The 230686-nt window shown below is 58.4% G+C and carries 177 protein-coding genes, 3 tRNA genes and 3 pseudogenes (2 of these 183 cut by a window edge); 120 read left to right on the forward strand and 63 right to left on the reverse strand.

The features are described from left to right. Positions 1-938, reverse strand: partial view of a cupin domain-containing protein gene (locus NSND_RS17320; RefSeq protein ID WP_235000292.1) — the 5' portion only. The gene continues 577 nt to the left of window position 1, outside the view; only the first 938 of its 1515 coding nucleotides appear in the window; the start codon lies at positions 936-938; the stop codon falls past the left edge of the window. 242 nt (positions 939-1180) lie between these two features. On the opposite strand from NSND_RS17320, the gene NSND_RS17325 reads away from it, so the two are divergent. From NSND_RS17325 to NSND_RS17345, 5 genes are all read left to right on the forward strand, one after another. Beyond that, on the forward strand, positions 1181-2668 hold the full coding sequence (locus tag NSND_RS17325) for a phosphatidylglycerol lysyltransferase domain-containing protein (RefSeq protein ID WP_159450855.1): 1488 nt from the start codon (positions 1181-1183) through the stop codon (positions 2666-2668). Between the two features lie 2 nt (positions 2669-2670). Continuing rightward, complete coding sequence (locus NSND_RS17330; protein ID WP_080880185.1) at positions 2671-5772, forward strand: PAS domain S-box protein; 3102 nt, start codon at positions 2671-2673, stop codon at positions 5770-5772. A 120-nt stretch (positions 5773-5892) separates the two neighbouring features. Then, the gene (locus NSND_RS17335) at positions 5893-6732 is read left to right on the forward strand and encodes a CbbQ/NirQ/NorQ/GpvN family protein (RefSeq protein ID WP_080880186.1); all 840 of its coding nucleotides are present in this window, start codon (positions 5893-5895) and stop codon (positions 6730-6732) included. 65 nt (positions 6733-6797) lie between these two features. Next, positions 6798-7115: a DUF167 domain-containing protein gene (locus NSND_RS17340; RefSeq protein WP_080880187.1), complete on the forward strand. Its 318-nt coding sequence runs from the start codon at positions 6798-6800 to the stop codon at positions 7113-7115. A 147-nt stretch (positions 7116-7262) separates the two neighbouring features. Beyond that, complete coding sequence (locus tag NSND_RS17345; RefSeq protein ID WP_080880188.1) at positions 7263-7640, forward strand: hypothetical protein; 378 nt, start codon at positions 7263-7265, stop codon at positions 7638-7640. A 40-nt stretch (positions 7641-7680) separates the two neighbouring features. Here NSND_RS17345 and NSND_RS17350 read toward each other — a convergent pair whose 3' ends face one another. Both NSND_RS17350 and NSND_RS17355 read right to left on the reverse strand, forming a co-directional pair. Further along, positions 7681-8916, reverse strand: coding sequence for a M28 family metallopeptidase (locus tag NSND_RS17350; RefSeq protein ID WP_080880189.1), 1236 nt, complete (start codon positions 8914-8916; stop codon positions 7681-7683). An 8-nt stretch (positions 8917-8924) separates the two neighbouring features. Then, positions 8925-9371, reverse strand: a complete 447-nt coding sequence (locus NSND_RS17355; protein WP_080880190.1) for a ferredoxin-thioredoxin reductase catalytic domain-containing protein — start codon at positions 9369-9371, stop codon at positions 8925-8927. Between the two features lie 137 nt (positions 9372-9508). Here NSND_RS17355 and NSND_RS17360 point away from each other — a divergent pair, with 137 nt between their 5' ends. From NSND_RS17360 to folE, 9 genes are all read left to right on the forward strand, one after another. Beyond that, on the forward strand, positions 9509-12544 hold the full coding sequence (locus NSND_RS17360; protein ID WP_080880191.1) for a nitric oxide reductase activation protein NorD: 3036 nt from the start codon (positions 9509-9511) through the stop codon (positions 12542-12544). Positions 12545-12587: 43 nt separating this feature from the next. Next, a complete protein-coding gene (locus NSND_RS17365) occupies positions 12588-12998 on the forward strand; it encodes a hypothetical protein (protein ID WP_080880192.1) in 411 nt (136 codons plus the stop codon). A 71-nt stretch (positions 12999-13069) separates the two neighbouring features. After that, on the forward strand, positions 13070-14011 hold the full coding sequence (mdh, locus tag NSND_RS17370; RefSeq protein WP_080880921.1) for a malate dehydrogenase: 942 nt from the start codon (positions 13070-13072) through the stop codon (positions 14009-14011). A 99-nt stretch (positions 14012-14110) separates the two neighbouring features. Beyond that, positions 14111-14698, forward strand: a complete 588-nt coding sequence (locus tag NSND_RS17375) for a urate hydroxylase PuuD (protein WP_235000294.1) — start codon at positions 14111-14113, stop codon at positions 14696-14698. Between the two features lie 253 nt (positions 14699-14951). Next, positions 14952-16253 (forward strand): NADH-quinone oxidoreductase subunit NuoF, encoded by a 1302-nt coding sequence (gene nuoF, locus NSND_RS17380; protein ID WP_200810553.1) that lies wholly within the window; start codon positions 14952-14954, stop codon positions 16251-16253. A 12-nt stretch (positions 16254-16265) separates the two neighbouring features. Then, positions 16266-16622 (forward strand): 2Fe-2S iron-sulfur cluster-binding protein, encoded by a 357-nt coding sequence (locus tag NSND_RS17385; RefSeq protein WP_080880194.1) that lies wholly within the window; start codon positions 16266-16268, stop codon positions 16620-16622. Positions 16623-16685: 63 nt separating this feature from the next. Beyond that, positions 16686-17006 (forward strand): iron-sulfur cluster insertion protein ErpA, encoded by a 321-nt coding sequence (gene erpA / locus NSND_RS17390; protein WP_013250062.1) that lies wholly within the window; start codon positions 16686-16688, stop codon positions 17004-17006. A 132-nt stretch (positions 17007-17138) separates the two neighbouring features. After that, a complete protein-coding gene (locus tag NSND_RS17395; protein ID WP_200810554.1) occupies positions 17139-17588 on the forward strand; it encodes a 6-carboxytetrahydropterin synthase in 450 nt (149 codons plus the stop codon). Further along, positions 17581-18216 carry a GTP cyclohydrolase I FolE gene (gene folE / locus NSND_RS17400; RefSeq protein WP_080880195.1) on the forward strand — a complete coding sequence of 212 codons (636 nt, stop codon included), beginning with the start codon at positions 17581-17583 and terminating at the stop codon, positions 18214-18216. Before NSND_RS17395 ends, folE begins: the two co-directional genes overlap by 8 nt. Here the strand turns inward: folE and NSND_RS17405 are convergent. After that, positions 18213-19016 carry an alpha/beta fold hydrolase gene (locus tag NSND_RS17405; protein ID WP_159450856.1) on the reverse strand — a complete coding sequence of 268 codons (804 nt, stop codon included), beginning with the start codon at positions 19014-19016 and terminating at the stop codon, positions 18213-18215. The two genes, folE and NSND_RS17405, sit on opposite strands and share 4 nt — an antisense overlap. Positions 19017-19168: 152 nt before the next feature. On the opposite strand from NSND_RS17405, the gene NSND_RS17410 reads away from it, so the two are divergent. Together NSND_RS17410 and NSND_RS17415 are read left to right on the forward strand one after the other, a co-directional pair. Further along, positions 19169-20458, forward strand: a complete 1290-nt coding sequence (locus NSND_RS17410) for a replication-associated recombination protein A (RefSeq protein ID WP_080880197.1) — start codon at positions 19169-19171, stop codon at positions 20456-20458. 62 nt (positions 20459-20520) lie between these two features. Beyond that, positions 20521-20898: a PilZ domain-containing protein gene (locus NSND_RS17415; RefSeq protein WP_013250056.1), complete on the forward strand. Its 378-nt coding sequence runs from the start codon at positions 20521-20523 to the stop codon at positions 20896-20898. Here NSND_RS17415 and NSND_RS17420 read toward each other — a convergent pair. Further along, complete coding sequence (locus NSND_RS17420; RefSeq protein WP_080880198.1) at positions 20895-22736, reverse strand: ABC-F family ATP-binding cassette domain-containing protein; 1842 nt, start codon at positions 22734-22736, stop codon at positions 20895-20897. The two genes, NSND_RS17415 and NSND_RS17420, sit on opposite strands and share 4 nt — an antisense overlap. 158 nt (positions 22737-22894) lie before the next feature. Further along, positions 22895-22970: transfer RNA gene (locus NSND_RS17425), tRNA-Ala, on the reverse strand. 359 nt (positions 22971-23329) lie between these two features. Between NSND_RS17425 and NSND_RS17430 the strand changes: the two genes are divergently transcribed. Both NSND_RS17430 and NSND_RS17435 read left to right on the forward strand, forming a co-directional pair. After that, positions 23330-24652 (forward strand): adenylosuccinate synthase, encoded by a 1323-nt coding sequence (locus NSND_RS17430; protein ID WP_080880199.1) that lies wholly within the window; start codon positions 23330-23332, stop codon positions 24650-24652. Between the two features lie 115 nt (positions 24653-24767). After that, positions 24768-24843: transfer RNA gene (locus NSND_RS17435), tRNA-Lys, on the forward strand. 191 nt (positions 24844-25034) lie between these two features. On the opposite strand, the pseudogene NSND_RS22215 reads toward NSND_RS17435, so the two are convergent. Both NSND_RS22215 and NSND_RS17445 read right to left on the reverse strand, forming a co-directional pair. Next, positions 25035-26015 (reverse strand): annotated as a pseudogene (locus NSND_RS22215) (tyrosine-type recombinase/integrase); the annotation flags it as partial. Beyond that, positions 26012-26293 carry a helix-turn-helix transcriptional regulator gene (locus NSND_RS17445; protein ID WP_080880200.1) on the reverse strand — a complete coding sequence of 94 codons (282 nt, stop codon included), beginning with the start codon at positions 26291-26293 and terminating at the stop codon, positions 26012-26014. The gene NSND_RS17445 and the pseudogene NSND_RS22215, both read right to left, overlap by 4 nt. A gap of 223 nt (positions 26294-26516) precedes the next feature. On the opposite strand from NSND_RS17445, the gene NSND_RS17450 reads away from it, so the two are divergent. Continuing rightward, complete coding sequence (locus NSND_RS17450) at positions 26517-27020, forward strand: JAB domain-containing protein (protein ID WP_080880201.1); 504 nt, start codon at positions 26517-26519, stop codon at positions 27018-27020. On the opposite strand, the gene NSND_RS21865 is transcribed toward NSND_RS17450, so the two are convergent. The 8 genes from NSND_RS21865 to NSND_RS21365 all read right to left on the reverse strand — a co-directional run bounded on the left by NSND_RS21865 (position 27017) and on the right by NSND_RS21365 (position 32074). Then, positions 27017-27145, reverse strand: coding sequence for a hypothetical protein (locus NSND_RS21865; RefSeq protein ID WP_255373892.1), 129 nt, complete (start codon positions 27143-27145; stop codon positions 27017-27019). The genes NSND_RS17450 and NSND_RS21865 overlap by 4 nt on opposite strands. An 84-nt stretch (positions 27146-27229) precedes the next feature. Further along, positions 27230-27442, reverse strand: coding sequence for a hypothetical protein (locus tag NSND_RS17455; RefSeq protein ID WP_080877055.1), 213 nt, complete (start codon positions 27440-27442; stop codon positions 27230-27232). Positions 27443-27602: 160 nt separating this feature from the next. After that, on the reverse strand, positions 27603-28610 hold the full coding sequence (locus tag NSND_RS17460; RefSeq protein ID WP_080880202.1) for a zonular occludens toxin domain-containing protein: 1008 nt from the start codon (positions 28608-28610) through the stop codon (positions 27603-27605). A 79-nt stretch (positions 28611-28689) separates the two neighbouring features. Beyond that, positions 28690-28965 (reverse strand): DUF2523 family protein, encoded by a 276-nt coding sequence (locus NSND_RS17465; RefSeq protein ID WP_080880203.1) that lies wholly within the window; start codon positions 28963-28965, stop codon positions 28690-28692. Continuing rightward, entirely contained in the window at positions 28962-30218 is a 1257-nt protein-coding gene (locus NSND_RS17470; protein ID WP_080880204.1) for a hypothetical protein, read from the reverse strand. Before NSND_RS17470 ends, NSND_RS17465 begins: the two co-directional genes overlap by 4 nt. A 91-nt stretch (positions 30219-30309) precedes the next feature. Continuing rightward, entirely contained in the window at positions 30310-30573 is a 264-nt protein-coding gene (locus NSND_RS17475; protein WP_080880205.1) for a hypothetical protein, read from the reverse strand. Between the two features lie 200 nt (positions 30574-30773). Further along, entirely contained in the window at positions 30774-31766 is a 993-nt protein-coding gene (locus NSND_RS17480) for a replication initiation factor domain-containing protein (RefSeq protein ID WP_080880206.1), read from the reverse strand. Further along, the gene (locus NSND_RS21365) at positions 31763-32074 is read right to left on the reverse strand and encodes a helix-turn-helix domain-containing protein (RefSeq protein WP_080880207.1); all 312 of its coding nucleotides are present in this window, start codon (positions 32072-32074) and stop codon (positions 31763-31765) included. Before NSND_RS21365 ends, NSND_RS17480 begins: the two co-directional genes overlap by 4 nt. 1793 nt (positions 32075-33867) lie before the next feature. On the opposite strand from NSND_RS21365, the gene NSND_RS17495 reads away from it, so the two are divergent. The 15 genes from NSND_RS17495 to NSND_RS17570 all read left to right on the forward strand — a co-directional run bounded on the left by NSND_RS17495 (position 33868) and on the right by NSND_RS17570 (position 63407). Further along, positions 33868-34854, forward strand: coding sequence for a DUF4056 domain-containing protein (locus tag NSND_RS17495; RefSeq protein WP_159450857.1), 987 nt, complete (start codon positions 33868-33870; stop codon positions 34852-34854). Between the two features lie 3 nt (positions 34855-34857). Then, the gene (locus NSND_RS17500) at positions 34858-38220 is read left to right on the forward strand and encodes a DUF6603 domain-containing protein (protein WP_080880210.1); all 3363 of its coding nucleotides are present in this window, start codon (positions 34858-34860) and stop codon (positions 38218-38220) included. After that, positions 38217-40937 (forward strand): hypothetical protein, encoded by a 2721-nt coding sequence (locus tag NSND_RS17505; protein ID WP_080880211.1) that lies wholly within the window; start codon positions 38217-38219, stop codon positions 40935-40937. Before NSND_RS17500 ends, NSND_RS17505 begins: the two co-directional genes overlap by 4 nt. Before the next feature lie 339 nt (positions 40938-41276). Then, positions 41277-45410 (forward strand): hypothetical protein, encoded by a 4134-nt coding sequence (locus NSND_RS17510; protein ID WP_143833608.1) that lies wholly within the window; start codon positions 41277-41279, stop codon positions 45408-45410. A 12-nt stretch (positions 45411-45422) separates the two neighbouring features. Continuing rightward, complete coding sequence (locus tag NSND_RS17515) at positions 45423-47063, forward strand: hypothetical protein (protein ID WP_080880213.1); 1641 nt, start codon at positions 45423-45425, stop codon at positions 47061-47063. Positions 47064-47377: 314 nt separating this feature from the next. Further along, positions 47378-48325 (forward strand): hypothetical protein, encoded by a 948-nt coding sequence (locus NSND_RS17520; RefSeq protein WP_080880214.1) that lies wholly within the window; start codon positions 47378-47380, stop codon positions 48323-48325. A 282-nt stretch (positions 48326-48607) separates the two neighbouring features. Then, positions 48608-49036: a hypothetical protein gene (locus tag NSND_RS17525; RefSeq protein ID WP_080880215.1), complete on the forward strand. Its 429-nt coding sequence runs from the start codon at positions 48608-48610 to the stop codon at positions 49034-49036. A gap of 850 nt (positions 49037-49886) precedes the next feature. Beyond that, positions 49887-50375: a TIR domain-containing protein gene (locus NSND_RS17535; protein ID WP_080880217.1), complete on the forward strand. Its 489-nt coding sequence runs from the start codon at positions 49887-49889 to the stop codon at positions 50373-50375. Positions 50376-50624: 249 nt separating this feature from the next. After that, positions 50625-52280 carry a CBASS cGAMP-activated phospholipase gene (locus NSND_RS17540; RefSeq protein WP_080880218.1) on the forward strand — a complete coding sequence of 552 codons (1656 nt, stop codon included), beginning with the start codon at positions 50625-50627 and terminating at the stop codon, positions 52278-52280. Positions 52281-52563: 283 nt separating this feature from the next. After that, the gene (locus tag NSND_RS17545; RefSeq protein WP_080880219.1) at positions 52564-55566 is read left to right on the forward strand and encodes a WD40 domain-containing protein; all 3003 of its coding nucleotides are present in this window, start codon (positions 52564-52566) and stop codon (positions 55564-55566) included. A gap of 622 nt (positions 55567-56188) precedes the next feature. Further along, a complete protein-coding gene (locus NSND_RS17550; RefSeq protein WP_080880220.1) occupies positions 56189-58942 on the forward strand; it encodes a TIR domain-containing protein in 2754 nt (917 codons plus the stop codon). A gap of 1330 nt (positions 58943-60272) precedes the next feature. Then, the gene (locus NSND_RS17555; protein WP_080880221.1) at positions 60273-60638 is read left to right on the forward strand and encodes a hypothetical protein; all 366 of its coding nucleotides are present in this window, start codon (positions 60273-60275) and stop codon (positions 60636-60638) included. A gap of 103 nt (positions 60639-60741) precedes the next feature. Then, positions 60742-61830: a bifunctional DNA-binding transcriptional regulator/O6-methylguanine-DNA methyltransferase Ada gene (gene ada, locus NSND_RS17560; protein ID WP_080880222.1), complete on the forward strand. Its 1089-nt coding sequence runs from the start codon at positions 60742-60744 to the stop codon at positions 61828-61830. 325 nt (positions 61831-62155) lie between these two features. Further along, entirely contained in the window at positions 62156-62596 is a 441-nt protein-coding gene (locus NSND_RS17565; protein ID WP_080880223.1) for a response regulator, read from the forward strand. A gap of 142 nt (positions 62597-62738) precedes the next feature. Beyond that, complete coding sequence (locus NSND_RS17570; RefSeq protein WP_080880224.1) at positions 62739-63407, forward strand: hypothetical protein; 669 nt, start codon at positions 62739-62741, stop codon at positions 63405-63407. 71 nt (positions 63408-63478) lie between these two features. Here NSND_RS17570 and NSND_RS17575 read toward each other — a convergent pair whose 3' ends face one another. Both NSND_RS17575 and NSND_RS17580 read right to left on the reverse strand, forming a co-directional pair. Beyond that, positions 63479-63817 (reverse strand): hypothetical protein, encoded by a 339-nt coding sequence (locus NSND_RS17575; protein ID WP_080880225.1) that lies wholly within the window; start codon positions 63815-63817, stop codon positions 63479-63481. Between the two features lie 10 nt (positions 63818-63827). Continuing rightward, positions 63828-64457, reverse strand: a complete 630-nt coding sequence (locus NSND_RS17580) for an MOSC domain-containing protein (protein WP_235000296.1) — start codon at positions 64455-64457, stop codon at positions 63828-63830. Between the two features lie 233 nt (positions 64458-64690). Between NSND_RS17580 and cynR the strand changes: the two genes are divergently transcribed. The 4 genes from cynR to NSND_RS17600 all read left to right on the forward strand — a co-directional run bounded on the left by cynR (position 64691) and on the right by NSND_RS17600 (position 73427). Beyond that, a complete protein-coding gene (gene cynR / locus NSND_RS17585) occupies positions 64691-65587 on the forward strand; it encodes a transcriptional regulator CynR (RefSeq protein WP_080880227.1) in 897 nt (298 codons plus the stop codon). 363 nt (positions 65588-65950) lie between these two features. Continuing rightward, entirely contained in the window at positions 65951-67189 is a 1239-nt protein-coding gene (locus tag NSND_RS17590; RefSeq protein ID WP_080880228.1) for an MdtA/MuxA family multidrug efflux RND transporter periplasmic adaptor subunit, read from the forward strand. Further along, positions 67186-70299 (forward strand): multidrug efflux RND transporter permease subunit, encoded by a 3114-nt coding sequence (locus NSND_RS17595; RefSeq protein ID WP_080880229.1) that lies wholly within the window; start codon positions 67186-67188, stop codon positions 70297-70299. The genes NSND_RS17590 and NSND_RS17595 overlap by 4 nt, the downstream gene beginning before the upstream one ends. After that, positions 70296-73427, forward strand: coding sequence for a multidrug efflux RND transporter permease subunit (locus NSND_RS17600; RefSeq protein WP_080880230.1), 3132 nt, complete (start codon positions 70296-70298; stop codon positions 73425-73427). The genes NSND_RS17595 and NSND_RS17600 overlap by 4 nt, the downstream gene beginning before the upstream one ends. A 278-nt stretch (positions 73428-73705) precedes the next feature. Here NSND_RS17600 and NSND_RS17605 read toward each other — a convergent pair whose 3' ends face one another. Together NSND_RS17605 and NSND_RS17610 are read right to left on the reverse strand one after the other, a co-directional pair. Beyond that, on the reverse strand, positions 73706-74467 hold the full coding sequence (locus tag NSND_RS17605) for a DsbA family protein (protein ID WP_080880231.1): 762 nt from the start codon (positions 74465-74467) through the stop codon (positions 73706-73708). A 150-nt stretch (positions 74468-74617) separates the two neighbouring features. After that, complete coding sequence (locus tag NSND_RS17610) at positions 74618-74911, reverse strand: hypothetical protein (RefSeq protein WP_080880232.1); 294 nt, start codon at positions 74909-74911, stop codon at positions 74618-74620. A gap of 409 nt (positions 74912-75320) precedes the next feature. Here NSND_RS17610 and NSND_RS17615 point away from each other — a divergent pair, with 409 nt between their 5' ends. The 6 genes from NSND_RS17615 to NSND_RS17640 all read left to right on the forward strand — a co-directional run bounded on the left by NSND_RS17615 (position 75321) and on the right by NSND_RS17640 (position 85190). Further along, positions 75321-76532, forward strand: a complete 1212-nt coding sequence (locus tag NSND_RS17615) for an acetate/propionate family kinase (protein ID WP_080880233.1) — start codon at positions 75321-75323, stop codon at positions 76530-76532. Positions 76533-76605: 73 nt separating this feature from the next. After that, on the forward strand, positions 76606-78981 hold the full coding sequence (locus NSND_RS17620) for a phosphoketolase family protein (RefSeq protein ID WP_080880234.1): 2376 nt from the start codon (positions 76606-76608) through the stop codon (positions 78979-78981). Positions 78982-78984: 3 nt separating this feature from the next. Next, positions 78985-79668: an HAD family hydrolase gene (locus NSND_RS17625; RefSeq protein ID WP_080880235.1), complete on the forward strand. Its 684-nt coding sequence runs from the start codon at positions 78985-78987 to the stop codon at positions 79666-79668. 82 nt (positions 79669-79750) lie between these two features. Further along, the gene (locus tag NSND_RS17630) at positions 79751-80812 is read left to right on the forward strand and encodes an aldo/keto reductase (RefSeq protein WP_143833609.1); all 1062 of its coding nucleotides are present in this window, start codon (positions 79751-79753) and stop codon (positions 80810-80812) included. A gap of 443 nt (positions 80813-81255) precedes the next feature. Further along, positions 81256-83331 carry a cytochrome-c peroxidase gene (locus NSND_RS17635; protein WP_080880236.1) on the forward strand — a complete coding sequence of 692 codons (2076 nt, stop codon included), beginning with the start codon at positions 81256-81258 and terminating at the stop codon, positions 83329-83331. Then, entirely contained in the window at positions 83331-85190 is a 1860-nt protein-coding gene (locus NSND_RS17640; protein WP_080880237.1) for a multicopper oxidase family protein, read from the forward strand. Before NSND_RS17635 ends, NSND_RS17640 begins: the two co-directional genes overlap by 1 nt. 14 nt (positions 85191-85204) lie before the next feature. Here NSND_RS17640 and NSND_RS17645 read toward each other — a convergent pair whose 3' ends face one another. Beyond that, entirely contained in the window at positions 85205-86485 is a 1281-nt protein-coding gene (locus NSND_RS17645; RefSeq protein ID WP_080880238.1) for a DUF4124 domain-containing protein, read from the reverse strand. 253 nt (positions 86486-86738) lie between these two features. On the opposite strand from NSND_RS17645, the gene NSND_RS17650 reads away from it, so the two are divergent. Beyond that, positions 86739-90599, forward strand: a complete 3861-nt coding sequence (locus tag NSND_RS17650; RefSeq protein WP_159450860.1) for an Eco57I restriction-modification methylase domain-containing protein — start codon at positions 86739-86741, stop codon at positions 90597-90599. A gap of 119 nt (positions 90600-90718) precedes the next feature. Continuing rightward, complete coding sequence (locus NSND_RS17655) at positions 90719-91483, forward strand: hypothetical protein (protein ID WP_235000298.1); 765 nt, start codon at positions 90719-90721, stop codon at positions 91481-91483. Positions 91484-91619: 136 nt separating this feature from the next. Here NSND_RS17655 and NSND_RS17660 read toward each other — a convergent pair whose 3' ends face one another. Continuing rightward, positions 91620-92342 carry a hypothetical protein gene (locus NSND_RS17660; protein WP_080880240.1) on the reverse strand — a complete coding sequence of 241 codons (723 nt, stop codon included), beginning with the start codon at positions 92340-92342 and terminating at the stop codon, positions 91620-91622. Positions 92343-92415: 73 nt separating this feature from the next. Further along, positions 92416-93012, reverse strand: a complete 597-nt coding sequence (locus NSND_RS17665; protein WP_200810555.1) for a GNAT family N-acetyltransferase — start codon at positions 93010-93012, stop codon at positions 92416-92418. A 179-nt stretch (positions 93013-93191) separates the two neighbouring features. Here NSND_RS17665 and NSND_RS17670 point away from each other — a divergent pair, with 179 nt between their 5' ends. The 4 genes from NSND_RS17670 (at position 93192) to NSND_RS17685 (ending at position 98267) form a co-directional block, all read left to right on the forward strand. Continuing rightward, on the forward strand, positions 93192-93686 hold the full coding sequence (locus NSND_RS17670; RefSeq protein ID WP_080880241.1) for a DUF5069 domain-containing protein: 495 nt from the start codon (positions 93192-93194) through the stop codon (positions 93684-93686). Positions 93687-93744: 58 nt separating this feature from the next. Continuing rightward, positions 93745-94299, forward strand: coding sequence for a pyridoxamine 5'-phosphate oxidase family protein (locus NSND_RS17675; RefSeq protein WP_080880926.1), 555 nt, complete (start codon positions 93745-93747; stop codon positions 94297-94299). Between the two features lie 130 nt (positions 94300-94429). Beyond that, on the forward strand, positions 94430-94630 hold the full coding sequence (locus tag NSND_RS17680; protein ID WP_143833611.1) for a hypothetical protein: 201 nt from the start codon (positions 94430-94432) through the stop codon (positions 94628-94630). 343 nt (positions 94631-94973) lie between these two features. Continuing rightward, complete coding sequence (locus NSND_RS17685; RefSeq protein WP_235000300.1) at positions 94974-98267, forward strand: hypothetical protein; 3294 nt, start codon at positions 94974-94976, stop codon at positions 98265-98267. 42 nt (positions 98268-98309) lie between these two features. Here the strand turns inward: NSND_RS17685 and NSND_RS17690 are convergent, their stop codons facing one another. Then, positions 98310-100082 (reverse strand): DUF2207 domain-containing protein, encoded by a 1773-nt coding sequence (locus NSND_RS17690; RefSeq protein WP_159450861.1) that lies wholly within the window; start codon positions 100080-100082, stop codon positions 98310-98312. A gap of 1 nt (position 100083) precedes the next feature. Next, complete coding sequence (locus NSND_RS17695) at positions 100084-100632, reverse strand: LemA family protein (RefSeq protein WP_080880244.1); 549 nt, start codon at positions 100630-100632, stop codon at positions 100084-100086. 269 nt (positions 100633-100901) lie between these two features. Between NSND_RS17695 and NSND_RS17700 the strand changes: the two genes are divergently transcribed. Both NSND_RS17700 and NSND_RS17705 read left to right on the forward strand, forming a co-directional pair. Next, the gene (locus NSND_RS17700) at positions 100902-101231 is read left to right on the forward strand and encodes a hypothetical protein (RefSeq protein ID WP_080880245.1); all 330 of its coding nucleotides are present in this window, start codon (positions 100902-100904) and stop codon (positions 101229-101231) included. 111 nt (positions 101232-101342) lie between these two features. After that, on the forward strand, positions 101343-103943 hold the full coding sequence (locus NSND_RS17705) for a sigma 54-interacting transcriptional regulator (RefSeq protein ID WP_080880246.1): 2601 nt from the start codon (positions 101343-101345) through the stop codon (positions 103941-103943). 124 nt (positions 103944-104067) lie between these two features. Here the strand turns inward: NSND_RS17705 and NSND_RS17710 are convergent, their stop codons facing one another. Beyond that, on the reverse strand, positions 104068-104340 hold the full coding sequence (locus NSND_RS17710) for a hypothetical protein (protein ID WP_080880247.1): 273 nt from the start codon (positions 104338-104340) through the stop codon (positions 104068-104070). Positions 104341-104516: 176 nt separating this feature from the next. Between NSND_RS17710 and NSND_RS17715 the strand changes: the two genes are divergently transcribed. The 10 genes from NSND_RS17715 to NSND_RS17760 all read left to right on the forward strand — a co-directional run bounded on the left by NSND_RS17715 (position 104517) and on the right by NSND_RS17760 (position 116228). Continuing rightward, positions 104517-105473 carry a DedA family protein/thiosulfate sulfurtransferase GlpE gene (locus NSND_RS17715; RefSeq protein ID WP_080880248.1) on the forward strand — a complete coding sequence of 319 codons (957 nt, stop codon included), beginning with the start codon at positions 104517-104519 and terminating at the stop codon, positions 105471-105473. A 42-nt stretch (positions 105474-105515) separates the two neighbouring features. Continuing rightward, the gene (locus NSND_RS17720; RefSeq protein ID WP_080880249.1) at positions 105516-106502 is read left to right on the forward strand and encodes a TerB family tellurite resistance protein; all 987 of its coding nucleotides are present in this window, start codon (positions 105516-105518) and stop codon (positions 106500-106502) included. 281 nt (positions 106503-106783) lie between these two features. Then, positions 106784-107908 carry an efflux RND transporter periplasmic adaptor subunit gene (locus tag NSND_RS17725; protein ID WP_080880250.1) on the forward strand — a complete coding sequence of 375 codons (1125 nt, stop codon included), beginning with the start codon at positions 106784-106786 and terminating at the stop codon, positions 107906-107908. Positions 107909-107925: 17 nt separating this feature from the next. Then, entirely contained in the window at positions 107926-111009 is a 3084-nt protein-coding gene (locus tag NSND_RS17730; protein ID WP_080880251.1) for an efflux RND transporter permease subunit, read from the forward strand. A 41-nt stretch (positions 111010-111050) separates the two neighbouring features. Beyond that, entirely contained in the window at positions 111051-111362 is a 312-nt protein-coding gene (locus NSND_RS17735; protein WP_080880252.1) for a hypothetical protein, read from the forward strand. 12 nt (positions 111363-111374) lie between these two features. Beyond that, positions 111375-112820 carry an efflux transporter outer membrane subunit gene (locus NSND_RS17740; RefSeq protein ID WP_080880253.1) on the forward strand — a complete coding sequence of 482 codons (1446 nt, stop codon included), beginning with the start codon at positions 111375-111377 and terminating at the stop codon, positions 112818-112820. Between the two features lie 45 nt (positions 112821-112865). Beyond that, positions 112866-113423, forward strand: a complete 558-nt coding sequence (locus tag NSND_RS17745; RefSeq protein ID WP_080880254.1) for a hemerythrin domain-containing protein — start codon at positions 112866-112868, stop codon at positions 113421-113423. Between the two features lie 18 nt (positions 113424-113441). Further along, on the forward strand, positions 113442-114542 hold the full coding sequence (locus NSND_RS17750; protein ID WP_080880255.1) for a hypothetical protein: 1101 nt from the start codon (positions 113442-113444) through the stop codon (positions 114540-114542). 48 nt (positions 114543-114590) lie between these two features. Next, entirely contained in the window at positions 114591-114914 is a 324-nt protein-coding gene (locus tag NSND_RS17755; protein ID WP_080880256.1) for a metal-sulfur cluster assembly factor, read from the forward strand. A gap of 60 nt (positions 114915-114974) precedes the next feature. Beyond that, positions 114975-116228, forward strand: coding sequence for an RNA polymerase sigma factor (locus NSND_RS17760; RefSeq protein ID WP_080880257.1), 1254 nt, complete (start codon positions 114975-114977; stop codon positions 116226-116228). Positions 116229-116475: 247 nt separating this feature from the next. On the opposite strand, the gene NSND_RS17765 is transcribed toward NSND_RS17760, so the two are convergent. From NSND_RS17765 to NSND_RS17780, 4 genes and pseudogenes are all read right to left on the reverse strand, one after another. After that, the gene (locus tag NSND_RS17765) at positions 116476-116883 is read right to left on the reverse strand and encodes a cupin domain-containing protein (protein ID WP_080880258.1); all 408 of its coding nucleotides are present in this window, start codon (positions 116881-116883) and stop codon (positions 116476-116478) included. Between the two features lie 75 nt (positions 116884-116958). Continuing rightward, a pseudogene (locus NSND_RS17770) lies at positions 116959-117766 on the reverse strand (SDR family NAD(P)-dependent oxidoreductase). Between the two features lie 100 nt (positions 117767-117866). Next, on the reverse strand, positions 117867-118232 hold the full coding sequence (locus NSND_RS17775) for a VOC family protein (protein WP_080880259.1): 366 nt from the start codon (positions 118230-118232) through the stop codon (positions 117867-117869). A 107-nt stretch (positions 118233-118339) separates the two neighbouring features. After that, positions 118340-119203 (reverse strand): restriction endonuclease, encoded by an 864-nt coding sequence (locus NSND_RS17780; RefSeq protein WP_080880260.1) that lies wholly within the window; start codon positions 119201-119203, stop codon positions 118340-118342. Positions 119204-119583: 380 nt separating this feature from the next. On the opposite strand from NSND_RS17780, the gene NSND_RS17785 reads away from it, so the two are divergent. The 13 genes from NSND_RS17785 to NSND_RS17845 all read left to right on the forward strand — a co-directional run bounded on the left by NSND_RS17785 (position 119584) and on the right by NSND_RS17845 (position 132045). Continuing rightward, the gene (locus NSND_RS17785) at positions 119584-119997 is read left to right on the forward strand and encodes a VOC family protein (RefSeq protein ID WP_080880261.1); all 414 of its coding nucleotides are present in this window, start codon (positions 119584-119586) and stop codon (positions 119995-119997) included. A gap of 34 nt (positions 119998-120031) precedes the next feature. Further along, complete coding sequence (locus NSND_RS17790) at positions 120032-120388, forward strand: YciI family protein (protein WP_080880928.1); 357 nt, start codon at positions 120032-120034, stop codon at positions 120386-120388. Positions 120389-120438: 50 nt separating this feature from the next. Beyond that, a complete protein-coding gene (locus tag NSND_RS17795) occupies positions 120439-120798 on the forward strand; it encodes a YciI family protein (RefSeq protein WP_080880262.1) in 360 nt (119 codons plus the stop codon). A gap of 132 nt (positions 120799-120930) precedes the next feature. Continuing rightward, the gene (locus NSND_RS17800; RefSeq protein ID WP_080880263.1) at positions 120931-122112 is read left to right on the forward strand and encodes a sialidase family protein; all 1182 of its coding nucleotides are present in this window, start codon (positions 120931-120933) and stop codon (positions 122110-122112) included. Between the two features lie 240 nt (positions 122113-122352). Then, positions 122353-122649, forward strand: a complete 297-nt coding sequence (locus NSND_RS17805; protein WP_080880264.1) for a MoaD/ThiS family protein — start codon at positions 122353-122355, stop codon at positions 122647-122649. A gap of 194 nt (positions 122650-122843) precedes the next feature. Then, a complete protein-coding gene (locus tag NSND_RS17810; protein WP_080880265.1) occupies positions 122844-123329 on the forward strand; it encodes a VOC family protein in 486 nt (161 codons plus the stop codon). Positions 123330-123356: 27 nt separating this feature from the next. Next, positions 123357-123725 (forward strand): DoxX family protein, encoded by a 369-nt coding sequence (locus tag NSND_RS17815; protein WP_080880266.1) that lies wholly within the window; start codon positions 123357-123359, stop codon positions 123723-123725. A gap of 281 nt (positions 123726-124006) precedes the next feature. After that, entirely contained in the window at positions 124007-124435 is a 429-nt protein-coding gene (locus NSND_RS17820; RefSeq protein WP_080880267.1) for a YciI family protein, read from the forward strand. Positions 124436-124629: 194 nt separating this feature from the next. Beyond that, entirely contained in the window at positions 124630-125229 is a 600-nt protein-coding gene (locus tag NSND_RS17825) for a DUF1579 domain-containing protein (RefSeq protein ID WP_080880268.1), read from the forward strand. Positions 125230-125360: 131 nt separating this feature from the next. Then, the gene (locus NSND_RS17830) at positions 125361-125795 is read left to right on the forward strand and encodes a hypothetical protein (protein WP_080880269.1); all 435 of its coding nucleotides are present in this window, start codon (positions 125361-125363) and stop codon (positions 125793-125795) included. A gap of 448 nt (positions 125796-126243) precedes the next feature. After that, entirely contained in the window at positions 126244-127440 is a 1197-nt protein-coding gene (locus NSND_RS17835) for an efflux RND transporter periplasmic adaptor subunit (protein WP_080880270.1), read from the forward strand. Then, positions 127437-130616: a multidrug efflux RND transporter permease subunit gene (locus NSND_RS17840; RefSeq protein WP_080880271.1), complete on the forward strand. Its 3180-nt coding sequence runs from the start codon at positions 127437-127439 to the stop codon at positions 130614-130616. Before NSND_RS17835 ends, NSND_RS17840 begins: the two co-directional genes overlap by 4 nt. Next, entirely contained in the window at positions 130609-132045 is a 1437-nt protein-coding gene (locus NSND_RS17845) for an efflux transporter outer membrane subunit (RefSeq protein WP_080880272.1), read from the forward strand. Before NSND_RS17840 ends, NSND_RS17845 begins: the two co-directional genes overlap by 8 nt. A 169-nt stretch (positions 132046-132214) precedes the next feature. Here the strand turns inward: NSND_RS17845 and NSND_RS17850 are convergent, their stop codons facing one another. The 7 genes from NSND_RS17850 to glgB form a co-directional block, all read right to left on the reverse strand. Continuing rightward, a complete protein-coding gene (locus tag NSND_RS17850) occupies positions 132215-132586 on the reverse strand; it encodes a hypothetical protein (RefSeq protein WP_080880273.1) in 372 nt (123 codons plus the stop codon). A 590-nt stretch (positions 132587-133176) separates the two neighbouring features. Next, the gene (locus NSND_RS17860; RefSeq protein ID WP_143833613.1) at positions 133177-133422 is read right to left on the reverse strand and encodes a hypothetical protein; all 246 of its coding nucleotides are present in this window, start codon (positions 133420-133422) and stop codon (positions 133177-133179) included. A gap of 235 nt (positions 133423-133657) precedes the next feature. Further along, on the reverse strand, positions 133658-134020 hold the full coding sequence (locus NSND_RS17865; RefSeq protein ID WP_080880276.1) for a hypothetical protein: 363 nt from the start codon (positions 134018-134020) through the stop codon (positions 133658-133660). Between the two features lie 337 nt (positions 134021-134357). Further along, positions 134358-135554 carry a DUF2235 domain-containing protein gene (locus NSND_RS17870; RefSeq protein ID WP_080880277.1) on the reverse strand — a complete coding sequence of 399 codons (1197 nt, stop codon included), beginning with the start codon at positions 135552-135554 and terminating at the stop codon, positions 134358-134360. Between the two features lie 390 nt (positions 135555-135944). Further along, entirely contained in the window at positions 135945-136508 is a 564-nt protein-coding gene (locus NSND_RS17875; RefSeq protein WP_080880278.1) for a hypothetical protein, read from the reverse strand. A 14-nt stretch (positions 136509-136522) separates the two neighbouring features. Further along, positions 136523-137008 (reverse strand): hypothetical protein, encoded by a 486-nt coding sequence (locus NSND_RS17880; RefSeq protein WP_143833614.1) that lies wholly within the window; start codon positions 137006-137008, stop codon positions 136523-136525. A 102-nt stretch (positions 137009-137110) separates the two neighbouring features. Next, positions 137111-138997 carry a 1,4-alpha-glucan branching protein GlgB gene (gene glgB / locus NSND_RS17885; protein ID WP_080880929.1) on the reverse strand — a complete coding sequence of 629 codons (1887 nt, stop codon included), beginning with the start codon at positions 138995-138997 and terminating at the stop codon, positions 137111-137113. Positions 138998-139227: 230 nt separating this feature from the next. Between glgB and NSND_RS17890 the strand changes: the two genes are divergently transcribed. From NSND_RS17890 to NSND_RS17900, 3 genes are all read left to right on the forward strand, one after another. Then, positions 139228-139305 (forward strand) — tRNA-Glu (locus NSND_RS17890). 245 nt (positions 139306-139550) lie between these two features. Further along, positions 139551-142325, forward strand: coding sequence for a PAS domain S-box protein (locus NSND_RS17895; RefSeq protein ID WP_080880280.1), 2775 nt, complete (start codon positions 139551-139553; stop codon positions 142323-142325). Beyond that, on the forward strand, positions 142291-143052 hold the full coding sequence (locus tag NSND_RS17900) for a response regulator (RefSeq protein ID WP_080880281.1): 762 nt from the start codon (positions 142291-142293) through the stop codon (positions 143050-143052). Before NSND_RS17895 ends, NSND_RS17900 begins: the two co-directional genes overlap by 35 nt. 74 nt (positions 143053-143126) lie before the next feature. On the opposite strand, the gene NSND_RS17905 is transcribed toward NSND_RS17900, so the two are convergent. After that, positions 143127-143732 (reverse strand): lipocalin family protein, encoded by a 606-nt coding sequence (locus NSND_RS17905; protein WP_200810557.1) that lies wholly within the window; start codon positions 143730-143732, stop codon positions 143127-143129. A 956-nt stretch (positions 143733-144688) separates the two neighbouring features. Between NSND_RS17905 and NSND_RS17915 the strand changes: the two genes are divergently transcribed. The 8 genes from NSND_RS17915 (at position 144689) to NSND_RS17950 (ending at position 159483) form a co-directional block, all read left to right on the forward strand. Next, complete coding sequence (locus NSND_RS17915) at positions 144689-145024, forward strand: hypothetical protein (RefSeq protein ID WP_080880283.1); 336 nt, start codon at positions 144689-144691, stop codon at positions 145022-145024. A 23-nt stretch (positions 145025-145047) separates the two neighbouring features. Then, positions 145048-147216, forward strand: coding sequence for a type I secretion system permease/ATPase (locus NSND_RS17920; RefSeq protein ID WP_080880284.1), 2169 nt, complete (start codon positions 145048-145050; stop codon positions 147214-147216). Between the two features lie 22 nt (positions 147217-147238). After that, positions 147239-148630, forward strand: a complete 1392-nt coding sequence (locus tag NSND_RS17925) for an HlyD family type I secretion periplasmic adaptor subunit (RefSeq protein WP_159450863.1) — start codon at positions 147239-147241, stop codon at positions 148628-148630. 54 nt (positions 148631-148684) lie between these two features. Then, entirely contained in the window at positions 148685-149650 is a 966-nt protein-coding gene (locus NSND_RS17930; RefSeq protein ID WP_080880286.1) for a hypothetical protein, read from the forward strand. A 1-nt stretch (position 149651) separates the two neighbouring features. Further along, complete coding sequence (locus NSND_RS21915) at positions 149652-156992, forward strand: calcium-binding protein (protein WP_080880287.1); 7341 nt, start codon at positions 149652-149654, stop codon at positions 156990-156992. A gap of 482 nt (positions 156993-157474) precedes the next feature. Beyond that, positions 157475-157789 carry a hypothetical protein gene (locus NSND_RS17940; RefSeq protein WP_143833616.1) on the forward strand — a complete coding sequence of 105 codons (315 nt, stop codon included), beginning with the start codon at positions 157475-157477 and terminating at the stop codon, positions 157787-157789. A gap of 266 nt (positions 157790-158055) precedes the next feature. Next, on the forward strand, positions 158056-158913 hold the full coding sequence (locus NSND_RS17945) for a formylglycine-generating enzyme family protein (RefSeq protein WP_080880289.1): 858 nt from the start codon (positions 158056-158058) through the stop codon (positions 158911-158913). A 48-nt stretch (positions 158914-158961) separates the two neighbouring features. Continuing rightward, the gene (locus NSND_RS17950) at positions 158962-159483 is read left to right on the forward strand and encodes a hypothetical protein (protein ID WP_080880290.1); all 522 of its coding nucleotides are present in this window, start codon (positions 158962-158964) and stop codon (positions 159481-159483) included. 81 nt (positions 159484-159564) lie between these two features. Here the strand turns inward: NSND_RS17950 and NSND_RS17955 are convergent, their stop codons facing one another. The 3 genes from NSND_RS17955 to bioF form a co-directional block, all read right to left on the reverse strand. Beyond that, positions 159565-160728 (reverse strand): PilT/PilU family type 4a pilus ATPase, encoded by a 1164-nt coding sequence (locus NSND_RS17955; RefSeq protein WP_080880291.1) that lies wholly within the window; start codon positions 160726-160728, stop codon positions 159565-159567. A gap of 56 nt (positions 160729-160784) precedes the next feature. Next, positions 160785-161843: a type IV pilus twitching motility protein PilT gene (locus NSND_RS17960; protein WP_080880931.1), complete on the reverse strand. Its 1059-nt coding sequence runs from the start codon at positions 161841-161843 to the stop codon at positions 160785-160787. Positions 161844-162024: 181 nt separating this feature from the next. Further along, entirely contained in the window at positions 162025-163185 is a 1161-nt protein-coding gene (gene bioF / locus NSND_RS17965) for an 8-amino-7-oxononanoate synthase (RefSeq protein WP_080880292.1), read from the reverse strand. Between the two features lie 121 nt (positions 163186-163306). On the opposite strand from bioF, the gene NSND_RS17970 reads away from it, so the two are divergent. Beyond that, complete coding sequence (locus NSND_RS17970; RefSeq protein ID WP_080880293.1) at positions 163307-164140, forward strand: tetratricopeptide repeat protein; 834 nt, start codon at positions 163307-163309, stop codon at positions 164138-164140. A gap of 40 nt (positions 164141-164180) precedes the next feature. On the opposite strand, the gene NSND_RS17975 is transcribed toward NSND_RS17970, so the two are convergent. Next, positions 164181-165572 (reverse strand): lytic transglycosylase domain-containing protein, encoded by a 1392-nt coding sequence (locus NSND_RS17975; protein ID WP_159450864.1) that lies wholly within the window; start codon positions 165570-165572, stop codon positions 164181-164183. A 305-nt stretch (positions 165573-165877) separates the two neighbouring features. Here NSND_RS17975 and NSND_RS17980 point away from each other — a divergent pair, with 305 nt between their 5' ends. From NSND_RS17980 to NSND_RS18110, 26 genes and pseudogenes are all read left to right on the forward strand, one after another. After that, positions 165878-167023, forward strand: a complete 1146-nt coding sequence (locus NSND_RS17980) for a pyridoxal-phosphate-dependent aminotransferase family protein (protein ID WP_080880295.1) — start codon at positions 165878-165880, stop codon at positions 167021-167023. 28 nt (positions 167024-167051) lie between these two features. Next, the gene (gene serA / locus NSND_RS17985; protein ID WP_080880296.1) at positions 167052-168644 is read left to right on the forward strand and encodes a phosphoglycerate dehydrogenase; all 1593 of its coding nucleotides are present in this window, start codon (positions 167052-167054) and stop codon (positions 168642-168644) included. 18 nt (positions 168645-168662) lie between these two features. Beyond that, positions 168663-169787: an ATP phosphoribosyltransferase regulatory subunit gene (gene hisZ / locus NSND_RS17990; protein ID WP_080880297.1), complete on the forward strand. Its 1125-nt coding sequence runs from the start codon at positions 168663-168665 to the stop codon at positions 169785-169787. Beyond that, positions 169784-171139 carry a replicative DNA helicase gene (gene dnaB / locus NSND_RS17995; RefSeq protein ID WP_080880298.1) on the forward strand — a complete coding sequence of 452 codons (1356 nt, stop codon included), beginning with the start codon at positions 169784-169786 and terminating at the stop codon, positions 171137-171139. Before hisZ ends, dnaB begins: the two co-directional genes overlap by 4 nt. Positions 171140-171398: 259 nt before the next feature. Next, entirely contained in the window at positions 171399-173084 is a 1686-nt protein-coding gene (locus NSND_RS18000; RefSeq protein WP_159450865.1) for a tetratricopeptide repeat protein, read from the forward strand. Between the two features lie 396 nt (positions 173085-173480). After that, on the forward strand, positions 173481-174008 hold the full coding sequence (locus tag NSND_RS21920) for a type IV pilin protein (RefSeq protein ID WP_080880300.1): 528 nt from the start codon (positions 173481-173483) through the stop codon (positions 174006-174008). A gap of 265 nt (positions 174009-174273) precedes the next feature. Next, positions 174274-174364, forward strand: a pseudogene (locus NSND_RS22220) (prepilin-type N-terminal cleavage/methylation domain-containing protein); the annotation flags it as partial. Positions 174365-175012: 648 nt separating this feature from the next. Then, complete coding sequence (locus NSND_RS18020; RefSeq protein WP_080880302.1) at positions 175013-177010, forward strand: O-antigen ligase family protein; 1998 nt, start codon at positions 175013-175015, stop codon at positions 177008-177010. Further along, the gene (locus tag NSND_RS18025; RefSeq protein WP_080880303.1) at positions 177007-177954 is read left to right on the forward strand and encodes a hypothetical protein; all 948 of its coding nucleotides are present in this window, start codon (positions 177007-177009) and stop codon (positions 177952-177954) included. Before NSND_RS18020 ends, NSND_RS18025 begins: the two co-directional genes overlap by 4 nt. Before the next feature lie 30 nt (positions 177955-177984). Further along, positions 177985-178944 carry an ABC transporter ATP-binding protein gene (locus NSND_RS18030; RefSeq protein ID WP_080880304.1) on the forward strand — a complete coding sequence of 320 codons (960 nt, stop codon included), beginning with the start codon at positions 177985-177987 and terminating at the stop codon, positions 178942-178944. 1 nt (position 178945) lies between these two features. Continuing rightward, positions 178946-179710, forward strand: coding sequence for an ABC transporter permease (locus tag NSND_RS18035; RefSeq protein WP_080880305.1), 765 nt, complete (start codon positions 178946-178948; stop codon positions 179708-179710). 97 nt (positions 179711-179807) lie between these two features. Next, positions 179808-180617 (forward strand): ABC transporter permease, encoded by an 810-nt coding sequence (locus NSND_RS18040; protein WP_080880306.1) that lies wholly within the window; start codon positions 179808-179810, stop codon positions 180615-180617. Continuing rightward, complete coding sequence (locus tag NSND_RS18045; RefSeq protein WP_080880307.1) at positions 180614-181384, forward strand: ABC transporter ATP-binding protein; 771 nt, start codon at positions 180614-180616, stop codon at positions 181382-181384. Before NSND_RS18040 ends, NSND_RS18045 begins: the two co-directional genes overlap by 4 nt. 116 nt (positions 181385-181500) lie before the next feature. Next, the gene (locus NSND_RS18050; RefSeq protein WP_080880308.1) at positions 181501-183114 is read left to right on the forward strand and encodes a methyltransferase domain-containing protein; all 1614 of its coding nucleotides are present in this window, start codon (positions 181501-181503) and stop codon (positions 183112-183114) included. Next, the gene (locus NSND_RS18055; protein ID WP_080880309.1) at positions 183111-184463 is read left to right on the forward strand and encodes a glycosyltransferase family 4 protein; all 1353 of its coding nucleotides are present in this window, start codon (positions 183111-183113) and stop codon (positions 184461-184463) included. Before NSND_RS18050 ends, NSND_RS18055 begins: the two co-directional genes overlap by 4 nt. Before the next feature lie 259 nt (positions 184464-184722). Beyond that, the gene (locus NSND_RS18060) at positions 184723-185862 is read left to right on the forward strand and encodes a glycosyltransferase family 4 protein (RefSeq protein ID WP_080880310.1); all 1140 of its coding nucleotides are present in this window, start codon (positions 184723-184725) and stop codon (positions 185860-185862) included. Next, entirely contained in the window at positions 185859-186917 is a 1059-nt protein-coding gene (locus NSND_RS18065; RefSeq protein WP_080880311.1) for an MraY family glycosyltransferase, read from the forward strand. Before NSND_RS18060 ends, NSND_RS18065 begins: the two co-directional genes overlap by 4 nt. After that, positions 186914-188224, forward strand: a complete 1311-nt coding sequence (locus tag NSND_RS18070; protein WP_080880312.1) for a protoporphyrinogen/coproporphyrinogen oxidase — start codon at positions 186914-186916, stop codon at positions 188222-188224. The genes NSND_RS18065 and NSND_RS18070 overlap by 4 nt, the downstream gene beginning before the upstream one ends. A gap of 13 nt (positions 188225-188237) precedes the next feature. Continuing rightward, on the forward strand, positions 188238-189428 hold the full coding sequence (locus NSND_RS18075) for a glycosyltransferase family 4 protein (protein ID WP_159450866.1): 1191 nt from the start codon (positions 188238-188240) through the stop codon (positions 189426-189428). Between the two features lie 21 nt (positions 189429-189449). Then, positions 189450-190568 (forward strand): DegT/DnrJ/EryC1/StrS family aminotransferase, encoded by a 1119-nt coding sequence (locus NSND_RS18080; protein ID WP_080880314.1) that lies wholly within the window; start codon positions 189450-189452, stop codon positions 190566-190568. 534 nt (positions 190569-191102) lie between these two features. After that, positions 191103-192935: a PAS domain S-box protein gene (locus NSND_RS18085; RefSeq protein WP_080880315.1), complete on the forward strand. Its 1833-nt coding sequence runs from the start codon at positions 191103-191105 to the stop codon at positions 192933-192935. A gap of 5 nt (positions 192936-192940) precedes the next feature. Further along, positions 192941-193936, forward strand: a complete 996-nt coding sequence (locus NSND_RS18090) for a response regulator (RefSeq protein WP_159450867.1) — start codon at positions 192941-192943, stop codon at positions 193934-193936. A gap of 146 nt (positions 193937-194082) precedes the next feature. Continuing rightward, a complete protein-coding gene (locus NSND_RS18095) occupies positions 194083-196098 on the forward strand; it encodes a Gfo/Idh/MocA family oxidoreductase (protein WP_080880317.1) in 2016 nt (671 codons plus the stop codon). Positions 196099-196338: 240 nt separating this feature from the next. Next, positions 196339-197601, forward strand: a complete 1263-nt coding sequence (locus NSND_RS18100; RefSeq protein WP_080880318.1) for a tetratricopeptide repeat protein — start codon at positions 196339-196341, stop codon at positions 197599-197601. Positions 197602-198087: 486 nt separating this feature from the next. Then, entirely contained in the window at positions 198088-199107 is a 1020-nt protein-coding gene (locus NSND_RS18105; protein WP_080880319.1) for an SGNH/GDSL hydrolase family protein, read from the forward strand. A 26-nt stretch (positions 199108-199133) separates the two neighbouring features. Beyond that, positions 199134-199886 (forward strand): hypothetical protein, encoded by a 753-nt coding sequence (locus tag NSND_RS18110; RefSeq protein WP_080880320.1) that lies wholly within the window; start codon positions 199134-199136, stop codon positions 199884-199886. A gap of 1075 nt (positions 199887-200961) precedes the next feature. Here NSND_RS18110 and NSND_RS22225 read toward each other — a convergent pair. The 8 genes from NSND_RS22225 to NSND_RS18150 form a co-directional block, all read right to left on the reverse strand. Beyond that, positions 200962-201228 carry a TraR/DksA family transcriptional regulator gene (locus NSND_RS22225; protein ID WP_080880321.1) on the reverse strand — a complete coding sequence of 89 codons (267 nt, stop codon included), beginning with the start codon at positions 201226-201228 and terminating at the stop codon, positions 200962-200964. Positions 201229-201341: 113 nt separating this feature from the next. Further along, on the reverse strand, positions 201342-203480 hold the full coding sequence (gene ppk1 / locus NSND_RS18120) for a polyphosphate kinase 1 (protein WP_080880322.1): 2139 nt from the start codon (positions 203478-203480) through the stop codon (positions 201342-201344). 102 nt (positions 203481-203582) lie between these two features. Then, positions 203583-204491 (reverse strand): hypothetical protein, encoded by a 909-nt coding sequence (locus NSND_RS18125; RefSeq protein ID WP_080880323.1) that lies wholly within the window; start codon positions 204489-204491, stop codon positions 203583-203585. A gap of 2 nt (positions 204492-204493) precedes the next feature. Further along, on the reverse strand, positions 204494-206167 hold the full coding sequence (gene ilvD / locus NSND_RS18130) for a dihydroxy-acid dehydratase (RefSeq protein WP_080880324.1): 1674 nt from the start codon (positions 206165-206167) through the stop codon (positions 204494-204496). A gap of 231 nt (positions 206168-206398) precedes the next feature. Next, on the reverse strand, positions 206399-206758 hold the full coding sequence (locus NSND_RS18135; RefSeq protein ID WP_080880325.1) for a PepSY domain-containing protein: 360 nt from the start codon (positions 206756-206758) through the stop codon (positions 206399-206401). A 32-nt stretch (positions 206759-206790) separates the two neighbouring features. Beyond that, a complete protein-coding gene (locus NSND_RS18140) occupies positions 206791-207390 on the reverse strand; it encodes a Spy/CpxP family protein refolding chaperone (protein WP_080880326.1) in 600 nt (199 codons plus the stop codon). 25 nt (positions 207391-207415) lie between these two features. Further along, entirely contained in the window at positions 207416-208063 is a 648-nt protein-coding gene (locus NSND_RS18145; RefSeq protein WP_080880327.1) for a MarC family protein, read from the reverse strand. 28 nt (positions 208064-208091) lie between these two features. Next, positions 208092-209123, reverse strand: coding sequence for a DnaJ C-terminal domain-containing protein (locus tag NSND_RS18150; RefSeq protein WP_080880328.1), 1032 nt, complete (start codon positions 209121-209123; stop codon positions 208092-208094). Positions 209124-210372: 1249 nt separating this feature from the next. Here NSND_RS18150 and NSND_RS18155 point away from each other — a divergent pair. Together NSND_RS18155 and NSND_RS18160 are read left to right on the forward strand one after the other, a co-directional pair. Next, positions 210373-210597, forward strand: coding sequence for a DUF433 domain-containing protein (locus NSND_RS18155; RefSeq protein ID WP_080880329.1), 225 nt, complete (start codon positions 210373-210375; stop codon positions 210595-210597). Continuing rightward, positions 210594-210926 carry a DUF5615 family PIN-like protein gene (locus tag NSND_RS18160; RefSeq protein WP_080880330.1) on the forward strand — a complete coding sequence of 111 codons (333 nt, stop codon included), beginning with the start codon at positions 210594-210596 and terminating at the stop codon, positions 210924-210926. The genes NSND_RS18155 and NSND_RS18160 overlap by 4 nt, the downstream gene beginning before the upstream one ends. Positions 210927-211180: 254 nt before the next feature. On the opposite strand, the gene NSND_RS18165 is transcribed toward NSND_RS18160, so the two are convergent. The 4 genes from NSND_RS18165 to NSND_RS18180 form a co-directional block, all read right to left on the reverse strand. Continuing rightward, entirely contained in the window at positions 211181-212281 is a 1101-nt protein-coding gene (locus tag NSND_RS18165; protein WP_080880331.1) for an ABC transporter ATP-binding protein, read from the reverse strand. Positions 212282-212433: 152 nt separating this feature from the next. After that, positions 212434-213249 (reverse strand): carbohydrate ABC transporter permease, encoded by an 816-nt coding sequence (locus NSND_RS18170; protein ID WP_080880332.1) that lies wholly within the window; start codon positions 213247-213249, stop codon positions 212434-212436. Beyond that, positions 213246-214157: a carbohydrate ABC transporter permease gene (locus NSND_RS18175; RefSeq protein ID WP_080880333.1), complete on the reverse strand. Its 912-nt coding sequence runs from the start codon at positions 214155-214157 to the stop codon at positions 213246-213248. Before NSND_RS18175 ends, NSND_RS18170 begins: the two co-directional genes overlap by 4 nt. Continuing rightward, positions 214154-215548: an ABC transporter substrate-binding protein gene (locus NSND_RS18180; protein WP_235000302.1), complete on the reverse strand. Its 1395-nt coding sequence runs from the start codon at positions 215546-215548 to the stop codon at positions 214154-214156. The genes NSND_RS18175 and NSND_RS18180 overlap by 4 nt, the downstream gene beginning before the upstream one ends. Positions 215549-216168: 620 nt before the next feature. On the opposite strand from NSND_RS18180, the gene NSND_RS18185 reads away from it, so the two are divergent. Continuing rightward, complete coding sequence (locus tag NSND_RS18185; RefSeq protein WP_200810558.1) at positions 216169-216837, forward strand: BACON domain-containing protein; 669 nt, start codon at positions 216169-216171, stop codon at positions 216835-216837. A gap of 42 nt (positions 216838-216879) precedes the next feature. Here NSND_RS18185 and NSND_RS18190 read toward each other — a convergent pair whose 3' ends face one another. The 5 genes from NSND_RS18190 to NSND_RS18205 all read right to left on the reverse strand — a co-directional run bounded on the left by NSND_RS18190 (position 216880) and on the right by NSND_RS18205 (position 221997). Beyond that, positions 216880-217818, reverse strand: coding sequence for a PP-loop family protein (locus tag NSND_RS18190; protein WP_080880335.1), 939 nt, complete (start codon positions 217816-217818; stop codon positions 216880-216882). A 44-nt stretch (positions 217819-217862) separates the two neighbouring features. After that, complete coding sequence (locus NSND_RS18195) at positions 217863-218057, reverse strand: MoaD/ThiS family protein (protein WP_080880336.1); 195 nt, start codon at positions 218055-218057, stop codon at positions 217863-217865. A 165-nt stretch (positions 218058-218222) separates the two neighbouring features. Beyond that, positions 218223-218375, reverse strand: a complete 153-nt coding sequence (locus NSND_RS21540) for a hypothetical protein (protein WP_200810559.1) — start codon at positions 218373-218375, stop codon at positions 218223-218225. A gap of 304 nt (positions 218376-218679) precedes the next feature. Continuing rightward, positions 218680-219681: a galactose-1-phosphate uridylyltransferase gene (gene galT, locus NSND_RS18200; protein WP_080880337.1), complete on the reverse strand. Its 1002-nt coding sequence runs from the start codon at positions 219679-219681 to the stop codon at positions 218680-218682. Positions 219682-219792: 111 nt separating this feature from the next. After that, positions 219793-221997, reverse strand: a complete 2205-nt coding sequence (locus NSND_RS18205) for a glycoside hydrolase family 57 protein (RefSeq protein WP_080880338.1) — start codon at positions 221995-221997, stop codon at positions 219793-219795. 157 nt (positions 221998-222154) lie between these two features. On the opposite strand from NSND_RS18205, the gene NSND_RS18210 reads away from it, so the two are divergent. After that, positions 222155-222598 (forward strand): VanZ family protein, encoded by a 444-nt coding sequence (locus NSND_RS18210; RefSeq protein ID WP_080880339.1) that lies wholly within the window; start codon positions 222155-222157, stop codon positions 222596-222598. Between the two features lie 125 nt (positions 222599-222723). On the opposite strand, the gene NSND_RS18215 is transcribed toward NSND_RS18210, so the two are convergent. Next, a complete protein-coding gene (locus tag NSND_RS18215) occupies positions 222724-223695 on the reverse strand; it encodes an aldo/keto reductase (protein ID WP_080880340.1) in 972 nt (323 codons plus the stop codon). A gap of 135 nt (positions 223696-223830) precedes the next feature. On the opposite strand from NSND_RS18215, the gene NSND_RS18220 reads away from it, so the two are divergent. Continuing rightward, positions 223831-224937 (forward strand): aminoglycoside phosphotransferase family protein, encoded by a 1107-nt coding sequence (locus NSND_RS18220; protein ID WP_080880341.1) that lies wholly within the window; start codon positions 223831-223833, stop codon positions 224935-224937. 73 nt (positions 224938-225010) lie between these two features. Then, positions 225011-225784 carry a nucleotidyltransferase family protein gene (locus NSND_RS18225; protein WP_080880342.1) on the forward strand — a complete coding sequence of 258 codons (774 nt, stop codon included), beginning with the start codon at positions 225011-225013 and terminating at the stop codon, positions 225782-225784. Between the two features lie 230 nt (positions 225785-226014). Here NSND_RS18225 and NSND_RS18230 read toward each other — a convergent pair whose 3' ends face one another. The 3 genes from NSND_RS18230 to NSND_RS18240 form a co-directional block, all read right to left on the reverse strand. Further along, positions 226015-227391 (reverse strand): sigma-54-dependent transcriptional regulator, encoded by a 1377-nt coding sequence (locus tag NSND_RS18230; RefSeq protein WP_080880343.1) that lies wholly within the window; start codon positions 227389-227391, stop codon positions 226015-226017. A gap of 46 nt (positions 227392-227437) precedes the next feature. Continuing rightward, positions 227438-228760: a DUF1015 domain-containing protein gene (locus NSND_RS18235; protein ID WP_080880344.1), complete on the reverse strand. Its 1323-nt coding sequence runs from the start codon at positions 228758-228760 to the stop codon at positions 227438-227440. Positions 228761-228889: 129 nt separating this feature from the next. Beyond that, positions 228890-229894 (reverse strand): polyprenyl synthetase family protein, encoded by a 1005-nt coding sequence (locus NSND_RS18240; protein ID WP_080880345.1) that lies wholly within the window; start codon positions 229892-229894, stop codon positions 228890-228892. Positions 229895-230131: 237 nt separating this feature from the next. On the opposite strand from NSND_RS18240, the gene gltB reads away from it, so the two are divergent. Further along, positions 230132-230686, forward strand: the 5' end (the start) of a protein-coding gene (gltB, locus tag NSND_RS18245; protein ID WP_080880346.1) for a glutamate synthase large subunit. Its footprint extends 3966 nt past the window's final position; only the first 555 of its 4521 coding nucleotides appear in the window; it begins with the start codon at positions 230132-230134; its stop codon lies off the right edge, out of view.

Consider the following 230686-nt stretch of genomic DNA (forward strand, 5'->3'; position numbering starts at 1 on the left):
AACAGGCCGAACGCCAGCTTTTCTTCAAGCGCGGGTTTGTAGGGTGGCGTGACCGTCACCTGCCCCTTCTTGGCGGCATACATCACGAGTTCAGCCTTGGGGATGTTCTTCAAGTCGAACAGTTCGAAAAAGCGGTACAGCAAACCGATCGGCCGTGGTCCGGTTTCTTCCTGAAGAAACAGGCCCTCTTCCGAGAAATGAACCGCCCGTGGTTCGACACAGAAGGCCTGGTACCCGATCTCACGCAATCGTTGGGCCATCCATTCCATCTCTGCCCGGTATTCCTTGGCCTCATCGGAAACGACAATCGCGAGGCACCCTTCCTGGTCGCCTTGCTGGGCGCGCAGCATGGCGGCGAATCCTTGTAACATCCCGTCACGCCCCGCGATCAGAGGAGAACGCTCAGGCGGCAGACCGGGGGACTGGCGCTCGATGGTGAACTGATCATCATAGGCGCGAGTCAGGCAACCGGTCAGGCCGATCCCCCCCGGTACCGAATCGAGCTCTGTGATCACCATCCCATCGGTGGTCGGAATCACGTCGGGGCGGATGATGCCGGGAATGAGGTTGCGGAAACGGTTCATCCGGCTATAGGTGATCAGCGATTCCGGCTTGCCCTGGTCGAGATAGGCCGCCACCCAGGCGGGCTGAGTTCCGCGGGTGCTGTCCTGATACAGACGGTTCAGAGCCCGATAGAAGGAGAGGAGGTCCTGTCCCAGTTCCTGAAAAAACGTGACGTCCGAGGAGGAGAGCGGAAATGGCGTTGGCGCCAGGCGGAACCGTGGCGTCGGAATTGAGGAGTCGGTCGTTGCCGCGCCGTCGCCGGTTTCGGCCGGGCCGTAGACCCCGGCGCGAACGAGAACATCACGAATTGCGAGACAACGTCGGCGGGCTTCGTCGGAGTTCAATGGCTCACGTGAATGTTGTGCCAGTGCCAATGCAATATCCTCGAGACTCGCAGCGCAGTCGCATGCCTCGCACTCGCGTTTGGATTCGAGGTGAGCAAATCGTACCATGGCCTCTGACACCGGTACAAGTCGGCGGAGCGCCGGAGCTGTTCGAAGAACGACTCGTTACCGCCCCGTGAGAGCGCGGCAACGCGGGGGTGAAACGTTTCGAATAGTAGGACGCTCCACTTGTTAGTGCTACAATGCGCCCACAGCTCATGACGAGTTCATTCGTGCCAATTGTCCCGACAAATCCTTCTCGTCCCGGGGGTGATGCTCTCCTGCAGATCGTGCCGAGTTCCGCCTGCCTCAGTTGCGATGTCTGTTGCCGGTTCCCGGAGCGGGACAGTTTCCTGCGGCCCTTCTTTACCGCTGACGAAATCGGGACCGCAATCGCGGCCGGGCTTGCCCCTGCGTTGTTCCCAAACCCCGATGGCTCACAAATCGATCTGGTGCCGAATCCGGAAGGGGACGGGTACGTCTGTCCGGCCTTCGATTGCGCAACCTCGCGGTGTCGCATCTATGAGGTCCGTCCCCTCGATTGCCGACTCTACCCGTTTGCCTTGATGTGGGATGCCAGGCATGAGCAGGTGCTGTTGGGATGGGACACGAAGTGTCCGTATATGAGGGACCAGTCTTCACCGCTCGTGGCTCAGGCTGCCGACGAAATTGCCGGATGGATCGAGCAGGATGCCAGGGTGGAGACGCTTGTGCGGTATCCCAGGCTCATTGGGCGATTCCAGGAGGACGTGATCGTGTTGCGGCCGCTCGAACGCGTGACCGAACGGCTGCAGCAGGGGCGAATGCGGGTGAGGACGCAGGCCTTCACGCTCGGGGATCGGGGGCGCATGGACGCGGCGCTCGCCGTCAGCGCCGGTGTTCAGGGAACGCCGCTCGCAGCCGCTTCCTTCGCCTACCATTACATCTGGCGACATCGCGTGACCTATTCCTGGGCTGTTCTCCACGACCATCTCTGTTTGTTCGCCGACTGTCCCGATGGCCTGTTCATGGCCCTGCCCCCGCTTGGGCCTGGTCCTCTCGCGCAGCCGTTGGCCGAGGCCTTGCGGTTCATGCGTGAGCGGAACGGCGATTCCCGGGTCACGCGGGTCGAGAATGTGCCGGAGGCCTGTGTCGATGAGGTTCGCGCACTGGGCTACCGTGCGACTGCGAAAGAGCCCGACTATCTCTACGACGCGTCAGCTCTGTCCGACTTGTCCGGCGAGTCGTTTAAATCCCCGCGGGCCGCGTGCAATCGATTTATCAGGGAACGGGGCGGGATGCTTGAGCCCTATGAGCCGCGGGACGAAAGAGCCTGTGTCAGCTTGTTTCATGAATGGCGGGAACAGAAGCAGCAGGCCGGTTCTGATGACTGGGCCTGTGCGCTGTTGGAGGATGCCGCCGGCGCGCATGAGACGGCATTGTCTGACGCTGCCGAACTCGGGCTGATCGGCGCAGTGGTTCGGGTTGGAGGCCGTATTCGGGCCTATACGATGGGCCTGTGGCTCAACCCGTCGGTGTTTTGTGTGTTGCTGGAAGTCGCCGATCGGGATATTGTGGGGCTCGGGCCGTTTGTGTTTCGTGAATTCTGTCGCCAAGCTCGCGCGAAAGGGGCATGTTGGATCAACACGATGGATGATTCCGGCCTGCCGAGTCTGGCCCGTTCCAAGCAGTGGTATCATCCCGCACGATTGTTACCAAACTACATTGTGACGGAGTCCTGAGTATGGCCGCCTCGCTTCCAGCCGGTTCCCCGCGTCGGTCCTATCCCTGGTTGCCGGTCCTGATCGTCGGCGTGACCATTGTGGCGCTTGTGATCGGCGTGGTGATGCTCCGCTCCATTGAAGTGCGAATGGTCGAGGCGACCGGAGAAAATCTGACGCTGGCCTCCGCTGAAATCGCGGACAAACTCGATCGGTTGTTGTTCGAACGTCATGCGGATGTTCGCATGATGGCTCGAGCCTTTTCCGATCGCGCCCTCGATAAAAAATACATCAACGAATATCTGCAGTGGATGAAGGAAACCTATGCGCCGGTCTATCTCTGGCTGGGCGTGACGGACGCCCATGGGCGTATGGTGGCGGCGACGGACTCCTCCGTGATCGGCCAGGACTATAGTCGAAGCGGCTGGTTCGACCGGGTGCGGCAGACCGGAACCGTGCAGGTGGATGAAGTCGAGATCCATGAATCGAATCATAAGATCGAGTCCGTGGCCTTTACGGCCCCCATTCTGAGTGTCGGCGGCCAGTTTCTCGGTGCCGTGACGACCCGCATCGGGCTGCCGATGCTGGAGGATGTCCTCATTGAAACGGTCCGTGAAATTCAACAAACCGATGGCTCCGCCGGCCCCTTCGAGTATCAATTCCTGACGAAAGCCGGTGTCGTGTTTGTGGACTCAGCTTCCTCCGGTATCGATCGGGTGAATCTCACAGAACTCGGGTTACCATCGGTGCTGTTGAGCCGGTCCGGCAAGGCGGGCTACGTCGAAGAGATGCATGTTCGCCGTCACGTCCCGGTCGTCACGGGTTATTCTCAAACCAAGGGGTATAGCGACTATTCCGGATTGCAGTGGACGATCCTGCTGCGGATGGATCGTGACCTCATTCTTCTGCCGATTCGCGCCATGATGTGGAAACTGGGCATGGCCGGTGTCGTCGTCTGGCTTCCGATGGTCGGCCTGTTGCTCTGGGCCACCGGTCGATTGCGTGAACAGCATCGTCAGGCGCAGCAGGAAAGTGAATGGGCGCGTGCGGCGGAGGCCGCGTTGCTGCAGAGTCAGGAACGCAACCGGGTCATCGTCGATACGGCGCTGGACGCCGTCATTTCTATGGATGCGGGCGGCATCATTACGGATTGGAATGCGCAGGCGGTCAATATTTTCGGGTGGGAGCGGGAGGAAGCGCTCGGCCGCCGCGTGTCCGAGACGGTGATTCCTGTGCGCGATCGGGACGAGCATGAGCGCGGACTGCGCCATTTCCTGGATACCGGGCAGGGCGCACTCCTCAATCGACGGATTGAGATGATGGGATCCCACCGCGACGGCCATGAGTTTCCCGTCGAAATCACCATTTCTCCTGCCCGGCTGGGCGATGCCTATATTTTCAGCGCGTTCATCCGGGATATTACGGCTCGGAAACGTACCGAGCGCCAACTCGCGTCTCAGTACGCGGTCACGCGCGTCTTGGCGGAATCGCGGACGCTGGAAGAAGCGGGGCCGAAGATCCTGCAGGCCATCTGCGAAAGTCTCGAATGGGAGTTGGGAGTATTCTGGCGGCTCGATCGGCAGGGAAGTGTGCTGCGTTGTCTGGATGTCTGGCAGTCGCCCGCATTAAACGCCGAAGAGTTTGTGTTGGACACCTGGCGACATACCTTTACGATCGGCAAGGGACTCCCCGGACGGATTTGGCAGGCCGGGGAACCGACGTGGATCAAAGACGTGGTGCAGGAGGCCAATTTCCCTCGCGGTGGTGCCGCTGCCAGAGTGGGGTTACACGGGGCCTTCGGATTTCCCGTTCGGGTCGGCACCGAAGTGGAGGGTGTGATCGAGTTGTTCCGACGCGAGATCAAGCAGCCGGACGAGCAGCTATTGAAGATGGTGGCCGATGTCGGACTGAAAATCGGCCAGTTCGGTGAACGCGCGCGGGCCGAGGATGCGTTGCGGCGCACGGAAGCGCAGCTCCAGCAGTCGCAAAAAATGGAAGCCGTCGGACGGCTGGCCGGCGGCGTGGCGCACGACTTCAACAACATGCTGACGGTGATTCGTGGATACAGCGAACTGGTGTTGAGCCGCCTGGCGCCCACGGATGGATTCCGGAAGGAACTGGAGGAAGTGAAGAAGGCGGCGGATCGCGCCTCCGGTCTCACCGGACAGCTGTTGGCGTTCAGTCGCCGCCAATTCATTGCGCCGAAAGTGCTGGATTTGAATTCGGTGATCCACAATATGGAAGGCATGTTGCGACGGTTGCTCGGCGAGGACATCGTCGAGCTCTGCACGGTGCTGGATCCGGGGTTGGGGCAGCTGAAGGCGGATCCCGGTCAGGTGGAGCAGGTCATCATGAATCTTGCGGTGAATGCCCGCGATGCCATGCCGAACGGTGGCCGCCTCACGGTGGAAACCAGCAATGTGCAGTTCGGGCAACGCAGGAACCGTCCGCCGATGGGCGCCGAGCCCGGTTCCTATGTGGCGTTGATCGTGCGCGATACCGGCCATGGCATGGACGAGGATACGCAGTCGCACGTCTTCGAGCCGTTTTTTACGACCAAAGAGAAGGGCAAGGGCACGGGGCTCGGTCTTTCGACGGTCTATGGCATCGTCAAGCAAAGTGGCGGCTGTATCGAGGTCGAGAGCAAGCCGGGACGTGGGGCGACCTTTAAGATTTACTTCCCGCGTGTGGAATCGGCCACAACGGAGACCGAATCCGTCGCGGTCGGAGGGGACTCGGTCAGAGGGCGCGAGACGGTGTTGTTGGTGGAGGACGAGCCGGGTGTCCGACGGTTGGTCAATGAAACGCTGCGCTTGCATGGATATACGGTGCTCGAGGCCCGGCACGGGATTGAAGCGTTGCTCACCGGCGCGAAACATGCCGGTCCGATTCATTTGCTGCTCACGGATGTGGTCATGCCGCAGATGAGCGGACCGGAAGTCGCCGAAAAACTCGCGACGGTTCGTCCGGAGGTGAAAGTGCTGTACATGTCCGGTTATCCGGATCACCCGGCCTTTTCCAAGGGAGGGATCGATACCGAGCATTCCTTCCTGCAGAAGCCCTTCACACCCACGACCCTGGCGCAAAAGGTTCGAGAAGTGCTCGATGGATCGAAAGTCGCCTGACCGTACCGCGCAAGAGCGCGGGGCTTTCCCTGTCTTCAGTCGGCTGCTTGAACTTCCCGCTCGTTTCCGTTTATCGTGGCGCACCATGCAGGTTATTCAATTCAATGTAGGAGTGTCGGAATGAGCGAAGGGCGAACGGCATCGGTGCCGAAAGGGCAGGAACAGGAGATCGATCGGTATCGGATCGCGCGCGAGCCGTTTTATGCCGAAGTGCGGGGCGAGGTCGGGTTGTTCACGATTGCAGCCCAGAGTCGCATGCCGGTGATGCTGAAGGGGCCGACGGGATGCGGGAAGACGCGGTTCGTCCAGCACATGGCCTATCGCCTGGGGCGCCCGCTCATTACCGTGGCCTGCCATGAAGATCTCACGGCTTCCGATCTCGTCGGCCGGTATCTGTTGAAGGGGCAGGAAACGGTCTGGATGGACGGCCCGCTGACCCTCGGCGTCAAGCAGGGGGCCATCGTGTACCTGGACGAGATCGTCGAAGCCAGGAAAGACACCACTGTCATTATCCATCCCTTGAGTGACGACCGGCGCCTGCTGCCGATCGAGAAGAAGGGGCAGGTCATTGAAGCGGTCGATGACTTCATGCTCGTGATTTCCTATAACCCCGGCTACCAAAGTATTCTGAAAGATCTCAAACAGAGCACCAAGCAACGGTTCATGGCGATCGAGTTCGACTACCCCTTGCCCGATGTCGAGAGCCGGGTGGTGGCGCATGAAGCCGGCGTGAGCCTCGAGGTTGCGCAGCGTCTCGTCAAGATTGCGGAGAAAGTTCGCAATCTCAAGAATCACGGACTGGAAGAGGGCGTGAGCACCAGACTGCTGATTTATGCGGCCACATTGATCAGGCAGGGCGTACCGGCCGATCAAGCCTGCGATGTCGCCATTGCCCGTCCTATTACCGATGATCCGGACATGTTGCGCAGCATCATCGAAGTCGTGAAGGCGATATTCTGAGGCATCCGCCCACTGCGACGCGGTGAGGCGGTGGTTGCAGGAGCTCGGCGACCAGCCGCACCCCCATGCGAGAGCGTCAGGCCACTGAACGCGAACAGGCCGTTCGCGCCACATCCGAGGGCGTGACCATTTCAGTCCATGTTCAGCCGAAAGCCTCCCGCAGTGAATGTGCAGGTCTGCATGGGCACGCGGTGAAGATTCGCATCGCCGCGCCGCCGGCTGACGGCGCGGCGAACGACGAATTGTGCCGATTTCTCGCCCGTCTCTGCGATGTGCCGTTAAGCGCGGTTCACATCCTGAGCGGCGCGGGAAGTCGCCAGAAACGCGTCTTGGTCAAGGGGCGATCGGTAGAACAGGTGCGCGCACAACTCCACCTGGAATGACATGAGCGGCGGGTAGATCGCGAGCCTTGCTGTCCGGAGGCGTCGCCCGGGGAAAAGCATCCGAGGTAATCCGATGACTAGGACAGGGCAGACAGGTTCAATTGGGCGGGTACAAACCGGTTGTTCGGCACGCAGAGAGGTGCGGATGTGAAGGCGTCGCGATCGTCATTCTGCCTGATTTTCCTGGTCACGATCGGTCTCGTGGCCTGTGCCGGGCCAGAGCCCATCCTGAAATCCAACACTCGAGTACAGCTGTATGGCAAAGACCAGGCGGCACGTGACGCGGCGGTGTGCGGAGAGAAAGCGGAACGCGCCGGTTTGCAGCACGGGACCAATCGGAGCGGAAACGCCGGCGCCGGCGCCACGTTGGGGATTGTCGGCGGGGCGGCGGTGGGAGCGTCCGTCGGGGGGGTGTTGGGTTTCCTTGCCGGGACCTACAAACCACTGCAACCGCAGCCGGACTATGCGGCCTTCGTTGAACGTTGTCTCAAAGAAAAAGGATATGAGACGACCGGCTGGCAATAGCGATGCATCTGATGTTCTGCGCGTGCACAGGCCGGATCGATCAAAAGGTGAAACAGCCGGAGTAGTCGGCCATCAGGCATTGCACACGGATCGAGATCCGCTCCAGTCGATCACGGTCCTGCGGCGTCGGCGCTGAACGATCGGCATCCCGCAGCCACTCCGCATCCTGCCTCAATTTACGCAACGACCATCGCGACGTGCCTGGAATCCGCGTCTCGTCTTGAACCGCCCGGTTGACGATCTCTCGGAACGACACCACTTCATCGGCCCACTCCACACGATCGGCCTGAAATCCGTAGGGCGCCTCATCCTGACCGATCAGGGCAATCAAGTGTCGCAGCCATTCGACGGTGGCGGCCATGCGGTCGTAATGCAGGGTGCTGGTGACGTCTCCGGCCGTGTGGTACCGCGGGGTGCGTCCGGCGGAGAGAAACAGAAACGGCAGTCCATGGTTGCGGAAGACGTCGTAGTCGCTGAAGGCTTTGTGGCCGATTTCGGGAATCTCTTCGACCAGGTGCATCCCCACAGGGAAGACCGTCAGCGATGGTGCCGAGGCTTGTTTGACGCGCTGGTACAACGCCGGACTTTTTTCCGCGCCGGCGGCAAAAATCGCATCCTTGATAGGGGGCCACTGTACGCCACCCATGAGGTCCATGATCACGACGGCTTGGAGATTCTCGGCACGGCCGATTTCCGGCGGCAGGTGGTGAAACAAGAACTGCGACCCCATCTCAGCCTTACCGAAATACGGGGATTCCTCGCTGTTGAAGGCCACAAATAGGATGCCGTGCTGGGGGAGTCCTGCCATGTGTCGTGCGGTTTCAATGAGGATGGCGACCGAGGAAGCATTATCGTCCGCACCCAGGAATGGATAACCAAGATGATCGTAGTGGGCGCCGATCACCATCCATTGCGCGGGGGCGGAGCCGGCGGTCGGCGGGATGAAGCCGAGGAGATTGTCGCCGATCGTGGGCGAGATGGCTTGCCGGTAGCCGCCGAGTGACGGCAGGGGTTCGAGTCCGACGGCTCGAAACTGGTCCTCGATATAGCGGGCAGCCTGGCGATTCCCGGGTGAGCCCGGCTGCCGTCCTGACAGCTCGGGGCTTGCGAGAAACGACACGTGGTGCTGCAAGCGTTGGCCGGAGGTCGAGGTAATCGGCAAGCTCCTCGGGTCGATCGCCTCCATCGTACGGAGGCATCCGGTAGTAGTCAGGCCGAGCAGGAGAGACAGGGCGGAGAGCATGAGGGCAACGGCAGGATTCCGGCCGGGAGGCATAGACTCGATCACGGTTGCGGGGCGGATTCCGGGGTGGTCGGTGGAGTGGTTTCTTTCGGCGCCATCGGCAGTGCCTTGTGCCGGAGCGCGCGGCCTTTCTCCGGAGTCGGATCGGTGATGAGCCCGTAACACTGGCGGCCTTCGTGGTCTTCCGGCAGATATTCGGTGATCGGCATGCCGTCTTCACGGACGAAGAGCAGGCAGTGGCAGTATTTGTACATCTGCATTTCGTCACAGGCGCACATCCAGCGCCGCAGCTTGGCTTCGGCCTGCTTGTCGGGGTAGAAGTTGCAGGGGCATAACGGCTTCCCCAACTCGTCGACGTGGGCGGCGAGACCGAGGACCACTGCGTTGGTGACGGCTTCATTCGGGTGCATGGCGGTCCCGCTCTTCTCGGCGAAGCCCTTTACATACTTCCACATCTTGTCGAGGCTTTCTTTGCTCGGTTCAGCCATCCTGTCCCCCGCGTTACCACTGCCCGGTGAATCGTTGCCTGTGCGCCATCGGTCCCTGCCCGCCGCGAAGACACAGTTTACAAGCGAAATTGTGTCCTTTACAATCCACAACTTCCCCCAAAACGGATTCTGGCACTATGGCGTCTGGGCGCTCCTCTGAACAACTGTGTGACCTGCTGGCCGAACAACTCGGGCCTGACGCGGCTGCTGCCGTGGTGAAGGCTATTGCCGACTCGGCTGCCAGGCCGGATGCCCTTGATGGTGTCCTGGTGTTGTTGGACGAGCTCACGGAAGAGGCGCCGAAAGCGGCCAAGGCTGCGATCGATGCGTTGGCCGATATGCAGCGTCGCGGCCTGCTGGCGGATGTGCTGCCATGGGTCGATCTCGGGGTGGCCATCGCGGCAGATTCCGGTGCGTTGGCCCTGAGATTTTTTAAGGAGAGTCCGCTGCTGCTCGGTCTCCTCGAGCCCTCCAGCAGAGCGATTGTGCTGGCTGCCGGGTTAGAACTCGCAGACCGTCAGGCCAATGTGGCGGTGGAATTTATCCGGATTGCTCCGGAAGCGGTCGGTGTCTTATCTCCGGCGGATTGGCCCGTGTGGATGGACCTGGCCTGTGAACTCACGGAAACCGATTTTGCCCTGGCGGTGGAATATATCCGGCAGATTCCCTCGATTGCACGCGTGTTGTCACTCGACGCCGTTCGTGCCTGGGTGCGGTTCGGCATGAAGCTCATCGTCGAGAATAGTCTCGGCAAGCCGGACTACCTGGGAGTCTTGGAATTCTTCAGAACGAGTCCGGCCATATTGGAAGATATCCCCGGGCCGTCACACCGCAATCAGGTGATCGGCATCGGAGCGCAGATGGCCGAGCGTTCGCCGGCATCGGGTATTGCGGTATTGGCGGAGGCGCCTGCGATGCTCCGCCGTCTTCTTTCGGAGGAATGGCGGACTCAGGTGCTCCGTTACGGGCTGCTGGTCGCCGAGCGTGACGCTGAGACGGCGCTGGCCTATCTTCGACGCTGCCCTGAATTGATCGCCTTGATCGGATCCGGTGAGGGAGCGCAGGAGAAGTTCCAGTCCTGGTTTGCTTCCGGCATGGAAGTGCTGGAGTACAGCCTGGAGGGGGGGCGGGCCTACTTCGCGATGGAAACGGAGAAGGCCTTGGGCGCCGTGTCTCAGGCCATGAGCGGCGTGCCGCTGCGGCAGATCGCCCGGCGCGTCAAATTGTTCGCGCAGGCGCTCTGTGGTCGCGATGTGCGCATTCACGATCTCCCCGACTCTCTCGAATCGACCCAGCCGATGGCTCGTGCCACGGTGAGTGAAGACGGGCAGAGCATCGGCCTGCCGTCCCTCGTCAGGCGGTATCCGACCTACGATGAAAACGTGCGTCTCTATATGGTCATGGCGGCGCATGAGGCCGGACACCTCGAGTTCGGCACGTTCGACTTGCCTATTGTCAGGTTGCAGGACCTGGTTGAGGACCTTGCGCAGCGTTATGGGCGGGCTGTGCCGAATGAAGCCCGGACTTTGGGGAATGTGTTTACGCGGTATCCGCAGCCCGGCCTGATCCGCGACCTCTGGGCTCTGGTGGAGGATGCCAGGGTTGAGTACCTGTTGCGCGCCGAGTATCCCGGCTTGAGCCGTGACCTGGCATCCGTTGCCAAAGACGCGGTGAACGTTCGAAGTCTTGCGCATGGCATGACGGTGCGCGAATTAGTGGTCGATCAACTCCTGCTGTTCACCACGACGGATGGCGGATCGGTCATCGTTCCGGACGCCGTCAAAAGCGAAGTCGATCAGCTCTGGTCGCTTTGCCGGACGATCTACCATCCTCGGGCCACCGCCGAGGATGCGGTGCGCCTGGCGGACCGCCTCTATGCGCGGATGGACGAGTTATTAGCCGTTCGTCGCGAGGCCATTCCCAGCCAGGACGAAGCGGAGGCTCCGGAACAATCCATCCCGGCGCCCAAGTCGTCGGAAGACCTGTCCGATACGTACCGGCCGATGGATAATTGGGACTATCGCGGCGCGATGGATCCCAATCTGGTGCGCGACCGAACGGAATCGTCTCCCGAACCGAGTGCGGCATCCGGCCAGGGTGATAGCGAAGGCGGCGCGGGTTTGGCCGGTGATGCCGGAGGTTCGTCAGGCGCGGGCACCGCGCGTTCGCAGCAGATGTCGCAAGATGTGCTTGTCCCCGGCCGCCGACAGCCCTCGCTCGTGGAGGAGGTTCTGGCGGTTGAAGGCGAGGGGGCTCGTCCTGAGGATGAAACGGTCGGCGCGGTCAAGGCGGTTCGTTACCGTGAGTGGGATGCTGCCATTCAGGACTACCGAATGAATTGGTGCCGGGTGGTTGAGCGCGAGGCGATTGAAGGGACATCGGACTTTGTGGAGGAGACCCTCGCGGCCCAACGGGGAACGGTCACGCTGTTGCGTCGCTATTTCGAGAGTCTGCGCCCACCCGGGCTCCGGCGCATTCCCGGTCAGTTGGATGGAGAAGATCTGGACATGGATGCCGTGATCGGTCGGATGGCTGATCTGTCGGCGGGCATCGAGCCGTCGGAGCGGATTTATGTGCGGCGTGAAAAGCGGGAACGCGAGGTCGCCGCTGCATTTTTGGTGGATCTCAGCGGATCGACCAGTCGTCAGGTCGAGCAGGGGCGGCGGATTATTGACATTGAAAAGCAGGGGCTCGTGCTCCTGTGCGAAGCGCTGACGGCGATCGGCGATCAATTCGCCGTGTACGGCTATTCAGGGCAGGGTCGGAACCAGGTGGATTTTGTAGTCGTGAAGGGGTTCGACGAACTCGTGACCGGGCGTGCGGGAGCTAAGTTGGGGGGGATTGTGCCCCTGCAACAGAATCGCGACGGCGCGGCCATCCGGCATGCGACGAGCAAGTTGCTCGCCCGTCAGGCGAAGACGCGGATTCTGGTGGTCATCAGCGACGGCCGCCCATTGGACGACGGCTACAAGGATGACTATTCCCTGGAAGATACACGCATGGCGCTACGGGAAGCCCGTGCCAGCGGTATTGACCCGGTCTGCATTACGATCGACAAGCAGGCGGATCCTTATCTGCGTCAAATGTACGGGGATGTGCGTTATGTGGTGATTGATCGGGTGGAGGGGTTGCCGGAGAAGCTTCCGAGGATTTACCATCGGCTGACGGCCTGAATGGTCGTGCGCGAGGCCTTTTCAGCACTGGAGCATACGAACGATGATTGAGCAGCCGACACGACCGACTGTGCCACCGTGGCTTTACAAGTTATTTACCGGCCATCAATATCCCTATGTGAGACGGCAGGCCAAATTTGCGAATCGTGATACCAAGCCGGGAGAGGAACGGCCGGAACCGACGCGGGAGGAGATCGACGCCAAGTTTTGGGAGATTTATCCGCGTTGTACCGCGAAGATATTGCAGGAAGTCAAAGCCGGCATGATCGTGGTATTCCACGAACTGGGCGAGTATCCCGCCGGCGGGTACCAGGGATTGGTGGATGCGCCCGAAGAGTTTCTCGCGGCACACTACGGGAAGAAGAAAATCAAAGTGAATTTTTATGACGGCGATAATTTTGTCTGCACGATCAATTTTAAGGTCGGCGGCTGGACGGGTCACGAACACGCGTGAAGGGTAAACGGTGAGTGTAAGGGACCTCTTGCACTTGACGCTTCACGTTTCACGCTTCACGAGGTGGGATGATGGGACGACCAAAGATTACGGTAGTGGGCGCGGGGAATGTCGGCGGAACGGTCGCGCAGCGGCTGGCGGAGAAAAATGCGTACGATGTCGTACTGGTCGACATTGTGCCGGGCATCCCGCAGGGCAAGGCCTTGGATATCACACAGGCCGGGCCGGTGTGCGGGTACAGCACCCGCGTCGTCGGGACGAATGGGTATGACGAGACCGCCGGGTCCTCCATTGCCGTCATCACGTCGGGAATTCCCAGGAAACCGGGCATGAGCCGGGACGAACTCCTGGCGACGAACGCCAAAATCGTGAAAACCGTGGTGCGGGAACTGGTATCGCGTTCGCCGAACATCATCCTTATTTTGGTGACGAATCCGTTGGATGCCATGGTGCATGTGGCGCGACAGGTCAGCGGACTGCCGAAATCACGAGTCCTCGGGATGGCGGGTGTCCTGGATACGGCGCGCTTGCGGTCGTTCGTAGCCGAAGAATTGAATGTGCCGGGCACGGAGGTGCAAGCGATGGTGTTGGGAGGGCACGGGGATACGATGGTGCCGCTGGTTCGGCAAACGACGGTGGCCGGAAAGGCGATTACGGATCGATTGTCTCCGGTGCGGCTGGCAGCCTTGATTAAGCGCACGCAGGACGGCGGGGCCGAAATCGTGGGGCTCCTCAAAACCGGCAGCGCGTTTTATGCGCCGTCCGCCTCTGCGGTGGATATGGTCGAAGCGATCATGAACGACCAGAAGCGCGTGATGCCCTGCGCCATGTTCTGCGAGGGGGAATACGGGCTGAAGGATGTCATCGTCGGTGTGCCCGTGACCTTGGGGCGCAGCGGAGGAGAATCCATCGTTGAATATGAGCTGACCGCTGAGGAACGCACCGCACTGCAGGCGTCTGCGGACGCGGTGCGGGACCTATGTGCGGTGGTCGACCGCCTGCTGACTGCCTAGCCGGCTGACTAGGGTGTGTGGAGGCAGGTTGCTTGACAAGGCTCAGCAGCCTGCAGTAGAGAACGGGGCTGGCACTAAACCGTTACAGTTGGGGGGCGTATGAAATTTTTGGAAGATCCATATCAGACATTGGGCGCAGGATTTGCGCTCGCTGTCGGATTGATAGTCGTCTATCTGGGTATGGCGGGAGTGGGGGCGGGCGATGCCGACTGGTTCGGTTTGATCGTGCGCTGGATCCATTTCCTGGCCGGCATTACCTGGATCGGGCTGTTGTACTTCTTTAACCTCATCAATGCCGGCTTTCTCAAGAGCCTGGATGGGCCGACGAAGAACATCGTCATTCCCAAGCTGATGCCTGCCGCGCTGAATTGGTTCCGCCATGGCGCCACGGTCACCGTCCTCGCGGGGATCGTGCTCTACGGCTACCTCTATTCAAAAGGTGGAACGGGGGCGCTTGCGCTGGGGATCGGTGGTTTGCTCGGTATCATCATGATGGGGAATGTGCACGGAATTATTTGGCCCAATCAGAAGAAAGTCATTGCAGCGGTGGCTGCGGCTGCCCAGGGCACGCCCGCTCCGCCGGAGATGGCTCAGTGGGGAAAAACGGCCTTGATCGCATCCCGTATCAACTTCTTGCTGTCTATTCCCATGTTGTTCTTCATGGGAGCGGGGAGCCATTTGAAGTAGACCGTCGGGTGAGCAGAATCACGGGGATTGGTCATCCGATGAGGGTGGCCAGTCCCCTTTTTCTTGGGCCGATCGATGCCGGGTACCGTAATCGAATGTCGGCGAGTCTTTGGACTGATTCGCGGTAGGCCTATCAGGCCTAAATGATTGAGATTCAGGCCTAATCAGGCGAACTTGGCTTGACGGCCCCCAAAGAGCAGCCGTATAGTACATTCCTGCTAACCTGGGGGTGCTACCCCCGAAAGGGAATAACGTGACCCTACCTCAACCAAGGGTATTGCAGAAGCTTGAAGGGGCTCCCTGGGAAATCGACCCCTACCTCAAGACCGGCGGGTATGAAGCTTGGCGGAAGTGTCTGAAAGAGCTGACCCCCAACGACATCGTCGGCGAAATTAAGAAAGCCGGATTGCGCGGGCGTGGCGGCGCCGGCTTTCCGACCGGTACGAAGTGGGACAAGGTCCTCAACCATCGAGTTCAGGAGCGTTACTTTGTCTGCAATGCCGGGGAACATGAGCCGGGTACCTTCAAAGACCGTCATCTCCTGAAACATATCCCGCATCAACTGATCGAGGGCTGTCTCATTGCCTCTCGAACCGTGAATGCCAAAGCCTCCTATATTTACGTCAACCATGAGTATGCGGAAGAAGAGGCGAATCTCAGGAAAGCCATCGCCCAAGCCCGGGAACGTGGCCTATTGGGGAAGAATATCCTCGGAACTGGCGTGGACCTCGACCTTGAAGTCTACTCCGGTCATGGCAGTTACGTAGCGGGTGAAGAGACGGCCATGTTGGAGTCCATGCAGGGACGTCCGGCCATGCCGCGTCAGAAGCCGCCGTTTTACCCCACCGATTTCGGACTGTATGGGAAGCCGACCCTGGTGAACAACGTTGAAACGTTGTGCAACATTCCCCTGATTCTTAAAAACGGCGCCGCATGGTTCACTCAGGTGGGGACGGAGAAGTGTCCCGGGACCATGCTCTTCTCTCTTAGCGGATCGGTGAATCGGCCCGGAGTGTATGAAATGCCGATGGGCGTGACGATCAGGGACCTCATCGAGACGTGCGGCGGGGGTGTCCCGAACGGGCGCAAGATCAAGGCAGTATTTCCAGGCGGGCCTGCGTTCTCAATGGTCACGGCGGATCAGCTGGATCTGCCGATGGATTTCGATTCGCTGAAGAAGGCCGGGACCGGACTCGGTTCCGCCGGGACGATTGTGATCGATGATGCCACATGCATGGTGGCGGCGACCCTCAAGTACTCCAATTTCTTCAAGAATGAAAGTTGCGGCCAATGTCCTCCGTGCCGGATGGGCACGATCAATCTGGCGACGTTGATGGACAAGATCGAGCGCGGGGAAGGGAGCCAGAAGGACCTCGATTCGTTGCTGCAACTGTGTGGATTTGTGAAGGGCACCGGGTATTGCACCCTTATCACCGGTGCCGCAGTCCTGGTGCAGAGCAGTTTGCGATTGTTCCAGCATGAATTCGAAGAGCATATTCGTTTGCAACGCTGTCCCTTTCAGCCGGTCCGCACAGGGGCCGGTGCGAGCGCCTAGAGGAATGGTCGGATGCCGCGTGTAAGTTTTCTTCATCCACAGGGTCGGAGCGGTGAGGTTGAATCAAATCTCACCCTGTTGGAGGCCGCCAAGACGCTGGGGTTTGAACTGAATCACGATTGCGGCGGCAATGCCTCCTGTACCACGTGCCGCGTTGAAGTGCAGATGGGTGGGGACAATCTGTCGGAGATTGATTTCGACGAACAGGACCTGTTGGACCGTGAAGCCTTGTCGGAGCCTTGGCATCGGCTGGGTTGCCAGGCAAGAGTGTTAGGGGATGTAGTGGTGCGTGTGCCGGAAACCAAATGGGTGCAACCCACATCAGCCTCATCAGGCGAAGTTGGAAAAAGAGGCACAGGACTTCCGTAAGCTCCCGTGAGATGGTAGAGTATCGTAACGTGCTGAACAGGTAGACCAGAAGGAGGACCAACGATGGTAACGATTACGCAATTGGCCGAGCAGAAAATAAAAGAACTCATGACCGAGGAAAAAGATGTGGTCGGTCTGCGGATTTATGTTCGCGGCGGAGGATGCCACGGCTATCAGTACGGCATGGCCTTCGAATCCAAAATGGCCGACGATGATACGGTCATTGAAAAAGGCGACGTGAAGGTCATCATGGACTCTCAAAGCGCACCGCTGCTTCAGGGCGCGGAAGTCGATTATGTCGACAGCTTGCAGGGGTCCGGATTCTCGATCAAGAATCCGCAAGCCAAGACGACCTGCGGGTGCGGCAGTTCTTTCAGTGCGTAAGAGCCTTCCGGTTGACCCCCAACCGGATTGCGAATGGTCCGTTGAGTAGCAGCAAGCCGGGAGTGGCTCCCTCTCTAGCGGGGGGCCCTCCCGGCTTGTTCGTTCTGCCGATCTTTCTGGAGAGTTGTCTCGATGTCTCAGGCCACCATCACCCGGCGCTATCGTTTCTGCGCTGCCCATCGGCTGCATACCGATCAGCTGTCGGCTGAGGAGAATTGGGCCACTTTCGGGAAGTGCAATAATCCCAACGGGCACGGTCACAACTATGTGGTGTTTGTGTCTGTGAAGGGCGATATCGATCCGGTCACGCATCAGGTGCTCGATGTGTCACGGCTTGATGCCGTGGTCGAGCGAATCGTGGTGCAACGTTTCGATCATCAGGATTTGAACCTGGATCCGGAGTTCGCGACCCAGACTACGACCGGAGAGAATCTGGTGCTGCTCATTTGGGATTTGTTGGTGGATAAGCTTCCTGCGGGACGGCTAGTAAAGGTCGGTGTGATTGAAACACGGGATAACTACTTCGAGTATTCCGGCTCCGTGGAGAGCAAGCGGAGAGAAGAGGGAGTGAGGCATGGCTAAAGTGGTTTCTGGGGCCCGAGCCAGACGGTCGCGTGTCTCTGCGGCACCGACCGACGAGGACCCGATTGAAGGGCTGATGACGAATCTTTTGCTGGAATTGGGAGAGGACCCTGACCGTAACGGCCTCCTCAATACGCCGAAGCGGGTCGCGAAGGCCATGCGCTTTATGACTCAAGGATATCGGCAGGATATCGATCATCTGCTCAACGGGGCTTTGTTCCCGATCGAGTACGACGAAATGGTGATCGTGAAAGACATCGATTTTTTTAGCATGTGCGAGCACCATTTACTGCCGTTTTTTGGGAAGTGCCATGTGGGGTACTTGCCGAACAAGAAAGTCGTGGGGCTCAGCAAGATTCCTCGGGTGGTAGATGCGTTCAGCCGACGCCTGCAGGTTCAGGAACGATTGACGCTTCAGATCGCCGAAACGCTGAAGAAAAAGCTGAATGCGCATGGTGTGGCGGTGGTGATGGAAGCGCGACATCTCTGCATGATGATGCGGGGCGTCGAAAAACAGAACACCGTGGCCGTGAGCAGTTCCATGCTGGGCGTGTTCCGCACGCAACAACAGACCCGCGAAGAGTTCTTGAAGTTGATTCGAGGCAGTAGCGTCAGGGACGGAAACTAATCGCCCGCCGCCCGTAGTTCCTCGACGAAGTTTCTCACCAGATCGTTAAAGACCTCAGGTTGTTCAAGATTACTCAAGTGCCCGGCCGCAGGGATCACGGCCAGCCGGGCACCGGGTATCTCTGTCGCCATCACTTGCGCGTCGGCGAGGGGCGTGGTGTGGTCTTCCTGGCCGACTACCACCAGAGTTGGGCAGGTGAGCGCGCGGAGATGGGCGACGGAATCGGGGCGGTTCGCCATGGCCATCAGATCGACGAGGATGCCGCTCACCGGTGTGTCCCGGATTGTGCGCCGGACGTAATCAACGAGTTCAGGTTTCTGTTGCAGTGATGTTGCGCCCAGTAGTTTCGGGAGCATGATGTCCGCCACGGCGTCGGCCCCTTTCCCGTAGGCAGTCTGGGCCAGATTGAAGCGTCCTGTTCTCCCCTCCGGACTATCCGCCTGCGCTCGAGTATCAGCCAGCACCAATCCCTTCAGGCGGTTCCCGTATTTTCTGGAAAACGCAAAGCCGACATAGCCGCCCATCGATAATCCCACCAACACAGCCTGGGGAATAGCCAAGTGGTCAAGCAGTGCGCAGACATCATCGGCGTAGTCTTCGAGTGAAAATGCCCACAGCGGGGCATCCGACTCACCATGCCCGCGCAGATCCACGGCGATGGTCCTGAATTGTCTGGACAGCGCGGTTGTCTGTGGCGTCCACATCGAACGATTCAGCGGGAAGGCGTGGAGAAAGACGAGAGGAAGTCCTGTGCCCTGCTCATCGTAGGCCAACCGAATGCCCTTCGTGTCGCAAAACATGAGTCCATCCTTTGTGAAAAGCCGATGGATGGGTGGTAGCATTGCCGCGCGCGGGAATCAAGGGGAGGATCGGCAGGTGGGGACGAGAGTCGTTTGCGATGATTCCCTTGCGACAGCTAGAATGCAGGGCAGTATTCAGGTAGAGCACGACCATGTCCTCTCATGATTCCACAGGCGATCTCTTCGCGCCGGCTCAGAGGGCCACCCGTCCGGGAAAAGTTCCGCTGGCCGAGCGGATGCGTCCGCGAAGCTTCGATGACCTCGTCGGGCAGGATGAGGTGGTGGGGCCGGGACGCCCGCTCAGAAATGCCATTGAGCGGGATCAACTCTCCTCCGTTATTTTCTGGGGACCGCCGGGTTGCGGGAAAACAACCCTGGCCGGGCTGGTCGCGCAGCACACCGAATCCCAGTTCGTGCCGTTTTCAGCCGTCACCGGCGGCATTCCCGAGTTGCGCGAGATTATTAAGGCTGCGGAGCATCGTCGGGCGATGGGTCGTGCGACCACGCTGTTCGTCGACGAAATTCACCGGTTCAATAAAGCCCAGCAGGATGCCTTTTTGCCGCATGTCGAACGGGGGACGGTGGTGCTCATCGGGGCGACCACAGAAAATCCTTCCTTCGAACTGATCGCGCCCTTACTCTCTCGCTCCATCGTGGTGCTGTTGAAGCCGCTGACAGAGGAGTCGCTCGGTTCCATTCTGGACCGGGCAGTGGCCGATTCGGAACGGGGACTCGGGTCGCTCCGGATCACGTTGCACCCCGCTGCCCGCGAGCGGCTGATTGCCTTCGGCAACGGTGATGCCAGAAGCCTGTTGACGACAGTGGAGTTTGTGGTCGGCCAGGCGCCTGTCGGGCCGGATGGATCACGGATCATCGATGAACGGGTGCTGGAGGCTGCGCTGCTCAAAAAGGCGCTTCGTTACGACAAGTCGGGCGAGGAGCACTACAACCTGGTGTCGGCGTATATCAAGAGCCTGCGCGACTCCGACCCGGACGGCGCCCTCTATTGGCTGGCCCGTATGTTGGAAGGTGGGGAGAATCCTCGATTCATTGCTCGACGGATGGTGATTTTTGCGTCAGAAGATATCGGCAATGCCGATCCGATGGCCCTGGTGATGGCCAACGCGGTAGCGCAGGCGGTGGAGTTCGTCGGGCTGCCGGAGGCTCAAATCAACCTGGCGCACGGGACGACGTACCTGGCCTCGCGGCCTAAGGATAATGCCTCCTATGTGGGCCTGCAGGAGGCGGTGCGGGATGCGCGCCAACATGGCAATCTCGGCGTGCCGTTGCACCTGCGCAATGCCGTGACGTCTCTCATGAAAGACATCGGGTACGGGAAGGGGTATCGGTATGTGCATGACGATCCAGCCGCCAAAACCGATCAGAATCACCTCCCGGAGCCGCTTCGTGGCACACGGTATTACCGCCCCAGAACCCCCTAATTCGATGAAGAAAGGGGCTGGACAAACCTGGACAGACGGTTATACTTAGGGCCGAGGTCATCATGGCACGTCAATCCAGTTCAGCGGAGAGTGTGAGCGAGCGCCGGAAGTATGTCCGGGCCACGCTCGTCGGGTCGGCCCTGGTGTCGCCGCAAAGCGGAGCCAAGGGTTTTACGGCGGTGCTGAATAACGTGAATAAAATCGGCGCCGGCCTTCATTCCAAAGAGACCCTGCCCATCGGCGCAAAGATTACCGTGTCGCTGGCCTTCCTGGATCCGGATCGCGTGGAGCAACAGGAGAAACTAAACGCCACCGTGGCTTGGGCCAAACCGTGGGAGAAGGGAATATTGCTGGGGGTGGTGTGGGATGATCTGGTGACGAAAGAGAAGAACCGCTGGTTGTACTACTATCTTGAAGAGACGCTGAAGTCGACCGATTAACCGATTGCCGTCAGTTTTTCCCGCACGCCCTGCAATTCATCGGACAACGATTCCCAACGCGCAGTGAGTCGCTCCAGTTCTTTTTTCCAACCTTCCTGCTCTCGCTGCAATTCGCTCCATCGGCCAAGTTCCTGATAGAGGGCCGGGTCGGCCAGCTCAAGCTCTCGCGCTTTCACTTTGGTTTCCATCGAGGCGATCTCGGACTCCGCCCGCGACACCTGCTTTTCAAGGCGCGCCTGCGTTTTGTTCAGATCCCGTCGTTCCCCGCCCTGAGATTTTTGTTGCACCTGCGAGGCCATGGCCTTGGTGGGGCCGTCTGATTTGCCCGCTTGGGCGGCGGCGAGCTCCGCGCTGCTTTCCTTGATCGATTCGAACTCCTGCGCCTTCTTCCACAAAAAGTACTCATAGTCGCCGAGATAATTCTTCGCCTGGCCTTCATCCACTTCAACGATCAGCGTGGCGACGCGCGTCAGAAACGTCGGATCGTGGGAAATGAAGATGATCGTTCCCGGAAAGTCCGTCAGAGCGTCGGTCAGCATGTCCACCGAGGCCGGGTCCAGGTGGTTGGTCGGTTCGTCGAGCAGCAACGTGTTTGCCGGCTCCACCAGCATGCGGGCCAAGGCCACGCGATTGCGCTCGCCGCCGCTGAGGGCTTTGATCGGCTTTTTCTGGTCGTCACCGGAAAACAGGAAGGCACCGGCAATACCGCGGAGAAAGTTCGTTTCGGCCTGCGCAGAGACCTCGGCCAGCGACTCCAGAATCGTGTCGTCCGGGTCCAATGACTCCGCCTGATGTTGGGCAAAATAGTGAAGCGTGACTCCGTGCCCGACCTGGCGCGTGCCCTTTTCGAACGGCAGCACCCCGGCCAATATTTTCAACAGTGTGCTTTTCCCGGCGCCATTCTCACCCACCAGCGCGATCCGCTGCCCTCGTTCCACGGTGAAATCCAGCGACCGGTAAATCACCTTTTCGCCGTAGCTCTTCGCGACGCCTTTAAGTTCCAGCACGTGCCGACCGCTGGCCGAGGGAAGGGGGAATTTGAAGCGCACGCGTTTGGTGTCGCGTTGCCGCTCGATTAACTTGACCTTATCCAACTGCTTGATGCGCGACTGCACCTGCTTGGCTTTGTTGGCCTGATAGCGAAAACGATCGATGAAGTTCTGGACGCGAGCCACTTCTTTGCTCTGCCGGTTGGCGGCCGATTCGATCTGGGCGTCCCGCGCCGCCCGGAGTTCCTGGAACTTCGTATAGTTGCCGCGGAATTCCTGAATGGTGCGATCGCGGAGTTCCCAGATATGCGTGGCGATGCCGTCGAGGAATTTGGTGTCGTGCGAGATGACGAGGAGCGTGAGATTCGAGTCGAGGAGAAATCGCTCGAACCACCGCTGGGTCGGCTTGTCCAAGTGGTTCGTCGGCTCGTCCAGCATGAGCACGTCGGGGTTCGACAGCAGCAAGTGCGCGAGCGCGACGCGCATGCGGTATCCGCCGGAAAGATTCTCAATCGGTCGCGAAAAATCGGCTTCCGAGAAGCCCAGGCCGGCGAGAATCCGTTCGGCTTCATGTTCTGGATACAGGTCGCGGTGTGTGGCATCCAGGACGGTTTTTCCGACAATGGTTTCGAGTTCCTGCGGAAGGTAGCCGACACGGAGGCGCGGGCGTTTGCGGATGGTGCCTTTATCGGGAGACTCCTCGCCCAGAATCATCCGGAAGAGCGTCGTTTTTCCAGCGCCGTTCGGGCCCACGAGGCCGACACGGGCACCGGGACGCAGGTGTGCCGTGGCACCTTCGAGCAGCACTTTGGTAGCAAATTGTTTATGGACAGATTCAAGCTGCAGCATGGATCAGTAAGACTCGGTGTAAGGGGTGAAACGTTCGGTGAGGTACCCGCGGCGGAGTGTCAGCGTCCGTGTGTGCACCGGCGGCCGGCCAAGCGTATGACTCGTAGAGTTCGGATATCCCCGCACACATTCGAAGCGTTGGTCGGACAAGCTTTATTTGGTGGAGCTGGCCGGGATTGAACCGGCGACCTCGTGAATGCCATTCACGCGCGCTCCCAACTGCGCCACAGCCCCACGCAAGCTTGTCTGTACATGTGCACAGGCACGAGAAAAAGAATCAACGTGCAGACGTAACTCTGCAATCTAGCATGGGCGGTTTTTGTCAGTCAAGAAAAGCATTGGAGTGAGGCCCTGGCCTGTCCTCATTTTTTTGCTCGTGCGCCGGGCGGCTGCAAAAACTCCGTTGGGATGGGGGCACGAAAAGGAGGGCGAGCACCTCGTTTCTGCCGACGGATAGCAGATCCTCGCTGAAAAGCTTGCTTGACAAACCGCGAGGCGAATCCTACCATGATGCCCTTCCGGCTCTGATCAGTACGAGGTCAGGGCTTTTTTTTCGAGTTCAGCAAGGGCAGAAGGAGCGTAGGCAGCGAACAATGGCGAATCTCGTCATCATCGGCTCCCAATGGGGCGACGAAGGCAAAGGGAAGATAGTCGATATCCTCGCGAAGGATGCCGATATGGTCGTGCGGTATCAGGGTGGGTCCAATGCCGGCCATACGGTCATCAATAAGCGGGATACGTTCATTTTCCATCTCATCCCCTCCGGCATTCTGTATCGCGGCACCCGCTGCCTGATCGGCAACGGCGTCGTGGTCGATCCCGGGGCGTTGATTGAAGAAATGGATCATCTGCAGGGGCAGGGCGTGAAGATCGGGAAGAATTTTGCGGTCAGCGACCGGGCCCATCTGATCCTGCCTTACCATAAGGCCATCGATAAGGCGTCTGAACAGTCGAAGGGCGTTCGTCGGATCGGCACCACGGGGCGCGGGATCGGGCCGTCGTATGGCGACAAGATGGCGCGGATCGGCATTCGCATGGGCGATTTGCTCAATCCCCCGCTCTTCAAACAGAAGCTGGAAGAAAATCTGGTCGATATCAATTGGCTGCTCGAGCAGCTGCACAAAGTCGACTGTTTCGAATTGGAAAAGGTCTACCAGCAGTACATGGGGTATGCCGATCGTTTGAAAAGCTACATCATCGATACGGCCCTCGTCGTGAATAAAGCCGTCGATGCCGGCAAGACCGTGCTGTTCGAGGGTGCGCAGGGCACGCACTTAGACGTCGATTTCGGCACCTATCCCTATGTGACCTCCTCGAGTTCATCGGCCGGCGGCGCCTGTACCGGCACCGGAGTGGGGCCGACGAAAATCGACTCCGTGATGGGCATCACCAAGGCCTATACCACGCGAGTCGGCAGTGGACCGTTCCCGACTGAATTGACCGACGAAGTGGGTGGCTGGTTGCAGGAGCGTGGGAAAGAATTCGGCGCGACCACCGGGCGGGCTCGCCGCTGCGGGTGGTTCGACAGTGTGGTGGTCCGTCATGCCACGCGAGTGAACGGGCTCTCGTCGTTAGCCGTGACGAAGTTGGACGTGCTGGACGGCTGCAAAGAACTGAAAGTCTGTACGGGGTATCGCGTGAACGGCAAAATCCACCGTGAGATGCCGTCCGATCTGCTGGCGTTGACCAATTGTGAGCCGGTGTATGAGCGGGTGCGTGGCTGGAGTGCTCCGACCACCGGTGTCACGACCTACAAGAATTTGCCTGCGGAAGCGAAGCGGTACCTCACCAGGATCGAGGAACTCGCTGAGTGCCGGATCGATATGATTTCGACCGGTTCACGCCGGGATGAAACCATCATTCTGAACAATCCGCTCAAGGCCGGTCGCCGTGTGCGTCCGCAACGGTCACGGTAGGGGCCGGATTGTCCGTGGAACGCAGCCCCAGCCGTAGCGAACCATCACGTGTCGGTGGTATGATCCCCCTCCGTCCCGCGCCACGCGTGACGATGTGCCGTCGTTGTGTTTGGGAGAGTCGGTAGCTCAGCTGGTAGAGCATCGCCCTTTTAAGGCGAGGGTCCTGGGTTCGAATCCCAGCCGACTCACCATTCAAATCAATGACTTCTGCAGTTATCCCCACTGCCGCCTTAGTCTCATAGGACAATCCATAGGACAACGGATAGGCTTTTTCGAGTCCTTCCACGGCGGATCTCAGCTTTTGATCCCACTCCGGACCCCCATGAGAATAGTTCGCCGTCATGCCGGGCATGCGATGACCCAGGAGCGCCTGCCGGACTTCGTAATCCACACCGATACGTTGCAGTCTCGTCGCAAACGTATGCCGCAGGTCGTGAAAGTGGAGGTCGTGAATCCCGACCCGGCGACAGGTTTCACTCCAATATTCCTTGAATGCTCGCTGATGAGTCCAACGGCGGAATACGCGACCATCGGCAAGAGAAGGAACCTCAGCGCCTAAGGCAAGCATCGCGGTGCGGTTCAACGGCACTTCTTGCGGAGTTCCTTTGATACGACTCGCAGCCGGCGGCAGACACAGCCAATACCCATCCTCACGCTTCTTCACCCACGAACGTTCGATCTCCAGAATTTTCCCTTCTCGCAGGCCGACCGAGACCGCCACCTGAATAATGCGCCAGAGCTCCTGCCGGCATTCAAGCTTGGTGGGGTCGTTTTCCCGCATCTTGCTGATGAGTGAGAGCTCTCCTGGCTCTGCGATTCTGGTTCGCTTCTCCGCGTCCGGTAGTTCGACATGTTTCAACGGGTTTCTGTCCAATTTCTCGTAGCGCACGGCCACATTGAGAATCCGATTGAGGACCTGCCATTCACGGCGGACGGTGCCGGCCGTCGCCCCTTCGTCCAGCCGGGCCTTCACATATCGGAGCCCATCCTCCGGTTTGAGCGAAGCAAGTGGCTGGTGTCCAAAACGATGACTGCAGGATAAGTCGTTTCTGACGCAGGATTGGCAGGACAAGATGTGATTCTCCAGAATTCCTTTTGGTCGCGTGCGATCGATGCGCTTTTTTACTTCGAAGGCCTGCCAATACAGCGGCAGGACATCGCGAAGGGTCATGAGCGAACGCGGTTTCTCATGTTCTTCGTTTTGAATCTTGTGAATCAGGTCGATGGCACACTGTTGTGCTTGATGGGGCGAGAGGTCGTAGCCGAGTAGGGGACGATACCGTTGCCCCTTCCAACGGAAATAAAGGTCAAAGGCAATCCCTTTGGTCGTGCGTCGCTTGGTAATCGTATACGCCATGGTCATCCCCGATACTTTGGGTTCCGATGGTAAACAGTGGTATGAGCCGTGTCTAGTGGGAAAACCAGCTCGCTAGAATCCGCCGACTGTGCTTCCCCATCACCACTTTTCAACCAGGCGATCAGCTCGTCTTTGAGAAATCTGACTTCTCGCGATCCCGGCATGCGATGCCTCGGAATATCCTTCCGCTGATACAGAGTGGATTTTGACACGCGCAAATAGACTGCCGCTTCGGCCAGGGTCATGATTTCCAGCGTCGCGCTGGCTTGCCGTTCCTGATTCATTCTTTTCCCGCTCTCACTGAAACGCCTCTGCCCTGTCCGGCTTGGGTCGAAGAGTGAGCCCCCAGTGGGTACGACTCGGGGCCGGGGAGCACCGGGACAGTCCTTCCGTGTATCCCCCCTCCAGGCCTGCCCGCTGCGAGAGCCCCGTGCCGCCTCCTTCGTTACGCCCCACCCTTGGTTGGTGAAGGGTGGGGCTAGAACATAATTTCAGAAGGAGGCGGACATGTCCGTTGATAGCTCTCTCGGTTCCTCGAACGGTGGACGGCCACTGAGCCCGGTTCGGAAATACGCGGTCCCTCGGTACCGTGTCACGCTGGTCCGCGAGGGCCGTGCCCTTCCAGCTACGGAATCGGTCCATACGTCGGAGGGTGCAGCGGCGATTCTCCGGCCGTTGTTTGCGGGTCTGGACCGGGAACAGTTCCTCATCTGTGGGCTGGACGCCAAGCACAAGCTCATCGGAATCAATATTGTGTCCACTGGCTCTCTTAACTTGACCATTGTCCATCCCCGTGAAGTCTTCAAGCCGCTGATCCTCATGAATGCCGGCGCCTGGATTTGTGCCCACAATCACCCCTCCAGTGACATCACGCCGAGTCCCGAAGACCGCATCCTGACCAAGCGGCTCCGCGAGGTCGGTGAACTGTTCGGCATCACCCTCCTCGATCATCTGATTCTGGCCGAAGAGCGCTACTACAGCTTCGCTGACCAAGGCTGGCCCGGCGCTTAGCGGAGCAGCCGCAACACCCAGGCCGCGCCGGCGGCCACCAGGGCGAGTCCAATCGCCGCCGTCCCCCAGGCGACCAGATCGACAGCCAGCGCATTGCCAATGGTTTGAATCTGTTGCGCCGTCATGTGGGAACTCCTTTGTCATTTCCTTAACGTCCTTGATTGCGAAAAAAGAGGCAGGCTGCTGCCAGCCTGCCTCCATGGGCTCGCTCAGCCCACAATCGCGCGCACGCGCTTAAAGGCGTAGATCGCCAACGCCACGCCAATCAAGGCCGTGGCCCATAACAGCAGATCGGCCCGCACCGTGGCCACATCCGCCGAGACCGGAAACAACTGCGCCTGCGACAGCGCCGGGACACCCAAGGCGAACACGAACGCCATGAGCAGCCCTCCAAGCCCTTTCACCCAACCCCATCCCTTCATACGGCACCTCCTTGTGCTGATGGTGGGTCCGTCCACCCACGCCGCCGGATGACTCGCCGGCGGACGAGCGCCTCAGTGAGTCTGAGGCAGAATCAACTTAATGATGAGGCCGACCGCAAAGCCGCCGAGCCAGAAGATCGCTGTGAAGTAGGTCATCGTCTCAATCGCCGGCAGGTCCATAGAACACTCCTTCGCCAATCAGCCGCATCGAACCGTCTTCATAGACTTCTGAGACGGACAACCCATATCGGCCGGTAATCTGCGCCGCCGTCAGGATCTCGCCGCTGTCCAGCAGGTAATGCCAACCTTGGCGGTTCTGAGTCATGCCCGCGCCTCCGAGGATGCGAACAGGTCGCTTCGGTACAGGCGGAGGAGTTGGCGCTGAAGGAGACATGCCTAATGGGTTCATCAGACTGGCCGAACCGGAGACTGGGGCGCCGATGGTGGTGGTAGGGATAGCAGTTGATCCAGCGGCAGGGGTTGGCTTGCTCGCGCTCAGCGAGGACCAGGGCCGCCAGACCATAAGACCAATGGCAAAGAGTCCCGCCGCAATGCCAATCGCCACCCGTGCCGACTTGAAGACGGTATGGCTCCGTTTTTCTTCCCGGATTGCCGCCGAGGCATAACTGGAATAGTAGGCGTAGACCGCCGGCGAATAGGTGCCGACGAAGGCCCGAATGACCTCATTATCTTCGGGGTTTCCGCGCACCTTGCCTTGATACTTTTTCGACAGGCCCACAAATGCCAGCTTTCTGAACTTCACCGTGGCTTCGATCAATCGGGTGACGCCTTGCGACATCTGGCGGAAATCCTGGCTCATGAGCAGAATATCCACGCCGTAATGCCGATGGGTTTCGAGCCAACGCAGCAGACCGGGTTCCACTTTCTGCATGGACCGGAAGACGGTCTGGGCTTCGTCGATAATCACGGCTGAGCCTGGTTCGACATGGGGAAAGGCCTGGAGGACTTCGACCGAGTCTTTCCACAGCGTGATCTGTTGTTCGAGGGTTCCAAGCTCGATCCCGGTAAAGAGGGATAACCGATCTAGATAAATCCCATCGACCGCGATATAGAGTCGTCGGCCTTGTTTCACCCACGGCAAGAACTTCTCGCAGATCGCGTGATAGGACTTGCCCGAGCCTGGTACCCCTTCATACAGTTCAATCATCGAAGACTCCGGAGATACACCCAGACCCAGAGGGCTAAAATCATCGTCCAGGCATAGGCCCAGCCCATCACGAGTTGGTTCATGATCCCCACCGCACAAATGGAATCGTTTGCAGGATGAACCGCGTGCCCATGGCGCTCGCCACAATGGCCAGCGCCTGACTCATGCCCGTCGCGCCCAGCACCCACGCGTATTGATCGGGAATCACCGGCAGGGTGAGGCCCGCCGTGCCAATGGTGGCGAGCGTGCTGTCTGCCACGGAGAGCACAGAATCCCAGATGCCGAGTCCCCAATCCGTGAGCGAGAAGAAGAACTCCTGTAGCCAGCAATAGATGAGGGTGAGAATGGCCGTCATGTCGTCTGGCCTCCTCCCACAAAGATGATGCGGTACGCGGCAATGGAGGCTGTGGCGATCACCAGCGTTCGGAGCACGGTGAAGAACCAGGCCCATTGATTGAAGTCCACCTGCTGGCTGCCAAAGAACGCCGAGGGCAAGGCAATCACTGGCAACGTCGAAGGCCACGTGAGCGATTTGAGGAGGTTCAGTGTCCCCAGCAAGCCACTCGTGGCCCAGATGGTTTGATGCGCTTGCAGGACCGTGCCGAAGGTGCGGCTCTCGTGCGATCCCACGGCACACGACGTGGTCGCTTGAGTCTCTTCGTGCTGCGTCGTTGAACCGTCGGGATTTTGCGTCGTGGTCGTCGTCTGCTGTTGCGTGTTTTGCTGCGGGGTACTCACCGGAGGCGGGACCGTGTCCACCACGACGATATCGCCGGCAGGCACTGGCTTCGGCTTGACGGTTGTTGGCATTTCGGTTGGTGTCACCGCCTGGGAAATGGTGGTGTCAGCCGGTTGCGTCGTGCCATTCGTGCCAACAGGATTCGTATGAGCTTCGACAGACTTCGGATCGCTGGCCGGGAGCCCACCGACAAAATTGGCCACCTGTTGTTGGGTCGGCGGAATCAACGCATCTTGAATCGGTGAAATTGAACCGGGAATCCCCATGCGATGGCAGACATACAGGCTGTAGCCGCCGACCGAAGGGCCATTTACAAAGAAATTGCCGGTGAAGAAGACGGCCGTGCTCAGGCTCTGGAACGGCCCGACGACCCAATCATGCAAATACTCGCTATCGACCGCACAGAGCGGCACATTGGTCGCGCTGAATTGAATGGTCGCATTGGGATAGGCCGGATTGCCTGGTGTATTGGTGCCAAAACCGGGGAATGTCTGGACGCCCGCATTGGTGCTGGCGACTTGCCACCCGCCCGGCGTGGATGCGGCGGTTTTCACACCTGAAAGATCGCTCTGTGAGTAATACATCTGAGCCAGGACCAAACCGGCGCTCACTCCGAGCGCAGCCCATCCCACCGGACCTGCCACCATGCGCACGGCCATCGATGCAGCCGAAGGTGCCAGAGCGGCTGTGGCGACTTGGGAGGCTAGCGCCGACCGTTGAGCCGCCAGATAGGCAATGCGTTCGGCCTGCGCCACCACCCGCGAATACTGCGTCGTGGTCTGGCCTAACGATTCGCCCGGCGCGACACAGAGTGAGACGAGAAGGGCCCAGACAAACCCGAGATACGTCATGAGAGACAGGACTTTCACAACCGTCCGACTCCAAGGCCGGCGAGGAAGGCCAGCAACAGGACCGCCACGAGAATAATGGTGAGATCCACTGGCCTTCCTCCTCCTGCCGTTACTTCAGGACTTCCAATCCAGACAAATCGAAGAACACACGACCGGTCTGTTCGAACTTCCGCACTTCGATCGATGCGCGGGCCTGTTTCCCTTCGGCCTGCTTGCAGACCTCGATCAACGGCATCTGATCCTCCGGAATCCCCAAGCGCAGCACCCCCGGATCCTTGCCCTTCACATAAAAATCCACCGATCTGTAGACCTTCCCTTCCCGGCTCCTCCGCTCCACATAGCCCTGCACGGACCCATCGGCTTTGACTTGCATCGTCGAGACCTCCTGAATAGTGAGTGAATTTCGAGTCAGCCAAGCGCCTGACCCACACGCCCCGGCCTTCGGACCGGGCTTTTGGCTTCAAACAGAATTCCGAATCGCATGCCGTACAGCTCAGATACAGAGCGCCCTGTAGCCACTTGCACCGACAGCCTCTGGTGCCACATCCTGGACACATGCGTCGCCACGACCCGTTATGAAACTCTAAGGACATAGGGGGTCCCTCGCTTGCGTTGCTTCAGCAGGGCATAGTGCTTCTGTGTCCATCGTTTGGTACCCGCATAGATCATCTCCATGAGGAACTGATCGCCACGACAGGCGACGACCACCGCGAGCATGGGACTGATGGCGTTCGCCAACCAGGCCGCCACGTCATCCAATCGCTGCTGAATCCGTTCGACGACGAGTCGGCATCGCATGAAGCCTTCGGTGAGGGCTTTCCACCATCCCACCAACGGGGCCCGATACTTCTCATAGGATTCCGCCTCTCGTGTCGTCTCGCGAAAATCGACATAGGAACGCAGCACGCCAACCAGAAACGCCCGCCAATCTTCCGGATCGAGGGTGAGGAGTGCTTTCGCACAGGCTTGGGCCCGATCCTGTTTGAATTCCAGCTCCCATCGGACGCCGTATAAGGCCGCGTCTTCCCGTCCTTTGGATTGAAGTTCCAGCCGTTTGTCATAGACCCGCAGCATGGTTTGACTCTCTCGACTCCCGAAGTAGAGTGTCTCGCCGGTTCGAACGCCCTCCCGATGATTCGACGCTTGGATGACTTTGAACTGCTTGGATCGACTCACTACCTGTCCGGCCTCCACGGCGAGGCGGACGGTCTCCACTGCGACAGACGCCTCCCGGTCGTCCAGCGCCACATCGATGCGCGTGACATGGCCTTTCTGCGCGAAGATCCAGGCCAATACCGTCTTCAACTTGGTTTCATCCCACTGGGAGACAATCCCGGCAGACAAATCGACATGCACTTCCTTCGGATTGCGAGGAGCACCCGTCCCCAGTTTCCCGACTCCCGTTTTGCCTTCCGTCATCAGCTGAGCCACGGGATAGCCGCGAAAGCCGCTCTCACTCTGAAACCAGTCGCCCCCAATCATCGCAATCACGTCGGCGACTTCTGCCTTGGGCAGCGTGAAGGCGAGCCAATCGATGGTCTGCGTGAACCCTCCGGAACCGTTCATTTCTTCCCCCTTGGCTTCTGTGCGATAGACGCCCCCGTCTTACCCAGTCGGGGGCCGGTCCGCTGCGCGCGCCGCCGGCTGGCGCCGCCGGTCGCGCTGCGCTGTCCTTGTCTTCTCTTGGAAGCAACAAGCGACGGGCCATGCCCATTTGCCTGCATGGCCTCTTTCACTCGTTCCAGGTCGAATCGTACAAACCGGCAGAACCGCTCCACGGGAATCTCGCCCTTGCGGTAGGCTCGGCGGATCGACTTCACGCTCACTTTGAGGACGGCAGCTAATTCAACCGCGGTTAACCAGGACCTTTTCATGGATCTCCTCTCATATTGTCCGCGCTGCGCATGGTGCCGACCATACCGATACGTTCGTCGGTGATGAAAGAACCCTGTAGGGGTCATGAGGGGACAGGAGGGGTCAGTAAGGGACAGCAGTTTCAGGCAGGTTTGCTATCTGTTCCGAATTATCTTGCGAACTGCCAAGTGCGGGTAGAGTTCTGTCAGATTCAACGCCCTGCAACGCGACACTCATTACATCCGCTCCAGACGCAGTGATTTGAAGACATTCGGTATTTTCGTCGAGCACAGTCGAAAGGAAATCAGATATGAACCGTCATGCTCTCCAGCCACCACTCCAAGCTGCTCGACAGCCTATTCCTTTGAAAAACGTCGATAGGGCCAAAAAACATTGGCTAGGGCCGGATGGCCCTAGCAGGCATTTCCTCCGTCGGCAAGCCTGATGTCGGGGCAACGAAGGCGGTCAGGCCTAGTGCAAAGAAGATGCGAGAAGGAGAGCGTATCGAATGTACCCGAACTGATATCAAGGAAACCGGCGGAAGGGTTGTCTCCAGGATGCGGAGCAAAAAATGGCCGGGATGGTCAAAAAACGATACTGCAGGGCCAGCGGTAAGGCGTGGCGGATAGCTTTAGATGAAAAAGGCGTTGTGTAATTACGGCCAAGCAGACAAGGCGGATAGCCTGGGGGCACGGAAGAAGGTGCCGATTCCAGTTGAGTCAAGCTGAGTATTCGCAGCAACCACCGATTAATGCTGCAAACCTCATTATCTGAATGCATCGTGAACCTAGCACCTTCTCCTGTATTGCGCACTGGGAGTGATAGGGCCGAGGGTGGGAATCCTCCATGAGTATGCTACGTATCGTAACTAATAAACCCTTTGTTAATTTCTGAAACTTTTCGTCCAGTTCGTCGGAATACGCCAACCCCCTCGCGGTCTCCTGCAGGTTTGTGTTGCCTTCGATCGTGATGAGCCGGTCGTCACGAAAGTCCTCGACCCAACCCATATGGCCGTTTCCTCCACCAGTTCTCGTGAAAAAGATGAGCCCAGGCTTCAGCAATGAGAAATCTTCGCACACTTCATTTGGCAGCAGACGTGTGATGCCGACTCTGCCCGCTTTATTCCAATAATCTAAAATGCCGCTGAAGGCGAGGGCGTTCTTTTTCGAGGAAGGCCTGTCTCACGGCGGCATGTTGTGTGTCCCGCATACGAAGAGCGAGAGTGGTGTATCTGCATAACTTTATATACCACGTCGCTGCAACGTTCCAGATTGAAAATATGTATTCCATCTTGATGTCTGATTTGAGCGAAAAAGGGAATAGAAGTATTCAACAATGCTCCCGCATAATGAATGCATCCGCAGCCGTGGACTACTCAAAGAATGCAAGTCCAATAAATACGTGTAATTGCTTGGACTCGCATAGGTGAAATGGCCGCAAAGTCATTTCTCGCAACTTTGCACTTGACTGAAAATTACTTCTAGGGCATCGTCGGCGCACCAGTAACCCTAGATCAACATACAATGATGAACTCTCTGCAAGATATTGAGGTGATTGTGACCTATCTCGCTGCAGGATGACTTGGGCCAGAACAGATGTAGGTCCTCGGGAAGACGAGATTCGAGAAACGGCTGCATATTCCCAACGGATTGCCCATTGGCGATGTCGCTAACGAGGCGACCAAATTCTGGCTGGACAAAATGAATGTGACTGACCAGCTGTCATGCGGTTGCTACTTCCCAAGGCTCAACCGCAACGACAACGTATCGAATGCCAGAACTGGCCACTTCTACTGCGTTGCAAGGAAGCCCGCATGGACAAGTCGCCCGTAATCATACCGGCTGCCCGGCCTGAGGCCCCGGCCTTCCGTTTCTGCTGCCTGCTTGCCGAGCCAATTTTCACAAAAGACTCACCAAAAGAGCACTCTCCCTCTGGCGGAAATAAAAAAGAAGTTTCGGGCATTATCTACACCTGTAATGGAGGCTTCATTGATATCGCGCACATGCGAGACGTGTGCGATCTTACTCGCTACTACCACCATCAGCTCAAACGCAAAGCCGGGAAGAAAGATGAGACTTTCTCTAGTGTGCACCACTACAAAATTCTAGGCCACAACGGCAAGATCGTGAAGGACATCCCGCGGGATAAATTGCTGCACGTGGCGGCTCGTCTTGCTTATCTCGAGTCCGTGTGCCATGAAATTGTGACGTATTGGTACATCGACCCGGATGTGCCGGGGGGTCATAACTCGGCGTTCTCGCCGGAGGACTTAGTTTCGAATCATCTTGGTGCTAATCTCGGCATACGTGCGATAGAAGCCTTGGAGAAGGGTACATTTTACATGTACGAAGACGCGGTAACATCTGAGTTGACACGTCTGCTCAGTGATCTGGGGGATGAGGGCGCCACAGCAACCAGAACGAAACTGGCTTTAGGCCTCGTTCAAACGGTCCCCTGGTATATCCCATCGGTGCCGACAACGGAGATGAAACTACTTCGGCGGAATTTCGGACAGAACGGAGACTTCAACATCGTCAACCCGTGGATCGTGCCAGGCGTCACCGGATGTACAGGGTCGACGTGGCCAGTGGCGATTTCTAAGACCTGGGACCTCACCCTCGACACGTACTTCACGATTACCTACAAACCTGACCTGGTATGGTATGTGCCCGCGTCACCCGTCGCAAAAAAAATGCTTGGCGGAGAAGTCCCGCACACCAGTTTCACCGGGCATATCGCAACACTTCGGAAGCATGCAGAGCAACGCTACGGTTCCTCATACGATTCTCCTGAGCCATAGCCTATGGCCATCGACCTGCTGATAAGTTTTGCCGAAGAACTTCGCCGTCTCGTCCGGCCTGTCGAGCGGGCACTTGAGAGCGAAGCGGCATTCACTGCACTACTGGCGAAGCAGGGATACGTCGTCGAGCCAGCAGCACTGCAGATCGTGGTCATACGGGAGGCGTTTAATATCTCAGATGACGTGATTGCCATAACCGAGGACGCGATCGCGATTGCAACTGCTGAAAACATACCTCCACCTGAGGTTATCACCAACCTCATCGATACGCTCACTTCTCTCATCGGAAAACTCCGCGACCTCCGGAATGTTCCCTCACCCGCAGGTGTCACTGCCGCCGCTTGGCAGGCGCTCGCTGAACAATTACTGCACGCGCTTATCGGTGAGTACCTTGAATCGTCCTACCCAACTCTTTACTCCGCTCTGCTTGTCGTTGGTGTTGTGGACGAAGAGGATATTCCGGCTGGCGGAGAGACTGGAAGAATTGACTACACTCGTCGAACCATGAAGTGGGAACGATTGCCACGGGTCTTTTCTGATACACGCGCACTCTTCGACGAGTTGTATGCTTGGAACTCTCCGACAGCATTCCGCTACGATAGAGCGACGCGTGTGCTCGCGAGGGCATTAAAGCTCTTTGGCCTAGACACGGCGGTGGCGCAGCCAGATGCCATTCTCCTCAATAGCTTTTTCTCGTTAATGAACCCATTCAGGCCGCTCGTTCGGGAACTTCGTATCACGTTGGTTGATGCAGTTGACAATGCGAGCAATACGTTGAAGGTCGTGCTGGGGCTATTACCAATCCCTGATAGCGATCCAGGCGCATCACCTAGTGCGCTTTTCCTTGACCTCGTACCCACCGCCACTGCCACGCTTCCCGCCTTCGTTCCACCACCGTTCAATGTAGAGTTCACTGGCGATCTACTGACAGAAGGCCTGCAATTCAGGATTTCGTCAAGTGGCGTCTCCATTCCGACTTTATCGGGAAGGTCGTTGGATCTGGGCTCTGGAATTAAGCTCATTACGGCGCCGCCGTCGATGCTACTGGTTGGTTCTCCTTATTCATCGCGACTCGAGATCGTCGCGTGGAGTGCTGCGTTACGGCTGAAAGGATCGCGAGTCGATCCAGAAGTCGAGATTGAGCTTGGTTGGGAGCAAGCTAGACTCGTCATCGACGAAGGTGATGGAGACGGTTTTCTTCAGAAGATACTACCTATTAAGACAGGAGTAATCGAATTCGGCGTTTCAGTCATCTGGTCCTCAAAGCGTGGAATTCAGCTTGGTGGCACGGGCATGCAGACCAGCGTCCCTATCAACAAGACATTCGGCCCACTTGAGATCCGCACGGTCACAGTCGGCATCCTGACTGCAGCGTCGGCACTGACGGTGAGCGCAGGCGCGACCATCGGACTCAGGATAGGTCCGTTAGCTGTGTCTATTGATCGAATAGGCCTTGCCATCAGGACTATGCCAGTTGCAGCCGGTGACCCTCCTGGAGTTCTCGGTGATCAGGATTTCACTTTTGGTTTCAAGCCACCCACTGGCATCGCTATCAAAATCGAGGCTGGTCCGGTGAGGGGCGGTGGGTTCCTCTCACTTGAACCGGAAATCGGCCAGTATGCAGGGGCGCTACAGCTTTCAGTAAAGGAGATCAATCTGTCGGCCATTGGGGTAATCAACACGATGCTGCCGGACGGACGGCAAGGCTACAGCTTCTTGATCATCATTGCGGCTGAGTTTCCCTCGATTCCGCTTTCATTCGGGTTCGCGCTGAACGGTGTAGGGGGCTTGATCGGCATCCACCGGCGCATGGAGACTCAGGCACTAAGTGACAAGGTGTCTCAAGGAACGTTGGCCTCGATCCTATTCCCAAAAGATCCAGTCGGCCGCATGCAGGCTGTCATCGCAGATCTAAGCACCATATTCCCGATCCAAGAAGGACGCTTCGTCTTCGGCCCCATGGTGAAGCTGACGTGGGGCCCCAGCGCGCTGTTGACCTTGGAATTGGCGGTCATTCTGGACCTTCCGTCACCGCTGCGGCTCGCGATTCTGGGACGGATGCGCCTCGTTTTGCCCACGGAGAAAGAGGCTTTGGCCGATATCCGCTTGGATGTGGCCGGGATTCTGGATTTCGACCGACAGGTAGCCACGGTTAGCGCCTCCCTGGTGAATTCGCGCTTGGCCGGTTTCGTCATCACAGGCGACATGGCGATGATTCTGTCATGGGGAGCCACCAAGTCGTTTGCTCTCTCAATGGGCGGTTTCTTCCCAGGATTTCCAACACCGGTTGGCATGCCTCCGCGATTGCGTCGGCTGGGCATTGCCATGTCTTCTGGCGACAACCCGCGCCTCCGGCTTGAGTCTTACTTTGCCGTAACCTCCAACACGGTTCAGTTTGGAGCGGCGGTCGACCTATATGCAGCCGCTGGAGCGTTCGCGGTGACGGGCCTGGCATCGTTCGATGCATTGATCCAATTCGAGCCGTTCCACTTCATCGCGCAGCTGCGTGCTAGATTGGATATTCAATACCAGGGAGCCGTCATCTTTTCTGGCGAGCTACAGGCCAGTCTTGCCGGGCCCAAGCCGTGGCATGCGGCTGGCTTCGTCGAGTTCCAGGTGATCGTGAAGTTCCGTGTCGGCTTCGAGCTGACAGTGGGCGAAGCAGAAAACTTGCCGCCACAGATGGTGAACCTGGAAGAATTGTTGGTTGCGGAATTAGCGCGGACCGAATCATGGGCCACTGTGCCAGCCGCTCAAGGGGGAGCCATTGCGACCCTGCGAGATTCTGCACCGGAGGAAGGCATCCTTCTTCATCCGCTGGGCGGCGTGACATTACTCCAACGCCTCGTGCCATTCGACAAGACGTTGACCCGATTCGGTTCAGCCCAGCCCGACTCCGGGCCGGTGAGCTTCGGTTTGACGTCGTTAAGCGTCAACGGCTTTGGCGCGCAGCCGGCTCCGGTCTATGTCGATTTTGCGCCAGGCCAGTTCGACGATCTGTCCCAAGATGAACAGATCAGCCGATCGGCGTTCGAATCGATGCAGGCCGGTGGCACGGCGACATTCACGGCGTTTCGCATAGCGCCCGATGCTGGGCGGGCGGATATCTCCGAGGGCTATGCAGAGGACATCATACTGGACTTCCCGAACGAGTCCGGACGTGATACGGGCTTAAAGTCGAGCATGCCTGGCATCCGCGTCGATCCTGAACGGTATGTGATCGCGAACGGCGATACCCTAAAGGACACACATCTCGTGCAGGCCACAAGTGCTGCCCAGGCCCACGATGTGCTTAAGGCGATCCATGGTTTGCGTGCAAGCGATCATGTGGTTATCGCGGTAAGCGAAATTGAGGTGGCCGCATGACCCAGAAGCTACTGTCCTTCTTGCGTGATGGCCTAGCCGCCACCACTGATCAGCAGCCTGGGGCAGCCGCTCAGCTACGACCTGCGCTTTCGATCACGACTGCACTTACATCGAATGGCATGGCCACTCGCCAAGTACAGTCGCCACCATTCCATGTGCTCGGCCCCGGCGACGTGATTTCCTTGAATCCAGAGCGGATCATTGTTCGTTCGCCGACACCTGACTCATTGTTAGCAGCAGAGAATGAGTTCGCCTGGATTGACTTCGATCGCGCGGACTTTCCCTGGCTGTTTACACCATTCGGTCCAGTCGGGCCATCTGACGAGCCTGCCAACCCTGACAAGAAAACACGACTCACGCCGTGGTTGTGCCTGATCGTTCTCGCCGAGCAAGACGGGATCAGCCTTGAGCCGGCGATCCCGAACTGGCAACTTACCTTGAGTGAGCCGTTCAATCTCACTGCAAACTTGCCAGATCTTAAACAGTCGCACACGTGGGCACATGCCCAGGTGCCGACGCCGTCGAGGGAAGAAGAAATCGAATCGAACTTCCGTCGCGATCCCCAATCGACGCGCTCACGGCTTATCTGCCCGCGAAAGCTGCGGGAGAGGACACGCTATCTCGCCTGTGTCGTCCCTGTGTTCAAGGCCGGTGTGCTGACGGGACTGGGTAAATCGCTCAACAAGGATGGGGATATAAGTCTCAGCGATGACAAATATTGGGCATGGACAGAGAAAACATCACTCCCGTTCATCCTCCCGGTCTATGTACACTGGCGTTTTACCACCGGAGAGGCCGGCGGTTTCGAGGATCTCGTGCGACGGCTAAAGAGTCAAACCGACGTGAGTGAACTGGGTCGCCGCCCATTGGATGCCTCCCGGCCTGGGGATGGCATTCCAGAACCTACCTCTGACCCTAAACCGGTAATCCTACAACAAGACGGCTGTCTGGTACCTGACGGACAAAAACTCGACAAGGTCAACGAGGGGCTCAGCGAAGCCATTGCCGCAAAGCTTAATCAGCCTGGCGTATTGTGTCCGCCGAGTTATGGCCGTTGGCATGCGGCGTCTCCCGTGGGTTCGGCAGCCCGCCCTCGCAACTGGCTTGAGGACCTCAATCTGAATGCGACGCGCCGGGTGGCTGCCGCACTAGGCACTGCGGTGGTCCAACGCCATCAGGAAGAATTCATGGCTGCGGCATGGGATCAAGCCGGTGAGATTCTGCGCGCTAATCAGGAATTGCGATTGAGTGAGCTCGCACGGGCGGCCAGTGTTAGTCTCCATACACATCGATTGCATCCGCTGGCGACCGGCAGCGGTGGCTTGGCCCTGCTGGCCTTCGCGGCTCCCGCGCTATCTCGCATCACCTTTGAGCCGCCCAAGACATTTCGTGGGCTACTGAAGGACAGTTGCCTCTCGCTGCTAGCGCTCTCGGGTGCGTTTCAGAAGCTGCTGCGGCCGAACGGGCCTATCCAGCGCAAGATCGCCAGACGCCGAGTCAAGGACCAACTAATCCCTAGAGATGAAATGATTCAACTCAGTGAAGGGATGCAGCTCGGCCCCATCTTCTCGATAGGCGAAATTTATCGAATCTTGGCTGCCGATGGCCTGCCAGATCAACCGCCACATCCACCCTCGGGGGCCCGAATAGCTCAAGCGTCGAGACTGATGCTTCGACCACGGTTGCCACTCTCAAATACGCGCGTGACCAGAGTGCCAGATCGTTTGCCCCAACTTCGCCCACTGCATTCACGAGATCCACTTGACACTCTCCTCAACGACCTTTTAGATCTGGACCGTCGCAATGCCCGCCTACCATGTATACCCTTGCCCGATGCCCTCGCGCAAAAATTGTTTGTGGCTCTTGATCCCAAGGTGACCATCCCCAACCGAGTGCGCCGTCGTCTTTCCATACCGAAGACGGAGAGCTTCAATGCCGTGAGCAAAGGGTTGGAACCGATCATGGTGGCCCCCCGCCTACCAATTGCCACCTCAAAGTTCTTGTTACAGATCGGTCAAGACTGGTTGCTCCCTGGCATTGGGCACCTGGATCCTGAGAGTCTCAGTTTTTTCAATCCCAACCGATCATTCATCGAAGCGTTCCTCGTTGGCATTAATCACGAAATGGGCCGCGAGCTGCTCTGGCGTGGCTTTCCGACGGACCAACGAGGCACGGTATTTGATAGTTTTTGGCAGGTTGATGATCGAATCATTCCGGCAATGCATCCAATGCATCAATGGAAGGGTGCTCTAGGAAGCCATCTAGCTTCCCAGCGTATCGATCTGACGGTGGTTTTAATGCGAGGCGAGATCGTGCGTCGCTTTCCGGCAGCCACGGTCTTTTTGCAGGAGGCGAAGTTAAGTGGAGGTCTACCGTCACCTGATCCCGATGTCGCCGCTATCATGCCTTCGTTTAGTCAGCTTATCGATCAGGATATGCGCCTGCTCGGATTCCCGCGAAACGCTGCAGCCCTGCGTGGCGATGGTCATGACCCCGTACACCCGCATGGATATTTCTTAGCGTTCCAAGAGGAACCCAAGGCGCTACGGTTTGGCCCACCTCCAAATCTGCCATTGAACAGTTTGCTTAGCTATGCCGCCAACAGCTATTTGCAGGTGCAAGGAGACTCTGTTGCCCTTGCGACGGCGAGCCATCTCCGTCCCGTGCGGCTCTACTTCCATGCATCCAAGTTTCTGGCGTCGCCGCCACCACCATAAAGATAAACCATGCCAACCCGCGCGGAACGCATACAAGATAGAGAAGCAGTAGCGACAGTGCGAGCTCAGTTAGCTGCGCTTCGTCTCAAAATGCCGGCCCTCCGCACCAGACTAGCCGCAACTCCCAAGGATACCCAACTAGTATCGCAGGTAAATCAGTTGGCGCAGGATATTGCGGCAGAGGAATCGAAACTTCGTGCATTGCGCGGGCACATAGTCGATGACGGAGCTCATGGCTCGGGAGCCGACCTGTTGGACCAGAGATTGCCTGTGGCTCTCCTGCCGTTGAGACTCGAAACTCGCTACTTTGATGATAATACTAGAAATGTGCACCGTCTCTTGATCCGCATCTACCCGGACGATATCCACGTTGATGGTCACGAACAACCCTTGACAGCAAAGGAGTCTGCCGCCTGGGGAAGCTATTGGAACAGATTGCGGGCTCCCACCACCTCCGATCGCCACACCGCACTTGATCTCTGGCGGCAGCTGGTGGCGGAGGTAGGGTTACGAAGGGCGCTCTATCTGGCAACCCTGGACGATGCCAAGAGAGTCGGCAGGCGTCCGCTGGCCTGGTGTACCTCTCCCAAAGCTTCCTGCCTTCCGGACCGTTTCATTGCGCACATCTGGCTAAGTGAACCCGACTCGCTGGAATATAGACGGCCCGATCTCATCATTCCGGCGCTCAATCTGGTAACCGAGCCTCTGTTCCTGGGCCCAGATCCATGGAGGGACACCGCAGACACAAGCCTGCTCGGCAGCGCTGCAGCCTGGATGCATGACTTCAAGGCGGCACTTGTGGCAGGCATGGGCATTGACGTGAATTTAGGGAGCCCTGATGCAATTGTCCATCGTCTCGTCGTAGTCGGTGTCCGTGCTAGTGTCGCGGGCCAAGCACAGGCAGACGAGTTTGCTGCTCTCCTGCGCGCGCATGAACTCACCAACGGACTCGATATCTGCCCCCCAGGCTCTGCAACGAACGCTCTGCCGGGTGAGCGGCCACTCTACACGAGCACCCCTTCGCTCGAGCAGCTCTTTGATGACCAACTAGTTGGCTCCTTGGCACCGCCCCGACGCCCGATGCGCAAATACCAACACATGGAACCAACCTCGCCTTCCCCCGGGATTGATCGGCGCACTGCAAGCTATCGACTGAGCTTTGCTCTCGGGTTGCCACCCCAGGCATTGGGCTATGTAGAACATGGCGCGGCGGTTCGCGATGACAAGCGTGGGCCTGCCGTCGATCTGCGGCGAGTGATCCGGATGCTGGTAGAGCCAGCCATGCGCACCGCACTAGGTGATCAGGTGTCGAATGATGCACTTGGCTCGGTCCTCAGTCGCTATGAGGCAGCCAACCAGCTCGAGCCCCTCCCGAATCTGATGATCGGCGAGCAGCCGTATGGCGTCCTGCCCATCTTGGTCCAATCATCCACACCTCCTCAGGGCTTTGACCGGGTGTTGTCAACACTACGACGTGAAGTGTTTGCGCCTGCCGTCGCCAAGGTGCCCCGAGTCGGGAACCTCCAGGGTCAACCTGCGTTGCAAGTTCTGCTCGACATTCTCAGGACTGATGCCCATATCCGACAGATCAAGGTCCGCCTGGCCCTCTCGGGAACTCTGGCTGAAACCGCAGCTACGCGGCTGCCGCAAGCCGAGCGCAACACACTCAATACTGCCCGACTCGGAACGATAGACCTCCTCACGAAGATGGGCATGGCTGATCCAGCACGTGCACCGGGACTCGACATGATCTATATCGATCCGGCACCACTCTCTCGCATACACTTGGTGGCGCCAGCTGACGCCGAAGAACGAGACCAACCGCAAACCTATCTCGCCTGGCTGCACGAAGAGTTGAGCCTCGATGACATTCTGAACGAGAACTACCCTCCACTTCCCGTTGGGCGAACAGATGGGAAGGTGCCTAAGTCAATACTGTTTCACCTGTGCCGACAGGCCGTTCTGATGGCTGCCCATGCGGATATGCTGGAACGGTACGCGAATCCCACTTCCCCACTGGCGGTAGATGTGGCCAATAACCCCGAAAAGTTCGATGCTGACGGCCAACACTGGGCGACGATCTCGACAGAAATGAATTTGTTGAGAGTACCCCGTCAGGGGCCACATTCTCTCCTATATGCGCCAGTTCCCGACGCATCGCGCTCGGTATTAATACATCAACTGCTTGGTCGCCTGCGCCAGGCCGACCAGAGTGAGTTGGAGGCGGCGCTGGGCGAGGCATTGGGGCCGCTCACGCACCGGCTGGATAGTTGGCTCAGTCTTGCCGCTGCTGAACAGATTGGCGCAATCCGGAATGATGGTCGCTTAGTTCCGTTCTTAGGCGAAGGCTATCCAGCCGGACTTGGGATCGGCGCATACGGGCTGGTCTGTCGCATCGAACGTGGGAATACCGTTTCGGCCGGTCACGTGTTGGCACCCGGCCTAAATCATGCGGCAGCCGCTGGGGTGTTGCTCTCCGCCGACCTTGCAGATTGGGTGTCCCGACGCGGATCCAGTTATGCAACGGATCTGTCGTCGAGTCGCATTCGAGTGGCGCTGGACCTGCTTGATGGTGTCGCCAACGGCCAGCCCTTGGCAGCGCTGTTGGGGTACCGGATCGAACGGAGCCTGGTGGAAGCGCAAGGAACAGCCCCATCACTGATCGCTCCGCTTCGAGCGGTGGCGCCTCTCGTGGCACATCGCCTGACCCAGGGTGCAGAACCAATGGAGGACGTGGCTGCGAATAATGTGGTTGACGGCCTGGTGTTGCTGGCACTTGCAACTCGGGAAGAAGCTATAGTTCCCGACGTGGTGACGCTCAAGAATGCGTTCATAAGCAAAGGTGATGACAGCCTCACCAACCTAACCGCTATGGAAAGAGACGCATTGCAGGCAGCGCTTGTGGGTGCTGCCGATGGCGTGAATGCGATGAGTGATCTTCTCTTGTCGGAAGGGGTGTTTCAATTAGTGCGCGGGAGCAGTGCGCGAGCGAGGGCAGCCGCCAACGCCATGAGTGGCGCCCCGGTGCCGCCGGGCGATATTGAGGTGGCGCGCACACCCTTACGGGGAGACGCGGTTCAGCATCGGATAATTACTCTCCTCGACAGCACGACTGTTAAGCCCGGCTGGGACCAGACTCCGCGGGCCGTGGCCGACCCCGCCGCAAACGCATGGGTCGCGAGCCTGCTGCCGGCTCCGAGCGCCATTCGGTTTCTGGTTAAGATTGGAACCCCTCCCCAGACGCACGAGACAAATCTGGCTGAAATGCTGCAAAACGCGCGCGATCCACAATCACGACGGACTGAGCTCGCGTTGAGTCCACTCGACGTGCTCCTATTCGCACAGGACATTGTACCGGACCCATCGGGACAGCTAGAACAACGCTTCTTCGCCTTGGCTGAGCTCATGCGGCCTAAGGACCAGCCTAACGCTCCAATCCAAATCGACTTCGATCGGTCTTCGGATTGGCCGATCGAAGCGTTGAGCTTACGCGAATTATTAGCACTCGCCGTGCCTCTGCGTGCATGGCTGTGTGGATGTCGGCCGCTTCTCCCTACCGATCTGCCGGTCGACGGCGCAGTCGACGGCGCCGATCAGGTGGATCGACTTGATAAGGCTCGTAACGATGTGAACGACGTTGTCACCAATTTGAAGGACGTGTCGGCTATCGTCCAGCTTGCTGCCCTGCGTCGCGCTGAGCTGGTGGGCGCATCCGCTGGGAGAGTGCTTGATCTGAACGCTCAAGTTCAAGCGGTTCATGCCGAGCTTGAAGCTCGACTGAACACAAACACAGCCGGTAAAGGCTGGCGGGAGTGCATGAAAATCCTATTGGGTGCAAGCCAGCCAGCGGTGCCAGTGCTAAGTGTTGCATCGGAAAGTGTGAGGAGTGCGCTTGAAACTGCGCTAGGCACGACTCCGGGAGACCTGCGCAGGTTCCTGCAGCGTGCCTCAAGAGTACGGGGAAAGGTGGCGGACTTGGAGGCTGCGCTTTCTTCCTGTGAGATGGTCACAGGCAACAAGGAGTCATTCTCGTTGGCTGTCGCACAAACACCCTGGACTGAAGGCGAGCGTTGGGTCGGACTGAAAGGTCATGCGCCCGTTGGCCGAACTGGCATCGTTGCTGTATCTCTTTCCACGGGCAGTGAGATTGGCAAGGGTGAAAGCATCTCAGGCTTGTTTGTGGACGAATGGAACGAGGTCATACCTGCGGACAGCGTGCAGGGTGCCGCCGCATTTCATTACAACGCGCCATCAACGGCAGCTCCCAATGCTATCCTGCTTTGCACTCCGCCGTTGGAAGGCTGGCGGCTTCCCGATCTGGTAGCAGCAGTAAACGAGGCTTTCCACTTGGCGCAGATGCGTGCGGTCGATCCGGACCTGCTGGGTGCGGTAGGTCAGCTGTTACCGGCTCTGCTGTTACGCGACCGAATGATGCCGGGGAGTCTCTTGCAGCGTCTTTCGGTGGCAGACTGAGAGGAAAAGGTCATGCGTGATGTATTCGCGAGAATAGAACCCCGCACTCGATCCGACAGCTTGGAGCCGGGCATCGCCGCACGACTGTGGGACCCGGCATGGATGCTCGCCCGTCAATGGGTGCTGGGTGAGTTGGACGGCGAGGATGCTGGTACGCCCGTCAGTGCCATTCTGGAGGTGGACCATCATGCCGTGACACATGCGAGCTGGGAAGGCCAAGAGATCCCTTTTGACCCAAAGGCTGTACCCCTCGATGCCATGATCGAAGGCGATCGGATTTACAGTGCATCTGATTGGGCCTTGCGCCAACGGGTGGAGGCTGGCCAAACTCTGGTGAGAGCTCTGCGTTCGGCAGGCTTCACCAGCTTGGTGAGCGAACTTCTCCAGATATATCCCTTGCGAGAGATGAACGCTGATCAGGTAAAGCGTGAACCGCGTGCGGCTGGCCTCCAGGCATTGGCCGTTGGCCGAGTACCCGATGGCGAATCCATTTATAAGAAAGCTCGTGAGCTCGGACATCTTCCCATCCTTGGCCAGCAGGGAGATCCGGCGCAAATCCTATCCGACTGGCTCGTGGACCTATCATCCCAATTTTGTGAACCACCCTCACCTCCTCTTGGCGGAGCCAAAGGAATTCCACCGGTCTGGGACAAGTCTCGGTTGGATTATAGCTTCTCGGTGCGTTGCGCAAGTCTGTCAGACGAGTTCCGAGTATTGGAGCATCGAGGACTGCGAATGGATTGGTATGGTTTCGAGCAAATCCAGGCTGGTAATCAGGCAACTGTCCAACCGAATCGCCAAACGGTTACCCGCGTACCGACACCGATCCGGTTCGGAGGTATGCCAGAACCTCGCTACTGGACTTTCGAGAACGCCAACATCGACCTCGGATCGGTTGAGGCCTCATCGACCGATCTGGCCAGAATGGCGATACTGCAATTCGCTTTCGCCTATGGCAATGACGCATTTCTAATCCCAGTGGCCCTGCCGGTGGGCGCATTCAGTCGGATTGTTAGCCTAAAGGTTGCGGACACGTTCGGGCAAACAACTGCGATTCTGCCCGCGATGCGGAGACAGACGCTTGATCGGAGTGCCTGGTCTTTCCTGGCCATTTCAGAGACAGCTGGTATGCCTGGCAATTTGTTATTCGTTCCTCCGGTTGCCGACCATGCGCAGTTTGGCGTGGTTCTAGAAGAGGCGACGTTGCTACGGGATGAAATGGCCAACTTGGTTTGGGGGGTCGAGCGTAAGGTGGAGGGTGAAGATGGTCGACCCTTAGACCGTGCGCAGGCCCTGCAGAGAGAAACCGACGCACCTCCTGAGGCACTCGCAAATGGTCCATTGACCTACACCTTGCAAACTGGTGTACCGGCTAACTGGTTTCCGATCGCCGACGTGCCGGGTCAGCCTCGTATGATGAAACTTGTCCCTTTCGATCAATTTTCTGAAGGTCCGCGCGGACGTCTTCTACCAGCGAAGGGTGGTGAGATTTTCGAGGAAGAGGTGCCCCGAGAAGGCGTACGATTGTGCCAGCGCTATGTCATGGCCCGATGGTTTAACGGCGAAACGTTCGTTTGGCGCCGAACGGAGCGAGCGACAGGGCGAGGGGAAGGTTCGAGCGGCTTGCGGTTTGATATCGCGGAGCCTTCCTAGTTCTTGAAGGGATCCTGGGATGTATAGCCGATCTGTGACACCGTGGTAGCTATAGTAGGTTGACGGTATACCGTGTTCTTTTGGTTCGTGTCAGGAACTCCTATACCCATGGCAATAGTTTGTAGACTGAGCGAGCGAATCAACCAGGGGCGCATCAGCTGAATGCATGTGGATTTGTTCCGAGATGTTTCCTGGCTCCCATTGGTTGGTATGTGTCACAGCACGTTCGTTGATCTATAGGCCTATTAAGGCTTACTGCTCACGATTCAAGAATGTAAATACCTAATATTATTTCCTGCGAAGTGGCTCGGACAATGCAAAAGAAACAAAACGGAAGTTCTGTAATTCAATTCCTGAAAGATTATAAGTTGAGCTCTGTGTATTGCATTTACTTCATCGCCATATTGGCATCGTTTTCCCCGGTAAGAGAAGCGCACGCAAGAAAGGATACAATTGAAACCGAATATGAATCCCGCGAATACAAAATGCTACTGGATGCGTCGAGGTTCTCTAAGGATACGGACAAAGCTGCAGAAGTATATTTGGAAACGCAACTCAAACCGCTAATGAGCGCATTACATAAGCCAATAGCGGTTAAAGGAAGCTTTTTCGCTAAAAAAGACCGTTCAGTTCGATTCTTTGATACCACCTCATGCCAACTTAAGGGAAACGGGTACATCTTACGAGAACGTAAGGATTCAGAAAGTTCAAATGAACTTGTTTTGAAATTTAGAAGCCATGATTTTTTATTGGCAGCAAGAGCTGATATCGCAAGAACAAAGTTAGAGGAAGATGTAATACTGTCCGAAAACAGTCACGAGATATCCAGAAGTTCGTTTGGAAGCTCAACTAAACGAACTGTTGATAAAAACACACCGATGCAGAACCTGAAAGATATTTATGAGGTGTACCCTTTTTTAACACATTCCGAACTGCCCAACGGAGGGGAGCTGCATGTCGTATCTGATCTGATGATTCATGAAAAATTGTACGAAGGCCCCACGGTTGATTTAGGAAACCGCCGAGCAATGTTTGCGATCTCGCTTTGGTACGTTAAAAAAAGCGAGTCTCTGGTTCCTATCCTAGTCGAGTTATCATTTCAGCATGACCTCGATAGAGGCGAAGATCGCGTAGAAAATTCCGTCCTTATTAAGGCGTGGGATATATTTGCCAAGTTAAGGCAGTTGAAATGGGTCAGTAAAAACCAATCCACCAAAACTCAATACGTTTATGATTATGCAAATTTTTGTGGGTCTGGCTGACAATGACCTTCTGGTTGCTATGATTGCTTTTATCCTTCTAACTTTCAGCTGCTTCTCTCCGAATAGGTTTTGGTATGTCGCGGGATTTCGTTAGTGACTCATCAGTGGGATCCCACGTATGGGCTGTCTTAGAGCACGGAATGCTCTCTAGTGCCCATGAATTAGCCTGATTTTGGCAGGAGTATAGACTCGAGGCGTTGAATTTCGACTTAAGCTCAGGTCCCCGGGGGCCACCGTCTTGCGCCATTGCAGGTCGTTCTCGCTGAGGTGATGGAGGGGAACATGGCCAAGGACAAGATGCACGACCTAGTGGTGCTGCTTCCGGGCATCACGGGTAGCGTGCTGCAGAAGGACGGCGAGGATCTATGGGCCATCTCGGGGCAGGCGCTGTGGGCCGCGTTGCGTGACCGCCGCGAGCGGATCGCGAACCTTCGGCTCTCTGAACACGGCCCCGGGAAAAACGTTCCTGACGATGGAATCCGTGCTACGCGGGTGATCCACGACTTCCACGGCGTCTTTGGTTTCTGGAAGATAGACGGCTACGACACGATGGCTAGGCTCGTCACCGAGAATTTCGAGGTGAAGGCGGGGTCGATCCATGACCCTCACGACCGCGAGAACTTTTTTGAATTCCCCTACGACTGGCGGCGCAGCAATCGCGAGTCAGCCGTTGCGCTCGACCGTTTCCTTGGCCAGCAACTCTACCGGTGACGTAAGTGGAGCCATTGGAAGGAGGCAAAGGTCATCCTGCTCGCGCACAGCATATTCAAGACAATGTTTTTGGCGTTCCGTGCTGCTGGCGCTCAGGATTGGCGTTCCAATCCAGCTATCGCGTTGGGCCATAAGGGGGCCCATCACCGGCTGCAGTTCCACGACATTTTCCCAAGGCTGTGCTTAAGGACGCGTATACATCCCGCGAAGCAGACGACATTGCTAACCTGTCATTCATCACGGGAAAAACCAATTGGGCTATCAGTGACAAGCCCCCGAGTGAGTATTTCCCACCGATTATTCAAAAATCAGGGACTGCGGCCTTGGAGCTTCAGTGTATACCCACAGACCTTTCGTTGTTAGGAGTTGATAGTTACAAGAAGTTCCTGGTCGAACGACGAAAGGCGGTGAGTCAGCGTCTGAACGAGTTCCTGGGAACAACCCAATCCTAACTATGGCATAGAACCTCCCGGGAGGCTTTCTCTGCCATCCATTACTGGAGACGGTAAGGTAATTCTGAACTCATGCAGCCTAAAAGGCTCTATAGCAGGGCTAGTACTAGTACTTGTATTTTGTCTCTGTAAGGCTCTCTCGCAACTAGAACTTTCCGAGTATTTGAGATAAAGTTGCTTTCCAGTTTGTCTGTGCAACCTGTCTGAACGCGCTGAGCGGTTGCCAATCAGGATCATGCAAACTAGCCAAGATACAAGATACGCATGGAGCCTCTCGCCTGGCGAAGCCTTTTCAGAAACCGATATCTCTACGACTCGCGCAGTCAGGCGCGTACCTGCCGTACTTACTGGTTGTAACATATCGAGCTTATGTACCTACTCAGGGATAAGGAGAACGAATGGCTAGGGATCCGGTGTTCTACAGTTTCCACTACGACAACGACGTATTTCGTACCCAGCAGATCCGAAATATGGGAGTCGTTGAGGGGGATGAACCTGTATCGCCGAATGACTGGGAGCAAATCAAGCGGCGGGGCGACCAAGCGGTCGAGCGTTGGATCGAGGAAAGCATGAAATACAAGCGATGCGTCATTGTCTTGGTCGGGTCGGAGACATCGACTCGACGGTGGGTTAGGCATGAGATTGAGCGGGCGTATAGTTTGAGTAAGGGATTATTTGGAATCTATATCCATAATCTCAAGTGTCCGCGCGTCGGGCGATGCAGTCAAGGTGTCAACCCGTTCGACGGCTTCACGATTAACAATGGAGGGCAGCGCCTATCCAGTGTGATCCCATGCTACGACCCTGGCCACGATGCCTACAACGGGATCTCAGGAAATCTCGCCATCTGGGTCTCTAGCGCAATTACCGCAGCCCAGTACCGATAGAGCAATCAGGATGTGTTGCCGGGGCGCCGTGGGAATTTAGGTTGCCGCCATTATGCTCCGCGGTTTGACTGGTTATAACAATTTTCATACAAGTAGTGGCAGGTTCCGGGATCAACCTCTCCTATCGGTGCCACTTACTCTTAGCCAAGCTCCAAGTTACGTCACATATTGGATACTTGCTGATAAGTAGTGAGTACCTGTCTCGCGCAAGTGCATCGGTAAGTTGGCTGCACCTAAGGCGGATAAGACATGCGATCACCTTTGCTGGGAATACGGGTACACCTTTCGGGTTCAATTCCAGAGGATGCGACCGATGAGCAAGTTAAGTCGATATCTTCATTCGTCGAAAGGTTTGCCTTGGCAGTGCTGAGAGATGGCGGGACGCTCATGCATGGTAGTCATCCAAGCTTTGATATGCCCCTGAAGGCTGCTGGCGGTCGGTTCGTTGCTGCCGGCGGTTCGAGGGATGCACTAATTCTAGTCCGCGCTCAAAAGTTTGCCACTACGAGCGAGCAGTTCCATGAGATAGAGGCACAGCGTCAATATTCCACAGTTCAAATTGTGCCTGCGGTCGTCGGAGACATAAACCAAAGCCTGGTTCCTATTCGGGAGTGGATGGCAGAGCATTGCGATGTGGTCGTGGCGATTGGCGGACGACATTGGGATGTAAATAAGGCCTTGGCGGGGGTTCCGGAAGAGCTGGAGGAGACTCTCGCTCGGGGGAAACCCGGATTTGTCCTTGGGGCGTTCGGGGGAGCCATTGCTGGATACCTCCAAGATAACAATACGATCTTTTACCGACTACGGAATGGACTCACCATCGACGAGAATCGCGCAATCTCTGCCAGTAGTGATATCACTTACTTGGTCAATAAAATCATCTCTCAAATTCAGCTTTTGCCACTGATTCGTGAAACTGTCCAGGGCGGCCGCTTATTTCGAATTCTAGCCTTAGATGGAGGCGGGCTTCGTGGAACCTTTACTGCTGCCGTTCTTGCCAAGTGGGACGACATGATCAAAAGTGGTGGAGGCAATGAAATCGTCAAACATTTTGATTTAGTGGCTGGCACCTCGACCGGGGCCATTCTGGCCATTGGACTTGGGCTAGGGCTATCCCCATTGCAGATTCTTGATTTTTACCGTACCAAGGGGCCACAGATCTTTCCAAAAGACCGCGGCCTTCGCCATTGGCTGAGATCCAAACACGAGTCATCGACATTGCGTGCCACACTCGCAGAGGTGTTCGGAAACAAACTGCTACGGCATTCCTGCTGTCGGCTTGTTATTCCAACTGTGCGGGCGATACACGGAGAGGCCGAATCTATCGTGACACCCCACAGCTTGGACCGCACAGGATTCTCGGAAATCTCTGCGGTGGACGCAGCCCTGGCATCTTCTGCTGCTCCGACATACTTCGATGAAGCGGTTATAGAAAGTCCGGTTGCTGCAGCGAGTTACCTCGACGGGGGAATTTGGGCGAACAACCCAGTTTTACCGGCGATCGCCGAAGCCATGCGGCATATGAATATCCCGCTAGACAGGGTTGATGTTTTGAGTGTTGGGACGATCGGGAGCGAGATCGACTTTACTGAGTCACTCGGTAAGGGTAAGGCTGGATGGGCACCGACGAGCGCTAGTCTGTTCTTTGCAGCGCAGGAACACGCAGCATCTTTGCTGGCAGATGGCTTCTTAAGCCGCGCCCGCCATTTGCGTGTGAATCAACAATCCCCCAGTGAGATCAAGCTTGATGATAAGGAAGCCATCGAGGACATGGCCCTGCGCGGAGCCAACGTCGGGCAGGATTCATTCTTGACCGTCCGATCACGCTTCCTCGATGGCTTCCATGCCGCTGATTGGCGTCAACGAGATAGTACGGGACACGCAACAGATGATCATCGCGCCTGACGCCTTTAGGCCAGGCAATGAAACATCACTTGCTTAGGGGAGCAGGCCAGTTGCACACCTCCGCATCCCTTAGTTAAAAAAGGCCGCAGCAAACCACCCTCCCGTTAGGAGCTACGGTCCAGCAACACGTCCTGCAAATGGTTGTATTCCTACTCGGGTGTGTTGACACTAGTAGTCCCCAGAGGTAGCCTATCGCTCCTGTCCAGCGTCCGCGCAGCGTCATCCTAGGCATCGGTATCAGTGCTGAATCGTTCTCCGCTGTCTTGAAGATAGGCGAGGTCTAATGTCACGAGCAAAGAAACCTCCTCAAAAAGAACCGCCTCAAGGATTTTCCCTCCAAAGTTCGCTGAAGCCCGACTACGGCGGACAAATCACTCGAATTGTTTGGGCTCCGGATGGATCGAAATTGGCCTGCCCCACTCAAGGGGGGTCCATCTGGTTTTGGGCGCTAGACTCGAACAGCCCGTATTGGGAATGCGAAGGTCATGCTCCGTATTGGACAAGTTGTGTGACTTGGCTGTCCTCCGATGGTTCTCTGATCGCGTCGGGTTCCAATGACAAACGTGTCAAAGTATGGGACACAAAGACCAGGGAAAAGTTGTGTGAGCTCAAGGGACACGGATCATGGATTCTCAGCTTAGCTTGGTCTCCTCACAGTAACGTTCTGGCCTCTGGGTCCAATGACAACACTATTAGACTTTGGAGTTCGGTCGATTGGAAAGAAATCGGAACCCTCACCGGCCATTCTGGCGCAGTTCATAGTTTGGAATGGTCACCAGACGGGCAGCGGTTCGCATCCGGTTCAGAAGATTTAACTATTCGGCTATGGAATGCGGAGAATCAACAATCTTCCATCCTCTCCGGTCACACAGAGCCGGTCATGAGTCTTGCCTGGTCTCCCGATGGCGGACGGATCGCGTCAGGCTCAGGCGATGGGACGATCCGCATGTGGGATGCACAGACTCGTCTCTGTCTGAACATTATGGAAGGGCACGCCCAGGGGATTACCAGTGTGTCCTTCTCACCAGACGGCCTTTTTCTTGCCTCAAAGTCATTTGACAATACGATTCGGCTTTGGCGCGCCGACACCTATCAGGCAGTAGGGATCTTGCGAGAAGAAGCCGCCAACGTGCTGGTCCCAACCTCTGGTATTGCCTTCAATCCTCAATCGGGTTTGCTGGCAACTTTGGGTAACAAGGACACGGCAGTTCGGTTGTGGAAACTCGATGCGGAACGATTGGCGGCGAAGTCTTTTCGAACGGACCAGCATTTGTATCGAAATGCCAAAGTAGTAGTGGTCGGGGACACCGGCGTTGGAAAGTCGGGTCTGGCACTGGTGCTGACTGGGGAAAAGTGGAAAGAGACGGGATCAACCCATGGCCGGCGAGTTTGGGTTTTCGAGAATACTAAAATCGTCGATGATCGAGGACGGACGGAAACCCGAGAGACGCTGCTGTGGGATCTGGCCGGTCAACCGGATTATCGATTGATTCATCAACTCAATCTGAACGAAGTCGCACTCGCCCTGATCGTCTTTGATTCGAGGAGCCAGACCGACCCATTTGCAGGCGTGCGGTACTGGGATAGGGCGATCCGACAAGCGGCTCGAGTACTGGGCGACACGGTCCGCCCGATCACCAAATTTCTCATCGCCGCACGAATGGACGTTGGAGCGATCGGCGTCAGCACGGACCGCATCGACAATCTGAGGCAGGAATGCGGATTCAGTCAATATTTCAAAACGAGCGCAAAGGAAGGGTGGCACATTACTGAGTTAGCGGAAGCGATTCGTCAAGGAATCGACTGGGAGACGCTACCACAAGTCACTTCGACTGAGCTATTTCAGAGCATCAAGAGTTTCCTGGTGGCGGAAAAGGAATCCGGCAGACTTCTCTCCACGTTTGATGATCTCTATCGATCCTATCAGCTCTCGAATGGAGCGGAAGCCACCGATCAACTCCGAGGAGACTTCAATATTTGTATCGGCCGCATCGAATCACAAGGGTTGATCAAACGGCTGAGCTTTGGAAACTTTATTCTCCTCCAGCCAGAGCTACGGGATGCTTACGCTTCCGCTATGGCCAATGCCGCGAAGGATGAGCCGGATGGCTTGGGTGGTATCAATGAAGAGCGCCTCAAGTCCGGAGAGCTGCCTCTTGCCAGCGATGAGCGGATTAAGGACCGCTATCAGGAACAATTATTAATACTCGCGACCATTGAAGAGCTCTTGCGCCATGAAATCGCGCTCCGTGAGAGCAGTGCTGATGGAACACTGCTGATTTTCCCGTCTCAGCTTACTCGAGAGAATCCGGATTTGCCTGAGTTGCAGGGAGAGGCGGTGGTTTATAGATTCGAAGGAGCGGTTCAGAATATATATGCTACCCTGGTGGTTCGACTGTCCCACAGCAACATTTTTAGAAAAAAGACGATGTGGAAGAACGCTGTAACGTTCTCTACCCGAAGCCTCGGTGTCTGCGGAATCGTATGTCATGAAACTGGAGAAGGCCGTGGTGAGCTGAGGGTGTTCTTCGATCAAACAGCCACACGGGAGACCCGGCTGCAGTTCGAGGAATATGTAGAAACCCATTTGTCTCGGAAAGCGCTCCCAGGTAGTGTTGAAAGAAGACGCATAGTTTCCTGCACTACTCCCGAATGCGGGCAAGTGTTCACCGATGAACAGATCATGCGCCGGAAAGAGAGAGGGTCACACACTATCAACTGCCCCGTGTGTGACGCTGTTATTTCCCTCTCGGACAGTCCGGAGGCTGCTCCTGAGTATCCGTCAGTGACCTGCGAAATTGACGCGGCTGCGGAACTGCAACGTGAACGTGAAATGGGCCGAACGAGGGTACAAGCTAAGGAAGCTTCGGGCAATTTTGACGTATTTCTGTGCCACAACAGTTCGGACAAGCCGGTCGTCAACGCGATCGCCAGCCAGCTGAAGGAAAAGGGGATTCTGCCCTGGCTTGATGAAGAGCGATTGCGGCCAGGGCTTCCATGGATGCAGCAATTCGAAGAGCAAATCGAAAGTATTAAATCGGCGGCAGTGTTCGTTGGAGCCAGTGGAATCGGGCCTTGGCAAAGTCAAGAAATCTGGGTATTGCTTCAGAAGTTCACTCAACTACGATGTCCGGTTATCCCAGTGTTATTGGAAGGCGCGCCACAGAAGTTGGAGTTGCCCATCTTCCTGGATATCAATACCCTGGTCGATTTCGGGAAAAGGGAACCTGAGCCACTGGAGCAATTGATTTGGGGTGTCACCGGCGAGAGGCCGAAGGCGTTGTAAACAGCGATTAGCTCTGAGAATGGTCAGCGCCCATTTGAATGGAACTCCCCACGAACTGGGCCTCGCAGTGCAAACACCCTCCAATCCCGTTGGGGATTTAAACCCGTGGCACATGACTAGGCATCCGTAGGTACTAACGGCCACAGCGATGGTTAAGTTGAGATCTCTGCGCATTTCAGGGATGAAATTCTCTCCTCCCTGGGAGCGAGATGTGAAAACCCTTGAGCCCCAACAGATATGCTGACTGAGAAAAAGCACTCAATGGATCGGATCTTCGGCACAAAGGACTCCTTCGCACGTCAAGGCGCTCTAGGCATCTATAATTCACTGTAGTGCCATTCCATGCAGCGATCATAGGTCAGTGTTCACTCAAGTCGACGACAAAATGCACTGTTGATTTTACTTCTAATTCGGCGTAGGAACTACCCGCCCTGCCCCAACAGGAAACTGGTGTTAGCTTAGAACGTCTCAGTTTTCCATGTTTATTCCTGAAGCAATAGGGAAATTTAACCTACTATCGGCCCCCTCAGCTTCTTGCGTCTTAAGCGTAGGACTGAGAAGAAATGCGCGGCGACCGATCTACCTGGGGCCTTGATCACTTTCTGCATAAACCTGGTTAAACGTGAGCGATTCCAACTTCAACGCCGAAAAATTTGATGTCTTCTTGTGTCACAACACCGAGGATAAATCGGAGATACGCAAGATCGCAGATGATCTGTCTCGCAGAGGACTCAAGCCATGGCTGGACGAACGGGAAATGCAGCCTGGAAAACCATGGCAAGCGATCCTTGAAAACCAGATCGAAACCATAGAAGCAGCCGCGGTCTTTGTTGGAAAGAGCGGGTTAGGCCCCTGGCAGAATATGGAAATGCGGGCCTTCATCAGTGAATTTGTCGAACGAGCCTGTCCTGTTATTCCAGTGATCTTGCCGTCAGCAGCGGAAACACCGAAGCTGCCCATCTTGCTCAAGAGTCTGCACTGGGTGGATTTTCGAAACATTGACTCAGACCCGCTAAAGCACCTTATCTGGGGAATCACCGGGAAGAAACCTGATCATCAAGAAACCAATGACTCACCCTCAAACGACCTTCAGATTCCACGTGAAGCCAATGGGAAAGACCTGCTTCCTTCAAAAGCGACACAAACCATTGAGCTTCGCCTGCCAGGAAACGTGGAGGAGTTCTCACCGGAACAGCAGCTAACGTTGATGCAGTCACTCAGTGCCCTTCTCAAAATCGGCGAGGTCAAAGTAACCAAAGTTGTGGCGGGCAGTATTCGATTGTATCTGGAACTCAAACAAGAAGATGCGGACAAGCTGTATTCTGCGAGCAAGGCAGGACGGCTCAATGGATTGTCTATCTCGGACGCGCGGCTGTACCCCGCAATTGCCATCCCTCCCCCCCAGGAACAGCGCGCGCAACTTCTGATTCTTTTGGATCGCGTGCAGGAGTATTGGGTGGATGGGGTGCTTAAACATTCCCTTCACCATGAAGTCCTGATTTCTCTGGGCAAGCACGCGATGGACGAGACCGTTGAACCGCCGTGGAAGCACGTCATCGCATTACCGGCTGACCGTCGCCTCCTTCTCCTGCAAGATCGCAACATCAACACCATCTTTGATGCGACGGGCCTGCTTCTCATCTTGGGAGAGCCGGGGGCAGGAAAGACTACTAGCCTGCTGGAACTTGCTGCCTCCCTTATTCAAAAAGCGAAAAATGATCCGAAGGAACGAGTGCCCATCGTGTTGAATCTGTCCAGTTGGGAAACGAAACAGTCCCTCGAAGAGTGGATGGCGGTCGAGCTGTCAGCGAAGTATCGCGTTCCGATGACGATCGCAAGGACTTGGTTGACGCAAGACTATCTCGTGCCGCTGTTAGATGGGCTGGATGAAGTCCACACTGCGATACAGCCCGATTGCGTGGCGGCCATCAATGCATTCATCGAGAACAACAAGCCGTCTGGACTGGTCGTGTGTTGTCGCCTGGCGGAGTATCAGTGGCTCCCCGAACGCCTAAGACTGAACGGCGCAGTCTGCATCGAACCGTTGAGTGCTCAAGACGTGCACAATTTCCTGGCGGCTGGCGGTTCACAATTGGCTGGGCTGCAACAGGCCCTGGGCACCGATCCTGTTTTACAGGAACTGTCTCAGACACCGCTGATGCTCAGCATCATGAGCCTTGCCTATGAGGGAGCCGAGGGTGAAGCTCTGACCAGACATAGAGCCGATTCACCAAAGGTGCGTCGAGACCACATTTTCCGACTCTACGTCAAACGTATGTTTGAGCGGAAAGTATCTATCACGTGTCCATTTTCTCAGGATCAGATCATGGACTGGTTGTCGTGGCTGGCTCGACAGATGAAGAAACAGGCTCAGTCTGTGTTCATGGTGGAGGAGCTCCAACCCCGTTGGTTGGACTCGACTGGCCAACGGCTAGCCTATGAAGCCGTGACGGCATTGAGTGTCGGGCTGATCGTTACACTTGCCGGCGAGGCGAGTGCCGTGCTGCTCGGAGGGCTAACCGAATTGTTGCTCGATTGCCTGAAATACGGCTCGATAATCGGATTGAGCATCCTCCTGGGTTGTCGGTCGCCATCGACGGTGAAAAATATCGCAGTCAGTGGGCTGGTCTTCGGGTTGCTCGTCGGACTGCTCGGCGAGCTGCTCGGTGGGGCGGCGAACAGAATAGTTGGACGGCTACCTGATGCGTTGGCTGTCACTATCTTGACGATAAGGATGCTTCTCATTGGCCTGCTCGGCGGCATTATTGGCTCGCTGAATGAAATACGTCTCATTGAAATCATGAGGTGGCAATCAACGCAGTTCTGGAGACCGATGGTTTCAGGATCGGCAATTGGGCTGCTGCTCGCCGGGTTGCTCGACGTAATGAACTTCTTGCTAACGGAGCACTCGGATGCGTTCGGCGGGGACAAATTCTGGAGCTTTGGGTTCTTCGGTGGGTTGTTCGGCGCGGTTTTCGGGGGGCTGAGCGATTCGGTCAGGGTTGACAAAGTCTCTCCGAATCAAGGAATTAGGTTGTCCCTCAAAAATGGGCTGGTTGCACTATCAGTCAGCTGGCTACTCTTCGGACTGCTCTTCAGTTTGGCCAACGAACCGAGACAAGCAGCGGTTATCGGGCTGGTATTCGGACTCGGCATCGGACTCAGTCGTGGCGGTTCAGCGGTGCTGAAACATTATTCACTACGATTGATTCTTTGGACAACCGGCGCCACGCCCTTACGGTTCATTTCGTTCCTCGACCACTGCGCGAAACTTATAATCCTGAAGAAGGTGGGTGGTGGCTATATGTTTATTCACCGGACTCTACTTGAATATCTTTCGGAACTTCCTGACCGGCCACGGCATACTCGTTTTTAACAAGCAGGCCTGATCTTCGAGTGCCTCACATATGATCTTGGCTGTTCTGAAATCGACCTTCTTAGGTGCGGGACGGAAACACACTACAAGCGGTCGTACTTGGCCGCGTCACAGAGCATCGTCAGACTTGAAAGTATGTGCTCTCCGATACCTCCAACCGTGGCTTCGCGTCTATGCGAGGATTCGAACCACCCCGCCCCTCAGGCTGAGATGCTAGTCCAGTGTTAGCCGGATCGACAAATTGGGCTGGCTACCTCTCTGATAGAATCCCGGCCGTACTCAGATGTTATGTTGCTCTTGTTCGGTCATTGACAGAGTTCTCGTCTCACTGCGGAGGGGCTGCCGCCAGGCTGGGGAATTCTGGCCCCACCACCACGCACGGATTATAAATCTAGGTGGAAATGTGATGAACCGAGCCCTTCACATTAATGTTACTGTTGGCCGCGAACACCATTGCGGCAGCAACCTACTTTGAAGAGAGCTGGTCGGACAATGCGACTGCTTTTCGTACAGTTTGTTACGGTTGTCACAGAGCCGACACCTCCCTACGACGAATGCTTGCAGGACCAAGGCTGAAGATTCTGGGCATTGGGCAGCTCAATCAATCTTTCGGCTAAGTTTGCAAATCAGGGGTTTTGAAGAGTAATCATCCGCTTTCTTTTGCGAGTACATGCGTTCGATTTCTTGTATGCCTTGCGATAGTACTCTCGGTTAGCACGTGAGAGATGCGGAAAACCTTCCGATCTTCGTCAGGCTCCCCTCAAACCTCGTTAGGGGACACTAATTACCCTATAGAAATGCACTCACACGCCAGCTTGCGACTGCTTTTCAATAGGGTGTCCTATATCGGACACCCTATTTGTAAGCCATTGTAAAACCGTGTATGAGATTGCAAAGGTGCAGCCCATAAGGTCTTGATTTTACTTATCGCCTGGGGCCCTTTTAAGGCGAGGGTCCTGGGTTCGAATCCCAGCCGACTCACCATTCAAATTCGGCATTCCTGTAATCCCCGCTAGTGCTCCTGAATTCATTAGCCCGCTGCTTTTTCTCCGACGTGAGTTCCGCTGATTCGGCAGTCCATCTTTGCGTTCGCCGTTTCACCTGGACTGCTCGCTGTCTGTCGCACATTCAGTCATCCACTTGCCGCGTGCGTTTTAGGGTTGAGGATGCTCCGGCAGACGTGCAAGATGTCGATTCACGTTCTTATAGTTTGCTCTGCCCGGTAACTCCCAGTACCGATCCTCAGAGACATCACAACCATGGTGCTCCCAACGTGGGTATCACATTGCGTGGCCAGTGGCGGCCGCGCACACGAAAGGAATGACACGTGATGACGAGACGACTTTCGAAGCAATGGCAGGTCCGGGGCTGGACTTGTGCGGTGCTGTTGGCGGCGACGTTCACCACCGGCTGCATGCATCATCCAGGCGGCATCGCGCCTTCGACCAAGCCGCTGGCTCCTGGCGGCTATACCGAACTGGGCAAGGTGCGCGGGCAGGATTGTGTCTATCACCTGCTGGGCCTCATTCCGGTGACGGGTGGCAATGAGATGAGAAATGCGGTCGAGGATGCGCTTCGCACGAAACCCTTGGCGGATGCGCTGGTCGAAGTGACGGTCGACGGCTATTTCCAGTATTTCATTCTGTTCTCGCGAGCCTGCACGCAGGTGTACGGCACGGCCGTCGAAACCAAATAGGCGGAGCCGGGCTCTTCTCGAATTCGACAGCAGGATCCGGAGTGTCGCGTGGGCTTCTGTCTGCTACCTTGTAGTGACTCATGCCAAGGTGAACGGAGTGCCTATGACATCCTCGACCTCGACTACACGGCAGATCAACCGGACCATCAGGCAGGACCCGCGTTGGGTGGCCATCCTGGCCCGCGATCCTGCCGCGGACGGCACCTTCTATTATTCCGTCAGGACGACAGGCGTGTATTGCCGTCCTTCCTGTGCGGCGCGGCAGCCTCTGCGGGAGAATGTCCGGTTTCATGCGACCTGCGCGGATGCCGAGCAGGCCGGGTTCCGCCCGTGCAAGCGCTGTCGGCCCGAGCAGCCCTCGTCGGTTGATCGGCAGGCGGCAATGGTGGTCGCCATCTGCCGGTACATTGAGCAGGCCGAGCGGCTGCCGTCTCTCGGTGAGTTGGCGCACCGCGCGAAAATGAGTCCGTCCCATTTTCATCGGGTCTTTACCTCCGTCACGGGCCTGACGCCGCGAGGGTATGCCGTTGCGCACCGCGCGACACGGGTACGGTTTGAATTGGGGCGTGATCGTCCAGTGACGGAGGCGCTTTACCAGGCCGGATTCAATTCGTCCGGGCGATTCTATGAAGCCTCGAATGCCCTCCTGGGTATGACCCCGTCACGCTATCGGGCCGGGGGTGCACAGACCAAGATCCGGTTTGCTGTGGGACAGTGTTCATTGGGGGCGATCCTGGTGGCTCAAAGTGAGCGTGGGGTCTGCGCCATTCTGCTGGGCGATGATCCGGATGCGTTGACGCGGGATCTTCAGGACCGGTTTCCCCGGGCGAACCTCACCGGTGGGGATGCCGCGTTTGAGCGGCTGGTCTCAACCGTGGTCGGCTTCGTGGAAGCTCCGGGGCGAGGGTTGAAGCTTCCGCTCGATATTCGGGGCACGGCGTTTCAGCAACTAGTGTGGAAGGCCTTGCAACGAATTCCCGTGGGTTCGACGGCGACGTATACCGAGATCGCGACTCGCATCGGTTCGCCCAAGTCCGTGCGAGCGGTTGGGCGGGCTTGCGGGGCGAATCCGTTGGCGGTCGCCATTCCCTGTCATCGAGTCGTGCGCAACGATGGTGGCCTCTCGGGCTATCGCTGGGGTATTGAGCGCAAACGGATGTTACTTGAACGTGAGTCGAGTGTGGCCCCGTGAAGCGCAAAAAGTAAAACGTGAAAGGTGAAACGTACCTCTGCGGACGAGAGACCAGCGACGTTTCACGAACGACGGATCGTGAGGACAACCTCTTTGCGGCGCCCTCAACCTCATCTCCGCGGGGAATGATGGTGCTTTTGCACCGCTGGTGGTGGGGTTCCACCACCCGATTTCATCGATCCCCGGATGTCCGGCTATCCATCCAAGGCGAACCAGGCGATTTGGCGTGACCCTGTTCACCCCACGCTGCAGGCGTCCTCCTTGCATTCTTTGCACGATTGAATGGTGTGAGAAAACCCGTTGTGAAGGGCGAGGGGAGGTCACCATGGGAATGGCATGGCCGTTCGGATTGGTTGCAGACGAGAAGGTCTGTCTAGGGCGGGTACTGGTGGTGGACGATGAAGATTCCATTCGCAGCCTGCTACGCATGACGCTGGCTCAGGCGGGGTACGACGTCGAGGAGGCGGAGGACGGCGGGAGGGCGGTTGAGGTCTTGAACAGTGGCGACAATCCGTTGATGGTCGATGTCATCATTTGCGATATCCGGATGCCGCGTATCAACGGGGTCGAGGCCATTGCCTATTTCCGCGCCCAATATCCTTCCCTCCCGGTCATCGTGTTGACGGGGTATCACGATGAGCAGTTGGCCAGTTCGCTACGCAAGCAAGGTGTGGTGGAGTGTTTGGAGAAACCGGCGGAACGGGAGCAGATTCTCGCGTCTGTGGCGCAGGCTATAGCCGGACGACGGATCAGTTTTTATCCGTGAGGTGCGGTCTGGAGAAGGAGCGAACCCCGTCGCGTCTCGCCAGGTCTGTTCGGTTCACGTCCTTCCTGTTTGATTTTCCACCGGCAGCTTCTTAGAATCCTCCGTGCGCACACACATCGCTTGATCAGGAGGACCAGCATCCATGTTTCACTTCATCGTCCGATCGTCTCCTCACATCCCGCTCCGTCACCTCATGGCTGCAAGCCTGGTCGGCCTGCTGTTCATCGGTCTGGCTCCGTCCCCCCTCAATGCCGCCCGTGGTGGAGGCAAGACCGAGGTGTTGCCGGTGCAAAAAGCCGCGCCGGCGGCGGTGATCATTGAGGGGCTCGGTAATGAAGCGGAGTTGCGACGCCAGATGCGCGCCAAGAACGGGGTGGCTGAACTCGGGGCTTCGACCGCGCAAGTGATGTTTTCGCAAGCGCCGACTGGGACGTTTGGATTCATTGTGCCGAAGCTCCTAGGCCTGGCCTTAGTGACGCAGAGCCCGGATCTCGCCGTCGCTCGCGTGGCGCCCGCGGAAAATGCCTACGAGATTCACAAGCTTGCCGACGGGAGTGGAATGTTGGTCGGATTCATGGGCGCGGAACTGATGACCCAGGTGGCGCCGAGCCAACGCCCGAAGAATGTTCGTATCGCGCTCCATTCCAATCCGTCGGAAAAGGCGCCCCATATCGTGGCTGTGCCGCTGGTCAAGCTGGTGGCAGACCGGATGCCGATCCGGCTCGACGCAAAGAATCCGAATGGTCCTGTATTGCTGGATATGGACCTGCAGGGTAGTTCGACGCGTGCATCGACCCAGGGTGGGCAGTAGACAGGTAGGCTATTGGCGGGGAGGCGGCATTGCGGCCTCCCCGATCGCTTCTCTCGTGACGCGCCCCGGTCCTACTCTCCCACCTTCACGGTAATGCTATCCGTAGCGGTCCCGGCGTCCTTATGATCGTGGTCGGCGATCTTCACCGTAATCGTATGCTCCCCCTTGGCCACGCTGGTAAACGTGCCCTTGAAGCCCTTCTGATACGCGCCGTCGAGGTAGACGTGCGCGTGATTGCCTGCCGGCGCGTTCAGGATTTCATACTTGATGTCGAAGGTCTCCGAGACCTTCTCGCCATTGCGCGGGGAGAGGATATTGATGGTAGTCGTATTTTCAGCGGCACACCAGGAATTCAGGGCGAGGGTGGCGCCGATGGTCAGTGCACAGGCGGAGAGAACCAATCGCTTCATGGAAACCTCCTCAGAATGATGATGACGAAGAATGAGTCGTGCCGAATCGTCGATGCTGCGGGTCAGGCCCTGCCTGATTGTGGCATCGCTGCCGCAAGGTCTGTTGCCAGCTTGCGGAAAGTAACGGGCAGAGGCTCAGGTGTTCGGCCGCGGCCAGATTGTTCCGTTCATGGTGCATGATCCGATTGGCGGTCGCGACCGTCCATTCTGGGCAGGGGCGTTCCATGAGCTGCAGGGGCGCGCCCGGTTCGACCGTACCTTCCTGGATGACCCGGAAATACCAGCCTGTGAAGCCGGTGCGTTCCATTTGTACCGCCAAATCTTTGATCTGCCAGCGACGGGCGAGTTTCCAGCAGGGCTGTCTGGGTTGAGAAATCTGCACGACGGCCGTACCCGCTGAAAAGACGTCGCCGATGCAGACATCGGCTTCCGTGAGCCCTTCCAGTGTGAAATTTTCGCCGAACGCGCCGCCGGTGAGACGATGGGGCGGCAGGATCCCGCGCCAATACAACCAGTGCTCCGACGGATAGGCACAGACCGCCTTGTCGACGCCTCCGTGATGGACGAGATCCGCCTGTCCATCTCCTGCCAGATTGTGCCGGCCAAGTCGGATCTGGCCCGGGGTAGAGCGCTTGAACATCCCGGTTGTCCAGGGCGTTGAGTCCGGATCGTCCGCACAGTCGCTGTGCTCACTGGACGGGAGCCCCACCTGGATCGATCGTATGAGCCCGCTTGTGTTTTGCACAGCCCCGTCCCTTCCGCCACGAGTTTTCCGCTTTTCCCGGCCGCAGTCAACCTAGTGCCCGGGACGAGAAGGCGTCAAAGCGTTTGTTCTGATTAGTATCATCACTTCCATTTATGATAAAACGCGGCATGGAATTTCGCCATCTCCGGTATTTTCTCGCCGTGGCCGATGCGCTGCATTTCACCAAGGCCGCCGAAAGGCTGCCGGTTTCCCAGCCGGCGTTGTCCGCGCAGATCAAGCAGCTGGAGCAGGAAGTGGGGGTGCCGCTGTTCGATCGCGTGGGGCGATCGGTTCAATTGACGCGGGCCGGATCGATTTTTCGCGAGCATGCCCGGCGGGCCTTGCGGGAGATGGAACTGGCGCAAGTGGCGATTGCCGAGGAAGAGGGGCTCCAGCGGGGGACCCTCACGGTCGGTGTCGTTCAAACCGTGAACGCCTATCTGATTCCCGAAATCGTCGGCCGCTTCTCGACCCTGCATCCGCTGGTATCGCTCAAGCTCGACGAACTGTCCGGTCCGGACATTGAGGCCGGCGTCAAGAACGGGTCGCTGGGTGTCGCTATCGGGTTCGTGCCGGTGGTGTCGGACCGCATCGAGAGCCAGCCGCTGTTTGAAGAAGACCTTGTGTTGATCGCCTCCCCCAGGCACCGGCTTGCCGGGCGCCGGCACCTGTCCCTGTCGGCCCTGGGGCAGGAGTCGTTGATTCTGCTGCCGAATATGTTCTGCACCCGACGCTTGTTGGATGAGTGTTTCGAGCAGGCTGGTGTCCAGCCCAAGATTATCGTGGAAATGAATTCCATCGAGGGGATTCTGGCGACCGTTCGCAGGAGCAACCTCTCCACGGTCTTGCCGCGCTTGTCTCTCGGGCTGGCGCGTAACCGGACGCTCCGAGCCATTACGCTGAAGAACCCCACACCTCGTCGAGGCATTGGGCTCTTATGGAAAAGGGGAGGCTACAGAAGCGGGGCGGCCAAGGCGCTGACCGATCAGGTGCGGGCTGTCGTGGGTGAGCATTGGCGGTCATGATGGCGTTCGCCGGTTCCTCTGACTCGCGGGCCTTGTCATAGTCGGCGGGGAGTCGGCTTCAGGCCGCCTGGAATCAGCCTCCCGATACGGACTGCCTACCATGTGCCTGTATCACCTGTTCATGTGCGTGGACACGTGGCCCCCGGGTCTTGCCGGCATGGGCGTCGAGGCGCAATATCTGTGGTCCCGCGGTCAGATAGGGTATGATAGCAGGGGGAAATCAGCCGGCATGAAACGTCTCACATGAGAAGGGCTCATGTCTGTGCGCGACGATGGAACGACGACCTGGCTGTTCGCGAGCGTGGGCGGTGAGCAGGTGACGCAGCAGGCGCAGGTGACCAAGGGACGGAAGGAATAGCGGCGATGGCTGAATCCGTGCGATTTGCAACCCTGGTGAAGCGATGGATGATCGGGCTGTGTGCGGCCTGCCTGCTGGCGGTGGGGGTCTATGTGTTGATGACCCGATCCGGTGAAGCCCAGCCACGCCAGGCGGAGAAGCGGCCAGCCATGGGGGCCCGGAGCACGCCGGTCGTGGCGGTGGCAGCCAAAACCAGCGAAATCAATATCTACCTGAACGGTCTGGGTTCGGTAATCCCGATGAACACCGTCACGGTGAAGAGCCGGGTGGACGGCCAGTTGATGCGGGTGCTCTTCAAGGAAGGGCAGCTCGTGCATAGCGGCGAATTACTGGCGCAGATCGATCGGCGGCCGTTCGAGGTGCAGCTGATTCAGGCCGAAGGACAAATGGCTCGCGATCAGGCGCAAATGAAAAATGCGCAGCTGGATCTGGAGCGCTACCGGGATCTCTACAAACAAAACTTCATTCCCAAGCAGCAGCTCGACACGCAGGAAGCGCTGGTGCGGCAGTACGAGGGCATCGTCAAGGCCGATCAGGGCCAGATCGATAATGCCAAGCTGCAATTGACCTATTCCAGCATTGCCGCGCCGATCAACGGGCGGGTGGGGTTGCGCCTGGTGGATGCCGGCAATATCGTCCATGCCAACGATCCCAACGGGTTGTTGGTGATTACGCAATTGCAGCCTATCACGGTCGTGTTCGCCCTGGCGGAGGACCATCTGCCGGCTGTCTTCGAGCGGCTCAAGGCCGGGAAGCAGCTGGTCGTGGAGGCCTTCGACCGGGAGCAAAAACGGAAGTTGGCCACGGGAACGCTGCTCACCGTCGATAATCAGATCGATCCGACCACCGGCACCGTCCGCCTGAAAGCGGTGTTTCCGAACGATGACAGCTCGCTGTTTCCCAATCAGTTTGTGAATGCCCGGTTGCTCCTGGATATCAAGCAGGGTGTGACGGTGGTGCCGTCCGCGGCCGTTCAGCGCGGGCCGAAGGGCACGTTCGTCTATGTGGTGAACGAGGCGGAGCAAACGGTCAGCGTGCGAGCCGTGACGGTGGGCGTCGCGCAGGGAGAAGAAGCCGCCATCGACACGGGTTTGACCTCAGGCGAGGTGGTGGTCGTGGACGGGACCGAAAAGTTGCGCGAAGGCAGCAAGGTCGAGCTGCGTCCGGCAGCCGGAGCGGTCCCGGCCAGTCAGGAGGCGCCGGCGCCCGGCGGTGAGGGGCGCACACGAGGGAAGCGGACGTGAACCCGTCGCGGCTGTTCATCGTCCGGCCTGTGGCGACGGTCCTGACGATGATCGCCATTCTTCTGGCCGGGGCGCTGGCCTACCGCCAGTTGCCTGTCTCCGCCCTTCCGCAAGTCGATTACCCGACCATTCAGGTGATGACGTTTTATCCCGGCGCCGGACCGGATGTCATGACCTCGTCGATCACCGCGCCGCTGGAACGGCAGTTCGGGCAAATGCCCGGGCTGAACCAGATGACCTCCACGAGCTCAGGCGGCAGTTCGGTCGTCACCCTGCAATTCAGCCTCGATATCGATCTGGATGTGGCCGAGCAGGAAGTGCAGGCGGCGATGAATGCGGCGGCGACTTTCCTGCCGCGCGATCTGCCGGCTCCTCCGGTCTACAGCAAGGTCAACCCGGCCGATGCGCCGATCCTCACCCTGGCATTGACCTCGGCCACGCTGCCCCTTCCTCAGGTGCGTGATTTTGCGGAAACCCGGTTCGCGCAAAAAATTTCACAATTGTCCGGCGTCGGCCTGGTCAGTATTAGCGGCGGACAGCGGCCCGCCGTGCGCATTCAAGCCAATCCCCGCGCCTTGGCTGCCTATGGATTGACGTTGGAGGATCTTCGAACCGTCGTGGCCGCCGCGAACGTCAATCAAGCCAAAGGCGGATTCGACGGACCCCGGCGCGCCTCGATCATCAATGCCACCGACCAACTGTTTGCCGGCAAAGATTACAAAGCGTTGATCGTCGCCTATCGCAACGGAGCTCCGGTCCGGTTATCCGAGGTCGCCGAGGTGATCGACGATGTCGAGAATACCAAGCAGGCGGCATGGATGAATGAGACGCCGGCCGTGATCGTCAACATCCAGCGCCAGCCGGGGACGAATGTCATCGAAGTCGTCGATCGGGTTAAGCGACTGTTGCCGCAATTGCAAGGGACCTTGCCTTCCTCCGTGCAGGTCTCGGTGTTGACCGACCGCACCACCTCGATCCGCGCGACCGTCCGCGATGTGCAGTTCGAGCTGGTGCTTGCGGTGGCGCTCGTCATTCTCGTGATCTTTCTGTTTCTCCGGACGTTACCCGCCACGGTGATTCCGGCGGTGGCGGTGCCCCTGTCGCTGATCGGCACGTTCGGTGTCATGTACCTGATGGGTTTCAGCTTGAACAACCTGACGCTGATGGCGTTGACGATTTCGACGGGCTTCGTGGTGGACGATGCCATCGTGATGATCGAGAACATCGCGCGGTACATCGAACAGGGGGAGTCGCCGCTTCAGGCGGCGCTCAAAGGATCGAAACAGATTGCCTTTACGATCCTGTCGTTGACGGTGTCTCTGATCGCCGTGCTCATTCCCTTGTTGTTCATGGGCGATGTGGTCGGGCGCCTGTTCCGTGAATTTGCCGTCACGCTGAGCATCACCATCCTCATCTCCGCGGTCGTGTCTTTGACTCTGACGCCGATGATGTGCGCCCGGCTGTTGCGCGAGCGGCGGAACGAACAGCCGGGCCGGTTTTCGCAGGCGTCGCAACGGGTGTTGGATCGCATCATTGCCGGGTATGGGCGAAGTTTGCAGTGGGTGCTCCGTCGTCAGCGCGCCACGTTGGTCGTGACGGGCGGCACTCTGGCGCTTACCCTGCTGCTCTTCCTGCTTATTCCCAAGGGCTTCTTTCCGCTTCAGGACACCGGTGTCATTCTGGGGATCACGGAAGGACCGCAAGCGGTGTCTTTCGGCACCATGGGAGAGCGGCAACAGGCGTTGGCGCGTGTGATTCTCGAAGAGCCGGCCGTGGAAAGCCTGTCCTCCTTCATCGGGGTCGATGGGACGAACAGCACCCTCAACAGCGGGCGGATGTATATCAATCTGAAGCCGCTGGGAGAACGGATGGCCGGGGCGGGCGAGATCATTCGGCGGATCGAGGCACGCGTGGCGGAGGTGGATGGGATCACCTTGCACTTGCAGCCGGTGCAGGATCTCACCGTGGAAGATCGGGTCAGCCGCACCCAGTTTCAATATACGCTGGAAGACGCCGATCCTGAGGAACTGAATCGCTGGGCTCCGAAACTGCTGGAGAGCCTGCAGGTACGGCCGGAGCTTCGGGATGTCAGCAGCGATCAACTGAATCAGGGGCTGGCGTCGCTGGTGGAGATCGACCGCAATACCGCCTCCCGTATGGGTATCACGCCGCAACTCATCACCGATACACTCTACGATGCTTTCGGTCAGCGGCAGGTCTCCACCATGTTCACGCAACTGAACCAGTACCGCGTCATTCTTGAGGTGATGCCGGAATTTCAGAAGGGGCCGGAGGCGCTGCAGCAGTTGGAAGTGCGCGGGAGCGGCGGGTCGGTGCCGTTAAACGTCTTCACGAGGGTCACCGAAACCATGGTGCCGTTGGTCATCAGCCGACAGGGCCAGTTTCCTGCTGTGACGATCTCGTTCAACCTTGCGCCGGGAGGGTCCCTCGGTGAAGCGGTGACGGCGATCCGGCAGGTGACGCATGAGCTCGGCCTGCCCCCGAGCATCCGCGGGAGTTTCCAGGGCGCCGCCCAAGCCTTTCAAAGCTCCTTGGAACATGAACCCCTGCTGATCCTGGCCGCCCTGATCACAGTCTATATCGTGCTCGGGATTTTGTATGAGAGTTACATTCATCCGCTCACGATCCTGTCCACCTTGCCCTCTGCGGGAGTCGGCGCGCTGCTGGCCCTGATGTTGTTCCGTATGGAGTTCAGCATCATCGCGCTGATCGGCATCATTCTCCTGATCGGCATCGTGAAGAAGAACGCCATCATGATGATCGATTTCGCCCTGGAGGCAGAACGCAACGAGGGCAAGCCGCCGGAGCAGGCCATTTACGAAGCCGGACTCCTGCGTTTTCGCCCGATCATGATGACGACCATGGCGGCTCTTTTCGGGGCATTGCCCCTGGCGATGGGCTCAGGGGTCGGATCGGAGTTGCGGCGCCCCCTCGGGATCGCCATTGTCGGTGGACTGGTGGTGAGCCAGTTGCTGACTCTCTACACGACCCCGGTCGTGTATCTTGCCCTGGATCGATTGGCCGCTCGGTTTCGACGCGACCTTGGGCAGGAGCCGGTGCCTGAGGCGGTTCCGGTAGGTCAGCGATGAATCTGTCAGCGCCCTTCGTGCGGCGGCCGGTCGCCACGACGTTGCTCACCATCGGTGCGACGCTGGTGGGGATCGTGGCGTTTCAATTCCTGCCTGTGGCTTCTCTCCCGCAAGTCGAATTTCCCACGATCAACGTCTCGGCCTCGTTGCCGGGGGCGAGCCCCGAGACGATGGCCTCGTCCGTCGCCGCGCCGTTGGAACGTCAGTTTACCCGCATCGCCGGCGTCACGGAGATGACCTCCTCCAGCACGATCGGCGGCACGAACGTGACGCTGCAGTTCGAGCTCAACCGGGATATCGACGGTGCCGCGCGGGACGTGCAGGCGGCGATCAACGCGGCTCGTGCCGATCTGCCGCCGAATCTGCCGACCGTTCCACGATACGGCAAGGTGAATCCGGCCGACGGGCCCATTCTCATCCTCGCCTTGACCTCCGAACTCGTGAGTCGCGGGCAGATGTACGATGCGGCGTCGAGCATCCTGCAACAGAAGCTCTCGCAGGTCGAAGGCGTCGGTCAGGTCGTCGTGGGAGGCGGGTCCCTGCCGGCGATCCGGGTGGATCTCAACCCGACTGCCTTGAATAAGTACGGCATTGGACTGGGAGACGTGCGCCAGGTCCTGACCAGTACGAATGTGAATCGTCCGAAAGGGCAACTGACCGGCGACGACCGCACCTGGGAAATCCGTACCAACGATCAACTCCAACAGGCGGAGGAGTACTTGCCCTTGATCGTGGCCTATCGAAACGGGCGGGCCGTGCAGCTGTCCGATGTGGCCTCGGTGGAAACGTCCGTCGAAGATCTCCGGACCATGGGGGTGGCAAACGGGACCCCGGCAGTCCTGGTGATCATTTATCGGCAGGCCGGGGCCAACATCATTGAAACGGTCGACCGGCTTCGTGCGCGCTTGCCCCAATTGGAAGCCTCGCTGCCCGGCAGTATGTCACTGTCGATCGTGATGGACCGGACGCCCGTCATCCGCGCGTCGTTGCACGACGTCGAACGAACGCTCGCCATTTCCGTCGGGCTGGTGATTCTGGTGGTGTTTGTGTTTCTCCGGAATCTGCGCGCCACCTTGATCCCGGCGGTGGCGGTGCCCGTGTCGCTGATCTCCACGTTCGGGGTGATGTACCTGTTCGGGTATAGCCTCGACAATCTTTCCCTGATGGCGCTTACCATCGCCACCGGCTTTGTGGTGGACGATGCCATCGTGGTGCTGGAAAACATCACGCGGTATCGTGAGCAGGGGCTGTCGCCGATGGATGCGGCCCTCCGCGGCGCCAAGGAGATTGCGTTTACGGTCGTGTCGATGACTCTCTCGTTGGTGGCGGTGTTCATTCCGATCTTTTTGATGGGCGGCATGCTCGGCCGGCTGTTTCGTGAATTTGCGGTGACGCTCTCGACCGCCATTCTGGTGTCGTTGGTGGTGTCGCTCACGACCATCCCGATGCTCTGCGCGCGTGTGTTGAAATCAGAACCGGCGGAGGCCCATGGCTGGTGGTATTGCACCAGTGAGCGGGGGTTCGGCCTGTTGGCCGGCGGATACGCGACCAGCCTACGCTGGGTTCTCCGCCACCCGCGCACAATGTTGGTGGTGACATTGGGCACCATGGCGCTCACGGTGTATCTGTACATCCTCGTGCCGAAAGGCTTTTTCCCTCAGCAAGATACGGGACGACTCTTCGGAAATATTCAGGCCGCGCAGGACATCTCGTTTCAGGCGATGCGTCAGAAACTCACCGATGTGGTGGAGATCATCAAGAGCGATCCGGCCGTCGCGAGTATCACCGGGTTTACCGGAGGAGGCGGCCATGCGGGTACCACCAATACGGGCCGGATGTTCATTGCGCTGAAGCCGCAGGAAGAACGGGGCCTCAGTTCGGACGAGGTGATTGCCCGGTTGCGCCCCAAGCTGGCCAAGGTGCCGGGCGCGCCGACCTATTTACAGGCGATTCAGGATTTGCGCATCGGCGGTCGGGCGAGCAGCGCACAATATCAATATACCCTGCAGAGTGTGGATCTGGCCGAACTCAACGCCTGGGCTCCGAAGGTCGAGGCCAAGTTGCGCACTATCCAGGAGATCGTGGATGTGAACAGCGATCAGCAGGATCGGGGACAGCAATCGCTGGTGGTGTTCGATCGCGTCACGGCGTCACGGCTCGGCTTGAGTCCTCAATTGATCGACGACACGCTGTACGATGCCTTCGGCCAGCGGCAGGTCTCGATTATGTATACGCCGCTCAATCAGTACCATGTGGTGATGGAGGTGGCGCCGCAATATTGGCAGAACCCCTCTGCGCTCCACGATATTTACGTCCGCTCGCCGAACGGCGCGCAAGTGCCGTTGAGTGCCGTGACGCGATACGAGCCGGCCAACACCATCCTCTCGGTGAATCACCAGGGGCAGTTTCCTGCCGTGACGTTGTCGTTCAATATGGCGCCGGGCGCATCGCTCGGGCAGGCTGTGTTCGCTGTCGATCAGGCGATGCATGACATCGGCCTGCCCGCGACTGTGCGCGGCACCTTTCAAGGCACGGCGAAGGCCTTTCAGTCGTCCGTCGAGAATCAGCCCTGGCTGATCCTGGCGGCATTGGTCACGGTGTATATCGTGCTGGGGATTCTCTATGAAAGCTACATCCACCCGATCACGATTCTCTCGACGCTGCCTTCAGCCGGCGTCGGCGCGTTGCTGGCCCTGCTCCTGTTCAAGACGGAGCTGAGCATGATCGCGTTGATCGGGATCATGTTGCTGATCGGCATCGTGAAAAAAAACGCCATCATGATGATCGACTTCGCGTTGCACAGCGAACGGATGGCGGAAGGGAAGACTCCGCAGGAAGCGATCTACGAAGCCTGTCTGTTGCGGTTCCGTCCGATCATGATGACCACGGCGGCGGCCTTGTTGGGCGCGCTTCCGCTGGCGGTGGGCATGGGGGTGGGATCGGAGTTGCGGCGGCCGCTCGGCATTGCGATCGTCGGCGGCCTGCTCGTGAGCCAGGTCCTCACCCTCTATACGACTCCCGTCGTCTACCTCTTCCTCGATCGCCTGAGGCTTCGATGGGTACGAGCCCGGGCGGCCGCTCTGCCGTCACGATTGCCGGCGACGCCGGAGGAAACCACCCGCGCCTGATCCCATCGGCGCAGCCGTAGGCTCCTGTGCCTGTTCCTGTGCGACTTGTTTGGATTGGCCGAACGCCCTCGGTAGGAGGATTGGCGGGGCTCTGTTCCCCTCCGTTCCACCAGGGCCAGCGAAGGCGATTCTTGCACCGGTTCCGGCTAGTTGTGACGAAGCTGGACGAACTCCATGTCCGCAAGCCTACGGGAGGGCCCGGATGTTTTCCCGCAGTTGCGTGTGGGGAGGCACGGCAGGAGGATCCGGTCTGGCTCCGTTCAGCCGAGCGGAAAGCGCTACTTCACGCGCGTGTGTGCGACCAATTCCTGGAGCGTTTTGAGATCCACGGCGCCCGGCACGAGATCGTTGCCGACGATGAACGCCGGTGTGCCGCTGATGCCGAGGGTTTTTGCCAGGATACGGTTGCGCTCGATGGTCGATTGCCACTCTGGCCTGCTCAAGTCCCGATCGAGCCGCGTCACATCCAATCCGGTATCTTGCGCAATGTGGAAGAGTTGCTCTTTGGTGAGATCGTCTTTCGTCGCCAGCAGGGCCTCATGAAATGCCCGGTGTTTGCCCTGCAGGTTTGAGGCGAGTGCCGCCTTGGCCGCCAATTCTGATGTCTCTCCAAGGATCGGAAAGTCTTTGTACACAACACGCACTCGGGCGTCGCTCTGTTGCAGTTGGGTCAGGGCCGGGGCCGCGCGCTTGCAATACCCGCAGCGATAGTCAAAGAACTCGACCACGGTCACGTCGCCGGCTGGATTCCCGCTTACCGGGGAGTCCGGATCGTTGAGCAGCTCCTGCTGATGTACTGCGAGGGCAGCCCTCTGCCGTTGCTGCTCCTCCGCTGCCCGCTTGTTCTCCAGTGACTGCAACGATTGTTCGATGACTTCCGGATGGCTCCGAATATACTGCTCGATCATCTGTTCCAGAACTTGCCTGCTGACTGGTTCGCCGGTCGGTTCAGCCGACCAGGCGACGAGGGGCAGGTGCTGGTTGGAAGCGGTGAGTGCGAAGAGGAGGGAAAGGAGAAGGCGATCGGTGCCCGGGTTCATTCGGCCTCCGTTTCAGATGAGGGTGAAGGTGCTTTGTACGATGAGAGAATGTGCGGCATTATACAAGAATCTTCTAGCTGAGGAACCGAGGCAGGGCGGGGGATACTTGAGGGGCATTTCACGTTGAGAGGCCGCAGGGGCTGTATCCGGTCAGTTGGCCGGGTCGACCGGCAATTTGGTGATCTTGATCAACCGGTTCTCCTCATCCAGTTCGAAGCTCACGTGTTCGCCGATGCTGAGGCCTTGCAGAAGACGACGGTTGATGACCGGGAGGACCTGTGATTCCCCGGATGGCATTCGGATGGTGAGGGTCAGGGTGTCCTGATCGATCGAAAGAATCGTGCCGCCCAGTAGGGCGACCTCCGTCGTCGGAGCGGCGGCGAAACCGGAAACGACCGGAGAACTGAGAAGCAGCATGAGTATGGCCAGGATGTGCAGGCCCATGCCCTATGATAGCCGATGCCAATGCCTGTTCGGAACTAGCACTCTTCCCTGGCGTGCATGGACAGAAGACCTAGCCCACATTATTCATGAGCGATTCTACTGCAACCGTCGATCCGCTGCTGTGACGAGCCTTCGGTCGGCGGGCTTGCCCGGACTATTCATGCATCCCTGCTCCGGCGTCCGATCCTCTCGCCCGGCGGGATTATTCTCGTTCGGCCTCCTCGTCGGACTACCAGTGCGCCTGCGTCGGCCTTACGGGCGAGAAACCCCGGTGGGCTTCAGTCTCAAATGCCTCGCGACGGCATTCATGAATAATCCCGGCTAGGACGCCGGTGAGGGATACTGAGGATTTTACGGTTGCGCTGATTCCCTAGCCGCACTATCTTGAAGCGTAGAAGAAAGGCCAGGGATGTCTGAAAGCGGAAACGGATCACCTGCAGTCCTCACCCTCAACGCTGGATCGTCGAGCGTAAAGTGGGCCTTGTTCCGCATGGATTCGCTTCCGGTCCGCACGGCGACCGGAAAGATCGAACGGATCGGACTTCGGGATGGGATCGTCACCGTTACGGATGTTGCCACAGGGCACAACGAGCGGCGAATCGAGCAGGTGCCGGATCATGCGGCCTCGGTGCGGTTGCTCATCGACCAGCTCGCCTACAGCGGGAAGGGATTGTCCGTTCAGGCCATCGGTCATCGAGTCGTGCACGGAGGCAGCCGTTACGCAGACCCGCAGGTGGTCTCCGCTGAGGTCATGGAGGAGTTGCGGCGGCTGAGTCCCTACGATCCGGAACATCTTCCGGCCGAAATTACGTTCATCGAAGCATTCGGCACCGAATATCCGCAAGTGCCGCAGGTGGCCTGCTTTGATACCGGGTTCCATCAACATCTGCCGCCGGTGGCGCGTCTCCTGGCCATCCCCCGTCGCTATGAAACGCTGGGCATCAGACGGTACGGGTTTCATGGCCTGTCCTACGCTTACCTGATGGAGGAATTGGAACGGGTGGCCGGCCGTGACGCCGCGCGCGGTAAGGTGATTCTCGCCCATCTTGGAAATGGGGCCAGTCTGGCAGCGGTGCGGGACGGCGTCAGTATCGATACGAGCATGGGCTTTACTCCGGCTTCCGGCCTGCCGATGAGCACCAGGTCCGGCGATCTGGACCCGGGCCTGGTGTCCTATCTGGCGAGGACCGAAGGCATGACGACGGAACAGTTTCACCACATGGTCAATGCGCAATCCGGTTTGCTGGGCCTGTCGGAGATCAGCCCGGACCTTCGCGATCTGTTGGCGCAGGAGGGCCGCGATGCCCGCGCCGCTGAGGCGGTGGCCCTGTTCTGCTACCAGGGGAAGAAGTGGATCGGTGCCTATGCGGCCGCGCTGGGCGGGCTGGAACAGTTGGTCTTCAGTGGCGGGATCGGTGAACATGCGGCGGTCGTGCGGGCGCGTATGTGCGAGGGCCTGGAGTTTCTCGGCATCCATCTGGATCGGGAGCAGAACGAGGCCAATGTCGCCGTGATTTCCAGCCCGGAGAGTCGCGTGACCGTGCGGGTGATCCGCACCGACGAAGAAAGTCAGATTGCTCAATCGGTCTGCCGGTTGCTGGCATTGAACGAAGTCCGTTGACGATGCAGGACGGTCGCCCGCCCCGGTTGTGGGCGCGATGTCACGGACAATCGACACCTGAGAAAGGGAACCCATGAATCAGACGACGCAGGCGAATCAGTCGCTGAGCCCCGAGATGGCACAACGGATCCATGCCTACTGGCGAGCGGCAAACTATCTCTCGGTCGGGCAGATTTATTTGTTCGACAATCCGCTGCTGAAGCAGCCGTTGAAACGGGAGCATGTCAAGCCGCGCCTGCTCGGCCATTGGGGGACGACGCCGGGGTTGAATTTTATCTATGCCCATCTCAATCGCATCATCAAAGCCCATGATCTCCCGGTGCTGTACATCGCAGGTCCCGGACACGGCGGCCCCGGCCTGGTTGCCAACGTGTACCTCGAAGGAACCTACAGCGAGGTCTATCCGAACATCTCGCAGGACGAAGCAGGCTTACAGCGCCTGTTCAAACAGTTTTCTTTCCCCGGAGGTATCCCGAGCCATGTCGCGCCGGAAACGCCCGGTTCTATCCACGAGGGCGGTGAACTGGGCTATTCCCTGGCCCATGCCTATGGGGCGGCCTTCGACCACCCCGAATTGCTGGTGGCTTGTGTGATCGGGGACGGAGAAGCAGAAACCGGTCCGCTCGCGGGGAGTTGGCATGGGAACAAGTTTTTGAATCCCGTGCGGGACGGGGCGGTGCTGCCGATTCTGCATTTGAACGGGTACAAGATCGCCGGCCCGACCGTGCTGGCACGTATGCCGCCGGACGAGCTTGAATCTCTGCTGGTCGGGTATGGTCATCAGCCGTTTTTCGTCGAAGGTGATGATCCTGCGACGATGCATCAGCTGATGGCGTCCACGCTGGACGAAATTGTCACGACGATCCGGGGCATTCAGCAGGAGGCCCGGTCCAAGGGATTTACCGGCCGTCCGCGCTGGCCCATGATCGTCTTGCGTACCCCGAAGGGCTGGACCGGGCCGAAGGAAGTGGACGGCAAACCGACGGAGGGCACGTTCCGTTCCCATCAGGTGCCGATGGGCGAGATGGACAAGCCCGGGCATGTCGAGTTGCTGGAAGCATGGCTGAAGAGTTATCGGCCGGAGGAGTTGTTCGATGAAGCGGGGAAGTTGATGCCGGAGCTGGCCGAACTGGCGCCGACCGGGGAGCGGCGCATGGGCGCCATTGCCTGCGCGAACGGGGGCGGCCTTCTCCGCGATCTTCAAATGCCCGATTTCCGACAGTACGCGGTGCCGGTGGTGAAGCCCGGCGTCGAGGATGCCGAAGCGACCCGGGTGCAGGGACTGTTTCTGCGCGATATCCTCAAGATGAACCCGCATAACTTCCGGCTGTTCGGGCCGGATGAGACGGCCTCAAACCGTTGGGGTGGGGTGTTCGAAGTGACCGATCGCTGCTCGACCGAGCAAATCCTCCCGACCGACGAACATGTGGCGCACGACGGGCGTGTCATGGAAATCTTGAGCGAGCACCTGTGCCAGGGTTGGCTTGAAGGGTACCTGCTGACGGGACGGCATGGGTTTCTGAATTGTTATGAAGCGTTCATTCACATCGTCGATTCCATGTTCAATCAGCACGCGAAGTGGCTCAAGACCTCGCGCGAGATTCCCTGGCGGCGGCCGATCGCCTCGCTCAATTATCTGCTGACGTCGCACGTGTGGCGCCAGGACCACAATGGTTTCAGTCATCAGGATCCCGGCTTCATCGATCATGTGGTGAATAAGAATGCGCAGGTAATCCGTGTCTATCTGCCGCCCGATGCGAACACGCTCCTGTCGGTCACGGACCATTGTTTGCGCAGCCGCGACTATGTGAACGTGGTGGTGGCGGGAAAACAGCCGGCTCCGCAATGGCTGGATATGGACGCCGCCGTGCTGCACTGCACCGCCGGGATCGGGATTTGGGAATGGGCGAGCAACGACCGCGGCAGCGAGCCCGACGTCGTGATGGCCTGTTGCGGCGATGTGCCGACCATGGAGACGCTGGCCGCGGTGGAAATTCTGCGCATCGCCCAGCCCAATTTGAAGGTGCGCGTGGTCAATGTGGTCGATCTCATGAAGCTGCAGCCTGTGAGCGAACATCCGCACGGGATGTCCGACAAGGAATTCGATGCGTTGTTTACGACCGACAAACCGATCATCTTTGCTTTCCACGGGTATCCGTGGCTGATCCACCGGCTCACCTACCGCCGGACCAACCATGACAACCTGCACGTGCGTGGTTACAAAGAGGAAGGCACGACGACCACGCCGTTCGACATGGTCGTGTTGAACGATCTGGACCGGTTCCACCTGGTGTCCGATGTGGTGGACCGCGTGCCGCAGCTCGGGGCGCGTGCTGCCTATCTCAAACAGGAGATGCGCGACAAACGCATGCAGCACAAGCAGTACATCGAGGCCTATGGAACCGATATGCCGGAGATCAGAAACTGGAAGTGGAGCGGGAAGCGGTAAGCCATGTCTTTTCCTACGATGGTCGTGCTGTTCGATGTCGACAATACGCTGCTGGACAACGATCGGATCACGGCCGACCTCACGCAGTATTTGGACCGGGAAGTCGGCCCGGCGCACGAGCGGGAATATTGGCGCATCTTCGACGACTTGCGTGAAGAGTTGGGGTATGCGGACTATCTCGGTGCATTGCAGCGGTATCGCCTGGCCTATCCGCACGACTCGCACCTCCTGGCGGTGTCGCATTTTCTGGTGAATTATCCGTTTGCCGACCGGCTGTTTCCGCAGGCGTTGGACGTCGTGCGGCACGCCAGGCAATGGGGCCGAACGGTGATCCTCACCGACGGCGACGCGGTCTTTCAGCCGCGCAAGATCGAACAATCGGGCATCCTGTCCGTCGTCGAAGAACAGGTGCTCGTCTATGTGCATAAGGAACAGGAGCTGGAGGACGTCAGGCAGCGTTACCCTGCCGACCACTATGTGCTGATCGACGACAAGTTACGCATCCTGAGCGCGGTGAAAGCCCAGTGGGGGGCGCGTGTCACCACGGTGTTTCCGCGTCAGGGGCACTATGCCAATGATCCTGATGCGCTACGGACATTTCCGTCGCCCGATCTCAGCATCGACTGCATCGGCGATCTGTTGACGATCGATCAGTCGCGACTCTTCCCCGCCGCAGGCCATCGGTGATGCCGGCGCGTGGCGGCAGGATTGACAATGCCAGGGGCTGGTCGTAGCCTACAGACTCTACCTCCAACAGGGCAGGTCATCGATGACGCCCAAGAAACCTGACACATCGATCTGGTCCACTTCCCTCGATCGTCGCCAGCTGTTGAAAGGGCTCGGCGTGGCGGGATCGGTCATGGCGCTTGGCGGGCCCGGTCGCTTGGCTGAGCTACTGGCCGCAGACACTCCGTCCTCGGGTACCTCGACGGGCGATATCCCCCGCCGCGCGTTGGGCAAAACCGGCGTGCAGGTGTCGGCGCTCTGTTTCGGCGGAGCCCATTGGGGCCGACTCAAGGACGAATCAGAGGCCTTCCGCATCATCCACGAGGCCATCGACGCAGGCGTCAATTTTCTCGACAACGCTTGGGAGTATCACGGCGGGCGATCGGAAGAACTCATGGGCAAGGCGTTGCAGGGAAAGCGGCAACAGGTTGTGCTCATGACCAAGGTCTGCTCGCACGGTCGCGATAAGAAGGTGGCCCTGCAGCAACTTGACGAGTCATTGCGCCGGTTGAAGACCGACTATCTGGATCTCTGGCAGATTCACGAAGTCGTCTACGAAGACGATCCCGATCTGCACTTCGCGCCGAACGGGGCCACTGAGGCTTTGCTCGAAGCCAAACAGCAGGGGAAGGTGCGATTCATCGGCTTCACCGGCCACAAACATCCGCAGATCCATCTCAAAATGTTGGGACACGACTTTCCGTTCGATGCCTGCCAGATGCCGCTGAATGTCTTCGACGGCACATATCGGAGTTTTGAGCGGGAGGTGCTGCCGATTCTGAACCAACGCGGGATCGCCGCCCTCGGCATGAAGAGCCTGAGCGGGAACGCGGAGCCGATCAAACAAGGGATCGTGACACCGGAGGAAGCGATCCGGTATGTGTTGAGCCTGCCGATTGCTTCGCTCGTCAGCGGTATCGATTCGCCGCAAGTTCTCAAGCAGAACCTCGACATCGCGCGCCGCTTTACGCCTATGACCGTCGCCGAGATGGATGGCCTGCGCACCAGAGTCGCGCAGTACGCCATGGATGGCCGATACGAACTCTTCAAATCCACCAATCGCTACGACGGGGGGATCGGCCGCGCCCAGCACGGCTTGTCGTAGCTCGTCTCTCGTCGTCCGCGAGGTATCTCCCGCGGACGCCCCTCCTCCTGTTACATCCAACCAACTATTGCGTCTGCTTCGCGCTGCTTCTGAGAAATTCGAAATCAGCGCGTGTCAAACGGGCGCTGCGAATAACTGCGTAGTCACGTGTATCTGATTCGCTAGGACACGTATCGGTTTTGATACGGTCGAGTCGTGACACACATCCGAACAACCATTGTGTCCTGGCACCGAACCCAAGACGGCGATATCCGATCGCATGACGTTCGACGACGAAAAGGCGCGTCGATTATTGGTCACGAAATGCAACCAATTCACCCGATGCTCATGCGCGCTGACTCTTGACCATGACTGGCAAGGATCCTGCTAGTGCGACGGGCAAGTGATTGTCAGTTGTTATTCTAAGGTGGAACAGCAGTGCTGCCTGGAGAAGGAGGAAAGATATGGCATCGCGAACGACCATCAGCGTGGGTGTACTCCTGGGAGCGGTGCTACTCGCTGTGACCGGCCTGCGTTTGGAGCGCGCGCCCGCAGCTGCCCTGACGCGGGTTGTGCCTACGGTGCATGAGGAGGAACTGCCGCCTACCGCGATGGAGATTCTTGATCTCGCGAGGCAAATGGATTTTGCAGAGGTCCGCAAACAGTTGCCCCAGGTTCAACCGACTGACAGGCAACTTGCGGACCTCCTGAAGCCCGGGCAACGACAGACAGCGATCGCGCTCGGCAAGGCACTATTCTGGGATCGCCAACTGGGTTCCGACGGTCAGGCCTGTGCGAGTTGTCATTTTCATGCGGGTTCCGATACCCGCGCGCGAGGACAATTAAACGGGGGAGGCGGTAATGGCTCGAAGCCTGGATCGCTGGACCCGACGAGAAGCGGCGGCCTTGGTGGACCTGGCTATGTGCTCAAGGCGGGGGATTTTCCGTTCCATGTCGTGAAAGATCCGACGCGGACGGATTCGGAGCTCCTCTTCGATACGAACGACGTGGTTGGATCACAGGGAACGGCGTGCCTGAACGTAGGCCACCCGCGCGCGACAACCGGGCGGAACGCCCCGACGGTGATCAATGCCGTCTTTCAGTTTCGATCCTTTTGGGATGGCCGCGCCAACAATCATTTCAACGGGGTCAATCCATTCGGCCGGCGCGAGCACACCGATCCGAATGCAGACCCCGAGTCGAATCCGGACGGAACGGTCCGGCCACGGCATCAGCTGATGCGGGTCTCCACCGAAAAGAACGGGAAAACAGGCCCACCCACTGTCACGTTGCGGACGGTGTCGTTGGATCTGCCCTCTGCGGCGCTGGCGTCCCAGGCCGTTGGCCCCCCTGTGAACTCCGTTGAGATGAGTTGCCAGAGCTGGCCGGAGTTGGGGCGCAAGATGATCTCGCGGATCCCGCGGCCGCTCTACGCACAACATGTGGACCGGCGTGACAGCGTACTCGGTGAGTTTCGTCATCCGACGGACGGGCTCAGAGTCAATTACCGCGAGTTGATTCAACGCGTGTTTCGTGATCACTGGTGGCGTGATCCCCGTGATCCGAAGGCGCTCAAATCGGGCGAGTTCTCCTTGATTGAAAATAATTTTTCGATGTTCTTCGGGATTGCGGTCATGCTCTACGAGGCCACATTGATCTCGGATCAAAGCCCCTTCGACAAGCACATCGCCGCTCTCAAGAACAAACCCGGCGGCAAGCCGCTCGAGGGGTTGGCCGCGTTCGGGTTCTCGGTCTTCATGGATCGCGGCAAGTGCGTGGATTGCCATCGTGGTCCTGAGCTCACGGCGTCAGGACTCGAGTCCTTCAAGGCCGATCGAGAGCATCGCGAGCAGGTCGAATTAATGCGGGTGCACGAGACGCAGCAGGGTGAGACGGCCATGTACGACAGCGGGTTCTACAACCTCGGCGTGCGTCCGACGGCAGAGGATCTCGGCATTGGCTTCAGTGATCCCTTCGGTCATCCGCTGTCGTTCACCAAGCAATATCTGCCGCACCTCAAGACCGGGCAAGGGACCGTGGATGTGTTCACCGTCGATCCCTGCGGGTTTTCGATTCAGCCGTGTGAGCCGATCGAACGTCCCGACCTCGTGCGAGCGGCCGTCGACGGGTCGTTTAAAACGCCGAGCCTTCGCAACGTCGAATTGACGGGGCCGTATATGCACACCGGTGGAATGAGCACGTTGAGGCAGGTCGTGGAATTCTATGATCGGGGTGGCGATTTTCTGAACGCGGAGCAGGCGCCGGAGATCGAACCGCTGTGGCTCAACGAAGCGGACAAGAATGCCTTGGTTGCGTTTCTGAAGAGTTTGACCGATGAGCGGGTACGGTGCGAACAGGCGCCGTTCGACCATCCTTCGTTGACGATTTCCGACGGCTACAGCCGAAACAGCGATGGGACGTACCGGGAGATGACGCGGGAATTGCCCGCGGTCGGGAAGGGTGGACGGACGAAACTCGGGTGCTTGAAGTCCTTTGAAGAAGAGTTGCAGCTCAGCGCCGGAAAAGGAGGGAAATCCTAATGGCACTCTCGCGACGTGATTTGATGAAGTGGAGCGTGCTGACGGCCGCCGGGTTGTGGGTGCCGGGAGCAGGCGGCCGTGCCTGGAGCCATCCGAGTTCCAGCTGCCCGATTTCGGATGAAGCCAGGGAGATTGCAGATCGGATTCTGGGCGATTTTAAGAGTCCCTGCACTAGACCCTTTGCAGTTCCGATGCCGGTTCCGCCCGTTCAGGAGCCGGTGGCAATCTTGAATCCCAGCCCGGCCAAAGATCCGAGTTCCGATCCTCGGGAGGGCCGAACGCTCTCGCACCAGCAATTCGAAGCCCTTTTTCAAGACCCTCAGCGACCGGTGACCATGTATGAGGTTCGCCAGCAGGAGTTTCTCCATTCCTTCCATCCGGACCTCCCGTTGCAACCGGTCTGGGGTTTCAACGGTCATTCGCCGGGTCCTGCCTACCACGCACGCTACGGCCGGCCGGTCATCCTGCGGAATTGGAATCTGCTTCCGGAAGTGTCGGACAAGGCCCCCAAAGACCCCGCAAAGGCGAAGGCGCATGAGTTCGGCTGCCATTTCGTCTCGACCCATCTGCACAACGGCCACACCGCACCCGAGAGCGACGGGAATCCGCGCAACTTTTGGAAGAACAGGTCGTTCTACGACCAGTGTTACGCGAACCAGTATGCGGGCTACGATCTGGACCCGCGTGTCCGCGACGGCTTCTCTGCCGCGGGCGATCCCAGCGAGGCGTTAGGGACCCTGTGGTATCACGACCATATGCACGATGCGACGGCGGCCAATGTGTATAAGGGCCTCACGGGTATGTTCCTCCTATTCGACGAACTGGATTCCGGCAACGAACTTGACCCGAGTCCTATGGCGCTACGGTTGCCGAGTGGGGAATATGATGTGCCAATTCTGCTGACGGACAAAGTGTTCGATCCGGCCGACGGCCTGCTCTACCTCGACACCACCAATACGGCCGGCGTCGTAGGCGACAAGGTGTTGGTGAACGGCGTGATTCAGCCCTATTTCCAGGTTGCCAGGCGCAAATATCGGTTCCGGTTCCTCAACGCCGGTCCCTCACGGTTTTACCAGCTCTTTCTCAGTCACGGCATGACCTTCACGCAGATTTCCAATGACGGGAATTTGTTGGAGCGTCCGGTCGAACGGCAGACGCCGACACGCTTGGGGGCGGCCGAACGGATCGATGTCATCATCGATTTTTCCAAAGCTAAGATGGGCGACCAGATTTGTCTTGAGAATCGATTGCGCCACATCAATGGGGCGAAGCCGGCTGATGTCGAAAGCAATGGCGTACCGTTGCTGCGCTTCGACGTGGTGCGCGATGCTCCAGACCCCAGCCGTGTGCCCGAGGTGTTGCGCAAACGGCCGGATGTGTCGCACGAAGTGCTGCGTTGCCAGGGCAAGCGGGAGTTCATCTTTAATCGCGGGAATAGCATGTGGACGGTCAACGGGCGTCCCTACAAGGACGGGCAAGTGGTCGCACATGTGCAGCGCAACTCTGCCGAAATCTGGACCTTCAAGAACGGCGGAGGCGGGTGGGATCATCCGATCCATGTTCACCACAACGAGTTTCTGTTGCTGAAACGAAACGGGCTGCCCGTGGCGGATATCGAAGCGGGGCGGAAAGATGTCGTGCGGTTGGATCCGGGGGGCGAGGTCGAATTGCTGATGCGGTTCCGTGATTTTGTAGGGCAGTACCCCATCCACTGCCATAACGTCTTGCATGAAGACCATGCCATGATGGCCATGTTCGAGATACAGGACAAAAACGACTTGCCCTGTCCGGATAAAGATGGGCCGACGGAAGATGGCGAACGTCCGGGCTGCCACCACGGGAATGGACATGGGCACTGACAGGGACACTCTGTTTATCGGCTGCGGTGCCCCCCGCCACTGTGGGAGTATCCGCTGCCAGGTCCAGGGTATTTGCCGGAAGGGCGTGAGCTCACCGATGGACTCTGTTGCGGGATCGAAGGCGCGGTATGAATGTTCGAAGGGCTGGGGCGCCAGAAATGGGACGGGTGCAACTGGTAGGGCTGCGGCTGCGGTGCAGACCGGTGCATCACCGGTGGAATGGAGCGCGGTGTGGGAATGGTCACGATGTCTCCCACTTTGGCTGGTAGGCCCTGCTGGTTGAGCAACGGTGGCGCGTGACGACTCTGCATCGATGGTGATGGCACGAGCAACGAGCGGCGCAGCGTGGGATTGAAGGCGTGAGCCGGGGCCGGTACGAGCGCGCCGTTTTGCGCCGCAATGGTCTGTTGTGCCTGCGCGAGGTGGCGATGCCGGGGAGAGAGGCGCTGTGCCTGGAGTAGTAAGCCGTTGATCCCAGGTCCTGCGATCCAGGGATAGGAATAGAAGCCGAGTGTTGGGTATGCCCAGCTGGTCCAGGCCTGTGAGACAAGGGCATTGGCCTGCAGGTCGTTCAGCATGTCGTCACGTTGGCGGCTGAGTTGCTGGACTTCCTCCGCCGATGGGGCGGCGGCGAGGGCGCGGTTGGTGGCATCGAGCTGTTCCTGTAGTCGGTCGGTTTCGGCCCGGAGGACCGTGAGTTCCAACATGGCGCTGTCGTTTTCCCGCAAGGCCGCAATGGCCTGTGCGACTTCATGCGGGTCGATCTCTGCCGTCAACTCAGCGCGGATCACGATACTCTCGTTCTCGACCCTGGTCGTGATGGTTTCCTCCAACACCGTGACGATGCCTGCCGTGTAACTCCGGATGTCATCACGTGTGAGGTTCATGTCGCGCACTTCCGTGACACGTTCCAGATACGTGGCCACCTGTTCGAGCGCGTCTCTCTTGGCGGCTTCGACCGCCAGACGCGCGCCATCCGTGCGGGTGTCGTGATCGCCCAAGCGATATTCGCCGCTGGCTGTGACGATGCGGGAATCGGCGGAGCGCGTCGGTGATTCGGCAACGGCGCGAGGCGGAGCAGAGGAAGCGGCTGGAGGCCTGTCGAGCTCCTGTGATGTCAGCCTGTTTCGATATTGTTCGGGGACGGACTCGAGTTGGTTCGTAAAGGTTTGAACACCGGCCTCGTCGGTGTAGGTATAAATCGAGGCCCGGCTGTCTGGTGCGGTAATGACGTGGGTGGAGACCCCGAGAAGAAAGAGAACCGACAGTGTCAGCCCACTGTGGGAGAGAGACATGGTGATCCCCCGTCTAGTTACGAATTCAGGATAACACAGCATCAGATCGGGATTCCGCAAGGAGGGGCTTTGATAAGTTGGCGGCAGAAGGGGAGGGTTTTGTCGTCTCCCATAGGCTCGACATATCGGCGAGGCATGGCCTGTCTCTTTTGCCGGGTAGAAAAGATCGGGCCTGAAGATTGGATGATTTCCCACGAGGAAACGGGTATTCTTCGACAACTTTTTATCCATCACACAGCGTGAATCCCTCTCTATGAGCCAGGCGCCTCTCATCATTGCCACCCTCATCGACCGGTTCGACCAGAATCGCGAGTCCTACAAGAGCCAGAGCTACAACGAAACCCAAGTGCGTCGAGAATTTCTCGACCCATTGTTCGAAGCGCTGGGCTGGGATGTCGCCAACAAGCAGGGTCATGCCGAGGCCTACAAAGATGTCATCCATGAAGATGCCATCAAGATCGGCGGCAACACCAAAGCGCCCGACTACTGCTTCCGCATCGGCGGCGCGCGTAAGTTTTTCCTGGAAGCTAAAAAACCGGCCGTGAATGTCAAAGAGGAAATTCCTCCGGCCTATCAGATCAGGCGCTACGCCTGGTCGGCCAAACTGCCGCTCTCGATCCTGACCGATTTCGAAGAATTCGCCGTCTACGATTGCCGCACACGCCCCAATCCGTCCGACAAGCCCAGTGCGGGACGCATTCTGTACCTTACCTATCGGGACTACCTGACCAAGTGGGATGCGATCGCTTCAATCTTCAGTAAGGAGGCCGTCCTTAAAGGCTCCTTCGACAAATATGCCGTCACTGATCGCAAACGGGGCACTGCCACCGTCGATGCCGAGTTTCTGAAGGAGATCGAGACCTGGCGGGAGGCGCTCGCCAAGAACCTCGCGCTCCGCAATCCGACGCTCTCCGTGTACGAGCTGAATTTTTCGGTGCAGCGCACCATCGATCGGCTCATCTTCCTCCGTATCGCCGAAGACCGAGGCATCGAACCCTATGCCCAACTCCAGGCTTTGCTCAACGGCCAGGACATCTACGGACGGCTACGCTACCTCTATGAGCAGGCCGACGATCGGTACAACTCCGGCCTCTTTCACTTCCAGTCCGAGAAAGGCCGGGCCGAAGCGCCAGACAAGCTGACTCCCAGCCTGAAGATCGACGACAAAACCCTCAAAGACATCATCGGGCGGCTCTACTATCCCAACAGTCCCTATGAATTCTCCGTGTTCCCCACCGAAATCCTGGGCCAGGTCTATGAGCAGTTTCTAGGGAAGGTCATTCGTCTCACGTCCGGGCATCAGGCCAAGATCGAAGAGAAGCCCGAGGTCAAGAAGGCCGGCGGCGTCTACTACACGCCCGCGTACATTGTCGACTACATCGTGAAGCAGACGGTCGGAGTGTTGTGCGACGGCAAGACGCCCAAGCAGATCGCCAAACTCACCGTCCTCGATCCGGCCTGCGGTTCGGGATCGTTCCTGCTCGGTGCCTATCGGTTTCTGCTCAATTATCACCGTGATTGGTATGTGAAAGACGGCCCGGAGAAGCACCGCAAAGAACTCTTTCAGGCGTCCAGCGGTGAGTGGCGGCTGACCACGCAGGAAAAGAAGCGGATTCTCCTGAACAACATCTACGGCGTGGACATCGACAGTCAGGCCGTGGAAGTGACGAAACTCAGTTTGTCGCTGAAGGTGTTGGAAGGTGAAAGCGACGAGACACTGAAACGGCAGCTATCCTTCGTCCACGATCGTGCGTTGCCGGACCTGGGGCAGAACATCAAGTGCGGCAACAGCCTCATCGGGCCGGATTATTTCGCGGGCCAGCTCATGCCGGACGATGAAGAAATGCGGCGCGTGAATCCGTTCGACTGGAAAGCCGAGTTTTCATCGATCATGAAGGTCGGCGGATTCGATGCCGTGATTGGGAATCCGCCGTATGTGCGTGTTGGCAATATTGACAAACTTCTACTCCCCTACCTTTACAAGAAGTACGAAGTTGCGCACCGATTTGATATCTACATTGTCTTTGTTCTGAAGGCCTATGAACTGCTGTCTGCCAAGGGCCGGCTAGGATTTATTTTGCCAAATAAGTTTTTCACTGCGGATTATGGGAAAAGTCTCCGGGCATTTCTCGCCTCCCGAAAAGCTCTTGAGACTGTGGTTGACTTTGGGGATTCTCAGGTGTTTGCAGGTGCTTCAACCTATACGTGTCTCCTATTCCTTGGGCGAGAATCACATGGCTCTGTTAGGTATTTGACTGCCCAAGCTGGCTCCCTTGCTTCAGAAAATGGAGAGGTCGGAGGCGTTGTAGTTGATCAAGCAAAACTCGGTGAAGATTCCTGGTCATTCTTAACTTCGTCCTCATCAAAGCTTTTAGAAAGGTTCAAGGCGTTTCCTTCGCTTGATGAGTTGTGTGAGATCGAGAGGGGGCTAGAAACCGGATGTGATGAGGTTTTCTTCCTGCAAGTCTCTTCCTGCGATGAAGCCAAGGACTGCTTGCTCGTAACATCGAAGGCAACCACTCGACCATTCAGTATCGAAAAGGCAATGGTTCGCGCATTGGTAAAAGGCTCAGCAGACATACGACGATACATTATTGAGGATGAAGGGCGAGCGCTGGTTTTCCCTTATAGTTGGAAGGAAGAGAGGCCTGTACTTATTGAGCCCGCATCGTTTGCAAAAGGTTTCCCCCTTGCCTGGAAGTACTTGAATGAAAATTCAACCCGCTTGAAGGGAAGAGGGAAAAGTGAGTGGTATGCGTTCAGGAGGCGGAACTACGACCTTCGTGACGGTGTGGCGCGCATATTCGTTCCGTCCATAGGAAGGCGCCTGTCAGCGGCACTTGATTCGAAAGGACATTTTCATTTTGTGGGAAGCGGTGGTGGAGGAGGCGGTTCTTACGGGCTCGTTGCCAAATCGCACACGGGCTATTCACTCCTCTACATTCTTGGAGCTCTCAACAGCAAACTAGGGGATTGGTTCGCGAAGGTGGCAAACTCACGATTTGGAGGCGGATATTACTCCTTTAACCGTCAGTACATTGAGCCTATTCCGATTCGGCCTATAGATTTTAAGGACTCGAACGACAAAGCTTCACATGATTATCTAGTCGCGCTCGTCCAGCGCATGCTGGAACTTCATCAGCGCCTCTACGACGCCAAGACACCTACGGACAAGGGCCGGCTGCAGCGTCAGATCGACGCGGCGGATCAGGAGATCGACCGGCTAGTCTATGACCTCTACGGCTTAACGGAAGAAGAGATCAAGATCGTGGAATCGGCCTCGGTTGCATCTTCATCCAAAGTGCAGGAGAATGACGGCCATGAATCAGAAGTCGAACCAACCGATCGACCTGGTACAGGCCGAGGAGCGTCTGCAACAGTGGCGGGCGCAGCACAATACTCCGGCGAAAGTGGCGGGGGCTCACCGGAAAGTCCTGCTGGAGCGGGTGAGCCAATCCATGGCGTTCGAGAACCAGCCGGTCAGTACGGAGCGCCTCAAGACCCTGATGGGGATTCCGAACGCCAAAGCGAGTTAGGCTCGACGCGTCATTTCGATACAGCCGAAGGCCGCCTCTCCTATTCGGAACTCTCCGAACGTCTTGCCGTGCCGCTCGTTGCGATCTACGACGAAATTCTGCAAACCAAGCCCGATCAGATCGTCATCTCGCCGGAATGGCTGTGTGTGCGTCATCAACGGCTGGCTAGTCATTTGTTTCCGGATTGGGCCGGGCGCTTCCGGGATGTGAATGTGCAAGTCGGCGTTCATACGCCGCCGCCGTTCTATGAAGTCCCGATCCACATGCGGCAGTTCTGTGACGATCTGGCCGAACGGTTGCGCCATGAGCCGGGGGCAACGCTTGGTGGATGCGCAGGGCTCCTGGCCTGGGCCGACTGGCGCTTCCAGTGGATTCACCCCTTCAAGGATTTCAATGGCCGCATCGGCCGCGTGTTGCTCGCCGCACTACTCTACAAGCTCGCCCTGCCTCACGTCGAAACCGCTCCCTCAGACCCGCACGCGCGGAGGCAGTACTTGGATGCTCTTCGGGCCGCAGACACACAGGCGTTCGATCAACTGGAGACCTTGTGGCTGCGACGCCTTGAGGGTGCTTTGTGAGGTCATAACCTGCCTTCTCAGCAGCCCGGAACCAGGATTGTTGTGAAGGTGCGGAGCATACCCAGTGCCATCCCCCTCGCTTGCGTAGTTCTTCCTTAATTTGCTCTCGCGATCTGTCCATGACCATTCGCATCGCAGTGGCCACGTGGCTCGCTCCGTCCTATCTCCCTATTTCCTGGCGGACATTCCAAAACGCGATATGCTGGCAGCAGCCTATGTTGCTCGTCAGACGAATCGCTTCCATTCTGTTTGGATTCGTTCCCCTCGTACTCATCGCGGTGGGGGTGGCATCGGTCCTATGGGAAGTGCAGGCTCATGATCCGTCGATGTTCTCGGTTCAGGGTGAGAAGCACCTTGCCCACGCATTCATGTTCGCTGGTGCGGGCTGCATCGGACTGTTCGGCTGCCATCGACTGTGGCGGGCTAATGGGAGCTGGAGGTGGGTTCTCGTGCCAGCGGCGGTGATGATCTTTGCTGTGGTCTTTCCAAATATGGAACGCTGGCCACATGGAACACCGGTGGAGCGGGCGTCGTTCAGCGCGCTGCAAAGGTTGAGCGCGTTCGCCGGTTCAGCGACTCAACTCGCCCGGGAACAGGGAGAATTTGTCTGTGACAGATCCGCAACGCTCTCCGCCTCGTCTCTGTTTGCTCGACAAGGTCAGGCGCTTTCCTATGTGATCCACTGTGTGCCCGATGCGACCGGGCCGACACTCGGTACGCCTCCCGAACGACCCGGCACCCTCGTCTTTGCCGTCAGCCCGGATCGGACACAGGCCTGGTTCACGGCCACGGTGTTGACTCACAGCACCGGCCGGCAGGCATCCTGGTTGACGCGCCAAGGCCAGCCTTTCGTCATTGCCGCACAGTTACAATCCAAATCCTAGCCCTACGTATGTGGCTGGTTTGCCTTCGTTGAACCAAAGTCTCGGTGCTCCGCTCTTCGCTCCGGTGAAGGCTGTCGCAGGAATACTGGTGAAAGCGATGTGAGAGCTGCGGCGGAGGCTGAGGCTTCCGCACCGCTTAGAATCGAACGCCTAGTGAGACTAGGGCGAAGTTGTACCAACCGAAGGCATACAAGTCGTTATCCACTCCGCCTTCGAACACACGGTACCCTGCGGACATGAACCAGTGGTCGGTGAGATCGTACCGGACCTTCACTGCCGCGTCGATGGCGCGACCCTGCGTGCTGACGAGACCGTCGAAGTCCAGGAGCGCCGTCCAGCGCGGGGCGATGTCGAATTCCAGGCTGCTGCTGAGCAGGGGCACGAATCCCACATTGCTGTCTGAGGCCAGCACGCCCTGCTGGCGGAGTTCCACCCGCGCATCGCGAATAAAGGCGGTGGCACCGATACGCCAACGCCAGCGTTCCGTTTCGTGGACCAGGTATCGATAGGTGAGGCGGTAGGAGTCGAACTTGTACTCGGAGTCTATCGGGCTACCGGGGGTAAAGGTGCTGCCTGCGAAGCGAACCGGCTGTCCAAACGCTCCGGTCCCGGAAAATCCGAGCGGGGCGTACACGAAGCGGAGTGAATGCCGATGCGTCATGTTCCAGGTCAACTCGACGCGGCGCTGGGCTTCCGGACCATGGCCTTGGATATCGGTCAGCGCGAACCTCGTCCCTGCGCTGCTGTCGGGAATCTGAATCTGATTACGCGACTGCCAGACCGCCCCGGTTTCGAACTCCAGGGAGAAGGGCAACTCAGGAGGCGCGGCTTCTGCGACAGGGGACAGCGTGCTGAACATCGTGGTTATGACACAGAATAGGACGAGGATCGATGCCCGGTCGGCAGAGCGTCTGTTCAAGCAGTGCGGGAAGTCATTCGTCATTACGTACGACTGCTTCCCGTGAGTGTGCGCTGTCATTCAGAAACTCCTCCCTTAATATTCCATAAATCTCCACATCCACAAATCGGCCGAAGCGGATGTAATGCTCGCGCATGCGGCCTTCGTAGGTCATCCCGATTTTTCGTAAGACACGCCCAGAGGCCGGGTTGTTGTGAAAGTGCGGGGCATAGATGCGGTGGAGCGACAGGCGTGTGAAGCCATAGTCGATCACGGCACGAACCGCTTCGGTGCAGTAGCCCCGGTTCCAGTAGTCGGTGCCGAGCCAGTAACTCAGGCGTGCAAGCTGGTGCTCGCTGGCGATGTCCATCCCGATCGAACCGATGAGTTGTTCCTCTTCAGCGAGGACAATGGCAATCGTGATGGCGGTGCCTGCGGCGAACTGCTCCTGTTGTTGAGCGATCAATTGTGCGGCGGCTTCGACCTCAAAGGGGTGAGGGAGCAACGTGCCTGCGGCGACTTCTTTTGCCCCTGCCAGGCGCTGCACGGTATCGGCATCGGAGGGCTGGAATTGCCGGAGAATCAGCCGTTCAGTATGGAGTGTCGGACAGGCATCCATCACGGTGATCACAACATAGTATTCCGCCTAAAACAACTGCCGCGTCCGGCATCGACCTTGATGCACGTCATCGGAGCCTGTCCATTGACAGTGTTTCTTCATCCCGCCAGAATCCCGCTCGTCGAAACAGGACAGAGAAGTGCTTTGATCTTGCTTCCGGAATATCGACAGGTCGCAACGGAGAGGGGCAGATGATCATGGCGGCGTTTAATCCACTCACTGCGCTACGCTCTCCGCGGGAGACGTTGGATGGGTACATCATCCTCCCGCGCTTAATCGACAAGGTGCGCGCACAGGCACGAGGCGAGCTTCCGGCAGCGTACCAGAGGAATCTGCTGCATCGCGGGGGCACGCTTGACGGGCGCTTCCTTGCTTTTACCGGGCTGGAAGGGGAGGCCTTGCGGGCGGTCATTCTCTCCTGCGAGACGGATGAGCCGGTGGCGCAATGGGTTGCCCAACATGCGACACGACATTCCGCCGACGAGAAACAGCGGTGGGCCGCCGAGGTTGAGGGCTATCGGCCGACTGGCCGTGTCCTTCTTTACCTGCAATCGACCGTGCCTGAACTGGCCGCCCAAATCGATTGTGCCCTCGTGAGCCTGCTCGATCTCATCGATATGAATGAAGGCCGGCTTGCTGTCCCCGCACGGGGTGGCTCTGCAGATGTTGAGGAAAGAAGCGCCTGAGTGGTACGCCCCTCTGGGCGATGATTTCGGTCCCGAACAGATGAGAGGGGAAATTGCGGTGGCTCAACGATACAAGGAACTTTCAAAGACTCATATCGAATTCATCACCACACAGAAGTTGTTCTTTGTCGGAACGGCCACGGCGGAGAGCCGGGTAAATGTGTCGCCGAAAGGCATGGACTCGTTTCGGGTGCTCGGCCCCGCTCGCGTGGCATGGCTCAACGTCACCGGGAGCGGTAACGAATCCTCGGCCCATGTGCAGCATGACCCGCGTATGACGATCATGTTCTGCGCCTTCGAGGGCCAGCCGCTGGTCCTGCGCCTCTATGGCAGGGCGAAGGTGGTGCACAGGGGCGACTCCGAATGGCAGGAGTTTTTTGGTCTGTTCCCGCCGTTGCCCGGTGCCCGTCAGATTTTCGACGTGACTCTCGACCTCGTGCAAACGTCCTGCGGCATGGCAGTGCCCTATTTGTCGTACCTCGGCGACCGGGAGTCGCTGAGCGCCTGGGCTGAGAAGAAAGGCGACGAAGGGTTGAGGCGGTACCGGGAAGAAAAGAATCAGCTGAGTCTGGACGGTATTCCCACTCACATTGTCGACAAAGAAGGGCACTGATCCCTTCTCGATCAGCATCATACGCATCCGCCCGGAACGCAGTCCCGCACACTTTTCCTCCGTTTCTTGACGCATTTCCGATTCACGAGTAGGGTTTCGTTGGCCTTCTACTTAAGTGGAAACAATGGACGTGGCGCAGGTCTTGATCGCGATCGTCGGGCTGGGAGCGGCTGTGACGACGTATTGCCTGATGCGATTTCCCCACATGCGCCGTGAGCGGTTCAGGCACTACGGGGCGTTTTCTATTGCGGTGTCGGTTCTCGGTGCACTGGCGGTCTTGCTGTTCTGCCTGGCCCTGCTCATCCTGCAGAATGCCTGGCGAGTCGGGTGACGCGAGGGACAATTCATGCCTCTCATTCTCGGAACGATCGCAAATCGGCCTGTTCCAAAGTGAAGCATTGTCGCAGCGGCGCGACAGTTTCGTGCGCAAGATCATGAAAATCCCACCATGCGAGCAACTCTTCGCCGGCCGAGGTTGATCTGGCCGGGTCGGTCTGCTACGAATACTAGAGTGCGGCATCTGGCAGGAAGCTCATCGTTTTTCCCCAACTGAGCGTCCTTTCCTCACGTCGAGCCCATCAGCGGGTTCGAGTCGTTCCATTACAATCGACCGTTCCCCGCGCGGCTGTGTGAGACGCGTGGCGGACTATTTTTTGCGGGACGTTGAAACCACTATGGGCCTTGTCAGAACCGGTCATTCCCTTCAGCTGCTGCCACGGCGTGAAGCTGAGGCACAGGCGGATTGCCTTGAGTTCCCCAGGTTGTCCTTCAAGCCGCCCCCTCACCCGGTCTCCATAGACCGGGTCGACTGGGTCTTTGCCGGGTTGCTCGCACTGTCCGTGGCGATCCTGTGCCTGCTGATCGCGCGATCCATGCCCTCGTTCCTGTTCCAGTCGATGGATTTCTGGTTCGAGGCCGACACGCTGCGCGAAATCTCGAACATGAGCCGGGTGCACGACGACCACTATCGGACGTCCGTGCATCCGTTGTTTTCGTTGATCACCTTCATCCCTGTCTATATTGCGAAGCATGCGTTGACCACCAGCCCGCTTCGAGCGGTGTTGCTCATCACCGGCGTGGTGGGCGGCTTGTGGGCCGGGACGTTGTACCTGCTGTTCCGCTTGCTTGGTTGTCGCAGACTGGATGCCTCGGTCTTCACGCTGCTCGGCCTGTGTAGCGCCTCGGCCCTGTTCTGGCTTCCGGTGCCCAACTCCTATTCCTGGGGATCGCTCTCGATCATGCTGGCCCTCGTGCTGCTGTTGTTCGCCGAGCAACGGACGTTCGGAGCTACGGCCTATGTGATCGCGAGTGCACTGACGCTCAGCTTTACCGTGACGAACTGGATGGCGGGTCTGCTGGTAACGCTGGTTCGATGGCCCTGGAAGCAGGCGGTGCAACTCTCCGTCAATGCGTTGTGTGTGGTGGTTTTGCTCTGGGGCGTGCAGAAGCTCATCTTTCCCACGGCCGAATTTTTTATCGGCCATCGCGAAGAGGCGGAGTTCATCAATCATCCCCAATCCGGGGGTGCCGCCAACGTCCTGTCGTCCCTGGTCTTCCACACGGTGGTTGCCCCGGATGTCCGGTTCATGAAAGACGATGCGTACACCCAGGCCAAGTCCGATTCGTTTCGCCTGTCCGAACGTCTGTCGTTTCAATTTTCCCGCCCGGGATCGGCCGGTCCGCTGGGGCTACTGGCCGTCGGACTCTGGTCGGCGTTGCTGTTGAATGGATTGTGGCGGCTGGTCACCCTCGATCACCATCTTCGGTTCCGCCTCGTCCTGGCCAGCCTGCTGGGGTTTGAGACTCTGCTGCACCTCCTCTATGGAGAAGAAACCTTCGTCTACAGTCTGAATTTTCTTCCGCTTCTCCTCGCCGTTGCCGCCTTGGGGGCCATCAGTCCCGGCCGTCGGGTCGTCGTGTCCCTGGCCGCGTTGCTCGCGCTCTGTGCCGGGCTGAACAACTGGCATCAGTTTCAGGAGGCCACGCGTTCGGCGACGCAGTTCACGCCGCAGCGTGAGCTCATGACGACGATGATGCAGCAGGATCCGGATCGACCCTGGCCCCGCTCGGTGGGGCATGTGCCGCTGGCGCTGCCTGGAACTCCCGAGGGCGGCACGGCCTATCACGAGCCGGGCGGGGATTTCAGTCCGCATGTTCCGAGCTTCGGCGTCTCAATCTGGCTCTGCGATGCCAACGGGCTTCCGGTCGTCACCAGCCAGACGGTACCGCTCAGCGATATCCAGCAGCGGTTCGCACCCTCTACGCATCCGAACATTCCGGCCATTGTCACGAAGACACCCTACTATCAGGCGACCTGGTCGCGTCTGGATGCCACGCATTGGGAACTGCGGTTCAAAAATTACACGAACCATGCTCCCGCGATTCTCATTCGCAGCGTGGGCCCGGCCGGCGGGCCCGTGACCGCGTTGGACTGGGACGGGGAGGAGATCGGGATCAACCATCGTTGGGCGGTGAAGGCGACGCCTGCTCCCGGCGCGATTACCTTGGGGGATGAGAATACGCCCGATTGGATGACCGCGCAGTCATCGGTCAAGTCCTGGAGCGGCGCGTCCGGCTGGGGGTACGCGCGCATGAAGTTTGCGTCGGCCTCAACGAGGAAGGACGATGAAGTTCGTGTGGTGCTTGCCGATTTGCAGCCGCCCGTCGAAATCCAGACGCACTACACACATCCCTCGAAGCGGGCTCGTCTCGCGCTACCCGAGCCACGTCTGCAGGCCTCCATGGATGCGCAAATCACGCATCTCATGATGAGTCTCGTCGACGATGAAACCCGCCCCGGCGATCCCACGTTTTACTACCGTGCCTGGCATCGACAGGGTTCATACATTACGGCGGCGCTGGCGCGGGCCGGCGATCCTCATGTCAGCCGGGTCCTTTCACAATTTCTGGCCTCGCATGATTTTGCCGGTGGCTCCGGCCCCGAAGCCGATGCCCCCGGGCTGGCCATCTGGGCGTTGGTCGAGTCGGCTGCGTATATCGCCGATCCAGTCCACGATCAGTGGCTCTGGCCGCATATCCTCCGGAAAGCCCAACGGATCGAAGGCATGTTGACGGCCCGGGCGCCGCTTGTGGAACCCTATTGGATTCCCTCGCCCCACGACTTCAATCACAGTCGGCAGACCAGGACGGCGCTGTTGGCCCAACCGGCGCGTGACGGCCTGATCGTCGGCCGCGTCGGAGAGGACTGGCCGTTGCTCTATGTGAATGCCGTCAGTTATCGCGGGTTGCTCGCTGCCGCTGACTTCGCCGAACGACTGGGGAAACGTCAACAGGCGGCTCGTTGGCGACAGCATGCCCGCGGGTTGGAGGCGAGTTGGCAGCGCCAGTTTCCCACCGGGTCGCCGGACAGCGTCACGTACCCCGTCAGTTTGCGTGCATTGGCCGGGTCTGCCACCCGCCGCACCCAGTTGGGACAACCGATGACGACGTATCGTCCCCCTGCGGTGTCCCCGACGGCGGCAACCCAACTGACTCAGGCACATCGGGCATTGCGGCTTGGCCGACCGGAAGCAGTCTGGGCGACGCTTCATCAGCTCTGGAGTCACCAGGCCTCGCCGGGCCTGTATACCTGGGACGCGCTGCGGCCGACGCAGGATGAAGTGGCGGATGGCTGGCAATATGCGCGGGGCTGGCACAATGAAACCGCCGTCTCGCCGGACTATGAAACGGCGGCGTTGCTGCTTTTATTGCAACAGGACATGCTGGCCTATCTCGATGAGGCGGCGGCGGAGCCCACGGTGGTGCTGGGCGCCGGTATTACCCAGGCTTGGCTTCCACAACCGATGGCGGTGTCCAACCTCGCCCTTCCCGGCGGCTCCATTACGTGGCAATGGGACGGGCAGAAGATGCGGGTGACGCTACGCGGGCCTGTGCGAAAAATTCAGTTGGGTTCGGCGTTTCCGCCCGGCACCGAGCTCGCCGTCGTGCAGAAGCCGCTGCGCCCTTGAGTCGGCTGTCGGCCATCGGCCATTCACTTGAGTCTTCTGCGTTCAGAATCCCCGTCCACCACCGCCGCCGAATCCGCCGCCTGACGATCCGCCCCCTCCGAACCCAGACCCGCCGGAACTACGTGGGGCCGATGTCATGGTGGTACCGGTGCGCGTGGCCATATCGCCCATGCGGCTGGTGAAGCCGCGGGTGTTGAACTGCGCCATCTCGGTTCCCTGGTACCAGGCCGGCGGGGTCATCACGATCGACTCGAAGGCCCCTGCCCAATTTTTCTCCACCCCGAGCGCCATCGCGTAGGGGAGAAATTTCTCGAACAGTTCCGGAGTCTTGATGACTCGATCGAAACGGTCGACTTCCACGCGGGTCAGAAATTCTTCGAATCCCAAGACGCCCTCAAGGGCCCTGCTGCCTTGCAGGGTGCGGGCCGGCATGATGCGTCCGAACCCGACCACAATCAGGCCAGACAGAGCGCCGGCCCCGAGGAATGTCAGCGGCGCCATGCCCCATCGGTCGGCGAGTGCGGAGAGGGCGAAGGTCAAGAGCATCCCCAACACGATCCCGCCGATCAGATACCCCTGCTTCACCCGATCGGGCCGCTGCGTATAGTACTTCCGCTTTTGGAGCGACTCAAAGATCGCGTCCTGAATGGGGGGGAGGGATCTGTAGAAGCGATTTTCGAGCGAGCTCAGCGAGACGTCATCGGTGGTGCTGTCTTTGAACAGGGCTTCCAGCAGGAGCCGCTCGTAGATTGGTAGGGTCGTCCACTCCTGGGAGGGCTTGGTGCGATGAAATCGATAGTCGGTACTCGACCAGAGGCCGAACAAGTGCTCGGCCTTCTGTTCGGCAATTCGAAGGTATCCTCGCACGGCGAGATCGACCACGGTGGCGGTGAGATCGCGAGTATCGGGACTATCGTCCACGAGCGTGCCGGCTTCGGCCGGGGTCAGTCGATCCGGTGGTTCGTAGAGTACTGTGATGGGCCGGAGTCGCGGGTCTCTGCCTCGCGTGGCCCACAGCCGATACATCACGATGAAGACGAGTAGGGGAATCCCCAATGCCCAGTTGCTCACGAGGAACGTGTGTGTCTGATCCAACGCGGTCGGAGCGGCGACGATGCCCTTGTCCCAGCCGACGACGGCGGTGAGGCCCTCGCGAATACCGAGGGCGCGTGTCATGGTCATCTCCACGCCGGCTCCGACGATCTCAACCGTCGCCGCGGCCTCGCGCGCGCCATAGGCTCCCGTGAAGGCTTGGGCACGGATGCCTGTGGTATGCGGCGGGAGAATGATCCGCACGGAAGCCTGCTCGATGGGCACATCCCATTCGTCGCCGGTGACGTTCCAATAGAGTTCGTCGTGATCCTCGAAAAATTTCAGCCCGTTTCTCACGCGATACTTCAAGACGAACGTGCGGGTCGCATCGGTCGCGCCGGGAATCCAGATCTTCAAATTCCGGTAGTGCCGCTCCCGGCTGCTTTCGAATGTGAGGGGAGTGCCCTGTTCGTCCGTGACGGTGACTCGATCCAGCAGGAGGCTGTAATTGAAGCCTTGCGGGGTTCGATATTCGACGGGAATCAGCCGCTCGATTCCGTTCCATGCCCCTTCGAAGCGGGGGCTGACGGTCTCGGTGACCAGCAGGTCGCCGCCGGACAGGACTTGAAGCTCAACGTCGAACCGGCTGAGCACGAACGAACGGGCTGCCGCAGGGAGGAGTTGGCTGAAGGTGAGGAAGCAGAGCAGGGGGACGATGAGCAGGCGCGGCGCAAGCCTTGGACTTCGCCCGGCGCTCACATGTGGACCGGCGGGTCGGCCCACGTTAAAACTGCACCTTGGGTGGCTCGCGCTGGGTGGTGTCCGTGAGTTCGAAGAACTGGCGGCCGACGAAATTGAACCAGCCGGCAATGAGGTTGGTGGGGATCTCCTGGGTCTTCGCATTGTAGTCGCGGACCACGGCGTTGTAGTAGCGCCTGGCGTTCTGCACGGCGTCTTCGATCTGATTGAGGCTGCCCTGGAGTTGATTGAAGGCCTCCACCGCCCGCAATTGCGGGTAGGCTTCGGCAAGCGCGAACAGCGATTTCAGGGATTGAGTGAGTTGAGTTTCTGCGGTGCCTTTCGCCTCCGGCCCCTGAGCCGACATGGCTTTCGCCCGGGCGTTGATCACAGCTTCCAGCGCTCCCTTTTCGTGAGCGGCATAGGCCTTGACGGTCTCCACGAGGTTGGGGATCAGATCGTACCGGCGCTTGAGCTGCACGTCGATATCGGCCCAGGCGCTGTCGCAAGCGGCACGGAGACGGACGAGCGAGTTATACATGCCGATGACGATCATCACGAGCAGCACCAGCGCGACGACGACGATCCAGCCCATCGGTGTCTCCTTGCGGATTTGGGTGAAGGTACGTATGAAGCTTGGTCGATGATAGCCTGCCCCTCGAAATCTGTAAAGCCGACGCGGGTTCCTTGCCTAGCCACAGACCGAGGCGCCCGGGGTTCCTGCGCTATAGGTAGGTCTGCGGGCTCGGTCGGCCGCGCGTGACTTTCTCCAGAACCCCGGGTATCCTCCCCGCGGCATGAACTGCTTCGGGGCAATGGTCTTCGATCCATTAGCCGGGATGTGGGCGATTCAAGGAGGTATGTATGCTGCGTCGTGGGGAACGAGTCGGGCCGGGTAGGATTGTGCTGCTCCTCTGTTTACTGGGCGGGTCTTTCGGCACGCTCCCTGCCGTGTTGGCTGAGGAGACGGCAGTGGAACTCAATAGTCCGGAGGTCCTACGGCAGGTTCTCGAACAGCAGAGGGGCAAACGGGTGAAGATCAAGCTGCTCTCCGGGCAGGATCTCGATGGGAAGGTGGCCAGGGTTGGAACGCAGGCGGTGGTGCTCAGTGAGCTGGGCGGAATGGAATTCTTCGATGCCACTCTGCGGCTCGACCAAGTGGCCGCTGTGGTCGTGAAGACCCGGTCGAAATAGCGCCCTGCTACCTGCTTCCGGTTTTCCGACAGCCGGGGAATCGGGCTTCACCAGGTGAGGCCTCCATTCTCCAGTTGCGTCCGGACATCCAGACTCTCCATACTATTCCCCATGCGAGACACCCTTCCGACCGAACTCGAAACGAGTGCCGGCGATCCGCGCAAGGCCCTCCTGCAGGTTGCCGAGGCGATTTCTCTGCACAGGGATCTCCCGGCCCTGTTTCGAGATCTCGCACAACGGCTGCCCGCTGTCGCCCCGTTCGATTTCATCGGCCTGGTGCTGCACGATCCGGCGAAGCAGGTCATGAAGGTGCATGTGCTTGAAACGGTTGAGGCGCGGGGGGTAACGAACCGGCTGGACGGCATGGAAATCCCGATGGAGGAGTCCGCCAGCGGCTGGGTCTGGTCGCATCAGCAGCCGTTGATGATCCCGTCGCTGGCCGATGAAACGCGGTACAAGCCCGGGCTCGGCGCGCTCCGGAGCATCGGCGTGCAATCGCTCTGTTTCTGCCCCCTCACCACGGCGATGCGGCGTCTCGGCGCGATCGGATTCGGCAGTCTGAGAACCTCCGCGTTCGGTGACGCCGATGTGGAGTTTCTCAACCAGGTCGCCAAACTGGTCGCCGTCGCCGTGGACAATGTGCTGCATCACCAGGCCTTGAGCGACGAGCGCGATCGGCTGCAACTGCTGCTGGACGTGACAGAATCGATCGCCTCCCATCGTGACCTCACCCGACTGCTTGAGGACTTGGCCGGACGATTGCCCCAACTCGTGCCGTTCGATTTCATCAACGCGGTGCTCCATGATCCCGCGACAGACAAGATGCGCTTGTGGCTGCTGGTGACCTCGGAGCCCTCGACCCTTCGCCCCGGGCTCGAGACTCCCATCGAGGAATCGCCCGGCGGCTTGGTGTGGAAAACCCAGCAACCGCTGACGGTTCATGACGTTGCGCAGGAAGATCGCTTTCCCGGATTGATGACGCTGTTTCGCGAGAACGGGGTACGGGCGTTTTGTGTCGTGCCGCTCACGACGGCGCATCGCCGGTTGGGCGCCATGGGGTTCGGCAGTCTCCAGCCGCGGGTCTATGAGAAACGTGAGATCGCCCTCATGCAGCAGGTGGCCAAGCAGGTGGCGGTGGCCCTGGACAATGCGCTCAACGGCGAGACGGCCTTGACTTATCAGGGGCAGTTGACGCGGGAACGCGATCGCCAGCGCCTGTTGCTCGAGGTCAATAATGCGGTGGTCTCTCACCTGGACCTGGATCAACTGTTTCCAGCGGTCAGCGCCTGTCTGCGTCGGGTGATTCAACACGATGGTTCCAGCCTGCTCCTCTGCAATGACGAGACAGGGCAATGGCGCATCCACGTTCTGGATTTCGACCGAAACGAAAGCTTCATCGAAGAAGGACGGATCGAAGAGAGCCCACGCTCTCCCTCGTGCCAGGCGATCACGACCGGCCAGGCGGCCGTGTTCGGTGAAGACGAGCTCAGGGAGATGGCAGAGTCTTCACCCATCGCACAGGAGCTCCTGGACTTTGGCGCCAAGTCGTTCTGCTCCTTACCGCTCCTGTCGCACAATCGCACCCTCGGAGCCTTGAACGTCTGTCGGCGCGGTGAGGGAGGCTTCAGCCAGGAGGACGTGCAGCTCCTGGCCCAAGTCGCGCAGCAAGTTGCGATTGCGGTGGAGAACGCGCTCGCGTTCCGGGAGATTGCCGCGCTCAAGGATAAGCTCGCCAAAGAAAAGGTCTATCTCGAGGAAGAAATTCAGACGGCGTACAACTTCGAGGAGATCGTCGGGGACAGTCGCGCCCTGAAGCAGGTGCTCAAACAGGTTCAGACCGTCGCGACCACCGATTCCACCGTGCTGATACTCGGTGAAACGGGCAGCGGGAAGGAGTTGATCGCGAGGGCCTTGCACAATCTCAGCGATCGAAGGGAACGGACCTTCGTGAAACTCAATTGTGCCGCGATTCCTACCGGGCTGCTGGAGAGCGAGCTGTTCGGGCACGAAAAGGGAGCCTTTACCGGGGCCATCGCGACGAAGATCGGGCGGTTCGAGTTGGCCGACGGCGGGACCATTTTCCTGGATGAAGTGGGGGAGATACCGTTGGAACTCCAGGTCAAGTTGCTGCGGGTGTTGCAGGAGCAGGAGTTCGAGCGGTTGGGCAGCACCAGAACCATTCGTGTCAACGTCCGGGTGATCGCCGCGACGAATCGGGATCTTGGCCAGATGGTGGAGGAGCAGAAGTTTCGCAGCGATCTCTACTATCGGCTGAAAGTGTTCCCGATGACCGTGCCGCCGTTGCGCGAACGGGCGGAGGATGTGCCCTTGCTGGTTCGCCATTTCGTCCAGAAGTTCGCCGCACGCATGAAGCGGCGGATCGAAACCGTTCCGGCTGAGGCCATGAAAGCGCTCCAGGCCTATTCCTGGCCCGGCAATGTGCGGGAGCTGGAAAATTACATCGAACGGGCGGTGATCCTGTCCTCCGGCTCGGAGCTGTTCGTCTCCACCGCTGAACTGAAACGCGCTGCCCCGGTGGGGAACGGATCAGCCACGACGCTGGAGGACGCCGAGCGCGAGCACATTCTCAAGGCGCTGAGAGAGACGAACTGGGTCATCGGCGGCGACGCCGGGGCTGCGGCCCGCTTGGGGATGAAGCGAACCACCCTCCAGTCCAAAATGCAGAAGCTCGGTATCACGCGCCCACGGTAGCGCCGATCTTTCGACAGCTGCCGACATCTCGGCAGTCACTCCTTCGGCACCGCATTCTCATTGTCTTCGACACCGTCGCTCCTCACTGCGTAACTCCCCGTCCTGCAAGCAGTCTCTCTGCAAGTCACGAGTTCCACATCGCTGGAACGGTCCATGCTTTCTCCGACTGATATCCGAGCATGACCGCAGTCTTCATTTCAATGCGATGAGAGGAGCGTCCCATGTCATCCATAAAGAACCGACGGTTCGTCTCCATGGCTACTGCTGCAACGTCGAGTCGGGCGAACTGCCGCCACGGACAGGCCGATCGAGTCGCGGGACCGGTTCGCACCGTGGTCGACGACAGTGGATCACTGGCAATCACCGCTTGGACTTGCGCCGCTTGCGGCAACCTCATTGAGGAACTTCATCTCCTCTCGCGGGATGGGACGGCTCGGCCCTATCCAATTCGCCATGCCGTTGTTCCCCGGGTCCAAACCAGGCGGCTTGCTGCCTTGCCGGTCTGGAGGTAAGCCGCGGGTATGGTCATAACGAGAAGCACGGTTGTCGAGAGAGGGAGATTGGGGTGACGTGATGGAATCCTTAACGAACATGTTGGCTCAGCACGGAGCACTCGTCTTGTTCGCCGTTGTGTTTGCCGAGCAAGTCGGACTGCCCTTCCCGGCGCTGCCGCTCCTGGTGGCGGGAGGGGTGTTGGTCGGCACCGGCCATCTGGCCTGGAGCAGTGCGCTCGGCGCGGCGATCCTCGCCACGCTGATGGCGGACGCGATCTGGTATCTGGCGGGACAATGGCGCGGACGTCCCGTCCTCAGTCTGCTCTGCCGGATCGCGTTGGAACCGGATGCCTGCGTCCGGCGCACGGAGGACTTTTTTCTGCGTCACGGACCGAAGTCGTTGATCGTGGCGAAATTCATTCCCGGGTTGAGTACGATCGCCCCTCCGCTCGCCGGCATCGTCGGGCTGAGTGTGCCCCTGTTCCTGCTCTATGACACCCTTGGTGCGTTGTTATGGGCGGGATCTGGATTGGAGTTTGGCTATGCGTTCAGCGGTCAGATCGAGCAGGCCTTCGCCTATTCGGAGCAGGTGATGCCTGCCTTGCTGCTCACAATGGTGTTTCTGCTGGCCGGCTTCGTATCCCTTAAAGCCTGGCATCGGCACCGGCAGCTTCGCCTGGTGCCGCGCATGACGGTGGCAGAGCTCGCGGAGAAGCTGACGGCGGCTGAACCGCCGGTGCTGATCGATGTCCGACCGCGCGCGAGGGCGGAGGCGGAACCGGGCATTCCCACGGCGGTGCTGATGTCGTTGGATGAATTGGCCCGGCGTTATCAGGAATTCCCGCGCCATCGCGACGTGGTCGTCTACTGCGGGTGTCCGGCGGATGTGGCCAGCGCTCAAGGTGCGCTCCTTTTACAGAAGAAGGGGTTCACTCGCGTGTGGCCGCTGGCCGGTGGCATCGAGGCCTGGCGGGCAACTGTGACTCAGAACGCAGTTACGGAGAGGGCTCTTGAACGCCAGACTGTTGCAGCCTGACCGGTGGAATGACAGGCTGACAACAGGTTCAGGGAGGTGAAGATGGAATTGAAAATACCGACCCCGGAACAGGCCTATTGGGGACTGCGCGCGATGAAAACCGTGGCCCTGGCCGACGGCACGCTCGACGATTCCGAACGGCAGGTGATGGAAGCGGTCCAGCGGGTGTTCGGCACGCATCATCAGACGGAAGAACTGGAACCGATTACTCCGGAAGAGTTGGCCGCGGCGCTTCCCGATCCGCAAATCAGACGTCAGTTGGTCAACGGGCTGGTCGTGATGTCGCTGATCGATCGTGAGGTCAGTCCTCGGGAGGCCGAACTGGTCGAACGATTTGCTGCGGCCCTCCAGGTCACGGCGCCCGAGGTCACGAATCTTCGTCATGTCGTCAAGCGAGAGTTGTTTCATTTGCGTCTCGACCTAGCCCGGCGCTTCTGGCTCAGGGAAAAGGTGGCCGAGATTTGGAAGCAGGAAGGACTGCGGGGGCTCGCAAAATTCGCTGCCGGCATGATCGGCAAGTATGAAGATGCGACCGTCGCAGCTCGTTACCAGGCCTTGGAGCAGTATCCGGCCGGGTCGTTGGGGAGGAGTTACTGGGAATATTGCCGGAAGAACGGCTTCGCGTTCCCGGGAGAGAAAGGGGGCGCGCCCGAATCCATTCTGTTTCACGATTGTGCCCACATCTTGTCCGGCTACGGCACGGCGCCCGAGGAGGAAGTTCAAGTGGCCTGCTTCAGTGCAGGCTTTCAACGGCGTGATCCGTTCCTCTTCGTGTTTTTTGTGTTGCTCCAGTTTCACGTCGGTATCCGTATGACGCCGATTACTGCGGCCAGAACCGGGTTCTTCGATCCGGAGAGGGCCTTGATCGCCATGCGTCGCGGCGCGGCGATGAATGTGGATCTCAACCATGGCTGGGACTATTGGCCGGTGATGGGTGAACAGGTTGAGGAGCTACGGCGTCGATACAACATTCTGCCTATCGAGGCGTTCCGCACGAGGGCTGAGAGTGAATCGGAGCAGGTACGCTGACATCAGACGACCCCTCAGTCTGCAAGTTTGTGAGTCGGTTGGACGCTGCCGTTATTTCGGCAGATGCCGAATGGCAGGCAGGCGGACTTCGTCATCCACCTCAGCCATGAACGAAGCACGGGCGGACGGGAGAATATTTTCCCCATTCGAATGCGCACTTAGATTGGAATGCGTCCGATGGCGAGACAGGAACAGTCGTTGCTATTTGCAGAGGAACAAATTCTTGTGATGGAACGGGAGAGTCTCATGTCCATCTGCAACCTGCCGGGAGGGCAACTGTCATGAATCGTCGAAGTTGGATCGGGTCTTCGTTGCTGCTCCTGACCGTGGCGGCGGCCGGTGTGGGCCTGGCTGCGTGGAAGTACGGCAGCATCCAAGCGAATGCGGCGGCCTCGGCGAACCAGCCCGAACCGATGGAATCGGTGTCGGTCTCTGTCGCCAGGGATGTCGAGCATCATCAGACGGCCACTTCTATCGGCACCGTGCTGGCGTTGCGCTCGATCACGCTGCGAAACGAACTGGCCGGCACCGTCAGCCAGGTCAAGTTTGTGCCCGGCCAGACGGTCGAGGCCGGGGCCGTGCTCGTGGCGCTCGATGTGTCGGTGGAAGAAGCGGACTTGCGGGCCCAACAGGCCCAGGCGGTTCTGGCGAAGACCGTGCTGGATCGTCGGCGGGCGTTGACCCAAGACCAAGCCGCGGCTCAGGAGGAAGTCGATCGGGCCCGCGCAGACCTCGATGTCGCGCATGCCCAGATGGCGCGCACGAAGGCCTTGATCGCCCGCAAGACGATCCGTGCCCCGTTCCGCGCCCGTGCGGGATTGGCCGATGTGCATCCCGGGCAATATCTCAACGAAGGCACGCAACTGACGACGTTGCAGGGCATCGATGAGGCGGTCCATGTGGACTTTGCGGTTCCGCAGCACGTCGCGCTCGGATTGCGGCAAGGGGCGACCGTCGAGGTCTTCACCGGTGACTCCTCCCCGGTGGCCGCCAGGATTGTGGCGATCGATGCCCGCATCGACCCCGCCACGCGCAACACCATGGTACGTGCCAGGGTCGAGCATTCCGCCAACATGCCGGCTCCCGGAGCGGCCGTGCGGATCAGGGTGCCGGTGGGATTGGCGCGCAAGGCTGTGGCGGTTCCGGTGAATGCGTTGAAAAAGGGTCCGGGTGGCGATCAGGTATTTGTCATCGAGCCGGACCGCGAGAATAAACAGCGTGCGCATGTGCGCCAGGTCGAAAGCGGGACGATGCTCGGTGACGACATCGTCATCTATAGCGGTCTGAACGCCGGCGAGCGGGTGGCCGCGTCTGGGGCGTTCAAGTTGCGTGACGGCGTGCTCGTCGTCGCCGCCGGCGAGCCGGCGCGTACACCGGAACCGGAACACCTTCTCAGCCAACAGTAAGTCAGGGGAGCAGGCCCATGCGTTCATTTACCGACATCTTCATCAAGCACCCCGTGCTGGCCGTGGTCGTGAACCTCGTGATCGTCCTCGTGGGCTGGCGGGCGCTGACGACGCTGCCGGTGCAACAGTATCCGAAGATCGAGAGCTCCTCGATCATCATCACGACGGTCTATTATGGAGCCGCGGCAGAGACGGTGCGGGGATTCCTCACCACGCCGATCGAGCGAGTCGTGTCGGCGATCAGCGGGGTGGATTATCTCGAATCCACGAGTCGCGCCGGCGTCAGCACCGTGACGGTGCATTTGAAGCTGAACCACAACAGCACGGCGGCACTCGCTGAAGTGACGGCGCGGTTGCAACAGGTCCGGTCGGAGCTGCCGGCTGAGGCGGAACCTCCGGCGGTGGAAGTGCAGCGTGCCGACCGCCCCTATGCGTCGTTTTATCTCAGTTTCACGTCTCCGGAGCGGACCGTGCCGGCGCTGACGGATTGGCTGTTGCGAACCCTGCAGCCGCAACTGGCCACCTTGACCGGGGTGCAGCGGGTCACCATTGAAGGTGGACGGCAGATCGCCATGCGCGTGTGGATCGATCCCGATCGTCTCGCGGCCTACAACCTCTCTCCCGGCGATGTGCAGGCCGCGTTGCGGCGCAACAATTACCTGGCCGCCGTCGGCCGGACCAAGGGCAACCTTGTGCAGGTCAATCTGCTCGCCAATACGGACCTGCGTTCCGTGAACGAGTTTCAGGAACTCATCGTGGCGGACCGTGGCGGCGCCATCGTGCGGCTCCGGGATGTGGCGCGAGTGGAAAACGGCGCTGAAGAAGCGGAGATGGTGGCGAAGTACAACCGCCTGGAGGGGGTGTACCTCGGGGTCTGGCCGCTGGTCGGCTCCAACGAGATTGAAGTGGCACACCGGTTGCGGGAAGAAATGGATCGTATCCGGCCGACCCTGCCGAAAGATATCGACATGCAGTTGGTCTGGGACGGCACCATGTTCATGGAAAGCGCCTTGACGGAGATTACCAAGACGCTGGGCGAAACGATTCTGATCGTGGCCACGGTGGTTTTCCTGTTCATGGGATCGATCAGGACCGCACTGGTCCCGCTGGTCGCCATGCCGGTGTCGCTGATCGGGGCCGCCATCTTCATGTATGCGTTTGGCTTCAGCCTGAATCTGTTGACGATTCTGGCGATCGTGTTGTCGGTGGGATTGGTGGTGGACGATGCGATCGTTGTCGTGGAGAACGTCGAACGGCATGTGCGCGAAGGAAAGTCGCGGATTCAAGCGGCGTTGATCGGCTCGCGCGAATTGGTCGGGCCCATCATCGCCATGACCATTACCCTGGCCGCAGTTTATGCTCCGATCGGTTTTCAGGGAGGTCTGACCGGCTCGCTGTTTCTGGAGTTTGCCATCACCCTGGCCGCCGCAGTCGTGCTGTCCGGCGTCGTGGCGATCACGCTCTCGCCGGTCATGAGCTCGCGGTTTGTCCACCCGGAGGGGAAGGAGGGCAAGTTGACCCGTCTGGTCAATCGCGGGTTCGATGTGACCCGGGCGTTCTACGGGCGGTTGCTCGACGGTGCGTTGGAGATGCGCTGGGCGATCGTTGCGGCATCGCTGCTGATCATGGTGGCGGCCGTTCCGCTGTATCTCTTTTCACGGCAGGAATTGGCGCCTGTGGAGGATCAAAGTCATATCAGTCTTTTTTTGGAGGCCTCGCCGGACTCGACGGTCGCCGCCACCAACAGTGACTCGCTGAAAGTGGTCGAAGCGATCCGGGCGTTTCCGGAAGCCCGCTTCATGTGGTCGTTGACCTCGTCGTGGGGCGGCTTCGGCGGCCTGGTGGCCAAGGACTGGCGGGAACGGACGCGCTCGACCGAGTTGATGTACGGCGAAGTCTTCGGAGCCGTGTCGCAGATCCCCGGTCTGCGGGTGTTCCCGCGCCTTGATCCGCCATTGCCGACGCCCGGGCAATATGATGTGGAACTGCTCCTGGCGAGTGAAGTGCCTGCCGAGCAGCTGTTGGAAATGACCGCCGCGGTCCTGGGTGCCGGTTGGCAGAGCGGCAAGTTCCTGTATGTCGACACCGACCTGAAGATTGATTTGCCTGAAGCGCGGGTCGTGCTCGATCGCGAGCGACTCGCCGACCTGGGCTTCGATCTGGCCGGGGTCGGTCAGGAACTGGGGACGCTGCTCGGCGGGGCCTATGTGAATCGGTTCAATTTTTACGACCGCAGTTACAAGGTCATTCCTCAAATCGGCGACAAGGATCGCGCGACGTTGGACCCGCTGCTCGATCTCAAGATCAAGACACCAAGCGGCCAGCTGGTGCCGGTCTCGACGTTTACGCATATTGAGACGAGTACTGCGCCGCGGACGCTGAACCGTTTCCAACAACGTAATGCGGTGCGGATCTTCGGCGGGGTGAAGCCCGGGGTGACGAAGGAGGAAGGGCTGCGTGTTCTGGAAACTGCGGCGGCCTCGGCCGTCGGTCCACGGGTGGCGCTCGATTTTGCGGGAGAATCGCGCCAGATCCGCCACGAAGGTTCGGCCTTGACGGTGACACTGGGCTTTGCGGTGGTGCTGATTTACCTCGTGCTCGCGGCTCAGTTCAAAAGTTTTCGGGACCCGCTGATCGTCCTGCTGGGCTCCGTGCCGCTGGCGATCTCAGGCGCGCTGGTGTTCAGTTTCCTCGACCTGACGACGATCAACATCTATTCGCAGGTCGGGTTGATTACACTGGTGGGGCTGATTGCGAAGAACGGCATTTTGATCGTGGAGTTCGCGAATACTCTGCAGGAACGAGGGCTGTCGAAGACGGCCGCCCTGCGCGAAGCATCCCTGACGCGATTGCGCCCGGTCCTGATGACCTCGGCCGCCACGGTCTTCGGGCACCTCCCGCTGGTGCTCGTTTCGGGACCCGGCGCCGCGGCCCGCAACAGCATCGGCATGGTGTTGGTCACGGGGATGACGGTCGGAACACTCTTCACGCTGTTCGTCGTGCCGGTGTTTTACTCGCTGATCGCGGCCCGACATCAGCCGGCGCTAGAACTGGACGCGGCCGAAGAGGGTGAGTTGCAGTTGGCGGCGGCAAAGGGATGAACTGATCCCGGCTCGTTGAGCGCAACAGGAGGACATGCACGATGCTGAAGATTACGTCCGAGCAGACTTCCGATTCCGCGCGTCTGACCTTGGAAGGGAGTCTGAGCGGACCCTGGGTGACTGAACTCGAACGGGTGTGGCAGCAGGTCAAACAATCCGGCACGTTTGCCCCCGTGGTGGAACTGACAGGAATCACGTTCATTGCCGAGGAGGGCAGGGCTCTGCTGACCAGCATGTGGCGGGAGGGTGCTGTCCTGGTCGCGAACGGGTGCTGCACCAGACATATCGTGCAAGAAATCACCGGGGCGGGAGGCGGCCAGGCTGCCTCATCCGTCCGCTGTGAGACGACATAGGACGATCATCGCATGCGCATTGTAGCTCTCTTCCTAAGCTCTGTTCTCCTAGGCGCCTGTGCCATCGGGCCGGACTACTCCCGTCCCGACCTTGCTGTGCCGGACCGGTTCCGCATGGCGGCGACCCAGCAGGAAACCGAGTCGTTTGCCAACCTGCCCTGGTGGGATCTGTTGCAGGATGAAGAACTGCGGCGTCTTATTCGAGTGGCGCTGGCTGAGAATAAAGATCTGAAACGGGCGGTTGCGTCGGTCGAAGATTTTCAGGCCCGCATGTTGATCGCAAAAATGGATTTCGCGCCGAAGGCCGATCTCACGTCCAACGCGCCCTTGTTCGGCCGCAAGGCAAACTTTCTGTTTCCGGGCTTTCCCAATCCGTTCAACTACTATCTCCAGGGGAATCTCTCCTGGGAGATCGATATCTGGGGCCGCATTCGTCGATCGAATGAAGCGGCAAGGGGAGATCTCCTGTCGCGGGAGGAGGCTCGCCGCGCGGTTGTCTTGCAACTGGTGAGCGGCGTGGCGGAGGCCTACTTCGACATGCTGCAGTTCGACATGCAGTTGGCCGTCGCGCAGCGAACGCTGAAATCCTGGGACGAATCGGTCAGGATTGCCGAGGCCCGGCTGCGGGAGGGCATGATCTCCAAAATCGATGCGGACCAGTTCGCGGCGGAACGCGCCAACGCCGCAGCACGGGCGGCAGAGTTGAGCCGGCAAATGGTGCAGAAAGAAAACCAGCTCAGTGTGTTGCTGGGGCGTGTGCCGGGTCAGATTCCGAGAGGACGTTCCCTCACCGACCAGGTGATGCCGCCGGAGGTGCCGGCCGGCCTTCCTTCGGAATTGCTGCAGCGCCGCCCGGATCTCGTGCAGGCAGAACAGGAATTGGCTGCGGCCACGGCGCGAATCGGTGTGGCGAAGGCGGACCGGTTTCCGAAACTCAGCATCACGGGAATTCTCGGTGTCGCCAGCCCGCAGTTGTCCCGCTTGGTGGCGAATGAGACGGCGTTCGGTACCGCAGGTCCCGGGCTTGCCGGTCCCTTGCTGAATGCTCAGATCCTCGGTTTTCAGCAGGACGCGGCTGAAGCGCAGAGCCGTGAAGCGCTGGCACGGTATGAGCAGGCGTTGCTGGTGGCGTTTCGTGAAGTGGAGGATTCGCTGGTTGCCGTGCGAACGGTGCGGGAGCAGCGGAATGCGCAGGTTGAGCAGGTGGACGCGTTGCGTTCGGCTCTGCGTCTGGCCAATCTGCGGTATAAAGGAGGACTCGCGAACTATCTCGACGTCCTCGTGGCGCAACGCAATCTGTTCGAGGCGGAACTGGCGTTAACCAGCACCCACCGGTTACAGCTGGTGTCGGTCGTGCAATTGTATAAAGCGCTGGGGGGCGGATGGTCGCCGCTCGATACGGCCCAGCAACAGCCGGGCCAAGCTCCGGCAGAACCCGGAAAGGCGGGGCGCGGCTGACCCACGGATCCGGGGGAAAGAGGGCGATATGACGGGAGCCGGGGCATGAGCCAGGAGGACAGTCAGGCAGGCCCTCTCGCGCAATTCCTCGCCGAAGACCATCGACGGCTCGACGCATTGTTGCAGTCGGCGGCGGCCCAACCGGCCCAGGTCAATCGCGAGGTCTACGATCAATTTCGTGCCGGACTGCTCCGGCACATCGGCTTGGAGGAGAAGATTCTGTTCCCTGCCGTCCAACGGTGGCGAGGCGGCACACCGCTTCCGATCGCTGCCAAGCTACGTCTCGATCACGGCGCGCTGGCCACGTTGCTCATGCCTACTCCCACCCCAGCGATCCTGGCGACCATCCGGCGCCTGCTCACGGACCACAATGTGTTGGAAGAGGGACCGGGCGGTGTCTACGATCTCTGCGATCAGCTGGCAGGCTTTGAAGCCGAGTCACTGCTGAAGGATCTGCGCGCCGCTCCGCCGGTTGCCGTGATGCCCCATTCCGACAGCCCTGCGGTGATGACCACGCTACGCCGCACATTGGAGCGGGCCGGTTATCGCATGGAGGCGGACATGGGTAGAGATGTGCCGGTGACTCCGGCCGGGGAACCCTGACGGAAAGTGTACGCGTCTATGGTTGTCCGACATCCTCAACGTCTTCCGCTCCTGGCTTTGGGGATGCTCGCGTTGCTCACCGGACTCTGGGCGGGGCTTGCGCGGCTCGGGTGGGATGTGCCGCTTCCGCGACCTGGATTTTCCTCCTTGCATGGGCCGCTCATGGTGTCCGGCTTTCTGGGTACGCTGATCAGCTTGGAGCGTGCGGTGGCTCTGGGCCGGCCCTGGGCCTATGCCACGCCGCTGCTGACCGGACTCGGCGGTGTGAGCTTGATCGTCGGGGCCCCGCTTCTTGCGGCGCAATGGTTGATGCTTGCCGGCAGCCTCGGGCTGGTTGCGATTTTTGCGGCGATCATTCGCCGACACCCGGCGCTGTACACGTTCACCATGGGGGGCGGATCGCTAGTCTGGGCGTTGGGCAATCTGCTCTGGTGTCTCGGGTGGCCCGTCTTTCTGGTCGTGTTCTGGTGGGCGGCGTTTCTCGTGGTGACCATCGCCGGTGAGCGCCTGGAACTGGCCCGGCTGCAGCAAGTGACCGGAGCCGCGCAGGCGACGCTTCTGCTGTTGCTCGGCATTCTGCTCACGGGGCTGTTGCTGCTGGGCTGGTCGTTTGACGGGGGCGTTCGTCTGTTCGGGTTGGGGCTGGCCGGTCTAGCCCTGTGGTTGGGGCGGCATGACATTGCCAGGCGAACCGTCAAGCAAGCAGGGCTGACGCGGTTTATTGCGATCTGTCTGCTCACCGGGTATGTCTGGCTCGGCATCAGCGGGTTGTCTGCCATGTGGTTCGGCGGTGTTCCCGTAGGTCCGCAGTACGACGCCACGCTGCATGCCTTTTTTCTCGGGTTTGTCTTCGCGATGATCTTCGCCCATGCGCCGATTATTTTCCCGGCAGTACTCGGCGCACGGATGACCTATCGGCCGCTGTTCTATGCGCATGTGGTCCTGTTGCAAGTCACTCTGGCCGTGCGTCTCATCGGTGATGCGGCAGGGTGGAGCGCCGGTCGTCAGGTCGGCGGCCTGCTCAATGCTGTGACGCTGCTCCTGTTTCTCGTCAACACAGTGTCGGCGCTACAGAGTCCCCCGGAGCGAGCAGGGACAGCGCAAGGCCGGGGGGCGTGATGTGTGCGAACTGCAGACGGCGGCTTCGCCGGTGAAAGGACCAGTTGAATGACGACGGAGCATCACGGTGCAGCGTCCGATCCACGAGTGCTAGAGGCCCTGCGGCAGGTGGTTGATCCCGAGTTAGGTATCAACATCGTGGATCTCGGATTGGTATACGGCAGCGAGGTGCGGGACGGTCAGGTTCATGTGGCCATGACGATGACGACGCCCGCCTGCCCGATGGAAGAGCTGTTGATGGAGATGGTGCATGCGGCGATTCTGCGTGAGTTGCCGGAGGCGCGTTCAGTGGAAGTGGATCTCGTGTGGGAGCCCGCCTGGAAGCCGGAGATGATGAGTCCGTCTGCCAAGGTGCAGTTGGGCCGGACGTGAAGATGAGCGAGTGGACGCGAAAGACTGTTTAAGTTTGCTTGGCTGAGAGGCACCCGGACCGTGAGTGAGGAGCAATCCAGGCAGGTGCGCGAGTTGGTGGAGTCGGTGTATCGATCGGACTCCCGCCAGGTGCTCGCCACCTTGATTCGTCTGCTCGGGGACTTCGATACGGCGGAAGAGGCCCTGCACGATGCCTTTGCCGTTGCTGTGGAGCAGTGGGCACGGGAGGGGGTGCCGGCCAATCCAAGGGCTTGGCTCGTCTCGACCGGCCGCTTCAAGGCCATCGACGGGATGCGACGGCGCGCCCGCTTCGACGCATCCCTGACGGAACTCGCGAGACACCTGGACCTCAGCACGAGCGATCCCGAAGGCTGGAACGACGAGGCGGTCGAGGACGACCGGCTGCGACTGATCTTCACCTGCTGCCATCCGGCCTTATCGCCCGAGACGCAGGTTGCGATGACGTTGCGCGAAGTCTGCGGCCTCACGACCGATGAGATCGCGCGCGCATTTCTCAGCAAGCCTGCCACCATCGCGCAACGCATCGTGCGGGCCAAAGGCAAGATCCGTGACGCCCGCATTCCCTACGAGGTGCCGTCGGCGACCGATTTGCCTGACCGGCTGGATGCGGTGTTGCGGGTCGTGTACCTCGTCTTTAATGAGGGCTACAGCGCTTCGTCGGGGGACTCACTCACGCGGCACGATCTGTCCGGGGAGGCGATTCGCCTGGGGCGCCTGTTGATCGGGTTACTGCCGGAGCCCGAAGCCCTGGGCCTCCTGGCGGTGATGTTGCTGCACGACTCGCGTCGCGGGGCGCGCACCTCGCCGACCGGCGATCTGGTTCTCCTGGAGCAGCAGGACCGCTCGTTGTGGAGCCGGGCGCAGATTGTCGAAGGAACGGCCTTGGTAGAGCGGGCGCTCGCATCGCGTCAGGTCGGTCCCTATACCATTCAGGCCGCGATTGCGGCCGTGCATGCCGAGGCCCCCGATGCCGCATCGACCGACTGGGCACAGATCGTCGGTCTCTACGATTTGCTGGTACAGGCTGAGTCGTCAGCCGTGGTCGAGCTGAACCGGGCGGTGGCTGTGGCGATGCGCGACGGCCCGGAGGTGGGGCTGGTCTTGGTCGATGCGATTCTCTCCCGCGGTGAACTCGTGAACTATCACCTGGCGCATGCAGCCCGCGCCGACCTCTGCCGGCGACTGGGGCGAACCGCAGAAGCCTGCGCCTCGTACGAGAAGGCTTTGAGTCTCACGCAGCAGGAACCGGAACGGAGATTTCTGAAGGGACGCTTGAGTGAGTTGGCCGACTGAGCAAGGCGCTTCCTCGCACGACGTGTGAATTGCCGTGTTATGCCAGTGGATGTCGAGTGTGCCACAGGCGGCCGACGATGCCTTGGAGGCGGATTGGTTCGCAATCGAGACGTTGACGTCACCCGACGTAGCCATGAGTTCTGATGTCGCGCGCGTCGCGTCGATGGCCGCGAAGGTCCAGACCGAAAGTCGATAACGTGGCGAAGTCATCGGACAGGTTGACCCAGGCTTCGCCAGCCGGATGGGCTTATTTGCTGTCTATGGATGTCCGACCGTCAAAATGGTGGTCGGCATCGGCATCCGCTTCCTGCTTGGTTCGGTGGACGGTGCCGACCTTGTGCTCCGGTGGACTATAAAGACTATACAGCTTGAGGTCGGCGCTTTCTGACGTATTGATGACATTATGTCTGGTTCCGGACGGGATGACGACGGCGAACCCGTCGCGCACGGCGTGGTCCTGCCCATCCAGTATGACTGTTCCGTCCCCTGCTTCAAACCGGAGGAATTGATCGAGTTCATGGACTTCTTCGCCGATCTCCTCTCCCGGTTTCAAGCTCATCAGCACTAACTGACTATTCTTGGCCGTGAACAGGACTTGCCGGTAGAGTGAATTCTTCAGGGTCGCCTCTTCGATGTCCGTGACATACCCCTTCATGTTGACCACCTTTCGTTAAAGCCTCTGTGGCAGTGGGGACGAGATAGGGTACAGGTCGCTGGCTTGTCTATAACCTCAGCATATGGTGCGCACAAGACCGCCTTCGGCGCGGATGCAGGATCCGTTGATGACCGAAGCACGCGCACTGCACACGAAGGCGACGATGTCTCCGATTTCCCGTGGGTCGATGAGGCGACCGATGAGTGACGTCGGACGGTTCTCCGCAATGAATCGACATTCAGCCTCCGCCTGAGTAAGGCCAGGAAAGACATCCTGGATGAATTTTTCAACGCCATCCGTGCGCGTGGGGCCGGGCAGGACTGAATTCACCGTGACCTTCGTGCCTCTGGTGAGCTCAGCAAGAGAGCGGGCGATTCCCAATTGCATCGTCTTGGTGGCGCTGTAGTGAGCCATCTCCGGCGCGGGGGAAATCCCCGATTCGCTCGAAATGAATACAATCCTCCCATGGCCGCGTTCCAGCATCCCCTTGAGATACTGTCGAGCCAGGGAGATACTGTCGAGCCAGGCGCACGCCGCTCATGATGTTGATCTCGAACATCTTCTGCCAGGCTCCATCCGTTTCATCAAAAAACCCGATTGCTTCGTAGATGCCCAGATTGTTCACCAGGATATCGACCTGTGGCCAAGTCGAGAGGGTTGTGGCGCATCCCCCGGCGGTGCCGTTATCAGCCGCCAGGCCGACCAGGTCAGCGCTGGACAAGTCCCGGCGGAGTTCTGTCAATGCTTTCTCGACGTTGGATTGCGTGCGGCCGTTGACGATGACTCGCGCCCCCTCGATGGCCAGGGAACGGGCGATTTCAAGCCCGATGCCTCCGGTTGAAGCGGTCACGAGAGCGGTCAGACCATTCAAGTTCAAGTTCATGCAGGCAGCTTCCTCACCGCGAGGGGTTGTAATCTCAGCCCTGGCATAGGACCCGGGTTTGCAGAAACGTTCCGATCGCCACCGGTTGCCGTCCCGTTCATCAGGATTTTCGTCGATGGATAATGATGGAATTCCCATCTGGATCGGAGACGATCGCCATGTGGCAAACGGGCGTCTCCAACGGTTCAAGTCGGAATGGGCATCCGTTTTCTTTGAGCCGCGCGATGGCGGCAGCGAAATCCTTCACTTCGAGACCGACCGATCCGCCGCCCGGGGACGGTTTCCAATCCGGTGCGCCGTTCCCGATCCCGAGCGTGTTCGACCCGATATCGTATTCGACGAACCCCTTGTCTCCCTCTCCGAAAAACCGCGATTCTTTGAGCCCCAGCACGCCCTCATAGAACCGGCGCGCCCGCTGAAGGTCTGTGACGGGATAACAGGTAAATGCGATGTCGGTGACGTTCATGCGGCTCCTTTCTTCGATTGACCGGCGCCGAGCCTATGCTGCGCTAGCAAAAAATCACGGCTCGGTAAGTTTTTCACCAAGGTGATTGTTGAGTGTGTCCGGGTAGACTATTTCTGAAATTCGTCGAAGAATCTTTCGTCTACGTCAAATGAATGTTTCGGCACAACTCCCAGTTCAAGTTTTTCAAACATCTCAAGAAGGGTTTCGCCGTCTACAAGTTCGATTGGGGGGACACCGTCTCGTCTAGCTTCTTTCTTGGCTTCAAGTGTAAATGTTCCGGTCGTGATGATAATGCCCTTATCCGCCCGGCCCATCATGGCTCCTCTAAAGTCGCGGACTTGTGATGGGGTAACTGCGCCTTTGTAGCGTTTACACTGAAATAGAACAGTGAAGCTGACGAAGGGGTTCACTTGAAGTGTGCCGATTCCATCGATCCCACCATCACCGGACCGACCGGTGATCGACACGTGTTGAAAGCCGGATTCCCTAAGAAGTCTCTGGCTGAGTCGTTCAAATCCATCGGGTGGGAGAGCTCGGACAAGTTCAAGGATGCGGATGCGATGTGGAATCAGTTCCTCTTCTTCTGGTGCGGGTTGATCCGGAAGGTCCTTGGCGAGTGTTGTTTCCCCTCCGGTCTTGGCTCTCGTTTTTTGAACGGTTTTGAAGACGTGCAAGGGATCAACTGTGGGTAGGGCGATCGTTCTTCCGAGTTCGGTAAGGCTCCAAATGCCCCTTCTCGATGAGTCGAGATATCCGGCCCACACTAAGTACTGTCGTGCCCAGTGTACTTGGTTGCGAATTCGCGATTGGCCATTTTTGTTCACGACTAGCTGTTCTTGCTCTGAAATGCCTGCAAGTTCAATTGAGCGGTCTACAATTTCGCCCGGTGTCCCGGCGGCACCGGATTCCCGCAGAGTCGAAAGGATGGGGAGAAAGAAACGAACGAACTCTGGCCCTTTCGCTATTTTCATGAACCCTCGCACCGTTCATTTACAAGGTGGTGAGTTACCCAAGAAGTCTTTATCCAATGACCCATTGATTGGGCAGGCATATCTATTCAGGCCTCGCTTAGCGTCGGATCTTACTCCCTTCCCCTAAGTTTTCAAACGGCACAATTTGCTGAAATCATGACGCTTTAGCCGTCTGTGCCGATCCTCCACACTGCCGCTGGACTCCTGGTGATTACTCATGTCGATTTCGGCCTTCCCCGACGACTATTTTATATGACGCGCTAGTTAATCCGGAATCGGAGGGGGAGTGATTGCCGCAGGAAAGAGGTCGATGTCGATTTTCTCCGGCTTTGACGACTATCTTCTAACCGCAGGAATTAATCATTCGGAAGGAGAAACTCATGCCGACAAGGACCAAGAAGCGGGCGGCGAAGAAGCCACAGGCGGCGGCCAGTATCGTCTGGTTTGAGGTGCCCGCCGACGATCTCGACCGGGCGAAGAAATTTTATGGCTCGTTGTTCGGCTGGACCTTCGCGAAGATTCCGGCGGCCATTTCCGACTACTGGCACATCGATACCGGCGGAAAAGATGCGACGCCCGACGGCGGTTTGATGCCACGTATGTATCCGGAGCAATCCATCACCAACTATGTGGGCGTGCCGTCGGTGACGATGGCGATGAAAAAGGTCGAGAAACTCGGAGGGGCGATCTGCAAGGCCAAGACGGCGGTGCCCGGCATGGGGTATTTCGCCATCTGTCAGGACACGGAGAGCAATACCTTTGCCCTATGGGAGATGAACGAGCGCGCCAAGTGAGAATGCCGCAGAAGGCATGGAGAAGGGAGTGGTCATGAAATATCTCTGCCTGGTGTATGTCGAAGAAAAGACGTTGAATGCCATGTCCCGGGATGAGCGGGTCGCGTTGTCGGACGAATCCATGGCGTATTGTGATGAGTTGCAAAAAAACGGTCAACTTCTTGGGGCGTCACCCCTCCATCCGGTAGAAGCCGCGACGACGGTGCGGGTGCGGGCCGGGAAAGTCTCCACGACCGACGGGCCCTTTGCCGAAACGAAGGAACAGTTGGGCGGGTATCTGTTGATCGATGTCCGGGACCTCAACGACGCCGTACGGATCGCCTCGAAGTTTCCCGCAGCTCAGTACGGCAGTATCGAAGTGCGGCCGATTAAAGAGGGCGGTTGTGCCTGACTGTTCGGTCGACGAGGCAACGGATTGAGGGGCTTTCATGGAGGCACGGCATGAAATTCATCTTGTTGGTTCATCACGACGAAACGGCATTCGAGAAGATGAGCGAGAAGACAAAGAAGGGCCTACTGGCGGAGTCGATTGGGCTCTGCCATCAATTGGATGCGAAGGGGGAGTACGTGCATGCCTCTCCGGTTCACCCGGCTGAGACGGCGGCGATCGTTCGGGTTCGAGAAGGCAGGCCCATTGTGACCGACGGGCCCTTCATCGAAACACGGGAACAGATGGCGGGCTATTTTCTCATTGAGGCGAAGGATCGTGATGAAGCGGTGGCCATTGCAGGGCGAGTGCCGGGCGCACGCATTGGGACGGTTGAGGTGCGACAAGTGAGGGAAATCACTGGATTGCCGTGAACAAGGTGCTGAGAGCTAATGGCCTATGGCGCATAGCATATAGCTCGAACAAGCAGCATCGCGGCATTATTGGCTATACGCCATAAGCTCTTGTGTGGCGCGAGAGATAAGCGCCTATGAAAGGAGTCGGATATGAGCCGGGTACGGGTACTTGTCGGGACGAAGAAGGGTGCGTTCATTCTCACATCGGATGGCACGCGGAAACAGTGGGATGTGCAGGGGCCCCACTTCGGCGGCTGGGAAATGTACCATCTGAAAGCGTCGCCTGCCGATCCGGATCGGTTGTATGCCTCGCAGACCAGCAGCTGGTTTGGGCAGGTGATTCAACGTTCGGACGATGGCGGCAAGACCTGGAACCCGCCGGGTACCAAACCGGAAGATTTGATGGGGACGGACGGAATGCCCAACGGCGCAAGTAACATGTTCGTCTATGACGCGTCGGCGGAAACGGGCAAACCGTTGACCACCCACCAGCATTATGATGGCACGCAGAAGCCGTGGGCATTCAAACGCATCTGGCACCTAGAACCCTCGCTGACCGATCCGGACACGGTCTATGCCGGCGCGGAGGACGCCGCGATCTTCAAATCGTCGGATGGGGGAAAGACCTGGAATGAGCTGCCGGGGCTGCGTAGTGCGAAGGGCCATCTCTGGCAGCCCGGCGCCGGGGGGATGTGCCTGCACACCATTCTGTTGGATCAGAGCCAGCCCGATCGCATGTACATCGCCATCTCTGCGGCGGGCGCATTCCGCACCGACGATGGTGGCAAGACCTGGAAGCCGATTAACCGCGGTCTCAAGTCGCAATATGAGCTGCCGGATCCGGATGCCGAAGTCGGCCACTGTGTGCATCGCATTGCCATGCATCCGTCACGTCCGAACGTGCTGTTCATGCAGAAGCATTGGGACGTCCTTCGCAGCGACGATGCCGGCGACTCGTGGCACGAGGTTAGCGGCAACCTGCCGAGCGATTTCGGGTTTCCGATCGCGGTGCATGCCCATGAGCCGAATACGGTGTATGTGGTGCCGATCAAGAGCGATTCAGAACATTATCCGCCGGAGGGGAAACTCCGGGTGTATCGCAGCAAGACTGGCGGCAATGAATGGGAGGCACTCACAAAGGGTCTGCCGCAGCAGGATTGTTATGTGAACATTCTGCGCGACGCGATGGCGGTGGATCAGCTTGAGCCCTGCGGCCTCTATTTCGGGACGACCGGCGGGCAGGTCTATGCGTCCCGCGACGGGGGTGACAGTTGGACGGCGATTGTGCGGGATTTGCCGGGAGTGTTGTCCGTAGAGGTCCAGGCGCTCTAACGTCTGCTGAAAATGGCCGCCAGCGGCGTTCTCAGTCGCGACTCTCACTGCGACGTACCCCGAGGGTACGCCTCATTCGCGTCGCTCCCTGCGGCCTTGCTGGACGACCATTTTGAGCAGCGTTATGGAGAGAGAAGCCAGGTACGGCTGTTAAACAGCCCTGTGACTGCCACGACGGTTGAGAGTTGAGAGGGGATTGACGGCTCGCTTCGCCTACGAGCGATGTACGAGGGAGGATACATGGTTCGTGTCGTATTACCCGCACATTTGCGGACGTTGGCGCGTGTGACGGGGGAAGTGTCGCTGGATGTGGCAAGTCCGGTAACGCAGCGGGCGGTGCTCGATGCGCTTGAGGCGCGGTACCCCATGTTGCGGGGAACCATTCGCGACCATGTCACGCACAAGCGGCGGCCGTTCATTCGGTTCTTTGCCTGCGAGCAGGATCTGTCGCACGAGTCGGCTGATGTCCCCCTCCCGGACACAGTGGCATCTGGGACCGAGCCGTTATTGATCGTAGGGGCGATGGCGGGCGGGTAAGCGGGCTGTTGAAAATAGCCGCCAGCGGCGTTCTCACCTCGGAACCGTCCTCAACGTAGCCCCGAGGCTACGCCTCCGGCGCTTCCATCGGCTGCGGCCTTGCTGGACGACTATTTTGAACAGCCTGCACCAACCGTTATAAGGGTAATTCTGGTACCGATGATCCGTTATCAGCTGGTAAGGAGTGAACTGTCATGCAAAAGATAGCGCCATGTTTGTGGTTCGACGATCAGGCCGAAGAGGCGGCGAAGTTTTATGTGGCGACGTTCAAAAAGGCGAAGCTCGGTCCCATCACCTACTATGGAGAGGCCGGTGCGACGGTCTCGGGAAGACCGAAGGGTTCGGTGATGACCGTGGCATTCGAAATCGATGGGCAGGAGTTTCTGGCCTTGAACGGCGGTCCCATCTTTCAATTTACTGAAGCGGTTTCGTTGATGGTGAAGTGCGAGACGCAAGAAGAGATCGATCACATGTGGGAGGCCCTGTCCCGAGGCGGAGAAGAGGGGCAATGCGGGTGGCTCAAAGACAAGTACGGCCTCTCGTGGCAGATCGTGGTGCCGCAGTGGGATGAGATGTTGCGGGATAAGGATGCCGCGAGGTCAGAGCGGGTCATGGCGGCGATTCTCAGTATGACCAAGCCGGATCTGCAGCGCGTTCAACAGGCCCATGAGGGCCGATGACGGCAAGCAGGCCAAGGAGGCGCAATCATGGGTTGGCACCTGATCTGGGGTGGACGGGTCATTTCTGGTCTGCTTGCTTGTCTGCTGGCGATGAGCGCAGCGATGAAGTTGGTCGGTGGCCGGGAGGTGATCGAAGGCTTTGCCCGGATGGGACTTCCCGAGTCTCTGCGCGTCCCTCTTGGGGTGCTGGAATTGGTCTGTGTCTTGGTCTATGTTTTTCCGGCCACATCCGTCATGGGCGCCATTCTCCTGACCGGCTATGTCGGCGGTACGATCGTGACCCATCTGCGAATCGGTGAGCCGGTGGTGTTTCAGATTGCGCTGGGTCTCTTGGTCTGGTTGGGACTGTACTTGCGCGAGTCTCGACTGAAATCGTTGCTCCCATTGAGAACCTAGTCCGGATTATTCATGAATACCTGCTCCGTCGTCCGATCCTGTCGCCCGGCGAGACTGTTCTCGTTCGGCCTGCTCGACGGACTGTAGGTACGCCTGCGTCGGCCTCATGTGCGAGAAGCCTCGGCGGGTTTCCGCCTCGAACGCCTCGCGACGGCATTTATAAATAATCCGGGCTCGTGCCCTGTCGATTTTCGCCTGTGAGGGCGACTAATGGGTAGATGGCGGCCGGTGCGGGAACGAGGCCGTCGCACAACCATTTCACCAGGGAAGGAGCGCGTCCCATGCGATTTATTGTATTCGTCAAAGCTACCAAAAATTCAGAGGCGGGTGTGATGCCGAGCCAGGAGTTGCTGGCCGCCATGATGAAATATAACGAGGAGCTGGTACAGGCCGGAGTGATGCTTGGAGGGGAGGGGCTTCACCCGAGTTCGAAGGGCGTCCGCGTGAAGTTTTCGGGTAGCAAGCGAATTGTCACCGACGGACCGTTCGTTGAGACGAACGAGATCGTCGCCGGCTATTGGTTATGGCAATGCAAATCCAAAGAAGAGGCCATCGAGTGGGTCAAACGCTGTCCCAGTCCGATGCCAGGCGAAGAATCTGAAATCGAGATTCGTCCCTTGTTCGAGGCCGACGATTTTGGAGCCGAGTTGACTCCTGAGCTTAGAGAGCGGGAAGAGCAGCTACGGGCGCAAGCAGCCGGCAAGAAGTAGGACAGTCATGGGGGTCTTTTGCAGCATGGATAAGATGGTCGACAAGGATTTCGAGGATGGCCTGGCCTCCCTCAAGGCGTTGGCCGGGAAATAACAGTGCCAGGGGTCTTGTCAGACTTGATCTGATCGTATGACGCGAGCATAGTTCTAGAAGAAGATACTCAACACATCTCAGTCAGACTCAGGAGGCCATTATGCGATACATCACGGTGACACTGGTTGCGCTTGCGTTGGTCATGACAGCCTCGTTTGGTGAGGCCAAAGAAAAGAAGCATGACAAACAAATGGACCCGCAGGCGATGATGGAACTCTGGCAGAAGCTGGCCCAACCCGGTGAGCCGCACAAGGCGTTTGCCGGCTTAGCCGGCACCTGGACGACGACGACGAAGGAATGGATGGAACCCGGGAAACCTCCTACGGAAGCGAGTGGGACGGCTGACATGAAGATGCTCTTGGGCGGACGTTTTCTCTATCAGGAGTTCAACAGCCAGATGATGGGGCAGCCGTTTTCCGGAATCGGGATCGATGCCTATGACAACGTGCGCAAAAAATATGTGACCGCCTGGATGGACACCATGGGGACCGGCATCTTCATCATGGAAGGAACGGCGAGTGCAGACGGGAAGACGATCACGCTGAAGGGGTCGCATCCCGAACCGGGCGGCGGGCAGATGCACCATCGCGCAGTTTGGAAGTTAGTGGACAGCAATACGCAGACGTTCGAGATGTATGGAAACCACGGGCACGGCAAGGAAGCGAAGATGATGGAGATCACTTATACCAGGAAGCCGTAAGGTGCACTCTCCTAAACCCTGTGACGTGAGAGCATCGAGCGGCGTGGACAGTGTGAAGGCATGAACACTGTGCCCTGGGCATAGCCGCATCAGTGGCCGGTGAGTCATCCATTCTTCGAAGGGAGGCCGTTATGCAACGGACGATCGGATTCCTCGCGATGGCACTCATTCTGACAAGCCTGAGCGGCTGCAGTTATCTCTTTTACCCACGAGCCGGCGACTACGCCACGCAGGCGAAGGGGGCGAACGGTGTCGAGACCATGATGAACCTCTCCAGCATGATGGAGGCGACCGCGTCCAAGGCCAAGGGTGGGAAGGGTGTCGATACGGCCTTCGACGATCTCCACAATCAGTTCCATGCCTTGAGTGATTCGTTCTGCGGTGTGACGGATGCACAAAGCAAAACACCGGCCTATGCGTTGGCGGTGACGCATAAGAAAGAACTTAGTGCGATTTTCAAACGGCTGTGGAAGTTCAAAGATGATCAGCCTCAGCGAGACCAACACCTTGAGTTGTTGGCCACTGAGTTGAAAGAACTCCGTGAGACGTTGCGGACGATCAAGTAGGGCCAGTCGTAGAGGATGATGGCAGCATGGTCTGCCGGGCGGAGGCTAGTTGAATCACCTTTGATACGTGCTGCGCGCTCTGGCATGGTCAAGTGAGGAAGATGTTGGAATTTACCTAGCCTAGGACGTCAGAGTTAAGCATCTTCAGTCAGGGAACATGAGTGGGAAGAGGGTGGCGAATCCAGGCGTGGGAGACTGGGATCTCGCGCCCCCTTCCCATGATGGCGTCCCCACCGAACCACGTGTCGTCTCCCCGCTCGGCGCAACCTTCAAGTCTCGTGCAGTCCATTCTTGAACTAAGGGAAGAGCACTGTGCCCTGATTGCTTACGAGTGTCTGCCACGCAGATGCGCGCCGAGGCTCCGTTGCTTACGCAGGAGCCAACCAGTAAGATAGGCTTCCAGTAATATCCCATGAACTGCGTAATCAGATTTTATCAGGGAGCGAGCATGGCCAGGCGATCACGATTTTCAACTGTAGCCCCGATGATATACGGGTGCCTGGCGTTGGCGCTGCTCTCAAGCTGTAAGCAGGAAGTCGGTTCTTCCCAGGCCCCTCCGGTTCCAGAGGTCGGCATTGTCGTGGCGACGGCGCAGGACGTGCCCGATGAGCCGGAGTTCATCGGACAGTCGGAGTCATCGCGGCCGGTAGAAATCAGATCGCAGGTGACAGGGATTCTCAAAGAATGGTTCTTTAAGGAAGGCCGTGACGTCAAGAAAGGCGACCGCCTCTATCAGATCGACCCGGTGCCCTTTCATGCCGCAATGTTGAGCGCGAAGGCGAAAGTCGCTCAGGCAGAGGCGCGACTGGTGCAGGCCAAGCAGAATCTAGCCCGGGTGAAGCCCTTGTTGGCCGAGCAGGCCGTGAGTACAAAAGATGTCGATGATGCGGTGGCCGAGGAGATGGCGGCGAAAGCGAACCTCGAAGGCGCCAAGGCGGAACTGGTCAAAGCCAAGTTCGATCTCGACAACACGCTGATCGTGGCGCCCATCAGCGGCATGATCGAGCGGACGCGTGTATATGAAGGACGACTTGTGTCGGCCCAGACCGATCTCCTGACGATCATTCAGCAGGTCGATCCCATGTATGTGATCGTCAGCGCACCGGAAAGTTTTTTATTGAAGCGGCAGCGCGACAGTACGGCCAAACGGATTCAGCACCCCGGCGTCTATCAATTGCGCGGCGTCCTGACCTTTGCAGACGGGACCACGTACGGGCAGGAGGGGGTGTTGGACCTCTTGGATGTCGGACTCAAAACCGATACGGGATCGCGGCAGGCCCGGGTAGTCTTTCCCAATCATGATCGCGTGCTGCTGCCCGGGCAGTTCGTGCGGGTTCGCTTCAAGGGGACGGTCAAGACCGGCGCGATTCTGGTGCCGCAGCGTGCTGTGCAGCAAGGCGCCAAGGGGTCCATCGTGTTTGTCGTCGGGAATGAGGACAAGGTTGAGATGCGGGAGGTTCAGGCGACCAGCTGGCAAGGCAACCAATGGATTGTCGAGCAAGGGTTGCATGTCGGGGACCGCATCATCGTGGAAGGTCTGCATAAGATTGCGCCCGGCGCGCCGGTGAAGCCTGTGCCGCTTCCTGCTCCTGCCGCGACGACCGTTCCGACTGCCGCCAAGCCGCAGCCGGAGCGCGCCTCGTGATCTCCCATTTTTTTATCGACCGTCCGATCTTTGCGTCGGTTCTGTCCATCGTGATCATGGTGGTCGGCCTGGTAGCGCTGAAGGCGCTGCCGGTCGCTCAATTTCCTGAAATCACCCCTCCCGTCGTCCAGATCGAGGCCGATTACCCGGGTGCCAACGCGGAGATCGTGGCCGACTCCGTGGCGCGTCCCATTGAGGTTCAGCTTCCGGGCATCGATAATCTGCTGTACTACGACTCCACCAGCACCAACGACGGGCACATGTCGATCAAGCTGACGTTTGAGATCGGCACTGACGTGGACATCGCCCAAGTGCAAACGCAGAATCGGGTGAAACTCGCGGAACCGCAGCTGCCGCCTGAGGTCGTGCGCCAGGGGATCAGCATCAATAAGGTTTCTCCCGATTTACTGGCAGTGGTGGCGCTAAGCTCCATCGATCCGACGCATGACACGGTGTATTTGTCGAACTATGCGATTCTCCGTGTGCTCGACAATGTGAAACGGTTGCGCGGAGTGGGCAATGCGGTGGTGTTCGGCTCCCAGAACTATTCGATGCGGCTGATTCTGGATCCCATCCGGATGGCCCAGCTCAGCTTGACGCCGACGGACATCGCCAACGTTGTGCGTGAGCAGAACCGGGATTTTCCGGCCGGAACGATCGGCCGTGAGCCGGCGTTGAAGGGCACCGAGCTCACCATTCCCGTCATCACGCAGGGCCGATTGACGGAGGTGAAGGAGTTCGAGGAGCTGATCGTCCGTGCCATGCCGAATGGATCGATGATCCACCTCAAGGACGTAGCCCGCGTTGAACTGGGTGCACAATCCTATACGCTGGAAGGGCGTTGGAACGGCAAACCGAACGTGTTTTTGCTGACGTTCCTGTCGCCCGGTGCCAATGCGCTCGAAACGGTGAAGCGGGTTCGGGCTGAACTGGCCGAGGTGTCTAAGAGTTTTCCCACGGGCGTGTCCTACGATATTCCTTACGACACGACACGCTTCATCGATGTCTCCATCAAAGAAGTGGTGAAGACGCTGGCTGAAGCGATGGTGCTCGTCATTCTGGTGGTCTATCTCTTCCTCCAGAGTTGGCGCGCGACCTTGATTCCCGGCGTGGCGGTGCCGGTCTCCCTCGTCGGCACCTTTGCCGGGATGCAGGCCTTGGGTTTCTCGATCAATACCTTGACCCTGTTCGGCATGGTGCTGGCGATCGGTATCGTGGTGGATGATGCGATTGTCGTCGTGGAAAATTGCGAACGGCACATGACGCAGGGGCGGCTTTCTGCGAAGAATGCCGCCAAGCGGGCGATGGAAGAGGTGACGGGGCCGGTCATTGCGATTGTGTTGGTGTTGTGCGCGGTGTTTGTGCCGGTCGGATTCTTGGGTGGCATTACCGGCGAGTTGTATAAGCAGTTCGCGATTACGATTTCGATCGCAGTCATTATCTCCGGGTTTGTCGCGTTGACCCTCAGTCCCGCGCTCTGTGCTCTCGTTCTGAAGCCCGGTGAGGAGCAGCACCATGGAATTTTTGGCCTCTTCAATCGATTCTTTTCGTGGATGCAGTTGCGGTATATCTCGACGGTCGGCCTTGCGCTGACTCGACGTGTCTTGTCGGTGGCGGTGTTCGCAGTCCTGTTGATCGGTGTGTTCATGTTGTTCAGGGTCATTCCGAGCAGTTTCCTGCCGGAGGAAGACCAGGGCTACTTCATCACCATCGTGCAGCTGCCCGATGGCGCCTCCAAGCAGCGGACGGATGCAGTACTGAGCAAGATCGAGAGCTATTTCCTGGCCAGCCCGGTCATCCATTCAACCGATGCCCTGTCCGGTCAGAACTTCGTCTTCAATACGCGGGGGCCGAATGCCGCCACGATGTTCGTGCCGTTGAAACATTGGGACGAGCGCACGGCTCCGCAGCACCATGTGAAATCTATTATCGGCGCGGCCTACGGAGAATTTGCCAAGATTCCCGAGGCGCTCATTCTGGCGTTCAATGCGCCTTCTATTCGAGGGCTCGGCGCTACGGGTGGGTTTACTCTTCAGCTTCAGGATCCGAGCAGCGGGGATTTCAATAAGTTCTCCGCCGCCGCCCAGGAGTTCGTCGGCAAGGCACGGCAGAATCCGGCAATCGGCGCGATCGGCACGAGCTTTCGCGTCAGTGCGCCGCGCATTCTTGCGACGGTGAATCGCGAGCGGGCGAAGGCGCTGGGTGTGCCGATCTCAGAAGTGTTCGATACGATGCAGGCGTATTTCGGTAATTTCTACATCAACGACTTCATCAAGTTCGGTCGCGTCTTCCGGGTGCAGACCGAGGCCGATGCGCAGTATCGATCCACGCCGGAGGATATTTCGAAGATTTATGTACGGGCGAGTGGCCCTCAGGGTACCACCATGATTCCATTGGACACCGTGGTGAGCACGGAGTTCACGAGCGGTCCCGATCCTGTGACGCACTTCAATGGCTACAATACCGCGCTGGTGTTGGGGGCGGCAGCCCCTGGATTCAGTTCAGGCCAGGTGCTGGATGCGCTCGAACAAGTGGCGAAAGAGGTGCTGGTTCCGCAGGGATACGGGATCGATTGGAGCGGCATTTCCTATCAGGAGCGTATGGTCGGCAGTCAGTCGCTCTATGCATTCGCATTCGGGTTGCTGATGGTGTTCCTGGTGCTGGCTGCCCAGTATGAAAGCTGGGTGGTGCCGTTTGCGGTGATTCTGGCGGTGCCGATCGGTCTCTTCGGCGCGCTCAGCGCCGTTTGGCTCAAGGGCATGACCAACGATATCTACTTCCAGATCGGACTCGTGACACTGATCGGACTCTCGGCGAAAAACGCGATTCTCATCGTGGAATTTGCGAACAAACGGTTCGAGGAAGGCCATCCGTTGCTGGAAGCGACGATCGAGGCGGCGAAGCTCCGGTTTCGTCCGATTGTCATGACGTCGATGGCATTCATTCTCGGCGTGGTACCTCTGGTCATTGCCACGGGCGCCGGCGCTGCCAGCCGAAACTCCATCGGCACCGGGGTGTTCGGCGGGATGCTGGCCGCCACCTTTCTGGCTATCTTTTTCGTGCCGTTATTCTTTGTGCTGATCCGCTCGTTGAGTCGCCGCTTGAAAAAGCCGACTCCTCCGGCACAGGATGCACCGGACGATCCCGAAAAGGAGCGCGACTATCAACATGCGTAGACTGGCCCTGGTTCTTTCCTCGATCCTTCTGACGGCTTGTGCTGTTGGCCCAGACTTCACCAAACCTGACGCGACGACTCCGGATGCCTTCCGCATGGCGGAGGCGGGTGGGAATGCTGCATCAATCGCGAATACACCCTGGTGGGAGCTGCTCAAGGATCAAGAGCTCCAAAAGCTGATTCGTACGGCACTGGAAGAAAATAAGGACCTCCAGCGCGCGGCGGCGGCGGTGGAGGAGTTCCAAGCCCGCCTGTTTATCGCTAAAACAGATTTTGCCCCGCAGATGAATGTCACGTCGAATGCGCCGCTGTTCGGTCGGAAGACCAATTTCTTGTTTCCCGGCTTCCCCAATCCCTTCAACTACTACCTCCAGGGAAATTTGTCCTGGGAGATCGACATCTGGGGACGTATTCGTCGATCCAATGAGGCCGCGCGTGGCGATCTGTTGTCACGGGAGGAGAGTCGGCGCGCGATTGTGTTGCAGTTGGTGAGTGGTGTCGCGGAGGCCTACTTTGAGCTGTTGCAGTTCGATATGCAACTCGACATTGCGCGGCGTACCCTCAAGTCCTGGGAGGAGTCCGTCAGGATCGCTCAGGCGCGATTGCGGCAGGGAATGATTTCCAAGCTCGATGCCGATCAATTCGAGGCCGAACGGGCTAATGCTGCGGCTAAGGCGGCGGAGTTCGAACGTCAGAAGGTACAGAAGGAAAATCAACTCAGTGTGCTGCTGGGACGGAATCCAGGCCGGATTGCCCGCGGGCATTCCTTGACGGAGCAAGTGATGCCGCCGGACGTGCCCCCCGGCCTTCCTTCTGAATTGTTGCAGCGGCGTCCTGACATTCTGCAGGCGGAGCAGGATCTTGCCGCCGCCACGGCTCGCATCGGGATGGCGAAAGCTGATCGCTTTCCGAAGCTCAGTATCACCGGCATCCTGGGTGTGGCGAGTCCGCATTTGTCCCGTTTAGTGGCCAATGAAACCGCGTTCGGTGTCGCGGGGCCAGGCTTCGCCGGACCATTGTTGAATGCTCAGATCCTCGGTTTCCAACAGAAAGCTGCCGAGGCGCAAGCGCGACAAGCCGTGGCTCAATATGAGCAGTCGGTGTTGGTCGCGTTCAAGGAGGTGGAGGATTCGCTGGTCGCAGTCAGCACGGTTCGTGAACAGCGCACGGCACAATTGCAGCAGGTCGACGCGTTGCGGTCTGCGCTGAGTCTTGCCAATCTTCGTTACAAGGGTGGCCTGGCAAATTACCTGGATGTGTTGATTGCGCAGCGCAATCTTTTTGAGGCTGAGTTGGCGCTGATGGGAACCCATCGGCTACATCTCGTCTCCATTGTGCAATTATATAAGGCGCTTGGCGGTGGCTGGACCCCGGAAGGGCAGCCGCCGGTTCAGGCTCTGCCGGTGGTCTCTACACAGGAAACGCGATAGTGACGTTGCCTCTTGAGGCGTAGGTCTAGTCTGTTGCTATGCCCTGATACTTGTTCGCTCGCCCGCTTTCTCGTCGATCTCCCATAAGCTAAGCCGCATCCCCTTCACCTCGCTTCAACCTGAGCGCTCCCGGATTTTTCGGGTTGTGCTTCCGTTGCCTGAAAGACATTCACGTTCGACGATCGGCTGCCGATGTCAGGGTGAGGATCATGGCGAGGCTTCCACCTAAGGAGGCCATGAGCAGGATGGTGAGGCCGCTGTGTATCCATGCTGAGCTGGTTTGGAGTCCCAGTACGATATTCGTAAGGTTGAAGGTCCAGAGGGTTGCCGCCACCCATGCCAAGTGTTCCGCTCGGTTGGCGGAGAGGCGAGTGCCCACCAGGGTGAAGCCGAGCACTCCTGACAACAGATTACAGAGATATGCGGTTGAAGAATTGTTCTCAAGGGTTATCCCGGCTGCAGCCATGCACAGCCCCGCGGAAAATGTCAGCCCGTAAACGATCGCGGCATCGCGTACCACAGTTTTGGCGGTGGAGGTCACTGCAGCCTCCCCTGTTGATGATCGTCTCCTGGCCGACTGACTTCTAATTGCTTCATGATCAAAAAGAGAAGAGTTTGAGAGATGCCGGTAGAACGAGTGCTCGGTAGTGACGCACATTTCATGCTCTCGACTGGGCGACGTTTCACCTGTGCCTCCTTTTGAATCTCGGCGGAACGTGCAATCGGAAACGAATGCAGAGGAGGAACAGACCAACAGTAACCGGTCTCCTGTTCCTTGCGGGTGCGAGGTTGAATGACGGGGCGAGCCGACATGCTGTCATAGCCTTTTTTTCTGGGTCGAACTGAGAGGCGAGGGAGAAGAAAGTGATTTTCGGTTGCGCAGCCAACGGCTCAAACGTCGAGACATCGCATACACCAGGTTATCAATTGCGAGTACGACCGCGCCGATTAGGAACAGCCCCAGAATGAGAGCGAGCTCTACATCAATGGACATTGTTTATTCCACCGGTCTAGACATGAGTGAGTAGCGAAGAGGGATGCTCGTTATCTGCATACATTTCACTGCAAGACAATCGTGACCAGGATGCCTCCGGCCGTGATTTCCCTGACATCCTGGTCTTTGCATTGAGACTAGGCAGCCAGCTGTGCCATGCCTCCTGATCCGAAGTGGGCATGCTCACTGTTTGGGATCGTGGGAGCGGATTTGGAGGAGTGCAGTGCGGCGCCCTGAGTCTGTCGGTTGTGCTCCAACACCTTCTCGGCCACATTTCCGCAGTTCATGCATCGTTTGGCTTGGAGCCACATGGGCCCCGACGAGTCCTCCATATCCAGCAGGAAATCTTCAACCATGCATCCGTTGCAGCGAGAACACGTCATAGTGGCCTCCTTCATTGTTCAGTGCCTATGTGTAAGCGTAGAACCGGATGGTCATCTCCGACAGACCTGAATGAAGTACCTCCTTGGTGGTACCGCCAGGTGGGATGTTTTTACTGGTGGCCAAATATTGATAGGTGCATCGAGTCTTCGCTCGCCGGGAGGCGCGGAGATGGAAGCCACTCGGCATCATGCCCACCTTTTTCAAGAGAACTATTCCTGCCGTCTGTACGTGGGGCTATTCCGCGGCTGTAATCGTGAGTTCCTGGTGTGAGTCTTGAAATTCCAGTTCGAGGGGGAGGTGTTCTTCGAGGAAACCATTCAATCGAGCCCGTTCATCAGCATCCATCATGAGGAGTTCCACTCCGAATCGGTTTCCTTGTGCCCAGGTGACTCTCGCCAAACCTACCGAAACCGGTCGGCGATCTTCAGGAACCTGCAGTTTGAGCGCAAGGTAGTCTCCGTCGATGAGGCTGTGTGAGGTTGGGTGCGGCGCCCCGACGAGACCGGAATCGATGATCCGCCCTTTTTCTGCGCAGCCCATGGCCGCAGCAGAAAGGATGCAGTGAACGACGAATCTTCGATGCGATGAACGTGTCATGCGAACCTCCCGCGTGTGGCGAACGAGCACGACGAAACCCCGGTGATGAACCTATCTCGGCTATGACGGATCAGATAGTCTGCGAAGAGGGTACTTCTAACGAGGGGCACGTCAGGGGCGCGGAGCCTTAAGGATCTGTGGCGAGCGTCCTAGGGTTGAGGAAAATAGGCCATTGAAGAGTACGAATTAACGGGCAGTAGGTGTGTCTGTGGAGGTGAGCATCGAAGTGCTTGGTGGGGATTGTTGTTCGGTCAGGTAGCGTTCTAAGGCTGTGTCGTCCTGCTTTTCAAGGCGTCGTGTCGCGGGAGGTTGGTAGATTTGGTGAATACAACAGGGCTCATTCAAAATGTAAGACGCTTTTCAATCCCTCGTTTTTCGGTCGATAATGGGGCGTGTGGATGAGGCGTGTATGGACGGAGCTGTCCAGCACTTCGGTATTCGTTCCCGTCTGCATGACTGGTCGATAGAATCGTGAATGAAACCACTTCCGGATCCTTCCAAAACACTCGCTAAACGAATCGTGAATCGGACTTAGCGCATTTGGCTGCAGCGGAACCAAACGGGTTTCAATAGCCAATCCCTTTTCCATTGAGTGCCGCTGTAGCCAGGCCAAGGCGACATCTGCCAAGTCCCGTTCCGGGTAGGCCCCGCCGAGATCACCGTGTGCCCCTGCGAACCAGCGTTGTTCAATGGTCTGCCCCGGGCAGGCCGGTGAGGTCCACAGTGTCGCGTTGTGATCTGCGCGGTGTTCGTCGATGGCGAGTGCATGATAGGCCTGTTTTACGATCGAACTCAGTTCTGTATCGTGAAAATTATAGCGGTGGTCGTTGAGCCATTTGAGGGCGTTGGTCGGAATTCCAAGTGGGCCGACGGTTTCCCACAACCCGAGTAGCGTGATCGGAACTTCCAGTGTTCCTCGCCGTCTCGCGGAAGTAGGCATTCCTGCAAGGATATCGCCGTGACCCTTACGATAGAGGCGATAGGCATCGTCGAGGGCCTGGTGGGAGGGCTCAATAATCATCTCATGTAGGCATTGTCGAAGAGCAGTGGATGTTGTAGTCGAAGGTGACGGATGGGAGACGACCTCACGCACGTGCTTGACAAGATCGGTATGTAGAAGCCCGGCGGGAATGAGGCCGGCGGTGGTGAGCAGGCCGACGAGAGAACGTGCGGTATACGCACCTCGACTGAAGCCATAGACAAACAGCTCATCACCGGGCTCGTAGGTGGCGGCGAGGTAGGCGTAAGCGTGAAGGATGGTCTGATCCACTCCATACCCAAATGAGCCAGGCCGGAACCGATAAAACCAGGGAATGTCGGCACCGGAGTCATACCATTTCTGTTGCGCACGTCCGTCCTCCGTCCGCGGGAGGATTGAATGGTAGAGCCGCAGTACATTCGTGGCCGGAGATAGATGACGGTGGGAGTTATGTAGGGTTTGTGTGTTGGGAGTGCACGATGAGGGCAACTGCCTGCCAGGGTCTGGAGGTAAATCCCACATGCCATCGAAGCACAGAATCAATCGTTTGGACACGCGACTTCTTTCTCCTAGGCGCACGAGAAGCGGTTAGAGCTGTTCTTGTGATCCGCTTGCTTCGATAGGAAGAGAGCAGGCCCAAGCAGCGCTGTAGCCGCATTGCTCGCCCATGGGAGAGCAAACTTAATGCCATTATTGTTGGTGCCGGGGTGAGTTGGAATTGTGTCGATGCAGGTGATCGATAGCCATGTGAACAACTCAATCACTGCCTTTTCAGGCTGAATCCTGAGGAAAGAGAGGAAATAAGGGTCTATCTCACGATAGACCTGTATCAAATGGGATACGGATTCGTATCCGAAAGCATACGTGCATATGTGACATGTGTGCGTGAGTCGCGAGTCGAGGTGGAGTCGAGGCTGTGGCTCGAAGCAGATATGTCAGGAGAGTTTACCGGTGAGTAGCCTTGATGACAAACTCGCGATCTTGTTCAATCTGAGTGGCCAATTGGTGCAGGGCTTGGGCGGTGGCCTCGGCGATCGGCTCTTGATCCGATGCGGTAACCCATCTCACTGAGGAGCCAAGGGCTTCACCTTCGGCTGCGTATGTCTTGAGGGGCGCTTCTCCGGAAAAGGCAAGGTCGGATTCCAAATGGACCCGGTAGAGGTAGCGGTCAGGCGCGCGAAGCATGAGCCAGGCTTTCACAACCAGGCGCATGTCACCGGCTTCTGTTCCGATAGATGTGAAGGTCTGGCGCTGAGTGAAATATTCGACAATCGTTTGTTGTAAGTCTTTCGACGGCCATTCGAGGAGGGGAATACCTGGCATGTGATCCGCCCCTTCTATGGCGAGAAACGGTACCTCAAGCTGCACCGTCGCGGGGATCGGGGCCGCAGCCCTGTCGCTCGATGGTGAGGTGACGTGAATATGATGCACACACCCGGCCCCGACCAGATAGGTGCCAAGCAACATGATTGTGAGTCGGTACTTGAGACCCCGTGTGGGGCGACGCATTCTGAACTCCATGGTTAGTGGGAGGAAGGGGGCGGGGTGAGGATGTCTAAGTCACGAATGGCTCGCGCCGCCTGCTCCCGATAGGTCCGCTCTGTCGTGCCGGTGTAGGTATCAATGACACGTTGGTAGGTTGCTCGGGATTGCGCATATTGCTTCTTGATCGAGAGATATTGTCCCAAGGCCAGCCAGTTCTGGGCGGCCGTCTCATTAGCGGTGCGAAGGTCGGTCCATTCGCGATCGACCTGGTTGGTTCCTGGACGATTGACACGCCGAGAGATGATGTCGCCTAACTGGGATGAGAGGTGTTCGATCGCTTCATTCTCCCGGACGGCCGCTGCCACGCGATCATGTGTCAAGTGATCGTAGAAGGCTTCGACATGATCCTTAACGGTGTCGGCCCGTTTCTCGTGGATGTCGTGGGAGCAGTGCGCGAGGGTGAGGCAGGCCGTGAGCAATACCAGCCCGTGCCACATCGAAGCTGTACGTGAGCGAATCGCCATCGTCGCCTCCTCGGTAAATCGGACGTTTGAGGTCCGATGTTTTTCGTCTCGTGTCGCGATCCTACCGTAGCTGGGCGTGGAAAGGCGAGCCTAGGGACGGCGCTAGGAGGGGGCCTTGAAGAACAGCACAGAGAGCGGGGGCAGCGTCATGGCCAACGAGTGCGTTCGATCATGGGCTGGAATGGGCTCAGCCGAGAGGCCGCCGAGATTTCCAAGGCCGGTGCCGCCATACATGGACGCGTCGCTGTTCAACAGTTCTTTCCAATAGCCGCCTTGTGGGACACCGACGCGATACTGCAGCCGTGGGACTGGCGTAAAATTACAGACGACGGCGATGTGTTGCTGTGGTGTCCGGCCGTGTCGCAAGAGACTGATGACCCCGGCATCCACGTCCTGGCAGTCGATCCACTCGAACCCTCGCGGGTCGAAATCGAATTCATGCAGCGCCGGCTCTGTCCGGTAGAGGTGATTCAGGTCGGCGACCCACCGTTGCAGCCCTTGATGGGGCTGGTACTGGAGCAGGTTCCAATCGATGCTGTCGTCGTGGGCCCATTCGCGCCACTGGCCGATTTCACCACCCATGAAAATCAGTTTTTTTGCAGCCTGGGCGTACATATAGCCGAACAGCGCACGGAGGTTGGCGAATTTCTGCCAGTCGTCGCCGGGCATTTTGCCCAGGAGCGAGCCTTTGCCATGGACGACTTCGTCATGGGACAGGGGAAGTAAAAAATTCTCTTGGAACGCGTAGAGCATGCGGAAAGTGAGGTTCCGGTGATGATGCTTTCGGTACACGGGGTCCAGCGCCATGTACTCCAGCGTGTCATGCATCCATCCCATGTCCCATTTCATGCCGAAGCCCAATCCGCCCGCATACGTCGGGCGTGACACGGACGGCCAGGAGGTGGATTCTTCCGCAAAGGTCTGCACGTCCGGATGGCGGCGATAGATTTCTTCGTTGAGTTGCCGTAAGAAGGTGATGGCCTCCAGGTTTTCCCGGCCGCCATGCCGGTTGGGAATCCACTCGCCTTCTTTTCGGGAATAATCCAGATACAGCATCGACGCGACGGCATCCACTCGCAGCCCGTCGGCATGGTATTGCTCCAGCCAGAAGAGGGCGCTGCTGATCAGAAAGCTGCGGACTTCGTTACGACTGTAGTTGAACACCGCCGTCCCCCAATCGGGATGGAGGCCCTGGCGGGGGTCCGCATGTTCGAAGAGGTGGCTGCCGTCGAATCGACCGAGCCCGTGTTCATCGGTCGGAAAATGGGACGGCACCCAATCCAGAATGACTCCGATATCGTGCTGGTGGAGCTGGTCGATCAGGTACATGAGGTCCTGCGGCGTCCCATAGTTGCCGGAGGGGGCAAAGTACCCGGTGGTTTGATAGCCCCAGGAGCCAAAGAAGGGATGGTCCATCAGGGGCAGAAACTCCACATGAGTGAAGCCCAATCGCTGCACATACTCAATTAGTTTCGGGGCAGCTTCGCGATAGCTGAGGGAGCGGTTGCCTTCTCCGGGAACCCGCATCCATGAGCCGAGATGGACCTCGTAAATGCTGATCGGAGCATCCAGCGCATTGTGCCGTGCACGAGTGTGCATCCAGTTGCTGTCCTGCCAGGTGTAATCGAGGTTCCAGACCACGGATGCGGATTTCGGCGGAATTTCGTTCAGTCGTGCGAACGGGTCTGTTTTGATGAGTACCGAGCCATGGTGCCGTGACCGGATGTGAAATTTGTACAGCGCGCCGACTCCCACACCGGGGACGAATCCTTCCCAAATGCCTGAAAATTGACAGGGGTGGAGTGGGTGGCGAGTGGGGTCCCAATGGTTGAACGTCCCGAAGACCGAGACCTGCTCGGCTTCCGGCGCCCACACCGCAAAGTACGTGCCCTCGACACCCTGCAAGGTCGCGGGATGCGCGCCGAGTTTATCGTACAGGTGGAAATGAGAACCTTCGTTAAAGAGGTAGAGGTCGTTCGCCGTGAGCAGACTCCGGCGCTCGTCCGTGAGTCTCGTTGCCGGCGTAGCCGGATCGAGATGTTCGCCGGCGCGATGATTGACAAGGGGGTCCACAGGTGCAGAGTACTGTGGTTGAGGGCAGATCGTCAATCGGCCGGCAATGGTTCCGATCGTGGGACTCTTCGGGATCTTGCTCCAGACTAGTGACACCTCTCGATCAAGTATGGTATGAATCAACCCGCTCGTACGAAATTCTCTTCGTCCCCATCGTCTAGCCTGGCCTAGGACATTGCCCTTTCAAGGCAGTAACACGGGTTCAAATCCCGTTGGGGACACCACACTTCTCCCGGTTATTCGTTGGCTCAACCTTGTCGGGAACATTCTTTCCAGACAGTACAGCCATCTCACATATAAAGCTTCTTGCGGCTTCATGGAGGATGGTTCTTGTCGTGGGAGAGGATCGCTGTAGGGCCGGCAGGTAGGATCGTCGCTGCCGCCGGGATCTCGACCACGAAGCTGCAGCTGTTACCCGCCTCATGATCCGGTGTCGTTACGCCTGAGTAACGTACGGAGTCGTTCTGTGATGAGTGTAGCCGTGCGCTGGTTTCACGCCGTCCGGTCACCGCTGTATTCAGGCATGACCGAAAGGCAATGGTATGCCTGCTGTGCTGTCATCCTCGTGGTCACGGCGGCCATTGATGCGTACACGCCATTGGGGATTGCGGCCGGGGTGGGGTATCTGCTCGCCGTGGTCGTGGCCGGAATGGTATGCGAGGTACGATTTCCTTGGCGCGTGGCGGCTGTTTCGATCGGACTCACCGTCCTGGGATTCTTTTGGTCTCCACCGGGTGGTGTCGTATGGATCGGGGCGACGAATCGCGTTGGCCTCGCCATGGCCATCCTCCTGACCGCCTGGATCGTCTGGCAATGGAACATGGCGGTTCGCGGTCGCTCCCACGATCTCGCTGTTCGGTTGCAGTCCATCCTCACACATAGCCAGACAAGTATCTTCCTCAAAGACCTCCAGGGGCGATACCTGGAGGTGAGTGAACAGTTTCTGTCGCTGACCGGCTTCTCGGCCGAGATGGTGATCGGGAAAACTGATCGGGACATTTTCCCCCCTGAATTGGTCGCTATCTATCGGGAACATGATGCCCAGGTCATCAAGGCCGGTGCGGCCATGAATTTTGAAGAGACCGTGCCGCTGGGCGATGGCCTGCACTTAAATATCGTTTGCAGGTTTCCGTTGCGTGACGGGCAGGGATCGATTGTGGCCATCGGCGGGATTGCCACGGATATCACCGCCCGATTGCAGGCAGAGGCCGCTCGAAGCGAGGCTCAGGAACGTTTCGATCTCGTTGTGGCCGCGACACAGACTGGAATTTGGGACTGGGACCTGCACACCAACCGCATGTATTACTGCCCGCTGTGGAAGGCGAGCCTGGGATATCAGGAGCACGAGATTTCCAACTCACCGACGGAGTGGGAGTCCCGATTGCATCCCGATGACAAAGCTCGTGCGTTTGCGCTTGTGGACGACTATTTGTCCGGGCGCATCGGCGCATACGAACTCGAGCACCGCCTGCGTCACAAGAACGGCAGCTACCGCTGGATTCAGACCTTTGCTCTGTTGCAGCGAGATGCCGACGGACGACCTCGCCGGATGACCGGGTCGCACGTGGATATTACCGAGCGGAAACGAGCCGAAGACGCGTTGACCCAGAGTGAGTCCACGTTGAGAAGTTTCTTCAATAGCGGCGCGATGATGATGGGGATTGTGGAGCTGCTCGACGGCGATATTCTGCATGTCTCAGACAACCGCTGTGTGGCGAGCTTCTTCGGCACAACTCCGGAATTGATGCAGGGGCGACTCGCGTCAGAGCTTGGCGCCCCACCGGACATCCTCGCTCTTTGGCACCGATCGTACGAAGAGAGCGAACGGACGAAACAACCGGTGCGATTCGAATATGCCCACCCGCAAAAAGGCAGCGGGGTCGAACTGCGCCTTTCCGCCACCGTCTGCTGGATTGGAATAGGACCAAGCGGGCGGTCGCGGTATGCGTACGTGGTGGACGATGTCACGGAAGCACGATGCTTGGCAGAAGCGCTGGGCCAGACGGCCGAGCGGTACCACGGGGTGGTGACTGCGCTGGCAGAAGGTGTCGTCCTGCATGATGAGCAGGGGAGGATTATCGCTTGTAATCCGAGCGCGGAGCGGATTCTTGGGCTCACGGCCGACCAGCTGATGGGGCGGACGCCGGTCGATCCGGGATGGCAGGCGATTCATGAGGATGGGAGCCACTTTGCTCCTGATCAACGCCCGCCGATGGTCACGCTTCGGACCGGTCGCCCGTGCTCGAATGTGATTATGGGTCTCTCTCGACCGACCGGGGAACAGCGATGGATCTCAATCAATACGCAGGCGATCCTGAGAGCCGGTGACGCGCGACCTTACGCCGTCGTCGGCTCTTTTCATGACATTACCGAGCGCCGTCGGGCGGAGCAGGCCTTGCTGGAGGTGCAGAGTCAGCTGGAGCAACGCGTGCGTGAGCGAACGGCGAGGATTCAGCAACTTGAATCCCAGCGGTCTCAGGCGGAAAAACTCGCGGCGCTGGGCCACCTCGCGGCTGATATCGCCCATGAAGTCAACAATCCCCTGGCAGGGATTACCAATGCGTTTCACCTGGTGAAGCAGGGAATCGGGAGCGAGCATCGACACTATCGATTCGTGGATCTCATCGATCGCGAAATTCAACGCCTTACCGCGATCGTGAAAAAGATGTACACCCTGTATCAAGGCCTCCCGGCGACCGAGCGGCAGGCCACCGACATAGCCGAATTGCTCCAGGACGTGGCCACGTTGCTGGAGCATAAGATGGCCGTGAAACGACTCCGGTTACACACAGAGGTGGATACCCCCCTTCAGGTAGTCCATGTGTCGCGTTCCGACCTGTTTCAGGTGTTGCTCAATCTCGTGCAGAACGCCATCGATGCCTCTCCCCCCCGCAGTGAAGTGGTGCTGAACGTGTCCGAGCGCGAGGGGCTGCTGCGATGGAGCGTGACCGATCGCGGGACGGGGATAGCTCCGGACGTACTTCCCCGTATGTTCGAGCCATTCTTTACGACAAAGCCTGGCGCCGGTTGGCAGGGACTCGGACTCGGGTTATCTGTGTCGCGCGGGCTGGTGCAAGCCATGGGGGGGAGGATCGAAGTCCAGACTGAATTGCAACGGGGTTCGACGTTCACGGTGGTGTGCCCCTTGGAACAGCCGGATATGTCGGGGGAGCGAGCGGCAGGAGTGGATACAGACAAGGAGCAGAAAGATGACGATTATGCCACAACGCATTCTCATTGCTGATGACGAAGAGACGTTCCGGGAATCCACGGCGGAAATTCTCGCTGAGGCAGGATACGCGTGTAGTGTCGCCAGAGATTCGGCTGAGGCCGAGAGTCTGCTGGAAAACGGCTACGACTTGCTGCTGGCCGATGTCCGGATGCCGGGGAATGCTCACCTTGAGTTTCTTGAGAACGTGTCCAGGCGACATCCCGAGCTTCCCGTGGTGGTGATTACGGGGTATCCGACGGTCGGGACTGCCGTCGAATCGTTTCGCCTCTCCATTGTGGACTACCTGATCAAACCGGTCGGCGTGGACGATCTGAAGCGGGCGGTGGAGCGCGGGCTTCGGCGAAGGACCCTTGCGCGTGCGGTAAAGGATGCCATGACCGAAACGGCCAAGGTGGCGGGAATTTTCGATCAACTGGGCCAGTCGATGAGAGAATTCGGGCGGGGAGAACCACAGGTGGAATGGAGCGCCCATGAGTATATGGCCCAGGCCATGGGACACATCGCCCAGTTGTCGGCACTCGTCGCGCAAACGTTGGAAGCTTCGCGTGGGAGCAGGCCTCAAGCTCCCACGGACGTCTGTGCATTGATGCAGTGCCCCAGGTTGGATCGGTATGAGGCGGCCATTCAGGACGCCGTCGAGGTCATGGAGCGTACGCGCAGCTCGTTCAAGTCGAAGGAGATCGGCGCGTTGCGGCAGCGGCTGGAAACCCTCCTACGCGAGGGACGCAGGCAGAGCTGACTCTGTGTGGCAAGTGCGAAGCGAGCCTTCCCGTTGCAGCCGTGGTCCTCAGGGCGGCCGGCAAGCTTAGGCGATCATGATGCCGGTCGGCGAGTGCGAATGAGATCTGCGGTTGGAAAGCCGAGGCGCTTGGCCTGCTCGACGAGGCGCTGATAGGTAACCTCTTCCAGCTGAGGTGCTCGCGAGAGAATCCAGAGAAACCGACGATCAGGTGTGCCGACCAACGCGGTTCGGTATTCCGGATCAAGCGCAAGAATCCAATAGTTCCCATCCCGTGATGAACCGAAGAGCCGCGCGAAGAAGTTATCGAAGACCACGGTGAGCCGAGCATTGGTTTTAGGGTCGATCACCGTCGCCACACCCTCCGCCTGATCAACTCCGCCACTGTCGGTGAGACACTCATTGTGAACTCCGATCCTGCCGTCCGGACGGCTGGTATAAATGGCTTTCGAGTCAACGCAGTGCCGCTGAAACCACATCGGTAGCCGGGCGATCTCGTACCACGTTCCCGCGTAGCGGGCGAGATCTACCGAAGCCACTATCGGCAATGTGTCCTTGTGCTCCACGCCCGCACAGGCTGTGACGGTGAGGCAGAATGCCCAAACCGCCAACGACGCGCTCAATCGGATCCAGCTGTCTACCACGCCTTGCATCAGCAATTTATTAATCGGTGTGTACATAGTGTGCACTTGGGGTGTGTTGTAAAGATCGGGCTTCAGATCGTCAGCACGGGTCATCACAGCCGTGGTTTTATCATAACAAGCACCAATGCCGCTGCGTAGCGAATGGGGGGGGAGGCAACGCCGGGTGCAGGAGGCTGCGCCGAGTGAAGAACCACGCCGTGCTTACCCCGTAGGCTCTTGGCACTGTTTCGGTTCGTTGTGTGCCATCGGTGTGATCGGAACCTCAACCCACTTTTCTCCGTCTTGACGCTCGAGTTTCTGAATGTAGGTCAGGCTAAAGCCGATTCGTCCATGGATAAGCTCGGGAGTAGCCTTCCAGACCATCACGCACCCGTCTTTTGTCAGGCCCACGGTTCCCGCGTGCCGGCCTGGCAGGAGCTCCGTCGATTCAAAGCGAAGCAGAATCCCCTCGTGTTTGAGGAGGGGACTGATGAGAACACTGGAGGAAGTCCGCGAACGGGGCGGTAGGGTAAGCCCGTTGTCTGAGGACGTAAGTGCGTTCCCGGTGAGTCTACGAGCGGTAGATGGAACGCCCTGGCTGTGACAAGAGCCGGTCCGTCGCTGATACTGATTGTAGGGGAGAATCGCGATATCCATGTGGTGCCAAGCCCCATAATCTGCGACATGGTGGCATATGCATGTCTGCATCTTCTCCAACCCAGCGAATGATAGTGACACGTTCTGAATCGGAGAATTGGCGCAGTGTCACTCCTGGCGAGTCCGCATTTGTCCTACACGTTTTGGATTGTTCAGCCCTGCATTCTAACCTTCACTGCGTGGGGTAACCTCAATATACCTAGGGAAATGTATTGGCCTACCAAAGTTTTTGCCTCTGCCCAACCTCCGGGGAATAGTGCGCCGGGCAGTCTCGCCATAACATCGCCTCTGTCCTGCGAGAGTCCGGGCGACTTGCGAAGATTGCATCACGCTTAGTGAAATAAAGGAGGAGCAGCATGGCAGAAAGTCATCATCCTATGCAGCGTGGGGATAAATCGGTGGCCGTGAATGTTCGTCTTAAACCCGTTTCCCCATCGGATCAGCCGATTCTTGTGAACTACACTCATGTTGGTCTCTCGGACGGACTGGCATATGTCGATTTTGGGTTTTTAGAGCCTGCTTTGTTGAGCGCCGTCGCCACGCGTGCGAAGCAAGGCGAAGTCACACCGAAACAGGTTGAGGGAATCAGCGCGGCACGTGTTGCCTTACCTCTCGATTCCGTGGTGCGTCTCTACCAGCAACTTCAGCGGGTGCTGGTCAGTCTCCAACCTGCTAAGACCAAACAATCCTAACCTGTCGGACCGACATCTTCCCCATGGATACGTTGACGTCAAATCCCGCGGATTGCTCTGTGCCAAGTCCCATAACAGATACGGGCTTGTTATGCCTGCTCATGGTCGCCAGGTTCCACGACCTGCCTGCTGATGGGGGACAGATTCAGCATCAGTTCGGACAGTCGGGCAAGGTACTGGCGACACAGGAGTTGCTACGCGCAGCCAAACACATTGGGTTTCGAGTCGGACTTGTGACTGCTCGATGGGAGGAGCTTGCGACAACGCCATTGCCGGCCATAGTCCAACGAATCGACGGGCGATACGTCGTCCTGGCCAAAGTGCAGGACGACAAGGTGCTCATCCATGATCCACTGGAGGCGCGATCACTGGTTCAATCGAGAGAGATGTTCGTCACAAATTGGAGTGGCAGGTTGCTACTCTGTGCGAAACGCGCGGGTCTCCGGGCGCAGGATCTTGCCTTCGACATCACTTGGTTCATTCCAGCGGTATTCAAGTATCGACGGCTGCTGGGCGAAGTGTTGTTGGCGTCCTTTTTTCTACAGCTCTTTGCACTGCTCACTCCCCTGTTCACCCAGGTCGTTATCGATAAAGTTTTGGTTCACAAGGGCTTCACGACGCTGCATGTTATGGCTATCGGCATGCTGGCGCTGGCATTATTCGACGGACTGCTCGGCGGGTTGCGTACCTATCTGTTTGCTCACACCACGAACCGGATCGATGTGAGTTTGGGGGCGCAACTGTTCCGGCACCTTTTGGCCCTCCCTCTCGCCTACTTTGAAGCACGCCGGGTTGGCGATGCGGTCGCACGTGTGCGCGAACTCGAACATATCCGTCAATTTCTCACCAGTAATTCGGTGACAGTCGTGCTGGATGTCGTGTTCATCGCCGTGTTTCTCGCTGTGATGTGGCTCTACAGTTCGATGTTGACGCTGGTGGTGATGGCATCCCTGCCGCTCTATGCCATTCTCTCGATTGCCATCACGCCGACGATTCGCACACGGCTCACTGAGAAGTTTAACCGTGGAGCGGAGAACCAATCATTTCTAGTCGAGGCCGTAGGCGGTATTCAGACGGTGAAGGCTCTGGCCGTCGAGCCACCGTTGCAGCGCCGCTGGGACGAACAATTGGCCGGATATGTGCAGGCCAGTTTCCGTGCGACCAGTCTGATCACCATAGCCGGCCAGCTGGCGACTTTTATCCAAAAAACTACGACCATTGCCGTCATGTGGGGCGGTGCGTATCAGGTCATCGACGGAGCGCTGAGTATCGGCGAGTTGATCGCCTTCAACATGCTCTCCGGCCAAGTGACCGGACCCTTGTTGCGTATGGTGAACCTCTGGCAGGAGTTTCAACAGGTGGGCATTTCAATACAACGCTTGGGCGATGTGTTGAACACCCGGCCCGAACCTGCATATAGCCCGGCCCGCACAACGTTACCGCGGATCGCCGGGCAGATTACGTTCGACGACGTCACCTTTCGCTATCGTCCAGATGGCCGCCCGGTTCTCCAGCAGGTCTCCTTCTCCCTACAGCCGGGCCAGGTTATTGGGATGGTGGGGCGATCCGGGTCGGGCAAAAGCACCATCGCGAAGCTGATGCAACGGTTGTATGTGCCGGAACGCGGCCGTGTGCTGGTTGATGGGGTAGATCTTGCGCAGGTCGATCCGGCCTGGTTGCGTCGGCAAGTCGCCGTGGTACTGCAGGAGAACTTTCTTTTCAATCGCTCCGTTCGAGACAACATCGCATTAACCGACCCGGGGCTCTCAATGGACCGTGTGATGCATGCGGCCAAACTGGCGGGTGCCCACGAGTTCATCCTGGAGCTTCCGGACGGATATGACACGATTGTGGGAGAGCATGGCTGCGCCCTCTCCGGCGGGCAACGTCAGCGTATCGCCATTGCTCGTGCTCTCGTTGCGAATCCTCGCATTCTGATCCTTGACGAAGCCACTAGCGCTCTGGACTATGAATCCGAAGCGATCATTCAACAGAACATGGCGCAGATCTGCAAGGGGCGCACCGTCATCGTCATTGCACATCGCCTGAGCACGGTTCGCCCTGCCCACCGGATTTACGTCCTCGACAAGGGGCAGATTTTCGAGGACGGGACGCACGATGATCTGGTCAAGCGCAACGGGATGTATGCGCGACTTCATCGATATCAGGAAGGGCGATCCGCAGCAGCGTAACGAGGCAGATGAGGAAGAGAGGATGAAGACGTTATTGCGACATCTGGCGGTGTGGCGTGCGGCATGGCAAATTGAACGGACCATGCCCTCGGCCGTTGTTTCCGGCGGGAGTGCGGTGGAGTTTCTTCCTGCTGTGCTTGAAATTCAACATACGCCGCCTTCGCCGATCGGCCGTGCCATTCTCTGGACCATCATGCTGGTGTTCACGACGGCGGCGGCCTGGTCCTCGCTCAGTCACATTGATATCGTCGCGGTGGCGCCTGGCAAGATTATCCCCAGTGGTCATTCCAAAACCGTCCAGCCATTCGAAACCGGTGTCATTGCTTCCATTCACGTGCAAGACGGTCAAGCCGTTCGTCAGGGAGAGGTGCTGATCGAGATGGATGCGACGCAAAACGGCGCTGATCGGGATCGGGCGCTCAACGAATATCGAGCCGCGCTGGTCGAGGCTGCTCGTTTGCGCGCGTTGATTGCGGGGCACTCCACTTTCGATGCTCCGGAAGACGCTGATCCGCAATTCATGTTGCTGCAACAACAACTCTTGCGGGATCAAGTCGCGGAGCTTTCCGCCCGGGTTGATGCATCCCGGCACCTCATTAGTCAACGCCGGGCGGCGTTGGATGCGACGAAGGATAATATCCGGCGGCTAGAGGCAACTGTTCCGATTGAGGCTGAACGAGCTAAGGCCCATCGTTCTCTGTTAGCACAACAGTACGTGTCCAAGATGGATTATCTCCAATTCGAACAGCAACGCATCGATAGGGCGCAGGAGTTAGCTGGGCAAAAGAGCAAGTTGCGGCAAGATCAGGCTGCGCTGGCCGAGGCCGAGCAAAACTATCATGTCCTTCTTTCAGAGTTTCAACAGAGCAAACAGGCCGAGCTCTCGACCACCGAAACGAAGGTTACGTCACTGCTTCAAGAAGTGCGCAAGGCTGGACAGAAAACCGAGTTGCAGAGGCTGGTGTCGCCGATCGACGGGGTGGTGCAGCAGCTGGCGGTGCATACGGTGGGTGGTGTCGTCACGCCTGCGCAACCATTACTCATCGTCGTGCCTCAAGACTACCCCGTGGAAGTTGAAGCACAGTTCGAGAACAAGGACATCGGCTTTGTGAAGGAAGGGCAGCCAGTTGAAATCAAAGTCGAGACGTTTCCGTTCACCTTATATGGGACGATTCCAGGAAAGGTGTTGACCGTCTCGGACGATGCGGTACCGTTAGACAAGGAGAAAGGCGGCCTGGTTTATGCGAGCCGGGTAAGTATGGATCGAGCCACGATGCAGGTGGAAGGAAAGCGCATCCATCTGTCGCCTGGGATGGCGGTTACCGTGGAGGTCAAGACCGGTCAGCGACAGGTGATCGACTATCTGCTGAGTCCCTTATTGAAGTCTATGCAGGAGAGTTTGAGGGAGCGTTAAGAAATCTGAAAAGGAACTGTGTCGCGCAACAAACCTTCAGGAAGAGGGTTGGTCATGAAGATGAGGTCTGATCAAATTGTCAGGGGCATTATCGTTGTAGGGTTGTTGCTTGTCACGATGATGGTAACCAGCGAGGCGGGGCTCTTGGGGAAAGAAGAGACGCCTGGAGAGCGATTTCGGAAGGCCATTGAGAAAGTCAGGCTAAGTTGTGAAAGCCGGAAGCTGGCTCCGGGGGAAGTGTGTGGAGCGGTGACTAACCTCAAACCGGCTGATCCCTTGGCGACAGAGGAGGGCCGGTTCGCGCACTCAATCAGGATCCCTAATCCGGTACCGGAGGACAGCGGGTACAAGCCGGGAATGACCCCGGAGCAGTATTTTGAACACCTGTGCAAGACCGAAGCGGGGGAGTTCATCTACAAGACCGTGGAGAATGTAGAGGGACTGCTCCAACTGCGACCTCGCGAAAATCCCACAGACTATGAACTCGAACATCTCTATGCAGTGGAAGATCCCTATGGGCATTCTGTAGGGGTACGGGATCACCCTGAAGAGTATTTTGTCCAACCTGCGATAGGCAAGTATCAGTTTCTCGAAATTCCTTTGCCTGAGAGATCCCGTGCGAGTGAAGAAAGAATGTACCTTCGCTTTTACCGAGACAAAAACGCGCGTGCGGGAAAAGATTACCAAACCGCGATCAATGGCAAATTCGTGCGGGTTCCCTACGTCGTGGGAAAAGTAAAGGTTCCTTCTTCCCAGAGCCGCTACGGATACACCTGGCGCGGGGTTGGCCGTCCGCACGATCGAAGGCTCGGAATAGCAGGAGGAGAACTGATCATCCTTGACCTCCGAACCAACGAGGTGCTTGCTGTCAGGCGAGGTTTCGTCCGCAGTGGGTATATGCGAAATATGACCGGAGTTTGGTGGTTAACAGCACAGAAGTGTTCGAAGGAATCGTTGAAGACCGATGTGCAGTTTATTAATCAGGTGTTAAGGCCGGTACTGGGCGCGGAGGAGAGATAAAATGAGTCAAGGTAGTATCTCGACTTGGTTGAAGTTTGCCCTGCAACAAATGGCAGCCGAGTCGTATCTCGATCAAATCCTATTGGGGCGACCTCTTCGAGAGATCCTGTTGGATGGCAACAATGACACAAGATTTGTTGCGCCAGATGCTAACGGCGACCTGCCCGGTATGACGCGGTTTACGAATGCGCTGGCTGATCGGTTCCTCAGTGCCTATCAAATCGTCGATCATCACGCCAACGATGCAACAGGGTTTAGTGCCACCCTGTTGTTTGACACTCAGACCAACAGCTACACGCTCTCATTCCGAAGCAGCGAGTATGCCGCTGACGTCAATGGTGGTGATCGTTCACGCGATATTGTGGGGGCGGATGCAGAAGTCAAGAATGCCGGCTTTGCGTTTGCCCAACTTGTCAGCATGACGCGATACTTTGAGGGCTTGCAACAGGGTAAGAAGAGCGATGGGACAATCGATCCGTCATTGGCTGCCTTCTTTGGCAATTCTCAGAACCAACTTAATGTCACTGGCTATTCCCTCGGAGGGCACCTAGCGACTGTATTCACAGAACTCTATGCGGATCGCGTGGCCCAAACGTACACCTTTAATGGGGCCGGGCGCGGTGAATTTGCCGGTTTACATTTCAACAGCGAGGTACAGGAAGCCGATCGCATACGGGAGATGCTTGCGAACCTTGATGCGCGGTTACGGGCAACTGATCCGTTAGGCTCGCTGTTTGCCAGTGGGGCGACGGCTGACATCTACACCGACGAACGGTATCTGGTCGCGTTGGATGACATTAGGGCGCGCTATCCCACGAGTGGAACTCAAAGTTTGCCTGGTCTGACCGGAGGGCTGACGAGAACCGATGGTGCTTTTGGAAAAATACAGCAGCTCTTTGGTCATGCCCAGACCGGTCAGGATGTTGAGGTGGTCGCCAATTCTGGGGTCCACGCAAAGGTGATCCCTGTTTTAGTCGAAGGGCAGCCACTCATTGAAGATGTGAATGTCCAGAATCCATGGGAATCTCAATATGGCAATAGCCACAGCGTCACTCTCCTTGTGGACTCCCTGGCCATCCAGGAACTATTTCAGAAGGCTGATCCGCAGTTACAGCAATCTCAGATAGAAAGCATTCTGAAAGCCTCCTCAGATCAGATTGCCTCTCCCTATCCAGAACAAGGAACGCCTGTGCCCCCTGCCGAGGGAGACACGCTTGAAAAAGCGCTTGATGCACTGGCCAAGGTGTTCCACGTTGAAGGACCTGCTACTCCTTACGGGCGACTGCCCGGAGATTTCGGCAGCGCAACGTATCGACAGCCGTTTTATGAGCGACTTGACGCCGTTCGAGCGGCGATCGGTGACCAGGTCTTCAGCATTGCGCCATTGATAGGGAAGAGCGCTGAGGAGTTACAATCCTTGGCCTTACTGGAGGATTCAACGAGTCTTGCTTATCGGTTCGCATTAAGGGAGTTAGCCCCATTTGCGGTCCTCGGGGCTAGCGCTTCCTCGACAGAGACACTCTATGCTAACCACAACGAAGCCGGACAGTTGGCACTGCTCAACTCCGAAAGCGGAATGGGAGAATTGTCTCCACAGTACTTGAAGGATCGCGCCGCATTTCTGGTCGAGAAGATCAATGTCAACAGTAACCCAATCGGGTTCCCCTCCATCACTCATTTTAAAGATTTCCAATCACTCTATGAGATTCGTTCGGTAGCACCACAAGGGCCTCAAGTCTTGTTTGGAGGCGAGGTCGGCGAAACTCTCGATGGAAGTGCGTTTTTTGGTGACCATCTCTATGGCGGCGAGGGAGACGATCATCTGTTTGGCTATGGAGGCAAGGACTATCTGGAGGGGAATCCCGGCAACGACATCTTGGATGGCGGCAGTGGCGCCGATACGATGCTGGGAGGAACGGGAGACGACACGTATCTCGTCGACGATTCTGGCGATGTCGTCCGAGAGTATGCCAATAGCGGCATTGACGAAGTGCGCAGTTCAGTCACCTTCACCCTGGACTCCCAGATCGAGCACCTCACGCTGACGGGGAGCAATGCGATTGATGGCATTGGCAACGAGCTAGGCAATATTCTCATCGGCAATAGCGCAAAAAATATGCTGAATGGTGGTGGTGGGCAGGACCATCTCGTCGGCAATGAGGGAAACGACACACTCATCGGCGGCGCTGGCGACAGCGACCTCCTCGAAGGCGGCGTTGGATTCGATACGTACATCTATCGTTCTGGTGATGGGGTAGATCGAATTGAGGACAGTGATGCGCAGGGGCAGATCATTTTCGACGAGCACCTGTTGCAGGGAGGTATTCGGCGTGCCGGTGATGTCGCCAACAGTTATACGAGCCTGGATGGCCGAACCACTTACCTGATGTCCGGGACCGATCTGATCGTGAACGGTGTCCTCATCGTGAACGAGAATTTTCAGAGTGGCCAGATGGGAATTCAGTTGCGCGATGTCTCCCCTATTCCGTCTGATACAGGACTTCCCGCCGGACCTTTTGGGCATGTGTTGGTGGGAGACGGTGAGGATGAGACGCTCATTGCCACTCATCCGTATTCGTATGCCATGTATGGCAACGAAGGAAATGATGTCCTCACTTCTCAGGTGCCGTCAACACATGACTCGTTCTCCGATCTTCGTGATGGTGGGGCCGGTGATGACATCCTGGTCGGTGCTGGAGGGAATGATTATCTCGTTGGCGGTAGCGGTGATGATTATGCCGATGTCTCCGATGGAGATATCTTTCTCGGTGGAGATGGCAATGACATTGCTGTGACTGATACCGAGATAGCCAATTACGCATGGACCCATATCGGCAGCGGCACACACTATATTGACGGGGGCGCCGGCAATGACGTGTTATTGGGCGCCCTTGGCGTTGATGTGTTGCTTGGTGGGGATGGTGAGGATGTTCTTAGGGGAGAAAACCGTCCGGTGGGTTGGATTGCAAAAGTGTATGACGTTGATCTCATCCCACAAAGTGTTTCTATGTTGGCATTTTCCTCGGCTCTAGGTGCAGACGACTACCTCGATGGCGGCGCCGGTAACGACCTGCTTGTCGGCGACGGAGGAAACGACATTCTCGTCGGCGGGGCGGGCGACGACTGGCTGTATGGGGAGTCAGATTTTACCCAGACTATTCCTGGCGATGATTGGTTGGATGGTGGTGAGGGCAATGACCGGCTATTCGGCGGCGCAGGAGCTGACTCGCTTTCCGGTGGGGATGGCGACGATCTTTTGATCGGGGACTTTTCAGAGGATCTCGGGTCTGAAGATATTCTCGATGGAGGCGCCGGAGCCGACGAACTGCAGGGTGGAGGGGGCGACGATATTCTCTATGGTGGCACTGGGATGGATCGGCTTGCCGGGTTCGCGGGAAACGATTTTCTCGATGGCGGTGCGGACAGCGACGAGCTACAGGGAGGGGCCGGCGACGACTCATTGTGGGGTGGACTTGGTCATGATCTTATGACCGGGCAGGAGGGAGATGACGAGCTCTTCGGGGATGATGGAAACGATGAGCTGCATGGAGAGATTGGAAACGATACGCTTGTTGGTGGCGTCGGCAATGATGCGCTCTTTGGTCAGGATGATGACGACCTCCTTTCCGGCGATGCCGGTGATGATTTACTGAATGGTGGACTCGGTAATGATCAGCTTGACGGCGGCGATGGGATCGACGATGTGCAGGGCCGAGAGGGAGACGATCTCATTGTTGGCGGCACCGGCGACGATTTTCTCTACGGTGATGGCAACGACCCCACTGTCCTGAATCTCCTCGGCGGCAACGATACTCTTGATGGCGAGGAGGGGGATGACCAGTTGTGGGGTGGTGCGGGGCAGGATCAACTGTTCGGTGGCGAGGGAGCCGACCAGTTGGTGGGTGATGTGGGAGATGATGCCTTGTTCGGGGATGCCGGTGATGACTCTCTCTTTGGAGACTCGCCGCTATTCGCGGGGCAGGCGGGGAATGATGTGCTCGACGGCGGTGATGGTCACGACGTCCTTCAGGCTGGTGGCGGGGAGGATGATTTGCACGGCGGGACAGGAAATGATCGTCTGATCGGCGGGGCCGGGAGTGACACCTATCGATTTAACCTGGGCGGCGGTGTTGATTCTATCGAGGATGATGCAACGCAGAGTAATCGATTGATCTTTGGTGCTGGTATTACCGCTGAATCCTTGAGGTTGGACGTGGCAACCGGTGATTCTCTTGTCGTACGTGTCGTTAACAGTGAGGATGCGGTTCAGATCGTCGGCTTTGGGCTCAATTCACCCTCCGAGTTTCACACCATTAATCAGTTCGAGTTTGCCGACGGCACGGTGCTGAGGGACGCCGGATTGCTCGCGCGAGGGTTTAACTTGTCCGCGCCAGTGGACGGAGGAACGGTGATCGGTACGTCCTTTGCCGACCATATGCAAGGCAGTCAGGCTGCTGATTGGCTTCACGGACGTGATGGAAACGATGTCCTCATTGGCGGCGAGGGCGCTGATGTGTTGGAGGGTGAGGAGGGCGACGATCTATTAGAAGGCGACGCCGGTAATGACCGGCTCTATGGTGGCGCCGGGGTGAACGTATTACGCGGAGGCGAAGGAAGTGACCTGTTGGTGTCGAACGCGGCCGCCGATCAGTTAATCGGTGGGACCGGTCACGATATCTATCACCTTGTCTCAGGACTTGCCACCGTGTCAGAGGACGCGAATGGAGGCATTGATACCATCCAGCTAGCGCCCAGTGCTTCTCTTGCATTTCAAGCGCCTGACCAGGTGGAGAATGTTCAGATCCTGGACGATTTTTATTTGGAGCCGACCCAGCGAGTAGACCTGGTAGGAAATGTGCTGGACAACCAATTGTCCGGTCCCAACCAGCTTGACGGCCAAGGAGGAAACGACATTCTCATCGGGGTGGGCGACAATACGTTCTTGTTTGACCGTGGGTATGGGCAAGACATCGTGCGGATGGGCATGCAGACGTATGCCCACACAGGGCTCGATCAGGTTCTGTTCGGAGCGGAGATCGCGCCGGGCGATCTCATACTCGAAAATCATGTCAACGATCTGGTCGTTAAGGTCAATGGGAGCACAGACCAATTGACGGTGGAGTCCTTTTTTGTCTCCCCGAGCAATCACGTGGACCAATTTGCGTTTTTCGATGGGACCGTGTGGGATTTGAGCGCGATCGAGAGTCGGGTGTTGACGTTTGTCGGCAGTGACGCCGACGACACGTTCTACGGCACCGATGGGGACAATCTCATTCGCGGGTTGGGGGGTAATGATCAAATCCGGGCTTCGCTGGGAGACGATACTCTCGATGGTGGCGCCGGAAACGACTTTCTGGAGGGGTATCTTGGCAATGATATCTATCTGTTTGGTCGAGGATATGGGCAGGACTCCATCGACGACCAAGGCGATTCATCGGATGTCGACACGCTGCAACTCTTGGACGGAATTACCCCTGGCGATGTCACGTTGCGTGCGACGCCTGATTTTGGCGGCAGTGCAATTCTGACGATAACCAATACTGCCGACCAACTCACTCTTGGCGGATTTTTCGAGTTTCAATCACTCCGTGTTGACCTGATTAAATTCGCAGACGGCACTATCTGGGATTACAACGCGATGCTGGCTCACACTGAAGGCGTGAATCTTGTCGGCGGTGAGGGCGTCGATTACCTCTACGGCAATGTCACGAACGACATCCTTTCAGGGTTGGATGGAGATGACAGCCTCTACGGTGGGGCCGGCAACGATCTATTGGACGGAGGAATTGGTGCGGACAGCCTGAGTGGCGGGTCAGGAAATGATCTTTACATGGTCGATGATGTCGGAGATAGAGTGACAGAACAGGCAGGCCAAGGAACGGATACGATTCAGAGCGGTGTCACGTATGCGCTGGGTGCGAACGTCGAAAATCTTGCGCTTATCGGCAATGCAGCCATTAACGGCACCGGAAACTCCCTCAACAATGTCTTGACGGGCAATGGCGCGGTCAATGTTCTCACTGGCGGCGCAGGAAACGATACGTATGTCGTTGGGGCGGGGGATACGATTGTCGAAGCCGCCGGCTCAGGGACTGACACCATCAGAACCGATATCAGCTGGACATTGGGAACCAATGTGGAAAACCTTGTGTTGACGGGAACCGCCGCGGTCAATGGAAGCGGCAACAGCCTTGCCAATACTCTGACAGGGAATAGTGCCGCCAATATCCTCAATGGAGGAACTGGCGCGGATAAGTTGATTGGCGGGCAGGGCGACGATACCTATGTTGCGGACAACGTTAACGATCAGATTACTGAATCGGCCAATCAAGGCCTCGACACCGTTCAGAGTTCGGTCACGTATACTCTGGCTGCCAATGTGGAGAATCTTACGCTGACTGGGACCGGAACGATCAATGGGACAGGAAACGGGTTGGACAATATTTTGACCGGGAATAATGCCGCCAATCGACTCACTGGCGGCGCCGGGAATGACACCTATGTGATCGGGGCCGGCGATAGTATCGTCGAATCGGTGAATGCCGGTATCGACTGGGTCCAGAGTTCTATCACGCATACGCTTGCCGCGAATGTCGAGAACCTGACGCTTACGGGAACTGCTATCATCAACGGCACTGGAAATGGGCTCAATAACATCTTGATCGGCAATAGTGCGGTCAACACGTTGACCGGTGGCGCGGGGAACGACACGTATATTGTGGGAACAGGAGATACTGTAGTCGAGGCGTTGAATGCCGGCACCGACACGGTCCAGAGCGCCGGAACTTGGAGTTTGGGCGCCAATGTGGAAAATCTGGTGCTGGTCGGATCTGCGGCGGTCAACGGGACGGGCAATACTCTGGCCAATGTGCTCACCGGCAATGCCGGTAACAATGCACTGGTCGGCGGTGACGGCAACGATACCATGGCAGGTGGACAAGGAAACGATGTGCTCAATGGCGGGACTGGAAATGATGTCTTTCAATTCGCTCGCGGGGATGGTCAGGATACTGTGACTGACACGAGCGGGAGCAGCGATCGGCTCAACTTCGGCTCCGGGATCAATCCTCTGGACATCATGTTGAGTCAAAGTGCCAATGATTTGCGCATCGCGCTCTACGGTTCGACCGATCAGGTGACGATTGCCAACTGGTATGGAGGCGCTACTAATCAGATTGAAACAGTCCAAGCCGGTAACGGTCAACAATTGATGAGTACTCAAGTGAACCAATTGATCCAGGCGATGGCGGGATTCACGCAACAGACAGGGTTGAGTTGGGAGCAAGCTGTGGCCCAGCGCCCCCAGGATGTGCAGCAGGTTCTGGCTGCGAATTGGCACTAGCGGTATGTTTCGGTCGCTCCGCCTGTCCGGCGGGGCGACTCCCTCTTGACCGCCTCGTTTTTCGCGCCCTGTCTTGGCATAGTCAGGGCCAATCTCCGGCAGACCCTCCTTTTTCCTGCCGACCGTGTATGAATAGCCCGATATTGCGGAGAGTTGTGGTGTGCGGTTGGCCAGTACCGAAGAGGTACAGCCTCCGTGGAATGGCCGGACCCGGTTTGGGTGGTACAGTCAGGACATCAGCGTAAGGCATGAAACCCGAGTCACTATAGGCCGCCAACTTTTCCGCGTTTGCTAGGAGGTCAATGATGTCGCACCGAACGGTTCTCTCTTTCGCCCTATTGGCAGTTCTCGTTGGTGGCATCCACGGGTGTACGACGATGCAGGCTGGGTCTGCTACCACGTTACCGAGTAGTGCGTTCTTCCCCGTTGATGTGAATGAGCTGAAGTCGCTTCAAACCATCGCCCATGCGCAGGATTCCCGCATGAAGAATTGTCACAAAGGTCCCGCCTGTGAGGATGCCTATTACACGCGTGGCTTGGTCGCGCTCTTTGAGAATCGTGCCGATGCGATTACGGTGTTTCAGGAGCTGCACACAGCCATGCCGAACAGCCGCTATGAGGCGGCGACGACGGGCTGGTTAAATCTCTTGCAGGATACGGCGCCATCCTCCAAGCATCATCAGGCGTTAATGGTTCAGTTGAAGCAGGAAGTACTGCATAATCTCCTGGAGCGTTCTGATTTGACGGCGCTGCGGACTGTGAAGGACCACGACCGGCGGGTTGCGGAGCTCAAGTAATGAGCCAGTTATAGCTATGAGCCTGGTGTCCCGTTCGGCCGGCATGCGTCGCATGCCGGCCGAATCTGTTTCTGTATCTGTCCCCCCATAGTTGTTCTACGAAGTGTCGGGATAGATTGCAGGGGTTGCACGTCTCCGCCAGTTGAGTAAATCCCTCTCCAGTGCACGCTCCTTTACATGTAGTTGAGTTTGCACAGACTCGCGGCTACACTTTGCCTGGGTAAAGTCGGGTTGTGTCTAGGTGTATCCATCGGTGAGAGGTGTATATGCGTCTGTTCAGTATGACCTTCGTGGTATCCGTCATTCTGTTTGTCGGAGTCTGGTCGGTGCGAGCGGCCGAGCCACTGTCTGGGGCGGATGGCCAGGCCGGCGGGGCCGAGGCGATCACAGGGCAGGATGGTGCGCCGATGGTGTTGGTTCCGGCCGGGCCTTTTACGATGGGGAGCAACGATGGGCTTCCCGCCGAGCGCCCCGAACATGTGGTGATCCTCGACGCGTATGTCATCGATCGATATGAAGTGTCGCTGCAACTCTATCGAAAGTTTCTTCAGGCGGCGAGATATGATGCGCCGCCGACCTGGGATGATGAAGCGGCGGAGACGGTCAGCGATCGTCCGGCTGTCGGGATGAGTTGGGAGGATGCGGCGGCCTATTGTGCCTGGGCAGGGAAGCGACTCCCGACGGAAGCTGAATGGGAGAAGGCTGCGCGTGGAACCGATGGCCGTCGGTACCCGTGGGGCCCCATGCAGCCGTTCGTGGACATTGCCAACTACAATCGCGGCGTGTGGGTGAGCGAAGCCATTACGTTGGTGAGTGTGGCCGGTGGGGTGGAAGGGATGAATGTCCGCCACGGGCTGAAAGCCGGGGGGCGGAGTCCGTACGGCCTCCATCACATGGCGGGGAATGCGGCCGAGTGGATAGCCGATTGGTACGATCGTACGTATTACGGCAAGAGTCCCGACAAAAATCCGACGGGTCCTGCTAATGGCGAGAAACGGGTGATTCGTGGCGGGTCGTGGGCCGATTTGCCTGTGGCGTTAAGTGCGTCTGCGCGGGTCTCGGCGGAGCCTGGTTTTCAGGACCGCACCATTGGATTTCGCTGCGCGATGGATGCCAAGAAATAGAGGCAGGGGTGAGCACTGAGGCCTTCGTAAGTTTCCTGGTTCCTGCCTATGCTTGATTCAGGTGCCGCATCGTCTGTTCCACCGCCGAACCGAAAGCACAAGGCCGTTGCCGCGTTCGCGGCAGGGCTTGTGTTCCTGGTTGCGCTGGCGGGGATCCGCAATATCTCGCCTCCATCTGATTCAACCCCGGCTGTCCAGAATATTGACCCGAACATGGTGCCGTTGGTGACGGGGGATGAACCGATTCAGGAGCTCTTTGTCCGTGCCGGCTGTCCGGTTTGCCATCAGATTCCCGGCATTGCAGGAGCGAAGGGGCAGGTCGGTCCACCACTGTGGCTGGGGAAGACCGGGGCGAGTCGCCTGGCTGATCCACAGTATAAAGGGCAGGCGCAGACGGTTCGTGAGTACATTGTGGAATCAGTGGTATCCCCGGGGACCTATGTGGTGCCAGGGTTTCCACCGGATACGATGCCGACGTGGTACGGACGGAAGCTGAGTGGGGCTGCATTGAGTAAAATCGCGTCGTATCTCGAACAGGCGGTGGAAGAGCCCCCCTCGGGACGCCCTTAAGCGGGTGCGCCGATCAATTGCGTGGTGTGCGCTCGCGGAGGAATAGACCTTGAGGATCAGGGAGCAGCAATGCCCTGACCCTCAGCGCTTTTTGCTCCCGCCCTGACCCAGTTGTCCTTGAATCTGGAACCCCTTCTCATCCCGGTCGCTCTTGTCCAGGAGGGCGGCCACTGCGTCATCGCCTTTCAACCCCGCCAGTTTAATTTTCAGACGGAGGTTGTTGGCGCTGTCGGCGTTGATCAAGGCTTGTTCAATGCTGATCTTCCCGGCCTTATAGAGTTGCAACAGCACGTGGTCGAATGTCTGGCAGCCTTCGTCGATGCCCTGTTCCATCGCCTCTTTCAGGGTATCGATCTCAGAACGTTTGATGAGGTCCTTGATGCGCGGTGTATCCAGCATGATTTCGAGTGCAGGCACGCGGCGGCCGTCGAGGGAGGGGATCAATCGTTGAGAGATGATGGCCCGCAGGTTCAATGAGAGCTGCAGATAGATCTGGGCGTGCCGTTCGACCGGGAAGAAGTTCATGATGCGCTCGATCGATTGATTCGCATTATTCGAGTGCAACGTTCCGAGGCAGAGGTGTCCGGTTTCAGCGAACGTGATCGCGGCTTCCATGGTTTCCGTATCCCGGATTTCACCGATGAGAATGACGTCCGGTGCCTGACGCAGGGTATTTTTCAACGCGTGCCCGAAGGAATGGGTGTCGAAGCCGACTTCGCGCTGGGTGACGATCGATTTCTTGTGGTGATGGACAAATTCGATCGGGTCTTCCACGCTGATGATGTGGCCCGCATGCACCGTGTTGCGGTGGTCGATCATCGCGGCGAGGGACGTGGATTTTCCGGAGCCGGTCGCGCCGACCACCAACACCAGACCCCGCTTGGTCATAGCGATGTCTTTGACGATGGGCGGCAGGTCTAGCTGTTCGACTGTCATGATCTCCGCTTTGATATGACGAAACACCAACCCGACGTTGCCCTTCTGTCGGAAGATGTTGACGCGAAAGCGGCCGAGGTCTTTGTAATAAAGGGCAAGGTTCATCTCCATTTTTTCTTCGAACTCACCTCGCTGCTGGCCTCGCATGAGGGCCAGCGCCAGCGATTCGAGTTGCTCGTTCGTGAACGGCGGCGCATCGGTCCGATGTGTCGAGCCATGGATGCGATAAATGGGGGGCGCATCGACGGTGAGATACAGGTCCGACGATTCCTGCTTGACCATCACTTCGAGAAGCGTGCGAACATCCATGAAATGCCTCTTTCCAATGCCGTGGGAAACCCGTTTCGTTTGCGCCGAGTGCCCGTTTACGCGGCGCCTCCTGCAGCGGCGCTAAAGAGATTGGGATTCATGCTGCGCGATTGAGCTTCAGCTTTTGTCACCAGCCCTCGTGTGACCAGATCGACCAGGGCCATGTCCATGGTTTGCATCCCATCTTTTTGGCTGGCCTGCATGATGCCGGGAATTTGATGGAGTTTGCCTTCGCGGATGAGGTTCCGCACCGCTGTGGTACCGACCATGATTTCCACCGCCGCAATCCGGCCACCACTCTTCTTCTTCAGGAGCGTCTGGGTCAAGACTGCCTCCAGCGTTTCCGAGAGCTGTGCGCGGACTTGGGCCTGTTGGTTCGGAGGGAAGGCGTCGATGATGCGGTCGATGGTTTTCGGGGCGCTGGACGTGTGCAGGGTCGCAAAGACCAAGTGTCCGGTTTCGGCAGCGGTCAACGCCAGCTGGATCGTATCCAGGTCTCGCATTTCGCCGACGAGAATGATGTCGGGGTCTTCGCGGAGTGCGGCGCGGAGGGCGTTGGCGAACGACAGCGTGTGGACGCCCAGTTCCCGCTGGTTGACCAGGCATTTTTTGGATTTGTGAACAAACTCGACCGGATCTTCGATCGTGAGAATGTGTCCTTCGAAGGTGTTGTTGAGATAGTCGATCATGCCCGCGAGTGTGGTGGATTTCCCGGACCCGGTTGGGCCGGTCACCAGGATCAGGCCTTTTTCGCGGTCGCAGAGCTGTCGGAGGATCGGCGGCATGCCGAGTTTTTCCAGGGGAAGAATCTCCGTCGGAATGGTCCGGAACACGGCGCCTAAGCCGCGCCCTTGCACAAAGACGTTGACGCGGAATCGGGCGATGTCGCCCAGGTCGAAGGAGAAGTCACACTCCCGGTGTTCTTCGAAATTCTTCCGTTGCGCGTCACTCATCATGTCGTAGATAAGCGCGTGAGTTTCATCCTGGGTCAGGGGAGGATGGTCGAGTTTCTTGAGATCGCCATGCAGGCGGATCATCGGTGGTTCACCGGCGCTGATGTGGCAGTCCGAGGCGCCCTGTTGGACGCCAAAGGTCAACAGTTTGGAGATATCAATCATCGGATCACTCCATGCAGTGAGAGAATGTATGGATAAACGAGCGTCGCTATGAGTAGAGGATCATGGCTCGTCAGGTTGATTCGATCATGCCATAGGAAGGTGAGAAAGCAAGAAAATACCCAGAAGAGACGAGGGCGAAACGGTGGCCGGCGGCCGCTCTGCAAAGGGCGATTGGTGCTTAGATCATGTTGAGCGTGCGACCTGCCTGTGCGAGTGCCGTCAGCGCCTGGTCGATGTGCTCATCGGTGTGATCGGCGGTGATCGTGAAGCGAATCCGGCTCGTGGACGCCGGCACCGTCGGTGGGCGAATGGCGGGGGCATAGACTCCCAGTGAGAGCAGTGTGTGGGCGAGGTTCATTGCGCGATCGGGATCGCCGACGATGACCGGAAGAATGGGGCTCTCCGAAGCGGCGAGCCGGAAGCCGAGGCCGCTGAGTCCTTGCGCAAGGCGATGGCGATTCCGCCACAATCTGGCTCGCCGCTCAGGCTCTTGCCGGATCACGCGGAGCGCCGCCGTGGCGGCCGCGGCGGCGGCCGGTGTGGGGGCGGTTGTATAGGTGAAGGCGCGGCAGGTATTTACGAGATAGGCCACGAATTCCGCTGATCCAGCCAGGTAACCTCCGGAGCTCCCGATCGCTTTGCTCAAGGTGCCCATGTGATAGGGGATGCGCGTTTCGACATCGCAATGTTCGAGGGTGCCTCGCCCTGTTTCCCCAAGGATTCCCGTGCCGTGCGCATCGTCGACATAGACGGCGGCGCCATACCGTTCCGCCAATAGGGCGATGTCCCTCATCGGTGCGATGTCCCCATCCATGCTGAAGACGCCGTCGGTCACGATCAGGGTGGGTTTGTTGGAGGTCCGGCGGGTAAGGAGTTGCTCCAGGTGATTCATGTCCCGGTGGTGGTAGACGCGAAATGTGGCGCCGCTTAAGCGGCAGCCGTCGATCAGACTTGCGTGGCAGAGGCGGTCGGCGAGGATGAGCCCGTCTTTTCCAATCAGCGCCGGAACGGCGCTGATATTCGCCAGATAGCCGGCTGCGAAGGTGAGTGTGGCTTCAGTGTCATTGAACCGGGCGAGTGCCGTTTCGAGTTCTTCGTGGGGCGTAAGGGTGCCGCAGACGAGACGCGAGGCCCCGGATCCCGCCCCGTATTGACGCGTCGCTTCGACGGCCGCTTCTACGACGGCTGGGTGGGTGGCCAGGCCCAGGTAATTATTGGAGGAAAGCAGGATCACGGTGTGCCCGTCGAGCCTGACCGTCGGCCCCGTGGAGGAGGCGATGGTGCGCAGCCGACGGAGTAGGTGCTGGTCCTGCAATTTTTGAAGATATTCCTTGAACATGGTGTCCCGTACTCGCAAAGGGCTTGAATATTTGACAAGGCTGACTGCTCCCTAGTATAAGGCGCGAGTCGCTCGGAAACGACCGCTTCTTTTACTGCGCCTAGAGAATGATTGAGAGAGCATGAGTTATCGAATCAAAGTTCCCGCAAAGGTCGATCCGCTCGATGAAGCTCATTTGTTGACCGGAGTGGAGCGGTTTTTGCTCGTCTTGCAGGAACAGCGGCGGGCGGTTCTGGTCGGACTGGGAGTCTTGCTCGTTGCCGCGGCGGTGGTTGCCGGGGTCATTTGGTATGACTACCAGACCACGCTGAAAGCACGTGAACTCGATCAGGAAGCGACGCTGCACTATCTCAATCGACCGGCTGACGATCCGAAAAAATCTCACGAACAGCTTGCGCAGGCCATCAATCTCTACAAGCAGGTAGTGGATCAATATCCACGGAGCCCCGTTGCTCCCCTGGCCCTGTTCCATTTAGGGAATGCTCAGGTGCTGGCTAATGAGGTTGATGCAGGGATCGAAACCTACAAACGATTCATGTTGCTCCATGGTTCCAATACCTCGCTCCTGGGGCTTGTCCAGCAGCGGATGGCCTACGCCTATCTGGTGAAGGGGGATCGTGATCAGGCGGTGAAGGCGTTTACCGGCATCCTTGAGATCCCCGGTGCGCTGAATAAAGACCACGTGCTCTTCGAGCTGGCAAAATTGGAAGAATCGCAGTCCCGTCCTGAGGGAGCCCTCGCGCACTACCAGGATTTGATGAAGAATTATCCTAACTCGCCCTTCACCAGTGAAGCGGCCGTGCGAGTGAAGGTGCTGGAAGTGAAGAAGTCTCCGGAGAGTCCGGCGGCGGCTGCTACACCTGCTCCGGCCGTGACTGCGCCCGCTCCCCAGCCTGAGGCGCCTGCTAAGTCTTCAGGCAAGTCTGCCGCGGCGTCCTCCAAGAAAAAACCGTAACGGCTCCCTTAGTAGAATGACGCGGTGAGGGGTGGTCGCGTTAGTTCGCGATGACCAGGCGGCTTCCTACCTTGATGGTGGGACCTGTCAGGTTATTGTTGGACTTGAGGGTTTTGACGGAGATGTTGAATCGCTTGGCGATTCTTTCTAGAGAGTCGCCTACGCGCACCCGATACCAGTGGCCGGATTCCGGCTCAGGCTTGACGTGCCGGACCCTGACGGGGACCGGGAGCGGTGCGAATTTGTGAGTCGGGGCCCGATCCAACAATTGTTCGACCTTCTCCCTGGTCCCGACCGGAACCTTCAGGTGATATTCGGCATCGTCCGGGGGCGTGGCATCGCGCCGTAACTCCGGGTTCAGTACCTTCAGTTCCTGGTACGAAATGCCCGTCACATTGGCAATCGCTTTAAAGTGGATGGGGCGCTTCACGACCACTTCTTCAAACTGGTGAGGCCGCACGTCGTTCTGCGGGAAGCCATAGCGGTCCGGATTCTTGGCGATGATGGTTGCGGCCATGAATCGGGGGACGTATTCTTTCGTTTCCCGCCGGATCAGCCGTGTTTTTGCAATGTCTGAAAAGCTCTCCGCTTGCGCCGTATGGAGGGCTCGCATCACCTTGCCCTCACCGGCGTTGTAGGCGGCCATGGCCAAAGGCCAGGTGCCGAACAAATCGTACAGGTCCCGCAGGTAGCGCGCAGCCGCGACGGTCGACTTCACAGGGTCTCGCCGTTCATCCACATAACTATCCACACGCAGCCCATAGACTTTGGCGGTCCCCTTCATAAATTGCCATGGACCGGCCGCACGGGCGCGGGAATAAGCGTGGGGGTTAAATCCGCTTTCAACCAGAGACAGATAGATGAGATCGCTGGGGAGCTGGAATTCAGAGAAGATGCTGTCGACCAGCGGGCGATAGTGACTCAGGCGGATGAGCCACTGTTCAAATCGATTGCGGATAGAGACGTTGAAAAAACGAATATGGCCTTGAACGGATGGGTCGAGCACAATCGGCACGTTGTAGGCCGTGGCTTCATCCGATTCCTGGTCCTGCGCAGAAGCCTCTTCCTGAACCACCTCTGCGGGTGGTGTCAGCAGATCCGTGAATCGAGCGGTGGTGCCATTGAGGGGCTTGAGTTGAAGGAGCGCTTCGGCCGGCGGGACTTCCGTCGACGGTTCGCTGGCAATAGGGGCCGGGGGCTCAACGGCTTCGAGTTCCGCGGCAGTGGCGTGATCTTCCTCATCCAACGAGTATTCCGGTTCCTGAATGGATGGTTGAATGTCTTCCGGCGTAGTCTCCGTAGTCGCGGGTGTGTCGGCGTGGGATGGGGTGGGCGACTCCGCTCCTGCGAGGGCCGGCCACGCGAGAGAGACCAGGCAGAACGAGACAACCGGCAGAGCGCGAACACCTGTGCCCAGGAAACGTGCATGCATAAGGGTACCCATCAGACTGTTCAGGAAATGTGAGAACGCTGACTCTCGAAGGGTAGCCTATCGAGGAGGGTACAACTTGTCAAGAAATTGAGGGAGTTGAGTCGTCATCGCGTTTACAGGGAGAAAACAGTGCGCAGGAGATCGCGCTGCGTCTCTGAAAGAAATCTTGCGCGATGCAGTGAAGTCGCTGAAAAGATAAGCATCTTCACGGTTCGTTACCTTGACACCTCAGAGGGGCTATGGTAGCGTACGCCCCTTCTAAATCCCTGACATCGTTCGATCTGCACAGTGAGGAGGTTCGTCCCATGCTCAAACGGTATTTGCTAGCTCCCGGTCCCACCCCCGTTCCTCCGGAGGTGTTACTGGCCATGGCCAGACCCATGATTCATCACCGGGCGCCCGAATTCGATAAACTGTTTGCCGAGGTCCGTGAGGACCTGAAGTGGCTGTTTCAGACCAGGAACGATGTGTTGATTCTCGCGTCTTCCGGCACCGGAGGGATGGAGGGCTCGGTTTCGAATTTCTTGTCCCCGGGGGATAAGGCCCTCACGATCAACGGCGGCAAGTTCGGCGAGCGTTGGACGAAGCTGTGTAAGACGTTCGGAGCGCAGGTCACTGAGTTAAAGGTCGAGTGGGGCCGTGCGGTGGATCCGCAGGCCGTCGCCGATGCCTTGAAGAAGGATCCGTCGATCAAGGCCGTCTATGTGCAGGCGAGCGAGACCTCCACGGCTGTGGCGCATGACGTCAAAGCCTTGGCCGATATCGTCAAAGGGTACGAGGAGACGATTTTGGTCGTGGATGCGATTACCGCCCTGGGAGTCCTCGATCTCAAGACCGATGCCTGGGGCCTCGACGTAGTCATCACCGGGTCGCAGAAAGCCTTAATGTTGCCGCCGGGCTTAGCCTTTGCCAGCGTGAGTGAAAAGGCCTGGCGATTGGCCGACAAAGCGAAGAACGCGGCGTTCTATTTCAATTTTAAGCGCGAGCGTGAGAATCAGCAGAAGAGCACGACGGCCTATACGCCGGCTGTGTCCCTGATTCTGGGCCTCAAAGAAGTAATGAACATGTTGAAAGCCGAGGGGCTGGAAGCCGTCTTTGCCCGTCACGCGATGTTGGCGACGGCGATGCGAGAAGGCGTCAAGGCCGCAGGGCTCTCCATCTTCCCTCAAGAGCGTCCGAGCGACGCGTTAACCGCGATTTCGGCGCCTGAAGGTGTGGACGGACAGGCCGTCTATAAGAATTTGCGGACCCAATATGGAATGACGGCGGCGGGTGGCCAGGATCACCTGAAGGGCAAAATCTTCCGTATTTCTCACATGGGGTATATCGATAGTTTTGACGTCATCACGGCCCTGGCGGCGGTGGAGATGGTCATCAAGGGGCTGGGCTATCCCATAAAACTCGGTAGCGGGGTGGCAAAGGCTCAAGAAATTATTATGGGCAAGTCTTAGACTCACCGTCAGGTAAGGCGTCACGACAATGAAAATTTTGGTCAGCGATAGTCTCTCGAAGCAGGGTGTCGAGGTATTGGAGAAGGCCGGCTTTACGGTGGTGGTGAAAACCAAACTGCCGAAAGAAGAGCTGCTGAAGGAAATCAAGGACGCGGACGGACTGATCGTCCGCTCCGGGACGAAAGTCACCGCGGAAGTCATCGCGGCCGCCAGCCAGCTGAAGGTCGTCGGTCGAGCCGGTTCCGGCTTGGACAATGTCGATACCCCGGCCGCCACGCGCCGCGGCATCGTCGTCATGAATACACCCGGTGGCAACACCGTGACGACTGCCGAGCATACGATGGCCATGATTTTCTCGATGTCGCGCCGCATCCCGCAAGCGACCGCCTCGACAAAGGGTGGGAAGTGGGAAAAAGAAAAGTTCATGGGCGTGGAGTTGTACAATAAAGTGCTCGGCATTGTCGGCGTCGGCCAAATCGGCGGGTATCTCACCAAGCTTGCACAGGGAGTGGGGATGCAGGTGATGGCCTACGATCCCTATCTGGCCCCGGAGCGTGCGGAAAAAATGGGTGTGACCATCGTCGAGTTGGACGAGCTGTTCCGCCGAGCCGATGTCATTTCCGTGCATACTCCGCTGACCCCGGAAACCAAAGCCCTGATCAATGCGCAAGCCATTGCCAAGATGAAAACCGGCGTCATGATTGCCAACTGTGCGCGTGGTGGAATCGTGCACGAGGGAGATTTGTGCGAGGCGCTCAAATCCAAGAAGGTTGCCGCCGCGGCATTCGACGTGTTCGAGGATGAGCCGGTCAAGCCGGACAATCCGCTCCTGGCGTTGGATAATTTTATCTGCTCGCCGCACATCGGCGCCTCCACTACGGAAGCGCAGGAAAATGTGGCGATCGGCATTGCCGAGCAGATCGTGGAATACTTCACCAAAGGGATTGCCCGGGGGGCGGTCAATATTCCCTCGGTCTCACCGGAGCTCTTACCGAAACTCCAGCCGTATCTTTCGCTTGGGGAGCGTGTCGGCCTCTTGCAGGCGCAATTGTTGGAAGGCGGGCTGGAGCGGTTGACCGTCGAGTATAGCGGAGAAGTGGCGGGTTTGAACGTGGCGCCATTGACGATCGCGGTTCTGAAGGGACTCCTGACCCCCATTCTTGAAGACCCGGTCAACTATGTGAATGCGCCGGTCGTCGCCAAGGAACGTGGCATCGAAGTCAAAGAGGTGAAGATCAGCGATGCCGGAGACTTTGCCAGTGTGATCCGTGTGCGGGTTGAGGCCGGGAAGAAATCTCATCAAGTCGCCGGGACCCTCTACCATCGCAAGGACCCGCGGATCATTGAGATCGATCAGTTCAAGGTGGAAGTGGTGCCGGACAACCATCTCCTGCTGATCCAGAACGAGGATCGTCCGGGGGTGATCGGCACGGTGGGGCATATCCTTGGCGATCACAACATCAATATTGCGCGCATGCAGTGTTCACGGGAAGAGCGTGGCGGCAAAGCCCTGCAAATTTTCGGGCTCGATGCGCCGCTTCCTAAGTCAGTCCTCGATCAGATTACGAACAGCAAGCACATCCTTTCCGTGAAGGTCGCCGACCTGTCGAAAGGGTTGTAGATTGCCCGGCAGTCGACCATGGGCGCTCTTTCGTTGAAGGCTTCCTCTTCCTCCTCGCCTCTGGTGGCAGGTCGGGAACGGTCGCTCATTCCCGTTGGAATGAGCACCATTCTTCCTGACGCCGCTCGACGTATCCGACAGCTCGAGCAGACGCTGCTGGCCGTGCTCGCTCGCGCGGGTTACGAAGAAATCATCCTGCCGATGTTCGAGTATCTGGACGTCCTCGCGCCAGGCCTGGAGTCCGAACTTATCGAGAAATGTTATCAGCTGGTCGATCGGACGACGGGCCGGTTGATGCTGCTGCGTCCGGATGCCACGGCACAGATTGCCAGAACGGTCGCCATGGGTATGATGGGCGAGCGGCTTCCGCTGCGGTTGTGTTATCGCACCTCTGTGTTCCGGTATGAGCGTGAGCATGCGGGCCGCGACCGCGAGATTTTTCAAGTCGGAGCGGAACTCATCGGCGTGGACGGGGTTACGGGAGATGCCGAGGTGTTGACGCTCCTACTGGAATGTTTGGCACAGGTCGGGTTGTCTTCATTCAAGGTTGCTGTCGGCCACGTCGGATTTTTTACGGCCCTGCTGGTCAAGGCCGGCTTATCGCAGGACGGCCAGAAGCGTGTGGAGCAGGCTGCCGCGCGGAAAGACATGCCGCTGCTTGAGGAACTGCTGACGCGGGAGGGCGTGTCCCGATCGACGGGGCGGGTCATTCTTGAAGCGCTGGAACTGTGCGGTGGGCCTGAGGTCTTGGTGCGCGGGAGAAAGTTGGTGGGGCGCGACCGGACCCTCTTGAGACCACTCGATCGCCTTGCGCAGGTCTATGAGCGATTGGTGTTGCCCGGGCAGCAGGCGGTGTTGCTCGATTTGGGCGAGTTCCGCGGGTTTGAATATTATGACGGGATAGTCTTCGACGTCTTTGCACCGGGTATCGGGGCGGAGCTGGGAGGCGGGGGCCGATACGACCATTTGATGGGCCGGTTCGGTCGGACCGCGGCTTCTACCGGGTTTGGTCTCGATGTCGATCGTCTGTTTCGAGCCCTCGATGCTTCCGGTGTGGTGACGCCGCCTCACTCCGGTCCCTCTACAACCGCTGGCTCCAAGCCGGTTGCGGCAGAACTGCGACGGCGCAGGAGCCGGGTATGAAGCCGCTCTCCGCGGTTGATCTCACCTCCCCCAAATTGCCGCCACAGAACGTCGAGGCCGAACAGTCGGTGCTCGGCGCGATCTTGTTGGATAACACGGCGATGGCCAAGGTGATGGAGCTGCTGACGGACGAGGAGTTTTACCGGACTGCGCATCGCAAGATTTATCAGGCCATGCTGGAGCTGTCCGATCGCGGCGAAGTCATCGATCAGATTACGCTCACGGAATGCTTGAAGGCGCGCTCTGAGCTCGAAGCGGTCGGAGGATCCGCCTATCTAGCCGAGCTCGTTCAGGTGGTGCCGACGGCGGCCAATGTCCGCTATCACAGCAAGATCGTTCGGGACAAAGCGCTGTTGCGAGGGCTCATTCAGACCTCGACAGAGGTCGTGACGCGCGGGTATGACGGGACGGTGGCAGTCGATGAGCTGTTGGATTTTGCCGAGCGTTCGGTCTTCAGCCTTGCTCAGGGAAAGCTGGATCGTTCCTTTACTCCGGTCAATCAGATCATCAAAGAGAGTCTCGATGTCGTCGACAAGCTGTCCAAGCGCAAGGAACGTGTCACGGGCGTACCGACCGGCTTTATCGATCTGGATGACCTGACCGCCGGATTACAGCCTTCGGACTTGATCGTCATTGCCGGCCGTCCGAGTATGGGCAAGACCAGTCTGGCGCTTGGGATGGCGCAGCATGCCGCGCTGCATGCCGGCACCGTCGTCGGCATTTTCAGCCTCGAAATGTCGAAGCCGCAACTCGTGCTCCGCATGTTGAGTTCCGAGGCCCGCGTCGATTCGCATGCGCTCCGGACCGGTCGGTTGCAAAAGGAAGACTGGTGGCGCCTTGCGGAAGCGGCCGGGAAGCTGGAGCAGGCGCCGATCTATATCGACGACTCCGGCGCCGTGACGGTGCAGCAGATGCGCGGGAAAGCGAGGCGGCTCAAGGCTGAGCGTGGCCTCGATCTGTTGATTGTCGACTATCTCCAGCTCATGCAAGGGAAGAGCGACTCCGAGTCACGGCAGCAGGAAATTTCCGACATTTCCCGTTCCTTAAAGACCTTGGCGAAAGAGCTGAATGTGCCGGTCATCGCGCTTTCACAGTTGAGTCGTGCAGTGGAAGCCCGGAAGCCGCCGGTTCCCATGTTGGCCGATTTGCGGGAAAGCGGCGCGATCGAGCAGGACGCCGATGTCGTGATGTTTATCTATCGTGAAGAAGTCTACGAACCGGCGACGGAGAGAAAAGGCATCGCCGAAATTCTGGTCAGTAAGCATCGTAACGGACCGATCGGGAAACGGGACTTATTCTTTCACGACCGGTTTGCCAAGTTCGAGAATCTCGAGAGTCGCGAGGTCGTTTGACGCGTTCTTTCTCGGGCCGGTATAATTCCCGTCAGTCACTGTCCTTCGAATATTCCCCCTGCAAGTTGAGCGGATGATTGTGCAACGATTGTGTGAAGAGTGCCCGCAGCCACCCGCCCGAAGGGGTTCTGCGAATGTCAGAACGGTAGCTCTTCTACTTGCGGCTATGGCCTGTGTCACCGCCGCCTGCCAGAGCACGCCGCCTGCCCGTCCCGCTCCTGCTGCGGTCCCATCCGCCGTGCCGGTGGCTCCTCGTGCCATGCCCTCATCCTCAGATTCCCGCGCGTCCTATCACTTTCTCCTCGGGTACCAGGCCGAGTTGGATCAGGAAACGGAACTGGCGATCAAGGAATATCAACTCGCGCTGCAAACAGATCCCGCCTCCAATTATCTCAAAGCCAGGCTGGCCGTGCTCTACTTCACCGCGGGGGATGTGCCGTCGGCGGTACGCTTTGCGGATGAAGTGGCCGACGTGCCGGGGCTGGATGCGCAGATGCTGGGGCAAATCGGCGGCATGTATGCGGCAGCAGGAAAGCCCGACAAGGCGTTGAGATTGTTCAATCGTGCCATTGAGCAGGAACCTCAGCGTAGCGAGCATTTCTTTGCCAAGGGGCTGTTGCAAGCCAATCAGAAACAATATGTTGAAGCCGAAGACACGATTCGCGCTGGAATCAAGATCAGCCCGGACTCGGCAGTCGGGTACTACTATTTAGGTCGGATCGGGGTCGAAGCCAGAGATTTTGACAAGGCGACGACTCACTTCGAGCAGGCGGTGGCACTGAATCCAGCCTTCGAGCCCGCTTATGTGGCCCTAGGGTCTGTCTATGAAGCCAAGCAGGATCGGGACAAGGCGATCGGGATCTATCGTCGCTACCTGCAGGGTGTGAATCCGAAAAATCGTGACATCCGGCATCATCTTATTCGTCTGCAGGTGTCGGCGAAGCAGTACGACGAAGCCCTGCGTGAATTGCAGGAAATGTTATCTGAAGATCCGTCAGACCTCGATGCTCAGCTTCGGATGGGGCTTGTTTATGGGGAGCAGAAAGACTACCCCAAAGCCATTCAGCAGTTGAAACAAATCCTCACGGTGCGCCCGACGGAACTGAAAGTCCGTGACTACCTGGGGTATTTGTACGAAGAGACCAAGGATTACGCCAATGCGATGGAGGCCTATCGTTACAATCTGACGCTGGAGCCTTCGTATTTCGAGGGACATCTGCATTTGGGTGTCCTGCAGTACCGGACCAAGCAGTATGCCGAATCCATTCAGCACCTTCGCGAAGCCAGCCGGTTGAATCCCAAGCAGCCGGAGGCCCATATCGTCCTGGGGTTGTCGCACTTTCAAGTCGAACAGTACGAGCCTTCCCTCCAGGCGTTTCAGGAAGGGATTCGGCACAATCCGGACAATGCGGACCTGCATTTTAATGCGGGAACTGCGTATGACAAGCTGAATCGATTCGACGATGTGGTGAAGTCGATGCAGACGACGCTCGCCTTGGATCCGCACCACGCCGATGCTATGAACTACCTAGGGTATAGCTATGCAGAACGCGGCGTGAAGATCGAAGAGGCGATTGCGCTGACCAAGCAGGCCGTCGCACTTCGACCGACCAACGGGTATTACGTCGATAGTCTGGCCTGGGCGTTCTTCAAGAAGGGCCTGCTGGCTGAAGCGCTGGCGGAGATGAAGCGGGCGGTCGCACTGGTTGGCGACGATCCCGTGATTTATGAACATCTCGGCGAAATCTACTTAAAGCAGCAACATCTCTCGGATGGTCGGGAAGCGCTCCTGCATTCGCTGGAACTGGATCCTTCCAATGACAAGCTGATGCAGCGATTCCGTGAACTGGGCTTGGGCGATCCAGCCAAAGAAGAACGTATTCGCCAGGCGCTTCGGCGCGTCTCAGATCGCAAGGGTGCCACTCCGGCTCCCGCTCAGCAGTAATCCCTCCATCTTTTTCGCTCCATCGGGCATCCGCGAACCGGGCTGCATCGCCTGCGGCCTTTCCACACCCCGAACAGATCTTCTCCGTCGGGTTTCACTTTACCAGCCCAGAATCGTTGGGACCGGCTGTCCCCGTTCCCTAAGAGTGGGAGCCGTGACTGTTCGATTCCGTCAATTTTTGGCACTTTCTCCTATGAATTCAGGTCCGCGGGGGACTGTCGGACGGCAATCGCTGTGAAATCGGAGAGAAAAGATCAATGTTGACGTGATCTTATCAATCTTCCCGGCACTCGGCGGTTTCGTGGCATAAGGCCTGCTTATGGAAGGCCTGGCTGCAGGGCGCGTGTGGCAAGGGAGCATATGAATGGGTGTCCTCAAGATCTGTGATTGCACCTCATGGTGACTACATCGAAGCAACAAGGGTTCACGCTGATCGAATTGATGGTCGTGGTGGTGATTGTGGGAATTCTCGCTGCCTTTGCCATACCCAACTTTCTTCGATACCGGGCGCAGGCGATGCAGGCTGAGGCACGATCGAATTTGGCGGGTATCTTCGTGGCCGAGACCTCGTTCTTCAGTGAGCGGAAAGAATATGGGAATTTTACAGATGTGGGCTTTGCCATCGCCGAAGGCGGGACGAACCGCTACACCTATCGATCCGGCCTGGGAATTGGATCCGGGATGGGACCGAACGGGGGCAATCTCTGCGGGTCATCCGGTAGCTGTGACACGATTCAGACGGCGTCTCCGATGGCGGGGGCAATGACTTATACGGGAGCGGTTGGTAGCGCGACGACATCAGCCTCTGGATTTACGGCCACAGCCGCGGCGGATCTTGATGGAGATGCTACGCATGACGGCTGGTATGTGAACGATGCGAAGCAGGGATTGAATGGGGCGGAGCCCAATGATGTGTCGAGTTAGTGAGAGCGCAAAACTTGTCAAAAGATGACGGAAAATGGAATGGGGTTCAAGCGGCGGGACCAGAAGTTGAGGGCATAATGGATCTAAGTAACTGGAAAATAGAAGAAATGACAAGGAACTACAGGAAGGAGGCGTTGGGCATAGAATCTGCTATTCCCAAGATCTGCTAGGCTTGAAAAAAGCTGTGTCGTACGAAGAGGCAAGAGAGAAGAACGTGTCGGATGAAGTGGCAACAATAGGAAAGGGAGGAAGTATGTTGAAGCAAATCAAGGGGCAAAAAGGTTTTACGTTGATCGAGTTGATGATCGTTGTGGCGATCATCGGTATCTTGGCGGCGATCGCCATTCCGAACTTCTTGCGCTACCAGGCCAAGTCCAGACAGTCGGAAGCCAAGACCAACCTGGGCGCGATCTTCGTGGCGGAGACGGCTTATCTCAGCGAAAATTCACGGTATGGAAGCTTCTCTGAGATCGGCTATGCCCTTGCCGGATCGACCAACCGATACACCTACCGAAGTCCGTTGGCCGGTGGTAATGCGGCGTCCGGAGGCAATGCGTTCCCGGCCGCCAACTATGACCAGATTCCGTGCGGTGCTCCTGCGGGGTGTACAGTTCAGACTGACGCAGCTCCAGCAGTGCCGTCAAACGCCAGCACGACGGCGGGTGCGGTCGGCTTCACCGCGTCAGCGGTGGCCAGCATCGACAATGACGCGACCATTGACGGGTGGTCGGTCAATGACGTCAAGGGTGGTTTGACTCAGGCGGTTCCTGACGACGTGATCAGCTAACGATCAGTCGGAGGGTGTTTCAGAGACGGGGGAGGAACCACGTTCCTCCCCCGTTTTCATTCCGGCTGACCTATCGACCAATTCCTCGATCAATTCGCCGACAGGCGTTCTTCCCGTTACGGCCTGCCGCGCCACAGTATTCAAATTCACTTTGCCAAATTGGGCTTGTCTGATAAAGCAGGAGATATCCGCTTCGGCAAGTGACCAAGACATAGCTATGAACATTCTGTCTCCCATTTCGCTGCTGCTGGTCAGCGCACTCGTGATCTTCTCGCCCCTGCAGGAGGGCGGCACGACTCATCCCGCGCAAATGATCATCAGGCTGTTGATTGTGACGTGGCTGGGAATCGTGCTGGCGGCCGGCATTCGAGCAGGGCGGCTCGCCATTCCTGTGCTGACGATGAGGTACGTCGTGCTGGCGTTTGTCGGACTGGCTCTAGCGGCGACCATCCTTTCGCCCTACCCTCATCCGAGCCGGCAATGGCTGATCATGATCGCAGGGTACGCGACGTTATTCTATTTACTTGTCTCCTTCGTGGACCGGTGGGAGCATATTCGTATGCTGACTCTTGTGATCGTGCTGATGGGCGTGGGCGAAGCAGGCTGGGCCATCATGCAAGGGTTGGCATGGAATGTTGTGAGACCTGCCGGCACCTTCTTCAACCCCAATTTTCTCGCCGGATATCTCACGGTAACCTGGACGATTCTGGTGAGCGGCGCCATCTATGGCTATCGACAGATCCCGGCCTTTTCACGACCGTGGATGTCGCCCGTCCTGTGGTGGCTTGGGTTTGTCACGGCATTGGGCATGCTGTTCTTGGCGGTGTTGTTCACCCAGTCTCGCGGGGGCATGATCGTATGTCTGGTCGGGACGGGCTTTGTGCTGACAGCCCGGTACGGTTGGAAATTAGCCGGCAGCTGCGTGGCAGCCGTAGTGTTGCTCGGGCTCTTTGTCCCCACGCCGATCCGTGATCGAGTGTTGACGGAGCATCAACAGAATCCTGTTTCTTATGCCCGTTGGCAGATGTGGCAGGGCGCGGTCGCACAGATGGTTGACCATCCGTTTGGGATCGGGTTGGGACTCTATCAATACACCTATCCTCTCTATGCGTTTCCGATTGATGGTGAAATTTCCCGGTTTGGAAAAGTAGCACAGACCCCGCACAACGATTATCTCCAAATGGGCGTCGAGATGGGGCCTGGAGCGATCCTTGTATTCGGGATCGGGGTTGTACTGCTGATCCGCGAACTGAGACAGGTACTTCAGTCGCGACTGCGGCGGTGGCAGCGAAGTCTCATTGTGGGCATAGGCGGTGGCGTGATGGCGCTCCTGACGCACGCCGCGTTGGATTCGAGTTTGCGCGAGTCGGCCCTCGCGATCATGTTGGCGCTCTGTAGTGCAATGATTGTGTCGGCTGCCCGGCTCACCCGCAGGGGGGCCGATGCGGTCTATGTCATTCCGATTCATTCACGGTGGACCTGGGGAATCGGTGTGGCATGCCTGGTATTGGTGGTCGGTGTGGAGGTGACTCGACTGGGGGTGGCCTGGATGAAGTTTGATGCGGCATCTCGTCGAGCCATAGCTGGAGACACCGATGCGGCCATCGAAGGATTGAAAGCGGCAGTCTCATTGGATCCAGGCAAGGCGCTGTACCATCACGGCCTGGGATCAGTCTATGCGAGGGCCTTCGAAGCGTCCCGCGACAAGCAGGCGTTCCAACTGGCCTATGCGGAGTTTAAGCAGGCGATTGAACTGAATCCGCTCGATAGCAGACTGCTTGGCTTACTGGGGCAACTGTATCTATCGGCGGCGAGAGTCTCACTTTCTCCCGCGTCGCTCGACGACCAACAAAAAGTCTGGTTGCATGCTGCCGTTCAAGTCTATGAACGAGCTATCCAACTCTCGCCATTCTCCGCCATGTATCGATACGAACAGGCCCGGCTTTACTGGATGCTCGGAGAGCGGAGCGACGCTGAGCGTCGAGGAAAAGAGGCAGAAAATCTGGAACCGAATTTTCTGCCTGCCCGCGCGTTATTGGCCCGTTTGTGGATTGAGGTGGGACAGGTCGATCAGGCAAGGGGGCAGGTCCGGGAAATTCTCGCGCGGCAGGCTCGCTATAAAGAGCGAAGCATGAATAGTCTTGATCATGCGTTTATGAATGTCGATGTCGGCCCTCTTCTTGTCGCAGTCGGAGAAACGGCGGTCGCGGGATGAATCTCTTTCAATCCGTATCAAGCCTGAAGCAGGGACTTGCTCAGGTGCTCTTTGGGCTGATGCTCCTTGCAGGTTCCTCGGTGCTGCTCCATCTCCTGGATGGTCAACGGACTGCGGTTGCGCGAGCCGAGCAGTTGGCTTATCTCCCGAAGGGGGACTATCTGAAATTGGCCGTGCTTGGATATCGGCAGGTCGTGGCAGACCTGATCTGGCTGCAGGCGGTTCAGCATATCGGTGCAAAGCGTGATACACAGCGTGGATACAGCTGGACCTATCATGCCGTGGATGTCCTGACGGACCTGGATCCCACGTTCGTTCCGCCGTACCAGGCTACCGGTCTTTTTCTCGGAGTGTTAGCCGGTCGTCAGGAAGAAGGCCTGGCAATCCTGAACAAGGGAAGTCGCCACAATCCATTGATTTGGCAACTGCCGTTCCTGGCCGGCTATATCTCCTATTACGAGCGTTGTGATGCGGCTGCGGCGGGGGAGTATTTTCGAGTGGCGGCGCAGGTTCCCGGCGCCCCTGCCTACCTGCCTCAATTGGCCGCCCGCATGACGGTGGAAAGTGGAGATTCCACGGCGGCGCTCGAATTCCTGGACCGTTTTTCACGCAGCGTCACGGATGAACGGCTTCGCGAGTCCTTGTTGCGACGAATGAAAGAAATCGTTCAGGAGCAGGATCTTCGTTTCCTCGAGGCAAGCATCAGACGTTACCGGGCTAGGTATGGACAGGGGCCGGCTAAGCTTGAGGATCTGATGTTGCATGGCATCATTTCACAGCTACCGGAAGATCCGTTAGGCGGGCATTACGAGATCGACTTTCTGCGTGGGACGGTCAGTGCGTCATCAAAGCGGGAACGGCTTCGTATTCACGAGAAAGTGGCGTGTCAGGTGGGAGCCGGAGCAAAGACCTGGGCGGGGACGAGTTCAGTCGACACGCAATGACCCGCAGGACAGTGAGGATGGAGGAGTGTCGTGGACGATATCGTCACAGAAAATCTGACCAAATCGTACGCATCGGGTTGGCCAGGTCGACCGCCGTTCGTCGCGTTGGATGGCCTCTCCCTGCGCGTCGGCCGCGGAGAAATATTCGGATTTCTTGGCCCGAACGGGGCTGGAAAAACCACCACCTTGAAGATTTTATTAGGGCTTGTCCGAGCTACGAGCGGGAAAGCCTTTTTGTTGGGACAACCGGCTGGTGATGTGGCAACACGAGGCCGTATCGGCTTCCTGCCGGAGTCGCCCTACTTTTACGACTATCTGACTGCCGAAGAGTTTCTCGGGTTCTACGGGCAGTTGGCCGGCCTGGATCGCGCGGCGATCAGTCAGCGGGTGACGGATCTGTTGAAACTCGTCGGGCTTGTGGATGCACGCACCAGGCAATTGCGGAAATTCTCCAAGGGCATGCTGCAACGGATCGGACTGGCCCAGGCGCTGATTCACGACCCTGAACTGATCATCCTTGACGAGCCAATGACCGGTTTGGATCCGATCGGGAGAAAACAGGTCCGTGATCTGATTTTAAGTCTTCGGGATCAGGGCAAGACGGTCTTTTTCAGCACGCACATTCTGCATGACGTCGAGATGATCTGCGATCGTGTCGGGATCGTGCTGAAAGGGCGTCTCTTCGCCAGCGGGCGGGTCGACGAACTGGTACGACAGGACCATACCCACTCCGTCGAGATCGTCTGTCAGCAGGTCAAGACAGAGGGCAATACGCTCATCCACTCGCTCGCCGCGCGGGTGCTTCAACAGGGAAAGCAATGCCTCATTGTATTGCCAAATCCTGATGCGGTGGACGCAATCGTGGGAGAGATTCGTCGCCAGGGAGGACGGCTGCTCTCCGTGACTCCTCATAAGGCGTCGCTGGAGGATCTGTTTTTTCAAGAGGCCGCGCGGGCATTGCCGCATATGACCAGTGGGAGGGCGTCCTGATATGGGTGCGATCGGGGTCATTGCCTTGAATGCGTTCCGTGAGAGCCTACGGGACAAGATTTTGTACAACCTCGTTCTGTTCGCGGGGTTGCTGATCGGGTTGTCGGTGCTGCTGGCAGACCTTTCCATTACGGAACATCACAAAGTAATTACCGACATGGGCCTGGCAGCGATCAACCTGATCGGTGTCATCATCGCCATTTTCGTCGGCATCAGTTTGGTCAATAAGGAAATCGAACGGCGCACGATCTACACGATCATGGCCCGGCCGATCAGCCGAACGTTTTTTATTCTAGGGAAGTATCTCGGTCTGGCCCTGACGCTGTTCGTCAATATGGCCATTATGATGGCCGTATTTCTCGCCACCCTCTGGCTCTATCACGTCCCCATCGAGCGGTCGCTGTTTCAAGCGGTGGAACTGATTTTTGTAGAGATTCTTGTTGTCACGGCCATCGCCCTCTTTTTTTCGACATTCACCTCCACAACATTGAGCGCCATCTTTACCCTGGGGCTCTATGTCATCGGGCATCTGACGGCGGACTTGAGGAGTGTGGTGGCGAATAGTGAGAGCGGAGGAGTGAAGACCGTCGTGGACCTGTTGTATTACCTCTGTCCGAACCTGGAGATGCTCAATATCAAGGGACAGGCTGCCGTGGGGATTCTCGTGGCACCGGAATATCTATTGCTCTCGTCGCTATACGGAGTGATGTACGCCGGTGTGCTGCTTACCAGTGCATGCCTGGTGTTCCAAAAACGGGATTTCTGAGCCGAGAGAATTCTCTTCCTGATGGAAGGTCAATCGTTCAGAGCCGGCTGTCAAATTGGATGTAATTGCGCGGCCGGTAGGAATTGAAGAAAGTCTTATGCAGGCACCATCTGTCCCATTAACGCACGAGACTAAAACGCGCGATGTGTATTGGGAGCACCTATGGGATCTTGTAGTGATCCTGACCCAGAAGGAAATTAAAGCCCGCTACAAAAATAGCGCACTGGGATATGTGTGGTCTGTTGCCAACCCTCTGCTGTTTGCGGTCATTTATTACATCGTGTTTGGGCAGATCATGAAGGTCCCCATCGAGAATTATTCACTGTTTTTGATGGCGGCGCTCTTGCCTTGGCATTGGTTGGCCAACTCCGTCATTGCCGCACCCAACGTGTTTCTTGCCAACGCGACTCTGATTAAAAAAGTGCGTTTCCCTCGGAATGTCCTGGTCGTATCCTATGTACTGAATGAGGGCATTCACTTCGTCTTATCAATCCCGGTCATTGCTGGTTTCCTGCTGGTGAATCACATGACCCCCACGATGACCTGGCTGACCGGCATTCCGGTTCTGCTCGTAGCACAATTCCTGATCGTGTATGGCATTGCGATCACGTTGGCGTCTCTAAACCTCTTTTTCAGAGATTTGGAGCGACTGACAGCACTTTTTGTAACGGTGTTGTTCTTTTTAACTCCGATTACCTATTCGAGTGCGATGGTGCCAGACTCATATCGCACACTCCTGTATGCCAACCCGGTTGCTCCGTTGATAGAGAGTTGGCGTGAACTATTTATGCACGGACAGCTGAGTTGGCTGGTGGTTGGTACCTGCTATCTCAGTGCGTTTGGCACACTTCTAGTCGGCAGCCTTGTGTATTGGCGAATGTCGTCCAAGTTTGCCGAGGTGGTATGACCGCGATCTGTTTTGACCACGTGTCCAAGTGGTACCCGAGGTACCAATCCTTATCCTATGGAATCAAATCCTCTTTGTTGCATTTGTCTGAGACGTTTCGTTCTCTAAAGCGTGAGCGAGTCAGGGTTCTGGAAGATGTGTCGTTCCGAATCGGAAAGGGAGAAACTGTCGGTCTCATCGGTCCTAATGGCGCAGGCAAGAGCACAAGCCTGGCTTTGATGGCCGGTGTCGTGGAGGCCGAGACAGGGAACGTCGCTGTCGCCGGCCGTGTCTCCCCCTTGCTTGAACTCGGAGCTGGTTTTCATTTTGATTTGACGGGGGCCGAGAACATTGTCCTGCATGGCGTGCTTCTTGGCCTGACGCGCCGAGAAGTCTCCTCGAAAATGAAGGCAATCATCGACTTCAGTGAACTGGAGGCCTGTATCCATCATCCGTTGCGTACGTATTCCAGCGGAATGATTGCGCGGCTCGCATTTGCCATCGCCTCCCATCTTGACCCCGAGATTCTCCTGATTGATGAGATCCTGTCGGTGGGTGACTTGGCATTTCAACTCAAATGCAACGCGAAGATCGATGAGTTTAAACGACAGCAAGTCACCATGGTGCTTGTTTCGCACGCAATGGATCATGTGCAAAGACTTTGTGATCGAGTCATTTGGTTAGAGAAGGGGCGAATAGTGGGCGAGGGGGCACCTAGCCTGATTGTGGCTGAGTATGAAAAGTCGGCGCAGTTGAGGCATGTTGAGATTCGCCCCTCTGCTGCCTGAGTGGTATCTCGCCGGCGACGACGAGGGCATGTTCACAAGAGCGGTAGAACCGCCTGTCCCTATGTGGCACGAAGGGACGTAACTCAAGCAATTGCAGAGCCGACGATAGAGGGAAAATGGCTTCAATACCGCGTATCGATCAAAACAAGATTGCCGACGTTTCTGAAGATCGCCTCTCCCACCCATACACCTGCGAGTACTACAAGTCCAGTCTTGGGCCTGTCCCGTATAGCCGCTATGAAGGGAAATGGCTGCAATTTTTTGGTTTGGTTGCGGATCATATCGTTAAGCAAATTAGACCTCGGAAAGTCTTGGACGCCGGGTGCGCGAAAGGGTTTCTGGTTGAGGCGCTTCGAGATCGAGGGGTTGAGGCGTACGGAATTGATCTATCCGAGTATGCGATTAGTGAAGTGCGACGGGATATCAGACCCTATTGCCGAGTGGCTTCGTTAGTTGATCCGATTCATGAGCGGTTTGACCTTATCGTGTGCATTGAAGTCCTCGAACATATTCCGGAAGAGATCGCTCCGCGAGTCATTGCGAACCTCTGTCGAAGCACAGACGATATCCTGTTCTCCTCGACTCCCGATGACTTTGCCGAACCCACGCATGTGAATGTGCGGCTGCGATCCTATTGGAATGCCCTATTTTCAGAGCAAGGGTTCGATTTAGACGTTGAGTTCGATGCGTCCCGTATCGCCCCGCATGCGATGCGATTTGTCAAAAGACCCGTGCGCTGTTGCGTGATCGATGCGTTGCTGAAACAACGCGAGCAATTACGGCACACATTCGAGCGCACCGATGAAGAGCAGCGGAAATTGATTCAGGAGTTGGAACGCCGTTTGGAAAAAATCGAACAATCGGTCGGCTGGAAGGCAGTTATTCTTTTAAAACGGCTTCGTGAGAGAGTGTGCCCTCTTCATAGCGGGAGGCAATCGGTCTATTTGGCGCTCCGATCGACGCTCCTCACACTCATGAACGGGGAGTGGCGTTCGCTTCTGAATGGTTCGCCTCAAGCCGGTCAGTCCTCAACCATCGAGTCTAATGCGGCAGCCGCAAAACCGGCGCCAATTCCAATCTCGCCAGAATCCGCCTTGGCCCACTCGCTACTGGATGGATTGAAAGGTCTCGAGATTGGGCCGGCGACTCACAATCCGTTCGGACTGAATACTCGGAATGTTGAATTGCCTGCGGCGCATGAATTCTATGCTGAGGAACAGCGGCGCCTTTCCGGTCTCGAACCACCACGGGTCGATCTGTGGGCTGCCGCCGACAATATCCCCGTCCCAAATCAGAGTGAAGGATTTATTCTCACCAGCCATATTCTCGAGCATTTGCCCAACGTCGTTGGGGCATTGATGGAATGGGACCGCATCGTCATCGATGGCGGATATGTGTTCATGATCGTTCCTCACAAGTGGGCATTTGCGCCTGATGCGAGCCGAGAACTGACTTCCTTCGAGCATTTTATCGACGACTATGTTCAGAAAGCCTCGCTTGAGAGTCATTCGCTTGAAGGGGTGCCGGGCGGGAAAATGGGACACTATCACACATTTACACCTGACTCGGTATTACAAGTCGTTGAGTGGATGTGCCGCAACAAACTCTGCGATTGGACGCTTGTCGCGCGTGAGGATATCGATACCAAAGTGGGAAACGGATTTACCCTGGCGTTTATGGTACGCCACCAAGACCGAGTGGGTTTCCGTGACGGAGAGGCGTTATCGTGAGTAAGGTGCTCCTCATCAGCAATGATGTCATCGGCATGCAGATGGCTGGACCCGGTATTCGGACCTGGGAGCTCGCAAAGCTGCTTGCGACTGAGCACACGGTGACGTTATTAACTCCAACCCGAACCGATCTTCAACATCCGAGAATATCCACGCAGGTGTCGACGCAGGATTGCGTGCGAGCCTGTGCCGACATGCATGACGTCGTGATTGGCCAAGGACAAATACTCAGTCGATATCCATTCTTGCTGGGCCATTCGATTGTAAAAGTCGTCGATTTATACGATCCGTCGCCGGTCGGATACTTAGAGACAACTCAGCCTCATACGATCAAGGGTCAGCTGGAAAGTCACCATGCGTTGGTCCGGGAGCATTACAATTATTTGCGTGCCGGTGATGTCTTTCTCTGCGCAAGCGAGAGGCAATGGGATTTTTGGGCCGGCATGCTGATGGCGGCCGGAAGAATTAATCCAGTCGTCTATCGAAGCGATCGGATGCTTCGTAGCCTGTTGATAGTGGCGCCTTTCGGTGTTCCTGCTCGGGCTCCTGGGCATCGGCGGCGAGTTCTAAAAGGTGTGTGGCCGGGAATCGATCCTGATGATGTCGTCCTGTTGTGGGGAGGAGGACTCTGGGAATGGTTTGATCCCATGATGGCAGTGGAGGCGATGAGCATCGTCGGTCGCCGGCGAACCGACATCAAGCTGTTCTTTATGGGAGTCAAGCGACCGAATGCCAGCGTGACGACCTCTCATACTGCCGATCAAACCATCGCGTTAGCCGAACAGTTAGGCGTTGCGAATCGTCTGGTGTTTTTCAACGATTGGGTGGCATACGAGGATAGGGAAAATTTTCTGCTGGAAGCCGATCTGGGATTGAATATCCATCGGGACAACCTGGAGACTCGATTTTCGTTTCGGACACGCATGATGGATTACTTCTGGGCAGGACTTCCCATCATTACTACAGAAGGCGATCCGCTGAGTGACCTGGTGAAGCAAAACCAGCTTGGGTTGACCGTGCCTTGCGGAGATGCCGAGGCGCTTGCTCATGCGATTCTGCGCGCAGCAGATGACCAGGCAACCAGGCAAACGTGGAAACTCAATTGCCTCGCGACAGCGAAAGAGTTTTCTTGGGACCGCGTATTTGAACCCGTCGTCGCCTGGTGTCGTTCACCGATCCAGGCACGAGATAAAGAATACACGGACGTATGGAATTCCTGTGTGGGCGACTCCGGAAGCTGGCCGAAGCATGCGTGGGAGTATTACCTGCAACGAGCCCTTCATCATTACCGTGTGACTGGAATGAGAGGTCTCGCGACTCGTGTCATTTCATGGTCGTGTGGAAGATGACGGACGCGGTCATGAGTGGCGTTTGCCAATGTCTCGATGGCAGGCCTCAAGGTGCAAGATGTTTCCGCCATGAGATAGCCTGGCCCTAACTGTCCCGTCCTCCAGGTAGCGGGTTTTCACCCCTAGCGAGTCTTCCCCTCCCCCCGTCAAAAACAACGAAAAACCTATCCTTGCAAGAGAACTCCGGTACTATTTGAGCAGTCGGTTGTGCGTGCGCAACCGGCGGATATTTCAACACAACAGGGCAGAAACACGTGCAATGACGGTCACGTATTTCTCGAAAAGCTCCATCATCGGCCCCAGCAGTCGCTACCGCGTCTTTCAATTCCTGCCTCATTTCCAAGCGGCAGGGATCGACTGTCACGTGGATGCCCTGTTTGGAGAGACCTACTTCTCGATTCTTAAAGTGCGATCGTGCGCGCTGCGGACCCTGCTGAAGATTCCCTATGCGCTCGTATGTTTTCTTCAACGACTTTGGACGTTGTTGACCCTGGGCAGGCGGGACTTGATCGTGATCGAGGGGCAGCTCTTTCCTTATGCGCCTCCTCTCGCTGAACGGCTGCTGCGCTGGTGCCGATATCGAGTGGCGATCGAAATGGATGATGCGATTTATCTGACGCCCGGGCATGAGCAGAAGTTGCCCGCGCTGCTCTCAATGGCCACAGGCGCCATCGTCGGGAATGCCCGGCTGGCCGCCTATGCGACGCAGTTTTCGTCGCGAGTCTGTGTCGTTCCCACAGTCGTCGATACCGAACGATTCAAGCCGGATTCGACAAGATCCATCGGTTCATCTGCACAGAACTCCGAGGCCATCACGATCGTGTGGATAGGCCTGGCATATAACCTGAAATATCTGGATGTGCTGGCGCCGGCCCTCCGCGCGTTGCAACCAACGTTTCACCTGACACTCCGTGTGGTCTGTTCACAGCCGCCGTACATGCCGGGTGTCGAGATTGATTTCAGGTCTTGGGATTTTCAGCGGGAGGTGGCAGATCTGCAAGATGCCACGATCGGCGTGATGCCGCTTGAGGACACCGAGTGGGCCCGGGGCAAGTGCGGCTTGAAGCTCCTACAGTACCTTGCGGTGGGGGTGCCCGCGGTGGCCTCACCCGTCGGAGTGAATCGCGACATCATTGTGAACGGAGAGAACGGGTTTCTTGCCTCCACCGAGCAAGACTGGTATGAGCGCCTCGACGCACTCTGCCGGCAACCGCAGTTGCGCGCTCGAATGGGGCAGGCCGGACGTCGGACCGTGGAGGAGCGGTACTCCCTCGCGGTGTGGGGGCCCCGGCTTGCCGAGGTGTACCGGACATTGGCAGAGAATGAGCATTTGAATGTGGTGCCCCAGGCAGTTTACAGCCCTGTGCCCGGCCACGATCGCTCGACAGGAACTCGATGATTCTGCTCACGCTGACATTTGTGGTCGCGATGCTCCTCTCGATCTACGGCGTGCCGATCGCGCGTCTCGCGGCCCTGAAATTCGGAATCGTCGACAACCCGGACGGCCGGCTGAAGCATCAGCGCGAGCCGGTTCCTTATCTGGGTGGGCTGGCCATCTATCTCGCGTTTCTCGTGAGCCTGGCCTTTACCTTCGAGTTCAGGCAGGACGTGCTCGGTATCGTGCTCTCCGGGACGCTGATCGTCATGCTGGGGCTGATCGACGATTTCGGGGTGCTGTCGCCGGGAACCAAACTCGCGGGCCAGTTCCTGGCGGTGTTTGTGTTGATCAAGAGCGGCATCCGCATCGAAATCGCATCTTTGCCGGATTGGGTCGATATCGTGCTGACGGTGTTCTGGATGATCGGCATCATCAATGCGTTCAACCTGCTGGATATCATGGACGGGTTGTCGGCCGGTGTGGGCGTCATCAGTGCCGCCTTTCTGTGCGTGGTGGCGATTCTGAATGGCGATCAGGCGATCGCGTTCATGCTGGCGGCGCTCATGGGGAGCCTGCTCGGCTTCCTTCGATACAACTGGCGACCGGCTTCGATTTATATGGGCGATTCCGGTGCGATGTTCATCGGTCTGATGCTGGGCGCCCTGTCGATGATCGGCAAATACACCACCGGCCATTCCGTCTCGCTGCTGACCCCGGTGTTGATCCTGGGCATGCCCATTTTCGATACCCTGTTCGTCATGTACATCCGGTTCTTGCGCGGGCTGCCGGTGTTTCTCGGCAGTCCTGATCATCTTGCGATTCGTTTGCGGCATTGGGGGCTTTCGGTGACGCAGGTCGTCCTGCTCAGTTATCTCGGCGCGGCGTTATTGGGGGGGATCGGTCTGCTGGTCATGGCGGTGCCGCAGGATCTTGCCGTAGTGCTCAGCGGTGTCACGGTGTTGTGCCTGGCCGTGGCCGCCGTGGCCCTGACGCGTGTGAATGTCTCGACGGGAACCGTCGCCGTGAGTACCGAGGCGGTCCCGGCACGTTCGACAGAAAGGACCGGCGTAGTATGATTTTAATCGTCGGGGCTGGATTGGCGGGGCTCAGCGCGGCCTATCACCTGCGCGGGATGCCCTACAAGATTCTGGAGCGGGAGCGTGAGGTCGGAGGGCTCTGCCGTTCGTACGTGAAAGACGGTTTCACCTTCGACTATACGGGACACCTGCTTCACTTCCGGCAGACCGCAATCAAGGCGCTGGTCGAGAGCCTGCTCCCGGACCAACTTCAGCGGCATGCCCGTAAATCCTACGTCTATTCCCATGACACCTATACCGAGTATCCGTTTCAGGTGAATACGCATGGCCTCCCGCCGGAGGTGGTGCGGGAATGTCTCTTGGGGTTCATCGCCACGCTGTCGAATCCGTCGTCCAAGTCTCCGGCGGAGAGCCGGTCGTTCAAACAATGGATCGTCGAGAGCCTGGGCGAGGGTATTGCGAAACATTTCATGGTCCCCTTTAACGAGAAGCTCTGGCAGGTGCCGCTGGATGAGCTCACGTCCGACTGGGTGTCGTGGCTGGTGCCCAAGCCGGATGTGAAGGATGTCGTCAATGGCGCCTTGGGAATCAAGGACAAGGCCTTCGGCTACAATCCGTCGTTTCAGTATCCCGCCACCGGCGGCATCAAAGTTCTGCCGGAAGCCTTTCTCCCGTCGGTCGAGAACTTATCGTACGATTCGGAATTGGTAGAAATCGAGACGGGCAGGCGGCGAGCGGTATTTCGCAGCGCACAGGGCGAATGGACGGAAGCCTATGACCGGATCGTGTCGACGGTCCCCCTGCCTGATCTGGTGCGGCGTTGTGTGGATCTCCCGGCATCGCTGCGGGAATTGGCTGCGTCGCTGCGATGGGTCTCGGTGTATAACGTGAATCTGGCCGTCGCCCGTGAGCGCATTTCCGATAAGCATTGGATCTATTTTCCTGAGCACCGCTATTCGTTCTATCGCGCCGGGTTTCCGATGAATTTTTCTCAGTCCATGGGGCAACCCGGGTGCAGTTCCCTCTACGTGGAAATCTCGCACCAGCCGACCGAGCGGGAATCCGACGCCGCGCTCATCGAGCGAGTCCGGCGGGGGTTGGAGCAGGCGGGGGTGCTCCAGCGGAGCGACGAGGTGGTGATGTCGGATGTGAAGGATCTCTATTACGCGTATGTCTTGTTCGACCGGTATCGGGGCCGTGCGGTGCAAGAGCTGCTGGCCGAGTTGGAGCGACGCGGGATCTCGTCGATCGGGCGGTACGGATTGTGGGAACATACGTCGATGGAGGACGCGATTGCCCAGGGGCAACAGGCGGCTGCGCGGTTACGGATGAAGGCCGCGGCCTGAGCGGATGAATGGCATGCATGTAGTCTGTCACGTCATTACGAAACTGGAGTTGGGCGGCGCGCAGGAAGTGGCGATGCAGGTCGTGTCGGGCCTGGACCGGAGACGATTTCGGCCGGTGCTTCTTGCAGGGCCGGGTGGGCTGCTGACCGACGAGGCGCATGCGCTGGAAGGTGTCGAGGTTCGCACGATCCCGTCGCTCCTTCGTGAGATTCGTCCCCTCCATGACGTGCGCGCCCTATGGGAACTGGTCGGGACGTTTCGACGCCTCAGGCCAAAGATTGTGCACACCCACAGTTCAAAAGCTGGTATCCTAGGGCGGTTAGCCGCCTGGCTCGCCGGTGTCCCCTGCATCCTGCACACGATACACGGGTACGGCGTGACGCCCGCGCAGCCGTTCTGGCAACAAAAAGCATTGATCGCACTGGAACGGATGGTCGGTCGGATTACCACCCATTGGGTTGCGGTGTCGCAGGCCGACCGCCGGCAAGGCATCGAGTGGGGTCTCTTTACCGCGTCCAAGGTCTCGGTGGTGAGGCCGGGAATCGATCCGACAGCCTTTGCGGCTCGTATTGAATCGCCGGAACGTGACCGTCTTCGGGCCATGCTGGGAGTGGCCCCTGATCAGCTACTGGTGGGAACGGTCTCGTGCTTGAAACCGCAAAAATCTCCCGAGGACTTTGTCCGCGTTGCTGCGCTGGTGTGTCAGCGTGTTCCCGCAGCTCGTTGTGTGCTCGTCGGCGACGGAGCCTTGCGGCCGAAAGTCGAAGCGTTGTTGCTGGAACAGGGGCTTCAGGATCGTGTGACCCTGCTTGGCTGGCGCCGCGATGTGGCTGCGTTGCTGAAAGCCTTCGATGTGTTCGTCCTGACGTCTCAATGGGAAGGGTTGCCCTGTGCCATCCTGGAGGCCAGAGCCAGCCGGATTCCGATCGTGGCCACGCGAGTAGGCGGCGCCGCTGAGGCGATCGTCGAGGGCATTCAAGGGACGCTCTGTCCGGCCGGCGACGTGCGGGCTATGGCTGAACGGGTCTGTCAGATTTTGGAAGACGAGCGCTTTCGCGTCGACCTCCGGACGGGTACGCAGGAACTCCCGGAGGAGTTTACGATTCAAGAGACGCTCAAACAGTACCAGTCGCTCTATGCCTATCTTCTGCATGCCACGCGTCCGAGTGAAGATGTCATGAAGTTGCAGCCCAATCGACTGTAGGAAGGGGAACCGGGGGATACGATGAACATTCCGCTGCTTGATCTCAAAGCCCAATATCAATCGATGCGCAGTGAAATCCTGGCGGCGATTGAGGCCACCTGTGACGAGCAGGGCTTTATTCTCGGCCCGCGGGTGGTGGCGCTGGAACAAGCGGTGGCGACCTATACCGGCAGTGCTCATGGCGTCGGAGTCGCCTCCGGCAGCGATGCGCTGTTGCTGGCGCTGATGGCCTTGGGGGTGAAAGCCGGCGATGAAGTGGTCACGGTGCCCTTTACCTTCTTTGCGACGGCGGGGGCGATTTCCAGGCTTGGGGCCAAGCCGGTGTTCATCGATATTCGCCCTGATGATTTCAATATGGATCCGGCGCTGTTGGAGCGGGCCATTACGAAACGGACCAAGGCGATCATTCCCGTGCACCTCTTCGGTCAATGCGCCGAGATGGATGCGATCAATGAGATCGCCCGACGACACAAGATCGGCGTGATCGAGGATGCCTGCCAGGCCATCGGTGCCCGTCAGAATGGACGGCATGCCGGTGTGTTGGGCGATGTGGCCTGCTTCAGTTTTTTCCCGTCAAAGAACCTCGGAGGGTTCGGGGACGCCGGCATGGTGACCACCAACGACAAGGCGCTGGCGGAGTCCATCGCGATGTTGCGGGTTCATGGGAGCCGGGTGCGCTATGTGCACGAAGCGATCGGCATCAACAGCCGATTGGATGCGTTGCAAGCGGCGGTCTTGTTGGTGAAGCTGAAACGTCTGGATGAGTGGGCGGAAGGCCGTCGCCGGAATGCTGCGCGCTATGTGCAGTTGTTCACGGAGGCGAAACTGACAGACCGGATCGCCTTGCCCGTCGTGGGGGCCAACAACTTTCACGTCTTTAATCAATTCACGATTCGAGTTCACAAGCGTGACGAGTTGCGGAGTTATCTGAAAGACCAGGGCGTGGGTTCAGAGGTCTATTATCCCCTGCCCCTGCATTTGCAAAATTGTTATCGTGATCTGGGGTATCAGAAGGGCGCGTTCCCGCAATCGGAACGTGCGGCCGAAGAAGTGCTCTCGCTTCCCATCTATGCTGAACTTTCCGACGAACAGCTTCAATACGTCGTGCAGGCGATCGCCTCGTTCTACCGCAAACGCTAACATTCGCGTTGCCGTCCGGCGCCGGTTTCCTTCCGGGCCGGACGGTTCTTTTTCACATCCTGATAGCCGACAGTTTCACAGTCCTCCGCCGGAGAAGCAGTGCCTCCTGGCGTGTCGCCCTGTGACTGTCGTTGCCTGTTGCACGTTGTGACGCCGCCGCCGACGGCGCCTCCTCCGGCTTGACTGACCGCATGTGTGCCTCCCTTCCGGTCATCGAATCGACGACAAGCGCTCCCGTAGCCTGGCGTTCAAGTCTGAACAACCATGAGGCGGTGACGTACACCAGGGCCCACTGTGGGGCATGGGCTTGCGCTGAATGGAATTCCTACGACGCCGACGTTGGGCTCAATATGAGAACCGGTCGCAGCCTGGACAATCCTGGCAAGCGGCACCGGTCAAGGCTTGGCCGCCTATCATCAGATCTTGGTTGCCAAGTGAGGTCTGTTTCCCCGTGCGATTGGCGGGTGGATGTGGCGCCGGAGGCATAGGGATTGCTCATATGGATGATGAGGGAGACGCCGCGTCGTTGTACGTATGACAATACCTGCATCATTCTTTCTCGGCATGTCGCGGAGCAGCTACTCCAGGTTGGGAGTGGCCCTGGCGTTGATTGCGGTGATCGGCGCGATTGACTGGTGGTTGCCCCTGGGATTGACCATCACCACGCTCTACGTAGTGCCGGTTCTCATCGCCTCCCGGATCCCTCACCCCCGTCTTACGTTCTGGGTGGCCGCCCTCGCGTCTCTGGTGACGATTCTCGATATGTTCGATCGGCCGCTCTTTGCATTGACCTGGGTCAGCGCCATGAATCGGGCCTTTGCGCTCATGGTGATTTGGGTGACCGCGCTGTTGTGTTTGCGGCGGCAGCGCGACGAGGCCGAATTGTTGCGTATCAATGAAGATATCGAGCAACAGGTGCAGGAGCGCACGGCGGATCTGGCTGCCGCCAATCAGGAACTTGAAGTGCTGCGAGCGGAAGCGGTGTCTGAACTGGTCGCGATCGTCAAATCATCGGACGACGCCATTGTAGGCATGACGCTGAACGGCATGATTCAAAGTTGGAATCGCGGAGCGGAACGGGTCTACGGGTATCGCGCCGAGGAGGTGCTCGGTCGGCCCATCTCTGTGCTCTGTCCCTCGAATCGATTGGATGAGGTGCCGACGATGCTCGACCGGATCGCCCGGGGAGAGCACGTGCGCAATGTGGAGATGGTGCAGCGCCGGAAACAGGGGGAGCGCATCGATGTGTCGTTGACGATCTCGCCGGTGAAAGATGCGGATGGGTGTGTCATGGGCGCGTCGGCTATCGCGCGCGATGTCACGGTGAAGCGGCGCATCGAAGCGGCTTTGCGGGAAAGCGAGGCCCGGTTTCGCATGATGGCGGACACAGCGCCGGTGATGGTGTGGATGGCCGGACCGGACACGCACATCACCTTCATCAATAAACGCTGGCTGGAATTTACCGGGCGCACTGTGCAGGAAGAGATCGGCGACAACTGGTTTACAGGCATTCACGCCGACGACCTGGATCGCTGCCGGAAGTCGTATCTGCAGGCGTTCAAGTCGGAGCAGCCGTTCTTTCTGGAATACCGGCTCCGGCGTCACGACGGCGAGTACCGGTGGATCATGGATACGGGAGTGCCCTTGTTCGACGAGGAGGGACAGTTCGGCGGGTACATCGGTACCTGCATGGACCTGACCGAGCGCAAGGACATGGAAGACCAGCTACGCCGGATGTTGAAGGAAAAAGAAAGTCTGCTGCGGGAAGTGCACCATCGGGTCAAGAACAACCTGCAGGTCATTTCCAGCCTGTTGAATTTACAATCGGCCTCCATCAAGGACCCGGTCGTCAACCAGCTGTTCCGAGAATGTCAGGTGCGGATCACTTCGATCGCGCTGCTTCACGAAACGTTGCACCGGTCGCACGATCTTTCGCGAATCAAAATGGGCGACTATATCCGCACCCTGACCGGCCATCTGTTTCGTTCATACGGGGTCGATCCGAACCTCATTTCGCTGGAGCTGAACGTGGACGATGTCGAGTTCGATATCGACACGGGGCTGACCTGCGGGTTGATCATCGATGAGCTGGTCTCCAATTGTTTGAAGCACGCGTTTATCGACGACAGCGGTGGAACGGTGCACATCGATCTGCTCGATCATGTCGACGGCACGTTTACCCTGTGCGTGAGCGACAACGGCATCGGGATTCCCAAGGACGGCGTGCTGAACAATCCCGATTCACTGGGGCTGGAACTTGTGGCGCTGCTGGCGGAGAAGCTGGACGGCAGCACGGAACTCCGCAGCGGCGCCGGCACGGAATGGCAGATCCGCTTTCAGCAACTGCAATATTCAGAAAGGGTATGAACGCCATGGAACCAGCCAGCATCTTGATCGTGGAAGATGAACCCGTTGTGGCGAAGGACATTCAGCTGAGCCTGCAACGGCTGGGGTATCGCGTGCCGGCTACGGCGACCTCCGGCGAAGAGGCGATCCGCAAGGCGAGCGACATGCATCCTGACCTGATTTTGATGGATATCGTCTTGAAGGGGAAAATGGACGGAGTGGAAACCGCCCTCCAGATTCAGCGAAAACAGGATGTGCCGGTCATCTACCTCACGGCCTATGCCGACAACCACACGCTGGAGCGCGCGAAGGTCACGTCTCCGGCCGGTTATATGCTCAAGCCCTATCAAGCGAACGAACTCCGGACCACGATTGAGCTGGCGCTGCATCGCGCCCAGCATGAGCGGCACATGCGCGAGCGCTTGCGGTGGATTGCCACGACCATGCGTTGCATCGGCGACGGCATCGTGACGACCGATCGCGGCGGGCGAGTGGCCTATATGAATCCCGCCGCCGAGAGCCTGACGGGGTGGAGTCAGGACGATGCGGCAGGCATGGGCGTGACGGCGCTCCTGGGTTTTCACGAAGCCGGGCCGGGATATGAATCGGAGAGTCCGGTACAGCAAGCGATGACGCAAGTGCGCATAGTGGCGATCGAGGAAGCCCTGCTGATCTCCAAGCAGGGTGGACGTCGAACCATTCGCGGCAGCGTCGCGCCGGTCGCCGACGATGGAGGGAACGTGCTCGGCGCCGTGCTGGTGTTTCACGAGACCGCATCCGGTGAACGGGGCCTCCAGGCCTCTGATAGGCAGGGGGACACGCTCTGGAAGATGGATGCGCAGCTCGGACGTCCGCAGGGAATTATCAATTTGTGTTCCTGGTGCAAGCGTGTGCCGGACGAGTCCGGCGAATGGTATGACCTGGCCACGTTTATCGCCGAGCGATCGGCGATACAGTTCAACGGCGGGCTCTGCCCGGAATGTATGGATCAATGTTTTCCCTGCGACGAAAGGCATAAGTAGTTCAAGATGTGTGTGGACCTGTTCACACGAGGTCCCTCGCACGTTGCGCCCACCGCCGCAGTCTTCCTCCCTGCGCTAATTTTCGAGAAGGCTTCAAGAATGAGTGAGAATAGACTATAGTAGCGCTGCACACTCAAACAGGACTTGTGGCCAACTCTACTCTGACAACTCCAGACTCGCGCCCGTTACGGATCGCGCTCATCGGTGCCGGCCGTCATGCCCAGCACCATGCCCGCGCTATTTTGCGCTGCCCCGGCGTGCAACTGGTGGCGGTGGCCGACCCGTCCGACGCGGCTCAAGCGGCGATGCGCGATATTGTTCCAGGCATCGGCTGTTTCAAGACGCCGGAGGAGCTGTTTGCCTCCGAACGTCTCAATGTGGTGCACATCATTACTCCGCCGGCCTCCCATGCTCCGTTGGCCAGGATGGCGATCAAGGCCGGATGCCACATCTATGTAGAGAAGCCCTTCACCGAGTCGGTGGAGGACGCCCAGCAGATCCTGGATGAGGCGAGCGCAAAAGGTCTTCGTGTCTGTGCCGGCCATCAGCTGTTGTATGAACCGCCCACCCGGGTATTAACCCAGTACTTGCCGTCAATTGGGCGCGTCGTGCACGTCGAGAGCTACTTTTCCTTCCGGACCGTGCGTCATGCGCCGGGTGGCCGCAAGGTGCTACGCGCCGACCACCAGTTACTCGATATTCTGCCGCATCCGGTTTATCTGTTGCTCCAGGTGTTGGAGCAAGCCGGGGAGGGCCGTACCGAGCTGTTGTCCTTGGAAGTGAGTCAGGCCGGGACGGTGCATGCGTTGGTGCGACGCGGCGGCGTGACCGGCACGTTGATCGTGACGCTCGAAGGGCGCCCGGTGGAGAGTTATCTGCGAGTCGTCGGGAAGAACGGGTCGTTGTTCGCCGACTATGTTCGCAGCACCACGCAGCGCGCCATCGGTCCCGGGTCGTCCGGCATCGATAAGTTATTCGCGCCTTACCGGCAGGCCTGGCAATTGCTGATCGGCACGACCTCCGCGATGGCGAACCGATTTCTCAAGAGTCAGCGAAGTTATCCCGGGCTGGCCGAACTGTTTACCGCTTTCTATGAGTCTGCGCGGACGGGCGGGCCGTCGCCCTTGTCGCCGGAGAGTTTACTGGAGACCGTGCGCATCTGTGAGCGCGTGGCGAAGGCCCTGAAGGTCGGCGAGGCCAAGGCTCTGGCTGACGCTGCGCCGAAGCCGGTCGAGAGCCGGGGCGTGCTGGTCACCGGGGGAACCGGGTTTCTGGGAAAAGAAATCGTGCGGACGCTGCTGTCGCGCGGCCGCCCTGTTCGTGTGGTGGCGCGACGTGAGCCGTCCCCCTGGGAGCGGATTGCGGGTGCCGAATATGTGGTGGCCGATGTGGCCACGGGAGCCGCTGCGCAGCTGTTCAAGGGGGTGGATACCGTCATTCATGCCGCGGCAGAAACCGCCGGTGGGTGGCCGGAGCATCAGCGTAACTCGTTGGATGCCACCGAGCAGATGGTTCGCGGGGCCGATGCGGCGGGGATTACGCATTTCGTCCATGTCAGCAGTCTTGCCGTATTGGCGCAGGGCAACGGCCGGCCCATCGGCGACGACCATCCGTTGGAGCCGGACAGCAAGGGGTCCGGTCCCTATGTCTGGGGAAAGTTGGAATCCGAACGGTTGGCGGTCCAACTCGGCAAGGAACTCGGCCTATCCGTGAAAGTGATTCGTCCCGGGGCATTGGTCGACTATCGCGATTTCGACCCGCCTGGCCGGCTCGGTAAGCGATTGGGGAATATCTTCGTGGCTGTCGGTTCGCCGGGCGATCGTCTGGGGGTGGTAGATGTCGGATTTGCCGGCCGCTTCCTTGGCTGGATGACGGACGCGTGGGACAACGTGCCGAGCCCCTTGAACCTCCTCGATCCTGTTTCCCCGACCAAGCAGGAACTGTTGGATCGTCTCCGGCAAGCCAACCCGGATCTCACGGTGCTCTGGCTGCCGAGGTTTGTCTTGGTTCCCCTCTCCTGGCTGGCGACTCTCGCGCAGAAAATCCTGCGTCCCGGGAAGCCGGCTATCGATATCGCCAAGGTGTTCAGCGTCCTCCCCTACGATACTTCCGGGATTGCGAAGCTTGCCCCTCAGGTCGATCACGCCTCCGAGAAACGATAACCGTCTCTCCCGCATGGTCCGGTTCCTTATTAATCATCGGCATGGGGCCGTTTCATCCTCTGTGGTCGAAATGTGTGCATTAGGGGAAGTGGTTGAAAAATATAGCGATGCCGAAGGGATCGAAAAAGTTGTCCTCGTGGGGTTGATTTGAGGCGTCAGAGGGGGTAAGTCTTAGGAGTATTCTACGAGCAAGGCCAGTCCCCAAACGGCAACCGTCTCACCACCGAAGAGTTGATCATCATGAACATTGGATTGAATGCGCGTGTGCTTACCATCGGTCTGGCCTTTCTGGGCGTCGTCTCAGGATGCGCGGTAGACCAGCGCTGGCGTTCAGCCATGCAGGAAGGTAATCACGCCCTGCGTTCCGGCGACTACACGCATGCGGAGGAATCCTTTGTGGCTGCTCGCAAGGAAGCAGAGGTGCTCGATCCACAAGGGAAACGTTTGGCCGAGACGTTGAGTCAGCTGGGCGAAGTGAATCGTGAGTTGGGGCGGTTTCCACGCGCGGAGGCACTCTTTCAGGAGGCCCTGGCGATCAGGGAGCGCGTGTATGGGCCGGCCCATGCCGAGACGGCTGCCAGCCTGACCGACTTGGGCGAACTCTACCGCCTACAGGGACTCTACACGCAGTCCGAAGCGCTTCATCAACGGGCACGGGAAATCCGCGAGCAGGTGTTCGGCGCGGACCATAGCAAGACAGCCGAGAGTTTGAACAATATTGCTGTGGTCTATCAGGATCAACGACGCTTCGCCGACGCCGAGCCCGTCTTGCAGCGCGCACTTGGGATTCTTGAAAAACAACTCGGGCCGGAACACAGCACGACGGCCATCACGCGCGACAACCTGGCGAAGATGTATCAGGCGCAGGGGCAGCATGCTCGCGCCATGCCGTTGTATCAGCGCGCTTTGACGATTCATGAAAAGGCCTTCGGTCCCAACCATCCGATCGTGGCCAGGAATCTTGAGAATCTTGCGGATACGTACCGGGCCCAAAATCAATACCCTCAAGCCGAAGTGCTGTATCAACGCGCAGTCAGCATTTTTAAAAAGTCTCTCGGCAACGACCATGTCGATACCGCCGAGGCGATGAGTCGCTTGGGACAACTCTATGAGTTGCAGGGACTCTACTCCCAGGCGGAGCCGCTCTTTCAGCAGGCGATTGCAATCCGGGAAAAGCAGCAGGGCGCAGAGAGCCCTCACGTTGCGGGTGAACTCAAGAATCTGGCGGGACTCTATCAATCGCAGAATAAGTTGGAACAGTCCGAGGATCTCTATAAACAGTCGCTGGTCATCTACGAACAGTCCGTCGGGTATGATCGCGAGGCCTACGTGAAGGCCTTGAAGAGTTATGCGTCCCTGTTGAGGCGTCGGCAGCGGTCCGGCGAAGCCGAGCGTCTGGAGGAGCGAGCCAAGGCGGTCTTGAAGCGTCTCTCACTGGAGAGTCAGAGCCAAGGGAAAACTGCTGCGGATGTTCCACTTGCTCCGGTTTCGCCGTTGCCATAGGAGGGACACTGCGCTGCTCGTTTCTGCCGCTTCCCAGTGCTGAAAACTTCTGCTCCGTATAACCCCTGAACGTTCGTCCCATACTCGATCTATCGCTCAGCTCTCGTATTGAGGATCAGGCCAAGGCTGATACCCGCCTGAAGTATGGCACTAGGGAGTACGCCTAATCCCCGGACATTGTGGCCGTGAACTGCTCAGCTAATTTCCCCAAAGACACCTCTTCGAATCGTATTTCGCACGGCGCAGTTTGTGCGGAAGCGCTCAATCTCGATGCGAGAATGGCACAATCCCGCAGGAAGTTCAGAATTGCGGTAGGCGTATGGATTGCATTGCAGGGATGCGTACTGATTCGAGGATGCCTAACTCGGCAAGCGTGCGCCCACTTCATCAAGCCAATCGAATATGGCAACAGGGTCTCGATTTTTCACTTCAATCAGCTGCCTGCTACTCCTACTGATTTCGATCGTCGCTCTATGCGTCGGACTTTTGTGGATATGGGAAATCGAGCTTGATCGAGCACATGATCGGGAGTGGACAGAGAAGTCCAAGCAGACCCAACCCTATTATTGGTGGCAATTCCTGACCCATGATGGTCACGATATCGGCTATGAGCATAAAGGTCCGTTGAAACTAGCCTTGCACCCCTATGCCGTGTATTCCAACTTCCCTAACCAGTTGTCGGATCACTTTTCCATCGATAAGCGGGGGTTTCGGTCTAACGGCCAGGGGCCTCAGCGTGAGGGAAAAAAGCGCGTGTTGTTGGTGGGAGGCTCAACGGCGTTCGGGACCGGCCTGGAAAGTGATAGGGAGACTGTCGCCGCGCAACTTTCACGGCTTTTGGACGTGGAGGTTATCAACGCTGCGGTCATCGGCCACGGTTCCGGGCAAGAGCTCACTTATCTGTTGACGGAGTTGGTGGATCTTCGGCCCGATGTGGTTCTGGCGCTGGATGGCTGGAATGATTATTATAAGAGGCTGGAATTGCACGATCCGCGGCTGCTTGGCATGAATGGGTTTGATGAGATCGAGTCACAACTCGTCGCTTTGGCGGGATTGGCAGATCCGTCCTTACTGAAACGCCTCACCAATTTGCCCCGGCTTTTGTTCCCACGCATCAGCCATCGGGTGAAATATTCCAGGATCGGGCTCTGGGCGGGATGGCTGGATCGGAGGGAAGCGCCCCCGCCCTCCATCGATCTTGCCGCCCATCATTATGTGGACAACCTCACCAAAATGCAGAAAGTCGGAACCGCGTTCCATTACCGCTTTCTCGTTGCCATGCAGCCGGATGTAGATCATTCTAGCGACTATCGGCATTTTCGAGAAACAGCCGTGTCCGCATTGAGACGCGGGGGCATACGAGTTCTTGACCTGGGTGCGCGCAAGGAATTCGCCCCGCACATGTTCATGGATCAAATGCATCTCAATGCCGACGGGCATCGCGTGATGGCGGAGATTATTGCCGAGGTGATCAGGGAGGCGCACCTGCTTGCCCAGTGGCAGTAGTCATACACGAAAGGGAATGAGCAGGCATGCATCGTATCGTGATTCTGATCGTTGGGTTGTGCCTTTTCGGTGTCGTTGGTTGTGCAGGAAAATCTCCGAAGAAACAGTTTCAGCGCCTGGCGGGTGAATTTGTCTCTCCGGTTCACATCACGAAGCCGGTCGATCAGCAGAGTGCGGTTCTCGGGATCACGATCAAGAGTCCGGCCTGGGTACCCAACACCGAAGATCGGTTGTATTTGGTGAAGGTCGAGAACGAGCGTGATCTCTTCGAAGGTTCCAAGCTGATTCCAACCAGCATTCTGGCTCCGCCTCCAGGGGCCGGGGGAGGCGGGACGGTCTATGTGCAAAATGTCCCGCCCGGGCGGTATGCGGCCGTGGCATTCAGCACCTCGGAGAAGGGATTCGGCAAGGTACGCGAAGTCACGTTATTCCTATTACCCAAGACAGTCGTGAAGCAAAGCGATACGACGGTGGTTCCCGGCAGTATCAGTTTTATGGGGGAATATGAAGTCGGCGCCTCGACGATGGTCCTGCAGGAGAAGGTGGCCGATCCGGTGCAGGAACATTATTTCGAAGCATTTTGGGGCAAGCCGCTGGCCCAGGTCATAGCCGAACTGCAGATGATCGGTACCCCGGCGTATTTCGCCGTGCACACGGTCAGCGTCAAGCAGGGGAGTCGGGACGCCGCCGCCGAAGAGCGGTTCCTGGCTGCCGCCAAGCGCGACCTCGAACCGGCCTGGGCGCCGGTGATCGAACGGCGTCGAACCGCGGCGAAGTAGGGCTTACTGACGCATGCATCTCATGCAACGCCTCACCGGTGCTATGTAAGCCCTGATCGTGTGATGGTCTGAGTCGATGCCCCTGCGTACGGGCGAAGGGGCGCCATCCAGCCGAATGGAACCCTCGCCTGCGGCGATTCCGGCCTGTTAACGAAAAATTTACCTTGTCCGGACGTGCTTGTGACCCTTGAACCCTAGACTGATAGTGAGAAGTCCACTATCCAGCACAGGAGGGGAGCATGCGACTCGTAACACAAGGCGTTCAGATGTATCGGTCTCGTCCGCGCCGCCAGGATATTTTGTCTCTCCGCCAGACAAGGCCGAGGATCAACGGTCTGTGCCTGGAGTGTCGGAAGGAGATTCCCTTCATACAACTGAGACACCGGCCGCACGCGACCTTGTGCACAAACTGCGTTCAAGAACGTCTCGACTGTCTGTCTGCGGATGCGCTCTAGCCCGGACTATTCATGAATACCTACTGCGTCGTCCGATCCTCTCGCCCGGCGGGGCTGTTCTCGTTCGGCCTCCTCGACGGACTGCAAGTACGCCTGCGTCGGCCTCACGTGCGAGAAGCCCCGCGGGACTTCGGTCTCGAACGCCTCGCGACGGCATGCATGAATAGTCCGGGCTAGTCGCGAGGGCAACCGCTCGTCTGAATATCGGCTTGTACCTGTTCCGGTATACGCTGGATCGTTGCGTGCCGTCAGGTAGCCTGCTAGAGGCATCGTGCCGGGGGTAGGAAGCGTCAGGCCTTCATGCCGAGGCTTCTGAGCTGGTTCGTGCCGATTGTGCCGCGGACACTGGAGGTTGCGGATTGCATGCGGCAATCGCCACGGAATCTCGCGTGGCCAATCACCGCTCCCGGGTCATTCCAATCTTTCTTTTCCTGATTGTTTCTCCCTTACAACGATGGTGTGATCGGGCTGGGCTGTAAGGGGCCGGGGGATCGGCCCCCTATGAGCGCGGTTTCGGGTCAAAATGGTGGGCTGTTCCGCTCCGGCTCAGAAGAGGGGAACAGCCCGGGAGAGAGGTGCGGAGAGGTGGCGCAGCTCAACTCCCAATCGGTAGCCGGCTTTCAGGATCGGTAAACCGCTTCTGCGGAGGTGTCGGGCCTCCATGCCGCGCGTCGTACCGAAGCCCGTTCTTCAGACAATTGCTTGCATGTGAAACAGAGCGTCGCATCAGGTTGTGCGCGTAGTCGCGGCAGAGGGATGTCCGCTCGGCAGCGATGGCAGATGCCGTACGAAGTGTCGAGCATGCGGCGGCTTCGAAGCAGGTGTGTGCGTAACGACGCGAATGCTTGGTGGTGTGGATGGAGTCGAATGCCCTGCGCGACGCTCATGGTACTCCCCTCCTCGTTGTCGAGCCCGCAGCATAGAGGGCTGACGTGACAACCGGATCAGCAACCGGTTAAGGAGGGGTTAATAATGACGAGTGGTTGCGCCTACCAGGAGGTTAGGTGACGAGCTTGTTCATGAGCCATTGCTGGGACGAACGAGCGGCTCTGCGTCCCGGTGTTTGACGCCGGTAGGTGCCATCCCGATGGAGAATCCAGGCGTGCGTATTATCTTCGAGGTAGGGGCGGAGGCCCTCGTCGATCACGCGTTGCCGCAATGTTTTATCCAGCACAGGAAACGCCACTTCGATGCGTCGAAAGAAATTGCGATCCATCCAATCGGCGCTGGAGAGAAAGACCCGGTCGTCGCCGTCGTTCAGAAAATAGAAGATCCGGCTATGTTCGAGAAACCGTCCGATGATCGAACGTACGCGGATATGTTCCGAGAGGCCCGCGATGCCGGGTCGCAAGGCGCAGGGACCTCGGACGATCAAGTCGATTTTCACCCCGGCCTGAGAGGCCTTGTAGAGGGCCCGAATGATTTGAGGCTCCAGGAGCGCATTCATCTTCGCGATGATGTGGGCCGGTCGGCCCTGCTTGGCCCTATCGGTTTCACGGCCGATCCATTTCAGCAAGGTGGCGTGCAATGTAAACGGCGATTGGAGAAGGTGTTTGAGCCGTCCCGGACGTCCGAGGGAGGTGAGTTGCTGGAACACCGTGCGCACGTCCCGCCCGATCGCCGCATCGCAAGTGAGCAGTCCGAAATCGGTATAAAGCCGTGCATTGCGGGCGTGATAGTTGCCGGTTCCTAGATGCGTATAGCTCCGCAGCATCCGGCCTTCCCGTCGGAGTACGAGACTCATTTTGGCGTGGGTTTTATGTCCGACCACGCCGTACACCACATGGGCGCCGGCCTCTTCCAGATCATGCGCCAGCTCGATGTTCGCCTCTTCGTCGAAACGGGCCCGTAGTTCGATCACCACGGTCACTTCTTTTCCGCCTCGGGCTGCGTCCACCAGGGATTGCACGATAGCGGAATCCGCCCCTGTGCGATACAGGGTCTGCTTGATGGTGAGGACGTGCGGGTCCGTGGCCGCCTGGCGGAGGAACTCGGTCACCGGCGCGAAGGACTGATAGGGATGATGCAGCAGGATGTCGCCCTGCCTGATGGCGTCGAACCAGTCTTCGCTCGGTACAGGCGTCGTGGGAATGCCGGGGGTGAAGGGCTGAAATTTTAGATCAGGCCGATCCACCAGGTCGGGCACGGCCATCAGTCGATGCAGATTGACCGGTCCGTGGCACTGATACACGTCGCGCGCATCGAGATGGAATTGTTCGCGCAAAAAATAGACCAGGTCAGGCGGGCAGTTGTCCGCCACTTCAAGCCGCACTTCGTCGCCGAATCGCCGTTCGGGAAGCTGACCTTCGAGCGCCCGCCGGAGGTCGTCCACGTCTTCTTCGTCCACGAAAAGATTGCTGTTCCGTGTGACGCGGAATTGATAACAACCGGTGACGTGCATGCCGGGAAAGAGCTGGTGCACGAACGCATGGATCACCGACGACAAGAACGCAAAATCGTGGGGCCAGGCGGCGTTGCGCACCGGCAGGTGAATCACGCGCGGGAGCGACCGCGGGACCTGCACGATCGCGGTTCCGTTGGGGCGGCCGAAGGCATCGGTCCCTTCGAGCGTCACCAGAAAGTTGAGACTCTTGTTGAGCAGTTTGGGAAAAGGATGCGCGGGATCCAGGCCAACCGGACTCAGGAGCGGGAGCAGTTCGCGCGAAAAAAACCGGCGCATCCACCGAATGTGCGACGGCATCCAATCGGCGCGTTTGAGAAAACGGATACGTTGGTCGGCCAGCTGAGGGATGAGTGATTGATTCAGGACGACGTATTGCTCATGAACCAGCTGGTGCGTCAGCGCGGCGATGCGAGCCAGGAGTTCCGACGGGGTCAGTCCGTCGGCGCCCCGTTGTTCGACTCCATGGGTCACCTGTTCCTTGAGTCCCGCCACGCGGACTTCGAAGAACTCGTCGAGATTGGAGCTCACGATGCAGAGAAACTTCAACCGTTCCAGCAGTGGAACCTTCTGATCTTTCGCCAGATCGAGGACGCGCCGGTTGAATTCCAGGAGGCTGAGCTCGCGGTTCAGGTACCATTCCGGCCGGGAGAGGTCACTCGTGGCCGGCCGGTGAGCCCTCGCCTTCGGCGTCGATGCGTGGGGCTGAGTCTCTGAAGGTGTCTGCGGCGATGACATAACCAGTGGGTCGGCAGTGTATCTCAGCCGTGCGAAACGGCGGATCAAGAAACGGTTAAATTTTTCACCATGCTGCCCGGACTATCCAGGTGGCAACCGGTGTCACCGGGCGCATCCGATGCGAGCGGTGGAGACCACGAAGTTGTCGAAGTATCGCTGTTGAATTTGAGCAAACGGGACGGAGGTCCAATACTGCTCCAGGTACACCGCGTTAATGCCGTAGTCGCGATAGGTGCCGATCCAATTGATTCCGGTGCGTTGCGCGTCGAGACGATCGTCGATCCAATACTCAAGCACGCCGTCGTCGGCATCGCCGTTGTTCAGCTTCATGTGGACTTCGATGCACAACCACTTCCCGATGTTGGGCGGGCTGAACAGGGAAGTCTGCCCGCCTGCCGCGCCGAGCCAGCGTAGGCGGAGGAAATCGTTATACGTGGTCGTGCGCAAAACACCGAATTCGTCGGTGCCGGACGCCGGATCGAGATAAAGCCGCTCTGGATCCGAATCGGGTGAGCTTCCGCTCCAGAGATGGCCGATGGCGGCCTGCGCAAACCGGTCGCTGGAGAGAATTGTGGCTCTCGTCAATTTGTCGGCGCCACCGCCGGTCCAGCCTGGCTGAAGTCGCAGATCGAATCGCCAATAGATGTCGCGATACGTTGCGGTCCCGGCATCGACCGGTTTGATGTAGGCGCTGGGAGTTTTGCCGAATGCCAGGTGGAGGGAGCCTCCGTGGGGATCGCCGGGCAGGTATTCCGCGCGCATGCCGGTTGAGTGGCCGACTCCTGCTCCGGCCTCGCGGACGAAACGACCATGCCGGATGTCGTACTCGAAATAACTCTCTAGCCGGTCGACTTCGAAATCGTCACACCAGAGCCATTCCGGATGACGGCTGTGCCAGTCGGCGCAAGCGGCTTCGGAACGCTCAGCCGCACCGACGGAACGGCCTGCCTCGACGAAGCAGGCGGCGACGAACATCGTCGCCGCGAGACTCCATCGAAGCAGGATGCCCATGACTAGGTCGTCACCGCACCTTCCGATGCGGAGGAGACGTGGCGGGCGTATTTCCCCATGACGCCGGACAGGTACCGAGGGGACGGATGCTTCACCTTCTTCAGGCGCGCGGCCAGTTCCTTCTGAGTCACGTTGACGTCGAGGCGTCGCTTCGTGATGTCGAAGGTGATGATGTCGCCGGTCTTCACCGCCGCGATCGGACCGCCCTTGATGGCTTCCGGCGCGACATGTCCGGCCATTAAGCCATGCGTGGCTCCGGAGAACCGTCCGTCTGTGAGCAGGGCGACGGAGTCGCCAAGCCCTGCTCCGACGATGGCGGCCGTGACCCCCAGCATCTCCCGCATGCCCGGTCCACCGGACGGCCCTTCGTACCGAATGACGACCACATCACCGGCTTTGATTTTTCCGGCCTGCACGGCCTTGAAGGCATCTTCCTCGCGCTCATAGACCTTGGCCGGTCCGCTGAAATGCAGAATGGAGTGGCCGGCGACTTTCACGACGCACCCTTCCGGAGCGAGGTTGCCCTTGAGGATCACCAGACCTCCCGTCGGCTTGATGGGCTTGGACAGGGGACGCAGCACCTGTTGGTCCGGCTTCTCCGTGGCGGCCTTAGCTTCCTCACCGATCGTGCGTCCCGTGACCGTGATCTGATCCGGATGCAGGATCTTCGCATCGATCAAACGTTTGGCGACCAGGGTTGTGCCACCGGCGGCATACAAGTCCGCCGCGGTGAATCGGCCGCCAGGTTTGAGATCGGCCAGCAACGGCACCTTCCGGTTGATCTTGTCGAAATCGTCGATGCTGAGCCGCACGCCCATTTCCCGCGCCACGGCCAACAGGTGCAAGACGGCATTCGTCGATCCACCGGTCGTCGCGACTGCCGCGATCGCATTTTCGATGGAGCGGCGCGTGATGATCTGCTTGGGCCGAATGTCTTTCTTGAGCAGATCCATGACCAGTTTGCCGCATTCGAACGCCACATCGTCCTTACGCTGATCCATGGCCGGGACGCCGTTTCGGCCCATCGGCGAGATGCCGAGAAATTCGAAGGCGATGGCCATGGTGTTGGCAGTGAACTGGCCGCCGCAGGCACCGGGGCCCGGACAGGCATGGTCTTCGAGATCCTTGAGTTCCGCATTCGTCATGGTGCCGGCCGCATGTTTGCCGACCGCTTCGAACACGTCTTGAATCGTGACGTCGTGTCCCTGGAACTGTCCCGGCATGATGGAGCCGCCGTAGATCATGAGTGAAGGGACGTTCAAGCGGCAGAGGGCCATGACGGTGCCGGGAATCGTCTTGTCGCAACCGGACAGGGCGACGACTCCGTCGAACAAGTGTCCACGTGCGACCAGTTCGATGGAGTCGGCAATGACTTCCCGGCTGATGAGCGAGGCCTTCATGCCTTCGGTGCCCATGGAAATGCCGTCCGACACCGCGATGGTGTTGTATTCGATCGGGGTGCCGCCTGCCGCGCGAATTCCGGCCTTCACCCGTTCCGATAAACGGCGGAGGTGGAAATTGCAGGGCATGACCTCGATCCAGGTGTTGGCGACGCCGATCAAAGGGCGTTCGAGGTCGGCATCGGTGAAGCCGACGGCCTTGAGCATGGCGCGGGCCGGTGCGCGGCCTGGTCCGTCGAGCAAGTTGTGGCTTTTGTGTCGTGGGTCGATCGTCATGGAAACTCCTTCATTTACGGGAACGGGGGGGGTACCGCTTCGCACAGCGCGCGTTCTGATGGATCGTAAACTTTCGCATAGATAGGCTCAGAGGGTCAATCCGCCGGTCCTGAGATCGGCTGCCGCTAGGCTTGGGAATGGCACGCAGGGGGAACGGGGGGCAGATGAATGGCACGGGTCGAGACGGTGCGGCAGGATCGCATCTGAAGGCGCGACCCCGCCGCAGGAACCTTAGTGCTTTTCTTTCTTGCCCTTCTTCTCGTGCTTCTCTTGTTTGGCTTCCTTATCGATGATGGTGCCGGTGCCCGCGTCGATATGGACTTCCGTCATTTTGCCGTCGGCTCCCAGTATTTCGACTTCCCAGACCGTCTTGTCGTGCTTCTTTTCAAGCTCGGCTTCGACGGCCGTGCCTGGAACCGCATCCAACGCGGTCTTGATGGCCTGGTCGATGGTGACCTTGGCATCCTTCACCAATTCGGCGGCGTCACACTTCTCGTCCTTGCCTTTGTGTCCCTTGTCACTCCAGGCAGGAGTGCTCGTGAAACAAAGTGCCGCGACCATCAGGGCAGGTACTGCAACGTGCTTGATCATGTGTGACCTCCGGTTCTGTGCAACGTGCACGGTTACTGGGGCTTCGCCTCACCGTGCGGGTTGGCGCCGTGCGGATTGCTGCTATGCGGATTCTTGCCGTGGGGAGCGGCCTGGCCTGCGCCCTTGTGCTGCTGCATCATCTTCTCATGTTCGGCTTGCTCTTTGGCCCGCTGTTCCGGGGTCAGCAATGCCAGGGCTTCCCGCCTAGTCTTGATCGACAGGACGCGGAGCCCGATCTGCACGTCGGCGCTTTGCTTGAGCTTGGCTTCGATGGCGGACAGGTCCGACTTCTCATCGTCGTTCAGTGCCTTCACTTCCCGTTCGGCGACCTGGATGTCGGCTTCCATTTTGATCCGGTTCTTATCGAGGTTGAGCTGGAGGTCCTTGAGCTTGGTGACTTGGTCGGCGCTCAATCCGATGTCCTTTTCATGCTTCAGGAGGTGGCGGATGAGGTGGCCTGCGCCCCCGTGCATCATCATTTCCATCATCGCGGCGCCCATGCCGTGCTGGCCCTTCTCGTAGCCGCCGCTGTGTCCGCCATATCCACCTTCGGGGTTGGCCCAGGCGGGGGAGATCGTCAGCGCGCAGGCGATGGCCGAAGCGGTGGCAAATGTGAACAGTTTCGTCGTCATTCGTTCCTCCTTCAGTTGAGAGCGATTAATGTCCGGTCAACCCGCGTAACAGCCCTTGGTCTCCGGTGAGGGCATTCACCATAAATTGAACGGCCAGCGCGGCGAGCAACAAGCCCATAAGCCGCGAGATGATCTTCTCGGCGATGGGATTGAGCCACTTCGCGCTGCGTGCGCCGATCGCTAATATACTGTAACTCGCCAACCCGATGAGTACAAGGCATCCCAATAATACGACGTGCAACATGAATGTGGTGGCCTGCGTCTCTAGTAGGATGACCGTCGAGATCGCGGCTGGCCCCGCCAGCATGGGGATGGCGAGCGGGGTGATGGCGATGTCGTCCTTGTTGGTGCCGGCCGCTGTTTCCGCAGCCGTTTCCTGCACCGTGGACCGTTGCGCCCGCAGCATGTCCAACGCCACAAGTAATAGGATCAGCCCGCCGGCGATCTGAACCGCCGGCAAGGTAATGCCTAACAATTTGAGGACGGTTTGCCCGAATAGGGCGAATCCCGCGAGGAGGGCGACGCTAACCAGACAGGCGACCCGCGCGGTCCGGAGCCGTTGCGCCACGGAATCCCGTGGGGTCATGGCGAGGAAAGCCGGGACCACGGCGATGGGATCGACGATCACGAAAAGCGAACTGAACGCGAGGAGCGCGTATTCGGCGATAGTCATAGAAGGGATTGGCCTGGGGCGGCGCTACTCAGGATGAACTGCGTCTCGATGCGGCGATGATCTCGGCCCGGGGATCGCTGTGGCGGGCGCGGCCCAATTGTTCGTAGAGCGCCCGTTCTTCGTCGGAAATGGCGGTGGGCATGACGATTTTCAGCTTCAGGAAGAGATCTCCCTGCTCGCCGGTCGAGGTCGGGAGCCCCTTGCCCTTGAGGCGCAGTTTACTGTCGGCTTTGCTACCGGGGGGAATTTTCACCTTCACCGGTTCCGTCAGGGTCGGAGCCATCACTTCAGCGCCCAGCGCCGCCTCCCATGGCCAGACAGGAAGGGTGACCTGAATATCGAATCCCTTTTGCCGAAAGACGCCGTTGGCCTGGATATGGACGCGCAGATAGAGGTCTCCCGGTTTGCCTCCATTGATGCCGGGTTGTCCCTTGCCCGCCAGGCGGACACGGGTCTCATTCTGCACACCGGCCGGAATGCGTACTTCGATCGTGCGTTTTTCAGCTTGGGTGCCGGCACCACCGCACACGACACAGGGCCGGCCCCGTACGATGGCGCTGCCGCCGCAGGCCTTGCATACGACGCGTTCGGTGAGATCGATGCGTCGGCTGACTCCGGTTAGGACGTCGCGGATGGTAAGATGGACATCGGTTTCCAGATCTTCCCCATCGACGGCAAATCCTGGCGAGGTTCCCCCACCACGGCCCCGTCCGCCGAAAAAGGTTTCGAAGATATCGCCGAAGTCGCCGCTGAATCCGCCGGCCTGGCCGCCACGTCCCGCTTGGGCGTCGGCCTGTTGGCGCGCCTGCTCATAGGCTTCCGCCTGTTCCCAGTTCGAGCCGTACTGGTCGTATTTTTTTCGCTTGTCCGGGTCCGACAGTACCTCGTGCGCTTCGTTCAATTCTTTGAACTTCTTCTCCATCTCCGTTTTTTTTGTGCCGGTATGGAGATCGGGATGGATTTCGCGGGCGCGCCGCCGAAAGGCCTTCTTGATGTCGTCGGCCGTCGCGTTCCGTGGCACACCGAGGATGTCGTAATAACCGCGTTGAGATGTGGCCATCAGGGTCTGTCCGTGGACAATAATCCGGTGCGCGTAGGCGAAGAGTGCAATCCTTTCCGGAGCTTACGAGGTCTCCGGATGCATTGCAAGCGAACTCACCGTTTTTCTCTTTTGCCTCCGTTGTCCTTATGACAGAGATAAGAGAGCCCGGGGCACAGTCAAGTGGGTGGGGCGGGGGGCGGAACCAAACGACGGGGATTGGTGAACCCATGGCGTACTATCCTGTTGTGCAGCGAGGCGAATGCTTGGCCGGTTATGCGTCTTGGTTGGGATGTCCTTCCACTGCTGACTAGCCGTGCCGATATTGGGTGCGCAGGCTGAACTATGTCACTTGCAGCGATGGGGCCTTGTCTTGTGCATTTGATGGGGGGCTGCTAGAACGGGCACGTGAGGTGCCGATCGTCTGGCATACCTCCAAAAGAACGAACCACAACTGCCGGTTTTGGACTCAGTGCTTGAATGCAGACCTGACGCTTGCCACAGGGGAAGCCGTATACGATCAACATCGTTGGTGCAAAACCCGCCAATCAGCGCTCGAAGCAGAGCGCCGAAAGTAGAAGCGGTGATACACCGATGAAAATGTTTCTTGGGGCTCGGAGCACTCTTGTTGGCATGTTGTACACAAGTCCACTCCGAAGCAGATGCCCGCGAGCGAGCCAGCCGGGTCTTCCAAGAGTTCATTCTGAAAAAGAATTTGGACAAAGGGCAGTATAGTGGACCGCGAATAATCTACAACGCTGTTGTTGAAGTCTGGGAGGCTTCCTATGAGGGGAAAGGCCTGGCAGAAGCTTCGAACAGGGTGACTATTCTAGTCGATAAGTACGGACGTGCAGAACTTCATGTAGAGAAACCCCAGAGCGGTTTTCGTCTGAAGCCTTCTCGCGCGATGCGGCTCTGGCCGTGGGTGTGCTGCGCAACAAGCGCTGACCACGGCAAGAATCTTCAGGCACCCTTTTGAGCCGTACCAATCTCACTTTTCCGAACGGCATCCAAACGACCTACACGTACGATTCGGTGAGTCAGGTCACCGATATTCTCCACCAACTGCCAGTGACGAGCACGCAGATCTATAAGGCCGGAAGGCCGACTACGTCCATACGGTCATCGCGCGAAGGCGGCAAGGATTACCCGAAAAACAGACCCCCCAACCCCTACATCCCTTCTGCGACCATGTTGTGCTCTTGCTTCACAGGCCGTTTCTCTTACGAATATTGATCTCTCCACCTTCACGGAGGTATGATTGCGTAGTATGAGCCTATTGAGCCGTATCACGATCAATCCTGAGCAATGTGGGGGGCGTCCATGCATTCGTGGCATGCGGATGCGGGTGAAGGATCTCTTGGATCTCCTTGCGGCTGGAGTCTCTCAAGAAGACATCCTGCACGACTACCCGTATCTTGAGAAGGCGGATATTCAAGCAGTGCTTGAGTTTGCCGCTGCCCAATCCGATCACGTCATGCTTCGGGCTGGATGAAATTTTTAGTCGACGCGCAACTCCCGCCGGCACTCGCTCGCCTTATCAACTCTTTCGGCCATCCGGCCGTTCATGTTCAAGACGCTCAGTTGCTTCTCGCAACGGACCTTGCTATATGGGCCTACGCGGTCAGCCAACAGCACGTGATCGTTACGAAAGACGAAGACTTTAAGAATATCCTCTTGCTGGCTACCGAACGAAAAACACCCGTTGTGTGGGTACGTATCAGAAATTGCTCCAATGCCGCACTCACACAGTGGTTCCAACCCCTCTTCCCTCAAATACTTGAACATCTGGAGCACGGCGAGTATTTGATCGAATTGTACTGATCGATAGTTGTGCCCCACACGCTTATCTGCGCTCCGGTTGGGCCCTCCCCCTCGCATCCTGTTCCACAGAAATGAGGTCACCGCCTCGCCACCCACTACGATCCCCACGGGTGCGTCGCTCAGTTTATGCGGATGACTGCGGCCATCTCTCTGGCGGCGCCGATTTCGGTACCGGCTTTATGAACGTGGACTGTGTTCCACACCGCCGCATCTGCTCGTTCGTTCTTGCGACGAGGGGAGACTTCCGGCCGTCCTCAAGCGGGTGGGGCGGTCGGTGTGTCGATCCGGCGGTGGTCGATGAAGAGATGCAGTTTATCGACTGGAAAAAAGAGTTTCACTGTTTGTCCCTGAATTTTGTCGGTGCGGCGGGCCGTACGGACCACGAGGCGAAGCTCACCGGCTCGGCAATGCAGAAGTAGGTCCGCCCCGAGATCCTCCACCAGTTCCACCGTTCCTGTTACCTGCAGCGTTTCAGGCAACTCCCGGAGCGCGATGTCTTCCGGGCGGATTCCGAGCGTGACGGCGGATTTCTTCGTCGAATGAGATGAGGCCAGCCCAGCCGGAAGCGGGAAGGTTAGGCCGTTGCCTTTGAGGACGGTCTTTCCGCCTTCTGTCATGAGGGCGCCTTCCCAGAGGTTCATCGGCGGTGTCCCGATGAAGGAGGCGACGAAGGGATCGGCCGGTGCGGCGTACGTGCGATGGGGCTCATCAGCTTGGCGGATGCGCCCGCCCTCGATGACCACGATGCGGTCGCCCAGCGTCATGGCTTCCACTTGATCGTGAGTGACATAGATCATGGTGGCCTGCAGGCGCTGTTGTAACTTCTTCAGTTCGATACGCATCGTGGTGCGGAGTTGGGCGTCCAAATTGGAGAGCGGTTCGTCGAACAGGAACAGCTTCGGTTTCCGCACGATCGCCCGCCCCATCGCGACCCGTTGCCGTTGCCCTCCAGACAGGTCTTTGGGCTTGCGGTCCAGGAGAGGCTCGATGTCCAAGAGTTGCGCGGCTTCGGCGATGCGCTCGTCGATCACCCGGCGCGGAGTTCGTCGGATCGTCAGGGCAAAGGCGAGATTCTCGCGGACCGAAAGGTGTGGGTAGAGCGCGTACTGCTGAAAGACCATGGCGATGTCGCGTTCGGCTGGGGGGAGATGATCGACTACCGTACCGTCGATGCGCACCTGGCCTGCTGTCTGGCTATCGAGCCCGGCGATGATGCGCAGGAGCGTCGATTTGCCGCAACCGGAGGGGCCGAGCAGAATCGTGAAGCTCCCATCCGGAACCTGCAGTGAGAGATCGCGCAGCACGGGCTGGTCACCAAACGATTTTGAGATGTTACGCAGTTCTAGTTCAGCCACAGGACACCCTACCAGAAACAGTGCTCACAGAATGTTCAAAAAGGCTGTCCAGCAAGGCCGCAGGAAGCACGGTGACTGAGGCGTACCCTTCGGGTATGTCGTAGGAAGACGTGCGACGAGAACGCCGCTGGCAGATCTTTTTCAACATTCTGCTAGCCTTTTACCGCCCCGGCGGACAATCCGCTCACAATCCATCGTTGACATAGCAGCACGACCACGATCAGTGGAAGGGTCGCCACCACGGAGGCTGCGGCCAGCTCTCCCCAGGGCATGGTGAATTCTCCCTGGAAGAGGGCGATGCCGACAGGAAGGGTCTGTTGCTCCGGCTGGGTCAGGATCAGGAGGGCGAAGAAAAACTCGTTCCAGGCATAGATCAAGATCAGAATCGCGGCGGTGAAAATCCCCGGGGTCGCCAGCGGAAGCGTGATCCGGAACAGAGTTGTCCAGGGCCCGCAACCATCCACGCGTGCCGCATCTTCCAACTCCGGCGGCAATTCCTTGAAGAAGCTGGCCAGAATCCAGATCGCCAACGGCAGGGTGAGGGCCACATAGGGCAGCACGACGCCCCACCGGTGGTTGAGCCCGCCGATTGTGTCGAGCAGTCGCCAGACGGGTCCGGCAATGGCCATTTGAGGAAACATCGAGACGCAGAGCAACACGGCCAGAATACCTTGTTTGCCGGGGATGGTCAGCCGGGCTAATGCATAAGCTGCCGGGATGGCGAACAGGAGAGCCAGCACAGTTGTGGCGCCGGCCACGACGACGCTGTTCAGCACATAGTCGAAGAGATGATGGTCGAAGAGGGCTGAGCGATAGAATCCCAGGTTGCCTGAGGGCCACCAGGCGGGCGGCGCGACTTCGATCTCACCTTGCGACTTGAACGACGTGAGGACAAACCAGAGGAACGGCAGCAGACTGAGTCCCACCGTACCGAGGATGCCGAGTGCGAGAAGAATCCGACGATTCATGTTCGCCTGCGCTCCAAGAGACTCGAGCCGATGGCGCGCAGGTACGTCAACGACAGCGCCAGGATCATCAGGAACACGGCTACGGAGACGGCAGAGCCGTATCCGATGCGGCCTTCCGTGAAGAGGGTTTGGTAGCCATAGAACTGAAGGACCTGCGTGGCGTCGCCCGGGCCGCCTTGGGTCATCACGAACACCAGATCGAAGACACGAAACGCATCCATGGTCCGAAATAAGAGCGCGAGCAATAGTGCCGGTTTCAGCAGCGGCAGGGTGATGTGCCAAAACCGCTGCCAGACGGTGGCCCCATCCACACGCGCCGCGTCATAGAGATCGTCGGGAATGACCTGGAGGCCGGCCAGGATCAGCAACGCGGCGAACGAGGATGTCTTCCAGACGTCCGCCAGTACGACGATGCCGAACGCCACGCCCGGATAGGCCAGCCAGGGGATATAGTCGGTGACCTGTTCGCCGAACAACAATAAGTTGGCGAACCCGTATTGGTCATTGAAGATATAGCGCCACAGTTGCGACGCGACGACTGTCGGAATGGCCCAGGGAATCAGGATCGCCGCCCGCACGAGACCACGCCCGCGAAACCGCTCATGAATCACCAGCGCAATGATCAGTCCGCAGGCCAACTCCAGCAGTGTCGAGAGGATGACGAAGGCGAGGGTGACGGCCAGCGCCTGCTGTGCTACCGGATCGCGCACCAGCATCAGATAGTTGTCGAAGCCGACGAACGGACTGCCGAGCTGCGGCAGCCCGATGAAAATATTGTGCAGGCTGAGCCAGAGCGAATCCAACACGGGGTACAGTGCGAAGACCATTGTTACGAGCAGCGCCGGTGCCACCATCGTCCAGGCCGCCAGGCTGTCGCGATTTCGCAGGATTGAGGCGGCGCGGATCATGGCGCAGCCCTCGTGAGGGCGAGTAGCCGATCGATGTGGGCGTCGGTCACGGCCGCTTCCTGCGCAAGGTCGAGGTCGTCGATGGCAAGGGCACGGCTGAAATAGCGCTGCAGCAGATGCGACAAGGCGGGATAAATCGGAGACCGCGGGCGCGGCGTGGCGGCCTGCAGCACAGTCAGGTGGTTTCGGAGTTGCGGCGCTGCTGCCAGCAGGTCGGGATCGGAAAACAGCGCCTGACGGGAGGGCGCGATGCCGGCCTCCTGGGTGAATTTCTTTTGCATGGCCTGGCTGGAGAGAAACTCGATGAGCGCCCAGGCCTCGTCTGGATGCTGCGAGTAGGCGCTGATGCCGTAGAGCCAGCCGCCGAGTGCTGCGGCCGTGCGCCCCGGAGTGAACCCGGGAAGGGGCATCACCGCGACCTGTCCGGCGATGGTCGAGCGAGTCCGGTTGTTGGCCAGTTCCCAGGCATAGGGCCAGTTGCGGTGAAAGACTGCATGGCCTTGAAGAAAGACGGAGAGGGATTCCGGTTCTTGATAGGTCAACGCCGCGCGTGATGCAAGCCGGCCGATCACCCGGTCACGAACGAACTGCACGGCGGCCAGCGTTTCGGGTCTGCCCAGAGTGGAATGTGTTCCATCCGACGTCAGCAGGCTCCCGCCGTGGCCGTCGATGAACTCCAGCAGGTTACAGACGAGGCCTTCATACTGTTTGAATTGTGCTGTGTAGCCGCGCAGGGTCGGATTGTTCCGTCGTTCCCCGGCGACGATGGCGTCAGCTTGTCGGGCGAGCTCGTCCCAGGTCGTCGGTGGTGAGAAGCCGTACTTGGCCAGCAAATCCGAGCGGTAGTAGAGCAGCCCGGCATCGATGCGACTCGGGACGCCGTAGAGATGGTCGGAGTATCGACCCACCTCGATGGTGGCGGGGAGAAACTCCTCACGCATGGCTGGAGTAAATCGCTCGTCGAGCCGTCGGGCCCACCCAGCTTCGGCAAACTCCGGCACCCAGATGACATCCATGAAAAAGACATCGACCGTGGCATCACGATTCTTCAGCTTCTGCGTCAGGAGATCGTGATAGGCCGTCGAGCTGTGCGGGGCCAGTTCGCGCACGATCGAAATATGAGGATGAGCTTTCGTGAATTCGTCGAGGGCGTCGTCCCACACGCGCGGGTGATCGGGCTTCCAGGAGACGAAACGCAGCGTGATGGGGGTCGTCTGTCCCTTGGATGGCGCTGCAGGTCCGCCGGCGATCGAATCGTTGAGCGGTGGACCGAAGAGAACCAACCAGAGCAGGAGTAGGGCCGCACGACGTTGGTGATTGGCACGCAACGGATGGCGTGGTCCGGACTGAAGAAGTGAGCATGTGAAAAAGGCGCGCACAATGCGACGCATGACAGCTCTAGCTTATACACAGTCCATCCGGTCTGTGCAAAGGCACAGGGCCTCAGCTGCAGTGGAGATGCGGCGGCCTGCCTCTTACGGGCAGTGTCTGCAGGTCGCATTGCCCTCAGATCCGAACCGTAGACACGGCACGGGTCGGGCCCGTCCTGACGCGAGACCCTTGAACCTTTGCGCCGGCACCGCCTTGTCGACGGCTCGGCACTTGCGGATCTCATCATTTTTTCTCGCGCGACGGCGAGCACAAGCGTCTCTCCAGTGCAAGTCGGCTTCTCGTGGAACATGTGGTCGACGGAATGTACCAAGTTCCTTGAGCGGCAACACATCGATAGGAGTCACCACCGCTTCCTCTTTCTCCGCACCGGAGACGAGGGGGCTGCGTGCACATTCTCTACCCGTCCTGAAGTCTCAACCCTACACCGGCCGCCCAAGCCGCGGCGGACATACACGTAAATCCTCACGAGATAGCACGATTTTCTCACGCACTTCAGCTTGGCATGATCACTGCTCTTAGAGTGTCTGGCTGGGGCAGTGGTTTGTGTCACGAGACGCGCGGTGAGCCGCTTTGCGATTGTCGAAGATGGTATTCCCTAATGTCGCACGTGGGAGGTCATATGAAACGAGGTCTGCGCCAGTGGTTCTCTTCGCCTGTGGGTGTCCTACCTCGGATGCTGGTGACCCTTGCCGTGATGCTGATCGGAAGCGTGATGATGCTTTCCGAAGCCCATGCCTTACAAGCCAGTCCGACCAGTTTGAGCTTTCAGGCCGTGCAGGGTGGTCCCAATCCATCCAGTAAGACGGTGAAGGTCTACAAGAGCAGCAGTCGAAAGGTCAGTTGGAGCGGGAAGGACAATGCCGGTTGGCTGAGTCTCTCTCCTACGTCCGGCACGCTGGGAAGTTCCACGCAGGTGACGGTGTCCGTCAATATCAGCGGGCTGGCGGCCGGAACCTATTCCGGAACGGTGACGATCACGACCAGCAGGGGAAGCACCGTGGCGATTCCCGTGACACTGAAGCTCTCAGCTGCGACTTCTTCAAGCACCACCGGCACGACGGCTGCTCTGGCGTGGAATGCCAATACCGAAAGCGACTTAGCCGGATACAAAGTCTATTCCGGAACCTCTTCCGGCCAGTATGGGGCATCGGTTGACGTGGGGAAGGCCACGTCCTATCAGTTTTCGAACCTGAAACTCGGAACGACCTACTACTTTGCCGTCACGGCGTATGATGTGAACGGGAATGAGAGCCTCCGTTCGAGTGAAGTGAGCAAGAGCATCTATTGACGGGAGCGTCAGCCGGACTATGACCAGGCGTTCAGGCCGAGCCTAACGCGGGGTCGCGGTCTTGGCTTTCGCCATCATCTTGCAGTAGGTACAGATTTCCGCAGTGGTCGGTTGGCCGCAAGTCGTGCAGGGGTGGAGCGTTCGCTGATCCTTCTCAGCCATGGATTCCGTGGCGGGCTCCGGCTTGGTCTGCTTCTCGAGAAACCCCCAGTAAAATCGTTGCTTCGTGCCGGGTGATTCCGTCTCCAGCCGGTTGAGGACCTCTTTATAGAGGATCATCTTGGATCCCTTGGCCATGGGGCATTCTTCGACGATGTAATCGATGCGATTGACGACCGCGTAGGCGGCGATCTCGCGTTCGGAAAGACGGCAAAGCGGTTTGACCTTCTTGGCGAATCCTTCGACGGAGGCCGGCAAGGTGGGGCTTTGCTTGTCCAGATATTCTTCCTGCCAGTGTAATACATTGCCCAAGAGACGCGCCGCCTCATCATCGAGATTATGGCCGGTGGCCATCACGTCATAGTCCTGTTCCACCGCAGCGCGATTGAACTGATACCGCTTGATGGTTCCGCACGTCGAACAGGTCGGGCGATGAAGGACGGTGGCCAATTCACGAATGCCGGCGCCGGCTTCCTGCTCGACGACATGCACGATCAGTTTCGCGCCATGGGCGGCGGCCACGGTGTCGGCATAGCGGCGCACCTTCCGGTGCGATTCCTCGGAGTACGCGCCGATGCCGAGATTCACATACAGCGCGTCGGCGCGGTAGCCGAGGGTCAGCAGGATATGCCACAGGGCGAGGCTGTCTTTACCGCCCGAGACGGCCACAAGGATGCGGTCCTCGGGCGTAAACATCTTGAACGACTTTATCGCGCGCGCGACCTGCTCGTGCACAAAGGTCGTGAAGCAGCCTTTGCAGAAGGCGGCATTGTGTCGCGGAAGGCTGATAACGGCTTTGGTCTTGCACTTGCCGCAATTCATAACTGTTCCGTCAATCGTGAATGGTGAGAGGAGGATCGCACAGTTCAGCCGCCGGAGATGACCGGCCGGATTTCAATCTGGTCGGCGTCGGCAAGCATTTCATCTTCCGTGACGAGTTCATCGCCCCGGATGACGAGATGCGCCTCAATCACCAGATTGAGTTCGCGTAGCAACTCCTTGGTGCGTTTGGGCCCTTTGATTTCAACCTGGCGTTGCGGGTGACTGAGATGAACAAGCATGCGCGATGATACGGCTGAGTTGTGCGGGATTGCAATCCGGTCGGGATGCTGTTGCCTGGATGTGCGCTGGTGCGGTAGGCGATTTCGGATGGAAGGAAGGGCACGCACCGATGGAGCCGCAGCAGTACGAACCTTCGCGCATAGGGTGCGACGATCTGCCGTTGGCTACTTGATGCCCGCGATGACTTGGTAAATCAGCAAGCCGACCACGCTGAGGAAGAGGAGGGCGGACCCGATTGCGAGACGCTTATATTTTTGATTTTGGAGATCCAGTTCACTGAACGTCTCGTCTTTCCATTCGAGGTTTTGCACTTTCACGATACCCTCCTACCTTCCTGGTGGTCGCTGCCTCCCCATCCCGTTACACGTGGATGAATGTCTGAATGTAGTGCGAGTGGGCGTTCGCCGTCCGGCGGCCCCCAATGCCCTGAAAAGATTACGTGGAATTTATACTTCGTCGTACTTGTGAATAGCAAGGAAAGATACTGGACAAAACTCACGTGTCACCGGAGATTTGTCCAATACGTTGTCCTTGAGGTATCGCACTCCAGAGGAACGTGAGGAAGTGATCGTACGGGAGCGGTGCCGCCGCACGATTTCCCTGGAGGCGATCCAGTGGGTGCTAGATTTCCGCGTCACGCAGGGCCTTCGCCGCTTCTTCCGGGGAGACCGGGTTGATGTAAAATCCGGTGCCCCATTCAAATCCGGCCACCTGGGTGAGTTTGGGGATGATCTCGATGTGCCAGTGATAGTAGTCCCCGGTTTTTTCGTGCAGCGGCGAGCTGTGCAGGATGAAGTTGTAGGCCGGTCGTGCCAGCACGGCATCCATCCGGCGTAACGCTTCGCCCAGCATAGGCGCCAGAAATTCGAACTGGGCGCGTTGGCATTCTTCGAAATATCCTGCGTGACGCTTGGGGAGAATCCACATTTCAAACGGAAAGCGGGGTGCGTAGGGGGTCACGCAGACAAACTCCGGGTTCTCCAGCACCACGCGGGTGCCCTCCGACGATTCCTGCCGCAGGATGTCGCAATAGATGCAGCGTTCCTTCTGCTGGAAATGCTGCCGGCATCCGTCGATTTCTTCGAGGACGCTGGTGGGCACGACCGGCAAGGCGATGAGCTGAGAGTGGCTATGCTCCAACGTGGCGCCCGCCGTGGCGCCCTGATTTTTAAAGATCAGAATATATCGCAGCCTCAGATCCTTCTTGAGGTCGAGAATCCGGTCGCGATAGGCCCAGAGTACATCCTCCACCCGCTTGGCCGGCAGGTCGGCGAGGTGTTCCTTGTGATTGGGGGTTTCGATGATGACTTCGTGGGCGCCGATCCCGTTCATGCGATCGTAGAGCCCGAGGCCTTCGCGTCCCATATCGCCTTCGACATGCAGCGCGGGAAACTTATTGGGGATGACCCGCACGGTCCAATTCGGGCTGTCCGGCTCCGAGGCATGGGGCCGATAGGCAAGGATCTCTTTCGGCGTCAGACGTTCCTGTCCCGGGCAAAACGGGCACATGGACGCAGAGGGAAGCGGCGCCGACGGCATAGACACGTCCTGGGGGCGTCCGCCCCGCTCGGTTGAAATAATGACCCAGCGGCCGACGATCGGGTCTCTTCTCAGTTCAGGCATTACTGCTCCTTGCGTCGCAAATGATCAATGATCAGTGGTGAACGGTGAATAGTGGAATCGAATAGACAGCGTTGAATTCATCATTGAGTACTGAGCATTGAACATCGTCGTTCACACTCGCCACATCGTGGCTTCAAAGTCGTCTCCCGGCCGGTTGAAGGTGGCCGGGCTGTGGTGAGGATACCGTGCGATTTCCATCCCATGTTCCGACACCGTCAGGGTCAACCGTAATTCTATGCCGATCTCGATGCCCAGTTCTTTGAACGGTATGCCCAACTCCAGAATTTTTCGCCGGCAGATCGTGCGGTAGGAGGCCCTGTCGCGATAGAGGCCGGACTCGTCCGCCCTGGAGAGCAGGAAGCTGTCCGCGCCTTCGGCCGTGAGGGCAAACGACACCTTATATTGCTGGATGCCCGAGCCGATGAACACGTCTGCAGTGCAGTGCTCCTGGCGTGTCTGGGATCGTTCATCGAGATCCAGCCGGAGGTAGAGATGTTCCCGGTCGAATCCGAAGAAAATGGAGGTGAAGAGTCCTTCGGACTTCCACATGGCCCCCAGCGGGGGCGTCGGATTGATAGTGCCGGCCCCGCGCCATTCGAAAAAATTGGAGACCATGCCGTCGAGGGTCGGGGTGATGAGCGCCAGCGGGAGTTGCACCAGGTCCAGGCCTTGCGGCGTGCGCGCCTCGACCAGAGGCTGATTCAAGATGTCGGGCGGCGTCACCCCGGCATAGGTCCAGACGTTGCGCAGGTGCGTGCGGAACAGGCGGTCGAATTCCTGTTTGTAGTCGGTATCGAAATCGTCGCCGTACCACCAGAACCAGTCGCTGCCTTCGGCGGCATAAAGTTCGTCCCAGGCTGCGCGGGCCTTGTCCGGCGCCAACGAGGGCGTGAGATCTACGAGACGGGCCCGCGTGTGCTGCAGGAGGTCCCAGCCGCGATTATCTTCCTGGTGGCCGATCCAGATTTTAAAGTCCTGGTTGATCCAGGAGCCGGAATGTAACTGTTCGAGGCGTTGAGGGGGTGGAACGGCCTCCAGGGCCTTGCTCACGGTGTTCAATTGCACGCGAATGCCATGGCCGATATGCAGTCCGTCCTGTTCAAAGGCGCGAAATAACAGGGAGAGGAAGCGTTCACCGCCGTCGTGGTAGTGCTCCCAGGGATTCTCGCCGTCGAGAATCACGGCCAGAAGCCCGTTCTCCAGCGGAATGTCGTACGCAAGGCCTCGAATTCGCCGAAGTACATCGTCGGCGGCCGATTCCGGGGTCGTCTTGTGATAGACGAAACCGAAGGCATCGGAAATATCCCGGTCGCGGAACACCATGGTGAGGGGCTGCTCCGCGGTGCCGACTGCGTAGGGCTGATAGAGATGATAATGACGATTCCAGGTCTGGTCGGCCATCTGAAGCGACCGGTAGAGGATACCTTCGTCCGTCGCCAGCCAGCGGATCCCGGTTTTGCCCAGGATGGGCAACAACTCAGGACAGACCGATCCTTCGGACGGCCAGAGCCCGGCCGGTGCACGGCCGAACGTGTGCATATGGTAGTCGATTGCCCGCCGCACCTGGGCTTCGGCATCGGCCGGAGCATGGAACCGAGCGGGCAGCGGCAGGTCCGGCCTGGCGCGGCGAGTGAATTCAGAGTCGATCACGAGCGGAAGAATCGGGTGGAAAAACGGCGTGGTGGTCAATTCGATCTGCCCACGCTCCTGGAGCGCCGTATACATCGGAACAATCTGCCGGATTGCGGTCTGTTGCAGCGCCAGCACTTCCTGCTTGTCCTCTTCCGTAAATCCTCGATTCTTTGCGCGCAACTCCGCCAGACGTGGAAAGCGCTGCAGGCTGCCGTAGCCGAACCAGGCGAGATTGTGCCAGACCTGAAGGTCCAGAAATTCCTGCGTCGAAAACTGTCTGGCCAGACGATCGAGGTCTTGCCCATGGACGTCGACGCCACGCTTCACCAGCAGCTCCTGATAGCGGGGGAAAGGCCGCACCATAGTGGCCCAGTTGGCGGAAAAGAAATGACGGATCAGGAAGGCTTTTTCAGTCGGGGTCAGCTCGGCCGCCGGGCGCTGCGCATATTCCAGGAAGAGATCGCGGACGCGGCCGGTGGAGAACTCTTCCAGTTGCAGCAGCAGCGACGGCGTGAAGTTAAAGGTCGAGCGAGCCTCCGGAAATCGCTCCAGCAGGAAGGCCATGTCGAAGTAGGCCTTGGTGGCGTGCAGACGCACCCAGGGCATACTCGCGGACCCCGTGAGCGGGTCCGTGTAATACGGCTGATGCATATGCCAGAGGAAGCAGAGTTGAATGGTTTTCATCGGGAAGTTTCTTGCAGACTCCAGGGCAGTATGTCATAGGGGTAGGAGTGTTGCAATGAAAGGGCCGGATTGAGGAGCGCCTGTTTTCTTTCCGCCCGGGTGAGAGCGATCATGCGGTACGGGATCGACTTTGGTGTGAAACGGGGAGCCTGGCAGAATGGAATCGAATCAGATGGTTTCGCGCGAGATCCGTACAGCGCCGCTGGTATCCCCTTTTTCGGTCCTGCGGTATTGGGGCCCGGTCTGTGTGTATGCCGGACTCATTTTCTTCGGGTCTTCTGTATCCAATCCGCCGGAGTCCGTTTCGTCGCTAATGGAAAAGATCTCCGACAAGATCTTGCATCTCTGCGAATATGGAGTGTTTGGCGCCTTAGCCTATCGGGCGTGCCGGCACGGAGCGGGGGCCTGGGTGGCCCGGCATGCCGTCGTCGTGGCGGTGGCCGGTTGTGCGCTCTATGGCCTGAGTGATGAGATCCATCAATTGTTCGTGCCGCTTCGTCAGGGGGACCCGCTGGATCTGGTGGCCGATTCCGTGGGTGCCGCGCTCGGGGCCTGGACCTGGCGTCTCATGGAACGGCGTGCTGTTCAGTCATCTCTGTAGCCTCGACGCGTTTCGCCCGATCCTGTCCCATCGATTCTTGCCGCGGTGTTTCTCCGATCCTGGCTCTTTTCCCTGCATGATGACGATGCAGATGGTCCGCTGAGCCTGCCTTGCGTTTCCAGCTTCTACCAGGCGTAGGCCTCGGGGGCTGCGCCGCCGGGGCCGGGAAAGATGGTGTCCAATGTCTTGAGGCTGTCCGGAGTCAGCGTCAACTCCAGCGCCGGAAGTGCGGTTGTCAGTTGCTCCATGGTGCGTGGGCCGATGATGGGGGCCGTCACAGCCGGTTGATGAAGAAGCCAGGCGAGGGCGACGGTGGCCGGCGTGGCATTCACGGTCTTGCAGAACTGCTCATAGGCTTCTAGCTTTGCGCGATGGGTCTCGATGTCTTTCCGGACGTCTTCGTCTGCACGCCGCCCGGTTGTGTGCGTGCTCAGCGCCCCTCCCAGCAGGCCTCGCGCCAGGGGGCTCCAGGGAATGATGCCGATCCCATAGGCCTGACAGGCCGGGATGACCTCCAGTTCGACGGTTCGCTCCAGGAGATTGAAGAGACTTTGTTCCGAGATGAGCCCGAGAAAGTGGCGCGACTTCGCCATCTCTTGCGCCTGCGCGATGTGCCAGCCGGCGAAATTGCTGCTGCCGACGTACAGCACCTTCCCTTCGCGGCAGAGTTGTTCCATCGCCTGCCAGATTTCCTCCCAGGGGCATTCACGATCGATGTGATGCATCTGGTAGAGGTCGAGATGGTCTGTCTGCAGACGCCGGAGACTCTCTTCGCACGCGCGTTTGATATGCAAGGCAGACAGGCGCGACTGGTTGGGCCAGTCGCCCATGCGGCCATAGACCTTCGTGGCCAGCACAATTTTCTCTCGTCGCCCGCCGCCTTGGGAAAGCCAACGGCCGACAATCTGCTCCGTCACCCCTTCGCCGACTTTCCATCCATACACGTTGGCGCTGTCGAAAAAGTTGATGCCCCGTTCGAGTGCCTGGTCCATGATCGCAAAACTGTCGGTTTCGGAGGTCTGCGGTCCGAAGTTCATGGTGCCGAGACAGAGGCGGCTGACGCGTACTCCTGAACGGCCGAGATGAACGTAGTGCATAGGCGTCTCCTTCGTGTAGAGAGGATAGGATACCGGCCCGTGGTCGAGGCTGACAACCGCTCGGCGGACGAGGGTGCATGCAGGAGGTGACTTTCTGCTGGCAGTTCAGCAAGGTTTGGCTATAATGCCGATCGTATGACAACGACAAATCCTGCCGCTCCCGCGGCACCGCTTGCCCCGCCGGATCTTGCACGAATCGCCAAGACAGTTGCGACCAAGCTGCCGTTTCGCGGCGATGTGACGGGGTTGACCCCGCTCGCCGGTGACGCATCGAATCGCCGATACTTCCGGGTCGCCTTGAAGGGGAAGCCCTCGGCATTGATCCTCATGCAGTTGGCCGATCCGGAAGGATTCAAGAAATCGGAAGAAGCCGTCAGCGGCGCGTCCGTGCAAATTGCAGAACTGCCCTTTACCAACGTGCTCGCGCATCTGCAGCGGACCGGTGTCACCGTCCCGCAGTTGCACTATTACGATCGGGAGGCCGGCCTCCTGTACTTGGAGGATTTCGGGGATCTGACGTTGGCAGAAGCCTGCCGCGATGCGGATCGTGCCCGGTTGGTTTCGCTCTATCGTCAGGCGATCGATCAATTGGTGCTGCTTCAAGTGAAGGGGACGCAACCGCCCGCCCCCGGCTGTATCGCTTTTCACCGGCGATTCGATGTGTCGTTGTTGATGTGGGAGTTCGACCACTTTCTGGAATACGGGATTGCCGCGCGGTTGGGGCAGCCTATGAAACCGGCCGATGACGCGGCCGTGCGCGCGGCGTTTCAGCGTATCGCCGAATTGCTGGCCGGGCAGCCGCAGGTGTTCGTCCATCGCGATTACCATTCACGCAATCTCATGGTCGATGGAGCCCGCCTCGGTATCATCGATTTTCAGGATGCCCTCATGGGCCCGGCGACCTACGATCTGGCCTCGTTGCTGAAAGATGCCTACATCGAGTTGGATGATGCGGTGGTGGATGGGCTGGTCGATCATTTCCTCGATGGCCTTGCCGCCCAGGGGCAGGGCTGGGCGGATCGGGCGGCGTTACGCCGCCTGTTCGACTTCACCAGTATTCAACGCAACCTCAAGGCCGCCGGCCGGTTTGTCTATATCGACCGGGTCAAACACAACCCGAAATTTCTCGCCGACATCCCTCGCGTTCTAGGCTACGTGAAACGGAATTTATCCAAATACCCCGAGCTGGCCACATTACGTCAGCACTTGGCGCCCTACGTAGCCGAGCTGCAAGAGGCGTGAAACGGGCTGTTGAAGAACGATCCCGTATTGCGGCGCTTCACGTTTCACGAGTCACGCTTCACGGTTACTCCAAATGAAAGCCATGATCCTCGCCGCGGGCCTTGGAACCAGGTTGAGGCCCCTCACCGACGTGACGCCGAAGCCGCTCCTCCCGGTGGCCGGCACGCCGATGATCGTCTGGAATCTGCTCCTCTTGAAACGGCATGGTATTCGCGAGGTGGTGATCAACCTGCATCATCTGGGTGCGATGATCCCGCAGGCGCTGGGCGACGGCTCAGCCTTCGGGATGCGACTCATCTATTCGAATGAGCCCGTGATTCTCGGTACCGGTGGCGGGATCAAGCAGGCGGCGCCACATTTTCACGGCGAGCCCGTGTTGATTCTGAACGGCGACACGCTGTTCGAACTGGATCTCGGCGCATTGATCGCGTTTCATGTGGCGCAACAGGCTGCGGCGACCCTGGTGCTGCGGCAGGACCCCGAAGCCGCACGGTGGGGGCTGGTCGAGGTGACGGACCGCGGTGAGGTGGTTCGGATCACCGGGCGCGGTCGTACGGAGACGATACCGACGACCGGCCGCATGTTTGCCGGCATCCATATTCTGCATCCGCGTTTGTTGCGTGATGTGCCGGTGGGGAAGGAATCTTCGATCATCGATGCCTATGTGCGTGGCATTCAGGAAGGGGAACGAATCCTCGGGTACGATTTCAGTGGCTACTGGAGCGATGTCGGCACGCCTGAACGGTATGCGCAAGCAGAACGGGATGCGGCAGCCGGGTTGCTGACTCTCGCCTCCAGAACGTCGGATGGTTTGCCTGGCGGAATGTCCGTGAAGCGTGAAGCGTGAAGCGTGAAGCGTATCTCGTTGGGGATGGGAGCCTGTGGCTCGCGACAGGAGCGGAGCTGTTCAGTAGGATCCATGTCGCGTCGCTGTACGTTTTCGGTGAAGCAGGATGGTCAAAACGGCCGTTCAGCAAGGCCGCAGCGAGCGAAGGGCCAAGGCGTACCCTTGCGGTACGTTGAGGTTCTGAATGAGGCGAGAACGAAGCTGACGGTCGTTTTCACCATCCTGCCTGGTTACTCGTCGGGAGTGGACTTTCGCTGCTTAATCAGTCGCGCAAGATAGGTTCGCTGCAGGTCTAGAAACTCCGCCGCTTTCGTCTGGTTCCCCGCCGCTTTTTCCAATGCCCGCTCAATGATATAGGCACTGTGGGCTTCCATGGACTCATGGTACGTGAGGTTCAGGTAGGGAAGCCCGTGTTCCGAGCTACCTTTCCCTGCTGCGTCGTCGGGAGACAGGGCCAGAAATTCAGGTTCGATGACGTCGCTGGGACTGAGCACCACGGCGCGTGAGAGGACGTTATCGAGTTCGCGGATGTTGCCGGGCCAGGGATAATGGGTCAACGCGGCGCGCGCCGCAGGGCTCAGCGAGACTCCGGGACGCTTTGCCTCGTAGGCATGGCGCTTGAGGAAGAACTCGGCCAGCCGCACGATATCTTCGCTCCGTTCCCGTAACGGCGGGAGCGTAAAGCTGACGACGTTGAGCCGGAAAAAGAGATCTTCCCGGAACTGCCCCGCCTTGACGGCCTGCTTGAGATCCTTGTTGGTCGCGGCGACGAAGCGAATGTTGACGGAGACCGAGCGGGTGCCGCCGACTCGTTGAAATTCCTTGTCTTGCAGCACGCGCAGGAGCTTAGCCTGCAGCGGCAACGGCATGTCCCCGATTTCGTCGAGAAACACCGTTCCCCCCTCCGCCATTTCGAGCTTGCCCTTTTGAAGCCGATCTGCGCCGGTGAAGGCGCCGCGCTCGTGGCCGAACAGTTCGTTTTCGAGCAGCGTTTCCGTGAGCGCCACACAATTGATGACGACCATGGGCATGCTCTGGCGCGGACTCCATTGGTGGATGGAGCGCGCGAAGAGTTCCTTGCCGGTGCCGCTTTCCCCGAGGAGGAGAATGCTGGCGTCCGAGTTGGCGGCGCGACGCGCGGATTCGATGATGGTCTTGATCTTCGGGCTGTCGCCGACGATGGTGGCATACCGGTTCTGCACGTCCGATTGAAGGGCGGCCACCTGCCGCTTCAGGGAGTCCCGCTCCAGCGCTTTTTGAATCACGATCAGGAGATGGTCTTTTTCGAGCGGCTTCGTCAGGAAGTCGTAGGCCCCGTGGCGCATGGCTTCCACGGCGTCAGGGATCGTGCCGGCGGCGGTCATGACAATGACGGGGATGTCCTCGGATTGCTTGTTTTGGGCCATGCGCTTGAGCACGTCCATGCCCTTGAGACGGGGCAGGTAGAGGTCCAGCAGCACCAGGTTCGGGGATTCCTGCTCGATGAGCTCGATGCCGCGCAGGCCGTCGGAGGCCGTCAGCGTTTTATAGCCGCCCGCGTCGAGACGATCCTGCAACATCGTGACGATGTCCTGGTCGTCGTCGACTATGAGAACCTTGGCCTTCATCGGTATCGCGACCCGTCAGAGACGATCAGCTGTGCGCTGTTCGCCGTCATCCTTCCATCACATTCATGACCAAACCGGTGAGCGGCTTGGGGAAGAAGTAGGTCGACTTGTGCGGCATCCGCTCGCCTGCGGAGGCGACGGCCTTCACTTCGGCGACTTTGGTCGGGTTCAGCAGCAATGCAGCGGTGCCGGTCCCCTGGCGCACCCAATTCAGAGCTTCGTGATCGTCTTTCGAATACAGCATCGCTTCCTGTTCCTGCTGGGTGGGGCAGAGCGTAGCGACGACATGCTGCTGCAGCAGGGACACATCGAGCCGGTCGCGCGGTGAGGCGGAGGCCGTCGGGCGATGTGCTTCTCGCAAGGTCAACAGGTAGTACTGCGGATCGTTTTTCAGTGCCAGCCCGAACATCGGGACGGACTGTCCGCGGCTGCGCAGGGTTTCGATAAATTGTCCCCGTACCTGCGCCTCATTGCCGGCCTGAAAAGGCAGCGTCGTCACTTCGAATACAGGATCAAGCATGCGCAGCAAATCTTTCGGGGCCGGGACGCCCGTCGTGAGCACACGGTGCGTCGGCAGCACGGTCAGGCCCTTGTCCTCAAGGCTGGCGAATAGCATCAGGACATTGTCGTAGGGCTGAGGCCCCGAGGGTGCGCCCGCCTGCTGGCGTCGCGCTCGGCGATAGTTGAGCGCCGTTTCATAGCGATGATGGCCGTCGGCGATGAAGAGCTGTTTGGTGTGCATGATTTCGACGACCTTGGCGAGCACAGCGGGATCGGTCACGCTCCACAGCCGCTGGCGGAAGCCGACATCGTCCTGAAAGTCGATGCGTGGTTTGTCGGAGGCGATGGACCGCTCGATCAACGTGAGCACGTCGTTCTGCGGATCAGAATAAAGCGAAATGATCGCACTGAAGTTTGCGCGGCAGGCTTCGAGCAGATTGAACCGGTCGGTTTTGGCTGCGGCGCGTGTATTCTCGTGCGGGTAGATCTTGCCGGACCCGAACTCTTCCAGCTCCACGGTTGAGAGAAAACCTTTGAAGACTTTGGTGGGGGTGCCCGGCGCCGAATAGGGCGGCTGGTATTCGATGGTGTGGTAGTAGATGGCCGGCTTGTCGTCCCGACGCAAGGCGCCGGACTTGAGCCACTCCTTGAGGGCACCCGCGGCGCGGAGGTACTTGTTGTCGCCGGTGGTATCGCCCGGCTGTTCATAGCCGAGTTCCAGGCGAATGACGTTGTTCGGATGGCGATCGTGCAAGGTCTTCTGCAACGTCGCGTCGATAATATCGTATGGGGGTGCCACCACCTGGCGGACGTCGCCGACGGTCGCAGGATTATAGAGTGTACCGTGAAAGGGAATGACGTGTGCCATGCGGGTTCCTATCCTTTTCTCTCGTGGGTGCGGTGTGGTCCTGTTCGCCCGGCGGTGAGCCGGGTGTGTCGCTGAACGAGTACGCGCTGTCAGCAGAGCGTGGGCGTTGTGAAGCCGGGCGGCGGCAACTCAGCGGTCGCGAGTCACCATGTAATCGGCGGCGATGGCCAGGGCGCGCTTGGCGGTGTTGTCGTGGAACAGGTCGAGATCGCGTTTGGCGGCGGCGACGAACGCGCGTGCCCGCTCCATGGCGTAGGCGATGGACCCATACTCCTGCATCAAGCCGACGATGCGGCGGAGTTCCTCGTCCGTCAGGGTGCGAGTCTCCATGCGATCCTTGATCAGCTGCCGATCCGGCTCCGAGCAGTGCTGCAGGAGGTGCAGCAGCGGCAGGGTCGCTTTCCCTTGCCGCAGGTCCTGCCCGAGTGTTTTGCCCAGGTGTTCACCGTTGGCGGTATAGTCCAGCGTATCGTCCGCCAGTTGGAATGCAATGCCCAGCCGCTGCCCGAACCGGAACAGCGCTTCTTGTAACTCTTCCGTGGCGCCACCGACGATCGCGCCGATTTTGCAAGACGCCGCAATCAATCCGGCGGTCTTATGTTCGATGATGCGGAGATATTCCGACTCCGGCATCAGCGGATTGCCGTTGTAATACAGTTGCAGCACTTCGCCTTCGGCCATCTTGCGGCATGCTTCCGAGAGTGCCTCGTTGATCCCTTGATTGCGGAAGTCGACGATCTGACAGATCGCGCGCGAATAGAGATAGTCGCCCACGAGAATACTGATTTGGTTGCCCCAGACTTTGCTCGCGGTCCGGCGCCCCCGGCGCAGGTCGGCGTCATCGACGACGTCGTCGTGCAGCAGGGTGGCGGTATGGATGAATTCAACCAGGCTACCGAGTGCTTGATGGTCCTGGCCGGCATATCCGCAGAGATGGGCGCTGAGGAGCACGAAGAGGGGACGGACGCGTTTGCCGCCGCTGTTCAGGATGTGGGCGGCTACGGTGTTGACGAGAGCGACGCTGGAGTCGAGATTTTTCCGGATCTGTTCCTCGACCCCCTCGAGTTCTTCGCGATACACATCCCACACATCGGCCATGCTGTGGAGCGTGAGGGTGGTCGGTCCGTTCGACATGGAGCGGATAGTAGGGCAGGAAAGTCCACTAAGTCAAGCTCCTGCCGATGCGTTTCTCGCGTCGATCGCGTGGTCGTTCTCTTGACAGTTTCCAGCCCCATCCAGTAAGGTGACTCCTCGCTGAATTCCCCGAATGAATGATAGCAGTCACCGGTGGTCGTTCGACAGCTTCAACGTCCCCGTGAGGGGAGTCTGTTCCCCAGGTAATTGCCTTCCAGCTTGACGAGAACACGTGTCATGAATGTACCAGGGCTTCCTCCCAAACAAGGGTTATATGATCCTCAGCACGAAAAAGATGCGTGCGGGGTCGGGTTTGTCGTCGATATCAAGGGCCAGCGCTCGCACCAGATCGTGCAGCAGGGCCTGCAGGTATTGGAGAGTCTGACTCATCGAGGGGCGCAAGGCTGCGATCCCTGCACCGGCGACGGCGCAGGCATTCTCCTTCAAGTGCCGCATGAGTTTTTTAAGCGCGCGGCAAAAGACTGCGGGATCAAGCTGCCCGGCGCGGGCGAGTACGGCGTGGGTATGGTGTTCCTGCCGCCCGATGCCGATGCCCGTGTGCAGTGCGAGACGGTGTTTAACCGCGTCATCAAAGACGCCAACGCCAAGTTGCTCGGCTGGCGCGATGTGCCGGTCAAGAGCGACGCAATCGGTGAGCTGGCTCGCACGACCGAACCATTCATGCGGCAGGTGTTCATCGCCCGGGGAATTTTCACGGACGACGAATTCGAGCGCCGTTTGTATGTGATCCGGAAGTGCGCAGAGCGGGCGGTGCGGGAATCCGCCATCGAA

This window comes from Nitrospira sp. ND1, from assembly GCF_900170025.1.
Lineage (GTDB): Bacteria > Nitrospirota > Nitrospiria > Nitrospirales > Nitrospiraceae > Nitrospira_A.

Excerpts from the sequence above, each read along its gene's own strand:
- NSND_RS17330 (WP_080880185.1), top strand. The coding sequence starts at position 2,671 with ATGGCCGCCTCGCTTCCAGCCGGTTCCCCGCGTCGGTCCTATCCCTGG.
- NSND_RS17335 (WP_080880186.1), top strand. The coding sequence starts at position 5,893 with ATGAGCGAAGGGCGAACGGCATCGGTGCCGAAAGGGCAGGAACAGGAG.
- NSND_RS17340 (WP_080880187.1), top strand. The coding sequence starts at position 6,798 with ATGCGAGAGCGTCAGGCCACTGAACGCGAACAGGCCGTTCGCGCCACA.
- NSND_RS17350 (WP_080880189.1), bottom strand. The coding sequence starts at position 8,916 with ATGCCTCCCGGCCGGAATCCTGCCGTTGCCCTCATGCTCTCCGCCCTG.
- NSND_RS17355 (WP_080880190.1), bottom strand. The coding sequence starts at position 9,371 with ATGGCTGAACCGAGCAAAGAAAGCCTCGACAAGATGTGGAAGTATGTA.
- NSND_RS17360 (WP_080880191.1), top strand. The coding sequence starts at position 9,509 with ATGGCGTCTGGGCGCTCCTCTGAACAACTGTGTGACCTGCTGGCCGAA.
- NSND_RS17365 (WP_080880192.1), top strand. The coding sequence starts at position 12,588 with ATGATTGAGCAGCCGACACGACCGACTGTGCCACCGTGGCTTTACAAG.
- mdh (WP_080880921.1), top strand. The coding sequence starts at position 13,070 with ATGGGACGACCAAAGATTACGGTAGTGGGCGCGGGGAATGTCGGCGGA.
- NSND_RS17375 (WP_235000294.1), top strand. The coding sequence starts at position 14,111 with ATGAAATTTTTGGAAGATCCATATCAGACATTGGGCGCAGGATTTGCG.
- NSND_RS17385 (WP_080880194.1), top strand. The coding sequence starts at position 16,266 with ATGCCGCGTGTAAGTTTTCTTCATCCACAGGGTCGGAGCGGTGAGGTT.
- erpA (WP_013250062.1), top strand. The coding sequence starts at position 16,686 with ATGGTAACGATTACGCAATTGGCCGAGCAGAAAATAAAAGAACTCATG.
- NSND_RS17395 (WP_200810554.1), top strand. The coding sequence starts at position 17,139 with ATGTCTCAGGCCACCATCACCCGGCGCTATCGTTTCTGCGCTGCCCAT.
- folE (WP_080880195.1), top strand. The coding sequence starts at position 17,581 with ATGGCTAAAGTGGTTTCTGGGGCCCGAGCCAGACGGTCGCGTGTCTCT.
- NSND_RS17405 (WP_159450856.1), bottom strand. The coding sequence starts at position 19,016 with ATGTTTTGCGACACGAAGGGCATTCGGTTGGCCTACGATGAGCAGGGC.
- NSND_RS17410 (WP_080880197.1), top strand. The coding sequence starts at position 19,169 with ATGTCCTCTCATGATTCCACAGGCGATCTCTTCGCGCCGGCTCAGAGG.
- NSND_RS17415 (WP_013250056.1), top strand. The coding sequence starts at position 20,521 with ATGGCACGTCAATCCAGTTCAGCGGAGAGTGTGAGCGAGCGCCGGAAG.
- NSND_RS17420 (WP_080880198.1), bottom strand. The coding sequence starts at position 22,736 with ATGCTGCAGCTTGAATCTGTCCATAAACAATTTGCTACCAAAGTGCTG.
- NSND_RS17430 (WP_080880199.1), top strand. The coding sequence starts at position 23,330 with ATGGCGAATCTCGTCATCATCGGCTCCCAATGGGGCGACGAAGGCAAA.
- NSND_RS17445 (WP_080880200.1), bottom strand. The coding sequence starts at position 26,293 with ATGAATCAGGAACGGCAAGCCAGCGCGACGCTGGAAATCATGACCCTG.
- NSND_RS17450 (WP_080880201.1), top strand. The coding sequence starts at position 26,517 with ATGTCCGTTGATAGCTCTCTCGGTTCCTCGAACGGTGGACGGCCACTG.
- NSND_RS21865 (WP_255373892.1), bottom strand. The coding sequence starts at position 27,145 with ATGACGGCGCAACAGATTCAAACCATTGGCAATGCGCTGGCTGTCGAT.
- NSND_RS17455 (WP_080877055.1), bottom strand. The coding sequence starts at position 27,442 with ATGAAGGGATGGGGTTGGGTGAAAGGGCTTGGAGGGCTGCTCATGGCG.
- NSND_RS17460 (WP_080880202.1), bottom strand. The coding sequence starts at position 28,610 with ATGATTGAACTGTATGAAGGGGTACCAGGCTCGGGCAAGTCCTATCAC.
- NSND_RS17465 (WP_080880203.1), bottom strand. The coding sequence starts at position 28,965 with ATGACGGCCATTCTCACCCTCATCTATTGCTGGCTACAGGAGTTCTTC.
- NSND_RS17475 (WP_080880205.1), bottom strand. The coding sequence starts at position 30,573 with ATGCAAGTCAAAGCCGATGGGTCCGTGCAGGGCTATGTGGAGCGGAGG.
- NSND_RS17480 (WP_080880206.1), bottom strand. The coding sequence starts at position 31,766 with ATGAACGGTTCCGGAGGGTTCACGCAGACCATCGATTGGCTCGCCTTC.
- NSND_RS21365 (WP_080880207.1), bottom strand. The coding sequence starts at position 32,074 with ATGAAAAGGTCCTGGTTAACCGCGGTTGAATTAGCTGCCGTCCTCAAA.
- NSND_RS17495 (WP_159450857.1), top strand. The coding sequence starts at position 33,868 with ATGGACAAGTCGCCCGTAATCATACCGGCTGCCCGGCCTGAGGCCCCG.
- NSND_RS17500 (WP_080880210.1), top strand. The coding sequence starts at position 34,858 with ATGGCCATCGACCTGCTGATAAGTTTTGCCGAAGAACTTCGCCGTCTC.
- NSND_RS17505 (WP_080880211.1), top strand. The coding sequence starts at position 38,217 with ATGACCCAGAAGCTACTGTCCTTCTTGCGTGATGGCCTAGCCGCCACC.
- NSND_RS17515 (WP_080880213.1), top strand. The coding sequence starts at position 45,423 with ATGCGTGATGTATTCGCGAGAATAGAACCCCGCACTCGATCCGACAGC.
- NSND_RS17520 (WP_080880214.1), top strand. The coding sequence starts at position 47,378 with ATGCAAAAGAAACAAAACGGAAGTTCTGTAATTCAATTCCTGAAAGAT.
- NSND_RS17525 (WP_080880215.1), top strand. The coding sequence starts at position 48,608 with ATGGCCAAGGACAAGATGCACGACCTAGTGGTGCTGCTTCCGGGCATC.
- NSND_RS17535 (WP_080880217.1), top strand. The coding sequence starts at position 49,887 with ATGGCTAGGGATCCGGTGTTCTACAGTTTCCACTACGACAACGACGTA.
- NSND_RS17540 (WP_080880218.1), top strand. The coding sequence starts at position 50,625 with ATGCGATCACCTTTGCTGGGAATACGGGTACACCTTTCGGGTTCAATT.
- NSND_RS17545 (WP_080880219.1), top strand. The coding sequence starts at position 52,564 with ATGTCACGAGCAAAGAAACCTCCTCAAAAAGAACCGCCTCAAGGATTT.
- NSND_RS17555 (WP_080880221.1), top strand. The coding sequence starts at position 60,273 with ATGACGAGACGACTTTCGAAGCAATGGCAGGTCCGGGGCTGGACTTGT.
- ada (WP_080880222.1), top strand. The coding sequence starts at position 60,742 with ATGACATCCTCGACCTCGACTACACGGCAGATCAACCGGACCATCAGG.
- NSND_RS17565 (WP_080880223.1), top strand. The coding sequence starts at position 62,156 with ATGGGAATGGCATGGCCGTTCGGATTGGTTGCAGACGAGAAGGTCTGT.
- NSND_RS17570 (WP_080880224.1), top strand. The coding sequence starts at position 62,739 with ATGTTTCACTTCATCGTCCGATCGTCTCCTCACATCCCGCTCCGTCAC.
- NSND_RS17575 (WP_080880225.1), bottom strand. The coding sequence starts at position 63,817 with ATGAAGCGATTGGTTCTCTCCGCCTGTGCACTGACCATCGGCGCCACC.
- NSND_RS17580 (WP_235000296.1), bottom strand. The coding sequence starts at position 64,457 with ATGTTCAAGCGCTCTACCCCGGGCCAGATCCGACTTGGCCGGCACAAT.
- cynR (WP_080880227.1), top strand. The coding sequence starts at position 64,691 with ATGGAATTTCGCCATCTCCGGTATTTTCTCGCCGTGGCCGATGCGCTG.
- NSND_RS17590 (WP_080880228.1), top strand. The coding sequence starts at position 65,951 with ATGGCTGAATCCGTGCGATTTGCAACCCTGGTGAAGCGATGGATGATC.
- NSND_RS17600 (WP_080880230.1), top strand. The coding sequence starts at position 70,296 with ATGAATCTGTCAGCGCCCTTCGTGCGGCGGCCGGTCGCCACGACGTTG.
- NSND_RS17605 (WP_080880231.1), bottom strand. The coding sequence starts at position 74,467 with ATGAACCCGGGCACCGATCGCCTTCTCCTTTCCCTCCTCTTCGCACTC.
- NSND_RS17610 (WP_080880232.1), bottom strand. The coding sequence starts at position 74,911 with ATGGGCCTGCACATCCTGGCCATACTCATGCTGCTTCTCAGTTCTCCG.
- NSND_RS17615 (WP_080880233.1), top strand. The coding sequence starts at position 75,321 with ATGTCTGAAAGCGGAAACGGATCACCTGCAGTCCTCACCCTCAACGCT.
- NSND_RS17620 (WP_080880234.1), top strand. The coding sequence starts at position 76,606 with ATGAATCAGACGACGCAGGCGAATCAGTCGCTGAGCCCCGAGATGGCA.
- NSND_RS17625 (WP_080880235.1), top strand. The coding sequence starts at position 78,985 with ATGTCTTTTCCTACGATGGTCGTGCTGTTCGATGTCGACAATACGCTG.
- NSND_RS17630 (WP_143833609.1), top strand. The coding sequence starts at position 79,751 with ATGACGCCCAAGAAACCTGACACATCGATCTGGTCCACTTCCCTCGAT.
- NSND_RS17635 (WP_080880236.1), top strand. The coding sequence starts at position 81,256 with ATGGCATCGCGAACGACCATCAGCGTGGGTGTACTCCTGGGAGCGGTG.
- NSND_RS17640 (WP_080880237.1), top strand. The coding sequence starts at position 83,331 with ATGGCACTCTCGCGACGTGATTTGATGAAGTGGAGCGTGCTGACGGCC.
- NSND_RS17645 (WP_080880238.1), bottom strand. The coding sequence starts at position 86,485 with ATGTCTCTCTCCCACAGTGGGCTGACACTGTCGGTTCTCTTTCTTCTC.
- NSND_RS17650 (WP_159450860.1), top strand. The coding sequence starts at position 86,739 with ATGAGCCAGGCGCCTCTCATCATTGCCACCCTCATCGACCGGTTCGAC.
- NSND_RS17655 (WP_235000298.1), top strand. The coding sequence starts at position 90,719 with ATGACCATTCGCATCGCAGTGGCCACGTGGCTCGCTCCGTCCTATCTC.
- NSND_RS17660 (WP_080880240.1), bottom strand. The coding sequence starts at position 92,342 with ATGTTCAGCACGCTGTCCCCTGTCGCAGAAGCCGCGCCTCCTGAGTTG.
- NSND_RS17670 (WP_080880241.1), top strand. The coding sequence starts at position 93,192 with ATGATCATGGCGGCGTTTAATCCACTCACTGCGCTACGCTCTCCGCGG.
- NSND_RS17685 (WP_235000300.1), top strand. The coding sequence starts at position 94,974 with ATGGGCCTTGTCAGAACCGGTCATTCCCTTCAGCTGCTGCCACGGCGT.
- NSND_RS17695 (WP_080880244.1), bottom strand. The coding sequence starts at position 100,632 with ATGGGCTGGATCGTCGTCGTCGCGCTGGTGCTGCTCGTGATGATCGTC.
- NSND_RS17700 (WP_080880245.1), top strand. The coding sequence starts at position 100,902 with ATGCTGCGTCGTGGGGAACGAGTCGGGCCGGGTAGGATTGTGCTGCTC.
- NSND_RS17705 (WP_080880246.1), top strand. The coding sequence starts at position 101,343 with ATGCGAGACACCCTTCCGACCGAACTCGAAACGAGTGCCGGCGATCCG.
- NSND_RS17710 (WP_080880247.1), bottom strand. The coding sequence starts at position 104,340 with ATGAGGTTGCCGCAAGCGGCGCAAGTCCAAGCGGTGATTGCCAGTGAT.
- NSND_RS17715 (WP_080880248.1), top strand. The coding sequence starts at position 104,517 with ATGGAATCCTTAACGAACATGTTGGCTCAGCACGGAGCACTCGTCTTG.
- NSND_RS17720 (WP_080880249.1), top strand. The coding sequence starts at position 105,516 with ATGGAATTGAAAATACCGACCCCGGAACAGGCCTATTGGGGACTGCGC.
- NSND_RS17725 (WP_080880250.1), top strand. The coding sequence starts at position 106,784 with ATGAATCGTCGAAGTTGGATCGGGTCTTCGTTGCTGCTCCTGACCGTG.
- NSND_RS17730 (WP_080880251.1), top strand. The coding sequence starts at position 107,926 with ATGCGTTCATTTACCGACATCTTCATCAAGCACCCCGTGCTGGCCGTG.
- NSND_RS17735 (WP_080880252.1), top strand. The coding sequence starts at position 111,051 with ATGCTGAAGATTACGTCCGAGCAGACTTCCGATTCCGCGCGTCTGACC.
- NSND_RS17740 (WP_080880253.1), top strand. The coding sequence starts at position 111,375 with ATGCGCATTGTAGCTCTCTTCCTAAGCTCTGTTCTCCTAGGCGCCTGT.
- NSND_RS17745 (WP_080880254.1), top strand. The coding sequence starts at position 112,866 with ATGAGCCAGGAGGACAGTCAGGCAGGCCCTCTCGCGCAATTCCTCGCC.
- NSND_RS17750 (WP_080880255.1), top strand. The coding sequence starts at position 113,442 with ATGGTTGTCCGACATCCTCAACGTCTTCCGCTCCTGGCTTTGGGGATG.
- NSND_RS17755 (WP_080880256.1), top strand. The coding sequence starts at position 114,591 with ATGACGACGGAGCATCACGGTGCAGCGTCCGATCCACGAGTGCTAGAG.
- NSND_RS17765 (WP_080880258.1), bottom strand. The coding sequence starts at position 116,883 with ATGAAGGGGTATGTCACGGACATCGAAGAGGCGACCCTGAAGAATTCA.
- NSND_RS17775 (WP_080880259.1), bottom strand. The coding sequence starts at position 118,232 with ATGAACGTCACCGACATCGCATTTACCTGTTATCCCGTCACAGACCTT.
- NSND_RS17780 (WP_080880260.1), bottom strand. The coding sequence starts at position 119,203 with ATGAAAATAGCGAAAGGGCCAGAGTTCGTTCGTTTCTTTCTCCCCATC.
- NSND_RS17785 (WP_080880261.1), top strand. The coding sequence starts at position 119,584 with ATGCCGACAAGGACCAAGAAGCGGGCGGCGAAGAAGCCACAGGCGGCG.
- NSND_RS17790 (WP_080880928.1), top strand. The coding sequence starts at position 120,032 with ATGAAATATCTCTGCCTGGTGTATGTCGAAGAAAAGACGTTGAATGCC.
- NSND_RS17795 (WP_080880262.1), top strand. The coding sequence starts at position 120,439 with ATGAAATTCATCTTGTTGGTTCATCACGACGAAACGGCATTCGAGAAG.
- NSND_RS17800 (WP_080880263.1), top strand. The coding sequence starts at position 120,931 with ATGAGCCGGGTACGGGTACTTGTCGGGACGAAGAAGGGTGCGTTCATT.
- NSND_RS17805 (WP_080880264.1), top strand. The coding sequence starts at position 122,353 with ATGGTTCGTGTCGTATTACCCGCACATTTGCGGACGTTGGCGCGTGTG.
- NSND_RS17810 (WP_080880265.1), top strand. The coding sequence starts at position 122,844 with ATGCAAAAGATAGCGCCATGTTTGTGGTTCGACGATCAGGCCGAAGAG.
- NSND_RS17815 (WP_080880266.1), top strand. The coding sequence starts at position 123,357 with ATGGGTTGGCACCTGATCTGGGGTGGACGGGTCATTTCTGGTCTGCTT.
- NSND_RS17820 (WP_080880267.1), top strand. The coding sequence starts at position 124,007 with ATGCGATTTATTGTATTCGTCAAAGCTACCAAAAATTCAGAGGCGGGT.
- NSND_RS17825 (WP_080880268.1), top strand. The coding sequence starts at position 124,630 with ATGCGATACATCACGGTGACACTGGTTGCGCTTGCGTTGGTCATGACA.
- NSND_RS17830 (WP_080880269.1), top strand. The coding sequence starts at position 125,361 with ATGCAACGGACGATCGGATTCCTCGCGATGGCACTCATTCTGACAAGC.
- NSND_RS17835 (WP_080880270.1), top strand. The coding sequence starts at position 126,244 with ATGGCCAGGCGATCACGATTTTCAACTGTAGCCCCGATGATATACGGG.
- NSND_RS17845 (WP_080880272.1), top strand. The coding sequence starts at position 130,609 with ATGCGTAGACTGGCCCTGGTTCTTTCCTCGATCCTTCTGACGGCTTGT.
- NSND_RS17860 (WP_143833613.1), bottom strand. The coding sequence starts at position 133,422 with ATGACGTGTTCTCGCTGCAACGGATGCATGGTTGAAGATTTCCTGCTG.
- NSND_RS17865 (WP_080880276.1), bottom strand. The coding sequence starts at position 134,020 with ATGACACGTTCATCGCATCGAAGATTCGTCGTTCACTGCATCCTTTCT.
- NSND_RS17875 (WP_080880278.1), bottom strand. The coding sequence starts at position 136,508 with ATGCGTCGCCCCACACGGGGTCTCAAGTACCGACTCACAATCATGTTG.
- NSND_RS17880 (WP_143833614.1), bottom strand. The coding sequence starts at position 137,008 with ATGGCGATTCGCTCACGTACAGCTTCGATGTGGCACGGGCTGGTATTG.
- NSND_RS17895 (WP_080880280.1), top strand. The coding sequence starts at position 139,551 with ATGAGTGTAGCCGTGCGCTGGTTTCACGCCGTCCGGTCACCGCTGTAT.
- NSND_RS17900 (WP_080880281.1), top strand. The coding sequence starts at position 142,291 with ATGACGATTATGCCACAACGCATTCTCATTGCTGATGACGAAGAGACG.
- NSND_RS17905 (WP_200810557.1), bottom strand. The coding sequence starts at position 143,732 with ATGTACACACCGATTAATAAATTGCTGATGCAAGGCGTGGTAGACAGC.
- NSND_RS17915 (WP_080880283.1), top strand. The coding sequence starts at position 144,689 with ATGGCAGAAAGTCATCATCCTATGCAGCGTGGGGATAAATCGGTGGCC.
- NSND_RS17920 (WP_080880284.1), top strand. The coding sequence starts at position 145,048 with ATGGATACGTTGACGTCAAATCCCGCGGATTGCTCTGTGCCAAGTCCC.
- NSND_RS17925 (WP_159450863.1), top strand. The coding sequence starts at position 147,239 with ATGAAGACGTTATTGCGACATCTGGCGGTGTGGCGTGCGGCATGGCAA.
- NSND_RS17930 (WP_080880286.1), top strand. The coding sequence starts at position 148,685 with ATGAAGATGAGGTCTGATCAAATTGTCAGGGGCATTATCGTTGTAGGG.
- NSND_RS21915 (WP_080880287.1), top strand. The coding sequence starts at position 149,652 with ATGAGTCAAGGTAGTATCTCGACTTGGTTGAAGTTTGCCCTGCAACAA.
- NSND_RS17940 (WP_143833616.1), top strand. The coding sequence starts at position 157,475 with ATGAAGAATTGTCACAAAGGTCCCGCCTGTGAGGATGCCTATTACACG.
- NSND_RS17945 (WP_080880289.1), top strand. The coding sequence starts at position 158,056 with ATGCGTCTGTTCAGTATGACCTTCGTGGTATCCGTCATTCTGTTTGTC.
- NSND_RS17950 (WP_080880290.1), top strand. The coding sequence starts at position 158,962 with ATGCTTGATTCAGGTGCCGCATCGTCTGTTCCACCGCCGAACCGAAAG.
- NSND_RS17955 (WP_080880291.1), bottom strand. The coding sequence starts at position 160,728 with ATGGATGTTCGCACGCTTCTCGAAGTGATGGTCAAGCAGGAATCGTCG.
- bioF (WP_080880292.1), bottom strand. The coding sequence starts at position 163,185 with ATGTTCAAGGAATATCTTCAAAAATTGCAGGACCAGCACCTACTCCGT.
- NSND_RS17970 (WP_080880293.1), top strand. The coding sequence starts at position 163,307 with ATGAGTTATCGAATCAAAGTTCCCGCAAAGGTCGATCCGCTCGATGAA.
- NSND_RS17975 (WP_159450864.1), bottom strand. The coding sequence starts at position 165,572 with ATGCATGCACGTTTCCTGGGCACAGGTGTTCGCGCTCTGCCGGTTGTC.
- NSND_RS17980 (WP_080880295.1), top strand. The coding sequence starts at position 165,878 with ATGCTCAAACGGTATTTGCTAGCTCCCGGTCCCACCCCCGTTCCTCCG.
- serA (WP_080880296.1), top strand. The coding sequence starts at position 167,052 with ATGAAAATTTTGGTCAGCGATAGTCTCTCGAAGCAGGGTGTCGAGGTA.
- hisZ (WP_080880297.1), top strand. The coding sequence starts at position 168,663 with ATGGGCGCTCTTTCGTTGAAGGCTTCCTCTTCCTCCTCGCCTCTGGTG.
- dnaB (WP_080880298.1), top strand. The coding sequence starts at position 169,784 with ATGAAGCCGCTCTCCGCGGTTGATCTCACCTCCCCCAAATTGCCGCCA.
- NSND_RS18000 (WP_159450865.1), top strand. The coding sequence starts at position 171,399 with ATGCCCTCATCCTCAGATTCCCGCGCGTCCTATCACTTTCTCCTCGGG.
- NSND_RS21920 (WP_080880300.1), top strand. The coding sequence starts at position 173,481 with ATGGTGACTACATCGAAGCAACAAGGGTTCACGCTGATCGAATTGATG.
- NSND_RS18020 (WP_080880302.1), top strand. The coding sequence starts at position 175,013 with ATGAACATTCTGTCTCCCATTTCGCTGCTGCTGGTCAGCGCACTCGTG.
- NSND_RS18025 (WP_080880303.1), top strand. The coding sequence starts at position 177,007 with ATGAATCTCTTTCAATCCGTATCAAGCCTGAAGCAGGGACTTGCTCAG.
- NSND_RS18035 (WP_080880305.1), top strand. The coding sequence starts at position 178,946 with ATGGGTGCGATCGGGGTCATTGCCTTGAATGCGTTCCGTGAGAGCCTA.
- NSND_RS18040 (WP_080880306.1), top strand. The coding sequence starts at position 179,808 with ATGCAGGCACCATCTGTCCCATTAACGCACGAGACTAAAACGCGCGAT.
- NSND_RS18045 (WP_080880307.1), top strand. The coding sequence starts at position 180,614 with ATGACCGCGATCTGTTTTGACCACGTGTCCAAGTGGTACCCGAGGTAC.
- NSND_RS18050 (WP_080880308.1), top strand. The coding sequence starts at position 181,501 with ATGGCTTCAATACCGCGTATCGATCAAAACAAGATTGCCGACGTTTCT.
- NSND_RS18060 (WP_080880310.1), top strand. The coding sequence starts at position 184,723 with ATGACGGTCACGTATTTCTCGAAAAGCTCCATCATCGGCCCCAGCAGT.
- NSND_RS18065 (WP_080880311.1), top strand. The coding sequence starts at position 185,859 with ATGATTCTGCTCACGCTGACATTTGTGGTCGCGATGCTCCTCTCGATC.
- NSND_RS18070 (WP_080880312.1), top strand. The coding sequence starts at position 186,914 with ATGATTTTAATCGTCGGGGCTGGATTGGCGGGGCTCAGCGCGGCCTAT.
- NSND_RS18075 (WP_159450866.1), top strand. The coding sequence starts at position 188,238 with ATGCATGTAGTCTGTCACGTCATTACGAAACTGGAGTTGGGCGGCGCG.
- NSND_RS18080 (WP_080880314.1), top strand. The coding sequence starts at position 189,450 with ATGAACATTCCGCTGCTTGATCTCAAAGCCCAATATCAATCGATGCGC.
- NSND_RS18085 (WP_080880315.1), top strand. The coding sequence starts at position 191,103 with ATGACAATACCTGCATCATTCTTTCTCGGCATGTCGCGGAGCAGCTAC.
- NSND_RS18090 (WP_159450867.1), top strand. The coding sequence starts at position 192,941 with ATGGAACCAGCCAGCATCTTGATCGTGGAAGATGAACCCGTTGTGGCG.
- NSND_RS18100 (WP_080880318.1), top strand. The coding sequence starts at position 196,339 with ATGAACATTGGATTGAATGCGCGTGTGCTTACCATCGGTCTGGCCTTT.
- NSND_RS18110 (WP_080880320.1), top strand. The coding sequence starts at position 199,134 with ATGCATCGTATCGTGATTCTGATCGTTGGGTTGTGCCTTTTCGGTGTC.
- NSND_RS22225 (WP_080880321.1), bottom strand. The coding sequence starts at position 201,228 with ATGAGCGTCGCGCAGGGCATTCGACTCCATCCACACCACCAAGCATTC.
- ppk1 (WP_080880322.1), bottom strand. The coding sequence starts at position 203,480 with ATGTCATCGCCGCAGACACCTTCAGAGACTCAGCCCCACGCATCGACG.
- NSND_RS18125 (WP_080880323.1), bottom strand. The coding sequence starts at position 204,491 with ATGGGCATCCTGCTTCGATGGAGTCTCGCGGCGACGATGTTCGTCGCC.
- ilvD (WP_080880324.1), bottom strand. The coding sequence starts at position 206,167 with ATGACGATCGACCCACGACACAAAAGCCACAACTTGCTCGACGGACCA.
- NSND_RS18135 (WP_080880325.1), bottom strand. The coding sequence starts at position 206,758 with ATGATCAAGCACGTTGCAGTACCTGCCCTGATGGTCGCGGCACTTTGT.
- NSND_RS18140 (WP_080880326.1), bottom strand. The coding sequence starts at position 207,390 with ATGACGACGAAACTGTTCACATTTGCCACCGCTTCGGCCATCGCCTGC.
- NSND_RS18145 (WP_080880327.1), bottom strand. The coding sequence starts at position 208,063 with ATGACTATCGCCGAATACGCGCTCCTCGCGTTCAGTTCGCTTTTCGTG.
- NSND_RS18150 (WP_080880328.1), bottom strand. The coding sequence starts at position 209,123 with ATGGCCACATCTCAACGCGGTTATTACGACATCCTCGGTGTGCCACGG.
- NSND_RS18155 (WP_080880329.1), top strand. The coding sequence starts at position 210,373 with ATGAGCCTATTGAGCCGTATCACGATCAATCCTGAGCAATGTGGGGGG.
- NSND_RS18160 (WP_080880330.1), top strand. The coding sequence starts at position 210,594 with ATGAAATTTTTAGTCGACGCGCAACTCCCGCCGGCACTCGCTCGCCTT.
- NSND_RS18170 (WP_080880332.1), bottom strand. The coding sequence starts at position 213,249 with ATGAATCGTCGGATTCTTCTCGCACTCGGCATCCTCGGTACGGTGGGA.
- NSND_RS18175 (WP_080880333.1), bottom strand. The coding sequence starts at position 214,157 with ATGATCCGCGCCGCCTCAATCCTGCGAAATCGCGACAGCCTGGCGGCC.
- NSND_RS18180 (WP_235000302.1), bottom strand. The coding sequence starts at position 215,548 with ATGCGTCGCATTGTGCGCGCCTTTTTCACATGCTCACTTCTTCAGTCC.
- NSND_RS18185 (WP_200810558.1), top strand. The coding sequence starts at position 216,169 with ATGAAACGAGGTCTGCGCCAGTGGTTCTCTTCGCCTGTGGGTGTCCTA.
- NSND_RS18190 (WP_080880335.1), bottom strand. The coding sequence starts at position 217,818 with ATGAATTGCGGCAAGTGCAAGACCAAAGCCGTTATCAGCCTTCCGCGA.
- NSND_RS18195 (WP_080880336.1), bottom strand. The coding sequence starts at position 218,057 with ATGCTTGTTCATCTCAGTCACCCGCAACGCCAGGTTGAAATCAAAGGG.
- galT (WP_080880337.1), bottom strand. The coding sequence starts at position 219,681 with ATGCCTGAACTGAGAAGAGACCCGATCGTCGGCCGCTGGGTCATTATT.
- NSND_RS18205 (WP_080880338.1), bottom strand. The coding sequence starts at position 221,997 with ATGAAAACCATTCAACTCTGCTTCCTCTGGCATATGCATCAGCCGTAT.
- NSND_RS18210 (WP_080880339.1), top strand. The coding sequence starts at position 222,155 with ATGGAATCGAATCAGATGGTTTCGCGCGAGATCCGTACAGCGCCGCTG.
- NSND_RS18215 (WP_080880340.1), bottom strand. The coding sequence starts at position 223,695 with ATGCACTACGTTCATCTCGGCCGTTCAGGAGTACGCGTCAGCCGCCTC.
- NSND_RS18220 (WP_080880341.1), top strand. The coding sequence starts at position 223,831 with ATGACAACGACAAATCCTGCCGCTCCCGCGGCACCGCTTGCCCCGCCG.
- NSND_RS18225 (WP_080880342.1), top strand. The coding sequence starts at position 225,011 with ATGAAAGCCATGATCCTCGCCGCGGGCCTTGGAACCAGGTTGAGGCCC.
- NSND_RS18230 (WP_080880343.1), bottom strand. The coding sequence starts at position 227,391 with ATGAAGGCCAAGGTTCTCATAGTCGACGACGACCAGGACATCGTCACG.
- NSND_RS18235 (WP_080880344.1), bottom strand. The coding sequence starts at position 228,760 with ATGGCACACGTCATTCCCTTTCACGGTACACTCTATAATCCTGCGACC.
- NSND_RS18240 (WP_080880345.1), bottom strand. The coding sequence starts at position 229,894 with ATGTCGAACGGACCGACCACCCTCACGCTCCACAGCATGGCCGATGTG.